Here is a 171,859-nt window from a genome sequence, read left to right on the forward strand (position 1 = left end):
GAGCTATCATGTTACTGACCGGTACGTTTCAGATGTGCGGAACATACGTACCGACCGGTAACATTGTCAACCAGGCAATCGGCAAACCAGACATGAAAAGCATTGAACCAACGATCAAGGAGAATGGCGCACCGCTGCCTCGCGCCGCCGAACGGATTCTCCAGGTGGCGCGCGACCTGTTCTACCGGCAAGGCATCAGGGCGATCGGCGTCGACGAGATCGTACGGCGTGCCGGCGTCACCAAGCCAAGCCTCTACCGCAGCTTTCCGTCCAAGGATGAGTTGGCCGCATCCTATCTTCGGCACTATGACCTCGAATTCTGGGAGCGCTTCGACGAGGCGGTGAATGCCCATCCCGGCGATCCGCGCGCGCAGATCGTCGCCTTCCTGACGCGTGTCGGCAAGCGCACGCAAAGGCCCGACTATCGCGGCTGCGGCATGACCAATGCCGCGGTCGAATATCCCGAACACGGCCATCCGGCCCGCGTCGTGAGCGAGGCCAACAAGCAGGAATTGCGCCGGCGCCTGCGTGCTATGGCGGCGGCGATGGGCGCCGGCGACGCCGACACGCTGGGTGACGGGCTGCTGCTCCTGATCGAGGGAGCCTATATCAGCGGCCAGTTGTTCGGTGCCGGCGGACCGGCGCAGTCGGTGGCCCGCAACGCCGATCTTCTGATCGAGGCAAGCTTGAGGAAATAGCGTTCCGTTTACCAGGTCACTGTGAGCAGCCTGACTTCGTCTAGGCTGCTGCTGAATTTGACGGTACGCTGCGGCAGCCCGAACGGAGTTGTCCGCCATGCGCGCTCTTTTGATCCCGCTTGCCCTCGCCGGTTTCTGCCAGGCGGCCCGGGCTGGCGACATATCCAGCGTCTATACCGATCTCGTCTGGGAGAAGGACTGCGTGACTTATGCCCAGGCGGAGGAAGGCGACGGCGACTGGGCCGACCTCGCCTGTTCGGGCTATGGCGGCTACCCGGTGATGGTTTCTTACGACGATGCGCGGGAATCGCTGTTCTACGGGTTTCCACCTGGCGACATGACCACGGTCTGGGAAAGCTTTTCCGGCCTCAACTCGGCTGGACCCAAAGTCGAGTGGCGTATCGAAACCAAGGGCGATATGGCCGTTCCTATCGCAGTCATCCATCGTCGCTCGATCAGCGATAGCGAGGGCGAGAACAAGTCGACGGAAGTGCTGATCGTCGCCAAGGTTGCCCAGCCTGGCGCCCACGAAGGCTGCACGATCGCTCTTGTGCTCGCCACCGGCAATCCCGCCGCCAACGATCAGGCGCGTAAGCTTGCCGACGAGAAGGCACGCACCTTCGCCTGCGGCAAGGACAAGCGTGTGATGCTGGGCAACACGCCCGATTTCGGCCGCGTCGATAACTGACTATTTGCGCCCGTCAATTACTTGCGCTTGGCCCGCTCGATTGCCTCGACGATCATCTTCTTGGCATAGGCGGCATCGTACCAGCCCTCGATCTTGACCCATTTGCCGGGTTCGAGATCCTTGTAGTGCTCGAAAAAATGCTGCACCTGCTGGCGGGTGATATCAGGCAGCTGCGTGTATTCGTGAACGTCCTCATAGCGCAAGGTCAGCTTGGGCGAAGGAACCGCGATGACCTTCTCGTCCTGGCCGGCATTGTCCTCCATCACCAGCACGCCGATCGGCCGCACATTGATGACGCAGCCCGGCACCAGCGCGCGTGTGTTGCAGACCAGCACGTCGATCGGGTCGCCGTCGCCCGACAGCGTGTGCGGTACGAAACCGTAATTGCCGGGATAGCGCATCGACGTGTGCAGGAAGCGGTCGACGAACAGCGTGCCGGCCTCCTTGTCCATCTCGTACTTGATCGGCTCACCGCCGATCGGCACCTCGATAATGACGTTGACGTCCTCGGGCGGGTTCTTTCCGCTGGCAATCGCTTCGATACGCATCGCTTTATCCCTCTCTCGATTGAAGATCGATAGCGGGCGACGGCGAATGGTGCAATGCGGCGAATGGTACTGGGGGATCGTCCGAACCGAAACCGGTCGGATCATGCGCTGGCCGTCATTCCCAGACGAAAGCGACCTTCTTCAGCGCCTTCTGCTCGAATATCTCGACGCCCTCGGCCACATCGCGACCGCCGGCGCCGGCATAGAAGGCAAGTGCGTTCTGATTGTCTTCCAGCGCCCACACCACCATGCCCTTCAAGCCATGGTCGGCCAACCGTGCCCGTGCCGCCGAGAACAGCCGGCTGCCGAGCCCGATGCCTTGATATTCCGGCCGCAGGTAAAGCTCGTAGATCTCGCCCTGCTGCCTGAGTTCGCGGGCACGGTTCTTGCCGATCGTCGCGTAGCCGGCAATTTTGCCGCCGATTTCGACGACCAGGACGGTGGCGGCGCGGCGAATGGCATTCGCCCACCAGTCGGCACCGCGGCGGTTGATCATCGATGTCAGAGTGCGGTGTGGGATGATGCCCGAATAGGCGCCGCGCCAGGCCTCGAGATGCACGTCGGCAATGGCGGCTGCATCGCGCGGCTCGGCTTTCCTGATGTCGATGCTCAGCGTATTCATGATTGGTTAACCATAAACCCGCGGCGCCCGATTGCAAGAGTCCGGTCAGCCACTGCGATGCTTTCGCACAGCCGAACGGTGCGTCCTTGAGACGCTGCAAAACCGCCTTTAGCGAGATCAAATCTCGACCAGATGGTCGTCCAGTTCGTTGCTGTCGCCGGTCGACATCGGAAAATGCTCGGCCAGTACCGCACCGACCGCTTCGACCGCCCTGACGAAGCCGTCGGCAATCCGATCGTCGCCGGCATGCGCCGTAAGGTCGCGGACGACACCGTCCCAGACATGCTGGCCGACACGAGAATCGATGCCGCTGTCGGCGACCACTTCAGCATAGCGCTCGGCGATCGAGACGAACACCAGCACGCCGGTGCGCGCCGCGGTGCGGTGGACGTTGCGGGCGAGGAACTGCTTCATCGCATTGGCGTGGGCGGCCTGGTAGCGCAGCCGCCTCGGCACCAAATGGATGCGCAATGCGGGCAATGCCCACAACAGGATGAGCACACTGGCAAGCGCCAGAAGCTCGGCTATGACGAAATGCGGCAAGCGGATCGACAGCCACCAGGCTTCCAGCCCGTAACCGACGGCGAGGCTGACGACGAGCATGCCGAGCATCGCCATGAAGGCGGCCGGGAAGAAATAGCCGTCGCTTGCATGCGCCACGACGCAGTAGATCTCGCCGTCGGTCTTTGATTCGGCAGCGCGAATCGCATCGGCGATGCGCTCATGATCCTCGGGGCTGATCGGTCGTGTTGCCATGATTGATGTCTCACCAGCTTCCTGAAGAACCGCCGCCGCCGGACGAACCGCCGCCGCCGGAAAACCCGCCGCCGGAACTTCCTGACGACCAACCACTGCCTGAACTTCCCGACGACCAGCCACTGCCGGACGAGGTCCCCGACGTCCAGGCACCGCCACCGGAGGGTGACGAACCTGGCCCGCGGCCGTAGCGGAACGTCATGCCCAGCCACTTGTACACGCCCGGCGACAGTTTCGTGCCGAAGATCGGCGGCAGGAACGCCATTGCCAAGCCGCCGAAGAACATCGTCGCCCACAGGATGATGAACAGCATGAAGATGGGATCGACAGGATTGTCATTCGCCGGATTGCGCTTGCCGCGCGCCTCCAGCTCTTCGGGATTGCCTTCCAGCACCATGATCATGTCGTCGACGGCCTTGCTGATGCCGCCTGAGAAATCGCCGGCACGGAAGGCCGGCACCATGTCGTTTTCGATAATCAACTTGGTGTGCAGGTCGGTCAGCGTGCCTTCAAGCCCATAGCCGACCTCGATGCGCATCTTGCGGTCGTTCGGCGCCACCAGAAGCAGGACGCCGTTGTTCTCCTTCGCCTGGCCGAGTTTCCAGGCGCGAAACAACCGGTTGGCGTAAGGCTCGATCTCCTCGCCGTCGAGGCTGGGAATGGTCGCGACGACGATCTGGTCGGACCCCTTGGTCTCGAAATCGGCAAGCTTCTGCGTCAGCGCCACCTCGGTCGCGGCATCGATGATGCCGGCATTGTCGACGACCCGTCCGGTCAGCGCCGGCAATTCGGCGGCGAAGGCCGCGAAGCCGAACAGCAGCACCGCTATGGCCAACAGCGCGGTGCCGGTCATTTTGATGAAACGGCCGGATTCCACCGGGCTGACGGCGTGTCTTGTCATCTCGTCACCAGCTTCCCGAGGAGCCGCCGCCGCCGGACGAACCGCCGCCGCCGGAAAACCCGCCACCGCTTGAACCCGACGACCATCCCCCGCCGGAACCTCCCGACCAGCCGCCGGACGACCGCCGGCTCGGCTCGAAGGTCATGCCCAGCCAGCGATAGCGGCCGGGACCGATCTTCTGGCCGAAGATCGGCGGCAGGATGGAGGCTGCGAGGCCGCCGAAAAAGATGATTGCCCAGATGGCTATGAAGATGGTGAAGAACAGATCGTCGCTGTTGAACGGCGGCTGCTGGTTGCGTTCGCCGCGCGCTTCCAGCTCTTCGGGATTGCCTTCCAGCACCATGATCATGTCGTCGAGGGCCTTGCTGATGCCGCCGGAGAAATCGCCGGCACGGAAGGCCGGCACCATGTCATTTTCGATGATCAACTTGGTGTGCAGGTCAGTCAGCGTGCCTTCAAGCCCATAGCCGACCTCGATGCGCATCTTGCGGTCGTTCGGCGCCACCAGCAAAAGCACGCCGTTGTTCTCCTTCGCCTGGCCGAGTTTCCAGGCGCGAAACAACCGGTTGGCGTAAGGCTCGATCTCCTCGCCGTCGAGGCTGGGAATGGTCGCAACGACGATCTGGTCCGAACCCTTGGTCTCGAAATCGGCAAGCTTCTGCGTCAGCGCCGCCTTGGTCGCGGCATCGATGATGCCGGCATTGTCGACGACCCGTCCGGTCAGCGCCGGCAATTCGGCCGCGAGAACGGTGAGAGGGAGGAGGAGAAAGCTTAGAACGAAGCCAAAAAAAATCCGGCCGGCATTTCTTCCCACCCCCCTCTGTGGGGAGATGGCCGGCAGGACAGAGGGGGGTGGGACGGAGTACAAGGCCAACGGGAACAGACCCGCTAAGCGCCGTTCACCCGCCCTGCTGCGTGCCGAAATCGACCTTCGGCGGCTGCATCTTGTCCTCCTCGATGGTGAAATTCGCAAACGGCTGGTTGCCGCGGAACCACAAGGTCGCCCAGATCACCGACGGGAAGGTCCTCAGCGTCAGATTGTACTCTCTCACCGCCTGGATATAGTCGCGGCGGGCGACCGTGATGCGGTTCTCGGTGCCTTCGAGTTGTGCTTGCAGCGCCAGAAAGTTCTGGTTGGCCTTGAGATCGGGATAGTTCTCCACCACCGCCAGCAGGCGCGACAGCGCGCTGGTCAGGCCGGCCTGGCTGTCCTGGAATTTCTTGAAGGCTTCCGGATTGTTCAGCGTTTCCGGCGTCACGGTCACCTGCGTCGCCTTGGCGCGCGCTTCGACCACGGCATCGAGCGTGTCCTTCTCGTGCGCGGCATAGCCCTTGACCGTGTTGACCAGATTGGGGATGAGATCGGCGCGGCGCTGGTATTGATTCAACACCTCGCTCCATGCGGCCTTGGCGTTTTCCTCAGCCGTCGGGATGGTGTTGTAGCCGCAGCCGGCAAGCAGCGGCAGCATGACGGCCATCACCAGGAACGCAGCTAAATTACGGAAGATTGGCGGTAAAGCAAGGCGCTGGACAAGCATGATAAGGTCCCTCGATAGCATTGGCACGCGAAGCATTAGCACAATCCTTGCGCAAGAAAATGACTTCGGCCGAGAAGCGTTACTGGTTTCTACCATTCGCCGTCAGGCCCTGTGACAGACGAGGCGAACGGGTTAAGCTCGGGATGAAACGGGATATCACCATGGCGAAACGCCACGACAGCGACGCGGAATCGCGCCGCATCATCGAACGGGTGGCGCGCGAGACCGACCCGGGCGGCACCTCGTTCCTCGCACGAACCGCCAGAGGCGCGCGCGACCACGTCACAGCGGCCGATGCCGACCGATCGGACCCGATCGAATATTGGGGCACCCGTATTGGTCGGGCGGCAGGCTTGCTTATTGCCATCGGCCTGTTGATCTGGCTCGTGCTTTTCATCACCAGGGGCGGTTAGGACAAAGATCAATGAGCGCCGAAAAAGCCGACGCGCCGCGCGCGGTCATCGTCGTCTCCAGCCATGTCGCACGTGGCTCGGTCGGCAACCGTGCCGCCGTGTTTGCGCTGGAGACGCTGGGGTTTCCGGTTTGGGCGGTGCCGACCGTCATTCTGCCCTGGCATCCGGGGCACGGCCGGGCCACCCGCATCGTGCCGCCGCTGGACCAGTTCAAGGCGCTGATGACCGACCTCGAGCGCGCGCCGTGGCTGGGCGAGGTCGGCGCCGTGCTGTCCGGCTATCTCGGCGAGGCTGGCCAGGCCGAAGCCGTCGCTTCGCTGGTCGGCGCCGTCAAGGCGAAGACGCCGGACGCCCTCTATATCTGCGACCCGGTGATGGGCGATTCGGGCGGCCTCTACGTACCTGAGCCGACCGCAATCGCCATGCGCGACCGGCTGATGCCGATCGCCGATATCGCCACGCCCAACCGCTACGAGCTGGAATGGATGGCCGGAGCGCCGCTGCCCGACCTGAAATCGGCAATGGCTGCTGCCCTGCAAGCCGGCCCACCGGCCATGCTGGTCACTTCGGCACCGGCGATGATGGCCGGCGGCATCGGCAATTTGCTGCTCAACGGCAGAGAGGCGCTGCTTGCCGAACACCGGCTAATCGACAAGCCTCCGAATGGGCTCGGCGACCTGACGGCGGCCGTCTACCTGGCGCGCATCCTGTCCGGCCAAACGGCCGCCAAGGCGCTGCAATCGACCACGGCAGCGGTCTACGAGATCCTGGCGCGCACCGCCAAGCGCGGCGGCGACGAATTGCAGCTCGAGACCGATGCCCAGAGCCTGTCGCACCCGATGGCGATGGTGCAGCTTCGCCATCTCCTGCATCCGGGACGGGATCGCCGGGCGTGACGCAGGCCGAAGACGCCGTGCCCCAGGATGATGCGCCCAAGGGTGCTGCGCCCGACCATGTTGTGCCTGGGGATGTTGTGCCCGAGGATGTTGCGCCTAGGGATGTTGTGCTTGTCGGCGTCGACGGTTGCAAGACCGGCTGGATAGCCGTCCGCCGCGATTCCGGTGCCGCACCGTCGACAGCCGTTTTCCCAAGCTTCGCGGCGTTGCTCGACCAGCTACCCGTCAATGCAATCGTAGCGGTCGATATGCCGATCGGCCTGCCCGATTTCTCGCAAAGAGGCGGTCGCGGTCCGGAGGCGCTGGTGCGGCCATTTCTTGGCGCCCGGCAATCCAGTGTCTTTGCCATCCCCTCCCGCGCCGCGCTCTATGCGGAGATCGAAGCCTTCACCACGGTCGAAGCCTGGTACGCGGCACATCGCAGGGCAAGTGACGTGGCCAAGACGACCTCAGATCCGCCGCGCGGTGTCTCGATCCAGGCCTTCGGCATCTTTGCCAAGATCCGTGAGATCGATTCGCTGCTGATCGCGCGGCCCGAACTGCGCAGCCGCGTCTTCGAATCGCATCCGGAAGTTGCCTTCTGCAGACTGAACGGCGACCGGGCGATGCGTCTGCCGAAGAAGATCAAGGGCAACATCAATCCGGCCGGCATGGCCGAACGCAAGGCGCTGCTTGCCCGGCATGGTTATGGCCAGCATTTTCTCGACCAGAGGCCGCCGCGCGGCGCGGCCACCGACGATTTCCTCGATGCCGCGGCGATGATGCTGATTGCCGGCCGCATCGCCAGAGGCGAGGCAATGCCGTTTCCGGATCCGCCGCTCGCCGATCGTTTCGGCATTCCCGTCGCCATCTGGGCTTGAGGACCAGGGCTAACGTTTTAGGTGGCATGCGTCAGGAGCGTGATCTGAGCGCCTCGTTGAGCGCCCACATATCCTTCTCCTCGGGCGCGGTCTCCAATCCGAGCACGGGAATTTGCTTGCGCAAATGGTCGTGGTGGGTGCGCACGCCATATTCGAGATCGGAGAGGTAAAAACCTCCGAAGGCTTCTGACAGCATGGATTCGTTGGACCATATCGAAAGCTGTACATCTTCGGCCAGCGTGTCGCGGTCGATGCGGTAGGATAGGTAGCGGGCAGCCGCCTGCTCCCTGCTCTCGTCGCGATAGCGGTAGATGGCGCCGCGCAGCAGCGTCTCACCCGTCGACAGCGGGACCTCCTGATAGAACTGCACCGACTCCGGCATGATCGACAGCGCGTTGTTCGGGAAGATGCCGTAATAGATCCAGGCCTTGCGCAGGTGCTCCGGCAGTTGCTTCGCCTCGGGTGCGAGCTTGATGTATTGCGCGACGCTCCAGCGCCGTCCGGCATGCGGGTTGTAAGTGGCGAACGAGCGCGACACGCCGTTGACGAACGGCTCGTCGAAGTAGGTCGCGCCATAAAGATCCTGCAGCGCCGGATGCGCCATGGCGACGTGGTAGCCTTCATTGTCGACGTCGCGCACCGACTTCCAGTTGACCGGCGTCTTTTGGGTCCAGATGCCCCAGGACGGCACCATCTCGGCGACGCCGTAATGGGCAATCTCGGCTTCGATCGGCTTCAACAGCTCGGCAACGGATGGCTGCGGGCCACCCTTGCGGAAGCGGATGAAGATGAAGCCCATCCAGATTTCGAGCTCGAGCGGCATCAGGCCGAATTCGGTCTTGTCGAGGTCGGGGAAGGACCGCGGGCGGGCAGCGCCGCGCAACGTGCCGTCGAGATTGTAGACCCAGCCATGAAAGGGGCAGACCAGCGCATTCTTGCAAGTGCCTTGGCTATCGGCAACGACGCGACTGCCGCGGTGGCGGCACATATTGTTGAAGGCGCGCACCACGCCATCCTTGCCGCGCACGATCAGCGCCCGCTCGCCGACCACATCCATCGTCAGATAGTCGCCGGCGTTCGGCAGGTCGCAGACATGGCCGGCGATCTGCCAGTGATTGCGGAAGACGTGCTCTTTCTCGAGTTCGAGCAAGGCGTCGGAATGATAGCTCCAGCCCGGCAGGCCCCGCCGATCCCAATCGTTGGGGATTGCCACGTCACGCAGATGCGGGTTCATAAAAGGCTCTTATTTATTGAATGGCCGTTCAATACAAGCATATTTTCTGTTGAAATGCAATAGCTTGCGAGAATAGGGCGAATTCCCGGCGCGAAACCGATCGGTAATTGAGAGCCGAGCTCGAACGATCGAAGCCGGGAAAATCCCGGGAATTCCGGGCGTTAATCCCCTTACGCTTGTTGAGCGCCCAGCCCTCCGTGGACCGGAAAAGTCGACGTGGATCCGGTGCCGTGGATAGCGGAAAACGAGCGCTGAATGTCACCGGTGCGGCCAGCTACGCATCATCGGTTTGCCCCCGGAATGGCCGCGGGCCTGGTTTCATGCCGGTTACACAATCGTTAATCCATCATCGTTGGCCCGTTACAAGGTGCGGTTAAGTTCGTTTCAACAGGGAAAAGAAGAACACCGAAGGAAACGACGATGCATACGAAAACCCAGATCACCGACAACGACCATCGCCTGCAGGGTCCGCAGCGCAACGACCGGCGCCCGAAGCTGGCGCTGCGCCAGCGCGCCAGCGATCACCCGATGGCGATGTTCCTGCTGCTTGCCGCTGCCGCGTTTGCCGGCATGGCGTTCACGCCGACCGTCGGTCCGGCCTTCGCCTCGCTGAACCCGCCGGTCAACCTCATCGACGGCGCGACGACCACGACCAAGACGGCGCGCCTGCCGATCCCGGACATCGATTTTGCCTGCAAGGGTCAGGCCTGGGGCGCCGAGAGCCTGGACTGCCTGCGCGCTATCGCTGCCCAGTCGGGCAAGGCACGGCCCGTCCGCATGATCGCCAACGCCGCCCCGCTGGCCGATACGCCGAACGTTTTTTGATCTTTTCGCGAGCGCCCTCCAGCACTCCAGTCAGGCTCCCGCCGCAATGTCGGCTGGGAGCCTTTTTTCTTTCCTTTTTGTCTCTCTGGGAGTCTAGCCGCCCAAAGCGACCTGCTCGGCAATGGCCGAGAGCACGCCGCGCACATCCAGCGTGCTGAACGGCTTTTCGAGGATTGGCGGCCGCTGCGGCGCCGGCAGCGCCTCGATTTCGCCTTTTGCGCCGATCAGATCGCCGGTGACAAGCACGAAACGCCGCGCCAGATCCGGCATTTCGGCAAGCAGCTCGCGATAGGCGGCTATGCCGCTGGTGCCGGGCATGCGCAAATCGGAAAACACGATGTCCGGCGGCATGTGGCCGCTCAGGGTCGCGGCGGCCGAGACCCAGGCCGGCACGATCCGCGACTTGATGCCCATCAACTCCAGAATGTCGGACAGCGACGCCGCGACATCCGGCTCATCGTCTATGATCAGCGCGTGACGCAAGCCGCTCGACCGCGACGGACTGTCGCCGGCGGCGACCGCGCCGGCAGCGATCGCCGGCAACTGCACGACAAAACGCACGCCTCTCGGCGAAACCTCCTCGAACCAGATATTGCCATTGTGCCGCTCGATGATCGATTTGGAAATCGACAGGCCGATACCGGTACCGACGCCGACTGGCTTGGTGGTGAAATAGGATTCGAATATGCGTGAGCGTATCGCTTCCGGCACGCCTGGCCCGTTGTCCTCGACCGAGAATCCGGGATTGCCGCGGTCGCTGCGAAACGTCCGGACCTTGATCCGCCGGTCGCCGGCAATGCCGGCCAAGGCATGCTGGCTGTTGATGAGGAAGTTGGCGGCTACCTGCGTCACGTGGTCGGCATCGGCCATGGCCAGCAGCGGGCCGCCGGCGAAATCGGTGTCGATGATGATGCCGCTTGATCGCGCGCCATAGGCGGTCACTTCGAGTGCCGCGCGGATCACCTGGTTGAGGTCGGTCTCGGCCTGCGCCGTCGGGTGCAGGCGGACCATCGACAGGAAGCTTTTGACGATACGGCCGCAGCGCTCGGCAGCGGCGCGCACCTTTTCGGCGCGTACTTTGGTCTGCGGATCGGCGGCGAATTCATGCAGCAGCGTCGACTGGGCGACGACCACGGCCAGCGGGTTGTTGAGCTCGTGCGAAACGCCCGCAAGCAGCGAGCCCATCGCCGCCATCTTCTCGTTCTGGTGCAGTTTTTCGCGCTGACGGTTGATTTCCTCCTCAGCGCGCAATCTGTCGCGCAGGTCGCGGATGGAGCCGAAGATCAGATGGCGATCGGCGACCCGCATCTCGGTCGCCGTCAGCTCGATCGGAAAAACCTCGCCGGCGGCATTCTGGGTGACCGTTTCGAGCCGCTGGCCGACCATCGGCGCGCCGCGGCCCGACATGTATTCGGCGCCCGACGCATAGCCTTTGCGGTAATATTCCGGCACGACCGTGTCGAGCAGGTCCTTGCCGAGGATATCGCTGCGTCGATAGCCGAACATCTTCTCGGCGGCCGGATTGAATTCGATGATCGAGCCGGTCTCGTCGATGACGATGATGGCGTCGAGCGAGGCCTGCAGCATGGTGCGGCGAATGACGTCACTGGCATGCGCGTCGGAGGGCGACCGTTCGATGGCGTCGCCAATGGCGAGTGCCACCATGTGCAGCGCCGCCTCTTCCTGGTCGGTCCATTCGCGTTCGTTGACGCAGTCGTTGACCGCCAGTGTGCCCCACAAATTGCCGTGCGAAAAGACCGACACCGACAGGAACGACTTGATGTTCTGCTTTTCGAAATCGGTCCGCAGAAAGCCTTCGAGATCGCGTGTGTGCCCGGCGAATATCTTGCCTTGGCGCTCGTCCTCCGCCAGCTGTTCCAGCAATGGGTCCGAATCGACGACCGACTGCATGATGACGGTCGGTGACGCCAGCTCGCCGCCAAACCGGGGGGCGATCCAATAAGCGGCGACCGACTGGGCGAAGCCCTGGCCGGGCAGTTCGCGCAGGCGAAACAGGATGCCGCGGTGACAATCCATGGCTTCGCAAAGCGTTTGGAGGATACCCTCCATCTCGCGCTGCCAGTCGCCGGCTTCGCGCAGCCGGCGAACCACATGCACGGCCGCCATCGCCGCGCCCTGCCTGGCGCCCTGCGAGTCCGCGCGTGCTGTTTCAGCCGTCATGGTCATTTCCTGGCCGTGGCTTGCTCAAGCCGCCAGGCCTCAGTTATTTTCGCCGGCTGGCAGCGAGAAGATATAGCCTTCGCCGCGCACCGTGCGCAGGAATTTCGGATTGGCCGGATCCGCCTCGATCTTCTTTCTCAGCCGCATGATGCGGATGTCGACGGCGCGGGACGATTCCGCGTCCTCGACGAAACCGATCGCCTCGGAGATCGCCGCCCGCGTCAACAGCCGGTTGGCGCGGGTAAGGAACACCTCCAGCACGTCGAACTCGCTCTTGGCCATGTCGATGACCGCACCGTTGGCGCCGGTGACGAGCCTGCCGTCGAGGTCGGCGTGAAAGGCGCCGAAGCTCACGGACCGGCGGCCACCGGATGTTTCAGCCTTGGCTTTTTGTGGTTCGGTCGGCTCCGGAACGCGGCGCAGCACGCTGCGCACCCTGGCCAGCACTTCGCGCAACTCGTAAGGCTTGACGATGTAGTCGTCAGCGCCGAGCTCCAGTCCGACGATGCGGTCGAGCGCGGTACCGGCGGCCGTCGCATAGATGATGCCGATCGGCATTTTCGACCGCATCCAGCGGCCGAGCGACAGGCCGTCCTCGCCCGGCATGGCGATGTCGAGAATGGCCAGATGGAAGGACTGGGCTTCCAACAGGTCGCGCGCCGCCGCCGCACTTTCGGCCGTGGCCACATCATAGCCGCTGGCGCCGAGATACTCGGCGACCGCGTCCCTCAGGTCGGGCTCGTCCTCGACAATGACAATTCGTGCCCGCACGATGCGTTCGCTCCCGCTTTCAGCGGAAAGTAGATTGGGTATAAACATGATGTCCAGCACTCTTCTTGGGTTGCCGTATGCGGGGTAGAAAAACATGGCTGCACGATCCGTCATCGCGCTTGTTTCCGTCGCTGAAGTAATTGCGACCGATCTCGCCGATCATCTCAAGCGACGCGGTCATGACGTCCGCGCCGCGCGACAGCCGTGGGAAGCCGAATCGCTGCTTTCGGAAAAGGGCATCGATGTCGTGGTTGTCGGCGACAGCGTCAGCCAGGCGGAGGGGCGCGACCTGCTCAGGCGACATGGCGGCGAAGGTGGACCGGATTTCATCCTGATCTGCCGCCCGGCCGATCTGGTCGACAAAGTGCTGGCGCTCGAGCTCGGCGCCGCCGACGTCGTCGAAAGCCCGCTCAATGTCAGGGAGCTTGCCGCCCGCGTTGGCGGCCTGCTGGCTCGGCGCGGCAGGAGCGCCGGGGAATTGATCGTGCTGGAGAACGCGACCGTCGATCTCCGGTCGGCCATCGTCATGCACCGCTCGGGCACGGAAGAACAGCTGTCCCCCGGGCAGGTGGCGCTGCTCAGGCTCTTCCTGGCCAGCCCGCGCAAGGTGCTGACGCGCGACGACATCATCGCCGCCGCGCCCGCCGAAAATGCCGAAGCCTTCGACCGGTCGATCGATTCGCGCATCGTGCGGCTGCGCCGCAAGCTCGACACCGAAACCATCACCACCATACGGGGTGCGGGTTACCGGTTCGATCCGCCAACGCAATTCGCCGACTGAATGCAGGACAGCCACCCCTTTTTTGAGTATCGGATTTTCCTAAAACCGGTTCCCGCTTTTGGGTCCGATGCTCTTTCCTCAGCGCACCACGAGAAGCGACGGGCCTGACGGCATGTCACTGTTCGTGCTGACCTCGCCGGCATGCGCACGTTCCTTCAGCAGCACGGTTGCGAGGCCGGCAATGCCGAGCAGGCCCTGCACGTAGAGCAGGGCAGAAAGCACGGAAGCGGCGAATTTCGTTTTCATCCTGTTCTTTCCTCAAAATTGGGATTTACGGGCGCTTCAGGGGAACCCCCGAAGCGCCCGCGCCGCCAGCGGAGCCCCCCGTTGCGGCGCGGGCCTTCGGTCCTCTCGGCTGCAAGTTGCCGGAGGCGCCGCGCATCCTCAACGGCTCTAAGCCGCCCCCGCCAGAGGGACTTGAGCCGGTCGACGCGCAGGCTGGAAACTGTCCAGACCAATTTAGACCGTCGCGAAAACAGTGTGGGCTTCCGATCGTTCGTTGCCGGCTGTTTTCGTTACGTCAACTTTGCCCGTGCGCTGTATCCGGATCATGCCGCCGAGGCCGCGCTTTGTTGCAGCTCGGTTTCGAAGTGAGGTGGAATTCCTCTCAAACGAAAGACAATCGCGTATTCGTGCCGCGGTTTGGCTGATCCGCTTAGGCAAACACGCCGCCGCTGTCATGACGACGTCCAACAGCTGTAAGCCGCTTTGCACGGCGTTTTCCGTTAACCAGGGGAAAACAGAATCGAAACACAAACGAGCATCTAGCGAAATCGACTTGAAACAGGATGCCCCGATAAGCCGGTCATCGAATTGAGCCGGCCCCGACCGGCAGAATAGGGGAGACATCATGTACACCGCCATTTCCGCCAAGCTCATCAACATCGCCGCCGCCGTCATCACCGGTGCTGCCTTGCTTGTCAGTGCCGGCAACAGCGCAGCCCACGCCGCCGCCAACAAGATCGTCGCGCGTGTGTCGCTATCGCAGCAGACCATGGAAATCTTGGTCGACGGCCGGCCGACATTCGCCTGGAAAGTCTCGACCGGCGACAGGACGCACGTCACGCCGACCGGTTCGTTCAAGCCGACCCGCATGCATGAAATGTGGTATTCGAAGAAATACGACAACGCCCCGATGCCGCATTCGGTGTTCTTCAGCGGCGGCTACGCCGTACATGCGACAAGCGCCATCAAGCGCCTCGGCCAGCCGGCCTCGCATGGCTGCGTGCGTCTGCATCCGGACAACGCCGCCGATTTCTATCAGCTCGTCGAGGTCTTCGGCCCGGCCAACACCAGCATCGTCATCGTCAAATGAGCGATGCTTTTCGTAGCTCCCAAGAAAGGCCGGAAATCCGGCCTTCTTTATTGTGCAATGTTAGTACAATCTAATCCGGCATCACCGGCATCAGCTTGGGGTCCGGCTTTTCGGCGTGATGCGGCAGGTCCTTGCTGGCGATAAACGTGTAGAACATCGGCACCACGAACAGCGTGAACATGGTTCCGACCAGGATGCCGGTGAAGATCACCAGGCCCATCGAATAGCGTGCCGCGGCACCAGCGCCGCTGGAGATGATCAGCGGCACCACTCCGAGCGCCATCGCCGCCGTCGTCATCAGGATCGGCCGCAGCCGCACCTTGGCCGACGCGATGATCGCATCGCGCCGCCGCATGCCGTGCATTTCACGCTGCTGGTTGGCGAACTCGACCAGAAGGATGCCGTGCTTGGTGATCAGGCCGATCAGCGTAATCAAGCCGACCTGGGTGTAGATGTTGAGGGTGCCGAGCCCGACATTAAGCGGCACGATCGCGCCGAAGATCGAGAGTGGCACCGCCATCATGATGATCAACGGATCGCGGAAACTTTCGAACTGCGCCGCCAGCACCAGATAGATGACGAGAACGGCTGCCGCGAAGGCGATGATGATCGTGTAGCCCTGTTGCTTCTCCTGCCGCGACTGGCCGGTATAGTCGATGAAGAAAGTGTCGGGCAGGCTCTCCTTGGCGATATCCTCGATCGCTTTCAAACCGTCGCCGGTGGTGACGCCAGGCAGCGGCAGGGCGGAAATCGTTGCGGAATTCAACTGGTTGAACTGCTCGATCGCCGCCGGCGACGCGTTGGTCGAGATCTTCACCACCGCAGAGAGCGGCACCATCTCACCCGAGACGCTGCGCACGAAATACTCCCCCAGTTTTTCGGGATTGTCGCGAAAGCTCTGCGGCACCTGCGGGATGATGTCGTAGCTGTTGGATTCGCGGTCGAATTGCGCCACCTCGGCGCCACCGACCAAGAGGGTCAGCGTCCGGCCGATATCGGCGATCGGCAGGTTGAGTGCCGCGGCGCGGTCGCGGTCGATCGTCACCGTCACTTGCGGCGCATCGTAGGACATCGAATTCTGCACGGCGAGGAAGCGACCGGAGGCCTGCGCCTTGTTCTTGATGTTCTCGGCCGCCTCGTACACTTGGGAGGCCTCGCCGGTCGAGCGCACCACCATCGTGATTGGCAGGCCGCCGCCGGAGCCGGGCAGTGTCGGCGGTGCGAAGACGAAAGCCTCGACGCCCGCCACCTTGGCAAGGCGGGCAGTGATGTCTTCCTGAAGTTCCTTCGAGCTGCGCGCGCGCTCGGCCCAGTCCTTGAACGCAAAGCCGACGAAAGCGCTGTTCGTCGGGCCTTGGAACGCGACGGCGGAGAACCGCGCCCTGGTTTCGGGGATATCATTCACCAGCCCGAGAATCTGGTTCACATAGGTCTCGGTGTAGTCCGACGTCGCATAGCGCGGTGCGTTCACAATAGACAGCAAGAAGCCCTGGTCTTCTTCCGGCGCCAGTTCGCTCGCGGTCTTGGTGAACATGAAGCCGGTCGTGGCGACCAGTGCGATGACGATCATCAGCGTCACCGGGCGATATTTCAGCGAGCCGCTGACCAGCCGCTCATAGACGTTTTCGACGCGCCCGAACGTGTTGTCGACAATGCGCTGGAAGCGGCTGTGCGAGCCGGCCCTCAGGATGCGTGCCGACATCATCGGCGTGACGGTTAGGGCAACGACACCCGAAAGGACCACCGAGCCGGCAAGCGTCACTGCGAATTCGCGAAACAGTGCGCCTGTCAGGCCGCCGGTGAAGGCCAGCGGCGCGAACACGGCGGCCAACGTTATCGTCATGGCGACGACGGCGGAAGAGATCTCCCGCATGCCGTTGAAAGCCGCCTGCATCGGCGACAAGCCGTCTTCCTCCATGTGGCGGTGGATGTTTTCCACCACCACGATGGCATCGTCAACAACCAGTCCGATCGCCAGCACCATGGCCAGCAACGACAAAAGGTTGATCGAATAACCCAAAGAAAACAGCAGGAAACAGACGCCGATCAGCGACAGCGGAATGGTCACGATCGGCATCAGCACCGAGCGGAACGAGCCGAGGAAGAGCAGGATGACGACGATGACGATGGCGACCGCCTCGCCGATGGTCTTGAACACCTCCTCGATCGACGCGCTGATCTGCTCGGTCGAGTCATAGACGATCTCGATCGTCATGCCGAGCGGCAGCGTCTCCTGGATCGTCGGCACAATCTTGTGGATCGCCGCCGCGGTGGTCAGTGGATTGGCGGCCGGCGTCGGAAAGATGGCGAGAAAGATGCCGGGCTTGCCGTTGAAGGTGACCCTGGTGTCGGTGTTCACCGCGGCGAGTTCGACGCGGGCCACGTCGCGCAGTCTCACCACATTGCCGTCTTTCGAGCGGAGCGGAAGGGCAGCGAAAGCCTCCGGCGTCTGCAGGGTCGAGCGAACCGTGATCGAGGAAGCCACATATTCGTTTTCGGTATCGCCGGGCGCGGAGAGGAAATTCGATTCGTTAATGGCGGTCAGCACTTCCGCCGCCGTCACACCGCGCGCCGCCAGTTTGATCGGGTCGATCCAGACACGCATCGAATATTCGGCGGCGCCGAAAATCTGCACGTCGGCAACACCTTCGACCGTCGACATACGCGGCCGCACGACGCGCTCGATATATTCGGTGAGCTGTTCCGGCGTCATGTTCGGGTTCTGCATCGAGATGTACATCATCGCGAACTGCTGGCCGGTGCCCTTGACGATCACCGGGTCTTTGGTTTCGTCCGGCAGATCGCCGCGAACGCTCTGAACCTTCGACAGGACTTCGTTCAGCGCAACGTCGGGGTCGGAGCCGAGTTTCATCTGCACTGTCACGGTGCTGGATGACGGCCGGCTCGCCGACGTGACATAATCGATGTTTTCGGTCGAAGCGACAGCACGCGCGATCGGCGCGGAAATGAACCCCTGGATCAGGTCGGCGCTGGCGCCGGGATAGGCCGTGGTGATCGTGATGGCCGTTTCTTCAACCTCTGGATACTGCCGGATCGAAAGGTTGAAGATGCCCTGAAAACCCAGAAGCAGGATCATGCAGGCAAGCACGGTCGAAAGGACCGGGCGGCGGATGAAGAGGTCGGAAAAGCTCATTGCTGGGCTGCCTGCTGGTTCCCCGGCTTGCTCGGATCGATCGTGTTGTCGACGGCAACGGACATGCCGTTGGAGAGCCGGTTCTGGCCGGCGGTAACGACTTCGTCGCCGGGCTGGATGCCTTCCAGGATCTCGACCAGGCCGGCGTTGTGGCGGCCTGGCTTGACGAACACCTGGGCGAGCACGAGCTGCGGCTTCTGTTCTTCCGCTGCCGGTTTGGCTTCCGCTGCCGGTTTGGCTGGGGTAGCGCCCGGCTTTTCTTCGGGTTTTGCCGCGGGTGCTTCGGCAGCGGGCTTGGCAGCATCCGCGGCTGGTTTTTCTTCCGGCTTTGCCTCGGGAGCCGCGCCGTTGACTTCTGCGGATTTGGCCGGGCGCACCACGAAGACGAAGTCACCGTACAGGCTGGAGGTCAGCGCAGTCTGCGGCAGCGCCAGCACGTTGTTCTCCTCCGGCAGTTCGACACGCACCTGGACGAACTGGCCGGGCGTCAGCTTGCCTTCAGGATTGGCGACCTCCGCCCTCACCGTCACCAGCCGGCTCGTCGGGTCGATCTTCGGATCGATACCGCGGATGCTGCCGGCGAACGGCATGTCGCCGCCGCCAATGCCCAGCCGCACCGTCTGTCCGATCTTCAGCAGCGGAAGCTGCTGCTCCGGCACGGTGAAATCGACACGCATCGTGTCCATGTCCTGCAAGGTCACCACGGCGGTGCCGGGTGTGAGATACTGGCCAATGTCGATTTTCGGAATACCGACGGTGCCCTTGAAAGGGGCCGTCAACTGCTTTTGGTCGAGCACCGCTTGCAGCTTGTTTACCTGCGCGGAGGAGACCGATGCTGCCGCCTGCGCCGTGTCCAGCGTAGCGTCGGTGCCGACCCCGCGCTTCTGCAGCTCAAGAGCGCGCATCAGCGTCGTCTGGTCGGATGTGGCTTGCGCCTTCGACGCCACGAGGTCGGCCCGCTCGACGGCATCGTCGAGCTGCAGCAGCACGGCGTTGGCGGCGACCTTCTGATTGGCATGAAACTGGATGTCCTTGACGATACCCGCGGTTTCGACGGTCAGGTCGACGCCGCGCACGGCACTGACAGTACCGATCGCCTCGACGCCGGGCGTCCAGGACATCGGTTTGACGATGACCGTCGACACGGTCGCGGCCGGCGGCTTCATGGTGGCGAAAAACTGTTTGATCGCATTGTCGCGGAACAGGTTGAAGCCGACGATGCCGCCGCACACCAGCACGAGCAGAATGAAGGCGATGATGAAGCGCTTGATCACGAACAGTCCCCTCGGCCATGGCCCAGCATAACGGTCGGATGACCGGAACACATACCTGTGACTGGTCCCAATTTCAAATGACGGCAATCTTACTGTACCGTCTGGACGGTCTTGTCAATTCCGCTTAAGCTAATGAATGGGGAACGATTGATGAAGGCCCGCAGAACAAATTCGCGCGAGAAGATCCTCGCCGCCGCCGCCGACGTGGCGCGCGAGACGGGTCCCGGCAGCCTGTCGCTGGATGCGGTCGCCAGCCGTGCCGGCGTGTCGAAGGGTGGTCTTCTCTACAATTTCCCGACCAAGGCGAAATTGATGCAGGCGCTGGTGGAGGATTACCTCAGTGCGTTCCAACAGGCGCTTGAGGCCGCACGCACGAACGGCGTCAGCGGTGAGAGCCCGCTTGCGGCCTATATCAGGCTTTCGGCCGAGCATGCCGAGGAGTCGAAACCGTCGGCGACCTGGATATTTTCGGCGATTGCCGAGGATCCCGATTTCCTGACGCCGATAAAATCGTTCAGGCGGCAAGTGTTCGAGCGGCTGAAGCAGGAGACGCCGAATCTCAAGGCGCTGCTGGTCTGCTATCTCGCTATCGAAGGGCTTCGCAGCATGAACCTGTTCGGTTCGGACATTCTCTCCGCCGACGAGCGCCGGTTGCTGATATCGACCCTGCTGGAGATCGCGGAATAGATCAGGAACCACCGTCCAGCACTATCTGCTCCAATCTCAAAGTGCTCTGCCGTCACACAGGCTTCATTGTGCCGACATAGCGTCCTCCCATTCTTTGCTGCAACGCAAGAGGAGTGGGGTATGGTCGATATTGTTTCCAGCGAAGCAGGAATTCCAAGGCCGGAGCATCCGCTCGACCGGCCAAACAGCACCGGCAAATGGTTTCTGCCGGCCTTTGCCGTCATCATCCTGGGCGGCCTTGCCTATGTCGGCTACGCGCTCAGCCAGGACCTGACCAGCACCGTCGCGGTGCCGTGGATTCTGCTTGGCCTGGCGCTGCTGATCGCGCTCGGCTTCGAATTCGTCAACGGTTTTCACGACACCGCCAATGCGGTGGCAACGGTGATCTACACCCATTCCATGCCGGCCGAGCTTGCAGTGATGTGGTCCGGCTTTTTCAACTTCCTCGGCGTGCTCACCGCCAGCGGGGCGGTCGCCTTCGGCATTATTTCGCTGTTACCGGTCGAACTGATCCTTCAGGTCGGATCGAGCTCCGGGCTGGCCATGGTCTTTGCGCTGCTGGTCGCAGCGATCATGTGGAACCTCGGAACCTGGTATCTCGGCCTGCCTGCCTCGAGCTCGCACACGCTGATCGGTTCGATCATCGGCGTCGGCCTCGCCAACCAGTTCACGGCGCCGGCCGGTTCCATCACCAGCGGCATCGACTGGTCGCAGGCAAGCAATGTCGGCCTGTCGCTTCTGATCTCGCCGCTGGTCGGGTTTTGCCTGGCTGGGCTGCTGCTTCTGGTGATGAAGCTGCTGGTCAGGAACCGCGAGCTTTACGAGGCGCCGAAGTCGAGCGCTCCGCCGCCGCTGTGGATCCGGGCGCTGCTCATCTTCACCTGCACCGGCGTCAGCTTTGCCCACGGCTCCAATGACGGGCAAAAGGGCATGGGCCTCATCATGCTCATCCTGATCGGCGTGGTGCCGACCGCCTTCGCGCTCAACCGCACACCGGACGTGAACTATCTCGAAGCTTACAAGTCCGCAGCGACGCAGGTCGAAACGGTACTCGGCAAATACGTCAAGCCCGGCGTCGCCGTGACCGACGCGGCAACCGTGGTCGGTGACGCCGTTCGCACCAAGACCTGGAAGGACGAGACCACGCCTGCCCTGCAGAGCTTCATCCACGACACTAGCGCAATGTTGTCGCCCTATCCGTCCGTGGAAAAGCTGCCGACAACGCTGGTCAGCAACGCCCGCAACAACATCTATCTTATCGGTGAAGCGCTGAAACTGATCGACAAGAAGAAGCTGCTGCCGATGGAGGTCGACGACCTGAAGGCGGTGACGACCTATCACAAGGCGGTCGACAACGCGACGAAGTTCATCCCGCTCTGGGTCAAGGTCGCCATCGCGCTGGCGCTCGGCCTCGGCACCATGGTCGGCTGGAAGCGCATCGTCGTCACCGTCGGCGAGAAGATCGGCAAAAGCCATCTGACCTACGGCCAGGGTGCGTCCGCAGAGCTTGTTGCAATGGCGACCATCGCATCGGCCGACTATCTCGGCCTGCCGGTCTCGACCACCCATGTGCTGTCGTCGGGCGTTGCCGGCACCATGGCGGCGAACGGCTCGGGCCTGCAATGGTCGACAGTGCGCAACATGCTGATGGCCTGGATACTGACCCTTCCGGTCTCCATCTGTCTTGCCTTCGTGCTGTTCGTCATCTTCCGCCAGATATTCTGAGCGGGGATAGGACTTGGCCAGAATGTCGCGGCGCCGGCTCCGGCGCCGCCCGGATCCTGAACGTGCATTGTCTCGGCGGCGGCCATGAATGACGCATCGCATCTGACATTGCTTGCCGCGGACGACCAGCATCATGCCCCCGGGCTGGTCTGGGCCTATCATGCCGCTCCCGGCAAAGCTCCCGAATCGCTGGCGCCCCGGGACATAGAGGCCGCGCTGGCCTCACTGGACGGCTGGGTCTGGCTGCATGTCGACCTTGTCGACCGGCGCGCCCATTCCTGGGTCAGCCATGCCTGCGCGCTGCCGGCGTCGGCTCATGCAATCCTCGAAGGACATGAGGACAGCCTGGTGCTGGCGCATGAGAATGGCGTCGTCCACGGCATTTCCGCCGACCTGCATGGCGAGATCGCCCATCAGTCGACGACCATCGGGAGATTGCATTTTGCGGTCTCGGAGCGGCTGCTGGTCACCGGCCAGCGCCATCCGCTGGCGGCGGTGGAGGAAGTGCACACCGCCCTTGCCGCAGGGCTGCGGCCCGCCACAGCATTCGAGCTGTTCGAAACGCTGGTCATGGCTTTTTGCAAGACCACCAGCCTGCGGCTCGCCGCGGCGACGAAGCGGCTCGATGCGGTCGAGGACCATCTCGTGACCGAGCGGCTTGCCGACGAAAGACGACAGCTGAAGGATGTGCGCCGCCTTGCCGTATCCTTGCATCGGCCGATCTCGGCCCTGGCAGCACTTTTCCAGGATGAAGACCGTTCCGCCTGGAACCTTTCCGCCGGCGCACATGAAGTTCTGCGCCGGCTTGCTGCCCGCCTGGAACGGCTCGACCCGAGGTCGTCATGATCAACGACCGGGCAAGGCTGCTGCAGGAGGAGCTTGCGGCCGAGCTTGCCGACGAATCGAACCGCAGCCTCAAGGCGCTGGCAGTGATGAGCGCACTGCTTTTGCCGGGCACCCTGATCGTCGGCATATTCGGCATGAACACCGGCGGGCTGCCATTCACCGACAGCCCCAGCGGCTTCTTCCTGGCGATGCTGCTGGCGGTTGGCGCGACCGGCCTGTTCTACTGGCTTCTACTGTGCGCCGGCGCCAAACTGCGGTTCTGAGGCCGACTAATGGCGGCGTTCGTTCGCCTGTATGCAAAGTACGGGCTGGCACGTCGAAACCACGCCGTCCCGCCTTCCGAAAATCGGTTCCGATTTTCGGGCCGATGCGCTAGAGCCTTTCGGGATTGAACCGTGCCTTTAACCCGGAAAGGCTCCCGCCGCTGCCCATGCCCCACCTTCCCGAGCATCTTCTCACCGGCTACCGCAATTTCATGAGTGGCCGCTATCTCACCGAAAGCGGGCGTTATCGCGCACTGGCCCGGGAAGGCCAGGCACCGGAAACTATGATCGTCGCCTGCTGCGATTCCCGCGCTGCGCCCGAAGCGATCTTCGATGCCGGGCCGGGCGAGTTGTTCGTGCTGCGCAATGTCGGCAATCTGGTGCCGCCCTATGCGCCCGACGATCAGTTCCACTCGACATCGGCAGCGCTCGAATTTGCCGTGCAGAGCCTCAAGGTCAAGAACATCGTGGTGATGGGCCACGGCCGCTGCGGCGGCATCCGCGCGGCACTCGACACCACGGCCGCGCCGTTGTCGCCGGGTGATTTCATCGGCAAATGGATGAGCCTGATCGCGCCGGCGGCCGAGACCGTATCGTCCAGCACCTTCATGACCGCGACCGAGCGCCAGACCGCGCTGGAGCGCATATCGATCCGATATTCCATCGCCAATCTGCGTACCTTCCCTTGCGTCTCGATCCTCGAAGGCAAGGGGCGGCTATCGCTGCACGGCGCCTGGTTCGATATTTCGACCGGTGAGCTTTGGGTGATGAACAAGGAGACCGGCGATTTCGAGCGGCCGGAGACGGAGTAGGAGACAAGGCATGGTGCGAATTCCGGTCGCGTTCGCGGCGGCAGCACTGCTGTGCTCGGCAGATTTCGCCCGCGCCGACGACAGCGCGATCATCGACCGCTGGTATTCGGCACTGCTCGTCGCCGACCGCACCGAATTGTCGGACCTGCTTGCCGACAACGTCCGCATCAAGCTCGACGACCTCGGCGTCGTGCAAAGCAAGCAGGAATTCATCGCCTCGATCGCCGAGTGGCAAGGTGCCGTCGCCGGGGCCGAAATCCGCCACCGGATCGAGAAATCCGAGGGCGGCGTCACCACTGTGATCGCCTGCTATGATTTTCCCAGCAACGACATGCTGATGCAGGAGACCTTTGCGGTCGCCAACGACCAGATCACCGCTAGCTCGCAAGCCGCGATCGCCGAAAACTGCGACGGCTACTGACGGGCTTTTTTCGCCCGCGACTTTTTGGTGACGGTCGCTGGAATTGCCCGCGTTATCACGTCTAAAAGTGCACTGTTGTCGTAATTCCCGTAATTCCACCCGATATCGAAGTCCCTAAAACGATATAGACGACACGATTGCTTTGGCAACGCCCAATTCTTTCAGACAATCCGTATCATTAGCCATCCCGACGTATGTCATGAATACAACATCATTCCCATTCGACAAATACCAGGCAGATGTCAATTGATCCCCGGTCTCTGACAATACGCCAACAGAGATTATACCGTCAGACTCGATGTTTGTGATATGTCATACATCTATGGAATTATTGTGACAAAACTGAATCATAAATGTTCTCAGAACGTTAAAGTCTACGTTTGGCTTTTCTCCGCTACGATACTTCGCAATAGAGAATTGAATCGCGCCGCAGCCGTCCGTTTCTTTGGCTAAGGTAGGTGGCGATCCCTCAGGAAGATCGCTGGCTATGTCTACCCATCCAGCAGGCAGGTCGAAGGTGAGACCATAGAATTCTACTCTCATTAAGGTTCCTTTGGATCGGGTGTCAGGATACGAGTGGAAGCCTCAGTCGAAGGAAAATGCAGGTTACAAGATAATATCTTGGTGGGCATAAAATTCGGCTCGAACGATACTCACGGCACCATGTGGGCACGCTTCAGCGCTACCAGGCGCTGTTGCGTGGAGCCGGCCGGCGTCCTACATCGGTGACGATCCGCCTCCTCCCGCCATCCAGAGAAAGTTTGCCCATGCCGTCCGCCGTCGACCTCGCCGCCCATCCGCTGACTGAATGGCAAGGGCCGCTCGGCCTGCCCGATTTCACGCGCATTGGCGACGGTGATTTTTCTCCGGTGTTCGACGCCGCCCTGAAGACGCATGAGGCCGACATCGAGGCGATTGCCGGCAACACCGGGACGCCGACCATCGACAATACACTTGCCGCGCTCGAACTCGCCGGCGAGGCTCTCGACCATGTCTCGTCGATCTTCTGGTGCCGCGCTGGCGCCCACACCAACGAGGCAATCCAGGCGCTGGAGCGCGACATTTCGCCGAAGATGTCGCGGCATTTCTCGGCGATCTCGATGAACGAGCGCCTCTTTGCCCGCATCGACGATCTCTATCAACGCCGCGAGACTCTGAAGCTCGATGCCGAAACGCTGCGCGTACTGGAAAAGACCTGGAAAAACTTCGTCCGCTCCGGTGCCAAGCTCGACGCCGAAGGCAAGAAGCGGCTGGCGTCGATCAACGAGGAATTGTCGTCGCTCGGCACCAATTTCGGCCAGAACCTGCTTGCCGACGAGCGCGACTGGGCGCTGTTCCTCGACGAGGCTGACCTTGCCGGCCTGCCGGAATTCCTGAAAAGCTCGATGGCGGAAGCCGCCGAGATGCGCGGCCAGAAGGGCCGCTACGCCGTCACCTTGTCGCGTTCGATCTACGAGCCGTTCTCGACCTTCTCAGAACGCCGAGACCTGCGCGAGACGGCGTTCCGCGCCTTCATCATGCGTGGCCAGAATGGCGGCGCCACCGACAACACGGACGTAGTGCGCGACATGCTGCGCCTGCGCGCCGAAAAGGCGAAGCTGCTCGGCTACGAATCATATGCCGCGTTGAAGCTCGACGACACAATGGCCAAGACGCCGGAGGCGGTGCATACGCTGCTCGACCCGGTTTGGAAAAAGGCATTGGAGAAGGCCGCCGCCGACCAGGCCGAATTGCAGCGGCTGGCGGCCGAGGCCGGCAGCAATGAAAAATTCGCCGCCTGGGACTGGCGCTTCTATCAGGAGAAGCTGCGCGCCGAGAAATTCGCTTTCGACGAGGCCGAACTGAAGCCGTATCTGCAGCTCGACCGCATCATCGACGCCTGTTTCGACGTGGCGACACGATTGTTCGGCATTTCTTTCGAGGAAAAGAAGGGCATTGCCACCTGGCATCCGGACGCACGTGTTTTCGTCGTGAAGAATGCCGACGGCAGCGAGCGCGGCCTTTTCCTCGCCGATTATTTCGCGCGACCCTCGAAACGCTCCGGCGCTTGGATGAGTGCACTCAAATCCGGCTATAAGCTTGGTCCTGGCTCGAAGCCGGTCATCTACAATATCATGAATTTCGCCAAGCCGCCGGCCGGCGAGGCCGCCTTGCTGTCGGTCGATGAAGCCAAGACGCTGTTCCACGAATTCGGTCATGCCCTGCACGGTATGCTGACCGACGTCACCTGGCCATCGGTCGCTGGCACCTCGGTCAGCCGCGATTTCGTCGAGCTGCCCTCGCAGCTCTACGAACACTGGCTGACGGTACCGGCGGTGCTGGAAAAACATGCGCTGCATGTCAAGACCGGCAAGCCGATGCCAAAGGCGCTGGTCGACAAGATGCTGGCGGCGCGCACCTTCGGCGCCGGCTTCGCCACGGTCGAGTTCACCGCCTCGGCCTTGGTCGACATGGCCTACCATGCGCGCCCGGAGGCGCCGCAAGAGCCGCTTCGTTTCGAAGCCGAAACGCTCGAAAGGCTCAATATGCCGGACACCATCGCGATGCGTCACCGCACTCCGCATTTCGGCCATATCTTTGCCGGCGATGGCTATTCGGCCGGCTATTATTCCTACATGTGGTCGGAAGTGCTCGACGCCGACGCCTTCGCCGCCTTCGAGGAAGCAGGCGATCCGTTCAACCCGGCGCTGGCCGAGCGGCTGCGCAAGAACATCTACGCCGCCGGCGGCTCGAAGGACCCCGAAGAACTCTACACCGCCTTCCGCGGCAAGATGCCTTCACCGGAAGCAATGATGGCCAAGCGCGGACTGGTCTAAGCCTTGCCCGGCCCTTCTCGGGCCGGCTCGGCCTCACCGGCCGCGGCTGTCTCGTTGAGGAAGCCGGCGATCCGCTCCGCCGTCTTGGTCGTGGCAAAGGAGAGCAATCGGCCGCGATGGACCACGGGCTCGCCGCTCTCATTGTCCCAGATATCGAACCGGCAGCTTGGGTTCGCTATGGCTTCGAAGCGGTCCTTCATATCGACAGCTCCGGTCATGGTGTCGCCACGGGTGCCAGAGATTGAGCGGTGCGCCCGACGGTACTCGCGCCTTGCTGCGTTTGCGTGAAGCAGACGCCGCGCTGCAGCATCGGCAGGATTGCCGCCGGCACGTCGGCAACAAGACATGCCGTCGACACGTGGCCGCTGAGAAACCCCGCCTCCTCGAGATGATCGAGCAGGTCGAGCCAGGGCGACCAGAAACCGAAGAAGTCGGCGACCAGGATCGGCTTGTCGTGCCGGTCGAGCTTGCGCCAGGTCATCACTTCGGCCAGTTCCTCGATGGTGCCGATTCCGCCCGGCAGCGCTACAAATGCATCCGCATAGTCGAACATCAGCCGCTTGCGCATGTGCATGTCCGGAACCGCTATGATTTGGGCGACGCCGCGCGGCATCCGCATCCGCTCCAGAAGGAAGTGCGGCGCAATCGCGATCACCTCGCCGCCGGCGTCTGCCGCCGCGGAAGCCACGGCGCCCATCAACCCTTCACCGCCGCCGCCATAGACGAGGCGGATGCCGGCACTGCCGATTTCGCGGCCCAGCGCCGCGGCCGCTTGCGCGAGGCGCCGGTCGTTGCCGGCGCGGGCGCCGCCGAACACGCAGACGGTGCCGATACGGGTCTGCGTCGGATAGAGCAGCCCCTCCAGGGAAGGCGCATCGTCGTCATTGAAAATTCCGAACATGGCTCTGTCTCCATTTGGCTTCAGTTGAACGATGGTCCTGCGGGCGCGGCTCTAGTCGCCCTGCCCCGCCGCGGCGGAACGGGTTGGTGGGCTTTCGCCGGCGTCGGCAAACAGCAGAAGGTCGGCCCTCGCCCACAGCGCGTAGCAGGCGAGCAATGTCAGCGGCGCGGTGACAAGGGCGGGTGAGGCCCCCGACCACACTTCAGGCACGGCGGAGCCGGCCGAAAGGGCTGCCGCCAATGCCGCAGGCAGGCGGCTGGCCAACACTGCGCTGCGGAACGGATCGGGCCACCTGGCCGGCCAACCGGGCACAATCTTGCCGGACACGGCGCTGCCGAATTTTCCCAACGCATGCAGCAGTCCGGCAGTCGCAGCCAGCACCGGTTGGCCGAGCAGGAACAGCGCTACGCCGAGCCCGATCGCGCCGAGCCCCGACAGGAGATCGGCGCGCCGGTTAAGCGCCGGATCGGGGACATCGCGGCCAGCCCAGGCGCGGTGATAGAATTCGCCGCTGCAGAAGAAGATCGACGTCGCCAGAGTCAACGCCACGGCGCTGCCGCTGCCGGCAAAATAGTCGAACAGGGTGCCGGCACCCCATTCAGGGCCGGTGGCGAGCTGCATCGCCACGCCCATTGCCAGCCCCAGCGCGTTGCCAAGATTGTAGTAGCCGCCCGGACCGGAAATGCGCGCCCGGATGGCAGCCGCAAATCGCGACACCGCCCGGGCGGTCCGACTGGGGCCGGCAGATTTCGGTTTTAAGTCGATAATCGACGGCTCGAAGGAGAGGCGATCGACCAGCCCGGAGGCATCACGCCAGCTGGCCGGCGCGTCGTTCCAGATTGAAAGCGCGAAATGCCGGCCGAACGGCGCACGGTCGTTGTCGAATTGCATTGGATCCTCCTTTTCAGCTGCGGTGGCATTTGACGGCACGATGAGCGGGCGTTTGCTACGGGCGGTCATGGCGAGACGAGCCCCACGGCCATGACCAATGCGACGGTGGACAGGATGAGCCCGGAGACGAGATCGAAGATGCGCAGGCTGGCACGGCTGCGCAGCAGCGGCGCCACGCGGCCGCCGCCGAGCGCATAGCCGTAACAGCCGAGCGCCGACATCAGGATCAGCGTCACCATGAATTCGAGCTGCGTACCACTCGCAGCGAAAGACTGGCCGAACGCCGCCGGCACGAACAGCCGCTCGACGTAGGTCAGCGGGTTCATCCCGACCACGCCCATGACGCGGGCTACGCAGGAGCGGCTGGTCTCGGCCTTGCCGGAGCGGTCCTCGGCCTCGCCGACGGCCAATGCTGCACGAAAGGATTTCACCGCAAACCAGGAGACCGCCGCCAGGCCAAGCCAGGAGAGCGCCGTTCCGAGTGAGGGATCGAGGCCGGCGATCGAGCTGCCGAGCATATAGGAGATGGCGATCAGGGCGACATAGGTCGCCCACACCAGGCTCGCCACGAACATCACCCGCCCGCGCAGCAAGCCTTCCCTGATCATCATCAGGTTGTTCGGCCCTATCGAGGCCATCGAGGCCATGCCGAGCGCAAGCCCAGCCTGGAATCCGCTCGCGTCGGCAAAGCTCATGGAGCTCCCTCCAGCGATGATATGACGGGATCGGCCGGATTCGCCGGTCCGGGCGAGGTGACGAGATAGAGGATGGTGCCGAGCATCATCATCGCGCCGAGAGCCCCCATGGGCGAGATCCGCTCACCGAGAAAAAGGGCGGCGCCAGTCGCGCCGAACAGGCTTTCGGCGCTGACGATCACCGCTGCGTGACTGGCAGAGGTAAAGCGCTGGGCAACGGTCTGGATGCCGAAGCCGGCGGCAGTCGAGAACACGCCGAGCACAAGCAGTTGCGGCCAGGCATCGAGTGCCGTCGCGACCGACAAATTGCCATGCGAGAGGGCTAGCGGCAGGGTGACCGCCGCAGTGCCGAGGAACTGCGCCGCCATGGTGGCAAACGGGCGCCCATGGGTTTGCATGTGGCGGCCGAGCTCGACCGTCCACAATGCATAGCATGCGGCCGAGAGCACCACCGTCGTGTCGCTGCCATTGAAGCCGGCGATGCCGCCAGACAATAGCAGCGCGCCGATCAGGGTCATGCCGGCGGCAAACCCGACCGTCGCGGTCAGCCGCTCCCCGACCAGAACCCACGCTGCAACCGGCGTCATCACGGTCGCGGTGCTGATCAGGAAGCTGGCATTGGTGACCGAGGTGCCGAGATAGGCAATCTGCTGCAGAACGATCGAAATGGCGAATAGCGCGCCGACCCTTGCCAAGCTGGCGCGAAAACCTTTGGTCTTCGCTACCCGGCTTTCTCCAATCATCAGCGGCAGCACCAGAAGTCCGGCGATCAGGCAGCGCATGCCGGCCGCGCTCAGCGGGTCGAGATATCCGAGCACAGTCTTCTGCGAGACATTGCCGAAACCCCACAAAGCGGCGGCAAGCAGGAGAAGCAGGTTGGCGTGAAGCTTCGACATCGGCTCTTCCCCCTAGAGCCGATTGCAGGCATGTGCCGATTCAAGCTGTTTGCGAGAGCCTGGCGGGCTTCGGCCGGCACGCCCTGAAGACGCGCTGGAACTGCGCTTGCAGGCTGCCGGTGGTGCTGTGTGCCGGCCGCGCTGAGAACCTTTGGAACCGCTCTGCGCGCTCGGTCCGGCGTCGCGGATTTTGTCTCGAAGTGCTGAAGTAGCCGCCATTTCAAACCCCCGCCGCCTGATCGATGGACACAGGCGAAGGGCCTGCGGCAATCGACTTTTATCGACGGGGTGAGGTTCCGATAACGTGGCTTACGGATGGCTTACGGGGCGTTTTTCGAGGTGGTCATGGTGCCGAAGCGACGCTCGGCGCAGCAAGGTTAGGGGGTCGCTCGAAAGGTTGGAGAAGGAGGCAACGCCCTCTGGACTGCCGGACGAGCGACCTGAGAGGCTGGTCCTCGCCGACCGATGCCTAACGCGTTCGTAAACGCCGGTCGATGGCTGCAAGTCGCGAGCGGGCGACGTCGCGAAATCGCCCCTGCCCGAGTAAGCTTGCGCAAGCGGAACAGCGGCCAAGGCCGCGTGTCTTCGGCATGCAACCAGGCAAGGGGATTCGAAAAATCCACTGGTGGAGCTGAGGAGGATCGAACTCCTGACCTCGTCATTGCGAACGACGCGCTCTCCCAGCTGAGCTACAGCCCCGTCCAGCGGATGGGGCTTTTATCGGCCGCTGAGGTTTCCTGTCAAGGCTGTGCGTGTCGCCGAATTCTCGCCTGCCGCTGGTCCGGCTTCGCCATGCGGCAGAGGCGGCTCTTGCCGCTTTCCCCTGCAGTGGCTACATGTCGGGCGTTCGCAAGGAGCAACCGATGATCGCAGTCTTTTACACGCTGCATGCCGCGATTAATATCTATTGGTATATTGTGATTGGCGCGGCTATCTTCTCTTGGCTTTACGCCTTCAACGTCGTCAATTCGCGTAACCAGCTTGTCGACTCGATCGGCAACATGCTCTATCGACTGACCGAGCCGGCATTGCGGCCGATCCGCCGCGTCCTCCCGGACCTTGGCGGCATCGATATCTCGCCGATCATCCTGTTGCTGGCGCTGACATTTATCAGCGTGTTCCTAGACACGACGGTTCAGCCGATGTTCGGTATCGGATCGATGTGAGTCACGGGACGAACCGTTTCTTTCGACCTCGCGCCGACGGCATCGACCTTTTCGTTCGGCTAACGCCGAAAGCGGCGATGGACAGGCTGGAGGGGATCGAAACATCGGCGGATGGGCGAAGCTATTTAAAAGCCCGCGTCCGCGCCGTGCCGGAAAACGGAGCCGCCAATCGAGCGCTGGAAAAGCTGGTCGGCAAAGCGCTTGGCGTGCCGGCATCGGGCGTCTCGATCGCCGCCGGCGGCACAGCTCGGCTGAAGACGCTGCGCGTGCTTGGCGATCCCGCGGCGCTGACCAAACGCATCGATACGCTGGGCTCGCCTGCGCCATGATCTCGGCTCGCTCACCTACCCCGCAGAAAAAAGGCCGGGCTGCGAAGCCCGGCCAGATGTGAAGGTCGAAAACCTTCAGAGGGGAACGCGCCGGACGAATGGGAGGAAACATCCGACGCGGATTGCATATGGGTTGGCGTCGACGACGTTTCAATGAGGTCGGGGGAACCGCCCTTCGCGATCAGGCTTTTAAACATTTCGATTATCTGATCAGCAGCTCGACGAGGCCGATCCGTCCTATCGCGACCGATGCGGCAGGACACCCACCGCAACCCGACCGGAAAGCTCAATATGACCGCTACTCGAGTTCTATTCTTCGACGTTCTGGGAACCGTCGTTGACTGGCGCAACGGTATTGCAAGGGAGGCTGGCGCCTTCCTCGCGCGAAACGGTGCACAGCAGGTCGATCCCGGTGAATTCGCGGATGCATGGGCGTTGCGCTATGACGCCTCGACCGAGGCGGTGCGGACGGGGCACCGGCCTTTCGTTTCACTCGACGTGATCAACAAGGAGAATCTGGACGCCGCCTTCGTCCAGTTCGGGCTAACCCCATCCGCGCTGCCGGCCACCGAACTTGAAGAACTCAATCTCGCCTGGCACCGGCTGGAGCCGTGGCCCGATTCGCTGAAAGGCCTTGCGAGGCTGAAGGAACGCTTCATCATCGCGCCCTTGTCGGGGGGCAATACCCGGCTGTTGCTGGACATGGCCAAGCGCGCCGGCCTGCCTTGGGACACCGTCCTTGGCTCGGATGTGTTCGGCACCTACAAGCCTGCGCCACAGGCTTATCTCCGCGCAGTGGAGATCCTGGGGGTGCGACCTTCGGAGGCCGTGTTAGTCGCCGCGCATAACGACGACCTGGCTGCGGCACGAAGGTGCGGTATCGGAACCGCTTTTGTTGCTCGGCCGAAAGAGCATGGTCCGGCGCAGACGACCGATCTCTCGCCTCGTGAGAGCTGGGACTTTGTGGCCGACGACCTTGTCCATCTCGCCCAAGTTCTCCCGTAGGCCGAGGGCAAAAAACCTAAGCGATGTCGTCGCGGATGCAGGCCTTCAGATGACCCTCGGCTGTCGCCCTCAGCGGCGGCATAGCCCCGGCGCAAGCCTCCAGCGCAAACGGGCAACGGGTCCGGAAAACACAGCCCGACGGCGGGTTTGCCGGGCTGGGAATATCGCCCTTGAGCACCTGCCGGTCTTGCCTGGCCAACGGATCGAGCGACGGAATGGCCGACAGCAGCGCGCGCGTATAGGGATGCTGCGGCCGGGCATAGAGCTCGGCCGCCGGCGCAACCTCCATGATGCGCCCGAGATAGAGCACGATGACCGTGTCGCAGATGTACTCGACCACGGCCAGATCGTGCGAAATGAACAGCATGGTCAGCCCAAGCCGGAGCTGCAGGTCGCGCAACAAATTGATGATTTGGGCCTGGATCGAGACGTCGAGCGCCGAGACCGGCTCGTCGGCGACAATGAATTCCGGCTCGAGCGTCAGCGCCCGGGCGATGCCGATGCGCTGGCGCTGGCCGCCCGAGAATTCATGGGCGTAGCGATCATAGGCGTCGACCGGCAACTCGACCGCGGCAAGTGCCTTCTCGGCCTTCGCCCGCCGCTCGGATTTCCTGCCAATGCCTTGAATGTCCAAGCCTTCGGTGAGGATCTGCCCGATCGTCATGCGCGGCGACAGGCTGGCGAAGGGATCCTGGAAAATATACTGCATCTTGCGGCGCTGGCGGCGCAACTGGGCGGCACCCAGCCTGGTGATGTCGGTGCCGCCATAGCTGATCTGGCCGGATGTCGGCTCGATCAGACGCAGCACCGAGCGGCCGATCGTGGTCTTGCCGGAGCCGGATTCGCCGACCAGCCCGACCACCTGACCACGCCTGACCTCGAACGAAATATCCTCCAGTGCCCTGACGATGGGGCCGCGCGAAAACGCGGTCGGCGCAAAATGCTTGGTCAGGTTTTTGACCGATAGGAACGGGGCGCCCTCCATCAGAGCTCCTCCCAGCGCAGGCAGCGGCTTTGCTGGGTCGGCGTCGCCGCAAACAATGGCGGCACCGCGGCGCGGCAGGCAGTGATAGCCATCGGGCAGCGCGGCGCGAAGGAACAGCCCTTGGGCAGCAAGGCGAGCGACGGAACATTTCCGGCAATGGTCGGCAGCGGCGTCCCCGCTATCTTCAGCGCCGTGGCCTCGCCGAGCCTCGGCACCGAGCGCATCAACCCCGCCGTATAGGGATGACGCGGGCGGGTGAACACTTCGCTCACCGGACCTGTTTCGACGATACGCCCGGCATACATCACCGCTACCCGGTCGGCAATTTCGGCTACGACGCCGAGATTGTGAGTGACGAACAGGATGCCCATGCCGCGCTGCGCCTGCAGCTCGGCCAAAAGATCGAGAATCTGGGCCTGGATTGTGACGTCCAGCGCGGTTGTCGGCTCATCGGCGATCAGCAAGCCTGGATCGCAGGACAGGGCCATGGCGATAGTGGCGCGCTGGCGCATCCCGCCCGACAGCTCGTGCGGATACTGTCGCGCCCGCCGCTTCGGATCGGGAATGCCGACCTGCTCCAGCAGCCGCACCGCGTCTGCTTCTGCCTCGCGATGCGATTTGCCGAGATGGATGCGGATCGGCTCGGCAATCTGCTCGCCGATCGTGTAGACCGGGTTGAGGCTGGCCATCGGCTCCTGGAACACCATGCCGATCTCGTTGCCGCGTATCTTGCGCAGCGACTCGGCATCGAGGCTGGTCAGCTCGGTGACCGTGCCGTTCTTGCGCCGCAGCGCGATCGACCCCTCAGCGATATGCCCGACCCTTTTCGGCAACAGGCCGATGATCGACAGGCTGGTGACGGATTTGCCGGATCCGGATTCGCCGACGAGCGCCACCGTCTCGCCGGAGCCGATCGTCAGGTCGACATCCGTTACCGCCGCGATGTCGCGCCCCGCAATGCGGAACACCGCGCGCAGGCCGGAAATCGAGAGTATCGGCGCGACACTCAGCGGAGCAGCCCCACGTCGCGAAGGATCATGTCGATCTTTGCGGTTTCCTCCCCGTTCAGACTGCGTTGCGGCCGCGCCATGGTGTTCGAGGCGATGATGCCGAGGCTCTTCATCGCTGCCTTGAAGGCGCCGACGCCGGCCGAGCCGGCGCTTGTCCTGCCGAGCGAGATCCAGACGATCTCGAACAGTTTCAACAATCGCTCCTGCTCTAGCCGTGCTTCGGCATGCTGGCCGGCCTGCGTCAGCTTCCACAGCCTGACGTAACCATGCGGGTCGACATTGGCGAGGCCCGGCACGACGCCATGCGCGCCCATGGCCAGCACACTGTCGACCAGGATCTCGGAGCCGGTCATGCCGAAGAAACCCGGATCGTCGGCCATATCCTTGAGCACGTAACGCAGATTGCCGTCATCGCCGCTGGAATCCTTGATGCCCGCGATGGCGCCTTCCCTGGCGAGGCCGACCGTGGTCTTGCGCTCCAGCTTGACGTGAACGCAGACCGGGATGTCGTAGGCGATGACGGGAATGTCGATCGCATCCTTGATATAGCGGAAGTGGTCGCCGATCTCCGGCTGGCTGGTGCGGGTATAAAACGGCGCGGTGACAACAATAGCGTCGACGCCGGCCGATCTGGCGATGCGTGCGTGGTTGATGACACGATCGGTCGTCGGGTCGATGACCCCAGCGAAGATCGGAACCCGGCCGTTATTGACCTTGACTGCATGCTCGAGGATGGCCCTGCGGCCTGCCTCGTCGTGGAAGACCACCTCGCTGGTCGAGCCGAGCACGAACAGCCCGTGGACACCGCCGTCGAGCAGGTTCTCGATGGTGCGGGTGAACGACGGGAAGTCGATGCTGAAATCGGCATTGAGCGGGGTGACGACAGGCGGCACGACGCCGGTAAACAGGGGCATTTTGATGAACCTTTGAGGTCAGTTGAGATCGGAGCGAGGATCGAATGCATCGCGCAAGCCGTCGCCGATGAAATTGATGGCGAGGACGGTGAGCACCAGTGCGGCGCCCGGGAACATCCATTGCCACGGGTAATTTTCCAGCACGACGGTGGAGCGGGCGAGATTGAGCATGTTGCCCCAGCTGGCTTCTGGCGGTGCGATGCCAAGGCCGAGAAAGGACAGGCCGGCCTCGAGCAGGATAGCGTTGGCGATCTGCAAGGTGGCGTAGACGACCAGGATATCGATGCAGTTGGGCAGGCCATGCCGGAACAGCAGATGCGGCAGCCCCGCGCCCATGCCCCGGGCCGCAACGACGAAATCGCGCTCGCGCAGTTCGAGCAGCCGGGCGCGCACCATGCGCGACAGCACTGGCCAGGAGAGCAGCGAGATCACCAATATGGTCGGGGCGATGCCGGTGCCGGCAATCGAAGCCAGCACCAGCAGGAAGATCACCGGCGGCAGCGTCATCGCCAGATCGACGAAGCGCATCACCGTGCCGTCGACGAGACGCCCGCCAAAGCTGGCGACGGCGCCGACCAGGAAGCCGATGACGGTCGAAATGGCGACCGAGCAGACGGCAACCAGCAATGAGATCCGCCCGCCTTGCAGCAACCGTGCCATGACATCACGCCCAACGCCATCGCTGCCCAGCCAATGAATGGCGGACGGCGCCTTGTTCATCGCCCTGAGGTCGATGGCGTTCGGGCCGAACGGCCACCACAGAGGATAGGTCGAAACCGCCAACAGGATCGGGATGACGATCAAAAGCCCGGCGCGTGCCGCTCGGTTTTCAAAAAAGCGGTCGAACGCGCGGCGAAGCGGGCCTTTGGTTTGCGGCACGGCTGTCGGGTCAACTGTAGGATCTGGCGCGGTGATTGCCATCATGCCACCTGAATGCGCGGGTCGACGACGGCATAGACGACGTCGGTCAAGAGGTTGACCAGGATGACGCAAACGCCGATCACCAGGGTAGCGCCCATGATCACCGGGTAATCGCGGGTGCCGACGGCGTTGACCAGAAGCAGTCCCATGCCCGGCCAGTTGAACACGCTTTCCAGGAAGATGGCGCCGCCGACGGCGATGCCGACGGTCGAGCCGATCAGGGTAATGACCGGCAAGAGCGCATTGCGGGTGGCGTGCTTGATGATCACCCAGAACTCGCGCACGCCCTTGGCGCGCGCCGTCCGCACGTAGTCCTGGTTGAGCACTTCCAGCAGCGAAGCGCGCATGTAGCGCATGATCAGCGCGGCATGGCCGATGGACAGCAGGCAGGCGGGCAGGATGAGGTGCGCTAGCACATCCGTCATCGAGAACGGCGCGCCGGCCGTGTGCATGCCGCCGGACGGCGCCCAGCGCAGCAGCACTGAGAAGAAATAGAGACCGAGCAGCGCCGTCAGGAAAGCCGGGCTGGAGATACCAATAAACGACAGCACCGACAGCGCGATGTCGGACGGTTCGTTACGGCGCACCGCGCTGAAAATGCCGGCGGAAATGCCGAGCACGATGGCGATCGCCAGGCCCGTGCCCATCAGCAGCGCCGTCGGGCCGATGCGTTCCATGACCAGTGGCAGCACGGCAACGCCGCTGCGCTGGATCGAATAGCCGAAGTCACCGCTCAGCGCCGCGCGCAGCCAGGCGAGATATTGCACGGGAAGCGGCCGATCGAGCCCGAGCCGTTCGCGCAGGCCCTCGAGGTCGGAAGCCGACATGGGGACCGACGGGTTGATATAGGCGTCGATCGGATCGCCCGGCGCCAGCCGCAGCAGGATGAAGATGAGGACGCTGAGCGCGACCAGCATCAGCAGTCCTGTGGCGCTGCGGCGGGCGATGAAGCTCAACATGGGCTTTCCGTGGCCGTGGCAGGCGGCGCCAAAGTGGTTCCGCCTGCTCGCTTGGTTGCGGAGTTCTTACTGGATGTCCCAGCGCTCGGGGTGAGCTGCATAAGGACCGCCGCCCGGCGCCGGCGTCCAGACGAAGTCACGCAGCTTGTTGGAGGCCACGCCATAGCGGTTGGCCACCCACAACGTCGCCCAGGGTAGCTCCTTGTTCATGACCTTGCAGACCTCCTGCCAGGATTGATCGAGCTTGGCCGGATCGGTTTGGCCGAGCGCGGCGTCCAACGCGGTGCTCAGGTCGTCGAACTCGATGCGCATGGTGTTGAAGCCTGCCGGCGGAATCTGCGACTTGTTGAGGCCGGGATTGAGGCCGGCCGGGTTGGGGCCGTTCTGCAGGCCGGCATAAACCATCGGAAATGCATTCCAGTCCGGCGTGCCTTGCTTGTAGACGATGCCATTGTAGGTCGGCGTATCGACGACGCGCGGCACCACATTGATGCCGACCTCGGCCAGCATCGACTGGACAGCGGCCATCACGTTGGCGGCTTGCGGCGAGCCGTAATAGGTCAGCAAGGTGATCGGCTTGTCGCCATTGATCTTGTCCCAGCCCGCCTCGGTCAGCAGCGCCTTGGCCTTTGCCGGATCGTAGGCATAGGGTTCGAGGTCTGCCGGAACGAGATGCGGCGCGACATAGCCGCAATTGGCTGGCTTGGCGGCACCGCCGTAGAGGCTGTCGATGATGGCGTTGCGATCGATCGCATACATAATCGCCTGGCGGACACGGATATCCCTAAACAGGTCGACCTTCTGGTTCAGGCCGATATAGTTGACCACGTACGAGGCACCTTCGATCACCTTGAAATTGCTGTCGCTCTTGAAGGATGCCGCATCGTCGGGCTCGACATAGGTGAACTGGATCTCGCCGGCGCGGAGCGCGGCGACGGCCGCCGCCGGCGACTCGAAATAGCGGTTGATGAGCACGTCTACCTTCGGCTTGCCGCTGCGATAGTCGTCATCGGCTGCCAGTTCGACATATTGGTCGGTCACGTAGCGCTTGAACTTGAACGGGCCGGTGCCAACCGGAGCGGTCGACCACCAGGTGCTTGTCGCCAGTGATTCCGGCGGCAGAGCGGCCAGGGCATGCTCCGGCAGGATCATTAGCTGCGAGAGGATGGATAGAAACGAGCCGTTCGGTTTCGATAGCTTCACCACTGCGGTGTGGTCATCCGGTGCATCGACCGAGGCGATGTTGGCGAGGCGGGCGGCAAACAGGCTGCCGGAGGCCTTGTTCTTGGCAAGCTCGAGGGTGAACTTGACGTCCTTCGAGGTGAACGGTTTGCCGTCATGCCAGGTCTCGTTGACCAGGTTGAACGTATAGCTCAGCTGGTCGTCGCTGATCTTGTAGTCCTTGGCGAGGTCGCCTTCGATCTCGGTCAGCCCGGCATTGAAGATGACCAGCGGTTCGAAATAGGTGCTGAGCCAGGTGTAGCCGCCGGTCGCGACCAGCGGGTTGAAGTTCTTGGGAAAACCGCCCGGGCCGACGTCGAAGCCGCCCGCAATGGTCTTGGCGCTTTGTGCCTGGACATTGGTCAATGGGGCAATGCTGGCGAGCAGCAGCCCGGCGACTGAGAATGCGATGGTCCTGATGCGCATGGTTTCCTCCCTTGGCATATTCAGGTTGTTCTTCAGCTTGCTCGGTTTTTGGCGATAACCTGCTGGATCCCCCGGTAATGGTCGTCGAGCCGCCGACGCGCCTGGTCGACATCCTTGGCGGCGACAGCCTCGACGATCTCGTGATGGTCGCGCCATGTCGCCAGCGGCGTCGGATTATCGAGATTGGTGAAATTCGAGGCCTTGTCGAACGCCGTCCAGAAGATGTCGATCAGTGCGCTCAGCATGTGATTGTTCTGGCAGCGGAACAGCAGCTGGTGGAATTGCTGGTCCTCTTCGGCGAAGCTCTCATGGCGCTCGGCACGTTGCCGCATGCGCTCGGTCAACTGGCGCAGCGCCTCGATATCCTCGGCACTGATCATCTCGATCGTCTTGGCGATGAGGCCGGTTTCCAGCACGCGGCGGATTTCGCGCAGCTCTTCGACATCGCGCAGCGAATCCTGCAAGCCGTATGCCAGGTTATCCAGCAGCGGCTTGAACGAGAACTCCTTGACGAAGACGCCGATGCCGCGCCGCGTCTCCAGGATGCCGATCGATTCCAGCGCCTTGATGGCTTCCCGCACGGAGTTGCGGCCGACGCCGAGCCGCTGCGCCAGGAACGTTTCCGGCGGCAAGGGATCGCCTGCCTTGAGCTGGTTGCTTTCGATATAGGCCCTGAGGCTTTCCTGCACGGTGACGTGAAGAAGCGGCGGTCTGCTCAACGGTTCGATCGACTTCAGTTCCGCCATCCCACTGCTTTCATCATCCGCCGGATTAGCCTGCCCGCTTGTCGTATAGCTACTTGTAGGATATCCTGCAAGCCCATAACAAACCTGCTGCCTTCGAATGAAGATTACCCTCGCCGGCTCGAGCCACTGGCACGCCGAAATGCACCTCGACGCCGCACGCTTTTACGGTGCGGAGATCGCCGGCATCTGGGACGAGGATCCTGGCCAAGCGCATGGGTTCGCCGCGCACCACGATCTGCCGTTTATCAAAGATTTCACGGAGATACTCTCCAGCCCGCCGGATGCGATCCTGTTGATGGGGCACCCTTCGAGGGTGCCGGCGCGGGCACGCGCGATCATCGCGGCAGGGATACCGTTGATCCTGGAGAAGCCGGCGGCCAGCCATACGAGGGAACTGATGGCGCTGCGCGAGCTTGCCAGGCAGCACCAGGCCTTTGTCGCTGTTCCCCTGCCCAACCGTTTCGGGCCGGCCGTTGCCGGCTTTGAACGGCTGCGCCGGCAAGGTCGCGCCGGGCCGGTGGCGCATTGCCAGTTCCGGCTGGTCAACGGCCCGCCGCAACGCTACATCGCCGACGGTGTCGCCTGGGTCGTCGATCCGGCGGTTGGCGGCGGGGGTGCGTTGAGGAATCTCGGCATACACGGCGTCGACGCGGCACTCAGCCTCGCAACCGGCAAGCTCGGCCTGAAAAGCGTTTCGATCGCGAACCGCATTCATCCCGGCCCGGTCGAGGACCATGCGCTGCTGGTGCTGGAAGACGAGGCCGGCGCGGTGTTCATCGTCGAGGCCGGTTACACCTTTGCCTCGATGCGCCCCGGCGGTGACTTCGAGTGGCGTATCGTCAGTGCCAATGCCACCCTCATCGATCATGGCGACCATGCCACCTGCGCAACGCTCGACGATGCGGCCGTTGCCGATTTGCCGGTCGAACTGCCGGCAACGCGCTATCGTCTGTTCATGCGCGATACGCTTGACCGGCTGGCCAGAAAGGCGCCTCCGCCGGTGTCCATCGAGGATTATGTTGCGGCGATGTCTCTGATCGACGCCGCTTATGAAAAGGCAGGATCATGATTGGGATAGGAATTATCGGCGCCGGCGATTTCGGCGCAGCCCATGCGCGGGCAATCCGTGAGGTGGGAGGCATTCGTCTCGTCGCCGCCTCTCGTGGAAATGCCGATGCGCTGCAGCGCTTCACCGCCGAATATGGCGGCTGCGGCTACACTGATTGGCGCAAGCTGCTGGACGACAAGGAGGTCGACGCGGTCCTCATTGCCACCCCGCACCATCTCCATGCCGAAATGGCCATCGGCGCAGCAAACGCCGGCAAGCACATCCTGCTCGAAAAGCCGATGGCGCCGACGGCGGCTGCCTGCGACGCGATCAACGCCGCCGTAACCGATAGCGGCGTCAAGCTGATGGTCGCCCATCTCATGCATTTCGCCCTGCCCTGCATGGCAGCCAGGCAGAAGCTGGAGCAAGGAGAGCTCGGCCGGCCGCTCATCGGATCGAGCTGGATCATCAAGCTATGGATGGAGCACAATCGCCGCGACTGGCATCTGCGCAAGTCGACCGGCGGCGGCATGCTGTTGACGGCCGGCATCCACGCGCTCGACCGCCTGGTCTGGCTGATGGATGACGATGTCGTGTCGGTGAGCGGCATGCTCGGCGCCAAGTTCCATGACCAGGAAGCAGACGACAGCGCCTTGCTTGGGCTGCGCTTCGCCGGCGGCGGCATCGGCCAGGTGCAGAGCATCGGCTATCGCACCGGCGCTACCACCTACGCCATGGATCTGGTCTGCGAGCAGGGAACGCTGCGCATCGACATGGATCGCGGCACGATGCTTGGACGCGATACGGTCTGGACCGAGTTGCCCGGTTCATTCGAACCGAACTGGATGCACAACGCGCTGGTGCGCGAATGGAGCGCGATGCGCGATGCCATTGCCGACGACACGCCGGTGCCGGTCGACGGTCTCTATGCACGCAAGATCATCGGCATTATCGAGGCTGCCTTCGCGTCGAACGAAACCCGCCACGAACACGAGATCGCCGGTGCACGCTGACCTCGACGACCATCTGGCCCGCTTGCCCGCACACGCACCGCGCGGCGTCTGGGGCGCGGTGATGCTGGCCATCGACGATCGCGGAGCGATCGACTGGCAGGCGACGGAAGAGACGATCGCGCGGCTTTGCGCGTCAGGCGTCGACGGCGTCTATTCCAATGGCACGGCCTGCGAATTCCATTGCCAGACCGAGCCCGAATTCGACCGGCTTTGTGGGCTGGTCGCCGCAACAGCCGGCGGCGCGCGCCTTCCTTTCCAGATCGGCATCAGCCAGTCCAATCCGCGCGTCGCACTGGAGCGGCTGACGCGGGTCTCGGCGTTTGGCCCGGCGGCGGTGCAATTCACACTGCCCGACTGGTGGCCGCCCAGCGACGACGAGGTCATGCGTTTTGTCGGCCGCCTCTGCGAGGCCGCGCCCGAAACGCCGCTGGTGCTCTACAACCCGCCGCACGCCAAGCGTCGCCTGACACTCGAAGGCATCGCCCGGCTGCGCGCGGCGGTGCCGTCGCTGGTCGGCGCCAAACTGCCGGGCGGTGACGCCGACTGGTATGCCGATATGCGCCACAAACTGGACGGATTCTCCGTCTTCGTCCCCGGCCACACGCTGGCGACAGGCTATGCTGGGGGAGCCCATGGCAGCTATTCCAACGTTGCCTGCCTCAACCCGAAGGGTGCGGTACAGTGGTGGCAGATGATCCGCACCGACATGGCCGCCGCTGCCGAGGTCGAGGCCCGCATACAGGCCTTCCTCGCCGCACATGTCCTACCGTTTCGCACCCGTTACAATGTCAGCGATGCAGCGCTCGACAAGGCGATGGCGGCGGCCGGCGGCTGGGCGCCACTCGGCCCGCGACTGCTCTGGCCCTACAGCTCCGTTCCCGATCAGGAAATCCCGACGCTGGCCAGGGCCGCTCACGCGGCTTTCCCGGAATGGTGGTAGACCCGTCAGCAAGGCGCGGGACGACGGGGGCTCTTCAGCAGCCGGCTCTCGCGCCCTGTGTCGCACGGGACGCAAACGCCCCCGGCTGAGGGATATCGGCCTCGCGCCGCGCCAGCGAGTTGCGCAGCAGTGCGATCGCCTCGCGGCCGGCAGTCGCAATCTCGCGCGGCCTGTCGACGCCGACGATCATGAACTCCTTGATCCCCAAAGCGGCGTAGGAAAGCAGCGACAGCGCGACCTGCGCCGGCGGCCCGGCAAGTTCGAGCGCCTTCTGGCAGGAAGCGGCCGGCTTATCTTCCGAACGGATTCGGACGGGAAGCGCGAAACGCAGCTTGCCGGCCCGACCGTGTTCGGCGGCAGCGCCGCGTACGCGCTCCATTGACTGTCGGATTTCTGCAAGCGAGCCGGGCGCCAGCTCGAACACATCCGCATGCCTGCCCGCGACCCTGAGCGCCGTGCCCGACTGTCCGCCCATGCGGATGGTCACGTCGGCACCATGCGGCCCCTTGCGCGGCACATAGCCGCCGTTGACGCTGTAAAAGGCGCCTTCATGGTCGAACGGCCTGTCGTTCGACCACAACCGCTTCAGTAGCACCAGATATTCGTCGATGCGTTGCCAGACCACCGTATGGCCGGCCGGACGTGCCTCGGCATCGTCGTCGCTCAGCGGCTCGCTGAGCATCCTGAGCGACAGCCGGCCACGGCTTCTCGCGTCGAGGGCAGCGAGCTGCCGCGCCGCCACGGTTGGTTCGATCACGCCCGCCCAATGCGTGAGCACGACCTCGAGGGAGGAGGTCCGGTCCAGCGTCTGGGCGGCAAGGTCCATATTGGTCAGCAGCCCGGCCTGGTCGTCGATGACGATCTTCTGGAATCCGGCATCCTCGATCAGTGACAGCTTCGTCGCGGTCTCGACAAAGTCGTAGAAAAAGCTGGCGTCGGCAGCGTGGATCTTACCGGGAACATGCGTGAACTCGATCGGCATTGCCATCTCCTCCATCACGTTGAATCAGGGCGCGCGAAAGCGCACCGGCATTCGGTTCATTCAACTCCGGAATTTCTGCAAACGGCAGGCCGCTATCCCGAGGAAGCCTCGACGATCAGAGCCTTTACAAATCAGGGGATCAGCCCCAGTACCACTGCCCCGGTGAATACGAACGCAAGGGCAAAGACGAGATAAGCGAAAGCGCCGGCGTAGGCCGGCCGCCATACCTGGTCGGAACTCAGCCTTTGGCCTTTGCGGGCAGTCTGAGCGTTCTGGCTATAGGACATATCGACCTCCGTCTCGGCGCTTAATCTATAAAATCAGTAGACTTTGTCGAGTGCTATTTTCGCGCGATCTTTAGAACAATTTTCTCCAACTGCTAGACAAATTAGTGCTTTTACTGCTTAGCGCTGCCTTTTTGAGGCGTGCCGGGGTGACGGCAGAAAACGTCCGGTCCATGTGTCTGTGGCTCCTTGGCCATCCAATGGATGAGGGATAGCATCGCTGCTTGAGCGGAAAGCCGCGACGTCACGGCAAGGCAGCAGGGAGCAAAACATGGGTACAAGACTGGCCGGCAAGGTCGCCATCATTTCGGGCGGCGCGACGGGAATGGGCGGTGCGGCCTCGGAGCTTTTCGCGGCGGAGGGCGCCAAGGTGGCGATCATCGACCGCAACGGCGAAGCGGCGGCTGCCACCGCAGCGGCAATCGGCAACGCGGCCAGGTCGCCGAGCACTGGGTCGCCGACGTATCGGACGAGCGGCAGGTCGAAGCGGCGGTGAAGGGCGTGATGGAAAAATTCGGCCCGGTCACGGTTCTGTTCAACCATGCCGGCACCATCGTCATCAAACCCTTCCTGGAGACCACGCTGCAGGAATGGGACTGGCTGCATGCCGTCAATGTGCGTTCGATGTTCCTGATGACGCGCGCCGTGCTGCCCGGCATGATCGCCGCCGGCGGCGGTTCCATCGTCTGCACCTCGTCGATCTCGGCGGTGGCGGCGACGCCGATGGAGGTGCTTTACGACACCACCAAGGGTGCCTGCCACATGTTCGCGCGTGCCATTGCCGTCGAATTCCGCGACCGCAACGTCCGCTGCAATGCGGTCTGCCCCGGCTTCATCAGGACGCCGCATGGCCTGCGCGAGGTCGCCGATCTCGACAAACTCGGCGTCGATGTCTCAGACGCGGCAATGGCGGCGCAGCAGGGGCGGATCGGCGAGCCGGAAGAGGTGGCGAGGGCAGCCCTGTTCCTGGCCAGCGACGAGGCCAGCTTCGTCAACGGCGCCCATCTGTTCGTGGATAACGGCTTTACCGCGATGTGAAGGACGGCGCGCCGCTACCGCTCTTCGCGCCGGAACGGCTTGAGCAGTGCCGAAGGAGCCACCGCATTGCGCGACATCACCGCCATGGCGACGATGGTGAAGATGAAGGGCAGCATCAGGAACGCCTCATAAGGAATGTGGCCGAGCCCACTTGCCTGCATGCGCAATTGCAGCGCGTCGACGAAGGCGAACAACAGTGCGGCGCCTGCCGAGCGCCATGGATCCCAGCGGCCGAAGACGACGAGTGCGATCGCCACCCAGCCACGCCCCGAAACCACGCCGAAGGTGAAGGCGTTGAACTGCGCCATCGACAGGAAGGCACCGGCCAGCCCCATCAAGGCGCCGCCGAGGATCACCGCCTGGGAGCGCGTCGCGATGACGCTGACGCCTGCCGAATCGGCGGCGCGCGGGTTTTCACCGACCATGCGGACCGACAGGCCCCATGGCGTGCGGTAGAGCACGAAGGCGGCCAGGGGAATAGACAGCATTGCCATGTAGACCAGCGAAAACTGGTTGAACACCGCCGGCCCAAGCACCGGAATACCGGATAATATCGGGATCGGCAGCGTCTCGAACCCCTTGATGTTCGGCGGTACCGATTGCTGGCCGAAGATCAGCCTGTAGAGGAAATAGGCAAGGCCTGAACTGAACAGCGTCACGCCGATGCCGCAGACATGCTGGCTGAGGCCGAGCGCCACCGTGAACAGCGCATGCACGGCGCCCATCAGCGCGCCGGTCAGCACGGCGGCGAGCACGCCAAGCCAAAGGCTGCCGCTGAGGCTCGCCGCGGTGAAGCCGGTCATTGCCGACAACAGCATGATGCCTTCGATGCCGAGATTGAGCACGCCGGCGCGCTCGGAAAACATCTCGCCCAGCGTCGCGAAGGCAAGCGGCGTGGCGATGCGGATGATGGCGGCCAGGAAGCCGACCTGGAATATCTGCTCCAGCACCACGCTCATTTGGCTATTCCCACGCGACGGATGCGATAGGCGGTGAACAGCAGCGCCACCAGCATGGCGAGCAGCGCCGTTCCCTGGATGACATCGCTGAGGAAGGCCGGAACGCCGGTCGCCCGCGACATCGCCTCGGCGCCGGTCATGACGGCAGCAAGGAAGATCGCCGCCGGCACGACGCCGAGCGGATTGAGCCTCGCCAGCATGGCGACGACGATGCCGGAATAGCCATAGCCCGGCGAGATGTCGCTCATCACCTGGAAATGCACGCCGCCGACCTCGCCGACGCCGGCAAGGCCGGCCAGCGCGCCTGATAGCAGCGCCGTCGAAATCAGCACCCGCTCGACATTGATGCCGCCATAGCGCGCGGCTTCCGGGTTCTCGCCGGTGACCCTGATGCGGAAACCAAGCGTCGTGCGCGCGACCACGAACCAGATGACCGGTGCGGCGACCAGCGCCGCGACGACGCCGAGATGCAGTCGCGTGCCTTCGAGCAGCACTGGGAAATTCGCTGAATCCTCGATCGGCGGCGAGATCGGGTAGCCGCTGAAACTATCCTTCCATGGGCCCTCGATCAGCGCCATCAGCGCGTAGAAAATGACCGAATTGAGCAGCAGCGAGCTGACCACGTCATCGACCCTGAATTTTACCCGCAGTGTGGCAGGGATCAGGGCGACGGCCGCGCCGGCGGCGGCGCCCGCCAGCGCCATCAGCAACATGGCGAGCGGCCCCGGCATCGGGATGGCGCCGACGGCACAGCTCGCCACCGCACCGGCCAGCAATTGCCCTTCGGCGCCGATGTTCCAGAATTTGGCGCGGAAAGCGACCGCCACGGCAAGACCGGTGAAGATCATCGGCGCGGCACGCACCAGCGTTTCGGTGATGGCGTAGCTGTCGCCCAACGACGCCGAAAACATCACGCCATATGCCTCGACGACGCCGGCGCCGGCCAATGCAATGAGGCCGCTGCACAGGATCAGCGTCGCGCCGATGGCGAGCAGCGGCAGCGCCAGATTGAACCAGGCGGGCGTTGAGGTGCGGGCCTCGAGACGGACCATCAGGCCTCTGCCCCGGTCATCATCAACCCGAGTCTGGCGACGCTGGCATCGGCGCTGTTCAGCGTGCCGACGATGCGGCCCTCATACATCACGGCAATGCGGTCGCAGAGCATCAGCAACTCTTCCAGGTCCTCGCCGATAACGATAATGCCGCAGCCCTTGGCGCGCATGTCGAGGAATTTTTCGTGGATGAAGCGCGCGGCACCAATATCGAGGCCGCGTGTCGGCTGCGAAACGATCAGCACCTTTGGGTCGAAGGCGAGTTCGCGCGCCAAAAGCGCCTTCTGCAGATTGCCGCCGGACAGCGCCCCGGCGCGCGTCATCGGCCCGGGGCAACGTATATCGTAGGCCTTGATCTGCGCCTCGGCGAAGGTGCGGATCGCATCCTGTCTGAGCAGGCCGTTGCGGCTGAACGCCACCGTGCCGATGCGCGGCAGCACCATCGAATCGGCAAGCGGCAGATTGGTGACCAGCCCGGTCGTCATACGGTCTTCCGGGATGCGGCCAAGGCCGAGCGCCTGCACTGCGCTCGGCGAGAACCGCGAAACGGCTTTGCCGGCTATCGTCATGCGGCCGGCATCGGGCGCTCGCACGCCGGAGATGACCTCGGCAAGCGCCCGCTGGCCGTTGCCGGAGACGCCGGCAATGCCGAGGATCTCGCCGCCGCGTACCGACAGCGACACATCGCGCAGCGCCATGCCGGAATGATGCGATGTCGAGATACCATCGAGGGTCAGCACCGCCGGACCCGGTGTCGACGGTCCCCTGGCCGGAGGCACGATCTCGTGGCCGCACATCAGCCGCGCCATCTCCGAAGATATCGTGCTGGCCGGCGTATCGACGCGGCCGGCAACGCGCCCGTGCCTGAGCACGACGCAGCGATGCGTCAGCGCCCGCACCTCGTTGAGCTTGTGCGAGATGAAGATGATGCCGAGCCCCTGTGCCGCCATCGAGCGCAGCGCCGAAAACAGTCCGTCGACCTCGGTTGGCGCCAGCACCGCCGTCGGCTCGTCGAGGATCAGCAGCCTTGCGCCGCGAAACAATGCCTTGACGATTTCGAGCCGCTGTTGCTCGCCGACCGACAGCGCCGAAACGGGAAGGTCCGGGTCGAGCGCCAGCCCATGCTGGCGGCCGATCTCGGCGAGCCGCGCCAGCCCCCCGGCGCGGTCGATCCGGCCCGATCTGCCGGGAATGCCGATCAAGAGGTTCTCCAGCACCGAAAGTCGCGGTGCGAGATGAAAATGCTGGTGCACCATGCCGATGCCGGCGGCCAGCGCATCGGCCGAGCTGTTGATCGCCACTGGCCGGTCCTGCACCAGGATCTCGCCGGCGTCGGGCGCATAGGCGCCGAACAGCACGTTCATCAGCGTCGTCTTGCCGGCGCCGTTTTCGCCGAGCAACCCGAGGATTTCACCCGGCGCGACGCTGAGATCGACGGCCTCGTTCGCCTTGACGGCGCCGAAGCTCTTGGTGATGCCGCGCATTTCGATGAGAGGGGCGGGCAAGGGCACTCCTGGTGAGAGATGGCGCGGATACCCTTCCCCCTTGCGGGGAGGTACCGAGCGAAGCGAGGCGGGAGGGGTCGCCTCAACCGCCTCGACTTTTGACTTAAGAGACGGAGCGCGTCGCGGAGGACCCCACCCGGCCCTGCGGGCCACCCTCCCCTCAAAGGGGAGGGGCGGGCGCACTCAGTCCGAGACCGGCGTATTCTCGTCCACGTCGACTCGGAAATTGCCGTCGAGGATCTCGGCCTTCTTCCTCTCGACCAATTCCTTGACCTCGGCCGGCAGCGTCTTGTCGAATTTATGGTACGGCGCGAGGTAGGAGCCGCCCTTGGCCATGCGCGAGAAATCGCCGTAATCCTGCGCGGTGAAGACCCCGGCCTTGACCAGCTTGATCGCCTGCTCGACGGTCGGATACATGTCCCAGACCGGCCCGGTGATCACCGTGTCGGGGCCGAGGCTCGACTGGTCCGACATGTTGGAGATGGCGAGGATCTTCTTCTCCGCCGCCGCTTCGATGACGCCGAAGCGCTCGGCATAGATGACGTCGACGCCAGCGTCGATCTGGGCAACAGCCGCTTCCTTTGCCTTTGGCGGATCGAAGAACGAGCCGATGAAGGCGACCTTCTTCTTGATGTTGGGATTGACCTCCCTGGCGCCGGCAAAGAAGGCGTTGACCAGCCGGTTCACTTCCGGAATGCCCATAGCCGCGACCGCGCCGATCGTGCCCGATTTCGACATCTTTCCGGCGATCATGCCGGACAGATAGGCCGGCTCGTGAATCCAGTTGTCGAAAACGCCGAAGTTCGGCTCGGCCGGCCCGGCGCCGGAGCCGAACAGGAAGGCGGTCTTCGGGAACTGCTTGGCGGTCCTGCGGGATTCGCGCTCGGCGGCGAAGGCATCGCCCAGCACCAGCTCATAGCCGCCTTGCGCATATTCGCGCATGACACGGCTGAAATCGGCGGTCTGCACCTTCTCCGACCATTTGTACTCGATGCCGAGTTCCTTCTCGGCCTTCTGCAGGGCGACGTGGATCTGGTTGTCCCACGGCTCCTCGATCGGCGTGGCGAAGATCGCCGCCACTTTCAGCTTCTTGGTCTTAGCAAAGGCGCTGCCCGGCAGCATCGCCGCCGCAAGGCCGAGCGCGCCCAGCTCCAGCACGTTGCGTCGCGAAAGCCCTTCGCGTTTCGATTGGATTCTGCTCTTCCCGTTGTCCATTGCATGCCCCTCTGATTGGCGCCGTGTCGAGCCGGCTCTCTTCTCTGGAATATCAGCGAAGGAACTATGGAACGGTGCCCGGCTTTTGTCCACATGGTCAAATTTGAAGGGCGGAACGACGTGGGAATTCGCGCAGCCGCACCTTCAGAACGGCCGGAGTTGCTCGCTCACAATCTCTCCAGCGCCACCGCTATGCCCTGGCCGACACCGATGCACATGGTCGCGAGGCCGTAGCGGCCGCCGCGTTCGCGCAGTTCCAATGCCGCCGTGCCGGTGATGCGCGCCCCGGACATGCCGAGCGGATGGCCGAGCGCGATGGCGCCGCCATTCGGGTTGACGTGCTCCGCATCCTCGGCAATGCCGAGTTGGCGCAGCACGGCGATGCCTTGCGAGGCGAAGGCCTCGTTGAGCTCGATGACATCGAATTGTTGCGGCTCCAGGCCGAGCCGGGCGCATAGCTTCTGCGTGGCCGGCACCGGACCAATGCCCATGATGCGCGGCGCCACGCCGGCGGTGGCACCGCCGAGGATGCGGGCGATCGGCGTCAACCCGTATCTTTTCACGGCGGTTTCCGAGGCGACGATCAGCGCCGCGGCACCATCGTTAACGCCCGACGCGTTGCCGGCCGTAACCGTGCCGCCTTGCCGGAACGGCGTCGGCAATTTGGCCAGCGCCTCGATCGTGGTACCCGAGCGCGGATGTTCGTCCTTCGAGACGACGATCGGGTCACCCTTGCGCTGCGCGATCGTCACCGGCGTGATTTCCTTTGCCAGCCGGCCATTGGCTTGTGCGGCGACCGCCTTGTCCTGGCTGCGCACGGCAAACGCATCCTGGTCGGCGCGAGAGACGGCGAACTCTTCCGCCACGTTCTCGCCCGTCTCCGGCATCGAATCGACGCCGTATTGCTTCTTCATCAGTGGATTGACGAAGCGCCAGCCGATCGTGGTATCGTGAACTTCGGCATTGCGCGAAAACGCGGTCTCGGCCTTCGGCAGCACGAACGGTGCGCGCGACATCGATTCGACGCCGCCGGATATCATCAGCTCCGCCTCGCCGGCCTTGATCGCGCGCGCTGCGATGATGACGGCATCCATGCCCGAACCGCAGAGGCGATTGACGGTCGAGCCGGAAATCTCCTTCGGCAGGCCGGCCAGCAGCAGTACCATGCGCGCCACATTGCGATTGTCCTCACCGGCCTGATTGGCGCAGCCATAGACGACGTCGTCGATGGCAGCCCAGTCGATGCCGGGATTGCGCTCGACCAGCGCCCTCAGCGGGATTGCGCCGAGATCGTCGGCACGCACCGCCGACAACGAACCGCCGAAGCGGCCGATCGGCGTGCGGATATAGTCGCAGATATAGGCCTCGGCCATTATGCAGCTTCCCTTTGCGCTGACGATTTCTGCTCCCGGCCCAGCCATGTTGGCCGCATTCTCCTTGAGACGAAAGCACATCTTGCCGCCGGCCGTTAGGCCAAAGGGAATTTCAGCTCCCGCCCGCCGGGAGCTGCGGATCAGCCGATGCTTTCACCGCCGTCGATCACCAACGCCTGCCCGGTCATGAAGGACGAGCGGTCGGAAACGAGAAACAGGATCGCTTCGGCGATTTCCTGGGCGCTGGCCCAGCGCTGCATGGGGATCTTGGTGCGGACATAGTTTTCGATCGCCGCCCGCCCGCCCATCTGCGCGATAAACGGTTCGTTGAAGGGCGTGTCGACCCAGCCGGGGCACAACGCGTTGACGCGGACATTGTGCCGGGCATAGTCGAGCGACATCTGCCGGGTCATCGCCACCACGGCATGTTTTGAGGTCGCGTAGGCGATCATTTCGCGGTCGTAGAACACACCCGAATTCGAGGCGGTATTCAGGATCACCCCGCCGCCTTGCGCGATCATCGACGGCATGACCAGCCTGGCCGCGAGGAACTGCGCCCGCACATTGATCCGCCAGGAGGCATCCATGCCGTCGGCGCCGACTTCGGTCAGCGTGCCGCCGACCTGGATCCCGGCATGATTGTGCAGGATGTCGATCCGCCGATGCCGGCCCAGCGTTCCTGCGACGAGTTGCTCGACCGCCGCATCGTCGCCGACATCGGTGGCGACGGCTTCGGCCCGACCGCCGGACGCACGAATGTCGGAAGCGGTTGCTTCCCCCGCCGCCTGGTCCCTGTCGGCGATCACCACGAGCGCGCCTTCCCTGGCCATTATCATGGCGCCGGCACGCCCGATCCCCGACCCGGCGCCCGTCACCACGGCGATGCGATCTTTCAGAATCATGTTTTTGTCTTTCAGTGGGATGGTTTTCGCTGGCGCAATTGCCATTGGGCGAGCACCACGAGCAGAACGGAGGCGACGAGCACGATCGTCGCGATGGCATTGATCTCCGGCGTGACCCCGCGCCGGATCGAGGCAAAGACATAGATTGGCAATGTCGTCTGCGCGCCGGCGACGAAAAAAGCGACGATGAAATCGTCGAAGGAGAATGTGAAGGCGAGCAGGAAGCCGGCGACCACCGCCGGCATGATCTGCGGCAACACGATGCTGCGGAACGTCGTCAGCGGGGTGGCGTAAAGATCGCTCGAAGCCTCGACCAGATTGCGGTCGAGGCTGCCGAGGCGCGTGCCGACGATCATCGCCACCAGCGCCATCGAAAACAGCCCGTGCGCGGCGATGATCGAGCCATAGCCGAGCGCCAGGCGCGGTGGCTGATCGTTCGGCCACAGCGAAGCGACAAACGGGTTGACCACCCCGAATAGCTGGACCAGCGCGACCAGCGTCGAGATGCCGATGACGACGCCAGGAACGACGATCGCAGCACCCAAAAGCGCATCGAAGACGGCTCGCGTCCGCGCGCCGACACGCGCCAGGCCAAGCGCCGCCGCGGTGCCGCAGAGTGCCGCGAGCAAGGCGCTGGTCGTGGCGATTAACAGGCTGTTCTTCAGCGCTTCGACCAGGAACGGGTTCGCCAGTGCCTTGCCGTACCATTGCACCGAGAAGCCAGTGAACTCGCTGGCGTGGTGGCCGGCGTTGAACGAGAACAGCACCACCAGCGCGATCGGCAGGTAGAGAAAGGCAAAGACCGCAACGACGAAGGCACGCATCAGATCAGGTCCACCCGGCGGGCACCCGAAAGCCGTGTCGAAATGCGGTTCGCGGCAAGCAGCACGACCACGGAAACCGCTACAAGGGTTATGGCGATTGCCGATCCGAACGGCCAGTTGCGCGATTGCAGGAACAGATCGACCAGCGCGTTGCCGATGAAGAAGACCTTGCCGCCGCCGAGTAGCGTTGGGATCAGATATTCGCCGAGCAACAGGATCATGACCAGCGAGAAGCCGGTCATCACACCTGGCAGCGACAGCCGCAGCGTCACGCCGAGGAATGTTGAGATCGGCGTCGCGCCGAGATCGGCGGAGGCCTCCAGCAGCCGGCGATCGAGCCGCTCGAGGCTGACATAGATCGGCAGGATCATCAGCGGCAGATAACCATAGACGATGCCGAGCAGAACCGCTCCCGGCGTATTGATCAGCCGCACATCCTCCATCCCGACATAGGCCAGCAGAGCTGGGACGCCGCGCCCGCCAAGCACATACATCCAGGCATAAGTCCGCATCAGCAGGCTGGTCCAGAACGGGATGACGACAAGCGCAAGCAGGATCAGCCGCCACCGCTCCGGCGCGCGCAAGGCGAGGTAATAGGCGACCGGATAGGCAACGAGAAGACAGGCCAGTGCACCGGCCGGCGCCAGCACCATGGTGTTCCAGAAGGCGGTCGCCCGCGCCGGAAGATTGGCATACTGCGCCAAGGTGAAAGCGGCCTGATAGCCGCCTTCCGGCGCCCGCTCGCCGACGCTGAAAACGGCGATCGCCACGAACGGCAAAACTAAAAACACCAACAGCCATGCGGTCGCCGGACCGAGCAGCAGGGCGGTCAGGAGATTGTGACGAAGAACATTGCTGCGCATTGAAAAATCGCCCCGATGCCGGCGGACATCTGTCCGCCGGGGGAGTTGCCTGCATCGGACCTTTGGTCCGCCCGGTTCAAGCCGACTTGAAGCGTGCCATCAATTCGGCCCGGCCCGGGTCGGTCAAGGTCGCGGCTGCACCGAATTCGAGTGGCTTGAGCAGATCCGCCGCCGGATAGAGGATCGGATTTTCCAGCACCTCCTTGGGCAGCAGCGCATTGACCCGCGCATCGGTGGAAGGCGCACCGTTGGCCAGGTGCTCCCTGACCGCGACTTTCGGGTTCATCAAATAGTTGAGCAAGGCATAACCCGCAGGCTTGTTGGGCGCATCCTTGGGGATTGCGTAGAAGTCGGTCCAGATCTCGCCGCCTTCCTTGCCAAGCACGTAGGCGATTTCGGGGATGTCGCGGTGGAGCTGCGCCCCGTCATTGGTCCAGCACATCGTCATCCAGGCGTCGCCGGCACGCATCGACGGCTGGTAGTCGCTGGAGACCGCGAACAGATGCGGCTTGACCTTCAGCAGCAATTCCTCCGCCTTGGCGAGTTCGTCCGGCTTCAGCGAGTTGAACGAGAAGCCGAAATATTTCAGCGCGTTGCCGATCGTGGTCAGCTGGTAATCATGAACCATGGTCCGGCCGTCGCCCTCCGCCATCGCCGTGTCCCAGAATTCCTTCCAGCTCGTCATCGGCTTGGCCAGTTTCTTGGTGTTGACGGCAAAGCCGGTGGTGCCCCAATTCTTCGGCACAGCGTAGGTCACGCCGTCGATGGTGCCTTCCCCAGTGAAGCGCGGGTCTTCTTGCGAGCCGTCATAATTGGCAAGCTTGGCCATATCGAGCGCTTCGATGATGCCGAGCTTCTTGTAAGTCGAGATCGTGTAGTTGGTTGGAACGAAAAGGCTCCAGCCCGAGGCGCCGGCCTGCAGCTTGGCCAGCATCTCCTCGTTTGAGCCGAACACATTGACCTCGACGGCAACGCCGGTCTCGGCCTGGAAATTCTCGAACGTCGCCGGGTCGTGATAATTGGGCCAGGTGGCAATCGACATGCGGTCGCCAAGACCTTCCTGGGCGAAAGCCGGCGTCGGCATGATGCCGAGCTCGCGGGCCATCACCGCCGTTGCGATGCCCAGGCCGGTAAGGCCAAGGAACTCGCGGCGGCCGATGGAACCCCGCTTGAGGCGCATCAATTGATCGACGAACTTTTCAGGGCTTATCGGCAGTCCGTCACGATATGATTTCGACATTTTTGTTTTCCCTCTGGTTGGTCCCGTTATTCTCCGGAAACGCCAGCGGCGTTCCGGCTGCAAAGCCGATGGCAACAGGTTCACCCGGCTTGAAGAGATTTCCACCGCCAATCAGATGATCGGCCTTTGCGAGCAGCGTCCCGATGCCCTGGACCTCGATTGCATATTCCGCGGTCGAACCGAGAAAGATCCGGTTGCGGACAAGCCCGTTCAGCCGGCCGCTTCCGGGCGCGCCGAGGCTTAGCGATTCAGGGCGCAGGCTGACCGAAACGGCTTCACCCTGAGCCAGCGAAGTCCGCTTGCGCGCGGCAATGACAGTGCCATCGGCAAGCGCCACCTCGACGAGCTTGCCCGAGAGCCCGACGACCTTGCCGCTCAACAGATTGGTCTTGCCGACGAAATCGGCGACAAAGAGGTCGGCGGGTTCGTCGTAGATTTCGCTCGGCTGCCCAAGCTGGACGATACGCCCGCCATTCATGACGCAGACGAAATCGCTCATCGACAGTGCTTCTTCCTGATCGTGGGTGACCAGGACGAAGGTGATGCCGATCTCGCGCTGCAGGTTCTGCAGCTCTATCTGCATGTCGGTGCGCAGCTTCTTGTCGAGCGCCGCCAGGGGCTCGTCGAGCAGCAGCACCGCCGGTTTGTTGACCAGCGCCCGCGCCAGGGCGACACGCTGCTGCTGGCCGCCGGAAAGCTCATGGATCTTGCGGCGTCCATAGCCGGCAAGCCGCACCATGGCGAGCGCCTCGCCTGCTTTCAGGCTGATCTCGCGCGACGACAGGCGCGGCCGCGCCTGGCGCAGGCCATAGGCGATGTTGTCCTCGACATCCAGATGCGGAAACAACGCATATTGCTGGAACACCATGTTGACCGGCCGCCGATAGGGCGGCGTGCCGGCCATGTCGTGGCCACGGATGAATACCGCGCCTTCGCTTGGCTGTTCGAAGCCGCCGATCATGCGCAAACAGGTTGTCTTGCCGCAGCCGGACGGCCCGAGCAAGGCGACAAAGGCAGACGGCGGGATGGCAAGATCGATGCCGCTGACCGCGATCACGCTGCCGTAGCGTTTGGTGACCCCGCGAAACTCGATGTCGGGCACTGCGGTCAAAGCTGCGGGCTCCAGCGGCTAGTTGATCTCGAAACGCTATCAGAGCCAATGGCGGCTAGTATATACCTCCCAGGTGGTATATTTTGTCTATTTTCTCGTCTGGAGGGGTATGAATTGGGCGTTTCGCGCAGCGATGAATACAGCCGGCTCGCTGCGCTCATCGCAGCGACGCGGGAGACCAGCGGCGAGCTTTTCGGCAAGGCAATGGTGGCCTGGCTCCGGCAGCATGTCAGCTTCGATCATTGCGTGATCTTCGGCTATCGCGGCGCCTTACGCCCGCCGCTGCTGTTCGAGACATTCTCGCCGGCCGACAGCCACGTCTTCGTCGCGCTCTATCAGGAAGGGCCTTATCTGCTCGATCCGTTCCACCATGCTGCGGTCGAGCGCAAGGAAGGCTTTTGGCGCATGCGCGAATTGGCGCCGGATCGCTTCTATGCCAGCGAATATTACCGCTCCTATTACAGCCAGACCAGACTTGCGGAGGAGGTCGGCTTTTTTGTGCCGCTGCCGGGAAAGGACGCACTGGTGCTCTCGCTGATGCGATTGCGCGCTTCGGGACCTTTCGGAACCGCCGATGCGAGGTTGCTGCGCGACATGGCGCCTGCGGTGATCAATCTCATCAGGCTGCGCTGGCATGATCTTCCGGCCGACAAACCGGCAGAGACGAAGCAGGACGAAACGATTGCTCCAGTCAGCGAGTTCGAACGTGCTCACATCTGGAAGAGCCTTTCGCTCACGCCGCGCGAACAGCATGTCGTCGACCTGGTGCTTCAGGGCCATTCCACGGAATCAATCGCCAGGGCGATGCGCATCGTGCCGGGAACCGTAAAAGTCCATCGCCGTAACATCTACCGCAAGCTCAAGATCAAATCGCAGGCGGGCCTATTCGCGCGTTTTGTCGAGATCATGGATGCACGGATTCGGTAGTCCCAAGTTCAGCCGGCAGCGCCGTCCCAGGAACCGGTTTCGGCCATTTGCCTGAGCAGAGGTGCCGCCCGGAAGACGTCCTCGCCGGTCTGCTGGTGCCAGTGATCCAACCGCCGGATGATCTTGTCCACGCCTTCGCGGCTTGCCCAGAACATCGGCCCGCCCTTGCCGACCGGGAAGCCATAGCCGTTGACCCAGACGACGTCGATATCGGACGCGCGGGCGGCAATCTGTTCCTCGAGGATTTTGGCGCCCTCGTTGATCATCGGATAGAGCGTGCGCTCGATGATCTCCTCGGCGCCGATTGCCCGCGGTGCAATGCCGCGTTCAGCAGCCTTGTTGTGGATGAGCGCTTGGACCTCCGGATCGGGCAGCGGCGTGCGCGAACCGTTCTCATAGCGATAGAAGCCGCTGCCGGTCTTCTGGCCGAAATGGCCCTGTTCGCACAACGTGTCGGCGATGTCAGCCGTCTGGCCACGCGCCTTGCGGTTGCGCCAGCCTATGTCGAGGCCGGCGAGATCGCTCATCTGGAACGGCCCCATCGGCCAGCCGAAATCGGTGAACACCTGGTCGACCTGGCGCGGCATTGCACCCTCGAGCAGAAGCGCCTCCAGTTCCGCACCCCGCGCCGCCAGCATGCGGTTGCCGACGAAGCCGTGGCAGACGCCGACGACGACCGGCACCTTGCCGATCCGCCGCGCCAGATCGACGATGGTCGTCAGCACGTCCGGCGAGGTCTTGTCGGCGCGGACGATTTCCAGAAGCTTCATGACGTTAGCCGGCGAAAAGAAATGCATGCCAAGGAGATCTTGCGGCCGCGACGTCGAAGCGGCGATCTCGTTGACGTCGAGATAAGAGGTGTTGGTGGCAAGGATCGCGCCCGGTTTGGCCACCGCATCGAGCCTGCCGAATACCTCCTTCTTGACCGCCATTTCCTCGAACACAGCCTCGACGATCAGGTCGCAATCGGCGAGGTCTGCATAGTCGGTGCTGCCCCTGAACAAAGCCAGCCGCTGGCGCTTGGCGTCTTCGCTCAGCGACCCGCGGGTGACGGAAACGGCATAGTTCTTGTCGATCGTCGCCAGCCCGCGTTGCAATGCTTCCTGCGTTGTTTCCAGCAAGGTCACGGGAAGACCGCCATTGGCGAACGCCATGGCGATGCCGCCGCCCATCGTGCCGGCGCCGATGACGCCGACCCGGGCGATCTTGCGCCTGACGACATCCTTGCCGGCAAGCTTTGCCGCCTCACGTTCAGCGAAGAACAAATGCCGCTGCGCGCGTGATTGGTCGCCGGCGACAAGCTTGACGAACAGGTCGCGTTCGGCCGCCAGCGCTTCGTCGAAGGGCAGCGTGAGGGCGTCGCGGACCGACTGCGCACAGGCTATCGGCGCCTCGAGACCGCGCGCTTTGCCCGCAAGCGTTGCCGCCTCCTTGTCGAAGGCCGGCAAGTCGGCCTGGTCGAGGCGATCGTTGCGGTCGCGCACCGGCGTGAACGGACCGCCTTTCGCGGCCGTTTCGCTGGCGAAACTCACCGCTTGCGCGGTCAGGTCGCCATCGAAGACGGCATCCACCAGACCGGCGGCGCGCGCCTCGGCCGCATTGATCGGCGTTCCCGAAACGATCATGCTGAGTGCCTTCAGCGGACCAACCAAGCGCGGCAGGCGAACCGTGCCGCCGCCGCCCGGCAGCAGGCCGAGCTTGACTTCCGGCAGGCCGAGCCTTGCCGCTCGGTCGGCAACACGGAAATGGCAGCCGAGCGCCAGTTCCAGGCCGCCGCCGAGCGCAGTGCCGTGAATGGCGGCGACCGTCGGCTTGGCGATGGTTTCCAGCACGGCGACAATGGCGCGCAATTCCGGCTGCTGCGCCGGTCTGCCGAATTCGGTGATGTCGGCGCCGGCGACGAAGGTCCGCCCGGCGCAGGCTATCACGATTGCTCCCACCGACGGCTCGTCCCGCAGGGAAACGAGCGCCCGCATCAACGGCTCGCGCACATGGAAGCTCAGCGCGTTGACCGGCGGATTGTCGATGGTCACCAGCGCGACGTTGCCGTGCCTTGTAGTGCTGACGAAATCGGGCACGCAAACCTCATACAATGATGTTGGCCAGGAGCCCGACGGGATTTACAGCGCTGGCATGCGGATGGGAACCACATGTTTGCGGGCCGGATCGATATCCTCTCGCCGCCGGGTGGCCTTGCCTTAGCGCAGCGCCTTCTGCCCGCCGGCCGCGGTGATGACGCCGACGATGATCAGCCCGGTCAGCACCAGGCGCACGCCGACGCTCACGCCGAACGTGTTGAGCATGGTCAACAGCAGCACGAGGAACAGCGCCGCGCCCCAGACCCCCGGCACATTGGCCTTGCCGCCGGCTACCGACGTGCCACCGATGACGACGACCGCGATCGACGCCAGCAGATACTCATTGCCGATATCGACATTGGCGCCGCGGAAATAACCGGCGAGCAGTGCACCGTCGAGGCCGCCGAGCGCGCCCGACAGCGTGTAGGTGAGGAAGCGGGTGCGGCCGACATTGACGCCTGCCAGCCAGGCGGCGCGGATGTTCTGGCCGATCGCCAGCACCGAGCGTCCGTAGATCATGCGCTGCAAAACGATGCCGGCGCCGATGGTGAACAGCACGGTCAGGATCGCCAGCACCGGGATACCGAACACCTGCCAGTTGGTGAAATCGGCAAAGCCCGGCGGCGGCTTGATCTGCAAGCCGCGCCCATAGCTGATATCGACTGACTGGATGACGAAGCTGGCCGACAGCGTCGCGATAATCGGCGGAATGCGCAGCGCCCATATCAGCAGGTAGTTGACGGCACCGATCGCCATGCCGCAGGCAAGCGCGGCCAGCAGCCCGACCGCGATCATCGCCTCATTGCCGTCCATGACCTTCATGGCGACAGCACTGACAAGGCCGATATTGGCCGGCAGCGACAGGTCGACATTGCCCGGCCCGAGCGTGATAACGAACATCTGCCCGACGCCGACGATGACGGTGAAGACGGCGAGCGACAGCGCCGCCGTGATCATCCCGCCTCCGCCATAGCCGCCGGTGAAGGCGATCGTCGCCAACCACACCAGCAGCGCCCCGAAGAACGACCAGATCCAGGGTCTGGCGAGCAGTGTCCGCAGCGAGACCATGCTCACCTCTCCCTGCGGCTGATCAGCACCCGGGCCGCCAGCACGATGATCAGGATGGCGCCATTGGCGGCAACCTGCCAGTCGGGCGGAATGTGCATGAACGTCAGCAGTGGCGATGCGGCCAGCGCCAGCGTCAACGCGCCGATGACGGCGCCGATCGGCGACACCCGGCCGCCGACGAACTCGCCGCCGCCGAGGATGACGCCGGCGATCGAAAGCAACGTGTAGCCATTGCCGATATTGGCATCGGCCGAGGTGGTGATGCCGATCAGCGCCATGCCGGACAAAACGCCGAACAGGCCGGTCAGCGCAAACAGCGCGATTTTGGTACGGAGCAGCGACCAGCCGGCGCGCTTGAGTGCGGCTGAATTGCCGCCCGATCCACGCAGGATGACACCATAGGAGGTGCGCATCAGGCCAAAGTGGACGACCGCCGCGATCAGCAATGCCGCGATGATCGGGAACGGAATGACGGGTGGCTTGAAGGCCATCAGCGCCAGCAGCCAGTCCGGCGCCTTGCCGCCGGGCTTTGGCAGGATCAGGATGGCCAGGCCCTGCCAGACGAAGCTCATGCCGAGCGTCACCACGATCGAGGGCAGGTTGCGCAGATGGATCAGCGCGCCGAGCAGCGCGTAGACACCGATCGACCCGAGCAGGATGACGACGCCGAGCAACGGCGCGTCCTTCAGCCATGTCGCCGTGACGCAGCCGACGAAGCCGACAAAGGTGCCGATTGACAAATCGAGCTCGTTGCCGGCGATGACGAACATCTGCGCGATCGTCGCCAGCGCGATCGGGATCGCCAGATTGAGCATCAGGCTGAAGCCGAAATAGCTGATGGCGCGCGGGTTGAGCCAGGCGATAGCGATGAGCACCAGCGCCAACGACAGTGCCGGCAGCAGGCTGCGCAGCATGCGCGCCCGCCTCGTGGCGCGAGCCGACGATTTTAGCCCATTCTCGATGGATGCCGCCGTCATCTCAGGCCGCGTCGCCAAACGAGGACTGGATGATCTTTTCCTCCGTCAGTTCGTCGCGACGAAGGTTGGCGACGATCCGGCCGTTCTTGAACACATAGATGTGGTCGCAATTGTCGAGCTCTTCGGTTTCGGTGGTGTACCAGAGGAATGTGCGGCCATGGCGAGCTTCTTCGCGCACGAGATCGTAGACTTCGAGCTTGGTTCCGATATCGACGCCGCGCATCGGATCGTCCATCAGCACGATCTTGGCGTCGGAGCCGAGCGCCCGCGCGAACAAGGCCTTCTGCTGGTTGCCGCCGGACAGCGAGAAGATGTTGTTGTTCATGTCGGGCGTGCGGATGCCGATTTTCCGCTGCCACAGCTGGGCGAGCTCGGCTTCGCGCTGCGGCGAGATCAAGAGGCCGTTGCGCAATCGCGCCAGCGAACGGATGCCGATGTTCTCGGCGATCGACCATTGCGGAAAAATCCCGTCCGACTGGCGGTCGCCGGCAACCAGCGCCACCGGCGCGGTGACCTCGATGCCGGTCTTGGCGCGGGAAGCCGCGGCAAAGATCGCCAGCAACAGGTCGGTCTGGCCATGCCCGGCAAGTCCGGCAAGGCCGATGATCTCACCGGCACGGGCGATGAGCTCATTGCCGTCCTGCTGTCGCGCCGGCCGCGCCCGGACCCGCAGCGGACCGGGCTCCGGCTTGCCGCTCGCAATCTCTGCGGCGGCCTTCTCGCGCGCCTCCGCTCCGCCCATCGCCGTCACCAGCCTGTCGCGGTCGAAGGCGTCGGCCTGCCCGGCGGCGACCACCTTGCCGTCGCGCATCACCACGATGCGATCGGCATTTCCGAGCACTTCGCCCAGCACATGCGAGATCAGGATGCAGCTCTTGCCGGCGGCGATGAAGCGGCGCACGAACGCCAGCAGCTGGCCGGCGGTATGCGCATCGAGCGAGGATGTCGGCTCGTCGAGGATGACCAGTTCGAGCGGCTCCTGCGTGACCGTGAAGGCGCGCGCCACCTCCACCATCTGCCGGCTGGTGATGGAAAGATCGCCGACGATGTCGGATGCCGAGATGCTGTGGCCGGGGAATATCTCGTCGAGCTTGGCGGCAATCAGATGGGCGGCCTTGCGCCGCCAGCCGAAGCCATTAAGCGAGGCGTGGTTGATCCGCGTATTCTCGGCGACGCTGAGGTTCGGGCAGAGCGACAGTTCCTGGAAAACGCAACGTATGCCGAGCTGCTGTGCGCGCGGCACCGAATAACTTGCCTCGACGCCGCCGCGGACCGCGATCTGCCCGCTGTCGGGGGTAAGCGTGCCGGCCACCATATGCATGAGCGTCGACTTTCCGGCGCCGTTATGGCCGACGAGACCGACGCATTCTCCGGCACGAACGCTGAAATCGACACCGTCGAGCGCCCTGACGGCGCCGAAATGTTTTTCGGCTCCGTCCAGTCTTATGATGTCCATACTGACGGCGCCGAAATGTTTTTCGGCGCCGTCAGGCCTGATGATGTCTGCACTGGCCTCGGGCATGCCTCAACGATACCCGGTTATCTGTGGCGGCAACAATAGTGCCATGCTCACTTGATGTTGGCCTTGATCGCCGCGACGGCGTCTTCCTGCGTGTATTCGTGGCTGGCGACGCCGCCCTTCGGAATCTTCGGCAACGCTGCCTCGAAATCGTCCTGTGTGAAGGCGAGATAAGGAACCAGCAGGTCGTGCGGCACGTCGGTGCGGCCGTCGAGCACTTGCTGCGCCACCCAGAAGGCAAGCGTCGATACGCCTGGCGCGATCGAAGCCGACCAGGTCTGGTAACCGTCCTTTTCCTTCTGCTCTTTCCACCATTGCAACTCGTCCTGGCGATTGCCCATGATGATGGTCGGGCGCGGCTTGCCGGCGGCGGCAAAGGCCTGCGCCGCGCCGTAGCCGTCACCGCCCTGGTCGACGACACCGACCACATCCGGCAGCGACGGCAGGATCGTCGCTACGGCCTTCTGTGCCGTGGTCTGGTCCCAGTCGCCGGTCACCGAGCCGACGATCTTGAACTCGGGATGGGCGGCGACACCTTCGAGGATGCCGGCATGGATGGCATCGTCGATCGAAGTGCCGGCAAGGCCACGGATTTCCAGCAGATTGCCACCCTTGGGCTGGAACTTGGCCATCTGCTCGACTTCCTGCTTGCCCATGTCCTTGAAGTCGACGACGACGCGGTAGGCGCAGGGTTCGGTGACGATGCCATCGAAGGAGACGACGACAATGCCGGCGTCGCAGGCCTGCTTGATGGCGCCGTTGAGGGCATCCGGAGATGCCGCGTTGATGACGATCGCGTCATAGCCCTGCAGGATCAGGTTCTGCACCTGGGCTGCCTGCGTCGGCACTTCCTTGTCGGCCGTCGTGAAGACGTCGGCGGCGCCGACCACCTTGTCGGCGACTGCCTTCTTGGTGACGATGCCGTAGCTGTCCAGCATCGCCTGCCGCCACGAATTGCCGGCGTAATTGTTGGAGAAAGCGATCTTTTTGCCGCTGGTATCGGCAAGCGCGGTGCCTGCGGCAAGCATCGCTGCAAGGGCGCCCAAAACGAATATTTTCTTCATGTCATACTCCTCCCGTGAGTTGCTGTCTTACTGGTGGCTAATGGCTGGCTGGTGAATGGCTGATACGCTCACAATGCTGTTTTTTATCTATTATCAGACAAATGCAGATAGCCAGCAAGCTGTCAACATCAATCCATGGCCGACGATCAACTTGCGGTGCAATCATTGAAACCGGTTCGACTCCTGGTCTAGGGATGGCGATGGAGACCGATTAAATGGCAGTGAACCTTGCCCCGGGTGCACCCGGCATTCCGGCGCGCTGGACGTCGAGCGCCAAGAGCGGCGTCGGCACCGCGCTGTCGCCGGCCTGCCCGATCTGGTTCACCATCAGCCACGGTATCCTCAACGAGATCTACTATTCCCGCCTCGACAGCGCATGCACCCGCGATCTGGGGCTGATCGTCACCGGACCCGACGGCTATTTCTCCGAAGAGAAGCGCGACGCCGAACATCGCATCGAACCCCTCGAGGACGGGGTGCCTGCCTATCGGCTGGTCAACACCGCAGCCGATGGAAGCTACCGGATCGAGAAGCGCGTCCTCACCGATCCGGAACGTCCCGTCTTGCTGCAGGAGATCATGTTCACGTCGCTCAAGGGTGCCGCCAGCGACTACCGCGTCTACGCGCTGCTGGCGCCGCACCTCGTCAATGCCGGCATGGGCAACACTGCCTGGATCGACGACCATGAAGGACAGCCTGTTCTGTTTGCATCGGGACGCGGCGTCTGCCTGGCGCTCGCCTCGTCGCGGCCGTGGAAGGCGTGCGCGGCCGGCTATGTCGGCGTCTCCGACGGCTGGCAGCAGCTTCGTCAAAGCGGCCGGCTCGATCCGGCCTGCCGCAGGGCCGAGGACGGCAATGTCGCGCTGACCGGTGAGATCGCCTTTTCGGCTGCGAACCCAAAAATGTTGCTGGCGCTGGGCTTCGGCACGACGCCGCAACAGGCGGCGGAAACTGCTTTCGCCAGCCTGAACCAAGGTTTTGGGCCCGCAGCCGGATCCTACGTCGACAAATGGCGCCAATGGCAGGCCGGATTGCTGCCGCTGGACCGGCATGCGGTGTCCGCCCTCAATCCCTACCGCCTCAGCACGGCGGTGCTGGCGACACACCGCTCGTCGACCGGAGCAGCCGTGGCCAGCCTGTCGATCCCGTGGGGCTTCAACAAGGGCGACGACGATCTCGGCGGCTATCACCTGGTCTGGCCGCGCGATCTGGTCGAAACCGCCGGCGGATTCCTCGCCGCCGGCGACCCGGCGGAAGCCTTGCGCATCCTTGGCTATCTGCGCTCGATCCAGCAGCCGGACGGCCATTGGCCGCAGAACGCCTGGCTCGACGGGTCGGTCTATTGGCCGGGCATCCAGATGGACGAGTGCGCCTTTCCGCTGCTGCTCGCCGACGCGCTGCGCCGCGCCGGGCATTTGCCGCCTGCGGTACTCTCCTCCTTCATGCCGATGATCGAGCGCGCTGCCGCCTATGTCGTACGCAACGGCCCCGTCACCGGCGAGGACCGCTGGGAGGAAGACGCCGGCTACAGCCCGTTCACGCTTGCCGTCGAGATCGCCGCGCTGCTTGCGGCTGCGGACATGTTCGATGCCGCCGGCAAAACAGAGCCGGCAAACTATCTGCGCGAAACCGCCGATGTCTGGAACGATCAGATCGAGCGCTGGACCTACGTCACCGGCACCACCGCATGCGACGAGGCCGGCGTCGAAGGCTACTATGTCCGCATCGCCCCGCCCGACAGGGCCGGCGCCGCATCGCCGAAGGACGGCTTTGTGCCGATCAAGAACCGCGCGCCCGGCGATACGGACCGCCCGGCCGAAGCGATCGTCAGCCCGGATGCGCTGGCGCTGGTCCGCTTCGGCCTGAGGGCAGCCGACGATCCGCGCATCCTCGACACGGTCAAGGTCATCGACGCGCAATTGCGCTGCGAACTGCCGCAGGGCCCGCTCTGGTACCGTTACAATGGCGACGGCTATGGCGAGCATGCCGACGGCGCACCGTTCGATGGAACCGGCCAGGGCCGGCCCGGGCCGCTGCTGGTCGGCGAGCGCGCCCATTACGAGTTGGCGGCGGGACGCAAGGACAGAGCGGCAAGCCTTCTCAACACGTTCGAGAACTCTGCCGGGCCGGGCGGCCTGCTGCCGGAGCAGGTCTGGGATGGTCCCGATATGCCGGAGCGCGAATTGCGGCATGGCGGCCCCTCCGGCAGCGCCAAGCCGCTGGTCTGGGCGCATTCCGAGCACATCAAGCTGCTGCGGTCGCTGCGCGACGGCGCCGTGTTCGACATGCCGCCGCAAGGCGTCAAGCGCTATATCGAGGGCAGGACGGTGTCGCGCCTCAGGGCATGGCGCTTCAACCACAAGATCCGTACCATACCGGCAGGCAAGGCGCTGCGCATCGAACTTCTGGCTCGGGCGGTGGTTCATTGGAGCAGCGACAATTGGGCCACCGTCCATGACAGCGAGACCGCTGCGAACCTTTTCGGCATCCATCTTGCGGAATTGCCGGTTGCCGACGCCGCTCCGGGCAATAGCCCGGACAATAGCATTGTCTTCACATTCTTCTGGTCCGATGCCGGACGTTGGGAGAATGTCGACTTTTCCGTTGGTATCGACGATGCCGCACAGCCACTAGATCATCGATCCCTCAAGTAAGGCAGGACGAGACCATGCAGATAGGAATGATGGGACTGGGCCGGATGGGCGCCAACATGGTTCGGCGCCTGCTGCGTGATGGCCACGAATGCGTCGTCTACGATATCAACCCGGCGAGCGTCGCGGCGCTTGTGACCGCCGGCGCGGTCGGAGCCCCCTCGATGGAGGAGTTCGTCGGCAAGCTGGCGAAGCCGCGCAGCGCCTGGCTGATGCTGCCGGCGGCGATCACCGGCCGGATCGTCGACCAGGTGGCCGCCTTGATGGAGCCGGGCGACATCATCATCGACGGCGGCAATTCCTATTATCATGAGGCCGTCGACCACGCCGCACGCCTGGCCTTGAAAGGCTTGAGCTATGTCGATGTCGGCACCAGCGGCGGCGTCTGGGGCCTCGAGCGCGGCTATTGCCTGATGATCGGCGGCCCCGACAGCGCGGTGCAGCATCTCGATCCAGTCTTCGCAACGCTGGCGCCCGGCGCCGACGCCGCTTCGCCTGCGCCCGGCAAGGACGCCGGAACCGCTCCCTTCGGCTATCTCCACTGCGGACCAAGCGGCGCCGGCCATTTCGTCAAGATGGTCCATAACGGCATCGAATACGGCGTCATGGCCGCCTATGCCGAGGGCATGAACATCCTGAAATCGGCGAACGCCGGCAAGCGGCAGCGCACCGCCGACGCCGAAACCAGTCCACTCGAGAACCCGCAATATTACCAGTTCGACATCGACATCGCTGAGGTGGCAGAGGTCTGGCGGCACGGCAGCGTCATCGGCTCGTGGCTGCTCGACCTGACGGCCGGCGTGCTGAAGGCCGATTCGTCGCTGACACAGTTCGGCGGGCGGGTCTCGGATTCCGGCGAAGGCCGCTGGACGCTGAAGGCGGCGATCGACACCGGCGTGCCGGCGCCGGTGCTGTCGTCGGCGCTGTTCGACAGGTTCTCCTCGCAAGGCGAGTCCGAATTCGCCGACAAGCTTCTGTCCGCCATGCGCTATGCCTTTGGCGGCCATGTCGAAAAACCCAAGGCCGGCTCGTGACGGGCGACAGGGAGGCACGCCCATGAGCCAGGAACGATCGGACACGCTGGTGCTTTTCGGCGCCACCGGCGATCTCGCCCACAAGAAGATCTTCCCCGCCCTCTACGCCATGGTGGCCAAGGGAACGCTGAACGAGCCGGTGATCGGCGTCGCCTTCGATCCTTGGGATATCGCCAAGCTGCAGGCGCGCGCCCGCGACGGCATCGTCAACGCCATCGGCAGCATCGACGAGAAGATCTTCGCAAGGCTCGCGTCGCTGCTGCGCTATGTCAGCGGCGACTACCGGGCGCCTGCGACCTTCGATAAACTGAAGACCGCGCTCGGCAGCGCACAGCGGCCGCTGCACTATCTGGCGGTGCCGCCCGCCATGTTCGAGGTCGTCGTCCAGGGACTGGAGCAGTCGGGCGCCGCCCAGGGCGCACGCCTGATGGTGGAAAAGCCGTTCGGCCATGATCTGCAATCGGCGCGCTGGCTGAACCGGGTACTGCATCTGGTCTTCGACGAAAAGTCGATCTTCCGCATCGACCATTATCTCGGCAAGGAGGCGATCCAGAACTTGCTCTATTTCCGCTTCGCCAATTCCTTCCTCGAGCCGATCTGGAACCGCAACTTCGTCGAGAGCGTGCAGATCACCATGGCCGAGGATTTCGGTGTCGAGGGCCGCGGCCGCTTCTATGACGAGGTCGGCTGCATCCGCGACGTCATCGAAAACCATCTGCTCAACATCCTCTTGCTGCTCGCCATGGAGCCGCCGGTCGGCCGCTCGGCCGACGATCTGATCGACGAGAAGGTGCAGGTGCTGCGGGCGATCCGGACGCTGACCAGGGACGATGTCGTGCGCGGCCAGTTCGACGGCTATCTCAACGAGCCGGGCGTGGCGCCGAACTCGCCGGTCGAGACCTTCGCGGCGGTGCGCTTTTTCGTCGATACCTGGCGCTGGCAAGATGTGCCGTTCTTCATCCGCGCCGGCAAATCCCTGCCGGTGCACGCCACCGAGGTCATCGTGCGGCTGAAACGGCCGCCGCTCGACGTCTTCGATCCAATCAAGCCCGGCGACTGCAATCACGTGCGCTTCCGCATCGATCCGCAGGTGGCGATCTCGATCGGAGCCCGGCGCAAGGCGCCCGGCGACGACATGGTCGGCGAGCAGGTCGAGCTCACCGCGCTCGACGATTCGACGGGCGACATGCCGCCTTACGAGCGGTTGATCGGCGACGCTATGAACGGCAACGGCCAGCTGTTCACCCGCCAGGACGCCAGCGAGCTCGCCTGGCGCATCGTCGGCCCGGTGCTCGGCGACACCACGCCGCCCGCGATCTACGCGCCAAAGACCTGGGGGCCGACCGAAGCGATGACTGGATTCGGCCCGCCGAACGGCTGGATCAATCCATCGAAATGATTTCTGGGAGGCGAAAGCGATGGCCAAAGCGGTGAAGCGACCGGCACCCGACGCCGAAAAGATCGTGCTTGCGATCGATATCGGCGGCTCGCACGTCAAGATCCGCACCAGCGCCGGCGGCGACGAGCGCAAGACCGCTTCCGGACCGGAGCTGACGCCGCAGCAGATGGTCGCGGCGGTGAAGACGCTGGCCGAAGGGCTGCAATACGATGTCGTCTCGATGGGCTATCCGGGTCCGGTGCACCACAACCGGCCGCTCACCGAACCCGCCAATCTCGGCAAGGGCTGGGTCGGCTGCGATTTCGCCGCTGAGTTCGGCAAACCGGTGAAGGTCGTCAACGATGCGCTGATGCAGGCCGTCGGCAGCTATGAAGGCGGCCGCATGCTGTTCCTCGGCCTCGGAACCGGCCTCGGGGCCGCGATGATCGTCGACAACGTCGCCCAACCGATGGAGCTTGCCCATCTTCCCTACAAGAAGCGCGGCAGTTTCGAAGACTATGTCGGCGAACGCGGCCTGCAAAAGCGCGGCAAGAAGAAATGGCGCAAACACGTCTTTGACGTGGTCGACCGGCTTCGCGCCGCCATGCAGCCGGATTACGTGGTCATCGGCGGCGGCAATGTCGAGGAACTCGCCGACTTGCCCGCCGATTGCAGACGCGGCGACAATACACGCGCCTTCGAGGGCGGATTTCGACTGTGGCGCGACAAATCCCTGATTATCTGATATTGCTGATTGTCTGATATTATCGAGCACCGGCTCAGGGTTGTTAATCCCGCGCTGCCGTTAGTATTATTATTCAAAATAATGTGTGACGTGGTGCGGCGTCATTGCATTGCGCAGATTTGCCGACTAGGAATTTCTGCGACCCCCACGGACGGAGAAATAGATTGACCGACGACAACAACAACGCTCGCAAAGACATCGACCTGCTTGAGCTGACCGCCCATATCGTGTCCGCATATGTCGAGAAGAACCGCTTGCCGGCTTCCGGCCTCGGCGATCTCATCGCCAGCGTCAGCGCTTCCATAGGCGGGCTCGGGCAACCGGCAGTGCCGGTCGCCGCGCCGCTGACGCCTGCCGTCAATCCCAAGAAATCGGTGACGCCGGACTACATCATCTGTCTCGAGGACGGCAAGAAGTTCAAATCCTTGAAGCGCCATATCGGCGTCCATTTCGGGCTGACGCCCGACGCCTATCGCGCCAAATGGGGCCTGCCGTCCGACTACCCGATGGTCGCCCCCAACTACGCGGCCTCGCGTTCGCAGCTGGCCAAGGCAATCGGTCTCGGCCGCAAGGCCGCCCCGCCCGCGCCCGTCAAGGGCAGGGGCAGGAAGGCCAAGGCGACGGCCTAAAGCGTTCGGAGCAGGTCCGGTCGCTCCGCCAGCGGCAACGCCCGGCGGAGCGGAAATTGTTGATCCAGGCCGGATTTTTGCGCGCGCCCTGCGCTGAACTGCGCTAAAGGCTCTCTTGGCCGGACCAGCGCCCATCGTGGAAGTGCCCCGCCGGCCGACATCGCCGCCACGGGGCCTGATCCATGACCACAGAATCCCAAGTACCGCCTGACCAGCGTTATGCCGCCTTTCGCCATCGGCCGTTCCTGAGCTACTGGGCGGCGCGCTTCCTCTCGACATTCTCCACCCAGATCGTGTCGGTCGCCGTCGGCTGGCAGATCTACGATCTGACCCGCGACCCGTTCGACCTTGGGCTTGTCGGCATCGTCCAGTTCCTGCCTTCGCTGCTGCTGGTGCTGGTCACTGGCGACGTTGCCGACCGTTTTGGACGCCGCCTGATCATGGCGCTGGCGGTGCTGGTCGAGGCGGGCTGCGCTTTGGCGCTTCTGTTGCTGACGCTGCGCGGCCTCTCCGGGCCGATGCCGGTCTTCATCGTGCTCGCCATGTTCGGCATCGCGCGCGCCTTCTTCGGGCCGGCCTCGTCATCATTGTTCGCCAATCTGGTGCCGCCCGAGGATTTCGCCAACGCCATCGCCTGGAACTCGTCCGCCTGGCAGACGGCAACCATCGTCGGGCCGGTCGCCGGCGGTCTGCTCTACGGGCTTTCGGCCGAAGCCGCCTACACCACCGCGGCCGCGCTGATGCTCATCGCCGCCGTGCTGATCTTCACCATCCCGAAGCCCGCCCAGCGCAGCCGGACCGACAGACCGACGGTACGGACCCTGTTCGCCGGCTTCGGCTATATCTGGAGCGAAAAGATCGTGCTAGGCGCGATTTCGCTCGATCTGTTCGCGGTGCTCCTGTCCGGCGCCTCGGCGCTGCTGCCGGTCTATGCGCGCGATATCCTCGAACTCGGCCCATGGGGGCTCGGCCTGTTGCGCTCGGCGCCCGGCGTCGGCGCCATCTGCGTCGCCATCTGGCTGGCCGGACACCCGATCCGCAACCATGCCGGCCTTGTCATGCTCGGCTTCGTTGCGCTGTTCGGCGCGTTCACCGTCTTGTTCGGCCTCTCGACCATCACCTGGCTGTCGATCGCAGCCCTTGCCCTGCTCGGCGCCACCGACATGTTCAGCGTCTATATCCGCGAGACGCTGATCCAGCTGTGGACGCCGGACGACGTTCGCGGCCGCGTCAGCGCCGTCAACCAGGTGTTTGTCGGCGCCTCCAATGAGCTCGGCGAATTCCGCGCCGGCACCATGGCCGCGCTGATCGGCACGGTTCCGGCCGTGGTGGTCGGCGGCGTCGGCGCGATCGCTGTCGCCGGTCTATGGGCGGTGCTGTTCCCACAGCTGCGCAAGGTGCGTCATCTCAGGGGGCGAAACTAAAGCGCGACGCGCTTTAGTTCGTTTGTTTGTGCATGTCGTTTTCCCAAAACCGCTGCACACTTTTGGGCGACATGCACCGACTTCACCGCAGCGCCGGCTTGCCAAAAATCATGGGCAGGAACTCGCCGAGCCAGCGCTTGAGGTGCATGTCCCAGATCAGCCGGCCACCGAGATGGTCGCGGCCGGGCTGCGCGCCGGGCAATTCGAAGCGATGGGCGCCGCGCACCACCCAGCGCTGCATCATCGCCCGGGTCAATTCGCCATGGAACTGGATGCCCCAGGCATTGTCGCCATAGCGGAAGGCCTGGTTGGGGTAGGTTTCGGCCGTCGCCAAAAGCGTCGCGTCCTTCGGCAGCGAAAAGCCCTCACGATGGAACTGATAGACCATCTCCGGCCAATGCATCAGCCTGCTGCCTGCTTCAGTCGCCTTTAGCGGATACCAGCCGATTTCGACGAGGCCCTCGCCATGGCCCTCGACCCTGCCGCCGAGATGCTTGACCAGCATTTGCGCGCCGAGGCAGATGCCAAGCAGCGGCCGGTTCTCGTTGAGTGGAATTTTGAGCCAGTCGGTCTCGCGGCGGACGAACTCGTCGCCGTCATTGGCGCTCATCGGCCCGCCGAACACCACGGCGCCGGCATGGCCATCAAGCGTCTGCGGCAAGGCCTCGCCGAGCGGCGGGCGGCGGATGTCGAGATCGAAGCCTTCCTCGATAAGCATATGGCCGCCCCGTCCCGAGCTCGAATGCTCCTGATGCAGCACGATCAGGATCTTTGGTCTCGGGCTTGGCTTGGGCGGCATTGAAAGGCGGGATCCTGTCTATTCGTCGCTTGACGTTCCGGCAGCACCAGGAGCCGCGGCCGCCGCCTTGAGGCGCGCCTCGACGCGGTCGCGGCGTTCGACGCCGATCAGCTCGGCGACCCGCCAGACGGTATTGTCCTCGAGTTCGTGCAGCTCGCCATCGGCATAGACGATCTCCCACATCAGGCCGATAAAGGCCTTTCGCGCCTCGGCGTCGAGATGGCGCTTGAGCACGCTGGTAAAGGCGTAAAGGTCGATCGCCTCATTGTCGGCCCGCTCGCCGGCAGCCGCCAACGCATCGAGTTCGTCGCCGCTGATAGAATAGCTTTCCGCCAGCACCTTCTTGAACCGTTCCCATTCGGTATCCTGGCGCACGCCGTCGGCGTTCATCACGTGGAAAAGGAGGGCGGATGCGGCAACGCGCGGATCGTCGGCGCTGGCGCTGGCGCCACTACCGGACGGCAGGTCCCTTAGAAACGACAGAACGCGTTCGAACATCAAATCATTCCCAATAAGACCGGGTCCACTCGACCCGGATCAGAACAAACGAAACCGGCGCGTCGATTTACCCGCCTCGTCGTCGGGGTCGACGCCGGGGTCGTCGGGCAGCCGCGTCAACTCCTGCGCCGGCTCGACGGCTTCGGCATCGTCCGGCACCGCGGCAAACGCCGCCGCGGCGACCGGTGTCACATGATCCTCGCCGGCACGGTTTTCGGTCTTTGCTTCGGTCGCGGTGCCCGGTGTCTCGGCAGCAACCGCTGTGTGCTCGATCGCCTCGGCTGTTTCCTGTACCGGCTTGGCTGAAGCCGCAATTGCCGGCACCGATGCCTCCTGCGTATCCTCATCGCTGTCGATCAACTGGCCGAGCCGCTCCATCGGCGCTCGCCATTCGAATGCATCGAGCCTGCCGGTGATCGGCGATACCGGAGCCCAGCGGTCGGAGACGACGCCGTCGGCGACCCAGGCCGGGTCGCGCGGCGCTCTCACCGCCTTCGACAGCAACTGCCGCACCTTGCCCTGGTCGCCGGTCTCGGCCTCCTCGATATCGGCCAGCAGCAGATAGGCGCCTTCGCGGCGATCGATGCGGATGGCGGCTTCGGCCTCGCGGCGGGCGGTTGAAAAGTCCTGCGCATCGAGCGCGGCGCGCGCCACGGCAAGCGAGGCCTCGGCATGGTTCTTCTTCAGGTCCTGCAGCTTCTTTGCCCGGTTCAGCCGGTCGAGCACGGCATCGCCGGGCCTGGCATGGGTGTAGAGCTCGGCGATCTCCGGGTGCGGCTCGGCCTTCCACGCCGCCTCGAGGATTTTCGAGCCCTTGCGCACGTCGTTCAGCCGAAACAGCAATTTCGCCGCGGCGACCGCCGCCGGCGCGAAATCCGGCCGCAGCCGGTTGGCTTCGAGAGCCGCCGTCCGGGCGGCATTGGCATCGCTGTCGATCAGCGCCTGCGCCTTGGCGGTCAGCAGCACAGCGCGGCGCCGGTTAGCGGCGTCGCGCTCGATCTGCCGCGTTGACTTCTGGGCGTCGACAAGTTTCAGCGCACCATCCCAGTCGCCACGCCCGGTCAGATCTTCCAGCGTCGATTCGGCCGCCCAGGCCAGCTGCGGCGCCACCGCCGCCGCACGGCCGGCATAGTGGCGGGCTGCGTTGCGGTCGCCGAGCCGCTCGGCTTCGAGATACAGTCCGCGCAGGCCGAGCAGCCGCATTTCGGGATCGTCGAGCATGGTCTCGAACTTTTCGCGGGCGCCCTCATGGTCGCCTTCGAGCAGCGAGGCCTGCGCGTCGAGCAGCTGGATCAGCGGCTCCTGGTCGGAGCGGATCAGCTTTGCCGCTTCCTTGGTCTTCTTGCGGGCGAGCGCGCCGTCACCGGCGCCGGCGGCGATCATGCCGGTCGACAGCGCCTGATAGCCGCGGTCGCGGCGCCGCACGCGGAAATAGCGCGAGATCGTATAGGGGCTGGTCCACAGCGCCTTGACCAGCCACCAGACGATCATCACCGCGGCAACCACGGCAACGATCGCCACCGCCGCGACCATCAGGCTGACCTGGTATTGATAGCCGTTGAAGGTGACGAGCATTTCACCCGGCCGGTCGGCCAGCCAGGCGAACCCGAGCCCGAGCGCAAAGACGACGGCAAGGAAGGCGAGGATGCGGATCATCGGGTTCCTCACGCCTTCATCGCGCCAGCGATGAGCGAATCGATCTGCGTCTCGACCTCCATCCGCGCTTTCAGTTTGCCGGCAAAGTCGGCGCCGGCGGCCTTGGCCGCTTCAGGCAGCGTTTCGTATTCGCTGAGCGCCTTGGCGTAGTCGCCCTGATTGACGGCGACCTCCATGCGGGCGACGGTTTCCGGGGCGCCGGCGCCCTCGACCGCACCGATCGGCCTGACCTTGACCAGCGATTCGGCGCTCGACAGCAGCTTTTGCAGGATGCCGGCATTCTGGTCGACAGGCGTCGCGGCAGCGACCATGGCGTTGGCGGTGGCGTCCGCTTCGGCGGCGATCTCGGCGCGCGTTGGGACGCCCTTTTCGGCATAGGCACGCAGCGTCGCGATCTCGGGTGCATCGGGTGAGATCGCGGCAAAGGTTTCGAGTTCGGTCGCGAACGGCGCACCGCGGTCGAGCGCTGCCTTGAGCGCCGAGGCGGCAATGGCCAGCGCGATCTTCGGCTGCGAAGCCTGTGCATCGACCTTGCCCGAGAGCTGTGAAACCGACTGTTCCAGCGCCGCAAGCCGGCCTTCCTGCGCCTTTGCCGTCTCGCCGGCCGATTTCACCAGCGCGTCGAGCGCGGCCAGCCTTTCGTTGAGCGGCTCGAGATCGACCGGCGCCGTGCCGCCGGCCTTGCCGAGGCCCGCGACCGCCGTCTCGATCTGCCGGACCTTGTCGCCAAGTGCGGCCAGCCCGGCATTGTCGCCGGCGCCGCCTTGCTCGACCGCCGATTTGAGCGCCGTGACGTCCGCCCTGACCTGATCCAGCGCCGACGACAGCCCGTCCACCTTGGCTGATGCGTCATTGTTGGCGTCGGCCTGTCTGAGGTCCGCGACCTCGCGTTTCAGCGAAGCGATCTCACTATTGACGGGGTCGAGCGACACGCCGCCCGACCCCGGCGCCCCGAGCAGGCCGGCAAATTGCAGCCCGCCGGCGGCGGCCAGCGCGATGACGCCGCCGACAATACCGGCGGCGATGCCGTTGATGCCGCTCCGCTTCGGCTGCGCTGCCATATGGTCGTCCCTCGTCTCAGCTGTCTTCTCGCCGGAACCTGGTATCCTCGGTTCGTTGGCCCCGGTTCCGCTGGGTGCATCTTCGAAACTGTAGTCGGAAGCCGTGAAGCGACCGACCGGCGCATCCGAACCGGCCGGATAAGGGATTTCCGCTTCCCTGGCAGAATCGGCGCCTGCGTCCGTCGGCTCTTGCGTGCCGGCCCGCGCGGCTGCGTCGGCATGTTCCCATGGTTCGAGATCGGTCTGGTCGGCATGCACCGGCTCCTCAGGCGGCTCCGGCTGCGATGCGTTCGCCGCTTCCTCGGCCCGCGCCTCGTAGGTCTGCGCCGCGGCCGGCTGCTGCGAGCTGGCATCCTGTTCGTCGGCGACTCGCGAGACGGCGCCGGGCTCGAGATCGATGGTCACCGGCTCACGGCGGCTCTTGGAATGCCGCATCTTCGGCGTCTTGACCATGCTCGGGCTCCGCAAAATTCGCTTCGGGATGGTTTGAAGGGTCTAGCACATCACCAAGCGGTGAAAAGGGGCGGCGTGATGACGCCACGGCTTGGAGTTCAGTTTTGGCAAAACGCCGCAGCGGTTTTGGGACACGGCATGCGGAACCAGAAATGAAAAACCCGCCTCGGCGGCGGGTCGTTGGGGCGAATCAGCACCATAAGTGATTTTCTAGCATAGCTGCCGGCACAAAGCAAGAACAAAATAGCTGTGTCGCGGACAATCGCCCCAGCTTAGCTGCGGAATGTTTCAGGAGCCCGCAGGAGGTATGCCAACGTCCGGAACAGGCGGATGCCGGTCAGCGCCGCGCCTGCAAAAGCCCCAGCAAGGCATCTTCGCTGGGCTCAGGCGCAATCCGGATCCTTTCGCCAGCGGCATCATCCAAGGCCGCGGCAATACGTCCCGACAATGCGAAAAAGCGCGTCTCTTCAAAAAAACCGCGCACCGCCGGCCGGCTAGCCAGGGCCTGCATCGCCATGGCCGCCTTGGCCGAATAGAGCAGCACCGCCTCGACCGGCCGGGCGGACAGGCGCGCAAGCACGGCCTCGTCGGAGTAATCCAGCACAACGGTGTCGTAGGTCTCGACGGCGCGGACCTGAGCGCCCGCCGCCTGCAGCCGCTCCTCGAAGCCCGGAAAGCGCACCCGCCCGCAGAGATAGACGATGGTCTGCCCCGCGTAACCACCAGCAAGCGCATCGGCCAGCGCCTCGGCATTCCCTGGGCCTTCGCTGACCGACAGAAACCCGGCCGCGCGGGCGGCTTCCGCCGTCTTCCTGCCGACGGTGTGGCACGGCAAGCCGGCGAGCGCCGCGATGACCTCTTTCGGCGCATGGCGAACGCCGTTGGCACTGGTGGCCGCGACCGCCGCAGCCGCATCGGCGACCGCGCCGACGTCGACGGGCAGCGCCACCGTTTCGGTCAGCGGCAGCAGGATCGGCTGAAAGCCGGCATCCGCAAGCCGGCGCGCCGTGCGCAAGGCGCCCGGTTCGGGTCTCGTCACCAGGACGCGGAGCATGTCAGGTCCAGCCGTCGAAGAATGTTTCGCCGGCTTTGGCCCGAACGGTCGCGGCGGCTTCCGCGCCAATGCGCGCCGCCTCCTGCGCTGGCCCTTCCAGCCTGACTTCATGCGACTGCGTGCCATCGGGCGAGATGATCAGCCCGGCAAAGGAAACCGTTGCGCCGGATATCGTCGCATGGCCGGCGATCGGGGTGCGGCAGGAGCCGTCGAGCGCCGCCAGGAAGGCGCGCTCGCAGGCCAGCGCCTGGCCGGTCGGCACGTCGTGGATTGCCGCCAGCATCGCTTCCACGTCGCGGTCGCCGATGCGGCTCTCGATACAGATCGCGCCTTGCCCCGGCGCCGGCGGAAAGACGTCGAGCGGCATCAGGTCGGTGACGACATTTTCGAGCCCGAGCCGCTTCAGCCCGGCATAGGCGAGGATGGTGCCGTCGGCGATGCCTTCGTCGAGCTTGCGCAGCCGCGTCTGCACATTGCCGCGAAACATCACCACGTCGATGTCCGGCCGCATCCGCCGGATCAGTGCCTGGCGCCTGAGCGACGACGAGCCGACCCTGGCGCCTTGCGGCAGGCCGGCAATCGTTCGCGCCGCCTTGCCGATGAAGGCATCGCGTGCGTCCTCGCGCGGCAGGAAGGCGGCCAGTTCCAGCCCCTCGGGCAACAGCGTAGGCATGTCCTTCGACGAATGCACGGCGATGTCGATGCGCCGCGCCAGCAACGCCTCCTCGATCTCCTTGGTGAACAGGCCCTTGCCGCCAGCTTCCGACAGCGGCCGGTCCTGGATGCGATCGCCGCTGGTCGAGATGACGACCACCTCGAACGCCTCGGCCGGCATGCCATGCGCCGTCATCAGCCGCGCCTGCGTTTCATGCGCCTGCGCCAATGCCAGCGGGCTGCCGCGTGTTCCGATTTTCAAGGTTGTTTGCATGGCGCGCCGTCCGTGATAACCCCCGGCAGGATCGAGGTCCGTCTTTCCGGCTTCCTCCTATCGGGGAAAGGCAGGCCGTACAATCCTTGGAGACAGCGACGAATTGATCCGCGTTCTGGGCATCGAGACGAGTTGCGACGAGACCGCCGCCAGCGTGGTGGCGCTGGACGGTCGCAGCACGCCGCAAATCCTGTCGAACATCGTGCTCAGCCAGATCGAGGAGCATGCCGCTTTCGGCGGCGTCGTGCCGGAGATTGCCGCGCGCGCCCATGTCGAGGCGCTCGACGGCATCATCGAGGCAGCGCTGGCCGATTCCGGCGTCGACCTCGCCGACATCGATGCGATTGCCGCCACCGCCGGTCCCGGTCTTGTCGGCGGGCTGATCGTCGGCCTGATGACGGCAAAAGCAATCGCCGCGGCAGCTAAAAAACCGCTGATCGCCGTCAACCATCTCGAAGGCCACGCGCTGACGGCCAGATTAACCGACGGGCTCGACTTTCCCTACCTCTTGCTGCTGGTTTCCGGCGGCCATACCCAGATCGTCGCCGTGCGCGGCGTCGGCGACTACCAGCGCTGGGCGACGACCATCGACGACGCGCTTGGCGAAGCCTTCGACAAGACGGCCAAGATGCTCGGCCTGCCCTATCCGGGCGGACCGAATGTCGAGAAGGCGGCGGCAAATGGCGATGCGGCCCGTTTTGCGTTTCCGCGCCCGATGAAGGGCTCGGCGCAGCCCGATTTTTCCTTTTCCGGCCTCAAGACCGCAGTGCGCCAGGCGGCATCCGCGATCGCCCCGCTGAGCGACCAGGACGTCGCCGATATCTGCGCCTCGTTCCAGGCGGCGGTGGCGGATGCGCTCGGCGACCGTGTTTCGCGGGCGCTGACCAGATTCCGTCAGCAATTCCCGGACAAGGCCGAGCCTGCGCTGGTTGTCGCCGGCGGCGTCGCCGCCAACCGGACGATCAAGGCGACATTGCAAGCGCTGTGCGAACAGGCCGGGTTCAGCTTCGTCGCCCCGCCGCTTAATCTCTGCACCGACAATGCGGCGATGATCGCCTGGGCCGGCATCGAGCGGCTGCGCGCCGGCATATCAGGCGAAAACGCCGCCGATTTCGTGCCGCGCTCGCGCTGGCCGCTGGACAGCGTCTCGGCCCCGATGGTCGGCTCTGGCCGGCGCGGGGCCAAGGCGTGACGAGCAAAGCCATGACGCGCAAAGCCAGCGCCGGCTGGCGTGTCGCCGTGCTTGGCGGCGGTGCCTGGGGCACGGCGCTGGCGCTGGCCATGCTGCGCGCCGGCCATTCGGTCCGGCTGTTCGCGCGCGACCCGGAGACCGTCGCGGCGATCGACCGTGGCGAAAATCCGCGCTATCTGCCCGGCATCGCGCTCGATCCCGGCATCGCGGCGACAAGTGACATCAAACTGGCTCTCGCCGACGCCGACTGCGTGCTGGCGGTGGCGCCGGCGCAATCGTTGCGCGCCATGCTGACGGCCGCGTCCAGCCATGTGCCGAAAGGCGTCCCGCTGGTGCTCTGCGCCAAGGGCATCGAGCGCGACACCGGCGCGCTGCTGTCGTCCATTGCCGAGGAAATCCTGCCGGCAAATCCGGTCGCCGCTTTGTCCGGCCCAAGCTTTGCCACCGACGTCGCCAGGGGCCTGCCCACGGCCGTGGTGGTCGCCGCCCGCGACGAGGCTCTGGCCACCGACCTTGCCGCCCGTTTCTCGGCTGAAAACCTGCGTTGTTATTGGAGCGACGACCTGATCGGCGTCGAGATCGGCGGCGCGCTGAAGAACGTCTTTGCCATCGCCGCGGGTGCCGTTACCGGCGCCGGGCTCGGCGCCAGCGCCCAGGCCGCAATGGTGACGCGCGGCTTCGTCGAATTGCGCCGCATCGGTGCCGCCTTCGGCGCAAAGCCGGAGACGCTGATGGGGCTTTCCGGCCTCGGCGACCTGCTGCTCACCTGCTCGTCCGCCCAGTCGCGCAATTTCGCCTATGGGCTGGCGCTCGGGCAAGGCAAGCCGCTTGCCGGCCTGCCTCTGGCTGAAGGCGTGCCGACGGCGGCGATCGCCGCCCGCATCGCCGGCGAGCGCCGGATCGACGCGCCGATCATCGCCGCCGTCGCCGCCATACTGGACGGCACCGTCACCATAGACCAGGCTGTGTCGGCGTTGATGACCAGGCCGCTCAAAACCGAAACCGACATGTAATCCCGAACGATTGCGGAGATGGAAAGATGCTGTTTGCGTTGATTTGCAAGGACAAGCCAGGAAGCCTGCAGGTGCGGCTCGATACGCGGCCTAAGCACCTTGCCTTCCTGGAAGGGCTGAACGGTGACAAGAAATTGGCCTTCGCCGGCCCGTTCCTCGACGCAGACGGCAAGCCGAACGGCACTCTCGCCGTTGTCGAGGCGCCCGATCTGGCTGCGGCAAAAGCCCTGTCGGCGGCCGATCCCTATACCAAGGCAGGGCTGTTCGAAAGCGTCGAAATCCGGCAGTGGAACTGGAGCTTCAACAAACCGGCGGGTATCTAAATGCATGTCGCGCAAAAGTGTGCAGCGGTTTTGTGATAACGACATGCATAAAACAAGAACCTGAAGCGCGTCGCATGACGCCGGTCGAACGCGACGCGCTTTTAGTCGCGACGGCACCTGAGGAGGAGCAAGACAATGAACTACTGGCTGTTCAAATCCGAACCCTCGGTCTTCTCCTTCGAGGACCTCAAGGCCAAGGGCAAGGCCGGCACGCAATGGGACGGCGTGCGCAATTATGCGGCGCGCAACAACATGAAGGCGATGCAGATCGGCGATCTCGGCTTTTTCTACCATTCCAATGATGGGCTCGACATAGTCGGCATCGCCGAAATCTGCGCTCTGGCCCATCAGGACAGCACGACCGACGATCCCCGCTGGGAGTGCGTCGATATCCGCGCCTTCAAGGACATGCCGAAGCCGGTGACGCTGGAACAGGCCAAGGCCAATCCAAAGCTGGCCGACATGGCGCTGGTGCGGCTCGGGCGGCTGTCCGTGCAGCCGGTGACGCCTGCCGAATGGCAGGAGGTCTGCCGCATGAGCGGACTGACGCCGGCGCCATGACGGCGCTGACGCCGGACAGCGCCAAGAAATTCATCCTCGACAACACGGCGCTGATGGCGCCGCCGCATGTGCCGGAGATACGCCTGCAGCTGGCCGACGAGGCGCATGAATTGTGGCAGCGGACCGAGGATGAGCTGACCGAAATCGGCCTGCCGCCGCCCTTCTGGGCCTTCGCCTGGGCCGGCGGCCAAGGCCTTGCCCGCTACATCCTCGACAATCCGGCGGCGGTGCGCGGCAGGCGCGTGCTCGACTTCGCCTCCGGCTCCGGCCTCGTCGCCATTGCAGCAGTGAAGGCCGGATCTGCCGAGGTGATCGCCGCCGACATCGACCCGTTCTGCGCGACCGGGGTCCGCCTCAATGCCGAGGCCAATGGCGTCGAGATAGAATTCCTCGCCGGCGACTGCATCGGCACCGATGCGGGCTGGGATCTGGTGCTGGCCGGCGACGTCTTCTACGACAAAGCTTTCGCCGACAGGCTGATGCCGTGGTTCGCAGCGTTGAAGGCGCGCGGCGCCGACATCCTCGTCGGCGATCCCGGCCGCTCCTATTTGCCGAAGACCGGGCTGGAACCGCTTGCCGTCTACGAAGTGGCGGTGACCCGCGCGCTGGAGGACGCCGAGGTCAAGCGCACCACCGTCTGGTGCCTTGCTTGACGGCATCGCCGAACAGGCGTTCCATCGCGCAATCGACCGGAGGGAATCATGGATTTTTCAGCAATCAATTGGCTGGCGGTAATCGTCGCCGCCGTGGTGGCGTGGCTGTTCGGCGCGGCCTGGTATATGGGCCTGAGCAAGCCGTGGCTGAAGGCCGCCAAGCTTGATCCGGCGACGATGAGCAAGTCGATGCTGCCCTTCGTCGTCTCCTTCGTCGCGGAGCTTGTCATGGCGCTGGTCATGTCGCTGATCATCGGCGCAGTGACCGGCGGCGAACCGAGCCTGCTTGCCGGGGTGATCTTCGGCTTCGTTCTCTGGCTGGGGTTCGTCGCCACGACGCTTTCGGTCAACCATCGCTACGAAGGTTTCGGCTGGGATCTGACGCTCATCGATGTCGGCCATTGGCTCGGCGTGATGCTTCTCATCGGCGCGGTGATCGGCTGGTTCGGCGCGGCGGCGACAGGCTGACCTTTAGGCGGCGACAGGCTGACCTTTAGGTTGGGGTCTTGGCGACTTCCTCGAGAAGCCAATCGCGAAAGGCGACGATGCGCGGATCGTTCGCCGCACTTTCGGGATAGACCAGGAAATAGGCGAATTCGGGCGCGACCTTGATGCCGAGTTCAAAGGGCCGGATCAGCCGGCCTTCCGAAAGGTCGTTTGCCACCATGGCGAAATCGGCGAGCGCAACCGCGTTGCCGTCGAGCGCGGCCTGCACGGCATCCGTCGAATTGCCGAACACGATGGTCCGGCTGTCGTCGAAATCGTCGACGCCCGCCGCCGCCATCCACATGCTCCAGTTCGGCCAGGTGACGCCCTGGCGCGACCACTCGATATGCGCCAGCGTATGATGGAACAGGTCGCGTGGCTCCTTGAGCGGCGGCCCTGACCGCAGCAAGGCCGGACTGCAGACGGGAATGATGACGTTTTCGAACAGCCGGTGCGAGCGAAGCCCCGGATATTTGCCGGCGCCGAAACGGATGCCGACATCGACATCGTCGCGGTCGAAATCGCGCACCTCATAGCTGATATCGAAGCGCAGCTCGATTGCCGGATGCTGTTTGCGAAAATCGTCGACGCGCCGCATCAGCCACTTCGTCGCGAATTGCGCATCGAGGGTGACCTTCAGCAGCGCCGATCCGCGCGCCGTCTTCTGCGCCCGTGAGACCGCGCGGCCAAGCAGGTCGAGCGCGTCGGTCGAGGCCTCGAACAGCACCGCACCCGCCTCGGTGAGCCGGATTGTGCGGCTGGTGCGTGTGAACAGCATGATGCCGAGCTGATCCTCGATTTCCTTGATCTGGTGGCTGACCGCCGCCGGCGTCAGGCCGAGCTCGTCGGCGGCGCGGGTGAAATTGAGGTGCCGGGCCGCTGCCTCCAGCGTCCGCAGCGCACGGGTTCCAGGCAGCAGGCGCGCCATCAGTGCCAGACGAGGAGAGTTCGGTCGAGCATTCCAATCCTCAAACAAAACTTGAAGATGTAGAAAAAACTACTCGTTTCCCGTTTAAATTTCAATCCGCCATGATCTGAGCATCGAAGAAACATCAAACCGGATTTGATGTCCGGAGAAGCGGATTGCACCATGTCTGATATCGCCTTGCGCTCTGTAACCCTCCGCCCGGCCTGGCTGCGCGCCGTGCTCGACTGGCTTCGGCACGCGAGAATCGCGGCCAATCTTCCCTACGAGAATGTCGAGGATCTCTCCGATCGCCAGCTGCGCGACATCGGTAGCGAACGCAAGGACATCGCACGCGCCATGGACCGCGAACTCGGCCGGCTCGGCCTTCTCGACATAGGGTGGCAAAGGAGTAGGGGAGTAGGGGAGTAGGGGAGTAGGGGAGCTAAGCGGCGCGCCCGCCCCTGTCTCTACTTTTACTGCCCTATTCCCCTACTCCCTTATTCCCCTATTCCCTTACCTTACCACCCTCACCACCGTCCGCTCCGACAGCAGCGGCAGCAGCCGTGCCATGGTGCGGGCTGTTACCGCGACGCAGCCTTGCGTCGGCGTGAAGCCGGGGCGCGCCAGGTGGAAGAAGATGGCGCTGCCGCGCCCGCGCCGGCGCGGCACAATGTTCCAGTCCAGCACTAGGCAAGCATCGTAGAGATCGTCGGCCCGCTGCATCCGCTCATGGCTGGCGCCATAGGGGATTTTGACCGGGCGGTTGTAGTTGCGGTCCCCAGGCACTTCGCACCAGCCGAGGTCGCGGCCGATCGGCGTCATCGCCAGCCGCGTCCGGCGGCCGCTGGAAAAACGGTCGCCGCGAAAATATCCCGACAATATCCGCATCGAGGCGAGCGGCGTGGCGCCATCGCCCTCGCGCTTGCCGGCCGAGATGCCGCCATGCCCCAGCGCACATGGAAACACGAGTTTGCCGGCCTGCAGAAAGCCCTGGCTGGCATGGCCGGGCCGCGCGCGCACGGTGAGCACGGTAAGCCCTTTCGGCAAAATTGCGCCGACTGCATTGCGATCGTGTTTTTTCTTGTATGATCGTGCCACGGAACAAATCACTGTGAACGGCTGTTGTGCCGGTCAGCTTCCGCATAAACAGGCAGCGGTCAACTGAAATCTCTTTTCAAAACAACGGATTGATCCATGACTTCACGCACCATTCTGATCGTCGACGACGATGACGACCTGCGCGGCACCCTTGTCGAGCAATTGTCGCTTTATGAGGAATTCGATGTCCTGCAGGAAGCGACCGCCGCCAAAGGCGTCGCCGCGGCGCGCGGCGGGCTTATCGACCTGCTCATCATGGATGTCGGCCTGCCCGACATGGATGGCCGCGAGGCGGTGAAGATATTGCGCAAGGGCGGCTACAAGGCGCCGATCATCATGCTGACCGGCCACGACACCGATTCCGACACGATCCTTGGTCTCGAGGCCGGCGCCAACGACTATGTGACCAAGCCGTTCCGCTTTGCCGTGCTGCTGGCCCGCATTCGCGCCCAGCTGCGCCAGCACGAGCAGAGCGAGGATGCCACTTTCTCGGTCGGCCCCTACACGTTCAAGCCCAGCCAGAAGCTTCTGATCGACCCGCGCGGCGCCAAGGTGCGGCTGACCGAAAAGGAAGCCTCGATCATCAAATATCTCTACCGCGCCGACCAGAAGGTGGTGACCCGCGACGTGCTGCTGGAGGAAGTCTGGGGCTACAATTCCGGCGTCACCACGCATACGCTCGAAACCCACGTCTACCGGCTGCGCCAGAAGATCGAGCGCGATCCTTCCAACGCGGAAATTCTCGTGACAGAAAGCGGCGGCTACAAGCTGGTTCCTTAAACATTTCATTATTCAAATAAGCGATCCGGGCGGGGCGCTTTTCGGGTACGGTCCTGAGCTGGAGGTGGGTCTGGATCGAACTCGCGGAGGCATCGGGTCCAAGGAGCGGAACCGATTTTTGAAACGCCTTGCGCGTCCGGGGGACGCGCGGCGCTCTAGGGAGGAGTGGGACTGACGGTTCGGGGACATAGCTAGATGGCGCTGGATGACGACATCCGCATCCTGTCCACCGTGAGGCTCTTCGAGGGCTTTACGCAGGAACAGCTGCGTCTGCTCGCCTTCGGCGCCGAAACCACCATGCTGAAAGCCGACCACAAGCTTTATCGCGAGGACGACGAAGCTGATTCGGCCTACATCGTGGTCAGCGGCCGCATCGTGCTCTATCGCGAGCACGACGGGGAGCGCATCCCGATCGGCACCGCCGGTCCCGGCACCATACTCAGCGAACTGGCGCTGATCGCCGACACCAACCGGCTCACCAGCGCCTCCGCCGAAATCGATTCGGAAGTGCTGCGGCTCAGCCGCAAGATGTTCCGCCGCATCCTCGAGGAATACCCGGAGCTGGCGGTTCACTTGCACCAGCGCATATTGGAGGATTTCCAGGCGATGATCCGCCGGATCGAGGAACTTGGGCCGCGTTTTGCGGGCTAATGTAGCGCCTCTGGTTTAACCAGATTTCGGAATTTGCGAGTTCTCAAGGCCGGTGCGTTGCGGAAACAAGCTCGGCCTTGCGCCGCGCCGTCTCCAGTCCGAGCGCAATGAAGCGGCGCGCATGTTTGGCCAGCTCCATATTGTCGGTCCACAGATTGCGCCAGATCGCGGTTTTCCGCGACAGGTTCTCGTCGACGATTTCCGACGAGAAGGATTCGAAGCTGAGGTCGTCGCTGTAGCCGATAGCGGTCAGCGCATCGAATATCCCGGCGAAATCGATATTGCCGGTGCCGAGGAAGCCGCGATGGCTCTCGCCGATATGGACATAGCCGATTTTCTTTGCGGCGTTGCGGATGGCCAATCCGACATCGGCCTCCTCGATGTTCATGTGGAACGTGTCGAGATGCAGGAAGATGTTGTCGGAGCCGCTGTCCTCGAGAAAGGCCATGCCTTGCGCGGCGGTGTTGAGCAGGTTGCTTTCGAAGCGGTTGACGATCTCGAGGTTGAGGGTGACGCCGGCTGACTTTGCCGTCTCCGCCACCTCGGCAAGCGTGCCGGCGCTGCGGTTCCACTGGTCGCGCGTCGGCGCCTCGCTCTGCAAACCGTGGCTGGTGCTGAGGATGCCGGCAACCTTCTGGCCGCCGAGATCGCGAGTCAGCGCGATCGTACGTTTCAGGATTTCGACGCCGTGCGCCGCAATCGTTTTGTCGGCGCTCGAAATATCGCCGTCGGCCGGCAGTCCGATGCTGATCGCGACGCCGAGGCCGAGATCGGCTATCCGCTTGGCCAAGCCGTCAATGTCGACATTGGCGGGGTCGAGATAGGAGAATTCGATCAGGTCGAAGCCGGCTTCGCTGGTGTTGGCCAGCGTCCGCTCGAGATCGCTCTGCGTCGAGCTCGCCGACCAGACGAATGAGTGGATTCCGATGCGCGACATGATTGTCTCCGGTTATTCCAGCAGTAGCGGACCCAAGTCCAAATCGGTGTTTGGCAATCCGTTGCTCAGACAAAAAAGGTGCGGCCGGTCATCCCGGCCGCACCAGGCTTGGGAGGTTTAGCGAGCTGCGGTCCAGCCCTTGTAATCCTTCAAATTGTCGGCCGTGATCAGCTTCGGGTCGAGCAGCACCGTCGGCTCGGCCGGCTTCTTGCCGGCAAGCAGGTCAGCCGCCATCGTCAGCGACTGGCCGGCCATCACATAGGGATCCTGCGAGGCCGAGGCCTTGATCATCGACGTGCCGGAAGCGAGTTCCTTCTCGATATCGGGCGCGCCGTCGACCGCCGTGAAGATGAACTCCGAGCGGTTGAGCTGCTTGGCCGCAAGCTGGGCGCCGATCGCCGTCGGATCGTTGATGGCGAACACCGCGTCGATCTTGTCGAAACGGGTCAGCAGCGACTGGAACACTTTCAAGCCGCCGTCACGTGAGCCTTCGGCGTTCTGGTCGTCTGAAAGGACCTTGATGTCGGGGTGTTTTGCCAGCACGTCCTTGCAGCCCTTGACCCTCTCCAGGATCGACGACGAGGCCGGGCCGTTGAGGATGACGTAGTCGCCCTTGCCGCCGGTATGGTCGACCAGATACTGGCACGCCTCTTCGCCGGCCTTGACATTGTTGGTCATCACGGTGACATCGGCGCCCGGCGCCGAAACGTCAAAAGCGGCAACGACGATGCCGGCCGCCTGTGCCTTCTTCACCGCCGGTGCGATCGCCTTGGCATCGACGGCATTGAGCATGATGACGTCGACGCCGGCGGCGATGAAGGAATCGACCTGCGAGACCTGCTTGTTGAGATCGTAGTCGGCCGATACCGATGTCACCTGCACATTCGGGTTGATTTTCTTGGCCGCGTCCTCGATGCCCTTGATGGTTGCGACGAAGAACGGGTTGCCGAGCAGGCCGACCGAGATGCCGACCTTGTTCAGGTCCTTGGCCGATGCCGGCGCGATGACGGCGGCTGCAAGGGCGACGCCGCAGAGCAGTTTAGCGATGATCTTCATTGTTTTATTTTCCTCCTGATGCCCGCGCCTCTCACGGTGCGTTACACATGAAACCGGCTCGATGGACGCCGGCGACTAAGGGCCATCACGTTCTTGCTCCTGCCTGGAGCCGGTAACGGTCGAGGGCGACCGCCACGATGATGACCAATCCCTTGATGATGTACTGCCAGATGTCGGAAACACCGGCGAGGATGAGCCCATTTGACAGCACGGCGATGATCAGGCCGCCGATCAGCGTGCCCCAGATCGAGCCGACGCCGCCGACGAAGCTGGTGCCGCCGAGGATGACCGCGGCAATGGCGTCGAGTTCGTAGGACTGGCCGAGCTGCAGCCCGTTGGCGGCATAGAGCCGGGCCGCCGACATGGCGCCGCCAAGGCCGGCCAGAAGGCCGGAAACGCCGTAGACGAAGAGCAGCACCAGCGGCACCTTGATGCCGGTCAGTCTGGCGGCCTCGGCGTTGCCGCCGACGGCGTAGATCCAGGTGCCAAGCACGGTGCGCTTGAGCACCAGCCAGGACAGCACCACGACCGCCAGCGCGATGATGACCAGCCATGGAACGCCGAACAGCGAACCGTTGCCGATGAAGTCGAACGGCAGGTCCGAGTTGAACACCGTCGTGTCCTGGCCAAGCAACCGGGCGACGCCGCGCACGGCGGTCAGTGATCCGAGCGTGACTATGAAGGGCGGCAGCTTGATGTAGGCGATCAGCAGGCCGTTGATGACGCCGAAGCCGAGCCCGACGAGAATGGCCGCCGGCACGCCCAGCAGTCCCCAATCGGGCACCAGCGACACCATCACCGCCACCATCGCCGAGGCGGCAAGGATCGAGCCGACGGACAGGTCGATGCCGCCGGTCAGGATGACGAAGGTCATGCCGGCCGCCAACACGATGTTGATCGACGATTGCTGCATGACGATCAGCAGATTGGTCTGGGTGAAAAAGCGCGGGTTGATGAACTGGAAGCCGACCGCCAGCAGAATCAGGATCGGCAGCATGCCGAGCGCAGCGATGGCGGTGCGCCACCTTGTGCTCCTGCCGACCGCCCGGTCGTCCGCTTTCATCGTGTCGGCCACCTTGTCGGTCATCGCTGAGCCGCTCCCGTTGCAAGTTCCATGATCGCTTCCTGCCGCAGTGGCTCGCCCTCCGACGCCGTTACCTCGCCGGCAATGGTGCCGTCGCGCATCACCAGCACGCGGTCGGCGATGCCGATCACCTCCGGCAGTTCGCTGGAGATCATCAGGATGGCGATGCCTTTCTTGGCCAGATTGTCGATCAGCCGGTAGATTTCCGACTTCGCCCCGACGTCGACGCCGCGGGTCGGCTCATCGAGGATGACGACCTGCGGCTCTGTTTCCAGCAGGCGGGCGAGCAGCACCTTCTGCTGGTTGCCGCCCGACAGCGAGCCGGCATTGGCCTGCACCGAGCCGGTGCGGATCGAGAGGTCTGACACCGCCTTGGCGGCGCGCCTTTCGGCGGCCGTGAAGTCGCGCAGACCGCCGGCCTTCGCGTCCCTTGCCAGCACGCCCATGCTGATGTTGTCGGAGATCGACATGTCGAGGAACAGGCCAAGTTGCTTGCGGTCCTCGGTCAGGTAGGCGATGCCGGCATCCAGCGCCTCGCTTGGCGAACCGATGGATATCGGTTTGCCGCCGAGCTCCAGCGTGCCCGATATGTGCCTGTCGGCGCCGAAGATCAGCCGTGCCAGTTCGGTGCGGCCCGAGCCGACCAGGCCTGCCAGTGCCAGCACCTCGCCTTTGTGGAGGTCGAAGGAGCAATTCTTTATGAGATTGCCGTCCGACATGCCGCGCACCGACAGCGCGACGGCGCGCTTGCTGTCCGGCGGGCGGTGATCCTTCTTGTAGAACGTCGACAGATCGCGCCCGACCATCATCGATACCAGGCGTGAGGCGTTCAGATCGGCGCGGTCGAGCGTGCCGACATAGCCGCTGTCGCGTAGCACGCTGACGCGGTCGGCGAGCTGGTAGACCTCTTCCATGCGGTGGCTGATGTAGATGATGGCAATACCTTGCGACTTCAGCGTCGCGATCACCTCGAACAGCCGGTCGGTCTCACGCGAGGTCAGCGACGTGGTCGGCTCGTCCATGACGATGATGCGCGCATTGGTCGACAGCGCGCGGGCGATTTCGACCAACTGGCGTTCGCCGAGCGACAGGCTGGTGACCGGGGTGCGCGCCGAAAAAGTCACGCCGAGCCGCGCGATGATGTCGCTGGCGCGCCGGTTACACTGCTCGCGATCGACGATGCCGAACCGTCGCGGCTCGTTGCCGAGGAAAATGTTCTGCGCCACCGACAGATTGGGCGCCAGCGACAGCTCCTGGTAGATGACCGCAATGCCGGCGGCGCGTGCCTTGATCGGGTCGCCGGTGGCGGCCGGCATGCCGTCGATCAGGATCTCGCCGCCGGGATCCGGCCGGTAGGCGCCGGACAGCACTTTCATCAGCGTCGACTTGCCGGCACCGTTCTCGCCCATCAGCGCGTGCAGCTCGCCGGCATGGACGGTCAGCGACACATCGTGCAGGGCGCGGATCGGGCCGAATGTCTTCGAGATGTGGCGCATCTCCAGCACCGGCTGGCGCACCGTCTCGATCCGGGCGATGGCGCTCATCGCGCACCTCCCGCAGCTGCTCTGGGGGCACCCCGATCGGCGGCAAGGCCGCGCCAGTCGTTGCGGTAGCCGGCAAGGCCGCTGAAGCTTGCCGCATGCACCGCCTCCGGCGCCTCGGTGGCAAACTCGCGTCCGACGCTTTCGAAGGCAAGTGCTGCGGCACCGGTGGCGCTGCCCTCCAGCGTTGCGCCCTGCAGGAAGGCCTGCCCGGGACGCACTTGCGCCAGCAGCGCGGCAAGCAGCCCGCCATTGTTCAGGCCGCCGTCGACGATGACGGTATTATCGGAATGGATCAGCTCGAGGCACAAATCGACCATCAGCGCGACATAGAGCAGCGCCATGGCCGCGCGTTCGTCGGCGTTGGGCGTGCGCCCGACCAGTTCGCCGCGCCGGTGTGCCATCGGGCCGCCGGGCGCGAAGCTCGGCAGCGCCATAATGCCGGCGTCGATCACCCGCTGTATCGATGACGGCGCGATGGCGCCCTGCCAGCCGGCGCTGATCGTCGCGAATTCGCGGCCGCCCATGAAGCGGATGGTTGGCACCGGGCCGCCATCGACATCGACGTTGACCAGCATGTCGCGCTCGCCGTCGAGTGCGTCGAGAGGACAGTCCGGGTTGAGAACGACGACCCAGGTGCCGGTCGAGACCACGGTCACCGGCCCGAGCTGCTGCCGGCGGTAGGCATGGAGCGCGGCATTGCTGTCGTGGACGCCATTATGGATGGCGACCGGCTTCGCGGCTCGGCCGAAGCGCTGCTCGCCGATCACCGCGCCGGCACGCTCGAAGGCGGGCATCTGGCCGCGCCAGCCCTCGGCATCGACCAGCGAGCTGAAATCGCGTTTGCGCGGCGCCCATAAATGCGAGTGGCAGCCGAGATAGGACACTTCCGATACCGGCCGGCCACCAAGGCGCCAGCTCCAGTATTGGGGGTAGCCGAGGATCGATTTCGCTGCGGCGAAGGCACCGGGGTCCACCTCCTTCAGCCACAACATGTGGCGGCCGTAGTTGAAGCCAAGCGGCAGGCGCGGCGAAAAGGTCTCGGCAAAATCCGGAATGCGGCGATCGATTTGCGCGGCGATCTCGGCCGGCGGTTCCTGCTCGTAATCGAGGATCGGATGCGTCAGCGCGGCGTCGTTGACCAACGCGAAGGTGCAGCCATGGCCGGATACCATCAGCCCTTCCACGCCATGCGTGTCGACGGCGTCATCGATGGCGCGGGCCGCCCAGTCGTGCAGCGTTGCCTCGTCGAGCACGCTGAAGCCGTTTTTGCGGATCCAGCTCGGCTGGGTGCGGCGCTCGTCGAGGATGCGTCCGTCCTGGCCGAAGACGAACAGCTTCGAATTGGTCTTGCCGAAATCGAGGACGGCTACTTTCACTGGGCGCCTCCCGAGGAAGCGGCGATGCGCACCATGACGCCGGCATCTTCGAGCATGCGCGCGTCGGTGTCGGACAGGCCCTCATCGGTGACCAGCGTACCGATCCGCGACAGCGGCAGCGCCACGTTGCGGGCGTGGATCGACAGTTTGCGGCTGTCGGCCAGCACGACGATCTGGTCGGCGCAGAGGCTGAGCTCGACGATCGAGCGAACCAGCAGCGGGTGCGATTCCAGAAGGCCTTCCTGGCCGATGCCTTGCGCGCCGAGAAAGAACTTCGAGGCGTAGAACGGCACCGTCTGGGTCAGCGAATGGATGATACCCGGCTCGCGGTGCAGTTCGCCGCCGGCGACGGTCAGGCTGCAATGGCCGTGATCGCTGAGATAGGCCGCGAGCGGCATCGAGTTGGTGTAGAGCCGGATGTTGCGGTCGGCGAGCTTGACGCCGAGATGGAAGCAGGTCGAACCGCCATGCACGATGACCGCGTCGCCGTCGCGCACCATGGTGGCGGCGAGAGCGGCGATCTGCCGCTTGGCCTCGACGGCGAGGTCGCGGTTCTCGTCATAGGGCCTGGCATAGGCGACGCCGACTTGCGAAGCGCCATCGAGCGCCGAGATGCCGCCATAGACCTTGCGCGCTTCGCCGGCCTCGTCGATCTTGTCGATGTCGCGCCGCACCGTCGCCGCCGACACGCCAAGCCGCTCCTGCAGCTCGCGCACCGATGCGAAAGGCCGGTCTCGCAAAAGCTCGACAATCTGGCGCTGGCGGCCGGAGTCGCTCAACCCTTACCTCCCAATGCGCTTGCCTCCCAAGCCATTTTGCACGGCATTGCCATTTTGCACGGCAATTGGTGCAACTTACTCAACGGGCCTCGGATTGCAAGCGTGATTTGACGCGATAACATCACTGTTGACGTAACTTACTCGCATCTGCGATACCAGCGTCGGTCTTAGTCCCGGCAACGGGCCGTCCAAAGCCGTGGCCACGCGGCCGGTTTGTGGAGGAATTTCGATGACGATCAGTGCGGATGCGCAGGAATTGGCAGCGCTGCGGTCGCTTTCGGCCGTCATCGGCAGCGACCCGCATCTGACCCAGGCCGCCGGCGGCAATACCTCGCTGAAAGCCGGCGACACGCTCTGGATCAAGGCCTCCGGTACCTGGCTGAAGGACGCGCTTACCGCAGACATCATGGTGCCGGTCAGCATCCCGCCATTGCTTGAAGCCATCGAACGGCGCGACTCGGCCGCCGAACAGCCGCAGGCCTTCGCCATCGGCGCCCTCAATCCACGCGGCTTGCGTCCGTCGATCGAGACCACGGTGCATGCGCTGATGCCGCAGCGCATCGTTCTGCATGTCCACTGCGTCGAGACCATTTCGCTGGCAGTGCAGGCCGATTGCGAGGCCGAGATCGCCAGGCGGCTCGATGGCCACCAATGGGCGTATGTTCCTTATCGCCGGCCGGGGCTGCCGCTCGCCCAGGGCATCGCCGAGCGCCTGCGGCCAGGCGTAGACATCCTGATCCTCGGCAATCACGGCCTGGTCGTTGCAGCCGAGACCGTCGCCGCGGCCGACATGCTGCTACGGCGCGTAACCCGGCTCTTGGCGCGGCCGCCGCGCCAGGTGGCAGAACCGGACATCGTGGCGCTGACGGCGCTCGCCGGCGGCAGCGGCTACAGACTGCCGGCCGACGTCGAGGCGCATGCGGTGGCGATCGACCCCGAATGCTGCCGCATGGCGGCAGGGGGCAGCCTCTACCCCGACCACGTCATCTTTCTCGGCGAGGGTTCGGTCGTGGCGAGACCGGACGAGGATGTGAAGCGCGTGATCGAGCGCTGCGGCGCCGCACCCGTGGCGATCCTGTTTCCCGGCCTTGGCGTGCTGATGCGCGGCGACGCCGGCGCCGGCGCCGACGCCATGCAGCGCTGCCTCGCCGACGTGACGGCGCGGGTCGATGTCGCTGCGAAGCTGAATTATCTGACAGCGGCGGAGAATGACGAACTGATCAACTGGGACGCCGAAAAATATCGCCAGAAACTCAATGCCGGAGGCAGCTGACATGCCGCGTTCGTCAAGTCCGCTATCAACTGGCCCGCTTGCCATCGGCATCGACATCGGCACATCCGGCGCGCGCGCCGTCGCAATGCGCCCGGACTTTTCCATCGCCGCGCATTCCGCAATTGCCCTTGAGCGATTTGGGCTGAACGGCCGCGACCCCGCCGTATGGTGGGAGGCGGTCGGCGCGACGTTGGCGGAAGTGCTCAAATGTATCGATCGCGCGGCAGTGCTCTCGATCGCCGTCGACGGTACGTCGGGCACGCTGCTGCCGGTCGACGGCTCCGGGCGGCCGCTGGCCGAACCGCTGATGTACAACGACAAGGTCGCCGACGACATTATTCTGACTGCAATAGCCGGCGCGGCACCGGCAACGAGCGCTGCACTTGGGGCGACGTCCGGTCTCGCCAAGGCGCTGTCTTTCCAGCACCTGCCCGGCGTCGCCACTGTGCTGCACCAGGCCGACTGGATCGCCGGACAGTTTTCCGGCCGCTTCGATGTCAGTGACGAGAACAACGCGCTGAAAACCGGCTACGACGTCGAGGCCCGGCGCTGGCCGGACTGGATCGCGGCGACCGGCATGCGCATGGAATTCCTGCCCCGAATCGTGCGGCCGGGCGATGTCACGGGCACGCTCACCGCCAGCGCTGCGAAAATGTTCGGCCTGCCGCGCGACGTGGTTGTCGTCGCCGGCACCACCGATGGATGCGCGTCGTTCCTGGCGACCGGTGCGACTGCCGCGGGCGCCGGCGTCACCGCGCTCGGCTCATCGCTGACCATCAAGATCCTCTCCGACCGGCCGATCTCGGCGCCGCAATTCGGCATCTACAGCCATAGGCTGGGAAACACCTACCTGGCGGGCGGTGCCTCGAACTCCGGCGGCAAGGTGCTGGCCCAGCATTTCCCCGTCGCCCGCATTGTCGAACTCAGCAAAAAGATCGACCCGGCGACAGAGACCGGCCTCGATTATTACCCGCTGCCGGCGCCGGGCGAACGCTTCCCCATAGCCGATCCGGCGCTGCCGCCCCGCCTCGAGCCGCGGCCCGCCGACGACGCCGATTATCTGAAAGCGATGTTCGAGGGTATTGCGGCGATCGAAGCGCTCGGCTATCGCCGGCTTGCCGAACTCGGCGCACCCCGGCTTACATCGGTCAGGAGCGTCGGCGGCGGTGCGGCCAATCCGGCCTGGACGGCGATCCGGCAGCGCAAGCTTGGCGTCGCTCTCGTGCCGGCTCTTTCGGAGGAGGCCGCCGCCGGCACGGCGCGGCTGGCGCTGATGGGCGCAGGCGCAGCGGGGCTTTTATGACGGCCAAGATAATTCAGCACCTCGACGGCATCGCCGCGCTGGCCGAGCGCTATCAGGTGTTCCTGCTCGACCAATTTGGTGTGCTGCACGACGGCACCAGCGCCTATCCAGGCGCTATCGAAGCCTTGTCGGCACTCAAGCGCGCCGGCAAGACCATCGTGCTGATCTCGAATTCCGGCAAGCGGGCGCAACCCAATGAGCGCCGCCTGCTGAAGCTCGGCTTCGCACCGGGAAGCTGGGACCATTTTGTCTCCTCCGGCGAGGTGGCGTGGCGCTCCTTCCACGAAATGGCGGCATCGGGGACCCTGCGCCCGCAGACAAAATGCCTGCTGATCAGCCGCGATAATGACCGTTCGGCTGTCGACGGCCTGCCCTTCGTCCTGGCCAAGGACGGCGACGATGCAGAACTGGTACTGATTTCCGCCAGCGAGGGCGATCGCTACGACCTCGACCATTATCGCCGGCTTCTCGGTCCGGCGGCGAAGCGCCAGGTGCCGTGCTTCTGCACCAACCCCGACAAGATCATGCTGACTGCCGTCGGGCCTTGCTTCGGCGCTGGCCGGCTGGCCGATCTCTATGAGAACCTCGGCGGCAGCGTCACCCGCATCGGCAAGCCCTATCCGCAGATATTCGAGGCAGCGCTGGCGCTGGCGGGCAACCCGGAGCGCGGCAACGCGGTCTGCGTCGGCGACAGCGTCGAGCACGACATCGCCGGCGGCAACGGCGTCGGCGTCGCGACGACGCTGGTCCTGTCCGGCATATTGGCGGAGACACCTGATCTGGAGACTGTTTTCGCCACGCTGAACGCCCGCCCCGACTACATCGCGGATAGCTTCAGGTTTCGCTGAATTGTTAATGCGAGACAAAGCTAATCGAGGTTGAAACGCCCGATCACCGGCACATGGTCGGAGGGCCGCTCCCAGCCGCGCGCCGGCCGCAGGATTTCATAGCCGGCAAACTGCGGCACCAGGTTTGGCGACGACCAGATATGGTCGAGGCGGCGGCCGCGATTTGACGCCTGCCAATCCTGTGCACGATAGCTCCACCAGGTGTAGAGCTTCTCCTCGTAGGGCACATTGAGCCGCATCAGGTCGACCCAGTCGCCGGCGAGCCGCATCGCTTCGAAATTTTCCGTCTCGACCGGCGTATGGCTGACGACGTTGAGCAGCTGCTTGTGCGACCAGACATCGTGCTCGAGCGGCGCGATGTTAAGATCGCCGACCAGGATCGAGCCGGAAACCTCGTCATGCTCGGCGCGGACGGCGTTCATCTCGGCAACAAAATCGAGCTTGTGCTTGAACTTCCGGTTGACGGCCGGGTCGGGCTCGTCGCCGCCGGCCGGCACGTAGAAATTGTGCAGCAGGATCGCCTTGCCGCCAGCCTTGACGGTGACCGACAGATGCCGGCTGTCGTCGATCTCGCAGAAGCGGCGCTTTTCGACCACCTCGATCGGCCGCCGTGGCACCGTCGCAACGCCGTGGTAGCCCTTCTGGCCATGGAAGGCGATGTGCTCGTAGCCAAGCTTGCGGAACGCCTTCTCCGGAAACAATTCGTCAGGAACCTTGGTTTCCTGCAGGCAGAGCACGTCCGGCGCCTGCTCGACCAGCAGACGCTCGACGATCGGCATGCGCAGCCGGACGGAGTTGATGTTCCAGGTAGCGACGGAAAACGGCATGTGGGGTTCCGGACAACGCAAGATCCGCCGGATGGCCCGACGGAAGTCAATCGCGGAAACTACTGCCAGCCGCGCACCGCAAAAACAAGCCGGCCGCGCCTTGGGGGCGCGGCCCATGACTTTCCAGAAATATCAATACAGGAACCAAGCCCAAGGTGTGCTGAGATTCAGGTCAGGCCGAGTCGGAGTCGAAGACGGGCGCGAAGCGACCAGAATGGTGGATTCCGAGAACCGGAGCGGAGCGTACTTTTGGGTACGTGAGCACCGGCCTACGCCGGCCGTAGCCTTAACTGCCACGACCGCTCATGAGTGCTTTGGCCGGCGAAGGCCGGAAGCGCAGGAAACCGCCGTTGCAGGCCGGCATCACCTGAATATCGACACACCTTAGCGCGACTTGGTGTTCAGTTCCCGGTTGGCCGTATAGTCGATGGCAAAGGTGTCGGGCGCGAAACTGACGCCCTCCTTGGTGTTGAAGATCATCACCGTCGTGTCCTTGCCTTGCGCATCGGTGATGGTCCACTGCCGCAATTCATAGGATTTCGGATCGAACATCATGGTGATCTTCGAATTGCCGAACACCGATTTGTCGGCAAGCTGGATGGTGGTGAGATCGTTTTCTTCCTTAACGCTTCTGACGCGTCCGCCCGACAGATCGATCTTGTCGTCGAGCAGCAGCTTCAGCGGTGTCTTCGACAGCGGGTAGAGGTCGGAGGTCCGCAGCTTCTTGTTGAGGATGACCACCGACTTGCCGTCGGAAATCACCCTGAAATTCGAGGCGCCGTCATAGTTGAAGCGGATCTTGCCCGGCCGTTCCAGAAAGAACTTGCCGCCGGTCTGCTCGCCCTTTGGCCCGAACTGCACGAACTCGCCGCTCATCGATTTGACCGAGGAGAAATGATCGGCGATCTTCTGCGCCGTCGCCGGAACCGCTGCTTGCGCCGACGCCAGCAGCTGGAAGCCGGGCACGACGTTGACGGCCGCGGCACCGGCCAGGACCAGACCGAGCACCTGTCGGCGGGTTGGGGCGAAATCCCTGCTCGGGGCGAAAGATGCGTTTTTCATGCCGGTCACCATCATCTGATTGCTTGCTCGTTATATTGGTCTGGCCCCCCAGTTGGGCTTAAGTTTGGCGGGCGCGCAGCGCTCATCCGTTGCAACGCGCCGAGAGGTTCAAAGTTGCCGGCGCGGATGCGCTCTAGAACTTGTCGTCCTCCGTCGGCACCAGGATTTCGCGTTTTCCGGCATGGTTGGCCGGGCCGACAATGCCTTCCTTCTCCATCTTCTCGATGATCGAGGCGGCGCGGTTGTAGCCGATGCCGAGCCGGCGCTGGATGTAGCTGGTCGAGGCCTTGCCGTCGCGCAGCACCACCGCGACCGCCTGGTCGTAGGGATCGTCGGAATCCTCGAAATTGCCGCCGTCGCCGCTGCTGCCACTGCCTTTGCCCGACGGCTCATCATCATCCTTGTCGTCATCCTCGGTGATGGCGTCGAGATATTCCGGCACGCCTTGCAATTTCAGATGCGCGACGATCCTCTCCACCTCGTCGTCGGAAACGAAGGGACCGTGCACGCGCTGGATGCGGCCGCCGCCGGCCATGTAGAGCATATCGCCCATGCCGAGCAGCTGTTCGGCGCCCTGCTCGCCCAGGATGGTGCGGCTGTCGATCTTCGATGTCACCTGGAAGGAGATGCGGGTCGGGAAGTTGGCCTTGATGGTGCCGGTGATGACGTCGACCGACGGCCGCTGCGTTGCCATGATGACATGGATGCCGGCGGCGCGCGCCATCTGCGCCAGGCGCTGCACTGCGCCTTCGATGTCCTTGCCGGCGACCATCATCAGATCGGCCATCTCGTCGATGATGACGACGATGTAGGGCATCGGCTCGAGGTCGAGGTTCTCCGTCTCGTAGATCGCTTCACCGGTCTGGCGGTCGAAGCCGGTCTGCACGGTGCGCGAGATTCTTTCGCCTTTTTTCTCGGCCTGCTGCACGCGCGCGTTGAAACCGTCGATGTTGCGGACGCCGACCTTCGACATTTTGCGGTAGCGGTCCTCCATCTCTCGCACGGTCCATTTCAGCGCCACCACCGCCTTCTTCGGATCGGTGACCACCGGCGTCAGAAGATGCGGGATGCCGTCATAGACCGAGAGTTCCAGCATTTTCGGATCGATCATGATCAGCCGGCAGTCCTGCGGCGTCAGCCGATAGAGCAGCGACAGGATCATGGTGTTGATGGCGACGGACTTGCCCGAGCCGGTGGTGCCGGCGACCAGCACGTGCGGCATCTTGGCGATGTCGACGATGACCGCCTCGCCATTGATGGTCTTGCCCAGCGCCAGCGCCAGCTTGGCCTTGGTGGTCTCGAAATCGCGGCTGGCCATGATCTCGCGCAAATAGACGGTCTCGCGCCTGGCGTTCGGCAATTCGATGCCGATGGCGTTGCGGCCAGGCACCACGGCGACACGGCAGGCGATGGCGCTCATCGAGCGGGCGATGTCGTCGGACAGGCCGATCACCCGCGACGATTTGATGCCGGGCGCGGGTTCCAGCTCGTAAAGCGTGACGACCGGACCCGGGCGCACATGGATGATTTCGCCCTTGACGCCGAAATCCTCCAGCACGCCCTCGAGCAGGCGGGCGTTCTGCTCCAGCGCGTCCTTCGACAGGCTGGCGTCGCGCACCACGTTCTTCGGTTCCGACAGGAAATGCAGTGACGGCATCTCGAATTTTTCCGAGCCGATCAGCGAGGTCTGCGCCTCGCGCTGGACCCGGGCGCCGGGTGCCGGCCGCGGCGCCGGCGCCTCGACGCGTGTCGCCGCATCGGAACGGAAGTTCTGCACCTTCGCCGTCGGCGCGGCGCGGCGTTGGCCGGCCGGCTCGGGCGCGAAATCCATGTCGTCGTCATTGTCGTCGTTATCGAAGACATCGGCATCGTCGGGGTCGATCGAGGCACTGCGGTCGTTGACCATGGCGGCGAAGAATTCCGGCTCGACGCGGGCGCGCCCGCCCGGGCTCATCCGCGCCTCGGCGAACTCGGCCGATTCGACCCGTTCTGCCGCCCGCCGCCAGGCGCTGGCCCGCGGCTCCATCTCCGGCTCGAAATCGTCGCGCTCGCGCCGGCGCGCGGCGCGGCGACGCAGATAGGCCCGCAGCGACAGCCACCAATGGGTGATGGCGCCAAGCGCCAATATGCCTTCGTCGCCCTCGTCCTCTTCATTGTCGAAAAGCAGGTCGTCCTGCGGATCGGCAGCAGTGTGCTGATCAAGCACGGCAAAGCCGTTCTTGCGTGAAATCAGCGCCGAACCATACAGAAACAGCCCCAGCGCCGGTGCTGCAAGGAGCACGGCAAGCACGCTGGCGACGAGGCCGGTCGGATAGCCGCCGATGACCAGGCCGGGAATGTTGAGCACCATGTCGCCAAAGACGCCGCCGAGGCCGGTCGGCAGCGGCCAGGTCTTGGGCGGCACCACACAGCCGGCAATTGCCGCGCCAAGCAGCGAAAACCCGAACCAGGCCAGCGCCCGTTTCGGCAGCCGGTCGACGCCGCGCGCGGTAAACAGCAGAAATCCCCAGATCACCGCCGGCACCAGCGCCGCAACGGCGGCGAGTCCGAAGAACTGCATGGCAATGTCGGAAAAGACGGCGCCGGCATAACCCATTGCATTGGTGACGATATTATCGGTGGCGTGCGAGAAGCTCGGATCGGCGACGTTCCAGGTGGCAAGGGCGGCGACGCCGAAGCCAACCAGAGCAAACAGCCCGGCACCGACCAGCCGCCCGACCTGGCGCCTCGCGAACGCCCGGATGCCGTGCCCCGTATCGGCCAGCGCAAACGGTGCTGAAGCCCCTGAACGCATGCTCTTCCTCGTCTGTCGTTGCCCGGCCGGGCGCGGACGCGCAACACGGCAGATTCGGCTGTCAGACTAGCGGCGGGAAGGTTAAGGGCGCATTAACCATGGGCAGCCTGCGTCTGCGGAACGGGCGCAGGATGTCATGCCTGACTTCCTGTTCAAACGCGGCGGTGATCCTGCGACAGGCATTGGCAACCACGCTGACTCGGCGAAAATGGCGGGCACGCTGGAGCCGCTGCGGCAGATGTTTCACGCCGCCGACGGATCGAGCACCTTGATCAAGCGATCGTGATCGAGCCGTCACGGCCATCCGCGCACAAAAAGAGGCCCGGAAGATTTCCGGGCCTCAAGGCGTGAGCCCTTGCGGGAGCATCACGACGGGATGGGACGTCGCGAGGCGGCCGAGGCCGCCCCGGACGAGCTTACGGGTGATAGGCCACTTCGCCGTGCGAGGTGAGATCGAGCCCCTCGCGCTCTGCATCGGCTGTCGGACGCAGGCCGACGATCAGGTCGACGATCTTGTAGAGGATCGCGCTGCCGATACCCGACCAGAGGATTGTCACCAGCACACCCTTGAACTGCGACATCAGCTGGGTGGCCGTGCCGGCGTAGCCGGCGGCGAAGTCGGCTGTCGAGTAATCGACGATGCCGGCGCCGCCGAGAGCGGGATTGACCAGGATACCGGTGCCGAGCGCGCCGATGATGCCGCCGATGCAGTGGATGCCGAAAACATCGAGGCTGTCGTCGTAGCCGAACTTGTTCTTCACCACCGAGACGAAGAAGTAGCAGACGCAAGTGGCGACGAGACCGAGCACGATGGCGCCCATCGGTCCGGCAAAGCCGGCGGCAGGTGTCACGGCGACGAGGCCGGTGACAGCACCCGAAACGGCGCCAAGCATGGATGCTTTGCCGCGCAGCAGCGTTTCAAGCACGATCCAGGTCACTGCCGCCGCCGCCGTGGCGACAAACGTATTGACCATGGCCAGCACGGCATAGGCGTTCGCTTCCAGGTTCGAACCGGCATTGAAGCCGAACCAGCCGACCCACAGCAGCGAGGCGCCGACCATGGTCAGCGTCATCGAGTGCGGCGCCATGACGTCCTTCTGGTAGCCGATACGCTTGCCGATCATCAGCGCGCCGACAAGGCCGGCAATGCCTGCATTGATGTGAACGACGGTGCCGCCGGCGAAGTCGATGGCGCCGAAGCCGAAGATGAGACCCGACGGATCGCTATAAGCGCTCGGGCCGCCCCAGAACCACACCATGTGCGCGATCGGGAAATATACGAAGGTGACCCAGAGGATGGTGAAAAGGATCACGGCGGAGAACTTGATGCGTTCGGCGAAAGCGCCGACGATCAGGGCAGGCGTGATGCAGGCGAAGGTCATCTGGAAGAGAACGAACACCAGTTCGGGAATGGCCACGCCCTTGGTGAAGGTTTCGGACACCGTCGTCACGTCGACGCCGGCCAGAAACATCTTGGAAAGGCCACCGACGAAGGCGTTGCCGGGGGTGAAGGCCAGGCTGTAGCCGTAGAAAACCCAGACGATCATGACCACGCTGGTGATGGTGAAGACCTGCATCAGCACCGACAGCATATTCTTGGCGCGAACCAGGCCACCGTAGAAAAGGGCAAGGCCGGGAATGGTCATCAGCAGCACCAGAATAGTGGAGATCATCATCCACGTCGTGTCGCCCTTGTCGATGGTGAATGCCGGCGCCGCTGCCGGTGCTGCCGGAGCCGCTTCCTGAGCGAACGCAGCAACCGTGCCCAGTGCAGCGAGAGCGAGCGAACCCAAAACGGCCGCGCGTCCCGTTATCTTCAAGGTGGAAGGAATATTCATTGAACTCTCCATTGGAATACGTGTCCGCGGCTCAAAGCGCGTCGGTGTCTGTTTCGCCGGTGCGAATGCGCACCGCCTGGTCGATGCCGAAGACGAAGATCTTGCCGTCGCCGATCTGACCGGTCTTGGCCGCCGCGGTGATGGCTTCGACGGCCTTGTCGACCATGTCGACGGCGACCGCGACTTCGATCTTGATCTTCGGCAGGAAGCTGACCGCGTATTCCGCCCCGCGATAGATTTCCGTGTGCCCCTTCTGACGTCCGTAGCCTTTTACTTCGGTGACGGTCAGGCCTTGGATGCCGACTGCGGTGAGCGCCTCGCGCACCTCGTCGAGCTTGAACGGCTTTATGATTGCCATCACGATCTTCATAAGGTTTCACCCTTTGCTGTTGCGGGTCCCCGCGTTTGCACGACTTCGCCGATCCCCATGAGAGCCGGAGAGTGCCCGCTAGGATTCAAGCTCCGTGCCAATTGCCGAAGCAGGGTGTTAAGTTGTTGTTAAACAACGAAATCGGGAAGGTTTGTCGGCTGCCTGTTCACAGTCGCGTCAATGCAAATGATTAAAAAATAGGCAAAATTCGAAAAATGCCTACTCGGCAGGCGGCCGCTTCAGCCGGATGAGTCCTTCTTGGGCAACCGAGGCGATCAACGTGCCGTCGCGGGCAAACAGCGAGCCGCGGGTAAAGCCACGCGATCCTTGCGTCGACGGGCTGTCCTGCGTGTACAGCATCCAGTCGTCGAGCGGGTGGCTGCGATGGAACCACATGGCGTGGTCGAGGCTCGCTGCCTGGATGTCGCGATCGAAAATGGCGCGGCCGTGGGCAAAAGTCGAGGTGTCGAGCAACGTCATATCGGAGAGGTAAGCGAGCACGGCCGCCTGCGTGGCGCGGTCGGCCGGCACCGGGCCGGTGGTGCGGATCCAGATGTTCTGCTTCGGCTCGAGCTTTTCCCGGCTGGTGTAATGCTTCAGCATCACCGGCTTCATCTCGATCGGCCGGTCGCGCTCCCAATAGCGCTTGATGCCGTCGGGCACGGCTTCGCCGAACTTGCCCAGCAATTCGCGCTGCGACAGCAATGTGTCGGGCGCCGGCACGTCCTGCGGCATCGGCACCTGATGTTCCAGGCCGACCTCATCCTGCTGGAATGAGGCTTCCAGCGAAAAGATCGCCTGGCCGTGCTGGATCGCGACGACGCGGCGCGTGGTGAAGGAGCCGCCGTCACGGATGCGGTCGACCTCGTAGATGATCGGCACCTTGGTGTCGCCCGGTCGCATGAAATAGCCATGCAGCGAGTGCACATGGCGCTCGGCCTCGACCGTTCGCTGCGCGGCGACAAGCGCCTGGGCGATGGTCTGGCCGCCGAAGATGCGCTGCCAGTCGAGCTTGGGGCTGCGACCGCGATACAGGTTGTGTTCCAGCTGCTCGAGGTCGAGAATGCCGAGAAGCTCGTCCATGGCTGCCGTCATCTTGACCTCGCCGCAAAATTACCATGGCGGTTTCCGACAGGAACAGCGGGCAGTCAAGGGCGGAATGCCCGGCGACAGTCAGCTGCGAAAGGAATTGCCATGGTCGACAGCAAGAATTCGCTCGACGTTCTGGTCGCCGGCGCCGGCTATATCGGCCTGGCCGCCGCCGTGTCGCTGAAGCAGGCGCGGCCGAGCCTCGCCGTTGCCGTCGTCGACGCAGCACCCGCCGGCGTCTGGCAGAAGGACGGCCGCGCCTCGGCGATTGCAGCCGCCGCGTGCCGCATGCTCGACCAGCTCGGCGTCTGGAACGAGATAGCGCCGGAGGCGCAGGCGATCACCGAAATGACCGTCACCGATTCGCGCACAACGGATCCGGTCCGTCCGGTGTTCCTCACCTTCGACGGCGAGGTCGCGCCCGGCGAACCCTTTGCGCATATGGTCGCCAACAAGGATTTGAACGGCGCCTTGCGCCGGCGCGCCGAACAGCTCGGCATCGGCATCATCGAGGGCGTCGCCGTCCGCGCCTTCGATACCAACGGCGCCGGCATCACCGTGCATCTTGCCGATGGCGCGACGCTTAAGGCGCGGCTGCTGGTCGCCGCCGACGGCGTCAACTCGAAGCTGCGCGACATGGCCGGCATCAAAACGGTGAAATGGGAGTATGGCCAGTCCGGCATCGTCTGCACGGTGGCGCATGAGCGGCCGCACAACGGCCGCGCCGAAGAGCATTTTCTTCCGGCCGGCCCCTTTGCCACGCTGCCACTCAAGCCGGGCAAGGACGGCACCAACCGTTCGTCGATCGTCTGGGTCGAACGGTCGCAGGATGCCGAAAAGCTGGTCGCAGGCGACACCCTGATCCTGGAGTATGAGCTCGAGCACCGCTTTGGCCTCAAGCTCGGCGAAATCCATATCGCCGACAAGCCCCGCGCCTGGCCGCTCGGGCTGACCATTGCGCGCGCCTTCGTCGCGCCGCGCATCGCCTTGGCCGGCGACGCCGCCCACGGCATCCACCCGATCGCCGGCCAGGGCCTCAATCTGGGCTTCAAGGACGTGGCGGCACTTGCTGAGGTGGTGGTCGAGGCCGACCGGCTCGGCCAGGACATCGGCGCGCTCGACGTGCTTGAGCGCTACCAGCAATGGCGGCGCTTCGACACGGTGCAGATGGGCATCACCACCGATGTGCTGAACCGGCTGTTTTCCAACGATTTCGGCCCGCTGCGTACGTTGCGCGACGTCGGTCTTGGCCTTGTCGAACGCATGCCGCGGCTGAAGGGGTTCTTCATCCGCCAGGCGTCAGGTCTGTCCGGCGACACGCCGAAGCTGTTGAAGGGCGAGGCGATCTGATCCATCTCACAGACATGCCAGGATGTGTTGAGATTCAGGTCAGGCCGAGCCGGAGTCGAAGACGGGGCGCGAAGCGACCAACAGTGGCTTCCGAGAACCGGAGCGGAGCGTGCGTTTGGGTACGTGAGAATAGGAAGCGCAGGAAGCCACCCTTTGCAGGCCGGCATCACCTGAATATCAGCACACCCTAATTGACCTCGAAACCGAGCTTCTGGCGCAGCCGGAGCATGCGCTGGTCGGAAATCTGCTGGCTTTGCCCGCCGACTTCCGTGACACGGCTGACCATCTGTAGCAGATCGTTCCTTTCAGCCGCGTCGAGGCGTTCGCGCAGGAACGGTGCCAGCTTGTCGATGACGACCGTGGCATCGTCGATTTGCGAGGCCGCCCATTTGGCGTAGATCACCGCTTCATCGGTCTGCTTTTTGTCGGCAATCTCCGAGATCACCGATCGAATGGCAGCTTCGCGTTGCGGCAGCACCGGACCATGCTCGGAAACAATGGCGGTGATCAGCGTCGCCGCCGCCACGACCGGATCGTCGATCGCCGTCAACGGCGAGAGCGCCGCCTGCTTGCGCAGTTTCTTGCGGCGGACATTGCCCTGGACGCGGCCAACGACGTCGGCAACCTCACGCGCCGCGTCGTTCATGGTCTTCAGCCGGTACCACCAGAACGCCGCTGCCCCCAGCAGGCCGATTGCAGCAATCAATATATGCATGCCCAAGATCCCCAATCTCAGGCGACGATAAGAGAAGTGTCGTTTCGCTTCAACACGCAAAAGTTGCGCCAATTGAAGAAAACGAAAGCCTGCGCCAGTCGCCGGCCGCCGACATCTCTACGACCCCGGCACATTGTAGATCGCCCGCACCTCGATCGTGCCGATTTCTGCCAGCGGAATGCCGCCGGCGATCTCCAGCGCCTCGTCGACGTCCCCGGCCTCGATCATGACGAAACCGAGCAACTGCTCCTTGGTCTCGGCGAAGGGGCCGTCCGTGACCAGCCGCTTGCCTTTGCGCCGGCGCACGGTTTTCGACGTCTGCACCGATTGCAGCGCCTGCGCGATGATCAGCCGGCCGCTTTGTGCCACCGACCTGTCATAGGCCAGCGAATCGGCGTCGAGCTTGGCCAGCCTCGCAGGCGTCATTGCGTAGAGATCTTTTTCTTCGCCGTAGACCAGGCAAACGTATTTCATCTTTACCTCCATTCCTGGGTTGAAGCGGCAGCCGAGGCTAGGGAAATCTCGGCCGGGCCTTTGCCCGCTGTATGATCGAGCCCCGCTGCATAATCCAGAAAGGACACCGCAATCCCGATAATGGCAATCGCCGCAAGCAGCCGGCCGAAGCCGGAAGGCGGCACGCGCGACCAGTCGGCTTGTTGTTCACCGGCCCTGTGGCTGGTGTTTGTCCAGTGAGCAGAAAACAGATTGTTCATGTGGTCCTCCATCCGGCCACCAATTCCATGGCCGCCCGCAGGACGGTCGGGGCAGATGGAAGTCGACATTTTTGCACGCATATTTTTTTCGCGATTTTTTCCCGAGCGATTTTTTGCTTGACCATGATGTGTCACGCTGCCGCCGATACGAAAGCGCGGGTGGCCTTCGCTCCAGCGCGCGCTATAGTCGACTGGATGCCGATCACGGGCTCAATCACGACAATCAAGGAGGAATTGATGGACCGCACCGCCAACGCCGTTTGGAAAGGCACTTTCAAGGAAGGCAAAGGCACGCTCGAAACCCAGAGCGGGACGCTGAAAGGTACGCCCTATTCTGCCAAGATGCGTTTTGAGGACGAGAGCGGCAAATCCGGCACCAACCCGGAAGAGCTGATCGCCGCCGCCCATGCCGGCTGCTACGCCATGCAGCTTTCGCATTTCCTCGCCGAGAACGGCACTCCGGCTGCCGAGCTCGACGCCAAGGCCGTGGTAACGCTGGTCCCCGGCACCGGCATCACCGGCAGCGCGATCACGCTGGTCGGCAAGGTGCCGGGCATCGATGCCGCCAAGTTCAAGGAACTGGCCGAAAAGGCCAAGGCCGAATGCCCAGTCTCGAAAGCGCTCGGCGCCATCAAAGTATCGCTCGACGCCAGGCTCGGGTGAGCCGTAAGCAAACCTGCATCGAACAGCCGGTCGATGATTGGCGACAGCATAGCGGCCATCCGATCTCCCTTGCGGGGGGCTGGCAGGATAGAGGGAAGATCGCGGCTTTATTCCAGCTTGGGTTGCTCGCCCCACGACAGTGGGGAGAGGTGTCTCGGCGAAGCCGAGACCGAGAGGGGAACCGCGCTATATGAAGCCCCCTCTCGGGCCGCTGCGCGGCCACCTCTCCCCCGCTTCGCGGTGGGCGAGGAACCCAGTCTTGAGAGTCGGGGGCCCCACGGGCTCCCATCATGCCCGGGCGTAACCCAATGTCAGTTCTTTAAGGCCGCAGCGCGCACGTCCGACGGCGTCGCGTCATAGCGCCGGCGGAACGCCCGGTTGAAATAGGAAAGGTCGTTGAAGCCGGCATCGAAGGCGATTGCCGTGATGCTGCGGTCGGCATGAGAAGGATCGCCCAGCATGCGATGCGCGCGCACTAGCCGCTGGCGCAGCATGAAGTCCGACAGCGACGTGCCTTCGCTCTCGAACAGCTTTCGCACATAGCGGGCGCAGAGATGGTGGCGGGCGGCGATGTCTTCCGCCGACAGCTCGCCGTGCCCGCCATGGGCGAGGATATCGGCCTTGATGGCGCGCAATCGCGCCACCCGCACGCCGCGGCCACGCGCGATTTCGGCCGCATCCCTGGTCGCCCCCATGGCAAGCGCGGCAAGGTCGAAAATGTGAGTCACGGCCAGCTGCCAGGTTTCCGGCGTCAGCGCATCGTCTGCATCCTGGATCGACTGGACATAGTCGAGCAGCAGCCGCATCGCCCCGCTCGTGGTCGGCAACGGCTGCATAAGCACCGAAGCCGGATCGCCGATCAGCGGCGAAAGCTGCCTCAGCGAGAAGCTCATATTGACGAAGCGCATGCCGCCCGGCTGGATGAGGTTGAGGCCGACCTCTTCGCCGCTCATCATCAGCGCCCGGCCGTTGCCGATCGGTTCCTCGCGGCCGCGATGCTTCATGACGCTCGCGCCATCGAGCGCCGCCAACAGGATGAGGTCGTCGCTGTCGATCAGCGGCATCGAGTGATGCGCCCGGAATTCCGAGGAAGTGCCGGTGGCAATGCCGAGGCCGGGCAGCGCACGCACTTTCATGTCGACACGCGTCGGTGCGAGCGGATCGAGCTCGATCTTGAGGACCGTGCGGCCGTAGACCTCGCGCATCACCTCGACGCGATCTTGCTCCGGAAACGCGTCCGTCATCAGCCTGAACGAGGTCGTCGCATTCATCGGCATCCCCCAGCCCGAGAGCGCGCTGATATGCGCCGAGCCCCCTGAAACGTCAATACAGGGCCGTTTAGGCCGTTTTTAGGGCCGTCTCGTCCAAGCCGGCTTGTCTCATCAAACGTAGTTTGCAGCCCGTTTCCAAAACCGGAAATCCATCGGCAATGACCACAGGGGGTTCGATGTATCACCTGCAACTGTTCAGGACGCTGTCGGCGCTCGCCTCGGCGGGCTTCAATCCGCGTGTCTATCTCCTGTCGCTTGGGCTCGGAAAAACCGCCACCGATCATCGCGACCTGAAGCTGCCGCCGCGCATCGGGGAGCGTCAGCCATGAGCCTGCGACATGCCTTTTTGGCGGCGCCGATGCTGTGCCTTGGCCTTTCCGGCTGCGTCGGCCTCAATCCGATTTCCGCGGCTGTCGGCCTCGGCGGCATGGCGGCGGCAAACTCCATCGGCATGGCGCAATCGGGTGTCATCAGCCCGCAGGAGCAGGCGAAATATGCCGGCATGTCCTGTGCCGAGTTGCGGCAACAGGCCGCCGGCTACGAGGAGGCCAAGAACCATGGGCCTTCGCTGAAGAAATATGGCGGCATGGCACCTCCCGGCAAAATGGCGATCGTCAACAATGTCATAGCCACGCGGCTTGCCCATCTGCACAAGCTTATCGCGAGCAAGGGATGCTGACCGGCTCCTTACCCGCGCGCCTGGCGGTTTTTGTCACACTGGCGGGCCTGACCGGTTGACTGGCCGTCGGCGCGGCCGATGCCGCCGGCCAAGGCAAGGGGCAGACAGCCCGTTCGCGCCAGGGCTCGATACCACCAGCACTTGTCGGCAAATGGGGCTTTGCAGTCGCCAGCGGCGATTATTGCACGACGCTCGGCCACTGTGCGCCGGGCAGCGGCGGCAGCATCTCCTTCACCTTCGGCGCCAACGGGCGCACGCAATATGCGCTGTTCGAATCCTCGCTGGTCGACGGCTGCGGCCAGATCCAGTCACTGACGCTGAAGACCGGCACGACAAGAGTGCAAGGCTCGACGCTGGTCTTCACGCCGAAGGCCGGCACCTACAAATCCGTCAATGGCTGCCGGCCCGATCTGACCGGCACCTGGAAGTTTGGTGCCGGCGACCTGAAGCCGGTCTCGCTGAGTTGGCAGCTGAATGGCCGGCAGTTGCGGCTGGTCGATCCTGGGGGCGAGGCGAACGGCGTCTACAGCAGGAGATGAGGTCGCGATTCAGTGCCCCTCGCCGGTCAGCGCGTCGAGGCGGGCGCGCAATGCCGCGACCTCCTGCTCGAGGGCCTGCACGCGCATTTCCAGATCCGAGGCCGGCAAGGGCGATTGCTGGGGCGCCGCGGCAGCCGACAGCTGCACCGGCCCGCTGAGCAGTTGGACATAACGGTCCTCGCGCTGGCCCGGGCCGCGGTCGATCTGCTGCACCAGCGGCGGCCTGCGGCCGATCAGCAGATCGAGATTGCCGCGAAGCTCGTCGATCGACGGCAACCGTGCCATGCGCTCGCTTCGCGCCAGCAGTTCATAGGCCGTCTGCGGGCCGCGCAGCAGCAACAGGCCGAGCAGCGCGATCTGCGCCGAGGTCAGGGAAAAGCGCTGCGCCACGACATGCTCATAGCGCTCGACGCGCGACGCGAACACCTGCCTGACCAGGCCCTTCTGCTCGAGCTGGCCAAGCGCCCTTCTAACCTCGGCAAGCTCGACCGACATTACCGGCTCGCGCGCCGTCTTCTGGTTGGCCGCGGCAAGTGCCGCATTGAGCGTCAGCGGATAGACGTCGGGCGTCAGCTCCTTCTTCTCGATCAGGCAGCCGAGCACACGCGCCTCGATGGGGGAGAGGATGGGAAGCTCATCGCTCATTGAAGTTCAGCCTCCCGGCGGTAAAAGTCGGTTGCAAGGACACGGTTTCGCGCCTGGCGGGCTTCATCCCGGATCACGCCGGCAAGGTTCATTTCGTGGTGACCATAGCGCGCCTCAAGATAGCGCGCGATCGCCGTCGGGATGAGACCGGTCCCCATTTCCCGCGTCTGGCTTTTCCGGTCGATCAGGCTGCGGATTTCATCGCTTGCCTGCGCTGGCATCTCGATCTGGTCGATGCACTCGCCAAGGTTCATCGGCGGTAGACCGGCGAGGCCGCGCTGCTCCATCCAGTCCAACGCGACCAGTGGTCGAATGAGATAGAACAGCTTCTTCAGCTTCACCTCGCCGGAAAAGCTGCCGATCTTGGCAACATGTGAACGCGCCAGGCCGAGATAGTGACGCGCTACTTTTGCCGGATCGACGATCTCGGCAAGCAGGTCGAGAAGGCGCCGCCGAAATCCCGTGACCTCTTCGTAGACGATTGATGATTTTGCCCATTCGACGATGACGGCATTGCCGCCGAGCCCGAGCAGCAAGGCCTTGCGCAGATCCCAGCCACCGGCATCGATCTCGCCTTCGATGGGAAATTCGATCACGTCGCGTGCCTGTTCCAACACAAGGTGATCCGATGCCGGCCTGACATAGACGAAACGGCAGTCATAGTCGCTGTCGGGAGACGGGAACCCCCAGGCGCGGCTTCCGCTTTCGATGGCGAACAGGATCGTCACGCCTTGCGTTCGCACGACATCGAGTCGCGCCCGGATCGCCGCGACGGCGTCAGATGAAAAATCGGCAGGTAGCTGCTTCATCTGCTGCTAAACCCGTCGCTCCACCATCATCTTCTTGATCTCGGCGATCGCCTTGGCCGGGTTGAGCCCTTTGGGGCAGGTCTGGGCGCAGTTCATGATCGTGTGACAGCGATAGAGCCGGAACGGGTCTTCGAGATTGTCGAGCCGCTCGCCCGTTGCCTCGTCCCTGGAATCGATCAGCCAGCGATAGGCCTGCAGCAGCGTCGCCGGGCCGAGATAGCGCTCGCCGTTCCACCAGTAGCTCGGGCAGGAGGTCGAGCAGCAGGCGCACAATATGCACTCGTAGAGCCCGTCGAGCTTTTCGCGGTCCTCATGGCTCTGCAGCCATTCCTTGGCCGGCTCGGGCGACACCGTCTTCAACCACGGCTCGATCGAGGCGTGCTGGGCGTAGAAATTGGTGAGGTCGGGCACAAGGTCCTTGACCACTTGCATGTGCGGCAGCGGGTAGACCTTGATCGCGCCGGAAATGTCGTCGCAGCCCTTGGTGCAGGCCAGCGTGTTCGACCCGTCGATGTTCATGGCGCAGGAGCCGCAAATGCCTTCGCGGCAGGAACGGCGCAGCGTCAGCGTCGGGTCGATCTTGTTCTTGATCCAGAGCAGCGCGTCGAGCACCATCGGCCCGCAATCGTCCATGTCGACGAAATACGTGTCCATGCGCGGGTTCTCGTCATCGTCCGGCGACCAGCGATAGATGCGGTATTCGCGCAGATTGGTCGCGCCCTCCGGCTTCGGCCAGGTTTTTCCGGCCATGATCTTCGAGTTTTTCGGAAGCGTGAGTTCGACCATTATCTCAGGTCCTTTCGGATGACGAGCTTCAGCCCGGACCAGATCCCGTTTATGGCGGCGACCTTGACGTCGACGAGGTCGAGCTTCAGCGCCTCGGTGCGGATAACGTCCTCGGTGACGTCGGTCGGCACTTTCGATGCCTTCTTTGGCCACGACACCCAAACCATGCCGTGCCGCTTAATCGCCGCTTCTACGTCGCCAAGACGGTCCTCGATTTCGACACGCCGCCGGGCGAAAGCATGCACGGCATCGTATTTCTCATGAACGCCATAGATCGCCGACCAGTCAGCCACCCGGTCGACGTGGGCAAAGTCGACGGCGTCGGTCAGATCGTCGAGTTCGGGCGGCAGGGCGACGAAGGCGGCAATCATCCCGTCCTTCAGGCCGAGCTTGGCCGGAAGGGGTGTGCCGGAATATCCAGCTGCCGCCAGCGCCATGATCAATACACCCTGGCCTTCGGCGCAATCTTGGCCGGGTTGATGCCGCCGTCTGCTTCCTTAAGCAGCGTCTCGGCGTGCACCGGCCGGTAGCTGAGCGCTACCTCGCCGGCCTCGTTGAGCCGGGCCAGCGTATGCTTGCGCCAGTTCGCGTCGTCGCGGGCCGAAAAGTCCTCCCGCGCGTGCGCCCCGCGGCTTTCCTTGCGCGCTTCGGCGCCGTAGACGGTGGTGATGGCGTTGGCCATCAGGTTTTCCAGCTCCAGCGTCTCGACCAGGTCGGAGTTCCAGATCATCGAGCGGTCGAACACCTTGACGTCGCCGAGTTCACCCCAGATCTGCGAAATGCGCCTGCAGCCGCTTTCCAACGATTCCTGGGTGCGGAACACCGCCGCGTCCTCCTGCATCGCCTTCTGCATCTTTTCGCGCAAAACCGCTGTCGGCGTCGAACCGTTGGCGTGGCGCAGCCGGTCGAAGCGGTCCATGATCTTTTCGACCGAGGCTTCGTTGGGCGACGGGATCGCGACGTTGCGGTCGATCACCTGGCCGGCCCGGATCGCCGCCGCACGGCCGAACACCACCAGGTCGATCAGCGAATTCGAACCCAGCCGGTTGGCGCCGTGCACCGAGGCGCAGCCGGCCTCGCCGACGGCCATCAGCCCGGGCAACACCTGGTCCGGGTTCAGGGCGGTCGGGTTGAGCACCTCGCCCCAGTAATTGGTCGGCACGCCGCCCATATTGTAATGGACGGTCGGCAGCACCGGGATCGGTTCCTTGGTCAGGTCGACGCCGGCAAAAATCTTTGCCGACTCTGAAATACCCGGGAGCCTTTCGTGCAAAACGGCCGGATCGAGATGGTCGAGGTGGAGAAAAATATGGTCCTTCTTCGGGCCGACGCCACGGCCTTCGCGGATCTCCAGCGTCATGCAGCGCGAGACCACGTCACGCGAGGCCAGATCCTTGGCTGACGGCGCGTAGCGTTCCATGAAGCGCTCGCCCTCGGAATTGACGAGATAGCCGCCCTCGCCGCGCGCGCCCTCGGTAATCAGGCAGCCGGCGCCGTAGATGCCGGTCGGGTGGAACTGCACGAACTCCATATCCTGCAGCGCCAGGCCGGCGCGTGCGACCATGCCGCCGCCATCGCCGGTGCAGGTATGCGCCGAGGTGGCCGAGAAATAGGCGCGGCCATAGCCGCCGGTCGCCAGCACCACCATCTTGGCCGAAAAACGGTGGATGGTGCCGTCGTCGAGGTTCCAGGCGACGACGCCGGTGCAGGTGCCGTCCGGCTCCATGATCAGGTCGAGCGCGAAATACTCGATGAAGAACTGCGCATTGTGCTTCAGCGACTGACCGTACAGCGTATGCAGCATGGCGTGGCCGGTGCGGTCGGCGGCAGCGCAGGTGCGCTGCACCGGCGGCCCTTCGCCGAAATTCATCATCATGCCGCCGAACGGCCGCTGGTAGATTTTCCCGTCCTCGGTGCGGCTGAAGGGAACGCCGTAATGCTCGAGTTCATAGACCGCCGCCGGCGCCTCGCGCACCATGTATTCCTGCGCGTCGGTATCACCCAGCCAATCCGAGCCCTTGACCGTGTCGAAGAGATGCCACTGCCAGTTGTCGGGCCCCATATTGGCGAGCGAGGCGGCGATGCCGCCCTGAGCGGCGACCGTGTGCGAGCGCGTCGGGAAAACCTTGGTGATGCAGGCGGTGCGCAGGCCCTGCTCGGCCATGCCGAGCGTGGCACGCAGGCCAGCACCGCCGGCGCCGACGACCACGACGTCGAATTTGTGGTCGACATAGCTATAGGCGGAAGCCGTATTGGCGTTCTTCGCGTCCTTGGCCAAAAATCAGCCTCCAAATGCCAGTTTAAGCAGGGCGAAGACCGAAGCGACGCCGACGACTACGGGAAAGAATGTGTTGAGCGCGAGCAGCGCCAGCCTGGTGCCCTCGCCATGCACATAGTCTTCGATGATCGCCTGCATGCCGAGCCGCATGTGGTAGAGCACCGACAGCAGCACCAGCGCCAGCACCAGTGCCACGAACGGATTGGCAAGTGCGGCGCGCACCTCGAGATAGCTGGCGCCGTTGAGTGCGATCAGGAAGCCGACGAAGAACAGGACCAGCGGGATGTTGGAGATCGCCGTCAGCCGCTGGCGCCAGAAATGGCCGGTGCCCTCGTGGGCCGAACCGAGGCCGCGGACCCTGGCCAGCGGCGTGCGCATATCGGTGTTTTTGCCGGTCATGTCAGGCTCCCCCGCGCCATGTAGCCGGCGATCCAGATCAGCAGCGTCAGCGTGACCGAGCCGGCCAGCGTCGCCCAGGCGATCCTCGAGGCCGTATGCTTTTCCAGCCCGGCCCCAGTGTCCCAGATAAGATGGCGCACGCCGCCCAGCATGTGGTGCATCAGCGCCCAGCTGTAGCCGAACAGCACCAGCCGCCCGAGCCACGAGCCGAAGGCCCAGTTGACGGCATTGAAGGTCGCCTCCGAACTCGCCGCCGCCATCAGCCACAGCGCGACCAGCAGCGTGCCGAAATAGAGCGCCCCGCCGGTGATGCGGTGGACGATCGACATCGTCATGGTGATCGGCGGCCGATAGACGGTCAGATGCGGCGAAAGCGGCCGTTCACGTCTGGTAAATTCGCGGGTGGCTGGTGATTTGCTCATGGCTCCCCCAGTTCGGCGTCTCTGGAGCCTCAGGTGGAAATGCGGCATTACCGCTTCCGGTTGCGACTTCGGACAGCCGGTTTCTAATGCTCTTTTTGCACCGCGTCAAAGCCGGAAAACCGTTTTGAAAACGTAATTTAGTCTGATGAAAGCGAAGGTTTCAGCTTCAATCGATTAGGGCTGTGGCCTTGAGCCGGCACAATGTCGCTGCACTGCAAAATATGGCTGCCGCGCCGGGTCGATCAGCGTGTACAGGCCACCGGTGAGGCACCGCCCTTCATCACCAATGCGTCGCGCCCGTCGATCACGATTGCGTCATGCGCCTCGCCGTACCGGCTGGTCTGATTGGCGGGTGAGGCCGGCAGCTCGGAGCTGGTGCCGTCCGGGCCGAGCACGCGCACCGACGTGCCGAGATTCTCGATGGTCATCATGCTCCCGTCGGCGCATTTGTAGGTCGCCGTGCGCGGCTGCGGTGTCGATTCGGTTGGAGCGATCGCGACAGAAGCGGCCACTGTATTCCCGAGCTTGGGCGCACTGGTCTGCGGCGTGCAGGCGGCGGCAGCCAGCAGCGAGGAGACGGCCAGCGCTATCCGAAACGTGCGGCGTAATCTCATATGCTGCTTCCCCGCGCCTCGAAACCGGCCGCGATGCCCCGGCAAGCCGCCGGATTTCATGCTTTTTGAGTCGTGCTCGATGCCGGCGATGGTGGGAACAAGCATGGCCGAATGATGGCCGGTGGCCGCTCGAATATTAACCATGTTTTCCGAGACCTCGCGGCGGCGGCGGTTGCCCTCTTAACAAAGGTTAATAAAAGGTTAATTTCTGATTCGAGGAGGCTTGCCTCTCAGCAATGGAGCAGCTCGCCATGCATTCGAATTCAGCCAGATCGTGCCTTCGCGGGTTCCTATTGGCGGCGCTCGCCGTCGGCATCGCCGCACCGGCATTCGCCGGAACGCGCCACCACGACCGCGTCTATGCCGATTCCTTCGGCAACCTGGTCATCGAAAGCGCCGCCGGCTACAAGCGCATCCTCGTCGGCGAGGGCAAGCTCGCCAAGGAATTGTCCGACTACACCAGCGCCGGCCAGCCCGAGGTGATCTATGAAAACGACTCGGATGAGGTCCGAAACGGCGACTGCTACAGGCCGCCGGTTTTCGTGAAGGGCCGCAGCTATATGTACGGCCTCTCCGACGGCGAGATGCCGGAGCTCAGCCCGTGCCGCTGACGGCCGCGCTGCCGTTTGTCGCCGGCGCCGGCTGGGCAGCAGCCGGCCCGGCCGAGACACGCACGCAATCGCGGCCGCTGCCCTTCGCCTGATAGAGCGCTTTGTCGGCGCGCCGCAGCAGGTCGGAAAAGCTTTCGCCCGAACCAAGCTCGGCAACGCCGAAACTGGCGCTGCAGCGATGATCCGCCGGCAGGCAGTCGATGGGCGTGGCACCGAAGGCGGTACGCGTGCCCTCGGCGAAGAGCCGGGCGGCGGCGAGGTTGGTCCCCGGCAGGAAAATAGCGAATTCCTCGCCGCCGATCCGGCCGGCGACATGATGGTCGGCCGCGGCATCGCGGAGAAAACCGGCAAAGGTCTCGATGACCCGATCGCCGGACGCGTGGCCGTAAGTATCGTTGATGCGCTTGAAATGGTCGAGATCGGCAATGACCAGTGCCGCTGGAACGGCCCGCCGCATGGCGTCGCGCAGTGCGATCTCGGCATGGCGCTCGAAGCCGCCACGGTTGAGCAGCCGTGAAAGCGTATCGGTTTCCGATTTCGACGTCGCCTCGGCGAGCACGTCGCGGACCAGGATAGCCAATGTCACCAGCGCAAGCGCCAGCCCGAACACGGTGCCGATCGACTGCGACACCAACGCATAGCTGGTCTGCGCATAAGATTGCGGGTTGGCACCCCAGCCGCCGAGCGCATGGGCGATGAAGGGTTTGCTGGCGAACTGCAAGGTGCTGGCCGCCAGGACAGCCATCAGCATATAGTCGAGCCGCTCGCGTCTTTGCCTGGACGACAAGACGATCGCCAGCCCGGTGAATTGCATAGCCGCATAGGGAAGCTGGTAGGCCGCCATTCGCACAAAGGATTGACGTGGCAGGTCCTGTACGAAGTAGACCGCCACGGTGGCGAAGACCAGGAAGAAGAGCATCGGCGGCCAAGGGCGCGAAACGCCGTATTTATGGGCAAGCCCGCCATTGAAGGCGACGGTAGCGCCAAGGAAAGCGGCAAAGGCTGCGACAACCACGGGTCGTGCATTGTCGAAGGCAGGGATGCTGAATTCGATGGCGAAATAGGCCATGCCCAGTACATAGCCGAACGCAAGCCAGCGTGCCGACACCCGTCCTGCGTCATAGACGGCGATCGTCATGAAGGCCGCCGCCAGCAGCCCGGCAACGAACAGGTTGATCACCAGGATGAAATTGGCGCTGCCCATTGCGTTTTTGGCACTCCCCCCGAACAGCAAATCACCAAGCGCGAAAAAGACGTTAATTCGAAGCCGCCGCTGACGCTCAGCCAGCACTGGTCCGATCGGGAAAGAACACCGTTTCAGGCCGCTGATAGGACAGGCACACGCTGTCGCGGCCATTTCTCTTGGCTTTGTAGAGCGCTTCGTCGGCACGGCGCATCAGCGGGTCCAGCCCTTCGTCGCCCGTACGGGCGGCCACGCCGAAGCTCGCGGTCACTCTTGTGTCGGGCGGAAGCCCGTCGATTCTGCCCGCCGAATAGAGCGTGCGAATGGCTTCGGCAAACAGTCTTGCCGCGCCAAGGTCACTGAGCGGCAAGAGCACGGCGAACTCCTCGCCGCCGATGCGGCCGGCAACGCCGCGCGTGCCTGCAGCCGATAGAAGCTTGGCGGCGAAGTCGGCGATGACGCGATCCCCGGCCGCGTGGCCATGCTGATCATTGAGCGCCTTGAAATGATCGAGATCGGCCAACACCAGCGCAACCGGCAATCGCGCCGTGGCACAGTGCTGCAGGACAAGCATGGCGCGCTCCTCGAAGCCACGGCGGTTGAGCAGGCCCGACAGCGGGTCCGTCAGGGTTTCGGTCTTCAGGGCCTTCATCACATCGAGCGCGGCGGCGCCGAACAGGCAAAGCGCGATAAGCAGCGACAGCAGCGCATGCGACAGCAGTGCCGTCGTCCAATAGGACGAGGAGTAAAGCCCTTCATAGCTGGCAAATGGACCATGCGCGATGACGACGGCAAGGGTCCGCACCAGGAAGTTCAGGCCGGAAAGCAGCGACAGCACGAACAGGATCATTTCCGTCGGGCCGTTGTTGCGCACCACGCGCAGCTCGGCGGCGACAACCAGGCTGATGCCGCCGAAGCTGAAATTGATGGCAAGGATCCGCCAGGTGATATCCGGCCGGGCAAAGAGAAACCATGAGACCGCGGCAAGGCCGCCGGCCGCCAGAATGCCGATCGCTGGATACGGCACGCGCCGCCCGTAGCGCGCGATGACCGCGCCGGCGAGACAGCAGGTCGCGAAGGTGAAGCATAGGATGGACATGAGCTTGGTCGGCGCCATACCGACCGGCAGCGTGAAATACTGGAGCAGGAAGCCTGCGGCCGAGGCCGAGTAGCCCGCCGCCAGCACGATCAGATAGGGACGGTGGCGCTGATAGAACCACAGCACGAGAAATGCCGCGCCGAGTGTGAGGGCGATGCCTGGATTGAGCAGCGCTATGAGCAGGCCGGTGTCCAAGCGCTGTAAGTTCCCCTCGCTTCCCCTGAGGAGACATTAGAGCGGAAGCCCAAACAAGCGGTTAAGCGAAGGCGAATATACGACGGATTCATCGGTGAAGCTGCTGGACGGAACCGGGAACGGCGGGCGGCGTTTCACGACGGCAACCAGGAGACGCTCTGATGGCCGACACGATCATGCTGACCGATCACGATGCAATTCGCTCATGGGCCGCGGCGCGCGCCGGCTTTCCGGCGATCGTCGACGTGTCGCCTGAAGCCGGAACCCAGGCCATGCTGAGGCTGGTCTTCGGCCAGCACGCCTACCAGGATCAGGACGAGGCCGAACGCCCGATCAATGCCGGCGGCTATGAACTGGTCGAATGGGACGAATGGTTCAAGCTCTTCGACGAGCGCCAACTGGCGCTGGTCGTCGCAAAGGACCAACCCGGCCGCCGTGAGGGATTCCACGAATTCGTCAGGCGCCCCAGCTGAAGAAATGCCCGAACCGCACTGCGGCTCGGGCAACTCATATCCGACTGCGTGCCCTGCGCTATTTCCACTCGCGGATATCGACGAAATGGCCGGCGATCGCTGCTGCTGCCGCCATTGCCGGCGACACCAGATGGGTGCGGCCCTTGAAGCCTTGGCGGCCCTCGAAATTGCGGTTCGAGGTCGAGGCGCAGCGCTCATGCGGCTTCAGCCGGTCGTCGTTCATGGCAAGGCACATCGAGCAGCCCGGCTCGCGCCAGTCGAAACCGGCGGCGACAAAGATCTTGTCGAGACCTTCGGCCTCGGCCTGTTCCTTGACCAGGCCGGAGCCCGGCACGATCATCGCACTGACCCGCGGATTGACCTTTTTGCCCTCGATCACCTTGGCGGCGGCGCGCAGATCCTCGATGCGGCCATTGGTGCAGGAGCCGATGAAGACGCGATCGAGTTCGATATCGGTGATCTTGGTGCCCGGCGTCAGGCCCATATAGTCGAGCGCGCGTTGCTTGGAGGTGCGCTTGTTCTCATCAGTGATGTCGTCCGGGTTCGGCACGATGCCCTGGACCGAAACGACGTCCTCGGGCGAGGAGCCCCAGGAGACGATCGGCGGCAGCTTTGCCGCGTCGAGCACGACCACCTTGTCGAAATGCGCGCCTTCGTCGGACCGCAGCGTCTTCCAATAGGCGAGCGCGGCATCCCAGGCTTCGCCCTTGGGGGCGCGCGGCTTGTCCTTGACATAGGCGAAGGTGGTCTCGTCGGGCGCGATCAGGCCGGCGCGGGCGCCGGCTTCGATCGACATGTTGCAGATCGTCATGCGGCCTTCCATCGACAGCGCACGGATCGCTTCGCCGGCATATTCGATGACATAGCCGGTGCCGCCGGCCGTGCCGATTTCGCCGATGATGGCAAGGATGATGTCCTTGGCGGTGACGCCTTCCGGCAGCGCGCCGTCGACACGCACCAGCATGTTCTTTGCCTTGCGCTGGATCAGCGTCTGCGTCGCCAGCACATGCTCGACTTCCGAGGTGCCGATGCCATGCGCCAGCGCGCCGAACGCGCCATGCGTCGAGGTGTGGCTGTCGCCGCAGACGATGGTCATGCCGGGCAGCGTAAAGCCTTGCTCCGGCCCGATGATGTGGACGATGCCCTGGCGGATGTCCTTCTCGGAATAGTATTCGATACCGAAATCCTTGGCGTTTTTGGCCAGCGCCTCGACCTGGATGCGGCTTTCCTCGTTCTTGATTCCAAACTTGCGTTCCGGCGAGGTCGACACATTGTGATCGACCACGGCCAGCGTCTTTTCCGGATGCCGAACCTTGCGGCCGGTCATGCGCAGGCCTTCGAAAGCCTGCGGGCTGGTGACTTCGTGGACGAGGTGGCGGTCGATGTAGAGCAGGCAGGTGCCGTCGTCCTGGCGGTCGACCACATGGTCGTCGAAAATCTTGTCGTAGAGGGTGCGCGGTGCGCTCATTTGCGTAAATCCGTCGATTTAAAAAAAGGAAAAGGACGCCGGTCGGCCCGGCGAAACAGCCCGGCGAGTCTGCCTTAGCTAAGTCGGCTGGTCAGCGCCCCGCAGACGCGCGCCGAAAATCGCGACGGCAGGCGTTTTCTGTCCTGCAGCACGAAACCCTTATAGGCCGGATCGCCAAAAAGCTCTTCCATGGCGCTGCTCTTATCAATGTTTTGGCTTTTCAGCAATCGTGGCGGCCTTCGCAGGCGCTTCACAGCACCTCGAACACAAACGTCTTCACCAGCGCGTCGGGCTCGGCGATCGCATAGCAGCGGAACCATGGGCTCTCCTCGACCGGCCGCCATTTTTTCGCCTGCTCCAGTTCGTCAAACACGGCTTGAAACCCGCCGCTTTCAAATACCTGGTCACGGACGGTGAAGATGGCGTGGCCGCCCTTCCTGGTGATGCGTACCAGTTCACGCAGGCCGGACGCCGGCGCGTGGCTGATGGTGAACACGCCGGTCGAGAAGAAGGCGCGAAAATACCCGTCCGCCCAGGGCAATGGCCCGCCGAGCATCGCCTGTTTCAGCTCGCTGTAGGCCTGCCGGCTGCCGGCGATTTTCAGCATGTCCTGCGACAGGTCGAGCCCGGCAATATGGTGGTAGCCGAGTGCCTTCAGGGACGGCCCCGACAGGCCGGTGCCGCAGCCGGCGTCCAGCAGCGGCCCTTCGCCTGACGGCACGTGGCGCGCCACCCAGGCGGCGATCAGGAACGGCAGGAGATAGCCGAGCGCCGCGGTTTCGCTGTCATAGGTCGCAGCCCATTGCGCATAGGCTTTGGCGAGCGCCTCAGGCGTGTCGGCCGTGTAGACTGCTTCCAGCGCCGCATTGGCTTTGTCGATGATCATGGTTCTCCCCGGTCGCATTCGTTCGATGGTAGCGCCGTTTTCGCCTGCCTTCTATTCCCCATGCTGGTGCCGCAGCCGCTTCTCCAGCGCCCGCAACGCCAGCGACAGACCGACGGTCAGGATGAGATAGATATAGGCGACGATCGAATAGGTTTCGAAGAAGCGGAACGAACCGGCGGCGTAGATCTTGCCCATCTGGGTGATGTCGGCGACGCCGAGCACCGAGACCAGCGAGGAATCCTTGACCATGGCGACGAAATCATTGCCGAGCGGCGGCAGGATGGTGCGGATCGCCTGCGGAAAGACGATCAGCCGGAAGCGCTGCGTGCGCGTCAGCCCGAGCGCCTTCGCCGCCTCGATCTGACCCTTCTCGACCGCCTGGATGCCGGCGCGGAAGACCTCCGAGATGAAAGCGGAATAGCCGATGGTCAGCGCCATGATGGCGCGCCATAGCAGCGACACGTCGCGTACCAGCAGCTCACCGAACAGGCCGGCGCTTTGCAGCGGCGCCGTCAGCGCGTTCCATGCCGCGACGAAGGCCGGCGCGCCAGCAAAGGCGATCCAGAACAACAGCACTAGGATCGGCACGCCGCGGATGATCTCGACGTAGAAGCGGGCGATCTGGCTGAGCCAGCGTGAGCCCGACAGCCCCATCAGCGCCACGCCAAGCCCGATGGCGCAAGCCAGCGTGAAGGCGACCACGGTGACGAAGATGGTGACGCCGATGCCCTTGGCGACGGTCGCGAACACCTGGGCATAGAGGTCGCTGGCGGCGATGAAGATGGCGGCGGCCAAGGCGATCGTCACTGCCACGGCAAGCCACCACGGGAAGTCGGATTTGGCGGAGGCTGGGGGCGCCGGCGGCATCAAGCAATACCGGTGACAGAGTCGCCCAGAGTCAGCACGAGTTCCCGCGCATCACCCGGCACCCGCGACAAAAGTCCTACTGCCCCATCTTGTAGTCGAGGAACCACTTCTTGTTGAGCGCGTCGAGCGTGCCGTCGGCCTTGAGCGCGGCGATTGCCGCGTTGACCGGCTTCACCAGGTCGGAGCCCTTGGGGAAAATGAAGCCGAAATCCTCGGTGCCGAGTGGGCCGCCGATCAGCTTAAGGCCGCCATTGGACGCATCGACATAGCCCTTGCCGGCAGTGCCGTCGGTGAGCACGACGTCGACGTCGCCGGACTTCAGCGCCTGCACCGTCGCGCCGAATGTCTCGAACAGCTTGATGCGCGGATTCTGTTCATTGCCGTCGAGGACGCTGTAGACCGCGGTGTAGAACGGCGTGGTACCGGCCTGCGCGCCGATCAGCCCGTCCTTGAAGGCAGCGAACGTCTTGGCATCGCTGAAGCGCTTCTCGTCGCCGCGCACCAGCATGAACTGTTCCGAGCGCATATACGGGTCGGAGAAATCGACCTTCTGCTTCCGGTCGTCCTTGATGGTGATGCCGGTCATGCCAATGTTGTACTGGTTGTCGGAAACCGCCTGGATCATCGCGTCCCAGGAAGTATTCTGGTACTCGACCTTGAAATTCAGCCGCTTGGCGATCTCGTTCATCGCGTCATATTCCCAGCCGATCTGCTTGCCGGTCTTGGCATCGATGAACTGCAGCGGCGGATAGGCGTTTTCCGTCACCACCACCACTTTCTTGCCGCCGAGGTCGGGCAACACCTGCGCCATAGCCGCGACAGGCACAAGAAGGCAAGCCAGCAGGCCGGCCAGCAGCAGTTTCGAATTGATCATGACTATGCTCCCCAGGAACTGAACCGCCTCGATCGGCCGAGGCATGCAGGAAAATCCGGCGCCGACTTTAGCTTTCCGCAGGCGCCTTGCAAGCCGCTCCGATGCGCCGCTCGGCACGAAAATGGATTTCCGATGCTTTCAACGACGGCATTACGGAACGATCCGTATCGATTGCGGGACTGGCAAAATCGAATCCACCTCGCGAAACAAAAAGGCGGCCGAAGCCGCCTTTCCGAAAACATGGGTTTTGAAGACGCCTTATTCGGCGGCAGCTGTTTCCGCGGCCTTGGCTGCCTCGTCGGCGGCCTTCTTCTCGGCGGCGTCCTGCGCTGCCTTCTCGGCGGCCAGCGCCTGGGCGGCGGCCACCTTCTCGGCCTCGATGCGCGCCTTCTCGGCGTTCAGCGCATCGCGCTCTTCGTCGTTCAGCTTGCGGGCGCGCACGCCGGTGTTTTCCGAAATACGGGCCGATTTGCCGCGACGATCGCGCAGGTAATACAGCTTGGCGCGACGCACCTTGCCGCGGCGCACGATCTCGACGCCCTCGACCATCGGCGAATAGACCGGGAACACACGCTCCACGCCTTCGCCGTAGGAGATCTTGCGAACGGTGAAGCTCTCCTGGAAACCGGCGCCGGCGCGGGCGATGACGACGCCCTCATAGGCCTGGACACGGGTGCGGGTGCCTTCGGTCACGCGGACCTGGACGCGCACGGTGTCGCCGGGCTGGAATTCGGGAAGCTTGCGCTTGGCTTCGATCTTGGCGGCCTGCTCGGCCTCGAGCTGACGGAGGATATCCATCTCATAAATCCACTTCTTGTTCTTCCGACAGTCAGAGCGTCCGACACTCGCCTTGCAGTCGCATCGACCGCTCGGCTATGCCCTTCGTTCGAGAACGTCTGTTCGAGAACATCGGGCAGGGGCGACTACACCGTCATTGTTGACGGGCCAGAAGATCGCTCTTGGCAGATTTTCTTCCGGTTCGGCGCGCACATACAGCTATTTCGGCGCTTTGTCACGCCTTCGCTGTTTCTTTTTTGGCGCTGCTTCTTTTGACTGGCGCCCGCTGTGGCAATCCCATGATCGCTTGTGGTCCAGGGGGTTGCGCCCGCGCGTCAAGCTTTCTAAGCCGGAAGATAAGCATTTTCCTCCAGCGACGACACCCCTCATGCCAATCTTGGACGCGGTCCTGCTCTTTCTCGCCGGCTTTCTATCAGGCGCGGTCAACGCAGTTGCCGGCGGCGGCACGTTCATAACCTTTGGCGCCATGACCCTGGCCGGCCTGCCGCCGATCGTCGCCAATGCGACATCGTCGGTGACGCAATTTCCTGGCTACATCACCTCGACGCTCGCCTATTGGCACGACATCAAGCATTTCTGGCGCGGCGCACTGCTGCTCAGCCTCATTTCGGCTTTCGGTGCGCTGTCTGGCGCGCTCATCCTTCTAGGGCTCGACAACCCGTCGTTCCGCGCCTTGGTGCCGTGGCTGCTGCTGGCGGCGACGGCGTTGTTCGCTGCCGGGCCATGGCTGAAGCCGGCGCCCAAGCCGGAGCATGAGGCCGCGGTGGGTTCGCTGGTCGGATCGCTGGCGCAGTTCGCCACTGCCGTCTATGGCGGCTTCTTCGGCGCGGGCATGGGCGTCATGATGCTGGCGACGCTCGGCCTCACCCAGTCCGGCGACTATCACCGGCTGAACGCACTGAAGAACATGCTGGCCGTTGTCATAGCTGCGGTCGCCATCCTGGTCTTTGTCTCCGGCGGCGTCATCGCCTGGCTGCAGGCGATCATCATGATCCCAGGCGGCGCGCTGGGCGGCTATGCCGGCGTCTGGATCGCCAGGCGCGTGCCACAGAACGCGGTGCGCGGCTTCGTCATCGCGGTCGGCCTGTTCCTGGCGTTTTACTATTTCGACAAGGGCTGAGCGGCCAAAAGATCAGGCCTTCGCTCTTTCGTCAGCTTTTCCGCCTCGGCCCGCCGCCAGGCGGCGATCTTCTTGTGATTGCCCGAAATCAGCACTTCGGGGATCGGCCGGCCCTCGAACTCCTGCGGCCGCGTGTAGTGCGGATGTTCGAGCAGGCCGTTCTCAAAGCTCTCTTCGTCGCCCGACACCGCATTGCCCATGACACCGGGCAGCAGCCGCACCACGGCGTCTAACAGCACAAGTGCCGCCGGCTCGCCGCCGGACAGGATGAAGTCGCCGATCGAGACTTCCTCGAGGCCTCGCGATTCGATGACCCGCTGGTCGACGCCTTCGAAGCGGCCGCAGACGATCACCGCACCCGGCCCGGCGGCGAGCTCGCGCACGCGTGCTTGGTTCAGCGGCTTGCCGCGCGGGCTCATCAGCAGGCGCGGACGTGGATCGCCCGGCGGCGAGGCATGGTCGATGGCGCTGGCCAGCACGTCTGCCCGCATCACCATGCCGGCGCCGCCGCCGGCCGGCGTGTCGTCCACGGTCCGGTGACGATCGCGGGCAAAGTCGCGGATCTGGATCGTTTCGAGCGACCAAATGCGGGTCTCGAGCGCGCGCCCGGCCAGCGACAGGCCGAGCGCGCCGGGAAACATCTCGGGATAGAGCGTCAGCACCGAAGCCGAAAAACTCACCGGTTGCCTCCGGCGTCCCTCGGCCCGCGCGGCCTGCCCTTGGGGTCGAAACCGTCGTCACCGGCAGGCTCGCCGTCCTCGTTCTCGACCAACCCTGCGGCGGCCGGATCGATGCGGACAAAGCCGCCGGCGATCGACACTTCCGGAACGGCGGCCTGCGTGAACGGGATGAGCACGCCTTTGCGCCCCGCCAGCGTCACGTCGAGAATGTCGCCGCCGCCGAAATTATGCACGGCGACGACCTTTCCGATGACCGCACCAGTGTCATCCTTGACCTCCAGCCCGACGAGGTCGGCATGGTAGAATTCATCCTCTTCGCCCTCATCCGGCAACACCGAACGGTCGACGAACAATTCGGTGCCGGCAAGCGCCTCCGCGGCATTGCGATCGCTGACGCCTTTGAAACGCACCACCACCACCGTGTTGGCAGGCCTGATATCGACGATCTGGAAGGCGCGGCCATCCCTGGCGTAGAGCGGACCGTAATCGGCCAGCGCCAGCGGGTCGCCGGTAAAGCTCTTGACGCGCAATTCGCCCTTGATGCCATGCGCGGCACCGATCACGGCCATCTGGACGGGGTTTTGCGGCTTGCTCATCTGCGGAAAATCCTTTGCCTTGCTCTAACCCCAGCCCGTCGTCATTTCAATGATGCCGCTCTTCACCGCTTCCTAACCCGCGTGCCGGAAGATGGCGGAGAACTGGAAGAGCGCAATGCAGGAATTCCTCATACCGGCAAAACCCGATCTACAGGCGGCGCGCGAGGCCTGGCTGAAGATGCTGGCGCGCGAACGACGGCTGTCGCCCGAAACCGTCGAGGCCTATGAGCGCGACACGCGCCAGTTCCTGCATTTCCTGACCGGCCATTGCGGCGGCTCGCCCGGCATTTCCGACATCGCCGATCTGCGCCCCGCCGATCTGCGCGGCTTTCTCGCTGCCCGCCGTACCGAGGGCGCCGGCGCCCGCACGCTCGGGCGCGGCCTAGCCGGCATCCGCTCGCTGCTGCGTTTCCTGGAACGGCGCGGCCTCGCCAATGCGGCAGGTGCGGCAGCCTTGCGCGCGCCGCGGCAGCCGAAATCGCTGCCCAAGCCGCTGACCGCAAGCGATGCAAAACACGTCGTCTCGGTGGAAGGCCAACTGGCGGAGGAGCCGTGGATCGCCGCGCGCAACGCCGCCGTGCTGACCCTGCTCTATGGGTCCGGCTTGCGCATTTCCGAGGCGCTCGGCCTGTCGGGCGCCGATCTGTCCTCGCCTGGTGAGACCGTGCTGCGCGTCACCGGCAAGGGCGGCAAGACGCGGTTGGTGCCGGTGCTGCCGGTGGCGCTGCGGGCGATTGCCGAATACCGCCGCTTGTGTCCCTATCATCTCGATCCCAAGGGCGTGCTGTTTCGCGGTGCCCGCGGCGGCCCGCTGAACCCGGCAATCGTTCAGCGCGACATGGCCAAGCTGCGCTCGGCGCTCAACCTGCCCGACACGGCGACGCCGCATGCGCTGCGCCATTCCTTTGCAACGCATCTGCTTGGGCGCGGCGGCGACCTGCGCACCATCCAGGAGTTGCTCGGCCACGCCAGCCTGTCGACAACCCAGATATACACCGGTGTCGACACCGCCAGGCTGCTCGAGATTTACGAAGCAGCTCATCCGCGTGCGTGATGGATGCTTGATTGGTGGCCATCTCGCAACAATTTTGATGCGCCGATTAACCGTTTTGCCGCTTTTTGCGCCTAGAACCGCAGCATGAAACGCCTCATCGCCATCGCCGACCGCGCGACCCATGTGTCGCTGAAGCTGCTTGTCGCGCTCAACGCCCTGTTTTTCCTCTCCTTCCTCATCATCGCGCTGCTCGCCGCAGGCAAGGCACGCGCCGAGATCCCGGTCTGCGCCGGTACCGATATGCTGGGCGCGCTGCAAAAGGACGACCCGGCCACCTACCGCAAGATCGAGGCGGACGCGGCAGTGACGCCGAACGGCAAGGGCCTGCTGTGGAAGCTCGAAAAATCAGGCGAAAAACCGTCTTTCCTGTTCGGCACCATGCACGTTACCGACCCGCGCGTCACCACGCTGCCGCCCGCCGCGCAGAAGGCATTCGATGCGGCTGGCACCGTCATCATCGAGACCACCGAAGTGCTCGACAAGCAGAAGATGATGGCCGCACTGCTGAAAGAGCCGGATCTGATGATGTTCACCGACAAGACGACGCTTTCGTCGCTGCTGTCGCCGCAGGATGCGGCGGTGGTCAACAAGGCGCTCGATGCGCGTGGCATCCCGCCAGCGACCGTCGCCAAGATGAAGCCCTGGTTGCTGTCGGCGATGGTGGCGCTGCCTGCATGCGAAGTCGCCCGCCAAGCTGGCGGCGCACCGGTGCTCGACGTCAAGCTTGCCAAGGACGCCGAGGCTTCGGGCAAATCAGTCGAGGGGCTGGAGACAATCGCCGACCAGTTGCGCGCCATGGCTTCGCTGCCGATCGCCTTTCACCTGAAGGGGCTGGTCGATACGCTGAAGCTTGGCGACAAGGTGAACGACGTCAACGAAACCATGATCGTGCTTTACCGGCGTGGCGACACTGGCATGTACGTACCGCTGTTTCGGGCCGTCATCCCCGAACAGGTCGACGACCAATCGGGTTACGCCGAATTCGAGCAGATCATGATCACCAGCCGCAACAAGGTGATGGTCGATCGGGCAGCGCCGATCCTCGCCCACGGCAATGTCTTCATGGCGGTCGGCGCCATGCACCTTCCCGGCGAGCAAGGCTTGGTCGAGGGTTTCCGCAAGACTGGCTATACGGTGACCGCCGTCAACTGAACAACACGGCGGAGTTGCACACCGAATCATTGCCGTGGCGCGACGGCGGACCACCCGCGCTTCGTGCCAAGAAACTGAAAAAGGTTCGGTTTGGCTCGATCGAACCCATTTTGCGGTGGAAATGCATGCCTGCAAGCGATTCCGGATCAGAATTGCCCTGTTTTCGGCGTTTTCAACGCCTAATGTGAAACCGATTCAACGATTGTACGTTGATGGCTATTACTTGATGTTTTTCATCCACGGAGGACACTTTTATGGCGAACACACCCAATCCGAACGACCCATTCACCTCACCGGGTACCGCACGGCCACGCGGCGGCGGCAGCGGCTGGCTGATTGCCCTGGTCGTCGTTATCCTGGCAATTGTCGCCTATTATGTTTTTGGAAGACGTAGCGAGGCACCTGCGCCTGCCGAACCGCCCGCAGCCAGCACACCGGCTCCGGCTCCAGCACCTGCCGAGCCGATGAAGCCAGCCGAACCGGCTCCTGCGCCAGCTCCGGCAACACCCGCTCCGGCTCCCGCTCCGGCAGAACCTGCACCCGCGCCAGCCCCGGCCCCGGCCCCGGCACCAGCACCGGCCCCTCAGTAATCAGACTGCCGACTTAATATATGAACGGCCCGCTGAAAGGCGGGCCGTTTGTTTTTGGGAACAGCCGTCGATGGCTTCGTCATCCCAGGGCGGAGCGAACGCAAAGCGGAGCGCAGACCCTGGGATCCATGCCGTGACATCCGCCGAAGAATGCAGTGGTGCAGAATCACCGGTTACCAGCCGATGGAAGAGGCACTCGATTCTGGTTCGCCGGAACACTGCCGCTTAGGTAACGGCATGGATCCCAGGGTCTCCGCGACATCGCTCCGCTCCTGCTCCGCCCTGGGATGACGAATCGCGGCTGTTTCAGCCAATCTCTAAGCTTTGCGATTCACCGCGTTTGCTCAGATATGGATGGGCTTGAAGAACGTCGCCAGTGCCGCCTCCTTGACCGCCTCCGACATTGTCGGATGGGCGTGACAGGTGCGGGCTAGGTCTTCCGACGAGCCGCCAAATTCCATCAGCACCGCCGCCTCGTGGATCATCTCGCCGGCGCCGAAGCCGACGATGTGGACGCCGAGCACGCGGTCGCTGGCCTTGTCGGCCAGGATTTTCACAAAGCCGTCGGTGTGCAGCATGGCGCGCGCCCGGCCATTGGCGCTGAACGGGAATTTTCCCGCCTTGTAGTCGACGCCGGCCTTCTTCAATTCTTCTTCGGTCTTGCCGACCGAAGCGATTTCCGGCGTGGTGTAGACGACGCTCGGAATCACGTCATAGTTCACATGCCTGGCCTGGCCGGCAATGGTTTCGGCCACCGCCACGCCCTCGTCCTCGGCCTTGTGGGCGAGCATCGGGCCGGCGATGACATCGCCGATGGCGTAGATACCGGGGACTTTGGTCCTGAGATGGCCGTCGGTCTTGACCCAGCCGCGCTCGTCGACGTCGACGCCTGCCTCCTTAAGCCCGAGAGCGTCCGAATAGGCCCGTCGTCCCGTCGCGATCAGCACGGCGTCGGCCTCGATCGTCTCGGCCGCCCCGCCTTTGACTGGCTCGAAGGTGACCGTCGCTCCCTTCTTGGCCTTGGCGACGCCGGTCACCTTGGCGCCCAGCCTGAACTCAAAGCCCTGCTTCGACAGCAGGCGCTGGAACTGCTTGGAGACCTCGCCATCCATGCCGCCCAGGATGGTGTCGAGGAACTCGACCACGGTGACCTTGGCGCCGAGCCGCGCCCATACCGAGCCGAGTTCCAGCCCGATGACGCCGCCGCCGACCACCACCAGATGGCCCGGCACCTTGTCCAGCGACAGCGCGCCGGTCGACGACACGATCACCTTCTCGTCGAAATCGACCTTGACACCGGGAATGCCGGCGACGTCGGAGCCGGTGGCGATGACGATGTTCTTGGTCTCAATCTCCTCGACCTTGCCGTCATCGGAGGTCACCGACACCTTGCCGGCCGCAACTACCTTGCCGGTGCCGCGAAAACTGTCGATCTTGTTCTTCTTGAACAGGAAGGCGACGCCATTGACGTTGGCCGTCACCGTCGCATCCTTGTGTGCCATCATCTTGCCGAGATTGAGCTTGGGCGCGCCGATCTCGACGCCGAGCGCGTCGAAGGAATGGCCGGCCTCGGCAAACAGCTCGGACGCATGCAGCAGCGCCTTTGACGGGATGCAGCCGATGTTGAGGCAGGTACCGCCGAAGGTCGGGTTCTTTTCGACCACCGCCGTCTTCAGGCCGAGCTGTGCCGCCTTGATGGCGCAGACATAGCCGCCCGGTCCCGATCCGATGATAACGACGTCATAGGCCATGATACTGTCCCTTTGCTTTAGCGGCCGCCGCCGACTTCCAGATTGGCGCCTGTCGTATAGGAGGCCTCGTCCGACAGCAGCCAGAGAATTGCGGCCGCGACTTCCTCGGCAGTGCCTGCGCGCTGCATCGGCACCACCCGGCCCATTTTCTCGGCGCGATCCGGCTGCCCGCCGGAGGCATGAATTTCCGTGTCGATGATGCCCGGGCTGACCGCGTTGACACGGACGCCTTCCTCGGCCACTTCCCGCGCCAGGCCGACAGTGAAGGCGTTGATCGCGTTCTTGGAGGCTGCGTAGTCGATATATTGACCTGCCCCGCCAAGCCTTGCCGCGATCGAAGACAAATTGACGATGGCGCCGCCCTTGCCGCCATTTCTGGTCGACATGCGCTTCACCGCTTCGCGTGCGCAAAGCATCGGCCCAATCACATTGATCCGCATCATGCGCTCGAGCCGCGCGAACGACATCTCGTCGACCCGTGACAGGCTGTCGACGACACCGGCATTGTTGACCAGCGCATCAAGCCCGCCGAAGCGGTCTTCGACCGCCTCGAACATGGCCAGCACATCCGTCTCGCTGCCGACATCGGCCTTGAGGGCAAAGGCTTCTCCGCCGCCGGCCTCGATGTCGGCGACCACCGTTTCGGCCGCTTTTGCATTCGACGCGTAATTGACCGCAACGCGGTAGCCGGCCTCGGCGGCAAGCCTGCATGTAGCGGCGCCAATGCCGCGGCTGCCGCCGGTCACCAGCAGGATTTTTCCGCTCATTCCTGACATCCTTTCAGGGCAAAGACGTCCCAGGGCACCTTGGAAAAGCCGTTGGCGCCATAGGCCGCCGACATCTGCAACGACGCCCCCAGATCGGGCAGGATCAGCTTCTTCGGCGCATCCTTTCCTTCGCCCGGCAGCAACGCGATATTGCCCTGGTCGTCGGCCGTATAGATGACCCCCTCCCACACAGTGCAGGCGGCGAGCTCGTCGCCGGTGACGTCGCCGGCCGGGCATTTGTACATCAGTGAGCCATGCGGCCGCGCCACGCCCTCCGTCCACATGACGATTCCGTCGAGAACGACGTCCTTGTCGAGCACCATCTTGAAACTGTTGGTGACGGCGGCCGATTCGCCGGTTGGCCTGAAATCGATCTCGGCTGCGTTTTCAGTGTCGCCGTAGACGGCCAGTTCGAGCGGGCAGGCGGCAAGCGCAGCGGAGACCGTCTGCACGCCGAGTGCGGAGATCGTGACAAACAAACCGGACCGGAAACGAGAGGAACCAATCCGGTGGCGCAGATCCATTCTCCGGCTCACTCGGGCCGCCCCTAGAGGTCGAGCACCAGCCGCTCGGGATCCTCCAGGCTTTCCTTGACCCGCACCAGGAACGTCACCGCTTCCTTGCCGTCGACGATGCGGTGATCGTAGGACAGCGCCAGATACATCATCGGCCGGATGACGATCTGGCCGCCGACCACCACCGGCCGCTCCTGGATCTTGTGCATGCCCAAAATGCCCGACTGCGGCGCATTGAGGATCGGCGTCGACATCAGCGACCCGTAAACGCCACCGTTGGAAATCGTAAACGTGCCGCCTTGCATATCCGCAACCGATAGCTTGCCGTCGCGCGCCGCAAGCCCGAGCCTGCCGATGTCCTTCTCGATTTCGGCGATGGACATCTGGTCGGCATTGCGCACGACCGGCACGACAAGGCCTTTTTCGGTACCAACGGCGACGCCGATATGGGCGTAGTTCTTGAAGATGATGTCGGTGCCGTCGATCTCGGCGTTGACGGACGGGATCTCCTTCAGCGCATGGGTGACGGCCTTGGTGAAGAAACCCATGAAGCCGAGCTTCACGCCGTGCTTCTTCTCGAACACGTCCTTGTATTTGCTCCTCAGCGCCATCACCGCGCTCATGTCGACCTCGTTGAAGGTGGTCAGCATCGCGGCGGTCGATTGCGCTTCCTTGAGGCGGCGCGCGATGGTCTGGCGCAGCTTGGTCATGCGCACGCGCTCCTCGCGCGACGCATCGTCGGCCGAGGACGGCGCGCGCGCGGCGACAGGTGCCGACACAGGTGCTGCCTTTGGCATTTCGGCCGGCTGCGACGGCGCGCCCCTGGCGATCAGGTCGAGCACGTCGCCTTTCAGCACCTGGCCGCGCTTGCCCGAGCCCGAGACCTGGTCGACCGCAAGATTGTGCTCGGCCAGCAGCTTTGCCGCCGACGGCGCCGGCGGCATTGTGCGTGTCTCAATCGCGCCGGCGTCGCCGGCGATCTTGGCCGTCTCGGCCGCGGCCTGCTGGACGCTCGAGGCCGCGGTCGGAGCCGAGGCCTGCGACACCGCGTCCGGCTTCGCTGCCGGAGCGGCGGCAGCATTGGCTGCTGCGCCGGCGCCTGCCGAAATCGTGCCGAGCAGCGCCCCGACGCCAACCGTCTCGCCTTCCTTGACGGCGATCTCGCTGAGCGTGCCCGCGGCGGCGGCCGGCACTTCCACCGTCACCTTGTCGGTTTCGAGTTCGACCAGCGGCTCATCGGCGGCGATCGCGTCGCCGACCTTCTTGAACCATTTGCCGATGGTCGCCTCGGTGACGGATTCACCAAGTGTCGGGACGCGGATTTCGGTTGCCATTGTGCCTGTCCGTTTCTTTCGGTTCTATTTTATCCGCCCAGTTCTGTTCTATTCACCAAGCGCGTCGTCGAGCAAGGCGGCAAGCTGGGCGAGATGCTTCGACATCAATCCGGTCGCCGGCGAGGCGGCGGCCGGCCGGCCGGTATAGCGTACCCGCTGGTGCTTGGCCTCGATATGCGCCAGCACCCATTCGAGATACGGATCGATGAACGACCAGGCGCCCATGTTCTTGGGCTCCTCCTGGCACCACACCATCTCGGCATTGCGGAAGCGCGACAGTTCGGTGATCAGCGCCTTGGCCGGGAACGGATAGAGCTGCTCGACGCGCAGCAGGTAGATGTCGTTGATGCCGCGCTTCTCGCGCTCTTCGTAGAGGTCGTAGTAGACCTTGCCCGAACAGAGCACGACACGGCGGATCTTCGAATCCTTGGTGAGCTTGATGGCCTGGCCCGACAGCAGCTGGGCGTCGTCCCACAACAGCCGGTGAAAGGCGCTTTCGCCCGACATTTCCGGCAGCGTCGACACCGCCCGCTTGTGGCGCAGCAGCGACTTCGGCGTCATCAGGATCAGCGGCTTGCGGAAGTCCCGCTTCAATTGCCGGCGCAAGATGTGGAAGTAGTTGGCCGGCGTCGTGACGTTGGCGACCTGCATGTTGTCTTCCGCGCAAAGCTGCAGGAAGCGCTCGAGCCGGGCCGACGAATGCTCCGGCCCCTGGCCTTCATAGCCGTGCGGCAGCAGGCAGACGAGGCCCGACATTCTGAGCCACTTGCGCTCGCCCGACGAGATGAACTGGTCGAATACCACCTGGGCGCCATTGGCGAAGTCGCCGAACTGCGCTTCCCACAGCGTCAGCGCCTTCGGCTCAGCCAGCGAGTAGCCATATTCAAAGCCGAGCACGGCCTCTTCCGACAGCATCGAGTTGATGACCTCGAACCCGGCCTGCGCCGCCGACAGATTGTTGAGTGGGATGTAGCGGGTCTCGTCGCGCTGGTCGTAGAGCACGGAATGGCGCTGCGAGAAGGTGCCGCGCTCCGAATCCTGTCCGGACAGCCGGATCGGATTGCCGTCGAGCAGGATGGCGCCGAAGGCCAGCGCCTCGGCCGTCGACCAGTCGATGCCTTCGCCCGATTCGATCGCCTGGCGGCGGTTGTCGAGGAAGCGGATGATCGTCTTGTGTGCCTCGAAATCCTTCGGCACCTCGGTCAGCTTCTTGCCGATCTCCTTCAGCGTCTTGACCGGTACCGCGGTCTTGCCGCGCCGCTGTTCGTCCTGGTTGTCGGCCGAGCGCAGGCCGGACCAGGCGCCGTCCAGCCAGTCCGCCTTGTTCGGCTTATAGTGCTGGCCGACCTCGAATTCCTGCTCGAGATGCGCCCGCCAGTCGGCCTTCATCTTTTCGAGCTCGGCCTGGCTGATATGGCCTTCGGCGATCAGCCGGTCGGCATAGATCTGCATGGTCGTCTTCTGGTTGCGGATCTTGCGATACATGATCGGCTGGGTGAAGGCCGGCTCATCGCCCTCATTGTGGCCGAAGCGGCGGTAGCAGAACATGTCCACCACGACAGGCTTGTGGAACTTCATGCGGAATTCGATCGCCACCTTGGTGGCATGGACCACGGCTTCCGGATCGTCGCCATTGACGTGGAAGATCGGCGCCTCGATCATCTTGGCCACGTCGGACGGATAGGGCGACGAACGCGAAAAGCGCGGGTTGGTGGTGAAGCCGATCTGGTTGTTGATGATGAAATGCAGCGTGCCGGCGACGCGGTGGCCGCGCAGGCCGGACAAGCCAAGGATTTCGGCAATCACGCCCTGGCCGGCAAAAGCGGCATCGCCATGCAGCAGCAGCGGCAGCACCTTGGCGCGCTCTTCCAGCGGCACGATCTCCTCGCGGCTGCGGCCAAACAGATAATCCTGCTTGGCGCGCGCCTTGCCCATCACCACCGGATCGACGATTTCCAGATGCGATGGGTTGGCGGTCAGCGACAGATGCACCTTGTTGCCGTCGAACTCGCGGTCGGATGAGGCACCGAGATGGTACTTCACGTCGCCCGAGCCTTCGACCTCGTCGGGCGCGGCCGAGCCGCCCTTGAACTCGTGGAAAATGGCGCGGTGCGGCTTGGCCATCACCTGCGACAGCACGTTCAGCCGGCCGCGATGCGCCATGCCGAGCACGATCTCCTTCATGCCGAGCTGGCCGCCGCGCTTGACGATCTGCTCCAGCGCCGGGATCAGCGACTCGCCGCCGTCGAGGCCGAAGCGCTTGGTTCCCTTGTACTTGACGTCGATGAACTGCTCGAAGCCTTCGGCCTCGACCAGCTTTTGCAGGATCGCCTTCTTGCCGGTGGCGGTGAAGGAGATCTCCTTGTCGGCGCCCTCGATGCGCGCCTGGATCCAGGCCTTCTCCTCGGGATCGGAGATATGCATGAATTCGACGCCGAGCGTCGAGCAATAGGTCCGGGTCAGGATGTCGAGCATCTGCCGGATGGTGCCGAATTCCAGCCCGAGCACATTGTCGAGGAAGATCGGCCGGTCGTAATCGGCTTCGGTGAAGCCGTAATTCTCCGGCGACAGCTCGTTATAATCCTCGAGCGGCTTGGCAATGCCGAGCGGATCGAGATTGGCATGCAGGTGGCCGCGCATGCGAAAGGCGCGGATCATCATGATGGCGCGGACGGAATCGCGCGTCGCCTGATGCACGTCGGCGTCGGAAAGCGCTGCGCCGTTGCCGGCTGCTCGGTCCTTGACCTTCTTTTCGATGTGCTTTTCGACCAGGCCCCAATTGCCGTCCAGCGCCGAGACAAGCTCGCCGTTGGCCTGCATCGGCCAGGAGGGCTTGGCCCATGAGGCGCCCTTGGCATTCTTGCGCACGTCGCCAGCGTCGTCCTTCAGCGCCGCGAAAAAGTCCTGCCATTCGGGATCGACCGACGCGGGATCGTCCTCATAAGCGGCATAGAGCGCGTCGATATAATCGGCATTGCCGCCATAGAGGAAAGAGGTAAGCGAAAACTGGTCGTTGGCCTGATCTTGTCTTGCCATTTTTTTCCGCGGAGCGCCTGCTCCGTCTCCTTTTCAGAGCGAATAGAGAGTAGTGAGTAAGGATTTCCCTGGTTCGCGCCGTTACTCTGTTTTTCCTATTCGCTATTCACTACTCGCTACTCACTTATCCTTTGATCGCCTCGACCAGCGTCGTACCGAGCCGTGCTGGCGACGGCGATACCTTGATGCCGGCCGATTCCATCGCCGCGATCTTGTCTTCCGCGCCGCCCTTGCCGCCCGAGATGACCGCGCCCGCATGGCCCATGGTGCGGCCCGCCGGCGCCGTGCGCCCGGCGATGAAGCCCGCCATCGGCTTGCTGCGGCCACGCTTTGCCTCATCCTTGAGGAACTGCGCGGCGTCTTCCTCGGCCGAGCCGCCGATCTCACCGATCATGATGATCGACTTGGTCTCGTCGTCGGCGAGGAACATCTCCAGCACGTCGATGAACTCCGTGCCTTTGACCGGGTCGCCGCCAATGCCGACGGCGGTGGTCTGGCCGAGACCGACATTGGTGGTCTGGAACACCGCCTCATAGGTAAGCGTTCCCGAGCGCGAAACAACGCCGACCGAGCCCTTGCGGAAGATGTTGCCGGGCATGATGCCGATCTTGCATTGGTCGGGGGTCAGCACGCCGGGGCAGTTCGGCCCTATCAGCCGCGATTTCGAGCGGTCGAGCCTCGCCTTGACCTTGATCATGTCCATCACCGGTATGCCCTCGGTGATGCAGACGATCAGCGGGATCTCGGCCTCGATCGCTTCCAGGATCGCTTCGGCAGCACCCGCCGGCGGCACGTAGACGACCGAAGCGTTGGCGCCGGTCTTCGCCTTGCCTTCGGCTACGGTGGCGAAGATCGGCAGTGCCTCGCCCTTGGCGCCGGTCCAGGTCTCGCCGCCCTTCTTGGGATGGATGCCGCCGACCATTTTCGTGCCGTGATAAGCCAGCGCCTGTTCGGTGTGGAACGTGCCGGTCTTGCCGGTCAGGCCTTGCACCAGCACCTTGGTGTTCTTGTCGACGAGGATGGACATGGTGGTCCTTTTCAAAAACCGTTGATCGGGGAAGGCCGCGCGCTTATGGTCATAGCCGCCGTGGTCACAATCGCTTGAGGTCGGCGACCGTGAGGTCGCTCTTGGCATTGCCGGTGTTGAGCGTCGTCGCCGGCTCGAACATCAGCACAACAGGTTCTTCGCTCAGCGAGCGCGGCCGGTGCTCGACGGCGCGCGGCACGACGATGAACTCGCCGCTGGAAAGCTCCACCGTGCCGTCGCGGAAATCGATGGCGATGCGGCCGCGCAGCACCAGGAAGGCCTCGTCTTCATTGTCGTGCGCGTGCCAATCGAAGACGTCGCCGAACTTGGCGATCTTGACCTGGCTGTCGTTCACGTCGCCGGCAATATGCGGATCGAAGAGCTTCTTGATCTTCGTATCCGCCGCCTCGACGAGGTTTATCTTGTGCGGAGGCACAGACTCAGCCCTTCACCGCCGCGACAATCTTCTTGGCTGCGTCATCGAGGTCATCGGCCGACACCACGTTCAGCCCGCTGTCGTTGATGATCTTTTTGCCGAGCTCGGCATTGGTCCCTTCCAGCCGCACAACGAGCGGCACTTGCAGGCCGACCTCCTTGACCGCGGCGATGACGCCCTCAGCGATGATGTCGCACTTCATGATGCCGCCGAAGATATTGATAAGAATGCCTTTGACCGCTGGATCCTTGGTGATGATCTTGAACGCCGCCGTCACTTTTTCCTTAGACGCGCCGCCGCCGACATCGAGGAAGTTGGCCGGCTCGGCGCCGTAGAGCTTGATGATGTCCATCGTCGCCATGGCAAGGCCGGCGCCGTTGACCATGCAGCCGATATTACCGTCGAGCGCGACATAGGCCAGGTCGTATTTCGACGCCTCGATCTCCTTCTCGTCCTCTTCGGTGGTGTCGCGCAATTCGAGCACGTCCGGGTGGCGGAACAGCGCATTGTTGTCGAACGACACTTTTGCGTCGAGCACGCGCAGCCGGCCGCTCTTCATGACGATCAGCGGGTTGATCTCGAGCAGGCTCATGTCCTTCTCGACAAATGCCTTGTAGAGGATCGGAAACAGCGTGCCACCATCTTTGGCGGCGTCGCCGTCGAGCCTCAGTGCGGCGTTGAGCGTGTTCACATCGTCGGCCGTCACGCCCTTTTCCGGGTCGATGGCGACGGTGATGATCTTTTCCGGCGTGTCGTGGGCGACCGCCTCGATGTCCATGCCGCCCTCGGTCGAGACGACGAAGGCGACGCGCCCGACCGAGCGGTCGACCAGGATCGACAGATAGAGCTCGCGCTCGATGTCAGCGCCGTCCTCGATGTAGAGCCGGTTGACCTGCTTGCCGGCCGGGCCGGTCTGCTTGGTGACCAGCGTATGGCCGAGCATCTCCTTGGCGTTGGCGACGACCTCGGCCACCGACTTCGCCAGCCTGACGCCGCCCTTCGCATCGGCGCCGAGCTCCGTGAACTTGCCCTTGCCGCGGCCGCCGGCATGGATCTGGCTCTTGACCACATAGAGCGGGCCGGGCAGCGCCTTGGCGGCGGCTTCCGCCTCGCTCGCCTTGAACACCGGCACGCCCTCGGCCACCGGTGCGCCAAAACCTTTCAGCAGCGCCTTGCCCTGATACTCATGGATGTTCATGCGCTATATCTCCAGCTTGTTTGGCGGGCTTGGTTGCCGGCTTATTTGGCCGCGAGATGCGGAGCGATCTTGACGCAGGCGTCGCACAGACCCTGCACCGCGGCGACCGAACTGTCGAACATCTTCTGTTCGCTTTTCGCCAGTTCGATCTCGATGATACGCTCGACGCCGCCGGCGCCGATCACCACGGGAACGCCGACATAGGTGTTCTTGACGCCATATTGGCCGGAAAGAAAGGCAGCACAGGGCAGCACCCGCTTCTTGTCCTTGAGATAGGCTTCGGCCATGGCGATGGCCGAGGCGGCGGGCGCGTAGAAGGCCGAACCGGTCTTGAGCAGGCCGACGATCTCGGCGCCGCCGTCGCGGGTGCGCTGCACGATCTGGTCGAGCCGCTCCTTCGAGGTCCAGCCCATCTTGATGAGGTCGGGCAGCGGGATGCCGGCAACGGTGGAATAGCGGATCATCGGCACCATGGAATCGCCGTGGCCACCGAGCACGAAGGCGGTGACATCCTCGACCGAGACCTTGAATTCCTCGGCCAGGAAATAACGGAAGCGCGAACTGTCGAGCACGCCGGCCATGCCGACGACATGGCTCTTCGGCAGGCCGGAAAACTTCTGCAGCGCCCAGACCATGGCGTCGAGCGGATTGGTGATGCAGATGACGAAGGCCTTCGGCGCGTATTTCTTGAGGCCGGCGCCGACCTGCTCCATCACCTTCAGATTGATGCCCAGAAGATCGTCGCGGCTCATGCCGGGCTTGCGCGGCACGCCGGCGGTGACGATGCAGACGTCGGCGCCCTCGATGCCGGCATAGTCGTTGACGCCGGTCAGCCTGGAGTCGAACCCATCGACCGGCGACGACTGCGCGATGTCCAGCCCCTTGCCTTGCGGGATGCCTTCGGCGATATCGAACAGCACGACGTCGCCGAGATCCTTGAGGCCGACCATGTGGGCGAGGGTGCCGCCGATCATGCCCGAGCCGATGAGCGCTATCTTGTTGCGTGCCATGTCAGGATGTTTTCCCTTTGACTATGACGGCGCCCAAATCCTTGACGATTTGATGACGGCGTCGGAGGAAGAGGCCGGAATGCTGCGGAACCGCGAAATTCGCCGCACGCAATAGCCCCGGCCGTGCAAAAATTCAAACGATTATTTTGGAGTGAGTAATTTCAATCGGTTAGAAACAATGGGACTTACGTAAACGTAAAATTTCTGAAGCCGGCTAGAGGAATTCTACACAATGGCATCTGAAATCAGAAGGCTATTTCCGGGCGATGACGCCCTTGTGATGCGGGTTGCCGACGAGGTTTTCGATGAGCCGGTCAGGCCGGATCGACTCTCTGCCTATCTCGCGGCGCCCGGCCATTTCATGATCGTGGCCCTCGCCGACGGCGTCGTTATCGGCCAATGCGCCGCGATCGTCCACCGGCACCCGGACAAGGTGAGCGAACTCTACATAGACGAGGTCGGTGTGGCGCCGGCCTTTCAACGCCAGGGCATTGCGACGAGGATGCTCGACGCCATGTTCGCACTCGGTCGCGAGCATGGTTGTGAGGAGGCCTGGGTCGGCACCGAGCCGGACAATGTTGCTGCTCGCGCACTTTACGAGTCGCGAAAGGTGCCGCATGGGCCGGCGGAGGATTTTGTGATGTATGTTTATCGATTATAGACGCGGCGGGACGGACCCTTTTAACGATGGCTGGACAGGTGTGAAGGAGCGCTGCAGATCAGCCTGCTGGGCATCGGGCTCCTAGCCCTAAGCCTGCCGCGCCTCTGTCGATGATCCCCGCGCCTTCTGCCTTTCCACCCAATCCTCCAGCCAGTCGTGGCTCTGCATCTCGATCAGCCGCGATGCGGTGCGCTCGAACTCGAAGACCTCGTTGCCGCGCTTGGCCGTATAGAGCTGGGGCGGCGGTGCTGCGGCGCTCATCACCAGCCGCACATGATGATCGTAGAGCGTATCGACCAGCAGGATGAAGCGCTTGGCTTCGTTGCGCTTGCCTTCGCCGAGCACCGGCACATGGTCGATGAAGATGGTCGAGAAACGGCCGGCGATGGCAAGATAGTCACGGGCGCCGAGCGGCCTCTCGCAGAGATCAGCGAAGGAAAACCGCGCCGCCTCGCCGGCAGCACGCGGCACTACGACATGCCGGCCCTTCACCATCAGCATCGTCTCGGCCGTCGGCCTGCCATGCGTCATCACCGCCCAGGCGTCGTCGAGCGCATGGTCGGCGGCGGCATCGGCCGGGGTGACGTAGACCGGCATGCGGCTGAGCTTGTCGAGGCGGTAATCCTTGTCGGCGTCCAGCGCCAGCACCTGCGCGTGGCGCTCCAAGATAGCAACAAACGGCAAGAACAACTGACGGTTCAGGCCGTCACGGTAGAGCTCCTGCGGCGCGACATTGGAAGTGGCGACCAGCACCACGCCATTGGCAAACAACGCCGAAAACAACCTGGACAGGATCATCGCATCGGCGATGTCGGTGACCGAAAACTCGTCGCAGCACAGCACCCAGGCTTCCTCGGCCAGCGCGCGCGCCACCGGTGGGATCGGATCGTCCTCCTTGGCCGTGCCGTTCTTGCGAGCCTGCCGGTGCTTCTGGATGCGATCCTGCACGTCGGCCATGAAATCGTTGAAATGCACGCGGCGCTTGCGCCGCACCGGCAGCAGCTCGAAGAACATATCCATCAGCATGGTTTTGCCGCGGCCGACGCCGCCATGGATGTAGAGGCCCTTGACTGCCTCGTGCACTTCGCGCTTGCGGGCGAACAGCCACCCAAGTGCGCTTGATTTATGCGCCAGCCGCTTTGCCGATATTTCGTCGATCAGCCGGTCGAGCGCAGCGGCGATCCGCTCCTGCGCCGGGTCGCGCCCGATGGCGCCCGTCTCGACCAGATGGTCGTAGCGCTGCTTGACGGTCGCATGGGTCTGGAGGCCGTCACGCAGATGCATCGGTCACGTCGTTCCGGAGCAATTCCAAGAAAAGTGTGTAGCGGTTTTCTGTCCGGAATTGCGTAAAAAACAAAAGAGGGCAATTCCAGGAAAGTGTATAACGGTTTTCCGTCCGGAATTGCGTAACAATGGGGGGCCGTTCTCTTACCTTGTAAGCGAGATCGGCAGGCCGTTGGAAGTCTGGCCGTCGAATTTCTCGCCGCCCGAGGAATAGAGCCGTGCCAGCGTGCCGCCGTTCTCGTCAAAGAGCGTCAGCTGTTTGCCGGCGACGTTCCAGGATTTGATGCCGTCGAGCGGCGCCGGGCAATGCAGCGGTCCGGCGCGGTAGCCCGAGCCGAATTTGGTCTGCGGCGTCGCCACCTGACAGCTCTGGCCGGATACGCTTGCCTTCCACACGCCGGCGACGCTGGAGGCGGTCAGGTCGGCCGCACCGGCCGGAGCCGTCCCGTCCGGCGGCAGCGAGGCGACCTGCGTGTTCTGAGGCGCGGTTGGAAATTTCGACGGATCGGCCGGGCCGGGTGTCGCCGGGGGCGGCAGCTGGTTTGCAGTCACCTTGCCGGCGGGCGCAGCTTCCAGCGGCGCCGGCTGCTGCTCGTCCATTGATGAGAACCGCGAGGTTGAACAGCCGCTCGCAACGAGCGCGGCCAGCGATACGGCCAGCAGGCCGGTTTTCGAAAATCTCATTCTTCAACCTCCGTCGGATCCGGCTGGGGGTGCCGTCCGCGCAATGTCCCTCTCACCAAGATGGAGAAGGTGGCGAAATTTCAACCCGATATGGTAAAAATACGGTTTGCGCCGCTAATGTTGCAAATTTATCGCAAAATGCACATTGCCTGGCTGATACCTCCGGGTCGGTGCGATACGGCGCGCCGGCTCCAAATCCTTGACGTTCACCTCAAATGCTTGCGCCAGCTGGCTCCGGCATTATCTCTTGGCGATCAGCAAACTGCAAGGAGCCGATTTCTTGGCCGCGAGAAAGAGAGCCGCCAACCGCTATTACAGCGGCCCGCCCAGCGATCATTTCGACGGCACCTTGTTCTTCAATCCCGACGGCCGGCCGCCGGGCCGCTTTGCCGATCTGTTGAAATGGCAATTGAGCGGCGAGCGCTCGAAATGGCCGACGGCGAATCCGAGCCCGTTTCCACCGGTAAGACCGGCCGAGCGCATCGATGGTGCAGCGGTCCGCCTCACCATGGTCGGTCATTCCTCGCTGCTCGTCCAGACAGCCGGCCTGAACATCCTTACCGATCCGGTCTGGTCGCGGCGTGTCTCGCCGCTCTCCTTCGCCGGGCCGAAACGCGTCAATCCGCCGGGCATCGCCTTTTCCCATTTGCCGCCGATCGACCTCGTCCTGGTCAGCCACAACCATTACGACCATCTCGACCTCGCCACGCTAAAGCGCCTGAAGACAAAACACGACCCGCTGCTGCTGACGCCGCTCGGCAACGACACCATCATCGACGCTGCCGTTCCCGGTATGCGGCTTTCCGCGCATGACTGGGGCGACCGGGTCGATATCGGCAATGGCGTCGCCGTCTATGTCGAGCCGGTGCATCACTGGTCGGCCCGCGGCACCCGCGACCGGCGCATGGCGCTGTGGGCGGGTTTCGTCGTCGAGACACCAGCGGCAAAGATCTATTTCGCCGGCGATACCGGCTTCCACGGCGGCATCAACTACCGGCTGATGGCTGAAAAGCATGGCGGCTTCCGCCTCGCCATCCTGCCGATCGGCGCCTACAAGCCGCGCTGGTTCATGGCGCCGCATCACCAGGATCCGGAGGAGGCGGTGCAAGGCATGCTTTTGTGCAACGCTGCCTATTCCGCCGGCTGCCACTGGGGCACGTTCCGACTCACCAACGAGCCAATCGACGAGCCGGCCAGAAAGCTCGGCGAAGCGCTTGGAGCCGCCGGTCTGCCGCGGGATCGTTTCCGTGCCTTGCAGCCGGGCGAAGTCTGGGACGTGCCGGCGGTTTAGCGCGGCGACCGGCCTGACGGCGAAGGCGGCTGCAAAGCTTCCATATGCCTGGCTATATGGGCGGCGTCGCGGCCCACATATGAAAGAAGGCCGGAGCCGAAGGTATGCATCCAATGAAGGCCAAGAAAGTACAGGCCGGGAAAGGCTGTCACGCCACGCTGTTGAATAGGTGCGTTGCGCGAATCGAAAATTGGTAAATCGATCCAGTTATAGTCGAAGCGATATCCCGTTCCCCAGATGACCGAGCCGACGTTCTCACCGGAGATATCCACTGACCGGGCGCCGCCAACTTCCGCCAGGATTGGCGTTGCTGAGCGTTCATTGCCATCGCTGATGTGGTCCGCGACTTCAGGTTTCTCTGCCAGCGCCTCTGCCGCGGAGACAAAATCGTCATAGGACCTATCGGCTTCAGCCAATATCTGCGAGGCATCCCCGGCTACCAACAGTTTTCCATCGGCGCATCTGAGTACACGTCCCAGCACCACTCCACCATCGCGTGCAAAACGGCGGACGTTCATATCGTAACCGCCGTTGACACCGGTTACGACGGTCGAGGGGGGATACCGCCGCTCCGGGAAACTATCGATAGTGATCTCGAAACGTCCCATTTTGTCGAACCACCACAAGACATCCTGGCCGCGATAGCGCCGCGGCACCCGACGATGCGGACTGACCGAAAGATAGACATCGCGCCCCGATTGCTGGAGTTCATCCGCAATCTGGCTACCGGATGCACCACTGCCCACCACCAGCACCACTCCGGGGGGAAGCTCGTCGGGGTTGCGGTACCTCGAAGCGTGAACCTGGTAAACGGATCGAGGCAAATCCTTGGCCGCCGCCGGTACCATCGAACGCTGGAAAGGGCCCGTCGCCACAACGACATTGCGGGCCGTCATGCTGCCGGCGTTTGTCTCCAACGCATAATCGCCGGTATCCCTGTGTCGGAGCTTCGTGACCTCCACACCCTCGCGAACCGGAGCTGCAATTTTTGCCGCATAGTGCTCGATGAACCGCGTGATGGCGGTGTGGTGGGCGAATCCTTCCGGTTCAGGGTCCTGATAAGAAACCCCAGGAAGCTCTATTGCCTGGTTGATGAATTGAAACCGAAGCGAATCCCAACGCTCAGTCCGCCAGCGTCCGGCAATACGCGCGCGTTCCAACACGACATGCTCACGTTCATGTTGGTGAAGATAGTAACTCATGGCGAGCCCCGCCTGGCCGCCACCAATAATGATCGTGTCCCAACGCTCAGTCATTGGAAAACTCTATCGCCGGCCCGCCAAACACGTCGTCAGCTTACGGTCTCGGTGCGGTGAATCTTGGGTAAGACGAAAAAAGGGATCCAAGATTGCTTAGCAGCGAAATATCCATTCCCGGACGTCAAATCGACACAACGGTAGCGTTCATTCAACACTATGACAACATTGCATCCGTAGCTGCATATCACAGCCGGGTCCTCGACCCGCACAGCCACCGCAGGGAACCCAAGCCCTCGCAGAAGCGTTTGTAGGTGTTCAAACCTGCCGGCTGCGAGGTGTCTCTCATGATCAGGTGGATCATCATTCTTTTGATTATCGCGGCCGCGGCAAGCCTGCTCGGCATGCCGGCACTGGCTGGAGCCGCCGCAACCGGCGCCCGCATCCTCATCGGCATCGTGCTGATCATCTTCCTGCTGATCGTGCTTGGCGTATTCGCGGTGACCTGAAAAGCATGCCGCACTGGTAATTTCGGCCGGTATCCGCCATATAGGCGCCAAATCGGCAAGAGACCTTTCGATCCATGGCAAGCGCGGCCCCTTTCGCCAAGATGAACGGTATCGGCAACGAAATCATCGTTGCCGATATGCGTGGCCGCGCCGATCGCGTAACGCCTGCGGCAGCCGTCGCGCTTAATGCCGACGCCGCGACCAGGTTCGACCAGATCATGGCGATCCACGATCCCAGGACGCCGGGCACCGCCTTTTTCATCGACATCTTGAATTCCGACGGAACCAGTGCGCAAGCCTGCGGCAACGGCATGCGCTGTGTCGTCCAGGCGCTCGCCGCCGAGACCGGCCAGAAGACATTTGCCTTTGAAACAGTCGCCGGCATCCTCAATGCCGAGGAACATGCCGACGGAATGATCTCGGTCGACATGGGCAAGCCGCGCTTTGGCTGGCGGGACATCCCGCTGGCCGAGGAGTTTCGCGACACCCGCATGATCGAACTGCAGATCGGCCCGATCGATGCGCCGGTACTGCATTCGCCGTCGGTCGTCTCGATGGGCAATCCGCACGCCATCTTCTGGGTCGACCGCGACGTCTGGTCCTATGAACTCGAGCGCTTCGGCCCGCTGCTCGAAAACCACCCGATCTTCCCTGAGCGCGCCAACATCACCATCGCGCAAGTGACTTCGCCGGAGACCATGGCCATCCGCACCTGGGAGCGCGGCGCCGGCCTGACCAAGGCCTGCGGCTCGGCTGCTTGCGCCGCCGTGGTCGCCGCGGCCCGCACCCGGCGCACCGGCCGCAGCGTCACGCTGATGACGCCCGGCGGCGGCTCGCTGCACGTCCTGTGGCGCGACGACGACCACGTCATCCTGACCGGTGCCGCCGAATGGGAATTTTCCGGCAACTTCGATCCGTCGACCGGGGCGTGGGCGCGCGACACCGAAAGCGCCGCCTGATGGCTCCTCGTGGCAACAGGGGTATCGACGTCGTCACCTTCGGCTGCCGGCTGAACACCTATGAATCCGAGGTGATGCGGCGTGAAGCCGAAAGTGCGGGCCTCGGCGGGCTCGAAGGCGGCGCTATCATCTTCAACACCTGCGCCGTCACCGGCGAGGCGGTGCGCCAGGCCAAGCAGTCGATCAGAAAAGCCCGCCGTGAGAACCCGGCCGCCCGCATCATCGTCACCGGCTGCGCCGCGCAGACCGGCCCGCAGGATTTCGTCGCCATGGACGAGGTCGATCTCGTCCTCGGCAATGAGGAGAAGCTGAAGGCGCATTCATATCGCGCGCTGCCGGATTTCGGCGTCAACGACACCGAAAAGGCGCGCGTCAACGATATCTTTTCGGTGCGCGAAACGGCCACCCACATGGTCGACGCCATCGAGGGCCGGGCGCGCGCTTTTGTCCAGGTGCAGAACGGCTGCGACCACCGCTGCACCTTCTGCATCATTCCCTACGGTCGCGGAAATTCGCGCTCGGTCCCGATGGGCGCCGTGGTTGAGCAGGTCAAGCGACTCGCCGGCAATGGTTATGCCGAGATCGTGCTGACGGGCGTCGACATGACCAGTTTTGGCGCCGATCTGCCGGGCGCACCGAAGCTCGGCAAATTGGTCAAGACCATCCTGAAGCAGGTGCCAGACGTGAAACGCCTGCGGCTTTCTTCCATCGATTCGATCGAGGCCGACGACGATCTGCTGGACGCCATCGCCACCGAGCCGAGGCTGATGCCGCATCTGCACCTGTCGCTGCAATCGGGTGACGACATGATCCTGAAGCGGATGAAGCGCCGGCACAGCCGCGACCAGTCGATCCGCTTTTGCGAGGATGTGCGCAAACTGCGCCACGGCATCGTTTTCGGCGCCGACATCATCGCCGGCTTCCCGACGGAGACGGATGCCATGTTCGAAAACTCGCTGGAGATCGTCGAGGAATGCGGCCTGACGCATCTCCATGTCTTCCCGTTTTCGCCGCGCCAGGGCACGCCCGCCGCGCGCATGCCGCAGCTTCGCCGCGAAATGGTCAAGCAGCGCGCCGCACGGTTGCGCGCCGCCGGCGAGGTCGCCTACCGCCGTCACCTTTCCTCGCTCGCTGGCACACGCCAGTCGATCCTGGTCGAGCGCGATGGGCTCGGCCGCACCGAAGGGTTTACGCTGGCCGTGTTGTCAGCCGGGGCGCCGGGCGACATCGTCGAGGCTGATATCGCTGGCAATGACGGTATCAGACTGATCGCCGCGCCGCTTGCCGCCCGCGCCGCCTGAGAGCGCAAGACATGGCCGGGTTTTTCAAGAAGATATTTTCGTTCGGCAAGAAGGAAGTTGTCGAGGAGCGGCCCGACGAGACCGCACCGCTGCCGCCGATCAAATGGGACGAACTGGAGGCGCTGAAGCAGGCGGCCGAGCAGGCCGTCCCGGAGTTTTTGAAACGCGAAGAGTCGCGGCCCGAGGCAGACACTGCGCCTCCGCCGTCTGTCGAGACGGAAGCGCCGCCCGCGCCGCAGCCACCGCTCGAACTCGCACCAACCATTCCGCCCGAGCCAGAGATCCAGCCGGAGTCGGAAACGCCTGCTGAGGAGCCGGAAGAAATCCCGGCCGAGCTTGTTATTCCCGAGCCGGAGCAGCCGGAGATTGTCCAGACTGAGCCTCGGTCATCGGAAGCTGGCGCTGCCCCTCATCCGCCTGCCGGCACCTTCTCCCCGTATGGTGACGGGGAGAAGGGGGCTGATCGGCAGGCCGAGCCTCCTTTTGAAAGCGATGAAGAAGAAGCTGCAACGCTGACGTCCCCCTCTCTCCGTCCTTCACGGGGGTCCGAAGGACCGGCGAGACAAGCGGCTCGCCCCGGAACGGGAAAGGGTGAGGGGCAGCGCGAACCTCTGCAAGATACCGCACCGCCCGCCGAGAGCCCCTCCGCAGCGCCCGAAGCGCCGCCGGCCGAAATCCCGCCTCCGCTCCGCCAGCCCGCCCCGGTCGAAACGAAACCGGTCTTGACCGAGATTGCGCCCGAACCAGAGGCCATTCCGCAACCATCGCCGGAGCCAAAACCTGCCCCCGGCAAGGTGACCGTAACCAAGAAGGTCGAGCAGAAGGCCGAGCCGCAAAGAGCGCCCGAACCGGCGCCGAGGCGCTCCTGGTTCCAGCGCATGCGAGACGGGCTGGCCCGCTCTTCCAGGGAGTTGTCCGGCAACATCGCCGGCGTCTTCACCAAGCGCAAGCTCGACGAGGACACGCTGCAGGACCTGGAGGATGTGCTGATCCGCGCCGATCTCGGCATGGAGACGGCTTTGCGCGTTACCGACGCGCTCTCCGCCAGCCGCTACGGCAAGGATGTCTCCGAGACGGAAGTCCGCGCCATCATGGCGGCCGAGGTGGAGAAGGTACTGACCCATGTCGCCATGCCGCTGGAACTCGACCTCAGCCACAAGCCGCACGTCATCCTGGTCGTCGGCGTCAACGGCACGGGGAAAACCACAACCATCGGCAAGCTCGCCGCAAAGCTCACCGATGGCGGCCTCTCGGTGATGCTCGCCGCCGGCGACACTTTCCGCGCCGCCGCGATCGAGCAGTTGAAGATCTGGGGCGAGCGCACCAACTCGCCGGTCATTGCCTCGAAGCTCGGCGCCGACGCCGCCGGCCTCGCTTACGACGCCTTCGAGCGGGCGAAGGAGGCCGGCTCCGACGTGCTGATCATCGACACCGCCGGGCGGCTGCAGAACAAGACCGAACTGATGGCGGAACTGGAAAAGATCGTCCGCGTGCTGGGCAAGCTCGATCCGGAAGCGCCGCACACCGTGCTGCAGACGGTCGATGCCACCACCGGCCAGAATGCGCTCAACCAGGTCGAGATCTTCCGCAATGTCGCCGGCGTCAACGGCCTGGTGATGACCAAGCTGGACGGCACGGCGCGCGGCGGTATTCTGGTGGCGATCGCGGCAAAGCACAAATTGCCGGTCTACTTCATCGGCGTCGGCGAACAGGTCGACGACCTCGAACCCTTTTCCGCAAGCGAGTTCGCCAGGGCGATCGCTGGCGTGGCTTGACGAGCATGATCCCGAAAAGTTGCAGACTTTTTGGATTGGATCGTGCGTAAGAAGGATCCCATGAACCCACCCATCCTCGAACGCGACCTGTCCGATCCGCGACGCAAGGCGTTGAACTCCGGCCTGAAATTCCTGCTCGAACTCGGGCCTGGTCTGGTGTTCTTTTTCACCACCATCCGCGGCGCGTGGCTTGTCGGGAAATTCCCGATCCTCAGCCATATCGGCGAGCCTATCCTGATTGCCACAGCGTTCTTTATGGTGGCGACGGCGCTGTCGCTCAGCGTTTCGTGGATTTTGACGCGCAGCTGGCCGATCATGCCGCTGGTCTCGGCCATCGTCGTGTTTGTGTTTGGTGCGCTGGCGCTGTGGCTGCAGGACAAGACCTTCGCTTTCATGAAGCCGACAATCATCAACAGCCTGTTCGGCATCACGCTGCTTGGCGGGTTGGCGTTTGGCAGATCGCTGTTGGGCTATGTCTTTGATTCCGCCTTCAATCTCGACGCCGAAGGCTGGCGCAAGCTCACTTTCCGATGGGGGCTTTTCTTCCTTTTTCTGGCTGTGCTGAACGAGGTCGTGTGGCGCAATTTTTCTGAGGAAACCTGGCTTTATTTCAAGGTCTGGGGCACGATTCCCATTACCCTTGTCTTCACGTTAAGCCAAATGCCGTTGATCCTGCGCCACTCGCTCGAGGACAAGGCCGCCAAGGAAGAGAAAGCCGGCAAATAGAGCAATTCCAAGAAAAGTGTGTAGCGGTTTTCCGGGGAAAAGCGCGTAGCGCTTTCCCTAGGGAATTGCGTCAGAATAGGAGGAGAGGGGCATGGAATTCATCACCACGCGCGACGAGTTGAGGACGATCTACAAGACGCCTCGGCCGACCGACGGTTCGATCCGCAAGGAACTGAAGGCATTGGACGGCCACTGCCGTTCCTTCATCGGCAAGAGCCCCTTCGTGCTGATCGGCTCGTCCGACGGCGCCGGCAATGCCGATGTGACGCCGAAGGGCGACAGGCCGGGCTTCGTAACAGTGCTTGACGAGAAGACCATCGCCATCCCCGACCGGCCCGGCAACAACCGGCTCGACACGCTGGAGAACATCCTTCTCATCCCTCGATCGGGCTGCTCTTCCTCATTCCCGGCATGAACGAAACGCTGCGTGTCAATGGCGATGCCCGCATCACCGTCGATGCGTCATTGCGTGAGCGGCTGGCGGTCGACGGCAAGGCACCGCAAAGCGTCGTCGTGGTGACGGTCAAGGCCGCCTACATGCATTGCGCCAAGGCCTTCATGCGCTCCGAATTGTGGAAGCCGGAGAGCTGGTACGACCGCGCGACGCTGCCGACGCTCGGCCAGATCCTGCGCGACCAGTTGGCGCTCGCCGATTCGGCCGAGGCGACCGACCGCTGGCTGGACGAGGAATACAGAGAGACCATGTGGTAGTGTGCCCGGCGACGAATCGCTCGAGCCGGTCTCCATTTCCTTGCTCAACATCCTCGCCATCTCTGGCAGCCTGCGCGCCGCCTCGACCAATTCGGCCCTGGTCGCGGCACTCGCGCAAAACGCGCTGCCGGACTGTCACGTCGCCGTCTACGATGGGCTTGGGCGGCTGCCGATCTTCAACCCCGACGACGAAGGCGAGCGAACGCCACCGCAAGCAGCGGCGCTGATCGACGCGGTCACCGCCGCTGACGGCGTCATCGTCTCCTGCCCGGAATATGCCCATGGTGTGCCAGGCGGCCTGAAGAACGCGCTCGACTGGCTGGTGTCGCGCGATGCAGCCGTCGGCAAACCGGCCATGCTGGTACATGCCTCGCCGCGCTCGCTGTTTGCCCGCGCCGCACTTGCCGAGATCATGCGGACAATGTCTTTCGCGCTCTATGAGGAAGCAGCGCTCGAAATCGCGTTGCTCGGCAAGAAGCCGCCGGAGGTGGAGAAAATCCTGGCGCAGCCGGCAAGTAGGCAGACAATGCGCGATGCCCTATCCGCCTTCGCGGAGTTCATCCGCTCGCGGTGAACGTCGGGCCGTGCTTTCGTCATCCTAGGGCGGAGCAAGGAGCGAAGCGACGCGGCGCAGACCCTAGGATCCATGCCGTGACATTCGTCGGAGATGCAGCGGTTCGGGAAGGCCGCCGGAGGCCTGACGTTGGACATTACACCGGCGCGCTGCACAACAGAACCGCACCGCTGTTCTACTGGTAGGTCACGGCATGGATCCCAGGGTCTCCGCGACGGAGCTTCGCTCCTGCTCCGCCCTGGGATGACGACGCTAGGGGCTGCGGCCAATCTGAGCCGGGAACTAGCCCTTCCGTCTCCGCGTCTCGACGTCGGTCTCGCCGACGAACCAGTCGCGTGCAGCGACTTCCTCGAACACCACCCAGACATCGTTGCTGGTCAGGCCGGTGGCGCCGGTGATGGCCGCCGTCACCTGGGCGGCGATCGCGGCCTTTTTGCCGGCCGGGTCATCGGCAATCACCTCCTTGACCAGGCGGATATTCACGAATGGCATGGTGCCCTCCCTTGGATATGCTTGGCGGCCGTTCAATAGGTTTTGGCGCCGTTGACCATGAGCCGGACCATGTAGAGCGAGGTCGTGCCGGCGATGTAGAGGCAGTTCAGCTTGTTGCCGCCGAACACGCAATTGGCGACGACTTCCGGTACCTTGACCTTGCCGATCAGCGTCCCGTCTGGATCGTAGCAATGGATGCCGTCGGCGGCACTGGTCCAGATGCGGCCGTCCGCATCCAGCCTGAAACCGTCGAACAGGCCGGCGGTGCAGTCGGCAAAGACCTTTTCGCCGGAGACCGTCTTGCCGCCCTGGCCAACAGTGAAAACCCGGATGTGCGCCGGGTTTTGGGCGCCATGCGTGCGGCCGGTGTCGGCGACATAGAGCTTGCTCTCATCAACCGAGAAGGCGAGCCCGTTGGGCCTGACCATGTCGGTGATCACCGCCTCGGTCTCGCCGGTGCCGGGATCGACCCGGTAGACATGGCAGGCCCCGATCTCGCTTTCGGCCTTGTCGCCCTCGTAATCGGTATCGATGCCGTAGCTCGGGTCGGTGAACCAGATCGAGCCGTCGGACTTGACCACCGCGTCATTGGGCGAGTTCAGCCGCTTGCTGCGCCATTTGTCGGCGATGGTGATGACCGACCCGTCATGCTCGGTGCGGCTGACGCGGCGGCCGGAATGCTCGCAAGTGACCAGCCGGCCTTGCCGGTCGACGGTGTTGCCGTTGGAATTGCCGGACGGCTGACGGAACACGCTGACGCTGCCGTCGGTGTCGTCGTAGCGCAGCATGCGATTGTTCGGAATGTCGGACCACACCACATAGCGCCCGGCCGCAAACCAGGCCGGCCCCTCCGCCCATCGGCAGCCGGTAAACAGCCTGTCGACCTGTGCGTTGCCGTTGAACAGCCGCGAAAAGCGCGGATCGAGAACTTCGTAGAATTCGCTGGTCATGGTTCCTCCCGGTATCAGTCGCTTGGCGAGCCGCGATCAAGCCAGCCTGCGATCGATATGGCAAGATCGATGATGCGTCAGAAGCATTAGGGGAGCGAATGCTGGGCCGGACGGCAGGTCACATCCCGTTAACCGGCTATGCGCCCAGCGCAATGGTGCATTGCAACATCTTATTTTTGCAACGCACCATAACTATGTCATGCTTCGTATCGATCAAGGGAGGAACAACTGGCCGCGAAATGCGGCGCAAAAGGAAACTCGCTATGATCATCGACAGCCTCATGAGCCGCGCTCGCGCCAGCATCGCCAAGCGCCGGCATTACAACCGCCTCGTCGCCGAAATCGACAGCTTCAGCAGCCGCGACCTCGCCGACATGCGCGCCGACCGCTCAGAAATGCTCTATCAGGTCCACAAGCAGATCTACGGCTGAGTCTTCGGTCGACCTATCACGATCGGCGGGCATCAGCCCGGCACGGCCAGCGCCTTCTCGATCTCCGGCAGCAGCAGCGTCTGCGCCGAGTCCGGCGTCAGCGGCCCGACATGCTTGTAGGCGATCTTGCCATCCTTGCCGATGACGAAGGTCTCCGGCACGCCGTAGACACCCCAGTCGATCGCTGTGCGCCCGGCCTGGTCGACGCCGATCGCCTGGAACGGATTGCCGAGATCGCCAAGGAACCGACGGGCGTTTTCCGGCTGGTCCTTGTAGTTCAGCGCTGCCATGACGAAGCGTCTGTCCTGCGACAGCGCCAGCAGCACCGGATGCTCGTCGCGGCATGGCGCGCACCAGGACGCGAAGACGTTGACCAGCGTCACTTTGCCGGCGAACTGTTTTGAATCGAGGCCCGGCAAATTGGTGCCCTCGAGCGCCGGCAGGTTGGTCTGCGGCGCCGGCAAGCCGATCAGCGCCGACGGCACTTCCGACACGTCGCGCCCGGACAACAGCTGCGCCAGGAACAATCCCGCCAGCCCGAGAAAGACCAGCAGCGGCACCAGCACGATCAGGCGGCGACGCGCCGGTGTTTCCGTTTCCGTGCTCATGATTTTGCTGCCTTGTCGGAGCGCCGGCGCACGCCGGACGCCTCCAGCTCGGCGAGCTCTCGCTTGCGGCCGCGCTGGTCGAGCAGGATCCAGCCAACCAGCCCGGCCAGCACCACGGCCGTAATGGCATAGGCGGCGGTGACATAAAGGGCATGCATGCTCATTTTCCCGATCCAAGGCTTCTCACGGCGAAATTCATAGCCTCACCGGCTGTTTGTCGCAATGAACGGGTCTGCGGCAGATTTGCGGTTATCGCAAGCCGAAGGTCACTGCGAAAGCAAAACACCTGATATGTTTTTGATACGCATGTATTGGCACGTCAGGGACAGCCTGACAGCCCCTTCGCAGGTAAGCAGGATTCTACCGGCGTCATCCCACATCCTGATTGCACTGGAGCCATGGCTCTGGAACTTGCGAAGGCTAATGGATTCGACCGCGATGAACTCAAGCCCGAAAGACACGGCATTGAACGCCGCCCATTTGGCGGGGGGCCGGTAGGGAAGGACGGTCGAGATGAAGGAAAGGTGCATGCTAGGCCCGTTGCGGTCCATCTTGGCCCCGGTAACCTCGACGGAGGACAGATCGGGGTAGTTGCCGTAGATGGTCTGGAGAAAGATCGGGTTCTCTATGCGCAGCGGCCACATCAATCCGTTCCGTGCCGCAGCGCCAGCGCCGCTGCCACCGGCCCGAGCACGGCAAGAAACAGGGTCAGCGCGGTAAGAATGAGGAAGGGATGCAGGAAGGGATCGGGGTCCGCCACCGCGCCATAGCTTGCCGATACGCCGAAGATCAGTACGGGAATGGTCAGCGGCAGCACCAGCACCGAGATCAGCAGTCCGCCGCGCGGCAACGCTACCGCCACCGCGGCACCGGCAGCACCGATGAAGGTGATCGCCGGCGTGCCGACCAGAAGCGTCAGCGCCGTGGCGCCGACGCCGGCCGGCTCCATGTTCATGAACAGGCCGAGCAGGGGAGCCGCGACGACCAGCGGCAGCACGCTTCCCGCCCAATGCGCCAGGCATTTCGTCAGCACGGTCAGGGCCAGCATGTGCCGGTCGTTGCCAAGCACCAGAAGATCGAGCGAGCCGTCCTCGCGGTCAGCCTGGAACAGCCGGTCGAGGCCGAGCAGGCAGGCCAGCAAGGCGGCGATCCACAGGATCGCCGGGCCGATGCGGGCCAGCAGCTTCAGGTCGGGACCGACGCCGAAGGGGATGGTCGCGATAACGGCGAGAAAGAAAATCACGCCGGTAAGCGCCCCGCCGCCGGCGCGGATACTTAAGCGGATGTCGCGCAGGAAGAGGGCTAGCATGATGTGAGATGCTTTCGCCCAGGCACCCCCCTCTGTCCTGCCGGACATCTCCCCCGCAAGGGGGGAGATTGGATGTCGCCTCGGCTTTCGTCAGTCTTCAACGTGAAAGAGAGGGCGAGTCGTTGAAACCGCCAATCTCCCCCCTTGCGGGGGAGATGTCCGGCAGGACAGAGGGGGGTGCGACAGAGCGCCGGCATCACCCAACCATCCCCATCACAAGCTCCCTCGCCCCCTCCAGCCCCAGCGGCAAATGCGTGGCCGCAACCACGATCCCCCCACCATCGAGATGCTTCCGCATTAGCCCGCCGAATCTCTCCTCCGAAGCCTTGTCCAGTCCCGCCGTCGGCTCATCGAGCAGCCACAATGGCCGATGACTGACCAGCAGTTTTGCGATCGCGGCGCGGCGGCGCTGGCCGGTCGAGAGATAGCCGAACGGCAGATGGCCGATGCCGCCCAACCCGACGGTCTCCAGCGCCTCTTCAACACCCCTGGAACCGGCGCCCGAAAAATCGCGCCAGAAGCACAGATTCTCCTTAACGGTGAGTGCGCTCTTCATTGCGTCGAGGTGGCCGAGATAGTGACAGGCCGAGGCGGCCGACGGAAAGTCTTCGCCACCACCTTCGAACCGCACACGGCCTGCCGCCACCGGCAACAGTCCGGCGATGATCCTGAGCAGCGTCGATTTGCCGGCGCCGTTCGCCCCGGTGACGACCAGCGCCTGGCCATCCCCCAGCGCGAATTCGATGCCGGAAAATACCGTCTCGCCGCCGCGTTCGCCGCCCAGATTTTCGGCGATCAGCCGCATCCGTTCCCCTTCGCCGAAAGTTCAAGCGCGGCTTCGGTGCGCCGCAGCAAAAATGGCAATTCCGTGTCTAGAACTATTCCAGAAAATTCTCTATATCCGCATCATCCGTGCCAGCGGTCGGCACGGGAACCGAATTTGCGCCGAACCAGCGCGCGTGCCGCCTTGAACGGCCCGGACGCTTGGGAACGGATAGCGGAAATGGCCGTACCCGCACCTTTGCGCGTGATTTGCATGCCCACTGGCGTCCGTTCCCTCCCCGGCAACCGACAGTTAGGGATCGCACGTGTCCAAATCACTCGACAGCTTCAATTGCCGCCGCACGCTGACCGCCGGCGGCACCGAGTACATCTACTATGACCTTGTCGAGGCCGAAAAGAACGGCCTCACCGGCATCGCTCAATTGCCCTATTCGATGAAGGTGCTGCTGGAGAACCTGCTGCGCAACGAGGACGGCCGTTCCGTCACCAAGGAGAGCATCCAGGCGGTCGCCGGCTGGCTGACCGACCGGGGCACTGCCGGCGTCGAGATCGCCTATCGCCCGGCCCGCGTGCTGATGCAGGATTTCACCGGCGTTCCGGCTGTGGTCGACCTTGCCGCCATGCGCGACGCCATGGCCTCGCTCGGCGGCGACCCGCAAAAGATCAACCCGCTGGTGCCGGTCGATCTGGTCATCGACCATTCGGTCATCGTCGACGAATTCGGCACGCCGCTGGCTTTCGCCCGCAATGTCGAGCTTGAGTATGAGCGCAATGAGGAACGCTACAAATTCCTGAAATGGGGCCAGCAGGCGTTCCGCAATTTCCGCGTCGTGCCGCCCGGCACTGGCATCTGCCATCAGGTCAACCTTGAGTACCTCGGCCAGGTCGTGTGGACCAACAGCGAAGATGGCGAGACCACCGCCTATCCCGACACCTGCGTCGGCACCGATTCGCACACCACCATGATCAACGGCCTTGGTGTTCTCGGCTGGGGCGTCGGTGGCATCGAGGCCGAGGCCGCGATGCTCGGCCAGCCCGTCTCCATGCTGTTGCCCGAAGTGATCGGCTTTCGCCTCACCGGCAGGCTGAGGGAGGGCGTCACCGCCACCGACCTGGTGCTCACCGTCACGCAGATGCTGCGCAAGAAGGGCGTCGTCGGCAAGTTCGTCGAATTCTTCGGTCCGGGCCTGTCCAACATGACGCTGGCCGATCGTGCCACCATCGGCAACATGGCGCCGGAATATGGCGCCACCTGCGGCTTCTTCCCGGTCGACAGCGAAACCATCCGCTACCTCACCATGTCCGGCCGTGACGAAAGCCGCATCGCCCTGGTCGAGGCTTATTCGAAGGCGCAAGGCCTATGGCGCGACGTCGGCTCGGCCGATCCGGTCTTCACCGATCTGCTCGAGCTCGATCTCGGCAGTGTCGTCCCGTCGATGGCCGGCCCGAAGCGGCCGGAAGGCCGCGTGGCACTTGAAGACATTCCGGCCGGCTTCGACAAGGCCATGGAGACCGAATACAAGAAGGCCGCCGAAATCGACAAGCGCTATGCCGTCGAGGGCACGGACTACGATCTTGGCCATGGCGATGTCGTCATCGCCGCCATTACCTCCTGCACCAACACCTCGAACCCGAGCGTGCTGATCGGCGCCGGGCTGTTGGCGCGCAACGCCAACCGGCTCGGCCTCAAGCAGAAGCCGTGGGTCAAGACCTCACTGGCGCCGGGCAGCCAGGTCGTCGCCGAATATCTGGAGAAATCCGGTCTGCAGAAGGAGCTCGACCAGATCGGCTTCAACCTGGTCGGCTTCGGCTGCACCACCTGTATCGGCAATTCCGGCCCGCTGCCGGCGCCGATCTCCAAGACCATCAACGATAAGGGCTTGATTGCTGCGGCAGTCTTGTCCGGCAACCGCAATTTCGAAGGCCGCGTCTCGCCCGACGTGCAGGCGAACTATCTCGCCTCGCCGCCGCTGGTCGTCGCCCACGCGCTGGCCGGGACCGTGACCAAGGATCTGACCACCGAGCCGCTCGGCGAGGATCGCAACGGCAATCCGGTCTATCTCAAGGACATCTGGCCGAGTTCAGTCGAGATCCAGGAATTCATCGAGAAGAATGTCACGCGCGAATTGTTCGCCCGCAAATATGCCGACGTCTTCAAGGGCGACGAGTACTGGCAGAACGTCAAGGCGCCGGAAGGCCAGACCTATGCCTGGGACGACAATTCGACCTATGTGCAGAACCCACCCTATTTCGCCGGCATGACATCAGGCTTCGGCAAGATCGGCGATATCAAGGGCGCGCGTGTGCTCGGTCTGTTCGGCGATAAGATCACCACCGACCACATTTCGCCGGCCGGTTCGATCAAGGCGGCCTCCCCGGCCGGCAAGTACCTCACCGACCACGGCGTCGGCGTCGCCGATTTCAACCAGTATGGCACGCGCCGCGGCAACCACGAGGTGATGATGCGCGGCACCTTCGCCAACATCCGCATCCGCAACCACATGCTGGGCGAGAACGGCCGCGAGGGCGGCTACACCATCCATTACCCGTCGAAGGAAGAGGAATCGATCTACGACGCCGCCATGCACTACAAGAAGGAGGGCGTGCCGCTGGTCATCTTCGCCGGCGTCGAATATGGCAACGGCTCGTCGCGCGACTGGGCGGCCAAGGGTACGAATCTGCTCGGTGTCCGCGCGGTCATCGCTCAGTCCTTCGAGCGCATCCACCGCTCCAACCTGGTCGGCATGGGCGTAATCCCCTTCGTCTTCGAGGAAGGCACCTCGTGGGCCTCGCTCAACCTCAAGGGCGACGAACTGGTCGAGATCGACGGACTGAGCAACATCAAGCCGCGGCAGAAGATGATCGCCAGGATCACCTATGGCGACGACAGCGTCAAAGAGGTTCCGATCATCTGCCGCATCGATACGCTGGACGAGCTCGACTACTTCAAGAATGGCGGCATCCTGCAATACGTGCTGCGCGACCTTGCGGCTTAAGGGAGTAGGGCAATAAGGGAGTAGGGCAGTAGGGGAAGCAAGGACAAGCACCTACTGCCCTACTGCCCTACTGCCCTACTTTGGCTTTCCAAACCGCGCTGTCGCCGCCAGCAGCACGCCAAGCATCAGCCCGTTGAGGATGTGCCACAGGAAATGCGTGCCGAGCGGAAAGCCGCCGCAGACCAGCGGATCGATCATCCGGCAGACGACCGACACGACGAAGATCGCCGAACCCGCCAGATTGTACCAGCCGGCACGATTGCCGCTGGCCGCCACCCAGGCGCCGAAGAAGGCAAGCGCCAGGAAGGGCGGCAGGTAGCCGGTCGTGCCGTTCGACGCTTGGCGCAGCCAGTCCGGCACGGCAAAGGTCACCAGCCCGGCAACGGCGTAAAAGGCGACGAAGATGACGATCGCCTTGCCCCATTTCATGCCGAGAAAACGTCGCAGGTTGAACAGCGTGTAGGCCAGCGTGAACCCTGCAATCGGCAGCACGTCGGCCAGGATCATTCCCCTTGTGGCAAAGGTGTGGAACAGCGACGAGCCGACGCCGATCGCCACCACCCACCAGGCCAGCACTTCGGCGAAGGCGCCGGTGCCGCGCTTGCGCACCTGCCAGACACCCCATAGCCCGGCGGCAAAAAAAGCCAGATTGCTCAGCGCATTGAGCGGTTCAGCCCAGAATTCCGGCCCCGTCCGTTCGCAATAGAGGTCGACCGACGCCAGGAGAGATTGCCACATGCTGATTGCCGCCCGAATCGCTTCCATCGTGAAGTGCGCGTCCACCTATTGCGCCCTTGCCAGCGGTTGCAACGGCAAAATTTCACCGCAACGTGACTTCCCGTTGACTGCCGCTTCTGCCACATATTTCGACAATCAGAACAAAGCCGGCATCACCGGCGGGATCGGAACGGCCATGTCATCTCGAAGACCATTGCGGCTTGCGGCCGTTGCGCTGGCTCTCTCGGCGTTTGCCGGAAGCGCCTTCGCCGAGCAGGCCGACAAGCCATTAGGCGTCGTCGAGCTCTTCACCAGCCAGGGATGTAATTCCTGTCCGCCGGCCGACGAATTCTTCGCCGAGCTCGCCGCCAAGGAGAACATCGTCGCGCTCGCCTATCATGTCGATTATTGGGATTACCTCGGCTGGCAGGATACGATGAGCCGCAAGGAAAATACCGAGCGGCAATATGAGTATATGCGCGCCTTCGGCAGCCGTTCCGTCTACACCCCGCAAGCCGTCATCAACGGCCGCAGCCATGTCAATGGCGCCAGCCGCAAGGAAGTCGACGGCGCGCTGGCCCGCATGGAGAGGGTCGGCGAAGGCATGCGCGTCGGAATCAAGGTCAGCCGGACCAGCGATCGCGTCATGATCGATGCCGGCGACGCCGTGACCGGCCCCGCCGACGCGCATGTCGTCATCGTCTATTTCAACCCGCCGCAGACGATCAAGATCGGCAAGGGTGAAAACACCGGCCGCAGCATGACCTACTGGAACGCCGTCTCCAGCATCCAGACCGCCGGCATGTGGCACGGCAAGGCGCAGCGCTACGAACTGCCGATGAGCGAGATCGCCAAGAAGGGCGGCTGCGCCGTGCTGCTGCAGTCGGTCGGCAAGGACGGCGTGCCCGGTCCGATCCTGGGTGCAGCCTTTATCCGCAAGCCTTAGATGGAGCGCTCTCCCTTCTCCCTTGTGGGAGAAGGTGTCGCCGAAGGCGACGGATGAGGGTGTTCCAGGGAACGCCAACGCCTCACTCCGTCCAACACCCCTCATCTGTCTCGGCGCTGCGCGCCGATCCACCTTCTCCCACAACAAGGGGAGAAGGGATAGCCGCGCTCAAGCCTCCGACGACAGCCTATCCGGATGGATCGCGCCGCCACGGCTCCAGCCAATAAAAAACCGGCGTCAGCTTGCTTCTGACGCCGGTCATTTAGGTTTTGGGATCGTCGCACCCGATCTTTCCAAGGAAAGACCGAGGTTGGTTCGATCCGACGCAGACCCGTGGGCGGGGGGCTTGGGGTTTACGAGCCGGTGCCGGACCGAACCGTCTCAGGCAACGCCGGTAAATTCGTCGGACATTGGGGCATGAGCACGGATAAAAAAAGGCAGGATTGTGGCGAAGCATCACCAATTCCAACAGGCGTTTCGCAAACGTGACTGGACGTTGGAGAAACCGCGCGGTGCTGCCGTTGCCCGGCCGGGCCTTGCAATTCGGCAACGAAAGCGCCAACTTTGGTCGGCGTACGATTCATTGCGAGGATCCAGGCATGACTGATCGCAGCAGCGGGACGGAGGATGGGGACGCATCCGCAATATTGATCCCGCTGCACGAGGCAAGACACGAACGCCTCGACCAGCCGGTGCGGTTCGACCGCCGCGAACTGGACCAGATCCTCAGGCTCTACGGCCGTATGGTCGCCGCCAATGAATGGCGCGACTATGCTATTGACCATCTCACCGACCGCGCCGTTTTTTCCGTCTTCCGTCGCACCAGCGAAGTGCCGCTTTTCCAGATCGTCAAGGATCCGAAGCTGGCGCGCCGGCAAGGCGCATTCGCCGTCATCGCCGCCGGCGGACGCATCCTCAAGCGTGGCCAGGAACTCGGCCGGGTGCTTGGCGTGTTCGACCGAACGCTGAAGCTGGTCGAGGCGTAACCCCTTATTTTTGTTTGCGGAACTTCCGCTCGGGCAGCGATTGCGGATCGGGCGGGACCGACGCTCCACCGTTGATCGGCAGTTGCATGAACACCGTGTCCAGCCAGCGTCCGTGCTTGTAGCCGGAACCTTCCAGGCGACCGGAATGGTGAAAGCCGAGCTTCTCGTGCAACCGCACCGAGGCGCTGTCGGGCCGGCCATCGCCAATCACCGCGATGATCTGGCGAAAGCCCGCCGCCTTGGCTGCCTCGATCAGCCCTTGCATCAGAAGCAGCCCGACGCCCTGCCCCTTGGCGTCGGGCGCGACATAGACGGAATCCTCAACCACGAAGCGGTATGCCGGGCGCGGCCGGAAAGCGCCGGCATAGGCATAGCCGAGCACAATGCCGTCTTTTTCCGCCACGAGATAGGGAAAGCCACCCGCTACCAAACTGTCGAAGCGCGCTCCCATCTCGATACGACTTGGCGGGTCGAGTTCATAGCTCGCCGTGCCGTTTGTCACCGCGTCGGCATAGATTTCCGTGATCCGGTCGAGATCGGCCGACGTCGCGGCCCGCAAGGTGATGCTGCTCATAATTTATGCACGTCGTTCATCTGCCCTATATCACAGCAAAAGCCGGCACAAAAGAAAAGGGCGGCCATTGGGCCGCCCTTTCCAAACTCGCTGGTCCAGTCAGACGATGATCCCGAAAAGTGGAAACCGGTTTTCGGAAAAGATCATGGTCAACAAAGAACGCCGTACTAGCGACGGTCGCCCATGAACTGCAGCAGGAACATGAACAGGTTGATGAAATCGAGATAGAGCCTCAGTGCGCCCATGATCGCCTTGCGGCCGGCGACATCAGTCTCGTCACCCTCGAAATACATCTCCTTGATGTTCTGCGTGTCATAGGCGGTGAGGCCTGCGAAGATCAGCACGCCGATCGCCGAAACGGCGAAGGAAAGCGCCGACGACTGCAGGAAGATGTTGATCACCATCGCGATGATCAGGCCGACCAGGCCCATGACCAGGAACGAGCCGAACGCGGAAAGGTCGCGCTTGGTCGTGTAGCCGTAGAGCGACAGCCCGCCAAACGCGGCGGCGGTGGCGAAGAAGGTCTGCGAGATACTGGCGGTGGTGTAGACCAGGAAGATCGACGACAGCGACAGGCCGACAAGGCCGGCGTAAACCCAGAACGTCGTCTGCGCCGCCGAAACGCTCATCGATTGGACCCGGAACGACAGGAACATCACCGCTGCCAGCGGGGCAAAGATCACCAGCCATTTCAGCGGCGAGCCGAAGATCGCGTAGCCGAACGAGGTCAGCATCTCGCCGCTTGGCAACGTGGCAACCGCCGAGGCGGGATCGCTGGTGGTGGCCAGCATGATTGTGCCGACCGCGGCAAGGCCGGTGATGAGGAGGCCAAGCCCCATCAGGTTGTAGACTTTGATCATGTAGGCGCGCAGGCCCTGGTCGATGGCAGCATCGACGCCGGCGCCGGGCACGGCGCGCGTCTGATAATTGCGAACGGGATCAGCCATGGAAATCCTCATATTGCTTCTGCCCCGTCCGGTGTCAGGTCCTTTTGAACCCAGGCGCCGCTGGCGGGGCTCCAGCATGCCTGCGCCGAAATATGATGGTTCTTGGCGTAAAGGACAAGACCGTAACCGGACGTAATGCTCCGTGAAATGCCGGAGATCCGGTTTTATTGGCCTTGCCGGTCGAAACATTAACGAGATTTAATCAAAACCGGCTCTGGCTCAAAGATTCCGCAGCACCGGCGCCGCCTTGTGGCCCAGCACCCGCCACGTGCCGGCCAGGCCGATACCCACCGTGACCACCAGTGAAAAGCCGATGGTCGCCACCGCCACCTCGGGCATGAAGTGCGATGGCAGTGTCATGATGCGCGCGACGACGTACCACGCCGCCACACCGCCCGCCGCCAGCGCGAAGATCGCGGTCGCAAGGCCGATCAGCATGTATTCCAGCGAAAAGGCCGCGATCAGCGTTTTCCTGGTCGCACCCAGGGTCTTCAGCACCACCGCGTCGTGGATGCGGGCCCGGTTGCCGGCGGCGAGCGCCCCGGCCAGCACCAGCACCGAGGCGATCAACGCCACGCCCGCCGCAGCCCTGATCGCGGTGCCGAGCTGCGCCACCAGCCGGTTGACGATGTCGAGCGCGTCCTTGACCCTGACCGTCGTCACCGCGGGAAAAGCCCGGGTGACGGCATTGAGAAGATGCGCGTCGTCGGCCGCCGACGCATTCGTCTCGGTCAGCGTCGCCAACCAGCCATGCGGCGCCCCGGCGAATGTGTTGGGCGAGAACACCATGACGAAATTGATGCCCATGGTTTCCCATTCGACCTGGCGGAAATTGGCAATCTTGGCCGTGATGTTGCGGCCGAGCACATTGACGGTGATGGTGTCGCCGAGCTTCAGCCCGATCTCCTTGCCCTCCTCGGCGGAAAACGAGACCAGCGGTTCGCCGGAATAATTCCCCGGCCACCAGCTGCCCTCGGTCAGCGTTGCATTCTCCGGCAATTGTGCGTCATAGGTCAGCCCACGGTCGCCGCGCAGCACCCAGGCGCCTTCGGCCGGAACCTTGACCTTGTCGACATCGACGCCGTTGAGCGCCATCACCCGGCCGCGCAGCATCGGCACCTTAATCAGCGTGCCCTGCGGCGCCTCTTTGCCGACCAGCGCGGAGAAGGCATCGACGTCGCCGCTCTGGATATCGACGAAGAAGAAGTTCGGCGCCCGTTCCGGCAGGCTGCCGGAAATCTGCCGCCTGAGATTGCCATCGATCAGCGCCAGCGTCACCAGGAGCGTCAGCCCGAGACCCAGCGACAGCACCACGGACGGCGTCAAGGCGCCAGGCCGATGGATGTTGCCGATGGCGAGCCTGAGCGCCGTCGAGCGCACACGCGGACTTCTCTTCGCCGCCCACTGCACCAGCGTACCGACGACACGCAGCACCAGGAACGAAAAGACCGTGGCGCCGACGAAGATCGAGGCAATACGGCGGTCGCCGGAAAACAGGATCGCCAGCACCGCGAGCAGCAGCGCGATGGCCATTGCCGCGGCGACATAGAGCGGGCGGGGAAAACCGCGGCCCTCAAAACCCATTTCGCGAAACAGCGCCGTCGCTGGCACGTCGCGAGCACGGCCGAGCGGCAGCAGGGCGAAGGCCAGCGTCACCAGCAGCCCGAACAGCGCTGCCATGCCGAGGGCGCCGGGATAGAACCCACCTTCCGCCGGCACCGGAATAACCGACTGGAGTGCCGCGCTGGCCGCGAACGGCATCAGCGCGCCAAGCACAAGGCCCAGCGTGATACCGAGGGCGGCAATCATCAGGATCTGCACCAGGTAGACGGCAAAGACGAACCCGCCCGAAGCCCCCAGGCTCTTGAAGGTGGCGATGACGCCGCGCTTGCCGTCGAGATAGGCACGCACCGCATTGGCCACGCCGACGCCGCCGACCACCAGCGCCGTCAGCCCGACCAACGTCAGGAATTGCGAGAACCGCTCGATGTTCGAGGACAGCGCCGGCGCTGCGTTGCTGCGCGTGCGGATCGACCAGCCGGCCTGCGGGAACTCTTTCGCGGCCTGCTCCTGGATCGCCTTGATCTGTACTTCAGTGGTGCCGCCGGGCAGGCGGACCTTATAGGCGTTCTCGACCAGGCTGCCCGGCTGGATCAGGCCTGAAGCGGCAAGCCCGTCGGTCGACACCATCAGCCGCGGCGCAAAACCGAAGCCATCCGACACCGCATCTGGCTCGTTGACCAGCTTGGCGCGCAGCTCGAATGTCGCGCTGCCGAGCTTCAACCGGTCACCGATGCCAAGGTTCAGCCGCTCGAACAGAAGGTCCGGGGCGGCGGCGCCGAAGACACCGGATTTTTCGCCGAACAAATCCTCTCGCGACAGCACCGGCTGGGTCTCCAGCGCGCCATAGAGCGGATAGGCGCCGTCGACCGCCTTGGCCTCGACCAGCGCCTGGTCGGAGCCGTCCTCGAGCCTCGCCATCGAGCGCATGTTGGCGCTGTGCGAAACCGTGCCAAGCCGGCCGAGGAAGCTGCGTTCGGCTCTGGTCGGATCGCGCTGGTTGATCTGGAAGCGGAGATCGCCGCCGAGCAGCGTCTGACCCTGGTCGGCAACACCGGCGGAAATCGCCTGCGCCACCGAATTGACGCCGCCGATTGCCGCGACGCCGAGCGCAATGCAGGCAAGGAAGATCAGGAAACCGGACAGCCCGCCGCGCATTTCGCGCAGCGAGAACTTGAAGGCCAGCCTCAGCGTTTGCGACAGCGGCATCAGGCGGTCACCTTGCCGGCCCTGGAGGCCGGCTTGGATGCGTCCTCAATCAGCCCCGACCGCATCGACACCTGGCGCGAGCAGCGCGCCGCGAGCACCGGGTCATGCGTGACCAGCACCAGCGTCATGCCGCGTTCGGCCGCCTTGGCGAACAGCAGGTCGGCGACGTGCCGTCCCGTCGCCTGGTCGAGATTGCCGGTCGGCTCGTCGGCGATCAGGATGCGTGGCGACGGCGCCAGCGCCCGGGCGATCGCCACGCGCTGCTGCTCGCCGCCAGACAATTCGCCGGGATAATGGGTGATGCGATCGCTAAGGCCGACCGCCGCCAGTTCGCGCGCCGCCACGCCGAACGGATCGGCATGGCCGGCAAGCTCAAGCGGGACGGCGACGTTTTCCAGCGCCGTCATATTGGGGATGAGGTGGAACGACTGGAACACGATGCCGATGTTTCGCCCTCGAAACGATGCGATCTGGTCTTCGCTTTTGCCGTTGAGCAGCTCGCCGGCAATTCGTACCGCACCCGAATCGACCCTTTCAAGCCCGGCCAAAACCATCAGCAATGTCGACTTTCCCGAACCCGAAGGTCCAACGATGCCTGTCGCTTCGCCGCTCGCCACATCAAGGCTGACGCCCTTCAGCACATGCACCGAGGATGCGCCTTCGCCGAGCGTCAGCGATACGTCTTTCAGCGAAATGACGGCTTCTTCCAAAATCAAATCGTCCTATATGGGGGAAAGAGGGCTAGAGCATCCGATGCTCGACAAAGACGAAAACCTGCCTTCGCCAACAGATGTTCCTGGTCATATGGGGCCTGCCGCATGGCTTTCAAACACACTTTTGCCGCAGCCTTCGCCCTTTTCCTCGCGATCTGCAGCGCCATTTCGTCGGCGCGCGCCGAGCCCTTCACCATCGTTGGCTTCGGCGACAGCTTGATGGCGGGTTATGGCCTTGGGCCGGGTCAGGGGTTCACCGAAAAGCTGCAGGCCGCGCTTCGCGCCAAGGGCTACGATGTCACGGTCGCCAATGCCGGCGTTTCCGGCGATACGACGAGCGGCGGCCTGTCGCGGCTCGACTGGTCGGTGCCGGACGGCACGCAGCTGGTCATCCTGGAGCTCGGCGCCAACGACATGCTGCGCGGCGTTTCGCCCGCCATAGCGGAAAAGAACCTGGACGCCATGCTGGCAAAGCTGAAGCAGCGCAAGATCGCCGTGTTGCTGGCCGGGATGCGCGCGGCGCCGAATCTCGGCGCCGATTACCAGAGGGCCTTCGACGCGACCTTTCCGAGACTGGCTGAAAAATACGGCGTGCCGCTCTATCCTTTCTTTCTCGAGGGCATCGCCGGCCAATCCGTCCTGCAGCTCGAAGACGGTCTTCATCCAAACGCCCGAGGCGTCGACCGCATCGTCGAGGGTATCCTGCCCAGCGTGGAGAAGACCATTGAAGCGATCCGGGGCAATTCCTGAAGGCGAGGGTTCGCCGCCGCAACACCTTCCGCGGGGGAAGCTTTTAGGCAGGCCTGCGACCAACAAACCCCTTGCCCCGTTTGAATATCGATGATTCGCTAGGGGCAAGAGTTCGATTCGAGGACAGGAGGCTTGCCATGCCGCGTCTTTTTACCGCCCTCGAAATACCGCGTGATGCCGCTCTTTCGCTGTCCCTGCTCAGGGGCGGCCTGCCCGGAGCCCGCTGGATCGACGTCGAAAACTATCATCTGACGCTGCGCTTCATTGGCGATGTCGAGGGCCATGTCGCCGACGAAATCGCCAACGCGCTCGACCGCGTTCACCGCCCGTCCTTCCCGCTGACGCTGTCCGGCGTCGGCGCCTTCGGCCAGAAGAAGCCGCATGCGGTGTGGGCCGGGGTCGCCGCTTCGCCCGATCTTTCCGCTCTGCAAAGCGAAATCGAGCGCATCTGCCAGCGGCTCGGCATCCCGGCCGACCCGCGCAAGTTCATGCCGCATGTGACGCTGGCCCGCCTGCGCAATGCGAGCCCGCTCGACGTCGCCCAGTATCTGTCGGCGCGCGGCAATTTTTCGACGCTGCCGTTCCGGGTCGGCCGCTTCGTGCTGATGTCGTCGCGCGACTCGGTCGGCGGCGGGCCTTACGTCGTCGAGGAGGCTTGGCCGCTTTCAGGTGCCGACAACCGCGTCGCCAGCCGTTTGGCCGGCGCCGCCGACGCTTCGCGGATCATGCGGTAGACGGACATGGCCAGGGAGAAACTAGCAAAAGAGGCGATCAGCGCCGAACTTGCCGGCCTCGACGGCTGGTCGCTGGCCAAGGATGGTGGTTCGATCAGCCGCAGCTTCACTTTCAAGAATTTCTCGGAAGCCTTTGCCTTCATGACCCGCGTTGCCCTGGCTGCGGAGAAGATGGACCACCACCCCGACTGGTCGAACGTCTACAAGACGGTAAACGTGACCCTCAACACCCACGACGTCGGCGGCCTGACCGCGCTGGATTTCGATCTGGCCAGGAAGATGAACCGCTATTTCGGCACCTGACGTTATCTGCACCTTGCAGCGAGGTTCGGCTTTCACCACATTTTGCCTCGCGGTCACGCGTGAAGTCACGCGACGGCGGCAAGGAGAGGTTGATGGCGCAAAAATCCGGTTTTGATTTCTTCGGCCTCGGCAGCAAGCTGGGCAATGAGAGCGAAGTACGCGAAAAGTTCTGGCGTACGGCGAAGAAGGCTGCCCGGCAGATCCCGTTCATGGAGGAGGTGGTCGCCGCCTATTACTGCGCCATGGACAAGAAGACGCCGCTGCGCGCCAAGGGCACATTGCTGGCTGCGCTCGGCTATTTCGTGCTGCCGACGGACGTCATCCCCGATTTCATCTTTGGGCTTGGCTTCACCGACGACATCGCTGTGCTGACCGCGGCGATCACAACCGTCAGCGCCCACATCACGCCGGCGCACCGGCTCGCCGCCAGGCAGGCCATCGCCGACAAGAGCTGAGCCGGTACGGCGCAAAAAATCGCGCGGGAACCGACTTTCCGGCCGTCAAAGCCACCGCCGCACCCGCGTCTTGTAGGCGCGATAGGCGTCTCCGAACTTACGCTCGAGATAACGCTCTTCCGGCGCGATGACGCCCGTATTGATCACCCACAGCAAGGGAATGACGAGCGCGATACCCCAAAGACTTCCGGCCGCGACACCGAGGCCCAGATAGATAAGGGTCGCTCCCAGATAGAACGGATTTCTGGTCCACCGATAGATACCGTCGACGACCAGCGCCGTCGTTGGCAAGGTCGGTGGTATGTTGGTTCCAGGGGCCTGAAAGCGGCCCGCCGCCATAAAGATGAGCACCAAGCCGCACACCGCGAGCACGGCGCCGGCCAGATAGCGGGCGAGGGCCTGCCCGGCCATGACCGAGAGCGGCGCGAGCACCTCGAGCACGGTTGCCGCCGCCAGGAAGCCGAGGAAGATCAAAGGCGGCAGCGCAATGACCCCCGCCACGTCGGGCGCGCCCGGTCCGCCCGCCACCTCTCCGCCATCCGACCGGGGCACCGCGCCGCTGGCCACCGCGCGGACGGCGACACGAATGCCGAACACGATCGCCAGGACGACTGTGCCGCCCGCCAGGATCAGAACTGTCTCGGAAATGGCCATGGCCAAATCTCCCGTAAGCCGCCAAGGAGGGCACCCTGGCCGAGTGCCGTGGAGCCGAACGCAGACATATACCGCCTGGCGGGAAATTCGTCACGTAGCTCTCAGAAAAGCGAGAATCGCTGCAAGACCTAGCTGCTTGAAAAGTCAAACTCTTGCCGTTTTCGTGGCCTCCAAGTCGCGGCAGGGACATTGCGCCAGCCGCTTTTTCAAGCGGCAGCGCGAAGACGGCGGCGGTTTCCTGGCGTGAACATCCTTTTCTCAGGGGAAATTCACCGTTTGGTAACCCAGATTAAATCAAAATGAAGCGACGGGCAGGACGCCGAGCCGGCCTGCCGCCGCACCAGTGGAATACGGGAAAAGCGATGCGCGGATTGATTGCTATAGTTTCCAGCCTGGCCCTGGTGGCCTTGACGGCGCCCGCGCTGGCGCAGTCGGCAACCAAGATCGGCCAGCACAATGCCTGGGGCACCTACAGCTACCAGGCGTCGGGCGGCGGCAAGGTCTGCTATGTCCTGACCGTGCCAACCGACAAGCAGCCGCCGACGCTCGATCATGGCGACATGTTCTTCTTCGTCAGCCAGCGGCCGGGGCAGCAAGTGTCCTACGAGCCGCAATTCATCGCCGGCTATACCTTCCAGGAAGGTTCCAAGGCCACCGTCACCATCGACAAGAAGTCTTTTTCGATGTTCACGCGCGGCAAGTCGGCCTGGGTCGAGAACGCCGCCGAGGAGCCGGTGCTGATCGCCGCGATGAAGACCGGCACCGACATGAAGGTGTCAGCCAAGTCCGGCCGCGGCAATACCACCACCTACGTCTTCTCGCTGAAGGGCATCTCGGCGGCGCTGGCCTCGATCGCCAAGTGCAAGTAAAGTCCTCGTCCGGGACGTTCACCACCTAACACAGCGACGTAAAGAACCAGCGTTCGTGCGGTCTTGCCTTCTCTCCTTGTGGGAGAAGGTGGATTGGCGCGCAGCGCCAAGAGGGTTGAGGGGTGCTGGACGGAGTGCAGGGGATGCCAAGCTGGAACACCCCTCATCCGACCGAGCTTCGCTCGGCCACCTTCTCCCACAAGGGACCTGTTGCGCAGTCATGAGCAAAAGCTTGCGGCGGCGGGGTTGCGGCGGTTGTTCGCTTGTTTGCGGGGGATTTGACGTCTTGTTTGGGGTTTCAGGCGGTCGTCCGACCCTGTATGGGCGGACTCAGGCGCACCTATCCCGCGATAGCGGCCCATCGGCGCATGTT

General features: G+C 63.7%; 176 protein-coding genes, 1 tRNA gene and 2 pseudogenes (1 of these 179 only partly in view). 70 read left to right on the forward strand and 109 right to left on the reverse strand.

The window, feature by feature from the left end; translation table 11 throughout:
* Positions 1-10: the 5' end (the start) of an MFS transporter gene (locus NKH71_RS08135; protein WP_031194621.1), read on the reverse strand. Its footprint begins 1,274 nt before the window's first position; only the first 10 of its 1,284 coding nucleotides appear in the window; its start codon is at positions 8-10; its stop codon lies off the left edge, out of view.
* Between the two features lie 82 nt (positions 11-92).
* Here NKH71_RS08135 and NKH71_RS08140 point away from each other — a divergent pair, with 82 nt between their 5' ends.
* Both NKH71_RS08140 and NKH71_RS08145 read left to right on the forward strand, forming a co-directional pair.
* A complete protein-coding gene (locus NKH71_RS08140; RefSeq protein ID WP_352480978.1) occupies positions 93-698 on the forward strand; it encodes a TetR/AcrR family transcriptional regulator in 606 nt (201 codons plus the stop codon).
* Positions 699-795: 97 nt separating this feature from the next.
* Complete coding sequence (locus NKH71_RS08145) at positions 796-1,386, forward strand: hypothetical protein (RefSeq protein WP_352894730.1); 591 nt, start codon at positions 796-798, stop codon at positions 1,384-1,386.
* 17 nt (positions 1,387-1,403) lie between these two features.
* Here the strand turns inward: NKH71_RS08145 and ppa are convergent, their stop codons facing one another.
* The 6 genes from ppa to NKH71_RS08175 all read right to left on the reverse strand — a co-directional run bounded on the left by ppa (position 1,404) and on the right by NKH71_RS08175 (position 5,751).
* Complete coding sequence (gene ppa / locus NKH71_RS08150; protein WP_023721304.1) at positions 1,404-1,934, reverse strand: inorganic diphosphatase; 531 nt, start codon at positions 1,932-1,934, stop codon at positions 1,404-1,406.
* Between the two features lie 115 nt (positions 1,935-2,049).
* Positions 2,050-2,556 carry a GNAT family N-acetyltransferase gene (locus tag NKH71_RS08155; RefSeq protein WP_023678138.1) on the reverse strand — a complete coding sequence of 169 codons (507 nt, stop codon included), beginning with the start codon at positions 2,554-2,556 and terminating at the stop codon, positions 2,050-2,052.
* Between the two features lie 117 nt (positions 2,557-2,673).
* Entirely contained in the window at positions 2,674-3,312 is a 639-nt protein-coding gene (locus NKH71_RS08160) for a TPM domain-containing protein (RefSeq protein ID WP_352480980.1), read from the reverse strand.
* Between the two features lie 10 nt (positions 3,313-3,322).
* On the reverse strand, positions 3,323-4,165 hold the full coding sequence (locus tag NKH71_RS08165; RefSeq protein ID WP_352481111.1) for a TPM domain-containing protein: 843 nt from the start codon (positions 4,163-4,165) through the stop codon (positions 3,323-3,325).
* Positions 4,166-4,217: 52 nt separating this feature from the next.
* Positions 4,218-5,027 carry a TPM domain-containing protein gene (locus NKH71_RS08170; RefSeq protein ID WP_502895830.1) on the reverse strand — a complete coding sequence of 270 codons (810 nt, stop codon included), beginning with the start codon at positions 5,025-5,027 and terminating at the stop codon, positions 4,218-4,220.
* Between the two features lie 85 nt (positions 5,028-5,112).
* Positions 5,113-5,751, reverse strand: coding sequence for a LemA family protein (locus tag NKH71_RS08175; RefSeq protein ID WP_023721309.1), 639 nt, complete (start codon positions 5,749-5,751; stop codon positions 5,113-5,115).
* A gap of 161 nt (positions 5,752-5,912) precedes the next feature.
* Here NKH71_RS08175 and NKH71_RS08180 point away from each other — a divergent pair, with 161 nt between their 5' ends.
* The 3 genes from NKH71_RS08180 to NKH71_RS08190 all read left to right on the forward strand — a co-directional run bounded on the left by NKH71_RS08180 (position 5,913) and on the right by NKH71_RS08190 (position 7,920).
* Positions 5,913-6,164: a hypothetical protein gene (locus NKH71_RS08180; protein WP_023721310.1), complete on the forward strand. Its 252-nt coding sequence runs from the start codon at positions 5,913-5,915 to the stop codon at positions 6,162-6,164.
* A gap of 11 nt (positions 6,165-6,175) precedes the next feature.
* Positions 6,176-7,060 (forward strand): pyridoxal kinase PdxY, encoded by an 885-nt coding sequence (pdxY, locus tag NKH71_RS08185; protein WP_023721311.1) that lies wholly within the window; start codon positions 6,176-6,178, stop codon positions 7,058-7,060.
* 107 nt (positions 7,061-7,167) lie between these two features.
* Complete coding sequence (locus tag NKH71_RS08190) at positions 7,168-7,920, forward strand: DUF429 domain-containing protein (protein WP_502895840.1); 753 nt, start codon at positions 7,168-7,170, stop codon at positions 7,918-7,920.
* Between the two features lie 31 nt (positions 7,921-7,951).
* On the opposite strand, the gene NKH71_RS08195 is transcribed toward NKH71_RS08190, so the two are convergent.
* Positions 7,952-9,154: an aromatic ring-hydroxylating oxygenase subunit alpha gene (locus tag NKH71_RS08195; protein ID WP_023721313.1), complete on the reverse strand. Its 1,203-nt coding sequence runs from the start codon at positions 9,152-9,154 to the stop codon at positions 7,952-7,954.
* A 420-nt stretch (positions 9,155-9,574) separates the two neighbouring features.
* On the opposite strand from NKH71_RS08195, the gene NKH71_RS08200 reads away from it, so the two are divergent.
* The gene (locus tag NKH71_RS08200) at positions 9,575-9,979 is read left to right on the forward strand and encodes a hypothetical protein (RefSeq protein WP_023721314.1); all 405 of its coding nucleotides are present in this window, start codon (positions 9,575-9,577) and stop codon (positions 9,977-9,979) included.
* A gap of 93 nt (positions 9,980-10,072) precedes the next feature.
* Here the strand turns inward: NKH71_RS08200 and NKH71_RS08205 are convergent, their stop codons facing one another.
* Entirely contained in the window at positions 10,073-12,160 is a 2,088-nt protein-coding gene (locus NKH71_RS08205; RefSeq protein WP_031194628.1) for a PAS domain S-box protein, read from the reverse strand.
* 39 nt (positions 12,161-12,199) lie between these two features.
* The gene (locus tag NKH71_RS08210; RefSeq protein WP_198030534.1) at positions 12,200-12,979 is read right to left on the reverse strand and encodes a response regulator; all 780 of its coding nucleotides are present in this window, start codon (positions 12,977-12,979) and stop codon (positions 12,200-12,202) included.
* Between the two features lie 46 nt (positions 12,980-13,025).
* Between NKH71_RS08210 and NKH71_RS08215 the strand changes: the two genes are divergently transcribed.
* A complete protein-coding gene (locus NKH71_RS08215) occupies positions 13,026-13,712 on the forward strand; it encodes a response regulator transcription factor (protein WP_023721317.1) in 687 nt (228 codons plus the stop codon).
* 78 nt (positions 13,713-13,790) lie between these two features.
* On the opposite strand, the gene NKH71_RS08220 is transcribed toward NKH71_RS08215, so the two are convergent.
* Entirely contained in the window at positions 13,791-13,958 is a 168-nt protein-coding gene (locus tag NKH71_RS08220) for a hypothetical protein (RefSeq protein ID WP_023721318.1), read from the reverse strand.
* Positions 13,959-14,562: 604 nt separating this feature from the next.
* Here NKH71_RS08220 and NKH71_RS08225 point away from each other — a divergent pair.
* Complete coding sequence (locus tag NKH71_RS08225) at positions 14,563-15,027, forward strand: L,D-transpeptidase (RefSeq protein WP_023721319.1); 465 nt, start codon at positions 14,563-14,565, stop codon at positions 15,025-15,027.
* A gap of 70 nt (positions 15,028-15,097) precedes the next feature.
* Here NKH71_RS08225 and NKH71_RS08230 read toward each other — a convergent pair whose 3' ends face one another.
* Positions 15,098-18,181, reverse strand: coding sequence for an efflux RND transporter permease subunit (locus NKH71_RS08230; RefSeq protein ID WP_352480983.1), 3,084 nt, complete (start codon positions 18,179-18,181; stop codon positions 15,098-15,100).
* Positions 18,178-19,455, reverse strand: coding sequence for an efflux RND transporter periplasmic adaptor subunit (locus NKH71_RS08235; RefSeq protein ID WP_502895831.1), 1,278 nt, complete (start codon positions 19,453-19,455; stop codon positions 18,178-18,180). The genes NKH71_RS08230 and NKH71_RS08235 overlap by 4 nt, the downstream gene beginning before the upstream one ends.
* Positions 19,456-19,605: 150 nt before the next feature.
* Between NKH71_RS08235 and NKH71_RS08240 the strand changes: the two genes are divergently transcribed.
* From NKH71_RS08240 to NKH71_RS08270, 7 genes are all read left to right on the forward strand, one after another.
* Complete coding sequence (locus tag NKH71_RS08240) at positions 19,606-20,142, forward strand: TetR/AcrR family transcriptional regulator (RefSeq protein ID WP_023721321.1); 537 nt, start codon at positions 19,606-19,608, stop codon at positions 20,140-20,142.
* A gap of 120 nt (positions 20,143-20,262) precedes the next feature.
* Positions 20,263-21,867: an inorganic phosphate transporter gene (locus NKH71_RS08245; protein ID WP_352641292.1), complete on the forward strand. Its 1,605-nt coding sequence runs from the start codon at positions 20,263-20,265 to the stop codon at positions 21,865-21,867.
* A gap of 84 nt (positions 21,868-21,951) precedes the next feature.
* A complete protein-coding gene (locus NKH71_RS08250; RefSeq protein WP_352894733.1) occupies positions 21,952-22,713 on the forward strand; it encodes a CorA family divalent cation transporter in 762 nt (253 codons plus the stop codon).
* Positions 22,710-22,976, forward strand: a complete 267-nt coding sequence (locus tag NKH71_RS08255) for a CorA family divalent cation transporter (RefSeq protein WP_352894735.1) — start codon at positions 22,710-22,712, stop codon at positions 22,974-22,976. The genes NKH71_RS08250 and NKH71_RS08255 overlap by 4 nt, the downstream gene beginning before the upstream one ends.
* 167 nt (positions 22,977-23,143) lie before the next feature.
* Positions 23,144-23,788 carry a carbonic anhydrase gene (locus NKH71_RS08260; RefSeq protein ID WP_023721324.1) on the forward strand — a complete coding sequence of 215 codons (645 nt, stop codon included), beginning with the start codon at positions 23,144-23,146 and terminating at the stop codon, positions 23,786-23,788.
* A 10-nt stretch (positions 23,789-23,798) separates the two neighbouring features.
* Positions 23,799-24,209 carry a nuclear transport factor 2 family protein gene (locus tag NKH71_RS08265; RefSeq protein WP_352788019.1) on the forward strand — a complete coding sequence of 137 codons (411 nt, stop codon included), beginning with the start codon at positions 23,799-23,801 and terminating at the stop codon, positions 24,207-24,209.
* A 761-nt stretch (positions 24,210-24,970) separates the two neighbouring features.
* Positions 24,971-27,025, forward strand: a complete 2,055-nt coding sequence (locus NKH71_RS08270) for a M3 family metallopeptidase (RefSeq protein WP_352788022.1) — start codon at positions 24,971-24,973, stop codon at positions 27,023-27,025.
* Here NKH71_RS08270 and NKH71_RS08275 read toward each other — a convergent pair.
* The 6 genes from NKH71_RS08275 to NKH71_RS08300 all read right to left on the reverse strand — a co-directional run bounded on the left by NKH71_RS08275 (position 27,022) and on the right by NKH71_RS08300 (position 31,107).
* Positions 27,022-27,243, reverse strand: coding sequence for a hypothetical protein (locus NKH71_RS08275; RefSeq protein WP_023721327.1), 222 nt, complete (start codon positions 27,241-27,243; stop codon positions 27,022-27,024). The genes NKH71_RS08270 and NKH71_RS08275 overlap by 4 nt on opposite strands.
* Positions 27,240-27,926, reverse strand: a complete 687-nt coding sequence (locus NKH71_RS08280; RefSeq protein WP_352494101.1) for an LOG family protein — start codon at positions 27,924-27,926, stop codon at positions 27,240-27,242. The genes NKH71_RS08275 and NKH71_RS08280 overlap by 4 nt, the downstream gene beginning before the upstream one ends.
* Before the next feature lie 51 nt (positions 27,927-27,977).
* Complete coding sequence (locus tag NKH71_RS08285) at positions 27,978-28,817, reverse strand: hypothetical protein (RefSeq protein WP_352788023.1); 840 nt, start codon at positions 28,815-28,817, stop codon at positions 27,978-27,980.
* A gap of 65 nt (positions 28,818-28,882) precedes the next feature.
* Positions 28,883-29,512, reverse strand: coding sequence for a LysE/ArgO family amino acid transporter (locus NKH71_RS08290; protein WP_352788024.1), 630 nt, complete (start codon positions 29,510-29,512; stop codon positions 28,883-28,885).
* Positions 29,509-30,408, reverse strand: coding sequence for a DMT family transporter (locus NKH71_RS08295; RefSeq protein ID WP_023721331.1), 900 nt, complete (start codon positions 30,406-30,408; stop codon positions 29,509-29,511). The genes NKH71_RS08290 and NKH71_RS08295 overlap by 4 nt, the downstream gene beginning before the upstream one ends.
* A gap of 623 nt (positions 30,409-31,031) precedes the next feature.
* Positions 31,032-31,107 (reverse strand) — tRNA-Ala (locus NKH71_RS08300).
* A gap of 164 nt (positions 31,108-31,271) precedes the next feature.
* On the opposite strand from NKH71_RS08300, the gene NKH71_RS08305 reads away from it, so the two are divergent.
* The 3 genes from NKH71_RS08305 to NKH71_RS08315 all read left to right on the forward strand — a co-directional run bounded on the left by NKH71_RS08305 (position 31,272) and on the right by NKH71_RS08315 (position 32,908).
* Positions 31,272-31,574 carry a YggT family protein gene (locus NKH71_RS08305; RefSeq protein WP_292657287.1) on the forward strand — a complete coding sequence of 101 codons (303 nt, stop codon included), beginning with the start codon at positions 31,272-31,274 and terminating at the stop codon, positions 31,572-31,574.
* Positions 31,571-31,903, forward strand: a complete 333-nt coding sequence (locus NKH71_RS08310) for a DUF167 family protein (protein ID WP_352788025.1) — start codon at positions 31,571-31,573, stop codon at positions 31,901-31,903. The genes NKH71_RS08305 and NKH71_RS08310 overlap by 4 nt, the downstream gene beginning before the upstream one ends.
* A 249-nt stretch (positions 31,904-32,152) precedes the next feature.
* Entirely contained in the window at positions 32,153-32,908 is a 756-nt protein-coding gene (locus NKH71_RS08315; RefSeq protein ID WP_352788026.1) for a haloacid dehalogenase type II, read from the forward strand.
* Between the two features lie 16 nt (positions 32,909-32,924).
* Here NKH71_RS08315 and NKH71_RS08320 read toward each other — a convergent pair whose 3' ends face one another.
* The 7 genes from NKH71_RS08320 to NKH71_RS08350 form a co-directional block, all read right to left on the reverse strand.
* Positions 32,925-33,893, reverse strand: a complete 969-nt coding sequence (locus tag NKH71_RS08320; protein ID WP_352788029.1) for an ABC transporter ATP-binding protein — start codon at positions 33,891-33,893, stop codon at positions 32,925-32,927.
* A complete protein-coding gene (locus tag NKH71_RS08325) occupies positions 33,893-34,903 on the reverse strand; it encodes an ABC transporter ATP-binding protein (RefSeq protein WP_352481116.1) in 1,011 nt (336 codons plus the stop codon). Before NKH71_RS08325 ends, NKH71_RS08320 begins: the two co-directional genes overlap by 1 nt.
* Positions 34,900-35,817, reverse strand: coding sequence for a dihydrodipicolinate synthase family protein (locus NKH71_RS08330; RefSeq protein WP_352788032.1), 918 nt, complete (start codon positions 35,815-35,817; stop codon positions 34,900-34,902). The genes NKH71_RS08325 and NKH71_RS08330 overlap by 4 nt, the downstream gene beginning before the upstream one ends.
* 18 nt (positions 35,818-35,835) lie before the next feature.
* Positions 35,836-36,741 (reverse strand): ABC transporter permease, encoded by a 906-nt coding sequence (locus NKH71_RS08335; protein ID WP_502900343.1) that lies wholly within the window; start codon positions 36,739-36,741, stop codon positions 35,836-35,838.
* Positions 36,738-37,697, reverse strand: coding sequence for an ABC transporter permease (locus NKH71_RS08340; RefSeq protein WP_352494094.1), 960 nt, complete (start codon positions 37,695-37,697; stop codon positions 36,738-36,740). The genes NKH71_RS08335 and NKH71_RS08340 overlap by 4 nt, the downstream gene beginning before the upstream one ends.
* A 66-nt stretch (positions 37,698-37,763) precedes the next feature.
* Complete coding sequence (locus tag NKH71_RS08345; protein WP_352494093.1) at positions 37,764-39,344, reverse strand: ABC transporter substrate-binding protein; 1,581 nt, start codon at positions 39,342-39,344, stop codon at positions 37,764-37,766.
* A 32-nt stretch (positions 39,345-39,376) separates the two neighbouring features.
* Positions 39,377-40,090, reverse strand: coding sequence for a FadR/GntR family transcriptional regulator (locus NKH71_RS08350; protein WP_031194640.1), 714 nt, complete (start codon positions 40,088-40,090; stop codon positions 39,377-39,379).
* Between the two features lie 97 nt (positions 40,091-40,187).
* On the opposite strand from NKH71_RS08350, the gene NKH71_RS08355 reads away from it, so the two are divergent.
* From NKH71_RS08355 to NKH71_RS08365, 3 genes are read left to right on the forward strand one after another with little or no spacing between them, the layout of a single operon-like run.
* Entirely contained in the window at positions 40,188-41,159 is a 972-nt protein-coding gene (locus tag NKH71_RS08355; protein WP_352480996.1) for a Gfo/Idh/MocA family protein, read from the forward strand.
* On the forward strand, positions 41,156-42,151 hold the full coding sequence (locus NKH71_RS08360; protein ID WP_023721344.1) for a Gfo/Idh/MocA family protein: 996 nt from the start codon (positions 41,156-41,158) through the stop codon (positions 42,149-42,151). The genes NKH71_RS08355 and NKH71_RS08360 overlap by 4 nt, the downstream gene beginning before the upstream one ends.
* Positions 42,141-43,091 carry a dihydrodipicolinate synthase family protein gene (locus NKH71_RS08365; protein WP_280940428.1) on the forward strand — a complete coding sequence of 317 codons (951 nt, stop codon included), beginning with the start codon at positions 42,141-42,143 and terminating at the stop codon, positions 43,089-43,091. The genes NKH71_RS08360 and NKH71_RS08365 overlap by 11 nt, the downstream gene beginning before the upstream one ends.
* A gap of 34 nt (positions 43,092-43,125) precedes the next feature.
* Here the strand turns inward: NKH71_RS08365 and NKH71_RS08370 are convergent, their stop codons facing one another.
* Together NKH71_RS08370 and NKH71_RS08375 are read right to left on the reverse strand one after the other, a co-directional pair.
* Positions 43,126-44,073: an LLM class flavin-dependent oxidoreductase gene (locus NKH71_RS08370; RefSeq protein WP_352480997.1), complete on the reverse strand. Its 948-nt coding sequence runs from the start codon at positions 44,071-44,073 to the stop codon at positions 43,126-43,128.
* A 131-nt stretch (positions 44,074-44,204) separates the two neighbouring features.
* Entirely contained in the window at positions 44,205-44,360 is a 156-nt protein-coding gene (locus NKH71_RS08375) for a hypothetical protein (RefSeq protein ID WP_292657228.1), read from the reverse strand.
* Positions 44,361-44,628: 268 nt separating this feature from the next.
* Between NKH71_RS08375 and NKH71_RS08380 the strand changes: the two are divergent.
* A pseudogene (locus NKH71_RS08380) lies at positions 44,629-45,395 on the forward strand (SDR family NAD(P)-dependent oxidoreductase).
* 14 nt (positions 45,396-45,409) lie between these two features.
* Here NKH71_RS08380 and NKH71_RS08385 read toward each other — a convergent pair.
* From NKH71_RS08385 to NKH71_RS08430, 10 genes are all read right to left on the reverse strand, one after another.
* Positions 45,410-46,354, reverse strand: coding sequence for an ABC transporter permease (locus NKH71_RS08385; RefSeq protein ID WP_352480999.1), 945 nt, complete (start codon positions 46,352-46,354; stop codon positions 45,410-45,412).
* Positions 46,351-47,406 (reverse strand): ABC transporter permease, encoded by a 1,056-nt coding sequence (locus NKH71_RS08390; protein WP_352788038.1) that lies wholly within the window; start codon positions 47,404-47,406, stop codon positions 46,351-46,353. Before NKH71_RS08390 ends, NKH71_RS08385 begins: the two co-directional genes overlap by 4 nt.
* Positions 47,406-48,911: an ABC transporter ATP-binding protein gene (locus tag NKH71_RS08395; RefSeq protein ID WP_502895833.1), complete on the reverse strand. Its 1,506-nt coding sequence runs from the start codon at positions 48,909-48,911 to the stop codon at positions 47,406-47,408. Before NKH71_RS08395 ends, NKH71_RS08390 begins: the two co-directional genes overlap by 1 nt.
* 183 nt (positions 48,912-49,094) lie before the next feature.
* Positions 49,095-50,126: a BMP family protein gene (locus tag NKH71_RS08400; RefSeq protein WP_023721351.1), complete on the reverse strand. Its 1,032-nt coding sequence runs from the start codon at positions 50,124-50,126 to the stop codon at positions 49,095-49,097.
* A gap of 167 nt (positions 50,127-50,293) precedes the next feature.
* Positions 50,294-51,499 (reverse strand): 3-oxoadipyl-CoA thiolase, encoded by a 1,206-nt coding sequence (gene pcaF, locus NKH71_RS08405; RefSeq protein WP_352494090.1) that lies wholly within the window; start codon positions 51,497-51,499, stop codon positions 50,294-50,296.
* 140 nt (positions 51,500-51,639) lie between these two features.
* On the reverse strand, positions 51,640-52,401 hold the full coding sequence (locus NKH71_RS08410) for an SDR family NAD(P)-dependent oxidoreductase (protein ID WP_023721353.1): 762 nt from the start codon (positions 52,399-52,401) through the stop codon (positions 51,640-51,642).
* A gap of 11 nt (positions 52,402-52,412) precedes the next feature.
* Positions 52,413-53,225 (reverse strand): ABC transporter permease, encoded by an 813-nt coding sequence (locus NKH71_RS08415; protein WP_023721354.1) that lies wholly within the window; start codon positions 53,223-53,225, stop codon positions 52,413-52,415.
* A complete protein-coding gene (locus tag NKH71_RS08420; protein ID WP_352481004.1) occupies positions 53,225-54,088 on the reverse strand; it encodes an ABC transporter permease in 864 nt (287 codons plus the stop codon). Before NKH71_RS08420 ends, NKH71_RS08415 begins: the two co-directional genes overlap by 1 nt.
* A gap of 76 nt (positions 54,089-54,164) precedes the next feature.
* Positions 54,165-55,328 carry an ABC transporter substrate-binding protein gene (locus NKH71_RS08425; protein WP_023721356.1) on the reverse strand — a complete coding sequence of 388 codons (1,164 nt, stop codon included), beginning with the start codon at positions 55,326-55,328 and terminating at the stop codon, positions 54,165-54,167.
* Positions 55,309-56,439: an ABC transporter ATP-binding protein gene (locus NKH71_RS08430; RefSeq protein WP_352788040.1), complete on the reverse strand. Its 1,131-nt coding sequence runs from the start codon at positions 56,437-56,439 to the stop codon at positions 55,309-55,311. Before NKH71_RS08430 ends, NKH71_RS08425 begins: the two co-directional genes overlap by 20 nt.
* 114 nt (positions 56,440-56,553) lie before the next feature.
* On the opposite strand from NKH71_RS08430, the gene NKH71_RS08435 reads away from it, so the two are divergent.
* On the forward strand, positions 56,554-57,366 hold the full coding sequence (locus NKH71_RS08435; protein ID WP_352481005.1) for a response regulator transcription factor: 813 nt from the start codon (positions 56,554-56,556) through the stop codon (positions 57,364-57,366).
* 8 nt (positions 57,367-57,374) lie between these two features.
* Here the strand turns inward: NKH71_RS08435 and NKH71_RS08440 are convergent, their stop codons facing one another.
* From NKH71_RS08440 to NKH71_RS08460, 5 genes are all read right to left on the reverse strand, one after another.
* Positions 57,375-59,444, reverse strand: a complete 2,070-nt coding sequence (locus NKH71_RS08440) for a 3-hydroxyacyl-CoA dehydrogenase NAD-binding domain-containing protein (RefSeq protein ID WP_352788042.1) — start codon at positions 59,442-59,444, stop codon at positions 57,375-57,377.
* A 120-nt stretch (positions 59,445-59,564) separates the two neighbouring features.
* On the reverse strand, positions 59,565-60,512 hold the full coding sequence (locus NKH71_RS08445; protein ID WP_352894739.1) for an ABC transporter permease: 948 nt from the start codon (positions 60,510-60,512) through the stop codon (positions 59,565-59,567).
* A gap of 2 nt (positions 60,513-60,514) precedes the next feature.
* Positions 60,515-61,489 carry an ABC transporter permease gene (locus NKH71_RS08450; RefSeq protein WP_352494089.1) on the reverse strand — a complete coding sequence of 325 codons (975 nt, stop codon included), beginning with the start codon at positions 61,487-61,489 and terminating at the stop codon, positions 60,515-60,517.
* A 1-nt stretch (position 61,490) separates the two neighbouring features.
* Positions 61,491-63,011 carry a sugar ABC transporter ATP-binding protein gene (locus NKH71_RS08455; RefSeq protein ID WP_023721362.1) on the reverse strand — a complete coding sequence of 507 codons (1,521 nt, stop codon included), beginning with the start codon at positions 63,009-63,011 and terminating at the stop codon, positions 61,491-61,493.
* 47 nt (positions 63,012-63,058) lie between these two features.
* On the reverse strand, positions 63,059-64,072 hold the full coding sequence (locus tag NKH71_RS08460) for an ABC transporter substrate-binding protein (RefSeq protein WP_023721363.1): 1,014 nt from the start codon (positions 64,070-64,072) through the stop codon (positions 63,059-63,061).
* A 215-nt stretch (positions 64,073-64,287) separates the two neighbouring features.
* On the opposite strand from NKH71_RS08460, the gene NKH71_RS08465 reads away from it, so the two are divergent.
* The 6 genes from NKH71_RS08465 to NKH71_RS08490 all read left to right on the forward strand — a co-directional run bounded on the left by NKH71_RS08465 (position 64,288) and on the right by NKH71_RS08490 (position 71,933).
* A complete protein-coding gene (locus NKH71_RS08465; protein ID WP_352894741.1) occupies positions 64,288-66,726 on the forward strand; it encodes a glucan 1,4-alpha-glucosidase in 2,439 nt (812 codons plus the stop codon).
* Positions 66,727-66,740: 14 nt separating this feature from the next.
* Entirely contained in the window at positions 66,741-67,757 is a 1,017-nt protein-coding gene (gene gnd / locus NKH71_RS08470; protein ID WP_352588112.1) for a phosphogluconate dehydrogenase (NAD(+)-dependent, decarboxylating), read from the forward strand.
* 22 nt (positions 67,758-67,779) lie between these two features.
* Complete coding sequence (zwf, locus tag NKH71_RS08475) at positions 67,780-69,156, forward strand: glucose-6-phosphate dehydrogenase (RefSeq protein WP_352788046.1); 1,377 nt, start codon at positions 67,780-67,782, stop codon at positions 69,154-69,156.
* Positions 69,157-69,175: 19 nt separating this feature from the next.
* Positions 69,176-69,880 carry an ROK family protein gene (locus NKH71_RS08480; protein ID WP_023721368.1) on the forward strand — a complete coding sequence of 235 codons (705 nt, stop codon included), beginning with the start codon at positions 69,176-69,178 and terminating at the stop codon, positions 69,878-69,880.
* A 164-nt stretch (positions 69,881-70,044) separates the two neighbouring features.
* Positions 70,045-70,509 (forward strand): Ros/MucR family transcriptional regulator, encoded by a 465-nt coding sequence (locus tag NKH71_RS08485; RefSeq protein ID WP_023721369.1) that lies wholly within the window; start codon positions 70,045-70,047, stop codon positions 70,507-70,509.
* A gap of 182 nt (positions 70,510-70,691) precedes the next feature.
* Positions 70,692-71,933: an MFS transporter gene (locus NKH71_RS08490; RefSeq protein WP_352788049.1), complete on the forward strand. Its 1,242-nt coding sequence runs from the start codon at positions 70,692-70,694 to the stop codon at positions 71,931-71,933.
* Between the two features lie 82 nt (positions 71,934-72,015).
* On the opposite strand, the gene NKH71_RS08495 is transcribed toward NKH71_RS08490, so the two are convergent.
* From NKH71_RS08495 to hemC, 6 genes are all read right to left on the reverse strand, one after another.
* Positions 72,016-72,732, reverse strand: coding sequence for a glutamine amidotransferase (locus NKH71_RS08495; RefSeq protein ID WP_352894744.1), 717 nt, complete (start codon positions 72,730-72,732; stop codon positions 72,016-72,018).
* Positions 72,733-72,750: 18 nt separating this feature from the next.
* The gene (locus tag NKH71_RS08500; protein WP_352481012.1) at positions 72,751-73,230 is read right to left on the reverse strand and encodes a tellurite resistance TerB family protein; all 480 of its coding nucleotides are present in this window, start codon (positions 73,228-73,230) and stop codon (positions 72,751-72,753) included.
* A 39-nt stretch (positions 73,231-73,269) separates the two neighbouring features.
* On the reverse strand, positions 73,270-74,886 hold the full coding sequence (locus NKH71_RS08505) for a heme biosynthesis protein HemY (protein WP_023721373.1): 1,617 nt from the start codon (positions 74,884-74,886) through the stop codon (positions 73,270-73,272).
* Positions 74,887-74,894: 8 nt separating this feature from the next.
* Positions 74,895-76,400, reverse strand: a complete 1,506-nt coding sequence (locus NKH71_RS08510) for a COG4223 family protein (RefSeq protein ID WP_023721374.1) — start codon at positions 76,398-76,400, stop codon at positions 74,895-74,897.
* A 337-nt stretch (positions 76,401-76,737) separates the two neighbouring features.
* Positions 76,738-77,454: a uroporphyrinogen-III synthase gene (locus tag NKH71_RS08515; protein ID WP_023721375.1), complete on the reverse strand. Its 717-nt coding sequence runs from the start codon at positions 77,452-77,454 to the stop codon at positions 76,738-76,740.
* A gap of 1 nt (position 77,455) precedes the next feature.
* Positions 77,456-78,382, reverse strand: coding sequence for a hydroxymethylbilane synthase (gene hemC / locus NKH71_RS08520; protein ID WP_023721376.1), 927 nt, complete (start codon positions 78,380-78,382; stop codon positions 77,456-77,458).
* Between the two features lie 106 nt (positions 78,383-78,488).
* Here hemC and tsaD point away from each other — a divergent pair, with 106 nt between their 5' ends.
* The 6 genes from tsaD (at position 78,489) to NKH71_RS08550 (ending at position 82,592) form a co-directional block, all read left to right on the forward strand.
* Positions 78,489-79,574, forward strand: coding sequence for a tRNA (adenosine(37)-N6)-threonylcarbamoyltransferase complex transferase subunit TsaD (gene tsaD / locus NKH71_RS08525; protein WP_031194644.1), 1,086 nt, complete (start codon positions 78,489-78,491; stop codon positions 79,572-79,574).
* A gap of 11 nt (positions 79,575-79,585) precedes the next feature.
* Positions 79,586-80,587 carry an NAD(P)H-dependent glycerol-3-phosphate dehydrogenase gene (locus NKH71_RS08530; protein ID WP_352494081.1) on the forward strand — a complete coding sequence of 334 codons (1,002 nt, stop codon included), beginning with the start codon at positions 79,586-79,588 and terminating at the stop codon, positions 80,585-80,587.
* Between the two features lie 26 nt (positions 80,588-80,613).
* Positions 80,614-80,910 carry a YciI-like protein gene (locus NKH71_RS08535; protein ID WP_023721379.1) on the forward strand — a complete coding sequence of 99 codons (297 nt, stop codon included), beginning with the start codon at positions 80,614-80,616 and terminating at the stop codon, positions 80,908-80,910.
* A gap of 135 nt (positions 80,911-81,045) precedes the next feature.
* On the forward strand, positions 81,046-81,471 hold the full coding sequence (locus NKH71_RS08540) for an EVE domain-containing protein (RefSeq protein ID WP_352494080.1): 426 nt from the start codon (positions 81,046-81,048) through the stop codon (positions 81,469-81,471).
* A complete protein-coding gene (locus tag NKH71_RS08545) occupies positions 81,468-82,124 on the forward strand; it encodes a class I SAM-dependent methyltransferase (RefSeq protein WP_352894780.1) in 657 nt (218 codons plus the stop codon). The genes NKH71_RS08540 and NKH71_RS08545 overlap by 4 nt, the downstream gene beginning before the upstream one ends.
* Before the next feature lie 48 nt (positions 82,125-82,172).
* Positions 82,173-82,592: a DUF1761 domain-containing protein gene (locus NKH71_RS08550; protein ID WP_023721382.1), complete on the forward strand. Its 420-nt coding sequence runs from the start codon at positions 82,173-82,175 to the stop codon at positions 82,590-82,592.
* A 25-nt stretch (positions 82,593-82,617) separates the two neighbouring features.
* Here the strand turns inward: NKH71_RS08550 and gcvA are convergent, their stop codons facing one another.
* Positions 82,618-83,538 carry a transcriptional regulator GcvA gene (gene gcvA / locus NKH71_RS08555; RefSeq protein WP_023721383.1) on the reverse strand — a complete coding sequence of 307 codons (921 nt, stop codon included), beginning with the start codon at positions 83,536-83,538 and terminating at the stop codon, positions 82,618-82,620.
* Positions 83,539-83,700: 162 nt separating this feature from the next.
* On the opposite strand from gcvA, the gene NKH71_RS08560 reads away from it, so the two are divergent.
* A complete protein-coding gene (locus tag NKH71_RS08560) occupies positions 83,701-83,946 on the forward strand; it encodes a hypothetical protein (protein ID WP_023721384.1) in 246 nt (81 codons plus the stop codon).
* A gap of 84 nt (positions 83,947-84,030) precedes the next feature.
* On the opposite strand, the gene NKH71_RS08565 is transcribed toward NKH71_RS08560, so the two are convergent.
* On the reverse strand, positions 84,031-84,567 hold the full coding sequence (locus tag NKH71_RS08565; RefSeq protein ID WP_245278686.1) for a L,D-transpeptidase family protein: 537 nt from the start codon (positions 84,565-84,567) through the stop codon (positions 84,031-84,033).
* Positions 84,568-84,711: 144 nt separating this feature from the next.
* Between NKH71_RS08565 and NKH71_RS08570 the strand changes: the two genes are divergently transcribed.
* Both NKH71_RS08570 and NKH71_RS08575 read left to right on the forward strand, forming a co-directional pair.
* A complete protein-coding gene (locus tag NKH71_RS08570) occupies positions 84,712-85,395 on the forward strand; it encodes a response regulator transcription factor (RefSeq protein ID WP_023721386.1) in 684 nt (227 codons plus the stop codon).
* Between the two features lie 195 nt (positions 85,396-85,590).
* Positions 85,591-86,046 (forward strand): Crp/Fnr family transcriptional regulator, encoded by a 456-nt coding sequence (locus tag NKH71_RS08575; protein ID WP_023680480.1) that lies wholly within the window; start codon positions 85,591-85,593, stop codon positions 86,044-86,046.
* A gap of 43 nt (positions 86,047-86,089) precedes the next feature.
* On the opposite strand, the gene NKH71_RS08580 is transcribed toward NKH71_RS08575, so the two are convergent.
* From NKH71_RS08580 to NKH71_RS08605, 6 genes are all read right to left on the reverse strand, one after another.
* A complete protein-coding gene (locus NKH71_RS08580; RefSeq protein ID WP_023721387.1) occupies positions 86,090-86,983 on the reverse strand; it encodes a sugar phosphate isomerase/epimerase family protein in 894 nt (297 codons plus the stop codon).
* A 117-nt stretch (positions 86,984-87,100) separates the two neighbouring features.
* Complete coding sequence (locus NKH71_RS08585; protein WP_023721388.1) at positions 87,101-88,039, reverse strand: ABC transporter substrate-binding protein; 939 nt, start codon at positions 88,037-88,039, stop codon at positions 87,101-87,103.
* An 85-nt stretch (positions 88,040-88,124) separates the two neighbouring features.
* Entirely contained in the window at positions 88,125-89,102 is a 978-nt protein-coding gene (locus tag NKH71_RS08590) for an ABC transporter permease subunit (RefSeq protein WP_502896313.1), read from the reverse strand.
* A gap of 20 nt (positions 89,103-89,122) precedes the next feature.
* A complete protein-coding gene (locus NKH71_RS08595; protein ID WP_352894747.1) occupies positions 89,123-90,667 on the reverse strand; it encodes a sugar ABC transporter ATP-binding protein in 1,545 nt (514 codons plus the stop codon).
* On the reverse strand, positions 90,664-92,043 hold the full coding sequence (locus tag NKH71_RS08600) for an FGGY-family carbohydrate kinase (protein WP_352588085.1): 1,380 nt from the start codon (positions 92,041-92,043) through the stop codon (positions 90,664-90,666). Before NKH71_RS08600 ends, NKH71_RS08595 begins: the two co-directional genes overlap by 4 nt.
* Positions 92,040-92,822, reverse strand: coding sequence for a DeoR/GlpR family DNA-binding transcription regulator (locus NKH71_RS08605; RefSeq protein ID WP_023721392.1), 783 nt, complete (start codon positions 92,820-92,822; stop codon positions 92,040-92,042). The genes NKH71_RS08600 and NKH71_RS08605 overlap by 4 nt, the downstream gene beginning before the upstream one ends.
* Before the next feature lie 229 nt (positions 92,823-93,051).
* On the opposite strand from NKH71_RS08605, the gene NKH71_RS08610 reads away from it, so the two are divergent.
* Genes NKH71_RS08610 through NKH71_RS08620 form a run of 3 tightly spaced genes read left to right on the forward strand, consistent with a single transcriptional unit; the run spans position 93,052 to position 96,246 of the window.
* Entirely contained in the window at positions 93,052-94,095 is a 1,044-nt protein-coding gene (locus tag NKH71_RS08610) for a class II aldolase/adducin family protein (protein WP_352894749.1), read from the forward strand.
* 1 nt (position 94,096) lies between these two features.
* Entirely contained in the window at positions 94,097-95,398 is a 1,302-nt protein-coding gene (locus tag NKH71_RS08615) for an FGGY-family carbohydrate kinase (protein ID WP_031194647.1), read from the forward strand.
* Complete coding sequence (locus NKH71_RS08620; RefSeq protein ID WP_023721395.1) at positions 95,395-96,246, forward strand: TIGR01459 family HAD-type hydrolase; 852 nt, start codon at positions 95,395-95,397, stop codon at positions 96,244-96,246. Before NKH71_RS08615 ends, NKH71_RS08620 begins: the two co-directional genes overlap by 4 nt.
* 20 nt (positions 96,247-96,266) lie before the next feature.
* Here NKH71_RS08620 and NKH71_RS08625 read toward each other — a convergent pair whose 3' ends face one another.
* The 3 genes from NKH71_RS08625 to NKH71_RS08635 form a co-directional block, all read right to left on the reverse strand.
* Complete coding sequence (locus tag NKH71_RS08625) at positions 96,267-97,073, reverse strand: exodeoxyribonuclease III (protein WP_352894750.1); 807 nt, start codon at positions 97,071-97,073, stop codon at positions 96,267-96,269.
* Between the two features lie 384 nt (positions 97,074-97,457).
* Positions 97,458-98,135, reverse strand: coding sequence for an outer membrane lipoprotein carrier protein LolA (locus NKH71_RS08630; RefSeq protein ID WP_023721397.1), 678 nt, complete (start codon positions 98,133-98,135; stop codon positions 97,458-97,460).
* Positions 98,136-98,268: 133 nt separating this feature from the next.
* A complete protein-coding gene (locus NKH71_RS08635; protein WP_352548542.1) occupies positions 98,269-100,929 on the reverse strand; it encodes an FtsK/SpoIIIE family DNA translocase in 2,661 nt (886 codons plus the stop codon).
* Between the two features lie 136 nt (positions 100,930-101,065).
* Here NKH71_RS08635 and NKH71_RS08640 point away from each other — a divergent pair, with 136 nt between their 5' ends.
* Positions 101,066-101,215, forward strand: coding sequence for a hypothetical protein (locus tag NKH71_RS08640; RefSeq protein ID WP_023722684.1), 150 nt, complete (start codon positions 101,066-101,068; stop codon positions 101,213-101,215).
* Between the two features lie 130 nt (positions 101,216-101,345).
* Here NKH71_RS08640 and NKH71_RS08645 read toward each other — a convergent pair whose 3' ends face one another.
* The 3 genes from NKH71_RS08645 to tesB all read right to left on the reverse strand — a co-directional run bounded on the left by NKH71_RS08645 (position 101,346) and on the right by tesB (position 104,232).
* Positions 101,346-102,767 (reverse strand): ammonium transporter, encoded by a 1,422-nt coding sequence (locus NKH71_RS08645; protein ID WP_023722685.1) that lies wholly within the window; start codon positions 102,765-102,767, stop codon positions 101,346-101,348.
* A 31-nt stretch (positions 102,768-102,798) separates the two neighbouring features.
* Positions 102,799-103,137 carry a P-II family nitrogen regulator gene (locus NKH71_RS08650; protein WP_023679755.1) on the reverse strand — a complete coding sequence of 113 codons (339 nt, stop codon included), beginning with the start codon at positions 103,135-103,137 and terminating at the stop codon, positions 102,799-102,801.
* A 219-nt stretch (positions 103,138-103,356) separates the two neighbouring features.
* A complete protein-coding gene (gene tesB, locus NKH71_RS08655; RefSeq protein ID WP_023722686.1) occupies positions 103,357-104,232 on the reverse strand; it encodes an acyl-CoA thioesterase II in 876 nt (291 codons plus the stop codon).
* A gap of 99 nt (positions 104,233-104,331) precedes the next feature.
* Here tesB and NKH71_RS08660 point away from each other — a divergent pair, with 99 nt between their 5' ends.
* Positions 104,332-105,576: a ubiquinone biosynthesis hydroxylase gene (locus NKH71_RS08660; protein WP_023722687.1), complete on the forward strand. Its 1,245-nt coding sequence runs from the start codon at positions 104,332-104,334 to the stop codon at positions 105,574-105,576.
* Positions 105,577-105,763: 187 nt separating this feature from the next.
* Here the strand turns inward: NKH71_RS08660 and NKH71_RS08665 are convergent, their stop codons facing one another.
* The 3 genes from NKH71_RS08665 to NKH71_RS08675 all read right to left on the reverse strand — a co-directional run bounded on the left by NKH71_RS08665 (position 105,764) and on the right by NKH71_RS08675 (position 107,004).
* Positions 105,764-106,291: a hypothetical protein gene (locus NKH71_RS08665; protein ID WP_023722688.1), complete on the reverse strand. Its 528-nt coding sequence runs from the start codon at positions 106,289-106,291 to the stop codon at positions 105,764-105,766.
* 117 nt (positions 106,292-106,408) lie between these two features.
* A complete protein-coding gene (locus tag NKH71_RS08670) occupies positions 106,409-106,765 on the reverse strand; it encodes a YciI family protein (protein WP_031195230.1) in 357 nt (118 codons plus the stop codon).
* A gap of 2 nt (positions 106,766-106,767) precedes the next feature.
* The gene (locus NKH71_RS08675) at positions 106,768-107,004 is read right to left on the reverse strand and encodes a hypothetical protein (protein WP_031195231.1); all 237 of its coding nucleotides are present in this window, start codon (positions 107,002-107,004) and stop codon (positions 106,768-106,770) included.
* A gap of 237 nt (positions 107,005-107,241) precedes the next feature.
* Here NKH71_RS08675 and NKH71_RS08680 point away from each other — a divergent pair, with 237 nt between their 5' ends.
* Positions 107,242-107,667, forward strand: a complete 426-nt coding sequence (locus NKH71_RS08680; protein WP_031195232.1) for an OsmC family protein — start codon at positions 107,242-107,244, stop codon at positions 107,665-107,667.
* A gap of 311 nt (positions 107,668-107,978) precedes the next feature.
* Here NKH71_RS08680 and NKH71_RS08685 read toward each other — a convergent pair whose 3' ends face one another.
* Positions 107,979-108,938 carry a helix-turn-helix transcriptional regulator gene (locus tag NKH71_RS08685; protein WP_352548540.1) on the reverse strand — a complete coding sequence of 320 codons (960 nt, stop codon included), beginning with the start codon at positions 108,936-108,938 and terminating at the stop codon, positions 107,979-107,981.
* Positions 108,939-109,096: 158 nt separating this feature from the next.
* Between NKH71_RS08685 and NKH71_RS08690 the strand changes: the two genes are divergently transcribed.
* From NKH71_RS08690 to NKH71_RS08700, 3 genes are all read left to right on the forward strand, one after another.
* Positions 109,097-109,267, forward strand: coding sequence for a hypothetical protein (locus NKH71_RS08690; RefSeq protein WP_198030578.1), 171 nt, complete (start codon positions 109,097-109,099; stop codon positions 109,265-109,267).
* On the forward strand, positions 109,264-109,617 hold the full coding sequence (locus tag NKH71_RS08695; RefSeq protein ID WP_023722694.1) for a hypothetical protein: 354 nt from the start codon (positions 109,264-109,266) through the stop codon (positions 109,615-109,617). Before NKH71_RS08690 ends, NKH71_RS08695 begins: the two co-directional genes overlap by 4 nt.
* A gap of 338 nt (positions 109,618-109,955) precedes the next feature.
* Positions 109,956-110,156 (forward strand): hypothetical protein, encoded by a 201-nt coding sequence (locus NKH71_RS08700; protein ID WP_023722696.1) that lies wholly within the window; start codon positions 109,956-109,958, stop codon positions 110,154-110,156.
* A 9-nt stretch (positions 110,157-110,165) separates the two neighbouring features.
* On the opposite strand, the gene NKH71_RS08705 is transcribed toward NKH71_RS08700, so the two are convergent.
* From NKH71_RS08705 to NKH71_RS08740, 8 genes are all read right to left on the reverse strand, one after another.
* Positions 110,166-110,801, reverse strand: a complete 636-nt coding sequence (locus NKH71_RS08705) for a YceH family protein (protein ID WP_023722697.1) — start codon at positions 110,799-110,801, stop codon at positions 110,166-110,168.
* A complete protein-coding gene (locus NKH71_RS08710; protein ID WP_023722698.1) occupies positions 110,798-111,610 on the reverse strand; it encodes a nucleotidyltransferase domain-containing protein in 813 nt (270 codons plus the stop codon). The genes NKH71_RS08705 and NKH71_RS08710 overlap by 4 nt, the downstream gene beginning before the upstream one ends.
* 6 nt (positions 111,611-111,616) lie before the next feature.
* A complete protein-coding gene (locus tag NKH71_RS08715; RefSeq protein ID WP_023722699.1) occupies positions 111,617-112,396 on the reverse strand; it encodes a succinate dehydrogenase iron-sulfur subunit in 780 nt (259 codons plus the stop codon).
* Positions 112,396-112,833 (reverse strand): DUF3052 family protein, encoded by a 438-nt coding sequence (locus tag NKH71_RS08720; protein ID WP_031195236.1) that lies wholly within the window; start codon positions 112,831-112,833, stop codon positions 112,396-112,398. Before NKH71_RS08720 ends, NKH71_RS08715 begins: the two co-directional genes overlap by 1 nt.
* Before the next feature lie 2 nt (positions 112,834-112,835).
* Complete coding sequence (gene sdhA, locus NKH71_RS08725; protein ID WP_023722701.1) at positions 112,836-114,674, reverse strand: succinate dehydrogenase flavoprotein subunit; 1,839 nt, start codon at positions 114,672-114,674, stop codon at positions 112,836-112,838.
* Between the two features lie 3 nt (positions 114,675-114,677).
* Entirely contained in the window at positions 114,678-115,073 is a 396-nt protein-coding gene (sdhD, locus tag NKH71_RS08730; RefSeq protein WP_023722702.1) for a succinate dehydrogenase, hydrophobic membrane anchor protein, read from the reverse strand.
* Positions 115,070-115,495, reverse strand: coding sequence for a succinate dehydrogenase, cytochrome b556 subunit (gene sdhC / locus NKH71_RS08735; protein WP_023722703.1), 426 nt, complete (start codon positions 115,493-115,495; stop codon positions 115,070-115,072). The genes sdhD and sdhC overlap by 4 nt, the downstream gene beginning before the upstream one ends.
* A gap of 242 nt (positions 115,496-115,737) precedes the next feature.
* Positions 115,738-116,109: a hypothetical protein gene (locus NKH71_RS08740; RefSeq protein WP_031195237.1), complete on the reverse strand. Its 372-nt coding sequence runs from the start codon at positions 116,107-116,109 to the stop codon at positions 115,738-115,740.
* A 251-nt stretch (positions 116,110-116,360) separates the two neighbouring features.
* Between NKH71_RS08740 and NKH71_RS08745 the strand changes: the two genes are divergently transcribed.
* Positions 116,361-116,720, forward strand: a complete 360-nt coding sequence (locus tag NKH71_RS08745) for a hypothetical protein (protein WP_031195239.1) — start codon at positions 116,361-116,363, stop codon at positions 116,718-116,720.
* On the opposite strand, the gene NKH71_RS08750 is transcribed toward NKH71_RS08745, so the two are convergent.
* Both NKH71_RS08750 and NKH71_RS08755 read right to left on the reverse strand, forming a co-directional pair.
* Positions 116,704-117,924, reverse strand: coding sequence for a GGDEF domain-containing protein (locus tag NKH71_RS08750; protein ID WP_352894754.1), 1,221 nt, complete (start codon positions 117,922-117,924; stop codon positions 116,704-116,706). The two genes, NKH71_RS08745 and NKH71_RS08750, sit on opposite strands and share 17 nt — an antisense overlap.
* A 76-nt stretch (positions 117,925-118,000) precedes the next feature.
* The gene (locus tag NKH71_RS08755) at positions 118,001-119,197 is read right to left on the reverse strand and encodes a GGDEF domain-containing protein (protein ID WP_352494059.1); all 1,197 of its coding nucleotides are present in this window, start codon (positions 119,195-119,197) and stop codon (positions 118,001-118,003) included.
* Between the two features lie 161 nt (positions 119,198-119,358).
* On the opposite strand from NKH71_RS08755, the gene NKH71_RS08760 reads away from it, so the two are divergent.
* On the forward strand, positions 119,359-119,670 hold the full coding sequence (locus NKH71_RS08760; protein ID WP_023722708.1) for a hypothetical protein: 312 nt from the start codon (positions 119,359-119,361) through the stop codon (positions 119,668-119,670).
* Positions 119,671-119,728: 58 nt separating this feature from the next.
* On the opposite strand, the gene leuC is transcribed toward NKH71_RS08760, so the two are convergent.
* The 5 genes from leuC to rplS form a co-directional block, all read right to left on the reverse strand.
* On the reverse strand, positions 119,729-121,138 hold the full coding sequence (gene leuC, locus NKH71_RS08765) for a 3-isopropylmalate dehydratase large subunit (RefSeq protein ID WP_352790112.1): 1,410 nt from the start codon (positions 121,136-121,138) through the stop codon (positions 119,729-119,731).
* Positions 121,139-121,388: 250 nt separating this feature from the next.
* Positions 121,389-122,024, reverse strand: a complete 636-nt coding sequence (locus tag NKH71_RS08770; protein WP_023722711.1) for a class I SAM-dependent DNA methyltransferase — start codon at positions 122,022-122,024, stop codon at positions 121,389-121,391.
* Between the two features lie 51 nt (positions 122,025-122,075).
* Positions 122,076-122,891: an amino acid ABC transporter permease gene (locus NKH71_RS08775; protein ID WP_023722712.1), complete on the reverse strand. Its 816-nt coding sequence runs from the start codon at positions 122,889-122,891 to the stop codon at positions 122,076-122,078.
* A 76-nt stretch (positions 122,892-122,967) separates the two neighbouring features.
* The gene (locus tag NKH71_RS08780; RefSeq protein WP_031195240.1) at positions 122,968-123,765 is read right to left on the reverse strand and encodes a transporter substrate-binding domain-containing protein; all 798 of its coding nucleotides are present in this window, start codon (positions 123,763-123,765) and stop codon (positions 122,968-122,970) included.
* Positions 123,766-124,023: 258 nt separating this feature from the next.
* Positions 124,024-124,563, reverse strand: coding sequence for a 50S ribosomal protein L19 (rplS, locus tag NKH71_RS08785; protein WP_023722714.1), 540 nt, complete (start codon positions 124,561-124,563; stop codon positions 124,024-124,026).
* Between the two features lie 367 nt (positions 124,564-124,930).
* Between rplS and NKH71_RS08790 the strand changes: the two genes are divergently transcribed.
* Positions 124,931-125,683, forward strand: coding sequence for a sulfite exporter TauE/SafE family protein (locus tag NKH71_RS08790; RefSeq protein ID WP_023722715.1), 753 nt, complete (start codon positions 124,931-124,933; stop codon positions 125,681-125,683).
* Here NKH71_RS08790 and trmD read toward each other — a convergent pair.
* Both trmD and rimM read right to left on the reverse strand, forming a co-directional pair.
* Complete coding sequence (trmD, locus tag NKH71_RS08795) at positions 125,665-126,363, reverse strand: tRNA (guanosine(37)-N1)-methyltransferase TrmD (protein WP_352790110.1); 699 nt, start codon at positions 126,361-126,363, stop codon at positions 125,665-125,667. The genes NKH71_RS08790 and trmD overlap by 19 nt on opposite strands.
* On the reverse strand, positions 126,360-126,959 hold the full coding sequence (gene rimM / locus NKH71_RS08800) for a ribosome maturation factor RimM (RefSeq protein WP_352481047.1): 600 nt from the start codon (positions 126,957-126,959) through the stop codon (positions 126,360-126,362). Before rimM ends, trmD begins: the two co-directional genes overlap by 4 nt.
* A 115-nt stretch (positions 126,960-127,074) precedes the next feature.
* Between rimM and NKH71_RS08805 the strand changes: the two genes are divergently transcribed.
* Positions 127,075-128,013: a tyrosine recombinase XerC gene (locus NKH71_RS08805; RefSeq protein WP_036245843.1), complete on the forward strand. Its 939-nt coding sequence runs from the start codon at positions 127,075-127,077 to the stop codon at positions 128,011-128,013.
* 84 nt (positions 128,014-128,097) lie between these two features.
* Complete coding sequence (locus NKH71_RS08810) at positions 128,098-129,165, forward strand: TraB/GumN family protein (protein ID WP_352790107.1); 1,068 nt, start codon at positions 128,098-128,100, stop codon at positions 129,163-129,165.
* Between the two features lie 934 nt (positions 129,166-130,099).
* On the opposite strand, the gene lpdA is transcribed toward NKH71_RS08810, so the two are convergent.
* The 9 genes from lpdA to mdh form a co-directional block, all read right to left on the reverse strand.
* On the reverse strand, positions 130,100-131,506 hold the full coding sequence (lpdA, locus tag NKH71_RS08815; protein WP_352894758.1) for a dihydrolipoyl dehydrogenase: 1,407 nt from the start codon (positions 131,504-131,506) through the stop codon (positions 130,100-130,102).
* Positions 131,507-131,523: 17 nt separating this feature from the next.
* Positions 131,524-132,273 (reverse strand): SDR family oxidoreductase, encoded by a 750-nt coding sequence (locus NKH71_RS08820; protein WP_023722722.1) that lies wholly within the window; start codon positions 132,271-132,273, stop codon positions 131,524-131,526.
* Positions 132,270-132,797 (reverse strand): hypothetical protein, encoded by a 528-nt coding sequence (locus NKH71_RS08825; RefSeq protein WP_352588024.1) that lies wholly within the window; start codon positions 132,795-132,797, stop codon positions 132,270-132,272. Before NKH71_RS08825 ends, NKH71_RS08820 begins: the two co-directional genes overlap by 4 nt.
* A gap of 23 nt (positions 132,798-132,820) precedes the next feature.
* Positions 132,821-134,122, reverse strand: coding sequence for a 2-oxoglutarate dehydrogenase complex dihydrolipoyllysine-residue succinyltransferase (gene odhB / locus NKH71_RS08830; protein ID WP_352481049.1), 1,302 nt, complete (start codon positions 134,120-134,122; stop codon positions 132,821-132,823).
* Between the two features lie 48 nt (positions 134,123-134,170).
* Positions 134,171-137,158 (reverse strand): 2-oxoglutarate dehydrogenase E1 component, encoded by a 2,988-nt coding sequence (locus NKH71_RS08835; protein ID WP_352894760.1) that lies wholly within the window; start codon positions 137,156-137,158, stop codon positions 134,171-134,173.
* A gap of 124 nt (positions 137,159-137,282) precedes the next feature.
* Positions 137,283-138,185: a succinate--CoA ligase subunit alpha gene (sucD, locus tag NKH71_RS08840; RefSeq protein ID WP_352719356.1), complete on the reverse strand. Its 903-nt coding sequence runs from the start codon at positions 138,183-138,185 to the stop codon at positions 137,283-137,285.
* Positions 138,186-138,249: 64 nt separating this feature from the next.
* Complete coding sequence (locus NKH71_RS08845; RefSeq protein ID WP_352790103.1) at positions 138,250-138,621, reverse strand: cupin domain-containing protein; 372 nt, start codon at positions 138,619-138,621, stop codon at positions 138,250-138,252.
* Between the two features lie 4 nt (positions 138,622-138,625).
* Positions 138,626-139,819 (reverse strand): ADP-forming succinate--CoA ligase subunit beta, encoded by a 1,194-nt coding sequence (gene sucC / locus NKH71_RS08850; protein ID WP_352481052.1) that lies wholly within the window; start codon positions 139,817-139,819, stop codon positions 138,626-138,628.
* Positions 139,820-139,860: 41 nt separating this feature from the next.
* Entirely contained in the window at positions 139,861-140,829 is a 969-nt protein-coding gene (mdh, locus tag NKH71_RS08855; protein ID WP_023723107.1) for a malate dehydrogenase, read from the reverse strand.
* A 232-nt stretch (positions 140,830-141,061) separates the two neighbouring features.
* Here mdh and NKH71_RS08860 point away from each other — a divergent pair, with 232 nt between their 5' ends.
* Positions 141,062-141,490 (forward strand): GNAT family N-acetyltransferase, encoded by a 429-nt coding sequence (locus NKH71_RS08860; protein WP_031195456.1) that lies wholly within the window; start codon positions 141,062-141,064, stop codon positions 141,488-141,490.
* A gap of 87 nt (positions 141,491-141,577) precedes the next feature.
* Here the strand turns inward: NKH71_RS08860 and zapE are convergent, their stop codons facing one another.
* Both zapE and NKH71_RS08870 read right to left on the reverse strand, forming a co-directional pair.
* The gene (gene zapE, locus NKH71_RS08865) at positions 141,578-142,774 is read right to left on the reverse strand and encodes a cell division protein ZapE (RefSeq protein WP_352894762.1); all 1,197 of its coding nucleotides are present in this window, start codon (positions 142,772-142,774) and stop codon (positions 141,578-141,580) included.
* A gap of 144 nt (positions 142,775-142,918) precedes the next feature.
* Entirely contained in the window at positions 142,919-143,458 is a 540-nt protein-coding gene (locus NKH71_RS08870) for a protease inhibitor Inh/omp19 family protein (RefSeq protein WP_023723103.1), read from the reverse strand.
* A 280-nt stretch (positions 143,459-143,738) separates the two neighbouring features.
* Between NKH71_RS08870 and NKH71_RS08875 the strand changes: the two genes are divergently transcribed.
* Positions 143,739-144,749, forward strand: a complete 1,011-nt coding sequence (locus NKH71_RS08875) for an MBL fold metallo-hydrolase (protein WP_031195455.1) — start codon at positions 143,739-143,741, stop codon at positions 144,747-144,749.
* Here the strand turns inward: NKH71_RS08875 and NKH71_RS08880 are convergent.
* Positions 144,746-146,005: a flavin-containing monooxygenase gene (locus NKH71_RS08880; RefSeq protein ID WP_023723101.1), complete on the reverse strand. Its 1,260-nt coding sequence runs from the start codon at positions 146,003-146,005 to the stop codon at positions 144,746-144,748. The genes NKH71_RS08875 and NKH71_RS08880 overlap by 4 nt on opposite strands.
* 287 nt (positions 146,006-146,292) lie before the next feature.
* On the opposite strand from NKH71_RS08880, the gene NKH71_RS08885 reads away from it, so the two are divergent.
* The 7 genes and pseudogenes from NKH71_RS08885 (at position 146,293) to NKH71_RS08915 (ending at position 152,500) form a co-directional block, all read left to right on the forward strand.
* Complete coding sequence (locus tag NKH71_RS08885) at positions 146,293-146,454, forward strand: DUF1328 family protein (protein WP_031195454.1); 162 nt, start codon at positions 146,293-146,295, stop codon at positions 146,452-146,454.
* 74 nt (positions 146,455-146,528) lie between these two features.
* Positions 146,529-147,413, forward strand: coding sequence for a diaminopimelate epimerase (gene dapF / locus NKH71_RS08890; RefSeq protein ID WP_352548531.1), 885 nt, complete (start codon positions 146,529-146,531; stop codon positions 147,411-147,413).
* Complete coding sequence (mtaB, locus tag NKH71_RS08895; protein WP_031194899.1) at positions 147,413-148,714, forward strand: tRNA (N(6)-L-threonylcarbamoyladenosine(37)-C(2))-methylthiotransferase MtaB; 1,302 nt, start codon at positions 147,413-147,415, stop codon at positions 148,712-148,714. The genes dapF and mtaB overlap by 1 nt, the downstream gene beginning before the upstream one ends.
* Before the next feature lie 11 nt (positions 148,715-148,725).
* Positions 148,726-150,489, forward strand: a complete 1,764-nt coding sequence (gene ftsY, locus NKH71_RS08900; protein WP_352894764.1) for a signal recognition particle-docking protein FtsY — start codon at positions 148,726-148,728, stop codon at positions 150,487-150,489.
* Positions 150,490-150,549: 60 nt separating this feature from the next.
* On the forward strand, positions 150,550-151,215 hold the full coding sequence (locus NKH71_RS08905) for a septation protein A (protein WP_023721875.1): 666 nt from the start codon (positions 150,550-150,552) through the stop codon (positions 151,213-151,215).
* 91 nt (positions 151,216-151,306) lie between these two features.
* Positions 151,307-151,926 (forward strand): annotated as a pseudogene (locus tag NKH71_RS08910) (pyridoxamine 5'-phosphate oxidase family protein).
* 40 nt (positions 151,927-151,966) lie between these two features.
* The gene (locus NKH71_RS08915) at positions 151,967-152,500 is read left to right on the forward strand and encodes an NADPH-dependent FMN reductase (RefSeq protein ID WP_023721876.1); all 534 of its coding nucleotides are present in this window, start codon (positions 151,967-151,969) and stop codon (positions 152,498-152,500) included.
* Positions 152,501-152,782: 282 nt separating this feature from the next.
* Here NKH71_RS08915 and NKH71_RS08920 read toward each other — a convergent pair whose 3' ends face one another.
* On the reverse strand, positions 152,783-152,992 hold the full coding sequence (locus NKH71_RS08920) for a tautomerase family protein (RefSeq protein ID WP_023721877.1): 210 nt from the start codon (positions 152,990-152,992) through the stop codon (positions 152,783-152,785).
* Positions 152,993-153,024: 32 nt separating this feature from the next.
* Positions 153,025-153,942 carry an SMP-30/gluconolactonase/LRE family protein gene (locus NKH71_RS08925; RefSeq protein WP_352894766.1) on the reverse strand — a complete coding sequence of 306 codons (918 nt, stop codon included), beginning with the start codon at positions 153,940-153,942 and terminating at the stop codon, positions 153,025-153,027.
* 263 nt (positions 153,943-154,205) lie between these two features.
* Here NKH71_RS08925 and NKH71_RS08930 point away from each other — a divergent pair, with 263 nt between their 5' ends.
* A complete protein-coding gene (locus NKH71_RS08930) occupies positions 154,206-154,373 on the forward strand; it encodes a hypothetical protein (RefSeq protein WP_023721879.1) in 168 nt (55 codons plus the stop codon).
* 32 nt (positions 154,374-154,405) lie between these two features.
* Here the strand turns inward: NKH71_RS08930 and NKH71_RS08935 are convergent, their stop codons facing one another.
* The 5 genes from NKH71_RS08935 to ccmA form a co-directional block, all read right to left on the reverse strand.
* The gene (locus NKH71_RS08935) at positions 154,406-154,981 is read right to left on the reverse strand and encodes a DsbE family thiol:disulfide interchange protein (RefSeq protein WP_352790086.1); all 576 of its coding nucleotides are present in this window, start codon (positions 154,979-154,981) and stop codon (positions 154,406-154,408) included.
* Entirely contained in the window at positions 154,978-155,145 is a 168-nt protein-coding gene (gene ccmD / locus NKH71_RS08940) for a heme exporter protein CcmD (RefSeq protein ID WP_023721882.1), read from the reverse strand. Before ccmD ends, NKH71_RS08935 begins: the two co-directional genes overlap by 4 nt.
* Before the next feature lie 102 nt (positions 155,146-155,247).
* Entirely contained in the window at positions 155,248-155,625 is a 378-nt protein-coding gene (locus NKH71_RS08945) for an Imm50 family immunity protein (RefSeq protein ID WP_352481064.1), read from the reverse strand.
* Positions 155,625-156,290: a heme exporter protein CcmB gene (gene ccmB / locus NKH71_RS08950; RefSeq protein ID WP_352894767.1), complete on the reverse strand. Its 666-nt coding sequence runs from the start codon at positions 156,288-156,290 to the stop codon at positions 155,625-155,627. Before ccmB ends, NKH71_RS08945 begins: the two co-directional genes overlap by 1 nt.
* A gap of 196 nt (positions 156,291-156,486) precedes the next feature.
* A complete protein-coding gene (gene ccmA, locus NKH71_RS08955) occupies positions 156,487-157,095 on the reverse strand; it encodes a heme ABC exporter ATP-binding protein CcmA (RefSeq protein WP_023721885.1) in 609 nt (202 codons plus the stop codon).
* A 283-nt stretch (positions 157,096-157,378) separates the two neighbouring features.
* Here ccmA and acnA point away from each other — a divergent pair, with 283 nt between their 5' ends.
* Positions 157,379-160,069 (forward strand): aconitate hydratase AcnA, encoded by a 2,691-nt coding sequence (acnA, locus tag NKH71_RS08960; RefSeq protein WP_023721886.1) that lies wholly within the window; start codon positions 157,379-157,381, stop codon positions 160,067-160,069.
* Positions 160,070-160,144: 75 nt separating this feature from the next.
* On the opposite strand, the gene NKH71_RS08965 is transcribed toward acnA, so the two are convergent.
* Positions 160,145-160,807, reverse strand: a complete 663-nt coding sequence (locus NKH71_RS08965) for a ceramidase domain-containing protein (protein WP_352894769.1) — start codon at positions 160,805-160,807, stop codon at positions 160,145-160,147.
* Positions 160,808-160,982: 175 nt separating this feature from the next.
* Here NKH71_RS08965 and NKH71_RS08970 point away from each other — a divergent pair, with 175 nt between their 5' ends.
* Together NKH71_RS08970 and NKH71_RS08975 are read left to right on the forward strand one after the other, a co-directional pair.
* Positions 160,983-161,732: a DUF1223 domain-containing protein gene (locus NKH71_RS08970; protein ID WP_352894770.1), complete on the forward strand. Its 750-nt coding sequence runs from the start codon at positions 160,983-160,985 to the stop codon at positions 161,730-161,732.
* 599 nt (positions 161,733-162,331) lie between these two features.
* On the forward strand, positions 162,332-162,718 hold the full coding sequence (locus NKH71_RS08975) for a DUF2794 domain-containing protein (RefSeq protein ID WP_023721889.1): 387 nt from the start codon (positions 162,332-162,334) through the stop codon (positions 162,716-162,718).
* Positions 162,719-162,722: 4 nt separating this feature from the next.
* Here the strand turns inward: NKH71_RS08975 and NKH71_RS08980 are convergent, their stop codons facing one another.
* From NKH71_RS08980 to NKH71_RS08995, 4 genes are all read right to left on the reverse strand, one after another.
* Complete coding sequence (locus NKH71_RS08980; protein WP_352894771.1) at positions 162,723-163,292, reverse strand: GNAT family N-acetyltransferase; 570 nt, start codon at positions 163,290-163,292, stop codon at positions 162,723-162,725.
* 167 nt (positions 163,293-163,459) lie between these two features.
* Positions 163,460-164,239, reverse strand: coding sequence for a Bax inhibitor-1/YccA family protein (locus tag NKH71_RS08985; RefSeq protein WP_254817871.1), 780 nt, complete (start codon positions 164,237-164,239; stop codon positions 163,460-163,462).
* A gap of 219 nt (positions 164,240-164,458) precedes the next feature.
* Positions 164,459-167,008, reverse strand: coding sequence for an ABC transporter permease (locus NKH71_RS08990; protein WP_352894773.1), 2,550 nt, complete (start codon positions 167,006-167,008; stop codon positions 164,459-164,461).
* Positions 167,008-167,718: an ABC transporter ATP-binding protein gene (locus tag NKH71_RS08995; protein WP_023721893.1), complete on the reverse strand. Its 711-nt coding sequence runs from the start codon at positions 167,716-167,718 to the stop codon at positions 167,008-167,010. The genes NKH71_RS08990 and NKH71_RS08995 overlap by 1 nt, the downstream gene beginning before the upstream one ends.
* Positions 167,719-167,826: 108 nt before the next feature.
* Between NKH71_RS08995 and NKH71_RS09000 the strand changes: the two genes are divergently transcribed.
* From NKH71_RS09000 to NKH71_RS09015, 4 genes are all read left to right on the forward strand, one after another.
* Positions 167,827-168,471: an arylesterase gene (locus NKH71_RS09000; RefSeq protein ID WP_023721894.1), complete on the forward strand. Its 645-nt coding sequence runs from the start codon at positions 167,827-167,829 to the stop codon at positions 168,469-168,471.
* Positions 168,472-168,608: 137 nt separating this feature from the next.
* Entirely contained in the window at positions 168,609-169,205 is a 597-nt protein-coding gene (gene thpR, locus NKH71_RS09005) for an RNA 2',3'-cyclic phosphodiesterase (RefSeq protein ID WP_352481070.1), read from the forward strand.
* A 6-nt stretch (positions 169,206-169,211) separates the two neighbouring features.
* Positions 169,212-169,508 (forward strand): 4a-hydroxytetrahydrobiopterin dehydratase, encoded by a 297-nt coding sequence (locus NKH71_RS09010; RefSeq protein ID WP_352481071.1) that lies wholly within the window; start codon positions 169,212-169,214, stop codon positions 169,506-169,508.
* Positions 169,509-169,600: 92 nt separating this feature from the next.
* Positions 169,601-169,963 (forward strand): YkvA family protein, encoded by a 363-nt coding sequence (locus tag NKH71_RS09015; protein WP_023721897.1) that lies wholly within the window; start codon positions 169,601-169,603, stop codon positions 169,961-169,963.
* A 45-nt stretch (positions 169,964-170,008) separates the two neighbouring features.
* Here the strand turns inward: NKH71_RS09015 and NKH71_RS09020 are convergent, their stop codons facing one another.
* The gene (locus NKH71_RS09020; RefSeq protein WP_352894774.1) at positions 170,009-170,617 is read right to left on the reverse strand and encodes a methyltransferase family protein; all 609 of its coding nucleotides are present in this window, start codon (positions 170,615-170,617) and stop codon (positions 170,009-170,011) included.
* 362 nt (positions 170,618-170,979) lie between these two features.
* On the opposite strand from NKH71_RS09020, the gene NKH71_RS09025 reads away from it, so the two are divergent.
* Positions 170,980-171,486: an invasion associated locus B family protein gene (locus NKH71_RS09025; RefSeq protein WP_023721899.1), complete on the forward strand. Its 507-nt coding sequence runs from the start codon at positions 170,980-170,982 to the stop codon at positions 171,484-171,486.
* Positions 171,487-171,859: the final 373 nt, after the last annotated feature.

Origin of the sequence: Mesorhizobium sp. M0983 (assembly GCF_040318975.1) — a bacterium.
In the GTDB taxonomy this organism is placed as follows: Bacteria; Pseudomonadota; Alphaproteobacteria; order Rhizobiales; family Rhizobiaceae; genus Mesorhizobium.

Bases quoted from the DNA above. Each gene is read 5' to 3' on its own strand.
- NKH71_RS08140 (WP_352480978.1), top strand. From the start codon at position 93: ATGAAAAGCATTGAACCAACGATCAAGGAGAATGGCGCACCGCTGCCT.
- NKH71_RS08145 (WP_352894730.1), top strand. From the start codon at position 796: ATGCGCGCTCTTTTGATCCCGCTTGCCCTCGCCGGTTTCTGCCAGGCG.
- ppa (WP_023721304.1), bottom strand. From the start codon at position 1,934: ATGCGTATCGAAGCGATTGCCAGCGGAAAGAACCCGCCCGAGGACGTC.
- NKH71_RS08155 (WP_023678138.1), bottom strand. From the start codon at position 2,556: ATGAATACGCTGAGCATCGACATCAGGAAAGCCGAGCCGCGCGATGCA.
- NKH71_RS08160 (WP_352480980.1), bottom strand. From the start codon at position 3,312: ATGGCAACACGACCGATCAGCCCCGAGGATCATGAGCGCATCGCCGAT.
- NKH71_RS08165 (WP_352481111.1), bottom strand. From the start codon at position 4,165: ATGACCGGCACCGCGCTGTTGGCCATAGCGGTGCTGCTGTTCGGCTTC.
- NKH71_RS08175 (WP_023721309.1), bottom strand. From the start codon at position 5,751: ATGCTTGTCCAGCGCCTTGCTTTACCGCCAATCTTCCGTAATTTAGCT.
- NKH71_RS08180 (WP_023721310.1), top strand. From the start codon at position 5,913: ATGGCGAAACGCCACGACAGCGACGCGGAATCGCGCCGCATCATCGAA.
- pdxY (WP_023721311.1), top strand. From the start codon at position 6,176: ATGAGCGCCGAAAAAGCCGACGCGCCGCGCGCGGTCATCGTCGTCTCC.
- NKH71_RS08195 (WP_023721313.1), bottom strand. From the start codon at position 9,154: ATGAACCCGCATCTGCGTGACGTGGCAATCCCCAACGATTGGGATCGG.
- NKH71_RS08200 (WP_023721314.1), top strand. From the start codon at position 9,575: ATGCATACGAAAACCCAGATCACCGACAACGACCATCGCCTGCAGGGT.
- NKH71_RS08205 (WP_031194628.1), bottom strand. From the start codon at position 12,160: ATGACGGCTGAAACAGCACGCGCGGACTCGCAGGGCGCCAGGCAGGGC.
- NKH71_RS08210 (WP_198030534.1), bottom strand. From the start codon at position 12,979: ATGTTTATACCCAATCTACTTTCCGCTGAAAGCGGGAGCGAACGCATC.
- NKH71_RS08215 (WP_023721317.1), top strand. From the start codon at position 13,026: ATGGCTGCACGATCCGTCATCGCGCTTGTTTCCGTCGCTGAAGTAATT.
- NKH71_RS08220 (WP_023721318.1), bottom strand. From the start codon at position 13,958: ATGAAAACGAAATTCGCCGCTTCCGTGCTTTCTGCCCTGCTCTACGTG.
- NKH71_RS08225 (WP_023721319.1), top strand. From the start codon at position 14,563: ATGTACACCGCCATTTCCGCCAAGCTCATCAACATCGCCGCCGCCGTC.
- NKH71_RS08230 (WP_352480983.1), bottom strand. From the start codon at position 18,181: ATGAGCTTTTCCGACCTCTTCATCCGCCGCCCGGTCCTTTCGACCGTG.
- NKH71_RS08240 (WP_023721321.1), top strand. From the start codon at position 19,606: ATGAAGGCCCGCAGAACAAATTCGCGCGAGAAGATCCTCGCCGCCGCC.
- NKH71_RS08245 (WP_352641292.1), top strand. From the start codon at position 20,263: ATGGTCGATATTGTTTCCAGCGAAGCAGGAATTCCAAGGCCGGAGCAT.
- NKH71_RS08250 (WP_352894733.1), top strand. From the start codon at position 21,952: ATGAATGACGCATCGCATCTGACATTGCTTGCCGCGGACGACCAGCAT.
- NKH71_RS08255 (WP_352894735.1), top strand. From the start codon at position 22,710: ATGATCAACGACCGGGCAAGGCTGCTGCAGGAGGAGCTTGCGGCCGAG.
- NKH71_RS08260 (WP_023721324.1), top strand. From the start codon at position 23,144: ATGCCCCACCTTCCCGAGCATCTTCTCACCGGCTACCGCAATTTCATG.
- NKH71_RS08265 (WP_352788019.1), top strand. From the start codon at position 23,799: ATGGTGCGAATTCCGGTCGCGTTCGCGGCGGCAGCACTGCTGTGCTCG.
- NKH71_RS08275 (WP_023721327.1), bottom strand. From the start codon at position 27,243: ATGACCGGAGCTGTCGATATGAAGGACCGCTTCGAAGCCATAGCGAAC.
- NKH71_RS08280 (WP_352494101.1), bottom strand. From the start codon at position 27,926: ATGTTCGGAATTTTCAATGACGACGATGCGCCTTCCCTGGAGGGGCTG.
- NKH71_RS08285 (WP_352788023.1), bottom strand. From the start codon at position 28,817: ATGCAATTCGACAACGACCGTGCGCCGTTCGGCCGGCATTTCGCGCTT.
- NKH71_RS08290 (WP_352788024.1), bottom strand. From the start codon at position 29,512: ATGAGCTTTGCCGACGCGAGCGGATTCCAGGCTGGGCTTGCGCTCGGC.
- NKH71_RS08295 (WP_023721331.1), bottom strand. From the start codon at position 30,408: ATGTCGAAGCTTCACGCCAACCTGCTTCTCCTGCTTGCCGCCGCTTTG.
- NKH71_RS08305 (WP_292657287.1), top strand. From the start codon at position 31,272: ATGATCGCAGTCTTTTACACGCTGCATGCCGCGATTAATATCTATTGG.
- NKH71_RS08315 (WP_352788026.1), top strand. From the start codon at position 32,153: ATGCGGCAGGACACCCACCGCAACCCGACCGGAAAGCTCAATATGACC.
- NKH71_RS08320 (WP_352788029.1), bottom strand. From the start codon at position 33,893: ATGGAGGGCGCCCCGTTCCTATCGGTCAAAAACCTGACCAAGCATTTT.
- NKH71_RS08330 (WP_352788032.1), bottom strand. From the start codon at position 35,817: ATGCCCCTGTTTACCGGCGTCGTGCCGCCTGTCGTCACCCCGCTCAAT.
- NKH71_RS08335 (WP_502900343.1), bottom strand. From the start codon at position 36,741: ATGATGGCAATCACCGCGCCAGATCCTACAGTTGACCCGACAGCCGTG.
- NKH71_RS08340 (WP_352494094.1), bottom strand. From the start codon at position 37,697: ATGTTGAGCTTCATCGCCCGCCGCAGCGCCACAGGACTGCTGATGCTG.
- NKH71_RS08345 (WP_352494093.1), bottom strand. From the start codon at position 39,344: ATGCGCATCAGGACCATCGCATTCTCAGTCGCCGGGCTGCTGCTCGCC.
- NKH71_RS08350 (WP_031194640.1), bottom strand. From the start codon at position 40,090: ATGGCGGAACTGAAGTCGATCGAACCGTTGAGCAGACCGCCGCTTCTT.
- NKH71_RS08355 (WP_352480996.1), top strand. From the start codon at position 40,188: ATGAAGATTACCCTCGCCGGCTCGAGCCACTGGCACGCCGAAATGCAC.
- NKH71_RS08360 (WP_023721344.1), top strand. From the start codon at position 41,156: ATGATTGGGATAGGAATTATCGGCGCCGGCGATTTCGGCGCAGCCCAT.
- NKH71_RS08370 (WP_352480997.1), bottom strand. From the start codon at position 44,073: ATGCCGATCGAGTTCACGCATGTTCCCGGTAAGATCCACGCTGCCGAC.
- NKH71_RS08375 (WP_292657228.1), bottom strand. From the start codon at position 44,360: ATGTCCTATAGCCAGAACGCTCAGACTGCCCGCAAAGGCCAAAGGCTG.
- NKH71_RS08385 (WP_352480999.1), bottom strand. From the start codon at position 46,354: ATGAGCGTGGTGCTGGAGCAGATATTCCAGGTCGGCTTCCTGGCCGCC.
- NKH71_RS08390 (WP_352788038.1), bottom strand. From the start codon at position 47,406: ATGGTCCGTCTCGAGGCCCGCACCTCAACGCCCGCCTGGTTCAATCTG.
- NKH71_RS08400 (WP_023721351.1), bottom strand. From the start codon at position 50,126: ATGGACAACGGGAAGAGCAGAATCCAATCGAAACGCGAAGGGCTTTCG.
- pcaF (WP_352494090.1), bottom strand. From the start codon at position 51,499: ATGGCCGAGGCCTATATCTGCGACTATATCCGCACGCCGATCGGCCGC.
- NKH71_RS08410 (WP_023721353.1), bottom strand. From the start codon at position 52,401: ATGATTCTGAAAGATCGCATCGCCGTGGTGACGGGCGCCGGGTCGGGG.
- NKH71_RS08415 (WP_023721354.1), bottom strand. From the start codon at position 53,225: ATGCGTGCCTTCGTCGTTGCGGTCTTTGCCTTTCTCTACCTGCCGATC.
- NKH71_RS08420 (WP_352481004.1), bottom strand. From the start codon at position 54,088: ATGCGCAGCAATGTTCTTCGTCACAATCTCCTGACCGCCCTGCTGCTC.
- NKH71_RS08425 (WP_023721356.1), bottom strand. From the start codon at position 55,328: ATGTCGAAATCATATCGTGACGGACTGCCGATAAGCCCTGAAAAGTTC.
- NKH71_RS08445 (WP_352894739.1), bottom strand. From the start codon at position 60,512: ATGGTCTCGCTGCGGACACTGCTCGCCAGACCCTGGATCTGGTCGTTC.
- NKH71_RS08450 (WP_352494089.1), bottom strand. From the start codon at position 61,489: ATGACGGCGGCATCCATCGAGAATGGGCTAAAATCGTCGGCTCGCGCC.
- NKH71_RS08455 (WP_023721362.1), bottom strand. From the start codon at position 63,011: ATGCCCGAGGCCAGTGCAGACATCATCAGGCCTGACGGCGCCGAAAAA.
- NKH71_RS08460 (WP_023721363.1), bottom strand. From the start codon at position 64,072: ATGAAGAAAATATTCGTTTTGGGCGCCCTTGCAGCGATGCTTGCCGCA.
- NKH71_RS08465 (WP_352894741.1), top strand. From the start codon at position 64,288: ATGGCAGTGAACCTTGCCCCGGGTGCACCCGGCATTCCGGCGCGCTGG.
- gnd (WP_352588112.1), top strand. From the start codon at position 66,741: ATGCAGATAGGAATGATGGGACTGGGCCGGATGGGCGCCAACATGGTT.
- zwf (WP_352788046.1), top strand. From the start codon at position 67,780: ATGAGCCAGGAACGATCGGACACGCTGGTGCTTTTCGGCGCCACCGGC.
- NKH71_RS08480 (WP_023721368.1), top strand. From the start codon at position 69,176: ATGGCCAAAGCGGTGAAGCGACCGGCACCCGACGCCGAAAAGATCGTG.
- NKH71_RS08490 (WP_352788049.1), top strand. From the start codon at position 70,692: ATGACCACAGAATCCCAAGTACCGCCTGACCAGCGTTATGCCGCCTTT.
- NKH71_RS08495 (WP_352894744.1), bottom strand. From the start codon at position 72,732: ATGCCGCCCAAGCCAAGCCCGAGACCAAAGATCCTGATCGTGCTGCAT.
- NKH71_RS08500 (WP_352481012.1), bottom strand. From the start codon at position 73,230: ATGTTCGAACGCGTTCTGTCGTTTCTAAGGGACCTGCCGTCCGGTAGT.
- NKH71_RS08505 (WP_023721373.1), bottom strand. From the start codon at position 74,886: ATGATCCGCATCCTCGCCTTCCTTGCCGTCGTCTTTGCGCTCGGGCTC.
- NKH71_RS08510 (WP_023721374.1), bottom strand. From the start codon at position 76,400: ATGGTCAAGACGCCGAAGATGCGGCATTCCAAGAGCCGCCGTGAGCCG.
- NKH71_RS08515 (WP_023721375.1), bottom strand. From the start codon at position 77,454: ATGCTCCGCGTCCTGGTGACGAGACCCGAACCGGGCGCCTTGCGCACG.
- hemC (WP_023721376.1), bottom strand. From the start codon at position 78,382: ATGCAAACAACCTTGAAAATCGGAACACGCGGCAGCCCGCTGGCATTG.
- NKH71_RS08530 (WP_352494081.1), top strand. From the start codon at position 79,586: ATGACGCGCAAAGCCAGCGCCGGCTGGCGTGTCGCCGTGCTTGGCGGC.
- NKH71_RS08535 (WP_023721379.1), top strand. From the start codon at position 80,614: ATGCTGTTTGCGTTGATTTGCAAGGACAAGCCAGGAAGCCTGCAGGTG.
- NKH71_RS08540 (WP_352494080.1), top strand. From the start codon at position 81,046: ATGAACTACTGGCTGTTCAAATCCGAACCCTCGGTCTTCTCCTTCGAG.
- NKH71_RS08545 (WP_352894780.1), top strand. From the start codon at position 81,468: ATGACGGCGCTGACGCCGGACAGCGCCAAGAAATTCATCCTCGACAAC.
- NKH71_RS08550 (WP_023721382.1), top strand. From the start codon at position 82,173: ATGGATTTTTCAGCAATCAATTGGCTGGCGGTAATCGTCGCCGCCGTG.
- gcvA (WP_023721383.1), bottom strand. From the start codon at position 83,538: ATGGCGCGCCTGCTGCCTGGAACCCGTGCGCTGCGGACGCTGGAGGCA.
- NKH71_RS08560 (WP_023721384.1), top strand. From the start codon at position 83,701: ATGTCTGATATCGCCTTGCGCTCTGTAACCCTCCGCCCGGCCTGGCTG.
- NKH71_RS08570 (WP_023721386.1), top strand. From the start codon at position 84,712: ATGACTTCACGCACCATTCTGATCGTCGACGACGATGACGACCTGCGC.
- NKH71_RS08575 (WP_023680480.1), top strand. From the start codon at position 85,591: ATGGCGCTGGATGACGACATCCGCATCCTGTCCACCGTGAGGCTCTTC.
- NKH71_RS08580 (WP_023721387.1), bottom strand. From the start codon at position 86,983: ATGTCGCGCATCGGAATCCACTCATTCGTCTGGTCGGCGAGCTCGACG.
- NKH71_RS08585 (WP_023721388.1), bottom strand. From the start codon at position 88,039: ATGAAGATCATCGCTAAACTGCTCTGCGGCGTCGCCCTTGCAGCCGCC.
- NKH71_RS08590 (WP_502896313.1), bottom strand. From the start codon at position 89,102: ATGAAAGCGGACGACCGGGCGGTCGGCAGGAGCACAAGGTGGCGCACC.
- NKH71_RS08595 (WP_352894747.1), bottom strand. From the start codon at position 90,667: ATGAGCGCCATCGCCCGGATCGAGACGGTGCGCCAGCCGGTGCTGGAG.
- NKH71_RS08610 (WP_352894749.1), top strand. From the start codon at position 93,052: ATGACGATCAGTGCGGATGCGCAGGAATTGGCAGCGCTGCGGTCGCTT.
- NKH71_RS08615 (WP_031194647.1), top strand. From the start codon at position 94,097: ATGCCGCGTTCGTCAAGTCCGCTATCAACTGGCCCGCTTGCCATCGGC.
- NKH71_RS08620 (WP_023721395.1), top strand. From the start codon at position 95,395: ATGACGGCCAAGATAATTCAGCACCTCGACGGCATCGCCGCGCTGGCC.
- NKH71_RS08625 (WP_352894750.1), bottom strand. From the start codon at position 97,073: ATGCCGTTTTCCGTCGCTACCTGGAACATCAACTCCGTCCGGCTGCGC.
- NKH71_RS08630 (WP_023721397.1), bottom strand. From the start codon at position 98,135: ATGAAAAACGCATCTTTCGCCCCGAGCAGGGATTTCGCCCCAACCCGC.
- NKH71_RS08635 (WP_352548542.1), bottom strand. From the start codon at position 100,929: ATGCGTTCAGGGGCTTCAGCACCGTTTGCGCTGGCCGATACGGGGCAC.
- NKH71_RS08640 (WP_023722684.1), top strand. From the start codon at position 101,066: ATGCCTGACTTCCTGTTCAAACGCGGCGGTGATCCTGCGACAGGCATT.
- NKH71_RS08645 (WP_023722685.1), bottom strand. From the start codon at position 102,767: ATGAATATTCCTTCCACCTTGAAGATAACGGGACGCGCGGCCGTTTTG.
- NKH71_RS08650 (WP_023679755.1), bottom strand. From the start codon at position 103,137: ATGAAGATCGTGATGGCAATCATAAAGCCGTTCAAGCTCGACGAGGTG.
- tesB (WP_023722686.1), bottom strand. From the start codon at position 104,232: ATGACGGCAGCCATGGACGAGCTTCTCGGCATTCTCGACCTCGAGCAG.
- NKH71_RS08660 (WP_023722687.1), top strand. From the start codon at position 104,332: ATGGTCGACAGCAAGAATTCGCTCGACGTTCTGGTCGCCGGCGCCGGC.
- NKH71_RS08665 (WP_023722688.1), bottom strand. From the start codon at position 106,291: ATGCATATATTGATTGCTGCAATCGGCCTGCTGGGGGCAGCGGCGTTC.
- NKH71_RS08670 (WP_031195230.1), bottom strand. From the start codon at position 106,765: ATGAAATACGTTTGCCTGGTCTACGGCGAAGAAAAAGATCTCTACGCA.
- NKH71_RS08675 (WP_031195231.1), bottom strand. From the start codon at position 107,004: ATGAACAATCTGTTTTCTGCTCACTGGACAAACACCAGCCACAGGGCC.
- NKH71_RS08680 (WP_031195232.1), top strand. From the start codon at position 107,242: ATGGACCGCACCGCCAACGCCGTTTGGAAAGGCACTTTCAAGGAAGGC.
- NKH71_RS08685 (WP_352548540.1), bottom strand. From the start codon at position 108,938: ATGAATGCGACGACCTCGTTCAGGCTGATGACGGACGCGTTTCCGGAG.
- NKH71_RS08690 (WP_198030578.1), top strand. From the start codon at position 109,097: ATGACCACAGGGGGTTCGATGTATCACCTGCAACTGTTCAGGACGCTG.
- NKH71_RS08695 (WP_023722694.1), top strand. From the start codon at position 109,264: ATGAGCCTGCGACATGCCTTTTTGGCGGCGCCGATGCTGTGCCTTGGC.
- NKH71_RS08705 (WP_023722697.1), bottom strand. From the start codon at position 110,801: ATGAGCGATGAGCTTCCCATCCTCTCCCCCATCGAGGCGCGTGTGCTC.
- NKH71_RS08710 (WP_023722698.1), bottom strand. From the start codon at position 111,610: ATGAAGCAGCTACCTGCCGATTTTTCATCTGACGCCGTCGCGGCGATC.
- NKH71_RS08715 (WP_023722699.1), bottom strand. From the start codon at position 112,396: ATGGTCGAACTCACGCTTCCGAAAAACTCGAAGATCATGGCCGGAAAA.
- NKH71_RS08720 (WP_031195236.1), bottom strand. From the start codon at position 112,833: ATGGCGCTGGCGGCAGCTGGATATTCCGGCACACCCCTTCCGGCCAAG.
- sdhD (WP_023722702.1), bottom strand. From the start codon at position 115,073: ATGACCGGCAAAAACACCGATATGCGCACGCCGCTGGCCAGGGTCCGC.
- sdhC (WP_023722703.1), bottom strand. From the start codon at position 115,495: ATGAGCAAATCACCAGCCACCCGCGAATTTACCAGACGTGAACGGCCG.
- NKH71_RS08740 (WP_031195237.1), bottom strand. From the start codon at position 116,109: ATGAGATTACGCCGCACGTTTCGGATAGCGCTGGCCGTCTCCTCGCTG.
- NKH71_RS08745 (WP_031195239.1), top strand. From the start codon at position 116,361: ATGCATTCGAATTCAGCCAGATCGTGCCTTCGCGGGTTCCTATTGGCG.
- NKH71_RS08750 (WP_352894754.1), bottom strand. From the start codon at position 117,924: ATGGGCAGCGCCAATTTCATCCTGGTGATCAACCTGTTCGTTGCCGGG.
- NKH71_RS08760 (WP_023722708.1), top strand. From the start codon at position 119,359: ATGGCCGACACGATCATGCTGACCGATCACGATGCAATTCGCTCATGG.
- leuC (WP_352790112.1), bottom strand. From the start codon at position 121,138: ATGAGCGCACCGCGCACCCTCTACGACAAGATTTTCGACGACCATGTG.
- NKH71_RS08770 (WP_023722711.1), bottom strand. From the start codon at position 122,024: ATGATCATCGACAAAGCCAATGCGGCGCTGGAAGCAGTCTACACGGCC.
- NKH71_RS08775 (WP_023722712.1), bottom strand. From the start codon at position 122,891: ATGCCGCCGGCGCCCCCAGCCTCCGCCAAATCCGACTTCCCGTGGTGG.
- NKH71_RS08780 (WP_031195240.1), bottom strand. From the start codon at position 123,765: ATGATCAATTCGAAACTGCTGCTGGCCGGCCTGCTGGCTTGCCTTCTT.
- rplS (WP_023722714.1), bottom strand. From the start codon at position 124,563: ATGGATATCCTCCGTCAGCTCGAGGCCGAGCAGGCCGCCAAGATCGAA.
- NKH71_RS08790 (WP_023722715.1), top strand. From the start codon at position 124,931: ATGCCAATCTTGGACGCGGTCCTGCTCTTTCTCGCCGGCTTTCTATCA.
- rimM (WP_352481047.1), bottom strand. From the start codon at position 126,959: ATGAGCAAGCCGCAAAACCCCGTCCAGATGGCCGTGATCGGTGCCGCG.
- NKH71_RS08805 (WP_036245843.1), top strand. From the start codon at position 127,075: ATGCAGGAATTCCTCATACCGGCAAAACCCGATCTACAGGCGGCGCGC.
- NKH71_RS08810 (WP_352790107.1), top strand. From the start codon at position 128,098: ATGAAACGCCTCATCGCCATCGCCGACCGCGCGACCCATGTGTCGCTG.
- lpdA (WP_352894758.1), bottom strand. From the start codon at position 131,506: ATGGCCTATGACGTCGTTATCATCGGATCGGGACCGGGCGGCTATGTC.
- NKH71_RS08820 (WP_023722722.1), bottom strand. From the start codon at position 132,273: ATGAGCGGAAAAATCCTGCTGGTGACCGGCGGCAGCCGCGGCATTGGC.
- NKH71_RS08825 (WP_352588024.1), bottom strand. From the start codon at position 132,797: ATGGATCTGCGCCACCGGATTGGTTCCTCTCGTTTCCGGTCCGGTTTG.
- odhB (WP_352481049.1), bottom strand. From the start codon at position 134,122: ATGGCAACCGAAATCCGCGTCCCGACACTTGGTGAATCCGTCACCGAG.
- NKH71_RS08835 (WP_352894760.1), bottom strand. From the start codon at position 137,158: ATGGCAAGACAAGATCAGGCCAACGACCAGTTTTCGCTTACCTCTTTC.
- sucD (WP_352719356.1), bottom strand. From the start codon at position 138,185: ATGTCCATCCTCGTCGACAAGAACACCAAGGTGCTGGTGCAAGGCCTG.
- sucC (WP_352481052.1), bottom strand. From the start codon at position 139,819: ATGAACATCCATGAGTATCAGGGCAAGGCGCTGCTGAAAGGTTTTGGC.
- mdh (WP_023723107.1), bottom strand. From the start codon at position 140,829: ATGGCACGCAACAAGATAGCGCTCATCGGCTCGGGCATGATCGGCGGC.
- NKH71_RS08860 (WP_031195456.1), top strand. From the start codon at position 141,062: ATGGCATCTGAAATCAGAAGGCTATTTCCGGGCGATGACGCCCTTGTG.
- zapE (WP_352894762.1), bottom strand. From the start codon at position 142,774: ATGCATCTGCGTGACGGCCTCCAGACCCATGCGACCGTCAAGCAGCGC.
- NKH71_RS08870 (WP_023723103.1), bottom strand. From the start codon at position 143,458: ATGAGATTTTCGAAAACCGGCCTGCTGGCCGTATCGCTGGCCGCGCTC.
- NKH71_RS08880 (WP_023723101.1), bottom strand. From the start codon at position 146,005: ATGACTGAGCGTTGGGACACGATCATTATTGGTGGCGGCCAGGCGGGG.
- NKH71_RS08885 (WP_031195454.1), top strand. From the start codon at position 146,293: ATGATCAGGTGGATCATCATTCTTTTGATTATCGCGGCCGCGGCAAGC.
- dapF (WP_352548531.1), top strand. From the start codon at position 146,529: ATGGCAAGCGCGGCCCCTTTCGCCAAGATGAACGGTATCGGCAACGAA.
- mtaB (WP_031194899.1), top strand. From the start codon at position 147,413: ATGGCTCCTCGTGGCAACAGGGGTATCGACGTCGTCACCTTCGGCTGC.
- ftsY (WP_352894764.1), top strand. From the start codon at position 148,726: ATGGCCGGGTTTTTCAAGAAGATATTTTCGTTCGGCAAGAAGGAAGTT.
- NKH71_RS08905 (WP_023721875.1), top strand. From the start codon at position 150,550: ATGAACCCACCCATCCTCGAACGCGACCTGTCCGATCCGCGACGCAAG.
- NKH71_RS08920 (WP_023721877.1), bottom strand. From the start codon at position 152,992: ATGCCATTCGTGAATATCCGCCTGGTCAAGGAGGTGATTGCCGATGAC.
- NKH71_RS08925 (WP_352894766.1), bottom strand. From the start codon at position 153,942: ATGACCAGCGAATTCTACGAAGTTCTCGATCCGCGCTTTTCGCGGCTG.
- NKH71_RS08930 (WP_023721879.1), top strand. From the start codon at position 154,206: ATGATCATCGACAGCCTCATGAGCCGCGCTCGCGCCAGCATCGCCAAG.
- NKH71_RS08935 (WP_352790086.1), bottom strand. From the start codon at position 154,981: ATGAGCACGGAAACGGAAACACCGGCGCGTCGCCGCCTGATCGTGCTG.
- ccmD (WP_023721882.1), bottom strand. From the start codon at position 155,145: ATGAGCATGCATGCCCTTTATGTCACCGCCGCCTATGCCATTACGGCC.
- NKH71_RS08945 (WP_352481064.1), bottom strand. From the start codon at position 155,625: ATGTGGCCGCTGCGCATAGAGAACCCGATCTTTCTCCAGACCATCTAC.
- ccmB (WP_352894767.1), bottom strand. From the start codon at position 156,290: ATGCTAGCCCTCTTCCTGCGCGACATCCGCTTAAGTATCCGCGCCGGC.
- ccmA (WP_023721885.1), bottom strand. From the start codon at position 157,095: ATGCGGCTGATCGCCGAAAATCTGGGCGGCGAACGCGGCGGCGAGACG.
- NKH71_RS08965 (WP_352894769.1), bottom strand. From the start codon at position 160,807: ATGTGGCAATCTCTCCTGGCGTCGGTCGACCTCTATTGCGAACGGACG.
- NKH71_RS08970 (WP_352894770.1), top strand. From the start codon at position 160,983: ATGTCATCTCGAAGACCATTGCGGCTTGCGGCCGTTGCGCTGGCTCTC.
- NKH71_RS08975 (WP_023721889.1), top strand. From the start codon at position 162,332: ATGACTGATCGCAGCAGCGGGACGGAGGATGGGGACGCATCCGCAATA.
- NKH71_RS08980 (WP_352894771.1), bottom strand. From the start codon at position 163,292: ATGAGCAGCATCACCTTGCGGGCCGCGACGTCGGCCGATCTCGACCGG.
- NKH71_RS08985 (WP_254817871.1), bottom strand. From the start codon at position 164,239: ATGGCTGATCCCGTTCGCAATTATCAGACGCGCGCCGTGCCCGGCGCC.
- NKH71_RS08990 (WP_352894773.1), bottom strand. From the start codon at position 167,008: ATGCCGCTGTCGCAAACGCTGAGGCTGGCCTTCAAGTTCTCGCTGCGC.
- NKH71_RS09000 (WP_023721894.1), top strand. From the start codon at position 167,827: ATGGCTTTCAAACACACTTTTGCCGCAGCCTTCGCCCTTTTCCTCGCG.
- thpR (WP_352481070.1), top strand. From the start codon at position 168,609: ATGCCGCGTCTTTTTACCGCCCTCGAAATACCGCGTGATGCCGCTCTT.
- NKH71_RS09010 (WP_352481071.1), top strand. From the start codon at position 169,212: ATGGCCAGGGAGAAACTAGCAAAAGAGGCGATCAGCGCCGAACTTGCC.
- NKH71_RS09015 (WP_023721897.1), top strand. From the start codon at position 169,601: ATGGCGCAAAAATCCGGTTTTGATTTCTTCGGCCTCGGCAGCAAGCTG.
- NKH71_RS09020 (WP_352894774.1), bottom strand. From the start codon at position 170,617: ATGGCCATTTCCGAGACAGTTCTGATCCTGGCGGGCGGCACAGTCGTC.
- NKH71_RS09025 (WP_023721899.1), top strand. From the start codon at position 170,980: ATGCGCGGATTGATTGCTATAGTTTCCAGCCTGGCCCTGGTGGCCTTG.